This window comes from Cupriavidus sp. GW822-FHT06G04, from assembly GCF_058799075.1.
Genome location: NZ_JBXALD010000004.1, coordinates 226,545 through 451,046, shown reverse-complemented (window position 1 = coordinate 451,046; position 224,502 = coordinate 226,545). Strand labels below are relative to the sequence as shown.

The window sequence follows — 224,502 nt, the reverse complement described above, 5'->3', positions numbered from 1 at the left end:
TGCGCCACGCCACGCTCGAACGCCTGGTGAATGCCGGGTGTCAGCATGGTCGCGGCCGGCTTGCCGGTCAGCGCGGCATGCGCGGCACCGCGGAATGTCTCCAGCGCCGGGCCTTCGATCGCCAGCAGCAGGCCGGGGTTGGTGCAGAACTGGCCGACGCCCATCACCAGCGAATCCACCAGGTCGCGCGCGATTTGTTCGCCGCGCGCGGCCAGCGCTTCTGGCAGCAGGTAGACCGGATTGATACTGCTCATTTCAGCGTAGACGGGGATCGGTACCGGACGGTTGTTGGCCACGTTCAGCAGCGCCAGACCGCCCGCGCGCGAACCGGTGAAGCCCACCGCCTGAATCACCGGATGCGCCACGAGCGCCGTGCCGATCGCGTTGCCCACGCCTTGCACCATCGAGAACACGCCTTCGGGCAGGCCGGCGTCCGCTACCGCCTTCTGGATGACACGACCCACCAGTTCGGATGTGCCCGGATGTGCCGGGTGCGCCTTGGCCACCACGGGGCAGCCGGCAGCCAGCGCCGAGGCGGTGTCGCCGCCGGCCACCGAGAACGCGAGCGGGAAATTGCTGGCGCCGAACACGGCGACCGGGCCCACGGCGATGCGTTGCATGCGCAGGTCCGGACGCGGGGGCGTGCGCTCGGGCAGGGCGCTGTCGAGCGTGGCGTCTTGCCAGCGGCCGTCGCGCAGCACGCGCGCAAACAAGCGCAACTGGCCGGCGGTACGGCCGCGCTCGCCCTGCAGGCGCGCCAGCGGCAGCGCGGTTTCGGCGTGCGCGCGCTGGATCAGTTCGTCGCCGAGTGCTTCGAGCCCCGTGGCGATCGATTCCAGAAACGTGGCGCGCTGCTCCGGCGACGTGGCGCGATACGTATCGAAGGCGGCTTCGGCCAGCGCGCAGGCGCGCTCGACATCGGCTGCTGTGCTGCCCTGATAGGCCGGTTCCAGCTTTTCACCGGTAGCCGGGTTGATGCCGTGGAAGGTGTCTTCGGTGCCGCGCACGGCGCTGGCGCCGATCAGCATTTCGCCTGTCATCGTCATGATCTTGGGTCCTGCGGGAGAAGAAAAACCGAAAGGGACGGCGTGAATACCGTCACGCAATGAAAGGGCAGCAAGATGCTCGTCGCCACCCGGATTGGGCTGTAGTGATTTTGTCGTAAGACATCATATGACATCACGCGGTGCCTCGCAACCGCTGACGCCCGGCCGGTGATGCCGCCGGGCGCATGATTTTAGACCGGGGATCCGGCCAGGGCGGACGCCTTGCGCAGGCGCTCGCGACTGTTGGTGAGGTGCATGCGCATCGACGCCTTGGCCGCTTCCGGGTCGCGGCGCTCGATGGCGTCGTAAATGCTTTCGTGCTCGAAGTTCACGCGCTCGAGGTATTGCTCGCGCTCGGGCTGGCTGACCTGCAGCCGGCTGCGCGGAATCACCATGGTGCCCAGATGACCCATGATGTCCGTGAAATAGCGATTGCCTGTGGCGCGCGCGATCGAAAGGTGGAATTCGAAATCCGACCCGACCGCGTCGCTGCCTTCCGCGGCATTGCGCTTCATGTCGTCGAGCGCGCGGCGCATGGCGCGCAGATGCTCGTCGGTACGGCGCGTGGCAGCCAGGCTGGCGGCTTCGGCTTCCAGGCTCACGCGGAATTCCAGCATGGCCAGCACGTCCATCGCGGTCACCATGGCCGACGGATCGATGCGAAACGGCGAATGGCTTTCCACCGGGCGATTGAGCACGAAAGTGCCGATGCCGTGGCGGGTTTCCACAAAGCCGCTGGCCTGCAGGCGCGACAGCGCTTCGCGCACGACGGTGCGGCTGACGCCGAGCGTGGCCATGATTTCGGATTCGGTCGGCAGCTTGTCGCCCGGTTTCAGCCGTCCCTGCTGGATGTTGTCGGTCAGGTTGCCAACCACTTCCTCGGCGAGCGTGCGGCCGCGGCGGCGCAGGGGAGCGGGCGAAGTCATCGGAGCATTGGACATGGCGTGGCAGGTGATAAACCGGTATGGGGATGACCCTGACGGTCGAATTGTTGACCGCGCGGGGACGGCCTCATTATACTGCGCCATAAGTTATACGACGACCGATAACGCACACGTTGTTGTTGCTGTGAGAGGTCCGCTATGGCCTCCGGGCAGCGGCAACACGCGACGGGAAGTGCAGCGACTAGCTAATATATTAGCGTATGACAACAGCGGGACGCTGCCTGGATACTCGGGGAGCGATCCTGGCGCCCCTTTACCAGGATTCGGAGACGACCTTCATGAACGCCATTGCCCCTGCCACCGCGACCGCGACGCCGATCGGCGCTACGCCGGTGGTCACCGAACTGACCGTTGTGCCCGTAGCCGGCCACGACAGCATGCTGATGAACCTGTCGGGCGCGCACGGTCCGTATTTCACCCGCAATATCGTGATCCTGAAGGACAGCGCGGGTAACACCGGCGTGGGCGAAGTGCCCGGCGGCGAAGGCATTCGCCAGACGCTCGAGGATGCGCGGCCGATGGTGGTGGGCCAATCGATCGGCCAATATCAGGCGATCCTCAACCAGGTGCGCGCGGCGTTTGCCAGCCGCGACGCCGGCGGTCGCGGCCTGCAGACCTTCGATCTGCGCATCGCGATCCACGCCGTGACGGCGCTCGAGGCGGCATTGCTCGATCTGCTTGGCAAGCATTTGCAGGTGCCGGTGGCGGCGCTGCTTGGCGAGGGTCAGCAACGCGATGCCGTGGAAATGCTCGGCTATCTGTTCTACGTCGGCGACCGCAGCAAGACCACGCTTGACTATCGCACCGAACCGAACGCCGACAACGAGTGGTTCCGCATCCGCAATGAAGTGGCAATGGACGCGAAGGGCGTGGTGCGCCTGGCCGAAGCCGCGTTCGAGCGTTACGGTTTCAACGACTTCAAGCTCAAGGGCGGCGTGCTCCGCGGCGACGAGGAAATGGAAGCCATCGTCGCGTTGCACGAGCGGTTTCCCAATGCGCGCGTCACGCTCGACCCTAACGGCGGCTGGCTGCTGGCCGACGCGATCCGCCTGTGTCGCGACAAGCACGGCATCCTGGCCTATGCGGAAGACCCGTGCGGCGCCGAGGACGGTTATTCGGGCCGCGAGATCATGGCCGAATTCCGCACTGCCACCGGCCTGCCGACCGCAACCAACATGATCGCTACCGATTGGCGTCAGATGGGCCACGCGGTCCGCCTGCATTCGGTGGATATCCCATTGGCCGATCCGCATTTCTGGACCATGCAGGGCTCCGTGCGCGTGGCGCAGATGTGTTCGGAATGGGGCCTGACGTGGGGCTCGCATTCGAACAATCACTTCGATATCTCGCTGGCGATGTTCACGCACGTGGCGGCCGCCGCCCCAGGACGGGTCACGGCGATCGACACACACTGGATCTGGCAGGACGGCGAGCATCTGACGCGCAATCCGCTCAGGATCGAAGGCGGGCTGGTGCAGGTGCCCAAGACGCCGGGCCTGGGCGTGGAACTGGATATGGACGCACTGGCGCGCGCCAATCGTCTGTATCAGGAAAAAGGTTTGGGCGCGCGCGACGACGCCATCGCCATGCAGTTCCTGATCCCGAACTGGAAATTCAACAACAAGATGCCCTGCATGGTGCGCTGAGCATCGAGCCGCCTTCGATTCGACCTCGATTCGACCTCGATTCTCGATTCCTCGGCGGCATGCGTCAGTGCGCCCGGACGACGGCGTGTGATGACGCGCCGTCGGCTTCGGGCGGCACGCCAGCATTGACCAGCAATCATCAGCAGTCACAAGCAATTCCCAGAGAAGCAGAAAGCCTACACAGGCAGGAGACAAGCCATGAACAACACTTATTCGCACGCGCCGCGCGCGTCGCGTATTTCCAGCATGCTGCGCCGCTTGGCCGGCGTGGCGATCGCCCTGGCGGCCGGCATTACGGTCAGCGGCGCGGCCCAGGCCGCGAATGCCGCATGGCCGCAGAAGCCTGTTTCGGTAGTCGTGCCGTTCCCGGCCGGCGGATCGACCGACACCATCGCGCGCATGCTGGCGCCGCCGCTGAACGAGAAACTCGGCCAGCCATTCGTGATCGACAACCGCCCCGGCGCCACCGGCGCGATCGGTGCGACGTTCGTGAAGCGCGCGCCGGCTGACGGCTACACGATGCTGGTGGCGTCGATCGGCGTATTTGCGGTCAACCCATTTCTGCAAAAAAACCTGCAATACGATCCGGCCAAGGATTTCGATCTGCTGACGGTCGCTGTGCGTGCGCCCAATGTGCTGGTTGCCAATCCGAACTTTCCGGCCAAATCGCTGCAGGAGCTGGTCGCGTACATGAAGAAGAATCCGGGCAAGGTGTCGTTTGCCAGCTCGGGCGCCGGATCGTCGGATCATCTGACGGCCGCGCTGTTCTGGCAGAAGAGCGGCACCGAAGGCCTGCATGTCCCCTACAAGGGCGGCGCGCCGGCAATCTCCGATCTGCTGGCCGGACAGGTCGACGTGTCATTCCAGAACGTCAACGCGGTGCTGCAGCACATCCGCACCGGCAAGCTCAAGGCTCTGGCGGTGACATCGGACAAGCGCTCGGTGGTCTTGCCGAACGTGCCGACCATGGCCGAAGGCGGTGTCAAGGATGTGGAGGTGTATTCATGGCAGGGCGTGGCCGCACCGAAGGGGCTGCCGGCCGACGTCAAGACGCGCCTGCATGACGCCATCGTCAGCGCGCTCAAGGACCCGAGCATGCAGAAGAAGCTGAGCGAACAGGGCTTTGAAGTCGTGGCCAATTCGCCGGAACAGTTCGTCGAATTCGAAAACCAGGAACTCAAGCGCTGGAAGCATGTGATCGAGCAAGGCAAGATCACCGCCGAGTAAACGGCGCGCGGCCGGCCGCAACGGCCGGTCTTCGCCCGTTCCAGGAAAAGCGCTCGCAAGCCAGACACTGGCACGCGCTGCAATCGGCCCCGCCCGCAAAGGCGGGGCTTTTTCATGGCCCGTGATTGCGTCGGAAGTGTCCCGGTTCGGGCGTGTATCGGCGAAGCCCCGACTGAAGTGGGGATGCCTCTGCCAAGGCTCAACAAATCTGTCTTTTGTCCGATACAGATCGAGGGTTGCGAAGAAATCCGTCCGGTAGAATTTTTCGCTTTTCGAAAAAATTTATCGAATCTCTTATTGGTTCGATCCTGCCGGCGCGGCATGGCTTGCGTCGCCCATTTCGCTTATCTGGAGAATTGAATTGAAGAATCTGAAGACCTGCTGCCTGCTGGGCGTTTTCGCCGCCATCGGCATGGCCGGTTGTGCGACGGAATCGTCGACTGCCTTGCCGGTGCAGAAGGTGGAAAGCGCCAGCCGCCCGTACAACGGCGTGCGCACACCGATTGCCGTGGGCAAGTTCGACAATCGCTCGAACTACATGCGTGGTGTGTTCTCGGACGGCATCGACCGCCTGAGCGGCCAGGCCAAGACCAGCCTGGTGACCCATCTGCAGCAAACCAATCGCTTCAATGTGCTCGAGCGTGAAAACCTCGACGAAATGAAGCGCGAGGCGGCCATCAAGAATCAGGCGCAGAAACTCAAGGGCGCCGATTTCGTCGTGACCGGCGACATCACCGAATTCGGTCGCAAGGAAGTGGGCGATGTGCAGCTGTTCGGCATCCTGGGCCGCGGCCGCGAACAGGTGGCCTACGCCAAGGTCAACCTCAATATCGTCAACATCAGCACGTCGGAGGTTGTGTATTCCACGCAGGGCGCTGGCGAATACAAGCTGTCGAATCGCGAGGTGATCGGTTTTGGCGGCACGGCCAGCTACGACTCGACGCTGAATGGCAAGGTGATGGACCTGGCCATGCGCGAAGCCGTGAACAATCTGGTCAACGCGGTGGAAAGCGGCGCCTGGAAGCCGACGCAGCAGTAAATCTTCATCCCAATCCACGAGAACAACAATGAAGCAAACGGTCACGCTGCGTAACGCGGCGTTCTTGTCGGCGGCGAGCATGCTGCTTGCCGGCTGCGCGGGTCCACAGCCCATGTATCAGTGGGAAGGCTATCAGGCGCAGGTCTATCAATACTTCAAGGGCGAGTCCAAGGAAGAACAGGTCATCGCGCTGGAAAGCGGTCTGGAAAAGATCAAGGCGAAGGGCGGGTTGGTGCCGCCGGGCTATCACGCCCAGCTCGGCATGCTGTACCTGAATCTGGGCAAGGACGATCAGATGGTCAAGGAATTCCAGACCGAGAAGACGCTGTTCCCGGAGGCCACGCCATACATGGATTTCCTGATGCGCAATATGAAGACCGATGCGCGCAAGGACGTCGGCGCCGATGCCGCGTCGCCAGTCAGCGCCAAGGGCTCGCCTGACACCACGGCCGAGGTCAAGTCCAACACCGTCACCGGGAGCGTCAAATGATCCGCCGCATGCTGACCTATGTCGCGACGCTGGGCCTCGTGATGCTGTTCGCCGGCTGTGCCATGCCGAAGAAGCAGGTCGACTACGCCGCATTCAAGGCGGCGCGCCCGCGTTCGATTGTCGTGCTGCCGCCGTTGAACGAATCGGCGGACATCAAGGCGAGCTACTCGATGCTGTCGCAGGCCACCGCCCCGCTGGCTGAATCGGGCTACTACGTGCTGCCCGTGGCGCTGGTCGACGAGACGTTCCGCCAGAACGGCCTGACCGTGCCCGGCGATATCCACCAGGTGCCGGCCAACAAGCTGCGCGAGATCTTCGGCGCCGACGCCGCGCTGTACGTGACCGTGACCGATTACGGCTCGCGCTATCAGGTGTTCAGCAGCGTGACGCGCGTGGCCGCCAACGCCAAGCTGGTCGACCTGAAGAACGGCGACACGCTGTGGAGCGGCACGGCCGTGGCGGTGGACGACGGCGGCAACGGCGGAGGCAACCTGATTGCGATGCTGGTTACCGCGGCCATCAAGCAGGCGGTCAACCATGTCACGGACGCCAGCTATCCGATGGCCGGCGTGGCCAGCGTGCGGCTGCTTTCCGCCGGTACGCCGGGCGGCATCCTGTACGGTCCGCGATCGCCGAAGTACCAGTCGGACTGATCGATCAGCGGCCCGCAGCGGCAAAGCAAAATGCCGCGGCACTGTCTCCCCAAGGGGAGGCGGCGCCGCGGCATTTTTTTATGTGGCGGAAGCGGTGAGATTCGAACTCACGGATGGGTCACCCCATCGGCAGTTTTCAAGACTGCTGCCTTAAACCACTCGGCCACGCTTCCGGATCGGGAGGACTGCGGGGCATTGTAGCGCGTCAGCCGAAATGCCCGGCCGCGCATTATACAAGGATGCGAGGCGGTGCAGTGTGATGCTTGTGATGCGGATGCACGCCTCCTATTGTTGATGGGTCCGTCATTGCGACGGTCTGTCGGGCGGTTTGTCGGTGTTTGTCGGACACAGCGGAACCATGTGGGTGTCGCACATCTCCTAGACAGTGCGACACGCCGTTTTCCGATGCTGCGTGTTGGCTTTTCAAACAGCCATTAGAGGAGAGATATTCATGCTGGATCAACGCAAGGACCAACCCCGGTCGTGGCTGGCCCTCGGCGGCCTGGGCGCGCTGGCGCTGGCCGCCGGCCTGGCCGGTTGTGCACAGCCGGGCTATGGCGGTTACGGCAACTACAGCACCGCGCCGCCGCCGGCCGGCTACGAGCAGCCAGGCACCAACACCTACCAGGCGCCGGCCGGATCGGTATTCACTGGCCGTGTCGAATCGATCGAGCCGATCCAGACGACGCAGGGCAGCTCGGGCATTCTGGGCACCGTGATTGGCGGCGCGGCGGGTGGTCTGCTCGGTCACCAGATCGGCGGCGGACGCGGCCAGACCGCAGCGACCATCATCGGCGCGGTGGGCGGCGCAGTGGCTGGCAATCAGGTCGAGAAGCGCGCCGGCAGCAGCACCTCGACCGTCTATCGCGTCAATGTTCGCCTTGACGACGGGCGCGTGGCCACGGTGACGCAAAGCAATATCGGCAACCTGCGCGTGGGCGATCGCGCGCGTGTCGCCAACGATATGGCAACGCCGTATTGATTGCGCGTCGATAAGAAAAAGAAAAGCCACACGTTTGCGCGTGTGGCTTTTTTTGCGCCTGCATTCTGCATCCCGCGTGCGGCATATCCCGAGGGGCTTGGCCTCAATCCTTGAGGAACATCTCCTGCAAGTCGTTCAGAAAGCGTCTGCCAAGTTCAGTGGGCTTGATCATGGTCGGATCCGCTTCGAGCAAACCTTTCTTTTCGGCAGCCGCCAATTGCTTGCCGATCGTATGCAGCGGCAGGCCGGTGTAGTCGTGAAAACTCGATGCCGGGACGCCGTCGGTCAGGCGTAGCGCGTTGAGCATGAACTCGAACGGCAGGTCGCTCGCGGCCACATCGTGCGCTTCCTGCACGGCGTTGCCTGCCATCGCCTGTTGCATGTAGGTGGCCGGGTGCTTGTGGCGCATCTGGCGCAGGATGCGATGCGGAAACGACAGCTTGCCATGCGCACCCGCGCCAATCCCGAGGTAGTCGCCAAAGCGCCAGTAGTTGAGATTGTGCTTCGCTTCCCGATGCGGCTTTGCATAAGCCGATGTTTCATAATGACGATAGCCGGCCTGCGCGGTGCGTGCTTCGATGATGTCCTGCATCTCGTAGGCCAGGTCTTCGTCAGGCAGTGCGGGCGGAAACTTCGCGAACAGCGTGTTCGGCTCGAGCGTCAGATGATAGAGCGACAAATGCGTGGTGCCGTATGACAACGCCGCTTCGAGATCGCGCAGGCATTGTTCCACCGACTGGCCCGGCAGCGCGTACATCAGGTCGAGGTTGACGTTATCGAAATGCGTCAGCGCGATGTCGATGGCGGCGCGCGCTTCGCGCTCGCCGTGGATGCGCCCGAGCGACTGAAGGTGTTGGCCGTTGAAGCTCTGGATGCCGATCGAAAGCCGGTTGATGCCGCTGGCGCGATAGCTGGCGAAGCGTTCCGCTTCGAACGTGCCCGGGTTGGCCTCCATCGTGATTTCGGCGTCGGCGTCGAGCGGCAGCAGCGCGCGGATATCGGACAACAGGCGATCCATGCCCGCCGCCGACAGCAGGCTTGGCGTGCCGCCGCCGATGAACACCGTGTGCACCGGTCGGCCCCAGACCAATGGCAGCGACTGCTCCAGATCGGCGCGCAAGGCGTCCAGATAAGCGTCTTCGGGAATGTCGTGGCTATCCGGCTTGCCGGGCACCGCGTGCGAATTGAAATCGCAGTACGGGCACTTGCGAACGCACCACGGAACGTGGACGTACAGCGACAGCGGCGGCGAGCCGGGCAGCGCGATCTGGCCCGGCTTTAGCCACAGTTGCTGGTTGTCGGCCGGTGAAACCTGCGCGGCGGGCGCCGGCTTGCCGCTGCCGGCCGGAATGATCGGAATCATGCGCCGACCTTGAGTTGCGCCGCCTGCAGGCGCGCGACCAGACCTTGCAGCGCCAGGGCCCGATGACTGACCGAGTTCTTTTCCTCGGCGCTTAGTTCGGCGGCGGTCTTGCCCAGCGTTGGCAGCAGGAAATGCGGATCGTAGCCAAAGCCGCCCGCGCCGCGCGGGGAGTCGACCACTTCGCCGGCCCACGTGCCTTCGGCGATGATCGGGCGTGGATCGTCGGCATGGCGCACCAATACCAGCACGCAATAGTAGTTCGCGCGCCGGTTCAGCTTGCCGGCCAACTGCGAGATCAGATGGGCGTTGTTGGCGGCGTCGGTCTTTGGCTTGCCGACCATCTGCGCATAGCGCGCCGAATAGACGCCCGGCGCGCCGTCGAGCGCGTCCACGCAGATCCCGGAATCATCGGCCAGCGCGGGCATGCCGGCCAGCCGGCTGGCATGGCGCGCCTTGGTCAGCGCGTTTTCCACGAAGGTGGCATACGGTTCCTCCGCTTCGGGAATGCCGAGCGCGCCCTGCGGCACGACGTCGAAACCGAGCGGCGATAGCAGCGCGTTGAACTCGCGCAGCTTGCCCGCGTTGTTGGAGGCCAGCACCAGGCGTTGCATCGTCGATCCCTCCCGCCCTCAGACGCCGAGCGCTTGCTTCTGGTGCCGCACCAGTTCGGCAATGCCGGCCTCGGCCAGGCGCGTCATCGCGTCCAGATCCGCGCGGCTGAACGGAACGCCTTCGGCGGTGCCCTGGACCTCGACAAAGCCGCCGCTGCCGGTCATCACCACGTTCATGTCGGTGTCGCAGTTGCTGTCCTCGGCGTAGTCGAGATCGAGCACCGGCACGCCGTCGACCATGCCGACCGACACCGCTGCGACGAAATCGCGAATCGGGCTGGCGGCGATCAGGCCGTCGCGCATCATCTTGCTGACAGCGTCATGCGCGGCGACGAACGCGCCGGTGATGGCAGCCGTGCGCGTGCCGCCATCGGCCTGCAGTACGTCGCAATCGAGGTGGATCGTGTATTCGCCTAGTGCCGACAGATCGAACACCGTGCGCATGGCGCGGCCGATCAGGCGCTGGATTTCCTGGGTGCGCCCGGTCTGCTTGCCGCGCGCGGCCTCGCGGTCCGAGCGCGTATGCGTGGCGCGCGGCAGCATGCCGTATTCAGCCGTGACCCAGCCTTCGCCGCTGCCTTTCTTGTGCGGCGGCACCTTGCTCAGGACGCTGGCGGTGCACAGCACCTTGGTATCGCCAAAAGCACTCAGCACCGCGCCTTCGGCGTGGCGGGTGTAGTGGCGGGTCAGGGTGATGGGTCGCAGCGCATCGGCTGCGCGTCCGCTGGGTCGCATGGGGAGTCTTTGTCGGAATCGTGTGAGACCGCGATTCTAACGCTGGCAGGCCGGCCGTGCCCGATACGTGCCCGATACATGCGAACGGGCGCCGCGAAACCCGCTTGGCCGTATCGAACAGGGCGACCGCGGCCGTGCGGCAGACGGCGGAGTGACGGGGTCGACAAACAGGGCGGGGCGCAGCCGTGGCGCTGGAGGCCGCGCCGAGGCAGTCCAAAGGCAACCCGGCCGCGGTCGGCCCGCGGTGAGATTGGCTGCGGAGCCTCCGGTGGCGCCCGCCGTGGGGCGCCGACGCGTCACCGCATCAGGTTGCTGGTCTTGTCGATCGCTGCGCGGATTTCGGCAATCGAGCGTTCGATTTCCTCTTCCGAAAGCAGATCGGTGTCGTTGCCGGTGCGTTCGAGGATCGACGTCGTGAAGGCGTTCAACGGCAAGGTGTCAGTGAGCACCGCATCGTCGTTGGTTACCGTCGCGTCCGCTTCCCACATCATGGCGATTGCTGTGGTGTTATCGGCACCTTCACCCGCGTTGGCCAGCGACTGCTCGATCAGGTCGGGGATCGCGTGGACCACCGACAGTTGCGTCAGCTTGTCGACAATGACCTTTTCGTCGATCGCGCCCCACAGGCCATCGGAGCACAGCATGGCGACGTCGCCTGGCTCCAGGCGCACCGGGCCGCCGATATCGATCAGCGGCAGGTTCGGCGATCCCAGGCAGTTATAGAGCTTGTTGCGCTCCGGATGGTTGGCCACTTCCATCGGTAACACGCGTTCCTGCTGCAGCAGGTTTTCGATCTTGGAGTGGTCGCGCGTGCGGGTCAGCAGGGCGGCCTTGCGCATCAGGTAGAAGCGCGAGTCGCCGGCATGCGCCCAGTGGATCTGGCCATGCTGGATCAGGCAGCACACCACGGTCGTGCGCGGCACGTCGGCCAGGCGATTGGCCTCCGCGTATCGGTGGATCTCGCGGTGCGCGAGCATGATCGTGTCCTGCAGGAAATCGGCCGGATTGCGGATCGCCGGTCGCGCCTGCGTCTGGAACTGGCGCGCCAGCGTCTGCAGCGCCTGTTGCGCGGCCACTTCGCCAAAGGCATGGCCGCCCAGGCCGTCGGCCAGCACCATCAGCAGGGCGTCGCGCGTGAAGCAATAGCCCATGCGGTCCTGGTTGATGCGGCGGCCGCCTTTCCGGCTTTCCTGATAGACGGAGAATCGCATTGCGGGAATTTGTGTCGGTTCGTGCGTTAGTCGCCGCTTTCGCCGGTTTGCACGGCGTGGGCGGGCTTTTCGGCAGGCTTTTCTTCGCGGCGGCGCAGCAGTGTCATAAAGCGGCTGGTCGCGTTCAGGCGTTCAGTCGCCGGGCCGGCCGGAGCGCTTGACGCCGCGGCGGATTGTTCTCCCAGCGCGTTGCTCTGATCGCGCAATTCCTTCTGCAGCCGGAAAACGCTCTGGGGCCGTTCGGAAGGCGCCAGGCGCAGGCACCATTCGACCAGATCGACGAGGCCGTTGGTGTAGGTGGCGCGCAGGCGCGCGATGGATTCGGCCATGCGGTCGTCTTTTTCGCGCTGGTTGGCTTCCTGGGGCGGCATGCCGGCCATGCAGGCATACAGCGTGGCGCCCAGGCTATAGATGTCGGTCCAGGGTCCCAGATCGGAATGCTTGCCGTACAGTTCTGGCGCCGCGAAACCGGGCGTGTACATCGGCTGGAAACGTGCGGCTTCCATCGTCAGGATCTGCCGCGCGGCGCCGAAGTCGAGCAGGATCGGCGATTCGTCCTCGCGCAGGTAGATGTTGCCGGGCTTGATATCGAGGTGCAGCAGCTTGTGGATATGCACTTCCCGCAGGCCGCTCATGAGGTTGTGAAACACCGTGCGGATGAAGCGCTCGCGCAGGACCTTGGCCTTGCCCTGCTGGCGGGCCTGCAGGATATGTTCCTGCAGCGTTTTGCCCAATTCGTAGTTCATCACCATGTAGACGGTGGAATTTTCGCGGAAAAAATTCACCACGCGAACCACGCTTGGATGAGAAATACGCGCCAGCGAGCGGCCTTCCTCGAAGAAATACTTCAGGCCCAGCCGGAACGACGCGGCATTTTCCTCGGGCACGACAGGAATCAGTTCGCCGGGATTGCGGCGCGCCAGCGATGACGGCAAGTATTCCTTGATGGCGACCGGAGCCCCCGTGTCGTCCGTGGCAAGGTAGACAAAACTGAACCCCCCGCTGGCCAACTTCTTTACAATACGGTAGTTGGCGAGCAGCGTGCCGATTGGGAGCGGCGCGCTCTTGGGTGGGTTGGCGCCCTTGGACTCTGTCATAGGATTCGGGACCTCATTTGCTCCCGGATTCTCCGGGCTAATCGGTCACTTGTAAAGGAATCCGTGGCGGGGTGTGTTGCCAAATATCCGCGCTTTCGGTTCGCTGATTTCCATTGATTTTTCGGGCAAACAAGCTTGCCCGATCCGGTTGGCCGGGCGTTGCGCGATGCGCCGCGCCGGCCCCATGCCAAACACCCGCTTTTTCGACTCTTTCTCGAGATAAACGACAATGATCCACAGCATGACAGGCTATGGCATGGCGACACGCCAGGCGCCGCTGACAAACGCCCAAGGGGAGCCAAGCGGCCGTACCGCGTCGGTTTCGGTGGAATTCCGCACTGTCAATTCGCGTTTTCTCGACCTGCTGTTCCGCGCGCCTGAAGAATGCCGCGCCTTCGAACCCGCCCTGCGCGAAATGCTGATGGGCGAGCTGTCGCGCGGCAAGCTCGAATGCCGTATCAACCTGCAGCGCACCGACGCCGGCGGCGCAACGCTGGCGCTCAATCACGGTTTGCTCGAACAAATCCGCGCGCTCGAATCGACCGTGACCGCCACGTTCGCGGGTGCCGGCACCATGCGCATGGGCGAGATCCTGCGCTGGCCGGGCGTGCTGGTCGAGCCGGAACTGTCGCAGGAGTCGCTGCGCGAAGCGGTGCTCGGCGCCGCGCGCGAGGCCGTGAACCAGTTGATCGAGGCGCGCCGCCGCGAAGGCGCTGCGCTCAAGGCCGCGCTGGAAGAACGTATCGACGCCATGCTGGCGATCGTCGAGCGCCTGACGCCGATGATTCCGCAACTGATCGCCCATCACCAGGAAAAGCTGACCGAGCGGCTGCAGGAAGCGTTCAACCTGGCCGCGCCCAACGGCATGCCGTCGATGAGCCGCGACGAAATCGCCGAGCGCATCCGCCAGGAAGCCACGGTCTACGGCATCCGCATCGACATCGCTGAAGAACTCTCGCGGCTGCAGGCGCACCTTAACGAAACGCGGCATATCCTGAAGAAGGGCGGGCAAGTCGGCAAGCGGCTCGATTTCATGATGCAGGAGCTCAACCGCGAGGCCAATACGCTGGGCTCGAAGGCCGCCGCCAAGGAGCTCGCCGACGCCTCGATGGAGCTAAAGCTGCTGATCGAGCAGATGCGCGAACAGATTCAAAACCTCGAATAAGATCATGAGCGAAACCACCCACACCGCCATCGATACGGTCTACCCCGGCAACCTGTTCATGGTGGTGGCGCCGTCAGGGGCCGGCAAGTCCACACTGGTCAATGCCTTGCTGGCGCAGGACAAGTCGATCCGCCTGTCGATCTCGCACACCACGCGCAAGCCGCGTCCGGGCGAGCAGAACGGGCGCGAGTACCACTTCACCACCATCGACGAATTCCGCGTCGCGCGAGATCGCGGCGATTTCCTGGAATGGGCCGAGGTGCATGGCAACTACTACGCCACGTCGCGCGTCTGGATCGAGCAGCAGATGGCCCAGGGCAACGACGTCCTGCTGGAAATCGACTGGCAGGGCGCGCAGCAGGTGCACAAGCGGTTCTCGAACGCCATGGAGATCTTTATCCTCCCGCCTTCGCTGACCGCTCTCGAGGATCGGCTCAAGAAGCGTGGCCAGGACGAACCGAACGTGATCGTGCGTCGGCTGCTGGCAGCAGGCAGCGAAATGGCGCATGCTTCGGAGTCCGATTACGTGATCATCAACGAGGTCTTCGAGGACGCGCTGCAGCAGCTGCAAGCCGTCGTCCGTGCCACCCGTTTGCGCTTTTCGTCGCAAAAGGCGCGGCATGCCGAGCTCTTCATCGAGCTCGGTATTCACTGAAGCCAGGGCGCCAGCCGGAGCGTTCCGGCTGGGTGCTGTAAAATACCGGCCTGTCGAACAGGTTTCATCCCAAGGTGGATTTCATATGGCGCGTATTACCGTCGAAGATTGTCTGAAACACATCCCGAATCGCTTCGAGCTCGCGCTCGCGGCGACGTACCGCGCACGTCAGCTCGTGCAGGGTCACACGCCCAAGGTCGAGGCCAAGGACAAGCCCACTGTCGTGGCGCTGCGCGAAATCGCGTCGGGCCAGGTCGGCATCGAAATGCTGAAGAAGGTTCCGACCTGATTGCCCGGGCGGCCCGTGGTTCATCCTTGCTTCGCGTGCGTGCGCATTCAGCCAAGCATTCAGTCGAATTCCAGGGGCCGCCGCCATGCCTTCGTCGCCACTCGATCCCGCTATCGCCCCACCGGCCCAGCCGGACGACGGGTCGTTGCGCACCTCGAAGGCGCCGGACGCTCTCAGCGGGGCTGCCGCTCCCACGGCCGTGGCGGCTTCGGCCACCACAGTGGCGCCCGGAGCACCGCTGCCCGGCGCTCTGCCGGTATCGAATTCCCTGCCTCCCGCACCGTCGTCCACACCCGGACGTAGGCATTCCGGACAACATCCAGTGAACGCCCGTACCGGTGCTCCCAATTTGCCCGATCCGCTCGGCGACAACGTCGTCGGCGAGCGCGCCGTCGTCCCGCCGATCCAGCAGGGCAAGGCGCGCGCCGCGCTGGCCAACGACCTGGTAGCCGAGCCGGTGGCCGGCACCGTTCCGGCCACGGCGGGCGGCGAGTTGTTCATCGATGCGGTGCTGGCGCAGTCGTACCGGCATTTCTTCGGGCCGACCTCGCAACCGGCGGTGCCTCCGCGCCAGCAGGTCATTTCGATCTCGCGGCTGATGGAGAAGCTGGCTTATCTGAAGCCGGCTGACCAGGCGCTGGTGCGCGAGGCTTTCCAGTTTTCGGACGAAGCGCATCTCGGACAGTATCGGCAAAGCGGCGAGCCGTACATCACGCATCCGGTGGCTGTTGCGGAGTTATGCGCCGACTGGAAGCTCGATGTGCAATCCATCATGGCGGCGCTGCTGCACGACGTGATGGAAGACCAGGGCATCACGAAAAGCGAACTGGCCGAGAAATTCGGACCCAAGGTTGCCGAACTCGTCGATGGCCTGACCAAGCTGGACAAGCTCGAATTCCAGAGCCGCGAGCAGGCGCAGGCGGAAAGCTTCCGCAAGATGTTGCTGGCGATGGCGCGCGACGTGCGGGTCATCCTGGTCAAGCTGGCGGATCGTACGCACAACATGCGCACGCTCGATTTCGTGCCGCCCGAAAAGCGGCGCCGGATCGCGCTCGAAACCATGGAGATCTACGCGCCGATCGCGCATCGGCTGGGTCTCAATACGATTTATCGCGAGCTGCAGGAACTGTCGTTCAAGGTTGGCTCGCCGTTCCGCTACGCCACGCTGGAAAAGGCGGTGAAGGCTGCGCGCGGCAATCGCCGCGAGGTGGTCAAGCGCATCCTGGAAGCCGCGCAGACCGCGCTGGCCCAGGCCGGCATCGTGGCGGAGCTTTCCGGGCGCGAGAAGACGCTGTACAGCATCTATCGCAAGATGCACGACAAGCAGCTGTCGTTCTCGCAGGTGCTCGACGTCTACGGCTTCCGCGTGGTGGTGGAAACGCAGATGCATTGCTACATGGCGATGGGCGCGCTGCACAGCTTGTACAAGCCGATGCCCGGCAAGTTCAAGGACTACATCGCGATTCCGAAGATCAACGGCTACCAGTCGCTGCATACCACCCTGGTGGGGCCGTTCGGCACGCCAGTGGAATTTCAGATCCGCACGCGCGGCATGCACCAGATCGCCGAGGCCGGCGTGGCGGCGCACTGGATGTACAAGCATCAGGCCGATCATGCCAACGACATCCAGCAGCAGGCGCACCAGTGGCTGCAGTCGCTGCTCGATATCCAGAGCCAGACCGGCGATTCGCAGGAATTCCTTGAGCACGTAAAGATCGACCTGTTCCCCGACGCCGTGTACGTGTTCACGCCGAAGGGACATATCCGCGCGCTGCCGCGCGGCGCCACAGCGCTCGATTTTGCCTATGCGGTCCACAGCGACCTTGGCAATCAGTGCGTCGCCGTGAAGATCAACAACGAATTGCTGCCGCTGCGCACCGAGCTCAAGAGCGGCGATATCGTCGAGGTGGTGACCGCGCCGTATTCGAAACCGAATCCGGCCTGGCTCGCCTTCGTGCGCACCGGCAAGGCGCGCGCGGCGATCCGGCACTATCTGAAGACCACCAAGCTCGACGAGGCGATCCAGTTGGGCGAGCGTCTGCTGGAACAAGCGGCGCGCCAATTGGGCATCGAACTCAAGGCGGTGCCGCAGTCGGTATGGGATCGCATGATCCAGTGGACCGGCAACAAGGCCAAGGAAGACATTTTCGCCGACCTGGCGCTGGGACGGCGCGTTCCGGCGGTGGTCGCGCGCCGCATGGAAATCCTGCTGCAGGAACTGTCCGGCGACGTCGACAGCGCTCTGCTGGCCGCGGTGCAGACCTTTGCCGGCGAGGAAGCGCCGGCCGTGCCGATTACCGGCGACGAAGGCATGTCGATGATTTTCTCGGCCTGCTGCCGCCCGATTCCGGGCGATTCCATCGTCGGATATCTTGGCAAGGGCGAAGGCCTGCAGATCCACGTGCAGGACTGCAAGGTGGCCAAGCGCCTGCACAGCAAGGACCCGGAGCACTGGATCGAGGTGATGTGGGCCAAGAAGACGACGCGCGCGTTCGACGTATCGATCAAGATCATGGTGCGCAACGTGAAGGGCATCGTGGCGCGCGTGGCCGCCGATCTCACGTCGGCCGATGCCAACGTGGCGCACGTCGCCATGGAGCAGCAGCAAAGCGGCCATCAGGAAGCCACCTACATGCAGTTTGTGATCCAGGTGCAGAACCGCCTGCATCTGGCCAACGTCATGCGCGCGTTGCGGCGCAACCCCGACGTAATCCGGATCTTCCGCGACCGCAACGACGGCTAGGCCTGCGCTCCTGCGTCCTTGGGCGGATAGCGGACTTCCAGAATATCGATCTGTTCGACGCCGGCCGGCGTGCGCAGCGCCACGGTGTCGCCTTCGCGCGCCTTGATCAACGCCTTGGCGATCGGTGAAATCCAGCTCACGTGGTTGTTGTCGAGATCCACCTCGTCCATGCCGACAATCGTGATCGTGGTTTCCTCGCCTGCCTGGTTTGCGTATGTCACGGTCGCGCCGAAAAAGATCTGATCGTTGTCGCCCTGTGCGGAGGGATCGACCACCTCGGCCTTGTCGAGGCGGCGCGTCAGGAAGCGAATGCGCCGATCGATCTCGCGCAGGCGCTTCTTGCCGTAAAGGTAGTCGCCATTTTCCGAACGGTCGCCGTTTGACGCGGCCCAGGAAACGATCTGCACCACCTCGGGCCGTTCCACATCGATCAGATGCATCAGCTCGTCGCGCAGCCGCTTGTAGCCGGTGGCGGTGATGTAGTTCTTGGTGCCGGGGGGCAGCGGCGTGGCGCCTTCGGGAAGATCGTCGTCGTCATCGTTGGACGACTCTTTGACAAAAGCCTTGTTCATGGTCCGAATCACTTCATAGGATTCTCATTATAGGAAGTTGCGCGCGCGGACTTCGTCGCGCGAAAAAGATGCGCGAGGGGGCTTCACAAAACTGAAAACTTCTATATAATCTTGTTTCTCGGTTGCGGCTGTAGCTCAGTTGGATAGAGTACTTGGCTACGAACCAAGGGGTCGTGGGTTCGAATCCTGCCAGCCGCGCCAACCTATACGTGAAAAGGGCTTCCAGAAATGGAAGCCCTTTTTGCATTGCGCGGGCACGCTTTCCAGCGTGGTCGTCGCAATCTTGTAAAGTCGCGCGGCCTTTGGCATGACTTTGCGCGGTGTTTGGCACATCGCACCGGCCGCTAATTTGCCCCTTTCCCTGGCGAGTCGTCCTCGATGGATGGCCGATAGCGAGGTGGCATGGGGGCTCCCCCTTCGAACCGGTCGGCCGCCTCCCGGACAAACTCGATCTCACACCCTAATTCCCGGATCTTGGCGACGTCCGAGTCGACGATCCGCGCCCCCATGCGAACCCGGATTCGCATGCTTCCCTTGAGGTCCGGACGCTTGCGGATCATCTCCTTCAGTAGTTTCACGACGCCCAGAACAGCGACAGCGGCCTCAGCACCATCCTTAACCAAGAGGAAGAATTGTTGCAGTTCCCCAAGCGTCGGGAACGCTCGGGTGAACGTTTCTTGGACAGCCACACCCTCAACAGGGTCGGTCCAGAATGCCATGCCAAGTCGCGGGCCTACTACTTCTATCTGCAATGCAACTTCATCGATTTGATCCACTGTTCCCTCCCGTCCTTAACATTGAGCATCGATGGTAACAGGAGGGTTGCATACGCTACTTAGAAGAGCTGGCCCAGTTCGGACGGCGTCCAGTTGGTGATCACCAGCTCGCGGCTGGTATCCGGCTGGCCCTGGCGGTTAGCCACGCTGTACTTGATGTCCAGACCCATCATATGGTGGCCGTCAAACGCTTTCCGAATGTCCGGATGGTCATTGATTGACACCATGACTTTGCCCTTGCAGGTCCGCATGATCTCAGCCATCCGCTCGTAGTTTTCGAAGCCGAACGGGACGCCATAGCCCTCGGTCTGCCAGTACGGCGGGTCGAGATAGAACAGCGTGTGAGGCCGGTCATAGCGCCGTATACATTCCTGCCAGGCCAGATTCTCTACGTTGGTGCTGGCCAGCCGCAGATGCGCCGCCGATAGGCTCTCCTCGATCCGCAGCAGGTTAACCATCGGCGCCGTAGTGGCCGTGCCATACGTCTGGCCATCGACCTTCCCCCCAAAGGCGTGGTGCTGCAGGTAGTAGAAGCGGGCGGCACGCTGAATGTCCGTTAGGGTCTCCGGGTTGGCCATCTGCTGCCATTTGAAGCCTTGGCGGCTGGAGATCGCCCATTTGAACTGCCGGACGAACTCCTCTAGGTGGTGCTGCACGACGCGGTACAGGTTCACCAGCTCGCCGTTGATATCGTTGATGACTTCGACCGGTGCCGGCACCTGGCGCAGGAAATACAGTGCGGCGCCACCGCAGAAAACCTCCACGTAGCATTCATGGCCCGGGAACAGAGGCAGGAGCCTGTCCGCCAAGCGACGCTTGCCGCCGAGCCAAGGAACGATCGGAGTTGCGCTTTGTAGCATGTGGTTAAAAAGCCCTATTTCGGAAGGTTAAAAACTGATAACCTCGGCCCGCTATGTCGACATGGCAGGGGGGCCTCGGCTCTGGCTCACAGCTACTACCTGTGGTCAGGGTGGCGGCTGGGTGTTCCAGCACCTAGCCGTCGCCCTCTTCATTCCTTAGCTAGCACGGCACCCTTCAAAAGTAGGGTATGTGCAGCAAACATTACAAAAAACGATGTAAGTCTTACCGTGACTGGTTTCGCGTCCGATACAATTCGGACGCACAAAAAAAACCAGTTCAACAAAAATGCCTACAAAGCCAGAACGGCTTACCGGGGTCGATTCGCTTCGCGGCATCGCCATCTTGCTGGTGGTCGCCGTACATTCATCCGGCTTCATCGCGCCAGAATCCACATGGCTGACAACGTTTGCGAACCTCGGGCCTCGCGGCGTCCAGCTTTTTTATGTGGTGAGTTCCTTTTCCCTTTTTCTGTCCTTTGCCAATAGGCAGGCTGCGCACCAGTTCTCTTATCGCGCCTACTTCATTCGACGGATCGCGCGGATTGCGCCCACCTTCTGGCTCGCCATGGCGTTGTACCTGCTGGCCTTCGGCGTGGCGCCACGGTACTGGGCACCAAACGGAGTAACGGGAATCGACATTGCGTTGACTGCTGCGTTCCTCAACGGATGGTCGCCCACGGCAATCAATTCCATTGTTCCAGGTGGCTGGAGTGTGGCCATCGAAACGACGTTCTACCTTTTGCTGCCGTTCTGCTTCCTCTGGATTCGCAGCCTTCGCGCGGCCGTGTTTGCCACGGTACTTGCATTGGTTGTGCGATATGTCCTCGGCAACTGGGTGTTCAGGACGCAGCTCCCAGGATTCCCCGAGGATCAGCGGTACCTCCCTTACAGCTATGCGTGGGAACTCTGGCTTCCGGCCCAATTGCCGGTGTTCATGCTTGGCATCGTGCTGCACTTTTTGCGAGAGAAGACGCGCGGTACGCAGCCGGGTATCGGCGTTTGTTGGCTCGCTGGCGCGATCGCTCTGATTGCAGTTTCCCGTTTCGTGCCGACGGAGGAATTCATTTCGAGTTCCTTCCTTGCAGGTGTGGGCTTTGTGTTGCTGGCCCTTGCAGTGTTCGACCGTGACGTGTCGTTTCTCGATAACCCCGTGTTTCGAAAGATTGGGGAAGTAAGCTTCAGCATTTACCTGTTGCATCACCTCGTCATGCACTTCGGAGCCGGTTACATCATTAAGGTGCTACAGGCATTGGGACAGGGTACAAAGGGCAATCTGTCGTATGGGGTTGCCTACCTCTTGATTGTTACCGCATCGACCCTGCTAGCCCTAGTGACATATCGCTTCGTCGAGCAGCCGAGCATCCGACTGGGCAACAAACTTGCTCGATGGATCGAGCGCGACAAAGCACTTCCTATCAGCGGTCGGGCGGAACCGGCCAACTGATCGCATGCGGAAAGCCGGGTTGCTGCGGCACGTCTCGTAGCGCCTGGCGATACGCCACATAACGCAACCGCGTTTCTTCCGGCACATCCCCAAGTTGCGTCCAGTCCGTAGCCCGAATCAAGGCATCTCGCTCGGCCCGCACGATATTAGCGAGATCCAGGTCGGAGTGACTACGCAAGCGTACCGTCGGTAGACCGTCATCATCGGCCACTACCTCGCCATCCGACCGTTGCGCCTGAATCAAGGCAAGGCGCTCGGCCGGAACCTCAAGAGCATCCGCTGGCCAGCTCCCCGCCTCCTCGTATAGCTCGCGGTCATCCTCCGGATAAAAGCCACCGGTCAACTTCGAATAAAAGACCTTCATTCGTTCCCTCCGCTCAGTAGCCAATTGCAATCCAAGAAATCGCAGAGGCCCCGCCATTACCGTTGTTGAATACCGTCATGCCGGTACTAGTCGGATTGCCCCAGCCACCAGATACTGCGGCCGAAATACCACCGCTATTGACGAACCCAGCGATTCCCATCAGAAACGCAGTCGGGAACGCTAGAGGGAACGTCACGTTGACCCCGCCAGCTGCAGGCACAGCGTTCGCTTGGCCCCACTGGATGATCAGCGTCCGCTTGGCACCTCCAGCGATTACTGGAATCTTGACGCACCCATTCTGAGTCAAGGAGCAGAAGAACTCGTTTAGATTGACCGCATGGCCGCCGCTTGTCGGCGTGGCGACGTTAAATACCTGAGTTGCCAGTCCCGCCAATGCAGCATAGCGAGCGTCGCCTGCATCAAGATTGACCGCGTGTTTGCCCTTGGTCGCCGCAGCGACCTGCAGCGCGCCTCCCGTGCAACCGCGAAGCACCCATGCACCGGCCCCGGCATTGAGTGCTGCCTGGAACTCCAAGTCCGCATTTCCACCGGCGAACATCTCGTTGCCTTGCAACGCCTGGAGGTTTTCACCCCAAATGGGCTTGGCCGCGAGCTCATTGGGAGCGAAGGTCGACGCGCCGCCGTTCGCAAGCTTGATATTTCCCAACGTCAAACGCATGCCATCCTGAAACTCGGTGATGGGCGGCGTGTAGATACCCTTGTAGACGTTCGCTGCGCCGGTGTCTGAGGCATACGTCGACGGCCGCTTCTGCAGAAGCTGCAGAAGCGTAGTGGCGAGCTGCGTTTGCTTGGCACCGTCCAGTTGGATACCCAGGATGGCCAGCACGTTGCACAGTTCCTCCTGGATGTCGTTCAGCCATTTTGCGGTAACGACAGTCCCGTCAAGGTATCCCGCTGCGGCGGTGCCATCGCTGAACAGACCGTTTCCAGTATTGATCCGTTGCATCGTTACTCCTGGTAGGAAAAGACGGCGAGCGTATGTGCCGGCTTCAGTTCGTTGAACACGTTCTCAATCACTGGGTCGGCCGCGTAAGCCAGGCGCTCGCCAGCTCGGCTCATACCTGCCCGAAACCGGTAGGTACGCACCGCTCCGCCAGCGACGTTGACGCGCCAGACCCAGATGACATCAAACGTTGAAATCCTTTGACCCGCCCTGGAGCTTCCAGCGCGAAACGGTTGCGGCTCGTCGATCGTGATCGTGTAGCCCAGCCCACCGGCCAGCCGGATAAAGTACGGAATCGACAGGCCGCCGGTTTCAGCGAGCTTCGCCAGTACAGCCTGCAGCCGCACCTGGTATGGGGCGCCGGGGGGTGCGGCGATTCCACACACGCGCTCCCAATCGGAAAGAAGCTCGCCGGCGAAAAAAGGGGTAATGGCACCCTCTACCTTCTTCGCATACGCCATCGCGACATCGAGCGAGTTGCCTTCAGCCAACAACTCTTGTTGCAGCGGGGACGCGGCAGGGTTGTAGCTCTCTGCCGGCAGCAACAGAGCGAGCAGCCGCGCATGGCTCATGGCATGGCCTCGACATTCACGGCTCCAAGACGAAGCCACTCGACCTTGGTCTCGTCAACCACAGGAACGATATTTGCGGCTGGTGTAAGTACCTCTCGATCAACCACTCCAGACAAACTGGAGATGATGGTCTCGATGCGGCTGCGGTACGCCGTCGCGCCAGGCTCAAGCTGGTTAAAGTAAGCTGCCTCAGCAGTGCCAATTTGCGTGCGTGCGTCCGCAAGGCTCAGCCCTTTAAGGGACACCAGCGAGTCGATAGTGACAACTCGCGGTGTAGGCGCGATGACCAGGCAGTTCTTTGCGGTAACGGGACGCTGATCGTCAATATGTGCCTGAACAGCCGCGAGCGTTTGTCCGGATGGCAACGCACCGGCCGAGGTGACGACAATATCGACCGTGCCCAATCCTCGGCGCAACGGATAGACATACGCGGCCGACACGCCCGCGACCTCCATTGCCCAGCGGCGGTAGTCATATCGATTTCCGCCTGCGGGCGGCCGGCGGATGAGATCCAGTAAACGTGCCAGCAGCTCCGCGTCGGTTTCGGCGTCGACACCACCAAGCATCGACACTATCGTTACCGCACTCGCCACGCCTGGCGGCGGCGCCACCAGAGTGCCAGCAGCACCAGCCGCCACGTTTCCGGCCGTACCTGCAACCTGCGCAACCGCTGCAATGGTTGCGGCGCCCGTGGCGTCGAGTTGTCCGGCCTCGGCAGTAATGCCCGAGAACTCGCCAATCTTGAATGCCAATCCAGTCGGCACGGGGCTGTTGGGCACACCGGTCATCAAGATGCTACCGGACGCTGCAACGGCCGCTTTCCTGCGGAGCCGCCGCACATTGGCGTGTCGCTCCAAGAATTCGCTGTCTGCGCTATCCGGGAACATCTGCTTAACCAGCCACGCCTGGTGCTCGTAGAGACCTTCGACCGCGCTTGCCACGGACGTCGCGCGGATAAAGTGGTCACTGTCGGGCCCGACATCAGCGTCTGGCAGAAGCGAACGAATGTCCCGCAGGATGTCGTCGCGAATCGAGGCGAAACTCGGCACTGGGTAGGCCATCAGACCACGCGCACAAGGTGCTGGAAGTGTTCGACTTTTCCACCTGCGTGCACGACCTCGATGGCCAGGATCAGCCATCCTGACTTGGGGCGTGTAGTGGAAACCGTGATGGACGTGGCGCGACCATCATCGATGATTGGTTGCAGCGCCTGCTGGGCATACTGCTGCGCGAGTTTCGCCACCCTCGGCGTGTCCTTCTCCCGCTTCAGCTCATGCAATCGCGAACCGAGCGTTCTATCGGCCCACCAGCTACCCAGAGGTGTTTGAAGTCTGAGGTAGACAGCGTTAGCGAGAGAGGTTGTCCGCGGGCCGGCGTAGCTGCCCGTTTGCGGATTGAGAAGTGCGTCCATGGGGGAATTCTCCCCATGCGACGCCGGTGGACGTATGGTGGTGGATGTCACCACATGAGGCGAGGACGGGCCGGAGGGGGTGGCTACTATGCAACCACGCTCGACTCACGGAGATCTTACTATGCTGCTCCTTTCCGAAGAAGGAACTATTGCTTACATAGCCACGGATGGAATGAAGCCACGGATCAAGCTGACGGCTAAATCGGTGTGCCCGTGGTACCACCAGTCTCCTGGTGACGGTGTCCGACCAAGCTCTTGCCGGACGCCTGCACGTCACCGTCGGTCGTATAGTTGCCGCCGGTCTGGCTTACATTCCCTTCGAATGATGCGCCATTTCCGCCCTTGATGGTCATGCCGCCGTTACCGTGAATCTGCTTCTGTGCAGTGACTTCCTCGCTGGCAGTGAGCATCGGCGTGTTGAAGTCCGATTGTTCGGTTGCGTTGACTTCGTACACCTTGCAGTTCACGCGATAGACATCGCAGTCCGTCTCAATGACGCGGCCACGCTTGAGAACCACCTTGGCGCCTTCGTCGGTATATAGAGCGACTTCGCCGGGCTTCAATTCCTTCAGCCGGTAAGTGCCGTGCTCTGTGGCCACGATAATGCCGTGGCTTGTCCGCCCACCTATTGGCAATACCACCGCCATCGTGCCCGCCGGCGGATTAGATGTGTAGCCATAGTGCTGGAACAGTTCATTGTCCTGGAGAGGTTCGCCCGCGAGACCCTCTCCCTGGACGAGCTGCACCTGACCACCGCTATCGACCCGTGCGAGCACCGATCGGAATGCACTTCGCACACCGGACATGGCGCGGCGAATGCGCTTATCGACTTCACCCCACATCGACAATCTCCAGAATCTCGCCCTTTGAGGTGCGACCCTTCGCACGCTTCTTCGCGCGCTTGTGCGGGTGGGCATCGAGGACCCACACGCCGTCTTCCTTGAGCGTCATCATCGTGACCTTTCCCTCGCCGCGGCCGCCGACGAATCGGCGCGCCATCAGGAAGTAGATCGCATCGATCCGGTGCGGCTCGCTGATAACGTGTATGCGCTGACCAGGCGCCCATAGCATGCCGTCGCTGGTGCGATGCCCCTTCACCTTCGCTGACAGGGTGCGCCCCTTCAGCCGCGAGTCTGAGATGATCTTGCGGGCGCGGGACTGTGCTGTCTGGCGATTGTCGGCATCGTGATCGATAACTACCTTCGGACGATACAGTGCAACACCTTCGTCGCGCACGGTCGCGCGGATGGCGTTCTTGCCGGCCTCGACGGACGTGCCGTGCGATTGGCCCAACACCGTGACCTCGGAGTATCGATCGGCCATGGAACGCGTGTAGCCAAGCTTAAGCAGGTTGTTTCCCTCGCCACTTCGCTTCATGATCAAGCTGGCAACAGGAGGCTTCGTGTAATCAGGGCCGCCTACCACCAGCGTGCCATCCGGTTCAAACCATGGCCACAGCCCATTAGCTTCGGCCGCATGCACCAGCGTGTCCCACGCTGCGTCGCCTGGCTCGACATTCACCTTGTCCGATGTCGACGTGCGATCGGCATCAACACGGATCTTGGTGATGCCCAAGGGCTTAACCACGTTAGCGACGATTTCCGCCAGCGATGCCATCTTCGCGGTGAAGATGGGCGATGAACAGTCGACCAGGACGGCGGCACCATCCCGGCCGCTGATCGTCAGATCATTGCTTTCCTTAGATACCTCGTGCGCAATGTCGTCGATGCGGCCGGTGAGCACAGTGTCCCGGCCGATCCGGACCTCGACCAATGCACCTTCCTCAACAATGGGCGGAAACTCGCCTTGTGGCAATCCGAGTCCGACCTGCCACGCATCGGCTGGGATTAGCAGGTCCGAGTCGATCTCGTATCGCGTCCAGGTGCCATGGACTTTGCCGCCGATGAGCAGGCTAACCGCATCATCGCTCTGATCGTTACTTGGCATAAGCGAACAGGACGTCTCCGGCCTGAATGTTGTTCGGGTTGCGCAGCTTTGGATTCAACCGCAGGAGTTCATCCGCACGGGTGTAGTCGCCATACCAACGATGGGCGACCAGGTGCAAGTTCCCCGGCGCTTCGACGGTCTTCTGACCAAGCGGTGGGCGCGCATCAATTACCGCGATAGCTGCGTCCTGGACTGCCGCTGCAGTGTCGCGCAATGCCTGAATCACCGGGCGTGCCTGGTCGACCGGGTAGAGGTCGCGCGTGGTCTCGATTGCCGCCTGGACATAGTCGCGGACATCGTTGTTGATGGCCTCGACCTCTTCTGGAGACAACGTCGGATCTTCCGCCTCATCCGCGAGAATGGTTGTAGCCGCGTCCGCGACCGCCGTCGCCACCGCGACCTGGACAATCGCATCGACGGTCGCCACGTGCACAGGATCGGCTGAGATCGGTTGCGCGGTAGCACCGCTCGAACTGCCGCCACTATCACCGTAGGGTGTCACAGTGCCGCTAGTCACATTGGTGGGCAAATGGACCACATAGTCCAGCTGGCCAATGAGGCTCTTCCAATCGCTCGCGATGACGCCAACATCGAACGATCGTAGGTCAACCATGTTCGTAAGCATGCCGACCAGGTCAGCAGCGAACGCGCGCGGAAAGTCGATCAGATCGAGCGTGGTTCCAATGAAGCCGGTAACCTGCGCGCGGATCGCCCCTAGAGTACCGGTTAGCACGCTACGCAGAGCCGTAACCGAAGCGAGGTTTCCTTGTACGGCTTTGATGCCATCGAGCGCGCTGGCAAAGAGGTCGATTCCTTTCCCTGAAGCCACCTTTGCCAACTGGCTGGCCTCAGTCGCTTTCTGCGCCGGCAGTTGCTGCACAAAGAACGGGTTGCCAGGCGTCGACTCGACTAGCTGGATCGATACCGTGCATGCATCGGGCGACTCCGCCTCGTGCTCGATGTCGTAGTGCAGGACCTGGGCTTTGATGCTGCCGAAAACAGGATGGATCAGCTCACCAGCGCCACGCTCATCCAGCGCCTTGATGAACGCCTGCAGGCGCGTCTCATAGTCAGCGCCATAGAAGATCGCCGTAATGGCCGTTGCACGGGCCTTGCGACCTTGATCGTCGGTATCTTCGCCATCGAGGTACGGATACGCGTGCCGGGCCACATCGCGTGGAGCGGAGTCGCGCGTTCGAATGCAATCGAACGGCACGCCCCGGAAGGATGCATCGAGCAGAGTCTCGTCCCAGGCCATCAGTTTCTCCGTGCGGACATGGCGTTGACGTGGTTGACGGACTGCGCCACCTGCTGCCCGTCGACATTGACGGTCACCGGCACAGTGATGGGCTGTGGCTGCTTGGCAGTCTCGGCGCGGAACAAGGCATCCCCCAGCATCTTGCCCAGACTCTCACCGCCCAGGCTGCCCAGGATGCCCCCGGCAATGCCGCCAATTGCGGTACCGACTACCGGCACGACAGATCCAATGGCCGCACCTGCAGCGGCACCGGCCAGCGCACCGCCTGCACCACCGGCAACGCGGGAGTACTCGCTCTTGCGCTGCGCATCCGTCAGCAGGCTGTTCTGGCTGACGCTATAGGCATCGAACCCGGCGCCGAGTAGCGCGACCGGTGCGGCGAGCTTGGCGAAGCGGCTGGTACCGGCCACCATGCCAGCAACCCGACCAGCACCAGCCGCCTGGGTCAATGCGGCGGCCCCAGCTGCGCCACCGGCACGACCAGCTAGCAGGTTCGCCGCGCCTCCCGCGAGTGCGGCGGCCGCCAGCGCCTTAACCGCCACCGTTGCTCCTACAAGGGACGCCGTCAGCGCGGGATACTTGGAACCGTACTCGGCCAGCTTCACGGCCACGTCACCCACGGCGCCATTGAGACCTCCGAACGCGTCGTACTCTCCCTTCTCGATAGCGTTCTGACCCTGCTGGAACTTGAAGGCCGCCTGTTCCTTGATGAATGCCTGGTTCACAGAAAGTGCGGTCTCATCGCCCTGGAGGATGCCGCGCTTCATGTTCTTGTATGCGTCTGGGTTAAACAGCATCGGCAGCAGCCCCAGCATTGCCTGCCTATCCTGGATGGTCTTCCCCACGCCGCGCGACATGAGGATGTCAGCCATGCCGCCGTACATGGCAGCCTTGTCCTTGTCGTCCTTGCTGTCCTCGGCGCGCTTACGCATGGTCGCGAAATCCTTGTCGGCCTCGGCCACACGCCGCACCAGGCGCGTGAACGCCTCGACGGGGTCGACGCCTTCCTTACGTGCCTGGGCAAGAGTGCCATACAGATCGATGCCGGCATCGCCTTTGCCCTTGGTCCCGAGCGTCTTGGAGGACAGCTTCTTGAAGTCCGCAGCTGTGTCGGCCGACGTGATCTTCTGCAGCAGGTTGACCACGTTGTTGCCAGCATCGTCGCTGCCGCCTGCAGCGGTCACCGCGAGCTGGCTGGCCGCCAGGATGGATGCCATGCCATCCATGCCACGCAGGCCGGAAAGGCCACCCATGGCCAGCATCTTCGGCAGCCAGCGCGCCATGTCCTTGAGCTCGAAGCCGCCCATCTGGCCGGCGCGCAACGCCATGCCCAGTGCTTTCGGGATCTGGTCGACGGGGATCTTGGCGTTCTGAACGGCAGCCATGACCACGTCCGTCATCTCCTCGGACGACGATCCGGCGGCGGTGGCGGCCTTGTTGATCGTGGGCAGGAGTGCGCCGGCCTGCTCGGGCGAGAAAATGCCTCGGGCGATCAGCTTGTCCAGGGCGTTGGCGGTATCGTCGCGGGTGCCGCCCTCGCCAGTCGCGGCAGAAATGTAGCCTTCGAGCTGGGATTTTCCCCGGCGGCGGCGCTCAAGCTGCTCGGCTTCTGAGAGCTTGCGGCCGTCTTTGTCTTCGGTCTCCGCGAACGCCGTGTTGCTCATCTGCGCCAGACGCATGTCGTAACTGGCCACACGGCGCATGGGCTGGGCTACAACATAACCACCAGCCGCAACTCCGGCGGCACCCGCCACAAGCCCCTTTGCAGCACCCGAGATCGCGCGCTGTGCTGTACTGACGCCGGCCATCTCACGACGCAGCTCCCGGACGCGCTGCGTCATGGCCTCATAGGCGCGGGACTGCTCGCGTGCGGAAATGGTGCCAGACGCAGCCAGCCTGGCGTACGCGGCCTGTGTCTGGCGGATCTCGCGCTGGACGGCCTGCTCGGCGCGCACGCCGAGGATCTGGCGTGCGTCGGAGAGGCGCTTGCTTTCGCGGTTCAGGCCGACCGTCGATCGCTCGGCCGCTTCCGTCTGCTTAACGACATCGGCCATGCCCCTGGCCACAACGCGCGAGCCGTCGTCGCGCGCCTTGAGCAACATGGCGACTTGGAGATCGGTTCCCATCGGCTATTTCGGTCTCTTGTTGCGTTGACTGGTGATCCGTCGGGTCTTTGTCTCTGTGCCGCCATCGTCGCCCGACCGGCCACCCTTGCCGCGACCGCCATAGAGCTTGGAGATCGCGGCGAGGTAGCCTTCCAGCTCAGGGCCGGTCAGCTGGCGGACTGTGGACTCTGGGACGCCGTGGCGTCCGAGGAGGACGACGCTGAGTCGGTAGTCCGCGAGGTACCGCTCAACGTCCTGCGCTTTTTTTTGAGCTCATCCCGCTTGATGGCCAACACGTCATAGTCATCGTCGACCATGGTGTTAAGCAGCCCCGTGGTGATGGCTTCCTTCGGGATGTCGCCCAGGCGCACCAGGCACAACGCCATCATCGCAACAGAGATGCGCAGCGACGAACCCGCACCGACCTCCTCGATCGCAGTAACGTTGTCTTCGATCGTGGGCAGGCGCAGTTCAAAGTCGAAATGCAGCGTGCCCGATGCCGGCGGGTATTCGACGCCGTAGGTGAGAGTGCCTTTCTCGATCATTCCTTCACCTTGCGCAGGGATTGCATCTTGATGTCACGGCGCGCTTCGTTGTCCACCGTGTATTTGTTGCCCACCTCGGTGGTGAAGCAGTCGAGATAGCTCTCGCGCTGGCCGCCTGGGCTGTTCGGATAGATCGTCAGCTTGGCGCCTTCGATCTTTTCCCAGTCCAGGTCACCCGACAACGGAATGGCGACGGTCAGCGACAGGTCGTACTCGGCGATGCCTCGGGCAAAGCCCTTGGCACGGCCGGTGCGGTTCATCGTCTTAACCAGCTTGCGGCCGGTGCGGACGGTATCGCTGACGTCGATGACCTCAACTTCTTTCCCGTCCACCTCCAGCACGATCGCGCCGGCATATTCTTGCAGTGCCATATTGGCTCTCCTGTGGATGCGAGCGTTGACTCGCGATTACAGCAACAGGTCGATGCGGCCTGCGAATACGTGCAGGCCGTTGACCACGTCGACCGGGATCTTTGCGTTCAGACGGTTCACGTCCTGGCTGTCGCGCTCGGTGATCAGGCCGTCCTTGTTTTCCTCGACAGCCTCGACGATTTCAAGCTCCTCCAGCTTGAACAGGACATCGAGCAGCTCCGAGCGGACCTTGGGCGGCGTGCGATCCGACAGCTTGTCGCGCGGGAACCGCAGAGCAACGCGCTCGCGGCAAGCCTTGCGCACGTAGTCGAGCGTACGGATCGTCGTGAGATCCAGCAGCGCAACGTCGTCGATGCCCTGCGGGTCCTTGGTGTACGTTGTGATCGCACGGACGATCTGCACCACGTCGCCCGGACCGACTTCGAGTGGCGAGAGGCCGTTATAGAGCGCGTTCTCCTGCTCGGTGGTGCTCGGGCGTTGGTCGATTGGCGTCACATCGATGCCGGCGATCGCGAGGGTATTAAGTGGGCGCGCGGGATCCTCCTCGCTTGCGATTACGGCGGCATACCCTGCGGCGATCTCGCATGGCATCTTGACGGAGCCCCGATGCCACGCGCCCGTGATCCGACCGTTGTTGACCTGGCTGGCCAGCGCTTCGCCGGTGGCAAGGGAGTTCGGCCACGCCCACACGCCAATCGTGCCTCGCTGCTCACGTGGTCCGGACACGAAGTCCAGGTGCGTACGAATCGCGGTGAGGCTCGCCTGGGCGGCGAACGGGTCGACCACGATATCGTGCCCACCTTTGACTACCACCGCCAGGGCAGGCGCGATGTCCGGGTCAATCTGACCGCCGGCCATCGCTGCGGCGGTGGCAGAAACGCCTTCGGCCGTGCTGACGGCGCTGAGCTTGATCGCGTTGCTGGCGGCGCCCTTGTTTCGCGCCGTGACCGTAATCTTTCCGGCATTGGCAGCGGCCGTCACCGGCAGATCCACCTGCTTTCCGAGTGCGGCTGCCAACGCTGTGGCGATTGCAGCGGCGGTATCGCCAGCAGCGGCAACGACATCGGTGCGGACATCACCGACATACAAGCTCACGACGCCTGAAGATATGGCAGGGCCAGTGAGCGTGACGTCCGCAGTTGCGGCTATGCCAGCCGGGGCGTCATCCACAGCGATCACCGTCAGCTGCAGGTAGGGGTTGGCCTTGATCGCGGCGGTTGCCATCAGATGCGCGATTGAGCCGCGCCCAAACAGCTGTGCGGCTTGCTCGTTGCTGAAGACGTCGGCGGAGACTAGAGCAGGTTGTGTGCCGCTTGCCAGGCGCTGACCAACGATCAGCACCTTCTGCTGGTTTCCAGGCAGCGTGCGGACGGCCAACTTCGTGTTGAACTCGAAGTATTTTCCTGGCTTGCGGATGCTGCTCTGGATTTGATCGAAACTGATATTCGGGCTGGACATGGATGCTCCTTTGCGTACCGGTCAGCGTGCTTTCTTGCCCGTGACGACAGGCTCGGCCGTCACGGTCTCGTCTGCCTGGGGCGTCGCATTTTCAACAGCTGCCGCCTCGGCGTCGTCGGCCGGCACTAGGTCACCATCAGCGAGCGCGCGCAGGTAGTACGCGCTGCGCGGCACGTCAACGGGCTCAGCCGCGGTGATGTACCGACGCGGATTGTCTTCGGTGGGCACCCGAAGACCGGGTGCGGCTCTTACTTTCATGGCTCACTCCTTGTCTGGGCCGATGAGATCTGTGGCGTCCGGATTTCCATCGTCGGGCGCCAGGTGGTAATTCAGACCGGTGCGCAACCAGTCCGGGTCAGGCTGGCCAAGCTCGCCGCCGTGCTGCTCAAAGATGGCGTCCGGATCGGTCGGGCCTGTGGGTGCAGGGAAGCGACCGTGAGGCAGTGCATCGTCAATCCAAGCGGTATGGAACTCGATGGCAAAGCAGGAGAACGCCTCGCGCTGCACCAGGACGTGGCGCAGCGTGCGGATGCGTCCAGGCGCCAACTCCCGGATCGGCAAGTCGAGATCCTGCTGGGTGAGCAACCGGTTCACTGCGTAGATCAGCTGGTTGGTGCCGACTTCATGTCGGCCGGCACCACCGTGCCTAGCAGCCTGCTCATTGCGCACGCTGCGCGCGCCGACCATGACAGCGAAAAGCGCTTCCTTCTTCCACTTCCCGCGGCTGGTCGACACAGGCGATGAATCGCGCACGCCGCCGAACGTCACCCAGGCAGCAGGGAAGCGACGGATCACCTCGTCAGTCTCGTCATCGAGCTCGCCGCCATAGGTCTCGACAGACTTAACCATCTTGCCCAGACCGAGGCGCAGTCTGGCCACCATGGCGAGCTCGACGGCCGTGATGATTGGCGTGCCCACGAGCTCGATCACAGTGCACCTCGCCCACGGCCGAATGCCTTGGCGCCGCTGTTAAAGATCACCTGGTTGCTTGCCACCGGCACCGACGCCTGGGGCACAGGCCCGATGGAGACAGAACCATTGGCGACCTTCTCCAGGAAACGAATGGCGTTCTTGTAGCGATCGTTGATTTCGTCGGTGCTGCGAGTGCCGCTGCCGCATAGGCGATACCGGGCAATGTCCTGGCACAGACCAGCGAGGAAGCGAGGCGCCTGCGCAAGCGGGACGGGATAGCGACCGGCAAGGTAGCTGTCGATCTCGGCGCTGGCGTCTTCCAATGCACTATCCAGCAGCGCCGTATCCACCTCTCCGATCTGGGCGCGGTCGGTCAACTCGATGAGCTCTTCCTCACCAAACCGCGCCGTCATCGCGTCCCGCGTTGCGTAGGCCATAGCTTAGCTGCTCTTCTTGCCGGTGTTGCTAGCCTTTGCCGCAGCTTCGATGGCAGCGGCCTCGCGAGCCGCGACGGCCGTTTCGCGAGCAGCGAGCGCCTCCTCGGCCTTAGCCACGGCTTGTTCCCGATCAGCGACCTGGCCTTCACGCACCGTCAGGTCGTTCGCCTGGCGGTTCAGGTCTTCCGCCCAGCTCCGGAGGTCCTGGGCCGCGCTGTCGATCAGCTCGGCCGAGACATCGATCAAATTGCCCTGGTCGTCGACTACCATCTCTGCTTCCACGCAGACCAGATTCGACTCGCTCTTGAGCGCGGTGAGCTGGTTTTCAGAAAGCGACGCCAGCGGGATATTTTTCGGGTGGGCGCTGAACTCGTGTCCAGCGCGGCGAAATTTGTCCAGGCGGCTGATCACGCGCAGAACCTTCACTTTGGTGGCCATCTTGGCTCTCCATCAGTTGATTATTTAACCGTCCGGAACCCAGCAACTGCGCCGAGGGTTCCGGTCTGTCTGCCTCCGCGCTTACGGCGTTACGCGGCAGTCTTCGGCGGGGAGTTATCCCGTCAGCTCAGCCAGGGCGTGTTCAGCAGCTGGGCGGTATTACGGTAGATGTTGTCGGCGCCGTTGGCGTTCTTCTCGGCTTGCAGGATCTGCAGGCCCTTGCCTTCCAAGCTCGGCGGCACGACCAGGAGCGATGGGCGCACTCCGAGCGGCTTGCCGTTGTCACCCTTCATGGACATCATCGCGGCGCGTGCGGCGGCGTAGTTCTCCGGCGTCAGATCCTGCTTGGAGGCATAGCCGAGCTGCCACAGGCCGAAACCGACATTCGAGCGAGCGTCGACGCCGTAGCGGAACTTCTTGCTGGTGAAGACCTGCTCGTCGGTCTCCTGATCCATGGCCACGAACTTGTAGTCCTTGCGCACCTGGTAGATGAGCGGCTTGATCATCTTGGTGGTGTCGAGCAGGTACCAGGCAGTGCCCGCGCCGCCCTGGAAGTTGGAAACCGAGCCAACGGAGCCGTCTGCCTGCAGCACGGGGTGATCCGTGTCGAAGAAGTATTGGCCGTCGTAGCAGGCGGATGCGAACCCGGCCGCGAGCAGGCTGAAGACGAGCTCGTCGGGGTGTTGCTTGGCGTCCTGGCCGAGCTGCGATGCCATCGGCGCGTACACACCATACGAGTCGTCATCGATCTCGTCGCGGTCGATGGTGATGGTGTTTTCCCACGGCTTGTTCTTGATGGTGAAGTCATGCAGCATCAGGTTCTGCAGCACTCGATCACCGATCCACTCACGGAAGCGAGTGGTCTGACCCAGCCAGGGGTACACTTCTTTGGACGACGTCGATGGCACGCGCATCGCCACCTTGTCCCAGTCCGCCGGCACACCATCGAAGGCTTTCTGGAACAGCACCTTGAATCCCTGGAACAGGGAATTGAGGTTGCTGCGGTTGATCACCAGGCCGGCACCGCAGATGCCCATGAGGCGCGGGTCAACCTGGTCCATGCTGAAGCTCACCAGCGTGGCGGCCGTGGCGGGGCTTGCACCCCCGGCCATGCTGGCCAGCGCGGCCACAATGCCGGCGATGGCCAGACCGGCACCGACCACCAGCACATTCATTCGACTGACTTTCATCTATCTCTCCGAGAGTTAAGCGAGGTGGGTTGCGTTAGAACTCGACCCAGACGCCGTTGGCATCCACGTCGCGCACCTTGCCGGCGATCGAGCGCGTATTGCCGCCGTTGGTCTTGGCCACCGTCTGGTCGTCGACCAGGTAGCAATCCGACTGAACATCAGCCAGGGTGATCTGGTCGGCCGCACCCGAGTTGGCCAGGTACCACAGGCCCCGGCGTACACGCACGCGGATGGCACCTGCGGCGCCGCCGGTGTTGTCAGCAGCGGCCTGGGCGATACCCACGCACTTGAGCGTGGTGCTGGTAGCGCCCTTGTTCGCCAGCGCCGTGGCAGTGTCGATAGCCACGATGGCACCGGCGAAGATCCGGGCGTTGGCCGCGACCGGAAACTCGAAGTCGGTGCCGGCGCGGTTGGTGGTGTTGCGGTCGCCTGTGAGCGAAGGCATGCTGTTCTCCAGTAGTTAGGTGAGGACGGACGCCTGACGGGCTACTTGCCGGCAGTGGCGAAGTCGGCGCCGTCGACGCCGAGCGCCGAGCAGATAGCCAGTTGCGTGGCGTCGGGCTGACCGGCCGGACTCAGGGTTGCGGCGAGTGCCGGCGCGATGACGGAGGTCTGCGTGGAGGTCAGCGCGGCAATCGGCTTGCTCTTTTCCACGTACTCCTTCAGGGCGGCGATGTCCTTCTCACCCAGGGCGCGCGCCCAGGCTTCCATCGTGGGATGCAAGCGACCATCGGACAGCGCAACGGTCACCAGGCCGTCGACCGTGGTAGCACTGGCCTGCGCCGCCGAGTTGGCGACTTGGGCCGTGAGCGCTGCGATCTCGGTGCGCAGCCCATCGACGACCGCCAGCGGCACGAACTTGGCCGGGTCGACCTGGTTGGCGGACAGGGCGACAATCTGTTGCCCTTGGTTGGCAATCAGCTCGGCCACGTTTACCGACGCAGCAGCGGTGCCTTTGCCTTCGGACAACTGGGCGATCAGCTTTTGCAGTTGCGCCTTGACGTCATCGGCCGTGGCGCCGACAGGCAGGTTGAGCAGCCAACGCAGCTGCTCCAGCAGTTCATCCATTTCTGGCTCCTGATTGGGTTCGACGGGAAGAGCCCCCGTCTGGGCGGTTAAATCGGCGAGCAGGCGCGATGCGGCGGCGACGGTGACTTCGTCCATGCCATCGAGCGCAGGGTTGTTGGTGAGTGCCACGTGGAGCAGTTGCCCCACAGCGCCTGTTTTGGCGTCATAGGTGAATACCGGCGAAATGAAGCGGTATTCCTTCGCGGCGATCATTGCCTGCGCCCTGGGCGTCCACTCGACATCGATGGCGAACAGACCTTCGCCTTCGCGCCATTCCACCTTGCTGAACCAGCCGGAAGCCGGCGCGGGATGTCCATTGGTCGCCGCTGCCAGGGTCTGGTGCTCGTAGTCCACGACATAGGGTGTCTGCCGTGCATTGACGGCAGCGACGACGACCGCCGCGATCGTGGAGTCGATGTGCCAGGCGTCGCATTCCTTGGGCCGCCCATCGTTGGCGCGAAACGCGCCCGCCGGCATCAGCTGGATAGCGTTGGAGCCCGTCGAGATTTCGACAGACAACCGGGCAATGTGGGGGTGGGTGGTGCGGGGGATAGCCATGTCGCCATCTTGGCGACGGCATGGCTATCGGCGGAGGTGGAAGGGTGTCACCCGGCCGGGTTGACGCGGGCGCGGGGAAGGACGGGAGGGGGGAACCCCGCTAGGACCGTTTTTAACCTGCCCTTAACACTGTTTGGGGCGGGTGGGATAGGCCACCGTAGCGGGATGGGGGTCAAAATCGCGCCACGGGCCGGATTTCAGTTTGCGCCGCCAAGGGGCGTAATCGGCCTCGGAGCTTTCGAAATGTTGGGCGAGCCAACAGTGGTTGCTACGGGCTGGGAGGGGTTCTTGCCGCGCCCACGCTTTACCCGTGCCGGAAGCTCGAAAAGCAGTTCCGCCAATGCCTCTGCAAAGCGCAGCGCTCGCTCAGCATCCTCCTTCGTTGGCTCGGGGCTGGTCGTATCGGCGTGCCGTTCGGCATTGGCATCCAATCTGACTTCGTCCGCCCATTCCTTCATATCTGCTGTGATGACGTGCTTCGCCGCCGCGTCATTTATGCGTCCAGCCAAGTTGGTACCTTTCCCGCCGGGAAAGCCCTTCTCGGCAAGCATAAAGTCGACTGCGCGAGCCGCCCCGATAATGCTTAATGATGGCGTACCCAGAGTGTCTGCAGCGTCTTTGAGAGACTGTCGCGCCCGTACCGGTATGTCCTCGGAGTACTGCCTAGGTGTAGGCCAAATAGCCAAGGTCGCAGTCAATGAGGATTTGACAAGCGTCATATGCTTGCAACTCCCACAAAGGAGCAAATTGTAGTATTGACTCTTCAACGGCTGCTCAGTGTCCGTCGCATAGTGATACGCGGTGGAGAGGTTCGGCTTTGCAATGCCGCATTGGGGACATCTATCCAGGCCGTGCGTTGCCTGATACTTTGGTGCCGACACTTCATTCTCCTAGGTCTTATGTAATAGACCAAAGCATAGCGGAGAACTACTCGAAAACGGACGCCAGGTAGGCGGACACCGTCTGCTCGATCTGGTCCTCGTCGGCCGAAGTCAGGGCTAGGAATGGTCGAGCCGGCATCTGGATCTTGCTCTCGCCTGTTGTATAGCGGACCCTCTTAACCCGTTTGTGGGATTCCTTGGCAAAGACCGCTAGATGGGCTGCGCGGCCTTTGCTTCCTTGGCGCACCAGGTTGCCCCTGGCGTTAGTGCGTAGCCGGACCCAGCCAGAATGGGCAGCGCGGGTGATTTCACCGCCGAGCTGGTGGATGGCAGCATATTTGACGTTGGTTCCCACTGCAGCGGAATCGCTGTCGGCCTGGCTCTGAATAGAGGCGGCGAGCCGACCGCTCGCCTGGAGAATCTTGCCGTCGGGTCGGCGTTTGCGGGTGGACTTGGCCAGACCGAGCCATTTGGGCCGACCTTCCTGTGCGAAGTTCTCCTCGACGGCGTCGGCCATGATGGCGGCCAACTTGCGCATCAGCGGCCGCTTGCTGCGCTGGAAGCCCTCCAGGCGGCCGAGCGCCCGTTTGACGGTCGTAGTGTCGATCTTGAGTTCGATCATGCCTTATACTCCTCCCTGAGCCTCGGAAACACGGTGAATCTCCCGGCCGTAGGACGCCTCGGGACCAGTCCCTTGGTGGATCGCGTGAGGGAAATAGGGAGTACCCTCCTGAGGCTCATTTCTCTTCCAGCTCATTGCGAACGACTTCACCACGACGCAATGCCCGCTTGGCCTCGGCCATATTGGTTTCCCGGAACGACGTAAGAAACAGCGCCTTGCCACTCCTGGTGGCCTTGATGACGGCGTGATAGAGCCGCTCCTCCTGGCGCACGAATACAAGGCTGGTATCCCCGTCACGCACCACGAGCTGGGCCTGCTCGATAACGGCTTGGACGCGCCAATAGTCGGCCATGCCGATCGCCTGTCCATCCCGGCTCACCAGTTGCTTGGCTAGGGTCTCCTCGGACAGCCAGACCGTCTGTGACTCGACGCCCAGCGCCGCACGGTCGGCCGCTCCCAGGATGCCAACGGGAAACCGCTGGCTCTTGTCGAGTTGGCCCGCCACCGTTGCACGAATGGCCTCTTTTGTTGCGCCTGGCACGGCGTCCTGTGCCGCCTTAACCACGGTTTCGGTCTTTTCGTACCAGCGCTGAAACGCCGGCCCGGTCAGGCCGCCCTTGACGTACTGGCGCGCCACGTCGGCCGGGTATCGGTCCAGCTCGGGCTGAAAGGCAGCGCGGCCGGCGTTGTACCCAAAGCCGGCGTCAGCCATGAACGTTTTCCCCGACACAGGATCTCGATAGGCCATCGCCGGTCGGGTATTCCCGTCTCGGTCTATGACCTGGTCAACTTCCTCCAGACGCCCCTCGCTGCTGGACGCAGCAAGGTTAAGACGTTCCATATCGGCGCGGCTGCGCGCACGCACGCGGCACCGGCAGCGCCACCCATTGGGCGGATAGAAGTAGCGCCAGTACGGATCGCCGGCGGGGAAGATCCGGCCATGCTGGGCGCGGTGCGACGGCCGGGTCCGGCTGTCAAGGATGGCGACGTATTCCCAGAATGGCCGCTCGTCGGCATTCTCCAACTGGGCCTGGTATCGGCCCGCCGAGTAGGCCGACTGCATGTTCGTCTCGAAGATCGTCTGCAGACGGCGCGGGCTGAGCCGCTTGCCCTGGATCTCGCCAGTGGCCTGGTCGACGACCAGCCCCTTGCCCAGCCAGCCCTTTGCTTCCAGCGTGGGCAGCAGCGCCTTACGGAATTCGGCAAGCGTGCCACCTTCCCGGATGGCCTTGCCCATTGCCGAACGGATGTCCTGGAGGACGTCCATCTTCATCACGCCAGCGACGGTAAAGGCCCGCGAATGGGCTTCCTGCCAGACGTCCTGCCATTTGAACCCGATGGTATAGCCCTTGCTCTCGAAGAAGCGGATCGCTTCTTCGGGCGACAGGCCCAGCGCGTAGGCGAGATCAGGCGTCGCCATTCAGTCGCCCCCAGACATCCGCGACAAAGATGGCGCGAGCGAGCAGCTCGGTCACGGCCCGGTCATCGAGATTTGGGTACGCTGCCACCAGGGCAGCGATGGCCTGGTCAGGCTCTTCGCCGGCACGGATGGCTTCGATGGCCGGAGCGAGCAGCTTGGCCATCCCGACGCTGAGCGCTTCCGCCGGAAGACCAGCCGCTGCCGTGTCGATCGCGTGCTGATCGGGATAGACAATCTCGCCTTGGTCGTTTGTCAGCACCGCCCGATAGGTCAAGGCAGCCTTACCTGGTGCCGGCGGGTTTTCCTTCGGTCGCATCTCCGGCGGCACAGCCATCTCCGGCCGCGCCACCTTGAGGATCTCTTCGTCCTTGGCCGGCAGCGGAATGGCGAGCTTCTCATGCGCCCAAGCGCGTGGCACCTGCATGCCAATGCCCACGAGTTTGGGCAATGCGTCGGCATACAGTTTCAGGTCTTCCGGTTCGCGGGTGTCAAAGACAAAGTCCGGAATGCGGCGACGATCCGTGACGCCGAAGTTAAGCCCGCAGATGGCAAAGATGATGTCGCGTTTTATCGTGCCGGAGAGCTGCCGGGCGTCGGACACCATCAGATCGTGCCTGACCTCGTTATGAACGTTGCCCAGGGCATTGGTCGACGACTTGCCATCGGCCTGGCTGGTCAGCGTGCCGCCCAGGATCACTTTCGATTGCGTACGCTCGCACCAGCCCATCATCGCTTCGTAGGGCTTCTCCGATCCATCGGCTGCGGACTTGAACTCGATCTTCATGCCTTCCGGAATGATGCCGGCGGCGTTGTGGCCGATCTCGGTCACAGCGCGCAGCAGCGCCATCTTTTCGTCTTGGCCCGCGCCGGCACCATACGTGCCCACGCGCAATGGCAGTCCGTAGATTTCCAGGAACTCGGCGAGATCTCGAACGGAGAAATTCTTGAACAGGTATGGCCAGGCCAGCACGCGATGCAATCCGCCGCGGCCGATGAAGCCGGACTTAGCTTTGTGCCGATGAACTGTCCATCCGAATGGCCACAGCTCGATGCCGGCCACAGCATTGCCGCGCAGGCGCAACTCGTTTGGCTGGCCATATGGCGTCATGAACCAGCGTTGTGGCCGGTGCTCAAAACGAGCAGGCAGCCAAGTACCATCGACACGCTCCCAGGTGATCTCCAGCGCCGAGAAGCCATGCCCAATGCCGTCCAGCATGTCGAGGAGCACGTCGTCGAGATCCGGCAGGTCGCGGAACCATTCATCGATCAACTCCGCCTGTTTCGTTTCCTCGCTCGATGCGTTCTTTGGCGGGACGACGTTCCAGTCCAGGGTGAGCAGCGCCCGCTTGCGCTTGCTCATCTCGGCGAAGATATGGCCGTCCTTCTCTTCCATGTCCTGAAAGAGGTCAGACTGCGCCATCAAGTCGCCTTGCTCTGCCAGCTCCAGGATGCTGGCCAGCTTGGCGGGGGTCAGCCCTCTGGACGGGTGGCCCGCGAAATCGTGCTGCAGCGCCTGGAGGCGTGCCGATTGGGATTCGGTCAAGGCGGCCCGTTCGAAGGGCCGCCCAAACTGGTCAAGGATTTTTCCCATGATGGTTCCTACCAGGCGCCAGCGGCGCCCGCATGCGGGTGGTCGTCGTGGTCGGTGCTGCCGCCGCGCTCCGGTAAGCGCTTGGGCACCGGCGTGTATTCGTTCAGCCCACGGCCTCGGGTGCTGGCGATCATCCACAGGATCTGCAGTGCGGTAAGACCGTCGTAGTGGTGATGGGCCTGCTTTTCCGGCCAGGTGTCGAGTTCATCCAGCAGCGCGCGCAAGGCGGAGTGGAAAAGGATGCTGGCCGCCAGCCGATCGGTAATGAATGGCTCCATTCCATCGATACGCACGTCGGCGGGTACGGAGGCCGTTACCCCGACCAGCGGCAGCGGCACGCCGGCCAGCATGCCTGCCTGGATGAAGGTCTGCCGCGAGTGCTCATAGGCGTTGTTGTTCTCGAACCCGATCGCGCGGCACTTGAACTCACGCTGCATGCCAATCAGATCGGATTCCAACTTGGAGGGAACGCGACGCTTGATCTCGGCGTGGATGACGTGCAGCTTGCCGTTCCAGGTATCGAACCCACCGGCCACCAGCGCAGAAGGGTCGGATCTCTCACTGAGGCCCATTGACGGGTCGCAGGCGCCGAACATGATCCAGTGCTGCAAGCGCTGGACCCAGAACGTGAGGTGGCCAAACGTCTTGTCTTCTTCGGTGCGCGGATCACCCTGCAGTTCAGTGTTAAATGCCTTCGGCGCCTTGGCGCGCTGGCGCATGAGCCAGAACAGGGTACGCACGGACGGCCACGAGATCCGGGCGCCTTCATCCATCTCAGCCTTGTGGTCGAGGTAGAAGCGATACGACGGCAGCTCGTCGTCGGCCAGGGTCACGCCACGCTTGGACGCTTCGTCGATGGCCTCTCGGTCGACGTTGAGCATCATCTCCTCGCACTTCTCCCACAGATCCGTATTAGCCGGCATCTGCTCAATGGCGCGGAAGTGATGCACAACGTGCCCGATGGTCTTCTTTGCCTTGGAGATTGGATCGTCCTTGTCCAGGACGGTACCGACGCCGACATACTTAACGCTGCCGTCCGGTGGGCCGAGATAGTCAATGGCCTTGGTCAGCCAGTTCCAGCGGTTCGTGCGCTCGGTTGGGCTCTTGGCTTCCGCATCGGTGATCAGGTCATCGCCCATCAGCAGCTTGGGACGACTGGCGCCGTGGAATGTGCCACGGATAGCCTGGTCGGCACCGAAGCTCTCTAGCTTGACGTTCGTCTTGAACACGGCTTCGCCAATGCGCCAGAGCGGCGTGCTGCCGCAGGCTTCCGGGAAGTCCAGCTCCAACATAGCGTTGGCCGTCAGCTCGGTCTTTACTACCTCGATCAACTTCGCAGGAAGCTTGGTCTCGGCGCCGAGCAGGATGACGTAATCGACAAAGGGCGGCAGCGTCCCCTGCAACTGCAGTTCTTTCTGGACGTTGGGCTGTTGCAACAGCCCACGCACCACACAGTACGCGGGGCCGATCTTGGTGGCCAGCGACGACTTGGCCTCGCCACGAGGTGCTACCCACCATTCACGTGCGCCGCCGGCCAGTTCCAGTACGCGCGGGAAGCGCTGGCAGAAATGGCCCTGGAAGCTCGATGGCGTGCCACGGATGTGGTGCGGGAAATAGGTATAGGCGAAGAACTGGAAGTCGCCCATCAGCACCCGCCGTCGGCGCTCGGCGATCGCGGCGGGGCTGCTGTCGAGGCCAGACTGGTGCGACTCGATATCCTTGCGTAGCTTCGTCGCTAACTCTTCGAGATCGTCGCGGAAGTCGCGGACGGAGAACTTGTCAGCCATAGGCACGGCTCAACTCACTGCCGAAGGGTTCCAGGATCTCGACGAAACCGAGGACGAGATCCGGTCGGTTTTCCTTCACCCACGACGCCAGGCGCTGGAGCACGTCCATGGCCACGGCGAGCTCGTTTGTCTCGGGCAAGATTTTCTTGCTGGCCGACACCGTCTTCTGGAAGCTGTCCGCCAGGCTGGCCAGCAGCTTCGTCTTCTCGACGGGGGCCACGTTTTCGGATTTGGCTAGCTCCTCCATGGTCGCCTGGTATTGCGTGACAAGACCAGCCAACACCCCGCGCGCGATCTCCTCCAGCGTGCCTCCGGCGATGAGGTGCGCGCCTTGTGCACGATCCCAATCGTCGCCAGTCTCGGCGGCATCGGTCTTCCACCGCCGTGCTGTGGCATAGGAGACGCCCGCCTTCATGGCTGCAACTTCGAGCGTGAGGCGATCGAAGATGTAGGCGCGGCGAACGATATCGCGTACTTCTTTTGGATGTGCCATAGCGGTGTTACCAGCGCGGCCGAGGCGTTTCGATGACTTCCTGGATGTCTGCTGCCGGGAAGGTGTGTTTCTTCTCGTACTCGTCCTGAATGATCACGAACACACCTTCGTACCCGCGCACGTGTGCCGGGTACGGGAAGTCACGGGCTGAGCCATCCTTGAACTTGACCTTCACGCCGGGCATGAATCAGGCTCCCAGCTTGAATTTGGCCAGCATGACACCAACGGCCACGATGCCACCGGTAATGCCGCCTGCGGCAGCACCAGCGGTCGCACCGAGGCGAATAGCGCGGCCTTCGATCCGATCGATCTTCGCGTCCATGGCATCCAGCTTGGCGTCCATGCCGCTCACCTGCCCGCCGATCTGGCGCAGCAGGCGCAGCTCTTCACTTTCTTCGTTCCGGGTGGTCATCAGGTTTTGTCTGCCTTGTTGTCCAGCTTGTCGTAGAGTCGGTCCAGCTTGGTGGAGAGGTTGTTCACGGCGTCAAGAACCTCCTGGCGGCTGTCCTTAACGTCTTCCTTGCGCGCGTAGTGCTGGGCGATATCCAGCTTCAGCGCGGTGAGCTCGCCGCCGATCGCCGTCGTGGCGGCCTTGACTTCCTGGCGCTCGGCGCGCTCCCGTGCGAGCCACCAGGTCAGTGCTGGGCCGCCGAGCGCCACTGCCAGCGAGATCAGCACCTTCACGATTTCCCAGATCTGTCCAATGCTGATCGTCATCGCGCCTTCTCCCGCCGCGCCTGGCAGTCGATGCAGAAGCGGCATCCCTGCACGGCCAGGCGACGCGCCTCCGGGATGGGTTCGCCGCACACGTCGTCCTGGCAGAATTCTGCGGATTCCCCGGCAGCCTTGAGCGCACGCACACGCTCGATGGCGTGATCGCGTTCTGCCTGCTCGATCTGGGATGCGTGGTCCAGCGCGCGGTTACTGAACATCTTTGCCTTCCTCGTAGTCGATCAGCCGATTCAGTGCCTCCTCCAGCTTCCGGGCCCGCGCGGCATAGTCGATGTGGTGGCTCAGGATGTCCCTCTGGTCGATGCCGGCGGGAAGGAGATCGTCTTCTCCCGCAACGGTTCCACCGGCGTCGGCCGCTTGAGCAGATGGGCCGGTGCCTTCGCCGGCAATGGACACATCAACGCCGATGGCGGCGTTGTAACTGCGCAGCCAGCCACGAGTGAAAACGCACTGAGGCAGAGGCTGCGTGGGAGCGCCAGGCGCCGGACGATAGACGGTCGAGACATGGTCCACCTTGGATTGGAGTTGATGGGAGAGAAAGTCGATCCTGTCGTGCGCCTGGTCGAGCTGGGCGCTCAGCCGGTTGCCGCGTGCCGTTTCCTCGGCCAGTACCTCGCCAGCATCCCTCAGCGTCTTGGCACTAGCGATAGCGGTCTGCTCGCGCAACTCCGCGACCTTGGCGTTGCCAATGGCGGTGCCATGACTGGTGCCGTACCACAGGGCTACGGGTGCGCACAGCGCAGCGCCAGCCAGCAGCGACAGAACCGCAAGGACGATAGCTTCGACGCGGTTAAGTCCGTTCATTGGCTTTCCTTTCGCGGATCAACTGGGCGAGACGCATGACGGCCGTGTAGCCGCCGACGCAGGCGAGATATGCCCACCAGATATCCGCCGTGAGCTGTCCCTGCCAGCCAGCGCGCACGAAGACAACCGTGGCCACGGCATTTGCCACGTTTGGCCAGAGCTTCGTGTGCGACAGGCGGCCGGTGCGCTCGTCGGTGAAGAGGTCGGAGAACTTCCAGCTCATACGACGCCGGCCATCCGGATGGCCTTGTCGATCTGCTCGGTCGAGTACGGCTGCATGCCATTCTCGTGTTGGATGATGGCCGGCAGCATCTTGCGCAAGACGTGGGGCGACGTAAGGTCAATATGCTTGTTGGCGTCGACACCCACGGCCTTAGCCACGCTGGCGATGTACGCCTCCGTATCGTTCTCGTTGGGAGGCGCCCAGCGGCCGATGACCTCGCGCACCGTGTCGATGCCAGGCCCACCGATATTGGGCTGGCCGTTCTTGCTTCCGTAGTTCACCAGGATCACGCAGATCGCGCGCAGACCGTAGGCAGGCTCGGTGAACTGGCAGAAGCTCTTGTCGGTGCGCTGGTGCGGGGCGATCAGCCCCTGCCAGTTGTCGCCCCAGCGGATGTTTCCCGGATTATTGTTTCGAATGCCGCGCGGTTGCACGCTGCCTCCTGCAGAGACTGTGGATACAGCTCACAGTCTCGTATCAGGCAGCGCACCAGCGAATGGTGGCGAGTGTCAGGGGGTGGAAAAGCAAAAGCCCCGCGAGGTGCGGGGCTTCGGTGCAGTCAAAACAGTGTAGCTTGAGACGTCTTCGGCGGTCCATCCCGATTCGTTTGATTCAGGATTCGCCAGACCTGGCGGTCCGAGATGCGGTACCGGATGGCCAGTTGAGCAACAGCGTGCAGCGCACTGTACTGCAATTCCTTGCCGGTCATGCTATCGAACTCGGTACGCATCTCGCGGTCGCGCAGCTCGCGCAACGCGGCTGCGCACAGCGGGATATAGACTTCCTGCCCACCCAGCGCGCTCACGAGTTGAGAGGCTGCCTGCTCTCCAACAGTTTCAACCAGGATCTGGTACCGGACCTCGCCAGCAGCATTCTTGCGCAGTGGCACGGGGAACGTTGAGCCGCCCAGACGGTCGACCAGCCGGATCGTTTGCTGAATCCCAATGGTGTGAACGATTGCACGCGCCACCGCCGGCAGCAGGTTGGTAACTTCTGATAGATCCATGTTACCTCCCGTGGCGGTTGGCATCTTTCTGCAGCGCCGCAGTGATGCGCCAGAGCTGATCGGCGTCGCACCATGCGACTTGGTCAATCTTGAACATATGTGCGGCCATGGCGTCGGCATAGGACCAGGGGCGCTTGGCTTCAGCCAGCAGCGCTTCGATCTTGCCAATGAGCTTCTTACGATCGGCGCGGGTCGGTGTGGGTCGACGGCCGATTTTCTGGGCGGGCTTGAAGCCGCATTTTTCGAGATGGGCTAGGACCTTCGCCGCGCTGAAAGGCGTCAGGTCCTTGGCCGACTTAACGCCGCCCACGCTGTCCAGCATGGCGCGATATGCGTCGTCATCCATCGCTAGCTGTTTCTTGGCGATGTGGATCTTGGCGAGGGTTGTTGCGGCGACCATGTGGCTCACTCCATCGGGTACTTGCGGTCGAGATAGTGCGACCATGCCATGTAGGCAACGACGCTAACGATCAGGACGATCATGACCAGGGAGCACCAGGCGGTGTCTGTCATGGCGCGCGATCCGGCGAGAATGCGACCTTCAGGGCGGCGCGGTATTGGCTCATCGACTGGAAGGTGATGGCATATCCGTCGTGATCGATCACGGCGCGCACTTCCTCGCTGAGCTCCGCCCAGGCGGCGTGTGCGGCCCGGCGCATTGCAACGCGCGTCGTGTCGGGGAAACCTTCCCAGCTTCTGCCCGCCTCCCAGGCTTCGGGGTACATGACCCTGCAGATCGCAATTGCGGCCCGCTCCATGCTTTGTTCTGTCATATCTCTATCCTTGGTTGGGCTGCTCATCAGTGCCAGGCCACCACGCCAGGCAGACACCCGCGCAGGCGGGTGTTTCGCGTCAGGAAACAACAGCCTTGAGGTTGCTACCCGGCTTGAACTTCGGCACCCGGGCTTCGGGAATCCGGATGTCCTCGCCGGTCCTCGGATTGCGCGCGCCACGAGCGGCGCGAGTAACGACACAGAAAGCACCGAAACCCGTTATCGCCACAGTGCCGCCCTTGGCCAGTGTTTGCGTGACTCCGCCGATCACGGCATTGAGAGCGCGCTCAGCTTCTGCCTTACTAAGACCGACTTCGCTCGCGACGTGGGCTACCAGTTCTTGCTTGTTCATGATGTAATCCTTCGTTGGTGAGTGGTTAAATCGCAGGTTCCAGATCTTTCACGAGCGCCTTAGATGTGGCGCTGGCGCTTGCGGCCGCATAGCCGATCGACGTCACCGAAACCGATTCGCAGTGCTTGCAGAAGTGCCTGACCATCGAGCGCACCGATTGCCAGATTGGGAGGTAGATCGTCGACGTCTTGTTGTATTCGGCGATGAACTTCGATCCGTGACGCTTCCCCAAGTCTTTGAGGATCTTGGATTTCTGTGCCGGCTTGAAAAGCTCGACAGTTGTAGGCCGCAGGAACCGCGTCGCCTCTTCGCAGCCACCCCTCGTCCAAACAGCCTTAAACACATCATTCACGTACACCATGAGCTCGTACTTACGCGGGGACTTCTGCTCCACCGCAACAGTGACCTTGTAGCTGTCGCAAGCCAACACGACTCGCCCGAAGGGAGAGGCAAGCTCATATTCGATTGCGGTAATCTGTTCCTTCGTGAGCGTTCCCATGACCGCTCCTTAGATGGCCGCGATGTCGAGCGAGATCGGACGGTACTTCTCGGTGTCTCCGATGCGCTCATACACGCGAACATAGGACTTGGTACCGATGACCTGGACGGAATCGGAGATGGCAAACATCGCTTGCTTCCAGCGGGGGTCCTGAATATCGAGGCGGCGCAGGGAGAGAATGCGGCCGGTATTCAGGTTGCCTTCCTTGTCGGTGTCGAAGGCGCCCTGGATAAGCGATTGGATCTCCGGTCGGGAACCCTCAGTCCATTCGGCCAGCAGTTCGTCGATCACGACCTTCGCAGCCTGCAAACGCTCGTCGAACGTAATGTTTTCGGCGCGTTGGATCTGGATCTTGTATTGGCCATCGAAGCTGTGCAGTGTGACGTTGCCTTTGGCGCCGCCGACCTTCGCCCCGTATTCCTCGGCCGACATCGAGATGAACGCCTCGGTGTCGCCAAACACGCGCTTCTTGAAGTCAGCCAGCGCGGCGTGATGTGTCTTAGCGATGCCGACAAGTTCCGTGACAATTTGGTCGCGGGCGCGATCGATCGGTTTCACCATGCTTTCGTGGATCAGACGGCCGCGCGCGTCTTTTACGTAGCCGGCTGGGATAGTTGCTTCGCTCATGGGGTTTCCTGTTGAATATTGGTATCTGCCTTGCGGCTCTTGGCGGCGCGCAGTGCTTGCTGACGCAAGGCCGGATCAACGGCGGAGCGCGGTGCCGTGGTATGGCTGGTGATGGGCTGCACACGCGCAACCGGTGTACCGAAGCCGGCGTGGCCAGCCCGCTGCGCTTCGGTAGTGCGTTCGACGCTGGCTGCTGCCTTGTTGGAGAAGCCTGCGACGATGGCGCACAGGTAGCCATGGGACTTGAGGGGCAGCCGCAAGCCACCGGCCGCGCCTGCGTCACGGCGGGCGAGCATCTCCTCAAATGCTTGGCACCAGTAATCCATCGGCGCGGGCCACTCCCGGCCATGCGCGTCGCGCACGATGCCTGCTTTGATCATTGGCACGAGTTCACCTAGGATCGACGCCACGCGCTCGTAGCGCATATCAGTCTTTTCCGGGGCGAACAGGCCGACATAGGCCAGCATCGGCCGCAGCAATTTGCTTGCCGCAGGGTGAGCGTTGAGTAGGTGCTGGACCGATTCGCGCACGCCCTCGTGCGCGAACACAACCTCCACCGTCAGCTCATTGCGGCAGCAAGGGCAGCGGAAAGACGGCATCGGCATCAGGCAACTCCTGCCGCGCGCATCACCTGGTCGACGTTGATGCGGTCGAGATAGGCCACCAACTGGCGGGTGCCATCCGGCCGCAGAGAAACGGTCTTGCGGCCATCGTTGATAGTGAGCTCGCCGCGCGACGACAGCGAGAAGCTGACATCCGAAGGGCCGGTCTTCGCACCGACGTCCCCCTTAACCATGCGCTGGCGAGGCGTGAGCGTTTCATCGGGAGGATTCTCGGCATTGACGCGATACGCATTGACTTGGCGGCTGCCGTGCTCAGTGGCCACTTTCTCGACCAGGATCTCACCGCGATCGATCTCGCCTGTTATGTAGGCGGACGGGTTATCGATCGTCGTCATGTCGACCAACTCGGGGGTACGGATACCCGGATGGGCTTTAATGGCGGCGATCAGAACTTGTTTGTTGGATGGCGTGCTCATACTGGCTCCTTATGTCGTGATACGCGGTGCGCGGGCAGCCGTGTCGGCGTGCTTCGCGGTGGAAATCTGGCCGGCTTGGTAGGCCAGGATGGCCACCAGGAGCGTCCAGACAGCGGCGCCCAGGCGGGTGTGCAGAAACGCACGAAGGGAGAAAGGCTTCTTCACTTGGCGCCTCCGGAAAGCTGTTGCAGGCGGGCGGTCAGGGCGTCGCGATCGCACTTGTGTACGAACTGCAGGCGAATCCAGTTGTTCTCCTGGCTTTCGAGCTCGTCGCGCAGCCATGCCAGTTCGCGCTGCGCGCGATCGGCCTCGCGGTCGATGGCCTGCAGTTGGCGGTAGATGCGCAAGCGCGCGAGGCACCGCCGCAGCTCCGCGCGCATGGTGCGAAAACAATCGCGCAGCTCTGTCGCGACGGGGCTGTCACGGCGTAGAATTTCTGGCAGTACAACAGCGCCGCGCTTGAGCGGTGCGTGGGGTTGCTTGCTATTCATGCTGGCTCCTGGCTGAGGTCGATCTGCGGTGCGCCGACTATGGGAAGCGGCAGCGTCTTGGTGTCGATAGCTGTCATAGGCAAGTCCTTCGCCGGCGCAGGTTTGTAGCGGCAGTCCTGACACGCCTTCCAGTGGTTAAGCTGAAGGGGGTTATGCGTCGGCGCCGTGCGCAGCGCCTTCTCGCGGCAGTTGGTCGCGCCGACCGTCTGCCCGTTGAAGGGACATTCGATCTGTTCGAACGCTTGGCGGAAGCGGATCTCGAAACGATCCGTTTTTGCTCCACCATTGCCGTACTCGCCCAAGCCGTTAAGGAGAACCGTCAGAGTCGAGCGCGACACGCCCAGACGTTCGGCAACCCTCTGCTGGGTGCTTGCCTTGACCTCGCGCTGCAGGGAAATGAACCAGTCCGCGTCCATGTAAGCGGGGCGGGGTTTCGTCTCAGAGCGCATCTTCGAACTCCTTCGTATCCGTCCACATCACGCGGTTTTCGTTAGGATCGAAGACGGCCTTCGTGCGCTGGACCATCGGGGCACGCGGGCCGGTGTACATCCGAGCGATGAGGGTGTAGCGCGCCGGAGCAGCGTTGCGGCCCTTGACAGCGGGTTTCGTGCATTGCAGATAGCCCGCTGCCGCCAGCGCGAGGACGTAGGTCTTCGCCGTCTCTTCGCTAATGCGGTTCTCCGACGTGCTGGCAAATGCCGCGAGCTCGCGAAAGTTAAAGTCCTTGCGCTCGAACATGCGGCGCATCGTCCCCCACATGGCCTCGTTACCCGCGCCCTGGACGACCAGCTCCCCGTTCCTTCTAATACGGGGTGCCTCGACGCCGTTATCCCGGACGAGACGGTAAGTCCTGCGGGCCATGATGGCGCCGCTGCCTACCTTCTCCTCCGCGATAACCGCGACGAACTTTGCCTTGAGCAAGGCACGGATGTAGTCTTGGATGATGCTTTCCATGCCGCAGAGGGCTTCCGCCACAGACTCCTGGGTGAAGCTGCGACGCTGGGCGCGGATTGCTTCCCACACGCGCTGGCGCGGAGACTTCCCGCCCTTCATTTCGAGAGTTGCGGGCCTACGCGGCATGGTTCCCTCCCTTGGTAGACCGGAGCATGTCGCGCATGGCCTGCAACTGGTGAATCAGCCCGTCGATGTCAGCAGCGGTGAGGGGAATGGTGACCAGGACGCGCTGGTGGCGGCGGGAGCCGGTAAGTGTCACATCGAGCGACGCGCCGCATTGATCCGTCGACAGCGTGGTCTGAATCACGCCGCGAGCCTTGATCTCTGGCGCATCCGAGCGGCCGATCTGATAGTGGCAGTGCTCGAAGCTGGAAAACGTCAGGGTGCCGGCGTTCATCACAGCCTCCGTTCCGGAGCGCGGCCGGTATAGATGGCGACCTTCTCCATGTCGGCGACCGTGCATACGTCGATGCCGTAGGTCAGGCAGTGCTCGTGCAGTTGGGTGAGGTTGACCGACACCCGGCGTACCGAGCCTTTCGCGGCCTGCACCAGGTGGGCGAGCACATCCGGGCTCAACTCGACGTTGGGCGCGTAGATGGCAGCAAGCTGCACAGCATCCTCGACCGTTACAGGCTGGGCCGGTGCCCAGGTCAGCACGCGCGAGTGGAAGCGCTCCCATTGCTCCAGCTTCTTGGGAAGCAGCTCCTCGCCGACCAGCAGCAGAGAGCCTTGCGAGCCTTCGTAGATGTCACGCGCCAGTTCGATAAGCGAGTCCGACTTCGTGGCGTAGTCGAATTCATCCAGGATCAAAGTGCGGCGTGAGGTGCTCAACTGCTCGCAGACCATGTCCAGCAACGCGGGGACGGTTGCCTTGCCGTGCTTAACTCCCATCTCGAACAGGATTTTTTCGAGCAGAGACTTCGAGCGCCAGGCGCTGCGCATCTGGACGTAGTAGGCTCGGCTTTCGATAGCCAGGACGTTGGTGGCAAACGTCTTGCCCCATCCAGCCGGGCCATACAGGACCGCCATACCGGGCAGGCCCGAGCGGCGCGTGTCCAGGCGCTCCAGCGTCGCCGAGACCAGGTCGAGCGTGCCGATGTTGGCCACGCCGCCCGCTGCTCGGGGAGTCGTATGTTTGCCTGCGTTGGTGTTTTTGACCATAATGAATCTGCCTTTTTGGGTTACAGAGAGGCGTGCCGGATGGGTGCCACCATGCCGGTGCCGTTGGACGACGCCGCCTGGGTTCCTTCCAGGTGGCGTTTTTTCATGGATGCGTGTTCGGCCGTCTGCGGATAAGTGCCGTAGAAGCGGAGCAGGCGCGGTTCGTCAATCGCCCCTCCATTGGCGACGACTTGGTCGAGCTCCAGCCACTTGCGGAAGCGCAGTTGCGGCGTTTCCGGGATGGCGTGGACGTTGAGGGCCGGCGAGGCTTCCGCCGGAGTGGGTTCGACTTGCTTTCGCTTGTTGAGAATCTGTTGCAGGTCTGCCGGCACGGGTGTGCCGGCACTCCGGCCGGTCAGCGCGCGGCGCGCGGCACCCGCGGCAGCCAGAGCGCTGGTCTCGTGGGCGACGCTCGGCGCTGGCAGCGTTGTGAGCTTGCCGGTGGCTTCGGCGCGGCTGCGAAGCAGCGATTGGATGGCATCGTCCGGGTTGACCTTGGTCGACTTCGCAGCCCTGCGTTGCTCCTGGATATTGGCGCGCTGCATTTGGCGGGCATGCGCGGCGATTTCCTTGCGGGATACACCAGTGCGCTCGGGACAGACTGCGATGCACACGAATGCGCCTTCGTGGTAGACCACCAGTTCGCCGAGATCCTCGCCCTGGCGCACATCGACGTCGCGGCCGACGTACAGACCCAGTTCGGGCGCGATATAGTTGGCGCCCTCGATCGTCAATCCCTTCTTTGTGACCACATAGGTGCCCTTGCCGGCCGGCGGGGCGAGCAAAATGTCCAGGGCACGCTCGTCGCTGATCCGGCGGATTTCTCCGCGATAGGAAGCTGCCTGGGCAAATGGCGTAGTGCCCAAGTTTCCGTGCTCGCGTTGCTCATACGTGCCTTGCAGCCAATCATTGATGAGGCTCTGCAGCTGTCCGGCAGGCATGGCTAGCTCGACCACTTGGTCTTTTTTGAACAAGCGCTCTGCGAAGGTCTTGCGCGCCTCGATCGCCGACCGTTCGGCGACGTTGTGGCCGACGAACGACGACAGAGCTTCGAGGTTGGAATGCAGGATGCTCTGGATGCCGCGCTCGACGTGGGGCTTCTCCCAGGGCGAGAACGGGTTGGTAGTGTGGTGGTCGATGTCGAGCTGGCGCAGGGTCTCAGTGAACTCGCGGCTCTGGTAGTCCTTGCCGTTGTCGGTGACGATCTCTTCGGGCAGGCCCCAAGCCAGAAGCGCCACGCGCAGCGCAAACTTGTGGGTCTCCGTCTTCGGCGTGGGCGCGAGGACCGCGATCATGCGACGGCTGAACACGTCGACCACCACGGAGGCGGTGTAGCGGCGTTGTTTGCCGTCTTCGTCGGTCAGCATCCAATCTGCCGGCGTGGCGTCCATCTCCCAACGCTGGTTAAGGCGCACGACATCGGCCGACGCGTCGCCGAAGGCCGTCATATGGCGGTTCTTCCATTGGTCGGGGTTGGTCGACGCTGTAAGCAGCTCGTCGTTCCGTGCCTTCCACGCCTTGAGAAACCGATAGGTCTGGTGGTAGGTCGGTACGTTAAACAGCGGCGCACCGGTCTTTTCATCGCGTGCCGAGGCTTCGATCAGGTCGAGCAGGCTTTGTACGGCCAGGTGCGGACGCTCGATCAAGAGCGCGATCGTGACCTTTTCCAGCATGGGCTGGGTGGTGAACACGTTGACGTCCTTGCGGAGGCGCCCGTCGTTCTCATCAATGAGACCGGCTATGCCGTCGCGCTCGTAATCCAGCACCCAGCGCTGGACCGAACGGGCGGACACCTTCGGAAAGACGACGATGACCTCGTACGGCAGCTGCAGCGCGCGGCTGTTGTACGCCTGGGCATATGCCTCCCAGCTGATTGAGCGGCTCATGGGCTGGGCGGCGGCGAACCACTGTTCCCAACTACGGACGATAGAGAACCGGCCGTCCAAACGCGCCTTAACGCCCTCGGACATGGATTCGAGCAGTTTCCTGAGATTGGCTTCACCTTTCAAACCGCGTTCAGCGGCCTTGTCGGCGGCGGCTCGGCGCACAGCGGCGATCGCAGCGTCCACTGCAGCGGCCTCAGTAGCGCGCTGGCTCAGTTGGGTGTGCCGATCCACAGCTCTGCGCACGTCAGATGGCAGGTCAGCGAGGTTGAACAGCTTGCGCCGACCGCCTCGGGCTGCTTCGACCGAGTACGGCCAATTTTCGCGGCGCGCCCGGTCATCGGCCGCCTGCCTGGCAACACGTAATGCTGCCGCGATATCCCTAATGGAGTGCATCACTTACGGCCCCCGATTCGCTTTACCTCTTCGTCGGCGAGCCTGTCGATGTGCGATTTGGGGAGTGAGCGACGAGCTTCGGTCAGCCGATCAGCAATCAAACGTTGCTGCATGGTCAGCATCCCGATTTCCGCCAGTTTGGCGGCTTCGCCCTGGTACACCTTGCAGCCGCACGCAGCAGCGAGAATTTCGAGCAAACGGAAGTCGCCGGTGGCGACGACGAGCGCGGGGATTGCTTCGGCGGGTAGGCGCCAGTTTTCAGCGCTGGGCGCGCAATACCGATCAAGCATGTTCTTGGTCAGGTCGTGATTCGACAGGCGGGAGACCTGGGCCGCAATGTCGTGGCGATCCTTGCCGCCGGCCGTTGCTGCCGCGAGGGAGTTAGCCAGAGCCTCACGTACAGCCATGGCGACATCGAGGCTGCCGGCTTCGTTGTTGGGTTTTGGGGGCACTTCGAAAAAGGACAGTTCAAGCTGGTTGGCCGCCTTTGCCTGATTTGCTCGCCGTTTCATATGTCAAATCCTCGGGACGGGTCGTGGTTAAGCCGCCACCGCACTTTCAACATTGCGATGGTTAAGTGCGCTGATAGACTTACGGGTAGACCAGCGGCCAATGCCGCGCTGATTGCGACCGCTCTTGGGGTTGCCATCGGTGTCGTAGCGGCTGGGCCAGATTTCGGCGGCAGTAACGCCGAGGGCGCGCGCGATGATTTGCTCCGCGCCTGGCCAGGGGTTGTCCAGGACCGCTTTGAGCGAACCGGGGGCGTAACCGTGCTGGAGGCTGAGCTGGCGCAGTGAGTAGCCAGCCTTCTCCAGAGCCGCCTTGATGTCGACTCGATGCCAGTCCTTGTTCTCAGCAAGGGCTGGTTTTTTTGAGGTGTTTAACTTGTCCATGAGCGCAAACATAACAGGAACCTGTTAGATAAACAACAGGTTTCTGCTGCTTGCAGCTTCGGAAATTGGTATGCAAATGACAGAAACCTGCTATCTGCCTGATTCCTATGGGTTTTCGGCGAAGCTGCAAGCGATGCTCGAAAGCTGCAAGGCGCTTGCAGCTTTCGGCTCGGAAAGGTGCAAGCCATGACTGCGCTGGCAGATCGAATCCGAACCTGCGCTGAGAAGGTCGGCGGGGGGGATGCTCTTGCACGGAAAACCGGCATTCCCCGTAGCACTCTGGAGACCTATCTGACGGGGAAGGCGGAACCTAAGGCAAGCCGGATAGCAGAAATCTGTGAGGCGGCCGCTGTGAGCGCGGATTGGTTGGTCTCAGGCAAGCAGCCCTCTAGCCACGCGGCACCAGGTGTGACAGCTGGTATCCAGACCCAAGACCTACAAACGCTGATCCTGATTGTTCAGCGATTGGAGGAAATGATTGCCGATAGGGGCTTGGAGGTAACCGTAGAGAAACGGGGCGAGCTGGCGCTACTTCTCTTCGAATACGTGCGGGAAACGGGGAAGTTGGAGCCAGAACGAGTGGAGCGATACCTGCGACTTGTGGCCTGACTGGTACGCACTTTCGGAGGGTATGCAACCGATGGTTTTTTTCGGTAAGTTATTGAAGCCAAAGGCTTTTTTGCAAAGTGCGTACTTCATCTTGGAAGTGCGTACATCGTTCGCACTTTCCGAGTCAGCATACGAGTGGGAGGTGCGGCAATAAACGGGGCCAAGGGCTCCGTTTTTTTTGGGTCGAGCCTTCGGGCTCATTTGAAGGAGCGGTATCGTGGTGGAAGAAGCGCGACAGCGCCTTGAAGCACAGCTGAACGAGTTACTGGGGCCTCGGAGGTCCCAAGCAGCACCAGGCCAGAATCCTGGCTCAGTCTTGAACTTCAACGGCGGCACAGTATTTATCGGTGACGGCAACCGGGTGAATAACGTTTTCCGGGTCCAGCCCAAGATCACCGTGGTTCAGACGGGCTGCGGCGTCCTGGATGCCGCGCAGAAGCGTCGTCTCCTTGATCTACGAGACCAAATCGTAGGCGTATCAAGGGTTCTAGAGGGGCAGCAGGTCACGCCCGCAGCCGTCATGCGGCGGTTAAATTCCCACATGAACGTCAATTCCTACGCGGAAATACCCGCCGGCCTGTTCGATCGCGCCGAGAACTATCTCGTCCGGTGGCGGGCGCGCCTGGAGGGCATGCCTGGTGCTACCAAGTCTGCCGGCTGGCGCGACAGGCGCGTCCAAGCTATCCATGCGCGCTGCAAAGAGCTCCGCTGCGATCGCTGGCGGCTTAACTACATGCGCAAGGTCTTCGGAAAGGTGTCGGTGATCGATCTGTCGAACGACGAGATCGACAAGCTCTACCGAGCCGTCATGGATAGGAAGTAGTCACGGGCGCCCGTTCTGTGCCAATCAGCGTGCAAAACCTGTTCACGAATCGCTCGTTTTTTGACTGTTTTGTGCCACACGGCGCAGAACGGGGAAACTGGCTGAAAGCCTTGCGGTTGCTGGCTTTACGGCGTTTTTTTGTTGTTTCTCTGTTATGCCAAACTAAGCGCTACCCCACAAATCTCCTCCCAGCGCCGTCAGCCGCGCGCGCCGCCCGCATCGCACGCTCCGTGCACAGTCTCCCGTCACCTGTTGGCATAGTCTGACTATCCTGCTTGCAGATGCAGCGGGAACATCATCGCGATCCTGCTGCCGAACTTTCCATCATGACTCTCAGCGGAGGCATCTCATGCAATCGGAAGACTGGCGCGTCGAAGGCTATCGCGGCATGGACGCATACGTACTGGTGACATCGCATCACGATGCGTCCGCCGGCGCGGTTGGCGACACGCAGACCTGGGGTTATGAGGTGCGCGTCGCGCAGGAGGGCACGGATCCAAGCGATGCAGGTGATACCGAAGTGCTTTCCGGTGGCACGCACGTTTTTGCTTCGCGGCATGCGGCGGAAGTCGCGGCGTTCGGTGCGGCTTACGCGCTGATCGACAAACTCTTGGGCCCAGCACGCTGAGTCCATCAAGCGTCGGTGATCCAATCCAATCGCGCTGCAAAGTTCCTTGCAAAACATGCAATGTCCCATATCAATGCCCCCGCTCGTTGATTGGCTGCAGATTGATCGAGATCATTTTTGATTTGGCAGCCCGCTCCTAGTCTGAAACTGATGCGCGCCTAGTGCGCGCCAGCAGCAGAAAAACAGGAGCGCACCATGCCAGAGTACGAAGATTTCACGATCGTCTATGAAGTGATGGCGTTGCCGAAGGACAAGTGGGCCATCCTCGTCGAGATCATTCGTCGCGAGGATGGCGCGGTTCTGATGGCGCGGCACAACCCATTCGCCCGCCAGCCGTTCGACACCAAGCTCGAAGCGCTGGACCACGTGAACCGTTATGTCGCCGAGACGGTGAAGAGCCTCGAAGAGGATATCGCCGCGAAGCGGCGCCGCATCGCATGAGCGCAGGCCTGACGATGCATGCAAAACGCCCTCGGCAAAACGATGCGAGGGCGTTTTCTCGTTTATGGTGCATATAATGCTTGCCACGTGCGCCATATTGCGGCATAATCTCTTTTCTCAGACGCGGGGTGGAGCAGTCTGGCAGCTCGTCGGGCTCATAACCCGAAGGTCGTAGGTTCAAATCCTACCCCCGCAACCAAGACCTTTGGTCTGGTAACAAGAGATTCAGTAGTTCTCTCGACCGTTCGGTCAAATCTTCTCGAAGTAAATATCCCGAATACATAGCGCAGCAGTGAAGTAGCGCGATGGTCCTCCTCGCAGAGGCAGAGTTCGCTTGCTCCTCTTGTCGTGCGCGCGCATCGATGCGCGCGATTGCTATGCCATGGCTCGCGCTGACGTCTCGCTACGGGATGACTTCAGGGTTTGATCATCGATGCGGCCGCGGCGAATGTGTCGCGCACTTGCGGCTGCGATTCGCGCTCGGCAGATTCGGCGCGGTCTGTCAGGCGCGCAGCCAGTACGGCGAGATTGTCGCCCTTGCATTGCTGCCGGGCTTCCTGCATCAGCTGCGATAGCTCCTGTCCCACATCGGCGCCATCAAACGCGCTGACGGACAGCGCCGACACACGTTCCAGGTAATTGTTGACCAGCGCTTCGTCATGTTGCGGTTCGGGCATGAGGGCTCCTTGTCCAACACGGAAAAAACACTGCGGTGATGTGCCAGGACGTGCTAGCGGCGGAACGGCAGTTGCGGCGGTGCTGCAACGCGCCGGCGCGCCGGCTTCAGTACGCGGTTTGGCCACAACACATAGTTGGTATGCGGATCCATTGGCTTGCCGAAATAGGACACCCACACCTGAACGCCTTGCTCCGTTTCCGAGACGATGGCGGCGACTGCGCGCGCCGCGACGGACGGAGACTTCAGCAGGTCCGCCAGCGCTTCCACGCCTTGGACCACATGGTGCTTCACCCCTCTGAACCACACGTATTGACGCATGGCTGCAAGAAAACGCTTGGTCATGAATGGTTGCTCTTCTCGTTGGCGACGCTAGATGAGACCGCAGCTTACACGGATAGTTGTGACGTTTTTGTAGGGGAGCGTCTGATTTTCCGTGGCACACGACGCGGTGTCGATTCAGGTTCATCGAAGTGACGTCTGTGCCAGTGTGGGGCGCCAAATTGACAAGCTGTTGCGGTTGCCTTAGCTTGGTTGCATATGCTGCACAAATCTGACGTTCCCCGGCTTTGATCCAAGCATGGAGGGTGTGTGGAAAGTGTGTCGGAAGTTGAAAAGCGGCGCGGGCATGGCAAATCCCTCCGCCAAAAAGTGCCTCGGCGCGCGCATGAGGCGATCGGCAACGTCGACCGCGATCCCATCCGGCTCCTGGAGCAGAGCAGCGCCGGGCGCGTCGAGCGGCTGATACCGCTGCGGTACGGGCGGATGATTGCCTCGCCGTTCACGTTCTATCGCGGCAGCGCCATCATCCAGGCCCACGATCTGGCAGGCACGCCAAATTCCAGTCTGACGCTGCAAATCTGCGGCGACTGTCATTTGTCGAATTTTGGCGGTTTCGCCACACCGGAACGCGCGCTGCTGTTCGACGTCAACGATTTCGATGAAACTAGCCCAGGCCCATGGGAATGGGACCTCAAACGCCTCGCCGCCAGCTTTGTGGTGGCGGCGCGCCATCTGAAACACAGCGCGGCGGCGGCCGACGAGATGGTCTTCGAGGTGGTGAACAGCTACCGCAACCACATGGCCGACTATGCGGAAATGGGGGTGCTCGATACCTGGTATGACCACATCACCTTCGAGCGTCTGCTCGAGATCTCGATCGATCCGGAAGTCCAGAAACGCATTCGGCGCGCGATGGAACGCGCATCGGCTCGCACCCACGAGGCGCTCTTGCCGAAGCTGACCGAGCGGGAAGGCGAGCGCTGGCGCATCCTCGACGCGCCGCCGGCCATCTTCCACGTGCGCGGCGAGCAAACGCTGTTCGATGCGAAGGATGACTGGCTCAGCATCGACGATCCCGCTACGGTCGTGCAAGAGTGCTTTCGCGATTACACCCGCACGCTGGCACCGGACCGTCAGCAGTTGCTGGCCCACTTCAAGCTTCACGACATGGCGTTCAAGGTGGTTGGCGTCGGCAGCGTGGGCACGCGCTGTCTGATCCAGTTGATGATCGACAGCCACGGCAAGCCGCTGTTCCTGCAGGTCAAGGAAGCGACAAAGTCGGTGGTCGCGCGCTTCTTCAAGTCGCCGGCGGTGCGGCACGAAGGTCAGCGCGTGGTGGAAGGGCAGCGACTGATGCAGGCGGCCAGCGATCCGTTCCTGGGCTGGTCCAACGGGCCATTCGGGCGACATTTTTACTTGCGCCAGCTCCGCGACATGAAGTTCTCCGCCGACATCGAGCTGATGGACGCCCAAATGCTGGCGATGTACGGCCGCGTCTGCGGCTGGGTGTTAGCGCGCGCGCACGCCAAGGCGGGCGGGCTGGCGCCCGAGATCAGCGGATACCTTGGCACCAGCGATCGCATGGCGGAATCGATGGTGGCGTACTCTAACGCGTATGCGGATCAGGTCGAACGCGACTACGAGGTCTTCGTCAAAGCGTGCCGTTCCGGGCGCCTGGAAGCCCGCACCGATACCGACATGACCGCCGACTTCCGGGTGTGAACCGAGGCGATGCCTTCAGGAGCTTGCCAATGACCGAAGATATGCTGCTGCAGCTGATGGTCGAAGTGGAAAAGGCCGATCCCATCGACTATGCCAACCTGCCGTTCGACGATGAGGCGCTGCGCGCGCTGGCGTGCAAGCTTATCGCCGAACGGTCGATCGAACTGGAAGCCTCGGGGCTGTCGCAGGAGGCGCTGGTGGCGACGCTGTGGGCCTCCACGGCCAAGCTGGTGCTCGAGAATATCGTTCTCAACGCGCGCCTGCTGACGCTGCAAGGCAAGCCCGAAGATGCGCGCGTGCTGATCGACCGGATTTCCCGCCAGTCGCGCGGCAAATCCTGACGCGCAAAACCTTGACGCGGCCCGTGCATCACACGGTGCGCGGGGGGCGGCGATTCGCTAAAATAGCGCCTTGCCGCCGGAAGGGTCAGTGTTCCCTGGGGCGGAGTCTGTCCTGGAGGAATTTCGGGTGATCAAATGGATAATCGTCGCGGCCTACCTGGGTGCCATCCTGTATGTGCACTTCCGCGGCAAGGTTAGGCTGCCCTTCATGCGGCAGATGCTTGACCACTCGGCCTTGGTGGCGCCGGTCAACTGCTTCATGTACATGTTTTCCGGGGTGCCGCGTACGCCGTACATTCCGGTCGAACGTTTCCCTGAACTCGAGAAGCTGCGCAGCGCGTGGCCGCAGATTCGCGACGAGGGCCTGGCCCTGATCGCGATGCGCAAGATCAAGGCGGCCGACAAGAACGATGACGCGGGCTTCAACTCGTTTTTCAAGTACGGCTGGAAGCGCTTCTACCTGAAGTGGTACGAAGCGCACCATCCGTCGGCCGAGACGTTATGCCCGAATACCGTGGCGCTGCTGCGCGAGATGCCGTCGGTCAAGGCGGCGATGTTCGCGGAACTGCCGCCGGGCGGCAAGCTGAACCCGCACCGCGATCCGTTTGCGGGGTCGCTGCGCTATCACCTGGGCTTGTCCACGCCGAACGATGACCGCTGCTTCATCGAAGTCGATGGCGAGCGCCACAGCTGGCGCGATGGCCAGGGCGTGGTGTTCGACGAGACCTATCTGCACTGGGCCGAGAACAAGAGCGACACCGATCGACTGATCCTGTTCTGCGATATCGAGCGTCCGATGCGCTACCGCTGGGCTGCGGCCGTCAATCACTGGATGGGCCGCAAGGTCATGACGGCGGCCAGCTCCCCGAATGAGGAATCGGACCAGACCGGCGCCATCAACAAGCTGTTCCGCTTTGTCTGGCTCGGCGGCCAATATCGCCGCCGCTTCAAGTCGTGGAACAAGAACGTGTACTACGTGACCAAGTTTGGTCTGATCATTGGCGGCATCGCGTTGATCGTGTTCCTTTGATCCGCAGGTGACGGCTCGAAGAAAAAAACCGGCAGCTCGCTGCCGGTTTTTTTCTTGCCCTCGCGATCCGCGCCGCGTCCGGCGCGTTGGGTGGCGTTGGTCGGCGCGGATCGCTCTGGGCCGCGTCAGGTTGGCTAGTCGCGCATGCGACGTTCGTTGCCTAAAGCTTCGTAATGGGCGCGCTTGGCTTCGTACATGCGCCCGTCGGCAAGCTTGACGGCATCGGTGAGGCGTTCGCCCTGCACGCAGGTGGCCACCCCAATCGAGAACGAAAGCCGCGTGCCGGGATAGAACTGGTTGTTCAGGCCCACCACTTCCTCGATCTGTTCGACCACGGTGGCCGTGGCGCGCTCATCGCGGCCGGGCAGCAGCACCATGAATTCGTCGCCGCCGGTGCGCGCGATGCAGGCCTGTTCGCCCACCGCCTTCTTCAGGACTTCGCCGGTACGGCGCAATAGCGCGTCGCCGTCGGCATGTCCGAACTGATCGTTGACCGTCTTGAGTCCATTCAGATCCACCGCGATCACACTCACCGGCCACGGGCCCTTGCGTCCCAGCCGCGCCAGCTCGTCTTCGTAATAGGCGCGGTTGTAGAGCTTGGTCAGCACGTCGTGCTTGCCCAGGAATTCGACATAGGCCTCGGCCTTCTTGCGTGCGGTGATGTCGGTCAGCGACACCAGCACCTGATCCCAGTCGGTTTCGCGGCCGGGAAACACCGACCATTGCATGAACACGTCGACCGAGCGCCCATCGAGCGCGTAGTTGATGACCTCGCGCTGTTGCCAAAGTTTTTCGTGCCAGAGATCGATTAGTTGCTCGGCAAAATGGATGCGCATGTCGTCCCGGAACACGTCGCCCAGGCGCGACAGCAGAATTTCCTTGCTCGGTGCGCCAAACATCGTCAGTGTTTGCTGATTCACGTCGAGTACGCGGATTTCCTGCATGCAGCGCGAAACGAAATCGGGGTGCACATTGAGGAAGGTGCGGAAATCGGTGATGCCCGCCGCGCGCACTTCGTCGAGCAGCACTTTCACGGCGCTGAAATCTTCCACCCAGAGCGACACCGGCGAGTGTTCGAACAATCCTTGCGCATATTGCTGGCTGCGGCGCAGTTCGCGCTCGGACCGCACGCGCGCCGTGATGTCCTCGATCGACAGCAGCACGCGCGCCCAGTCCTGCTCGTGGCCCGGCATCACGCTCGCTTCGAGGCGAATGTCGAGCCGCTCTCCGTCGAGCGTGTAGTTGACGGTCTGGCTGGCGAAATGCCGGCCGCCGTCCCATAGCTGGCCGAGTTCTTCCACGTGCTGGTCGAACATGTCGTCGCGGAACACGCTATCGAGATTGGCGATCAACTGGTCCAGGTCGCGCGCGCGGAACAGTTCCAGCGTGCGGCGGTTCACATCGAGCACGCGGATCAGCGCCGAACAGCGCGCCACTTCGGCCGGATTGGCGCGCAGGTGCGCACGCAGATCGGTCACGCCGTCGGCACGCAGCCGGTCAAACGCCTGGCGTACCGCGCTGAAGTCTTCCAGCCACAGCGAAACTGGCGCCAGTTGGAACAGCGTTTGATAGTCGTTGTCGAGCCGTGCGACGGCGCCTGCGTGCCCCAAGTTTTTCTCCCTTTTTTCGATGGATGGCGTACCGCGCACTAGGATAGGCGAGGGCGTGCCAAATGGGGGAGAAATCTAGCAGGAAGCACGCCGGCGTTGGCGTCCGCGCCACGGCCGGCGGGCCCGGCGCGGTCAGCCTGCCAGGCGGCGCACCGCGGCGGCGACCGTGTCGAGCGCGCGTTCCAGTTCGGGTGTGCGCAGATTGCCGCAGTTCAGCCGCAGGTAGTGATTGAAGCGGTTGGAATTTGAGAACATCGCGCCGGGCATGACGCGGATACCGTCTCGCAGGACCTGTTCGAACACGGCTTCGGACGAAACGCACAGCGGCATTTCCACCCACAGGTGCAAGCCGCCGCGCGGCAGCGTCAAGCGCGTGCCGGCTGGGAAGGTGGCGGCCACCTTCTGCGCCACCCATTCGCGCTGGCTGCGCAACTGTGTGCGCAGCCGCCGCAGATGCCGTTCGAACGCCCCGGTGCCCATGTACTCGGCCACGGCGATCTGCGTCAGCATTTCGTTGGGGCGCGACAGGCCGAATTTCAACATCTCGACGCGCGCCTGCCATTTGCCCGCGGTGATCCACCCCAGACGCATGCCGGGCGCCAGCACCTTGTGCAGCGATGCGCAGTGGATCACCGTACCGGTGGTGTCCCACGATTTCGCAGCGGCTGGCGTGACGTCCTCGTCGAAGGTGGCCGAGCAGCAGTCGTCCTCGATCATCGCGATCCCGCGCGCGGCGCACCAGCGCACTAGCCGCTGCTTGTGCGCGTCGGGCATCACGCAGCCGAGCGGATTCTGCAGGTTGGGCACCACGCAGACTGCCTTGATGTTGTCGTAGGTCTGCGCGGCCAGCTCGAGCGCTTCGAGCGAAATGCCGGTTTGCGGGCTGCATGGGATTTCCAGCGCGCGCATGCCGAGGCTTTCCAGAATCTGCAGCAGGCCGTAGTAGGTCGGCGATTCGACCGCAATGACGTCGCCTGGCCCGGCCACGGCGCGCAGCGCCAGGGTCAGCGCTTCCGTGGCGCCATGGGTGACCACGATCTCGTCGGGCGAGACATTGATGCGCGAACGCAGCGCATGCCGCGCCAGCGCGGCGCGAAACGCCGGGTGACCGTCGGAATCGACAGAACTGCCGAACAGGTCGGGATGCTGCCGCAGGGCGCGCACGGCGGCATGGCGGAGCGCGGCGGTTGGATACAACTCCGGCGCACCGCAGGCGCCGCCAAGATTGATCCGATGATGCTTGCTGCGCGCCAGGATCGCCGAAATGCGCTGGTGAATCCCCACGTACTGCGCAGGATCGGGCAGCCCGGGCGCGGGCTCCTCGATCGGCGCGAGTGCCGCATGCGCGGGCGGACTGACGAAGTAGCCCGAGCGCGGCCGCGCTTCCAGCAAGCCCGCGGCTTCCAGTTCGCGGCAGGCCTGCAGCGCGGTCGACAGGCTCACATCGTGCAGCCCCATCAGCGCGCGCACCGACGGCATGCGGTCCCCGGGCGCCAGCGTGCCCGCGGCGATGGCCTGTCGATAGTGGCCCGCCAGCTGCTGGTAAAGCGGCAGGGACGAAGCAACAGGGAGGTTTTGCGGGCGCTGGGTGGGCAAGGCGACGGTCGACATGGCGCAATCATCCCGCACGGGCGGGCTTCGGAACAGATACAGATAGGGCGACCCTGTATCGTAACAGCGCAAAACTTTGTCATCTGTTCCGGTGTGGGCAGTCGTCGCTTGTGCCTGTTGGCCCGGGTTGCGCGTCGATAGGCTGAAGGCATGATTTTTCAGCCAGGAGCGCAAGCCATGTCGACCCCCGAAACCCTTGCGGATGCAGCCCGCCCCGTCCGACTGGCCTCCGGCCAGTGCCTTACCGTCCACCTCGAAGCGGGGGCCGTGGTCCACGTGGAGCACGGTCGAATCGAGGCCATTGCCGCGCCGCGCTGGTTGGCCGAACAGATGACGCATGCGTCGCACTTGCTGCGCGCGGGCGAGCTGCTTGTGATCGACGCGGCAGGCTGGCATGGGTTTGTGGCGCAGCAGTCCACGCAATTGCGGATCGTCGCGCCGGCGCCGCGCCCGGGGCTGTGGCGGCTGATAAAATCGCGCTTCGGCCGTTCTGGCCTCCTGCTGGGCAACTCCCGGCCACCAGACACGAAGGCCGCAGAACAATCGGTTCCCCATGCTACGTCTCAGTGAAGTCAAACTCCCGCTCGATCATGCCGAGAGCGATCTGGAAGCTGCCGTGCGCAGCCATCTCGCTCAAATCGGCGTGAAGGGCGACGGTCTCGTCAAGTTCACGGTGTTTCGCCGCGCGCACGATGCGCGCAAGCGCGACGACATCAAGCTGACCTACATCATCGACATCGAGGTCAAGGACGAGCCCGCGGCAATCCAGCGCATGGCGCGCAAGCCGAACTGGAGCGTGACGCCGGACATGACGTATCGGTTTGTTGCCCGCGCGCCCGAAGGCGGTCCGCGCTCGCGTCCGGTGGTGATCGGCTTGGGCCCGTGCGGCCTGCTGGCCGGCCTGATCCTGGCGCAGATGGGATTTCGCCCGATCATCCTCGAACGCGGCAAGGAAGTGCGCGAACGCACCAAGGACACGTTTGGACTTTGGCGCAAGAGCGTGCTCAACCCGGAATCGAACGTGCAGTTTGGCGAAGGCGGTGCGGGCACGTTTTCGGACGGCAAGCTGTACAGCCAGATCAAGGATCCGAAGCACTACGGCCGCAAGGTGCTCAACGAATTCGTGCGCGCCGGCGCGCCGGAGGACATCCTGTTCAAGGCGCGTCCGCACATCGGCACGTTCCGTCTGGTGAGCATGGTCGAAAAGATGCGCGCCGAGATGCTCGAACTGGGCGCCGAAATCCGCTTCGAAACGCGCGTCGACGACATTGACATCGATCGGGGCCAGGTGCGCGGCCTGAAACTGTCGAACGGCGATTACCTGGCCTGCGACCATGTGATCTTGGCCGTTGGCCACAGCGCGCGCGACACCTTCGAAATGCTGCACGAGCGTGGCGTATTCATGGAGGCCAAGCCCTTTTCGCTGGGCTTTCGCATCGAACATCCGCAGGGCCTGATCAACCGCAGCCGCTTCGGCAAGTTTGCCGGCAACAAGCTGCTGGGCGCCGCCGACTACAAGGTGGTGCATCACGCCAGCAATGGTCGCGCGGTATACAGCTTCTGCATGTGTCCGGGCGGCACCGTCGTGGCGGCCGCATCGGAACCGGGCCGGCTGGTGACCAACGGCATGAGCCAGTACTACCGTGCCGAACGCAATGCCAACGCCGGCATCGTCGTCGGCATCACGCCGGACCAGGATTACCCGGGCGGGCCGCTCGCCGGCATCGCGTTTCAGCGCAAGTGGGAAGAGCGCGCGTTCGAGCTGGGCGGCAGCGACTATCGCGCGCCGGGCCAACTGGTCGGCGACTTCATCGCCGGGCGTCCGTCCACAGCGCTGGGCTCGGTTGAGCCTTCGTACAAGCCTGGCGTGACGCCGACGGACTTGAGCACGGCGCTGCCGGACTACGTGATCGACGCGATCCGCGAAGCGCTGCCCGAACTCGACAAGAAGATTGCCGGGTTTGCGATGCACGATGCGGTGCTGACGGGCGTGGAGACGCGCACGTCGTCGCCGCTGCGCATCCGGCGCAACAACGACGACTACCAGAGCATCAATGTACGCGGCCTGTATCCAGCCGGTGAAGGCGCGGGCTATGCGGGCGGCATCTACTCGGCGGCGATCGATGGAATCGAGGTGGCCGAAGCCGTCGCGCTGCATATCGCGGGCGGACAGTGACGATGAACGATCAGGGCGCTCAGACCAACGATCAGGCCGGACAGGCCGGTCATGCCGATAACGCGCAGGCGGGCGGGCGTGAGCGGATCGTCGCCGACGTGCGCCACTGGCTCGCGCGCGCGGTGATCGGATTGAACTTGTGTCCGTTCGCCAAGAGCGTGTACGTCAAGGATCAGGTCCGCTACGTGGTCAGCGACGCGACGCGCGACGAGCAACTGCTGGAAGAACTGGAGCGCGAATTGCGCGCGCTGGCCGACAGCGACCCCGCGCAGGTCGACACCACGCTGTTGATCGTGCCGCATATGCTGCTCGATTTTCTCGCGTACAACGACTTCCTGTATTTTGCCGATCGGCTGCTGGGCAGCATGCGGCTGGCGGGCACGTTGCAGATCGCGAGCTTTCATCCGCAGTATCAGTTCGACGGTACGTCGCCCGACGATATCGAGAACTATACGAATCGCGCGCCGTATCCGATCCTGCATCTGCTGCGCGAGGACAGCATTGCGCGCGCCGCCGAGGCGTTTCCCGACGCCGAGGACATCTATGCGCGCAATATGGAAACGCTGCGCCAACTGGGCCACGCCGGCTGGCTCAAGTGGATGTCCGAAAAAAGCGATCTTTGAACGATCTGGGCGCGATTGCGATAGCTGTTGCGATCGGCCCGGTGGGCGTCATGGCGCCCCAGCGTGATGCTGATGCCGGCGAAAATCCGGCGCGGCCAGGCCATCCCGGCGGCGCTGCGTGACGCGCGCGTCCGGCGCGTCCGCTGCCTCACGCGGGCGTGAAGAAGCGTTCGTTCAGTTCCTCGAGTCCGACCGACTCCAACACCTGCTGCAATCGTTCGGCCGGACGGCGGCGCGGCAAGTCTTTGTATTGGGCGATGATCAGTTCGTTCTTCATCGAATGTTCCCAGCCCACCAGTTCCGTCACGCTTACCTGATAACCGTGCGCTTCCAGTTGCAGGCAGCGCAGCACGTTGGTCAACTGGCTGCCGAATTCGCGCGTATGCAGCGGATGGCGCCAGATCTCGGTCAGCGGATTGCCTGCCAGCAGCTTGCCCTTGTGCTTGCGCAGCACGCTGGCCACTTCGGCCTGGCAGCACGGCACCAGCACGATGTGCTGGGCGCGCTTGGCCAGCGCAAAGCGGATGGCATCGTCAGTGGCCGTATTGCAGGCATGCAGCGCGGTGACCACGTCGACGGTTTCGGGCAGGGCAGGCGAGGTGATCGAATCGGCCACGGACAGGTTCAGGAACGACATCCCCGAAAAGCCTAGCCGCGCCGCCAGCGCCTGCGAGCTGGCAACCAGTTCCTCGCGCGTTTCGATGCCGAAGATATGCGACTGGTCGTGCAGGTCCTTGAAGAACAGATCGTAGAGGATAAATCCCAGGTACGACTTTCCCGCGCCATGGTCGACCAGCGACACCGCGCCCCGCGCATCCTTCACTTCCTGCAGCAACGGCTCGATGAACTGGAACAGGTGATACACCTGCTTGAGCTTGCGGCGGCTATCCTGGTTCATCTTGCCGTCGCGCGTCAGGATATGAAGCGCCTTGAGCAGTTCGATCGATTGACCGGGACGGACTTCGTGTTGATTGGACATCTTGCGGGTTCTGCCGGGACTTCGGAAAGGCCGACAGTTTAACGAAATCCCGGAGTCCCCACTTTTGTGGGCTAAAGTTCACTCGAAATGCGCCGTTGTTGCAAGGATCACGACAAGCAGAGTTGGCGAGCGGATTAGGTGCCGAACAGGCAGGTCTTTGCGGAAAGACCTACGGGGCGATGAATCTCCGGCCGGCTGTCGCCACATAGAAAGAGAAAGTGGGGAGCCATGACAGCGGACGTGGGATTGCGCCTGGAGCTTAGTCAGCCCGGCGATCAGGTAAGGGCGTGCTTCACGCCACAGCCCGGACGCATGCCGCCGGATCGCGCTGCGCTCGAGGCCTTGCTGGCGGAGCAGGGCTGGCAAGGCGCGCGGCTCGACCAGGCCGCTGTCACCGGATTCCTCACGCAGTGCCAGTTGACCGACCGCGAGATCGATGCGGTGATCGGCGTTGTGCTGGACGGCGCCTTTGAGCTCGAAATCACCGGCGACAAATTGCGCCTGCTGCTGACGCTGATGCCGCCCGAAGGCGGCCGCCCGATTGCCGCGGAAGACATTGCGGCGGCGGCGGCGTCGATGGGCGTGGTCGCCCTGCTTGACGCCGCGGCGATCGGCGTTGCGCTCGAGGCGGGCAGTTGTGAAAGCCGAGAGATCGCACGCGGCGTAGCGCCAGTCCAGGGCGAGCCGGCCAAGTTCGAAAGCCTGGTGCAGCAGCCGCGGCCGGCGCAGATCGAAAACGAAGACGACCGCGTTGACCTGCGCGACCTTGGCAGCCTGCTGCTGGTGAATCCCGGCACCGCGCTGATGCGCCGCACCCCGGCCAAGCCGGGCAAGGACGGGATGGACGTCCTGGGCAAGCCGATCGCCGCCGATCCTGTCGTCGACATGTCTTTTGCCGCGGACCTGTCCGGCGTGGCCGCCGATCCCAACGACCCGAACCGCTTGCTGGCCGTGATCGCCGGGTCGCCGCGCGTGCTGCCCAACGGCGTCAGCGTCAGCCCGGTGGTCGATGTCGAGGCGGTCGATCTGCACTCCGGCAACGTTACGTTCGATGGATCGCTGCGAGTGTCCGGCGATATCCGCACCGGCATGTCGGTACGCGTGACCGGCGACGTGGTGGTGCAGGGCACCATCGAAGCGGCGCATGTGGAAGCGGGCGGTGACGTGATCGTCAAGGGCGGCATCATCGGCAAGGCCGAAGCCGCGCACGGCATGGACGCCAACGACATTGCCAGCGTGCGCACCAAGGGCGCCGTGCATGCGCGCTTTATCCAGAATGCCGTGGTCGAGGCCGCCACCGAGGTGGTGGTCGAAAGCGGCATCCGGCAGAGCGACGTGTCCGCTGGCGAGCGTGTGGTCGTGGGCTCGCCCACGGGTCAGGGGAGTATTAGCGGCGGGCGCACGCGCGCGCTGCAGGCGGTGAGAGCGGCCATACTCGGCGCACCGGCCGGCACTGCGACCGTGGTGCAGGTGGGGCTCAATCCGTTTGCCGACGAACAGAAGGCCGAGCTCGAGGCGCGGCGGCGCAAGGTGCTGGACGATCAGGCCAAGCTACAGCAACTGGTAGCGTTTTTTGCCAAGCATCCCGAGCGCGCCCAGGGCGATGTCCGCGAAAAAGCCCGCGCGACGATGTTCAAGATCAACCGCGACCTGTTCGAACTCGACGCCGAAATCGCCCGGCTCAGCGAACAGATCAAGCCCGCGGCCGATGCGGTAATCGCCGTGGGGCGCCGCATTCACGGCGGCGTGATGCTGCAGGTGGGCCACAAGGTGCTCAAGGTCATGGAGGACAAGAGCGGTGGCCAGGTGCGGGTGATCGAGGATCGCATCACGGTCACCTGATCGACGGCGGCGCCGGTGCTTCGCGGCCGTGCGGCTTGGTGGCAGCGTGAGCCTGGCGTTACGTTACGTTGCGCGGCGCCACGTTACGCCGCGCGTAACATGGCGCGCGTTCGTGCCGGTGATGCGAGGCGCACCGCTATCTCCGCCATCCCATACGGCACAACGGTTTGCGGTCGGCGGCGGCACGCCACACACACGGCGCACGCGTCCGATTCCAGTTGGCATGACGCTTGCAGGTTTCTCCCCACAATCACAACAGATAGGGGAGACAGCAAATGACTGCACTCGTAATCGACGCCCAGCCGCTTTTCCGCCTGGGCATGCAGCGGCTGCTTGAGCGCGTGCCGGGATGCGGCGCCGTGCGCGCACTGGATCCGGCTGCCATCGTGGCGCTGCAGCCCGATAGCGCGCCGGCGATCGTGCTCTACGGCATGTCTGAGGACGCTACCGACAACTGGTATCTGCTGCGCCGTTTGCATCTGTCGCTGCCCAATGCGCGGATTCTGCTGCTGTCCGACAACACGTGGCTGCGTGTACCAGAGTCATTGCAGGCGTGCGGCGTGACGGAGCATTTGCCCAAGTCCGCATCGATTGAGCGCATGGAAGCGGCCATCCTGCAGATGCTGGGATGCCAGGATTTTGTCCCGCCGCCGGAAAGCAACAAAGAACGCTGGCGGCCGGCATCTCTACTGCCGCGCACCGTCCCCGTGCTGTGATGTCGTAACGCCGTGGCGTCTTGATGCAGGCGATTGAGACAAATCCGATTTTGCGGTCTCGACGGTTTTCGCGCGCCGTCTCTGTCTAGAATTTTCGTCATCCACTGCGGATGACGATTTTCGACAAGGAGGCCTCATGATGGAAATTGCTCTCGATTGCGCGTGCACCGCGCATGCCTTGCCTACTGCGCCACAGCATGCGCTTCGGCCTAAAGAGGGGCGAGCGGCCGGTGCAGGCCGGGAAGATCCGAGCTGCCCGAAGGATGCCGAGGCCGCGCATCTCGAGGCTGCTGCCGAATTGTTGCAGCGGCACGGCCTGTCGCTGTCCGCATGCAGTGTGTCGCGCGTGCGTCATGGATTGAATGTCGATGACGATGCCGTGTCCTATGTCATTCGCGTCGGGGCCGGCGTCGATATCTACGCCCTGAACGAAGCCGTCACGGCGATGCAGCTGGTGCGCGGATTGTCCCCTTCGGCACGGCTGGACGTCGTGTTCCAGTCATGAGCGTCGATGCCGGTGCGATGCTGCGGTGCGCGGCCGTCATCGCCGAGGCTGCCCACGGCGAAGCCAACTTCCGCTCGGCCATTAGTCGCTGCTATTTCGCTGCCTTTCACGCGGCATACGCATGGCATGCCGCCTTGCCCGCGCCTGGATACCGCGGCCCGCGTGAGACTGGCCGGCACGAGACGCTGGTGCACCAGCTCTACCATCCGGGCTTGCCTGCCGCCCATCCGTCTTTCTGGCGATCGATCGCGCTGGCCCGCATGCTCAATCGGGGCAGGCAACTTCGCGTGCTGGCGGACTATCGCATCGATGTCGATATCGACCGGACGCAGATGGCGGAAGCACTGGTGAATAGTCTGGTTATCGTCAGGCAATGCGCGGCGCAGCCGTCGCAGGAGGTCCAATGCGTGACGCTCTAGTGGTGTACGAGGGGAGCGGGGCGATCAGGGCCGGTGCGGGCCCCGCAGGCGGCGGGCGGCGATGCACACTGGAAGACGGGGCGCCAAGGCAAAAAGGGCAACCCGGATGGGCTGCCCTTTTTGTTCAAGTGGTGCCGGAGATAGGAGTCGAACCTACGACCTTCGCATTACGAATGCGCTGCTCTACCAACTGAGCTACACCGGCGAAACCTTAACTTGTAAAAACCTGTTCTATCCGTGCTATCTGCCATTTGCCCAAGAAACCAGGCATTTCGGCCGGATTCGCTGCGTTTGCGTCGAATCGGATAGAGCCCGCAATAATATCAGCGACTTTTGGACTTGTGAAGCCCCCTCGCAGATTTTTCGACGAGAGCCGCACGCGGTGCGTCGCTGCGCTGCCAATCGCCACCAGTCAGTGCGGCATCGACAGGCGTAAGGATCGCACGGCGGCGCCCTGCGTCAAATCCAGAGAAGCCGGCGAAGTTACCCGCTGTTCGGTGTTGACCCGGATCGGACGCAAGATCGTCGGCAGTGTGAGTGCGCGGCCGGATCGACCACGTCTCAGGCATCTCGCGCACCTCGCGCAATTCGTGCGCATCCCCCGCACCTCGCGCGCCAATGAAAACGGGGCGACATGGCGCCCCGTCTGTAATCGACCGCTCAGCGTATCAACCCTTGGCGGCTTCTTCCTGGTGGTAGCGCGTCACGCGCTCCACTTCGTTCTTCGAGCCGAGAATGACGGAAACGCGCTGATGCAGCTTGGTCGGCGTGACATCGAGAATCCGCTCGTGGCCATTGGTGGCCGCGCCGCCGGCCTGCTCGACCAGGAACGCCATCGGATTCGCTTCGTACATCAGGCGCAGCTTGCCTGGCTTGTCCGGCTCGCGCTTGTCCCACGGATACATGAACACACCGCCGCGCGTCAGAATACGGTGCACATCGGCCACCATCGACGCAATCCAGCGCATGTTGAAGTTCTTGCCGCGCGGACCTTCTTCGCCGGCCAGGCATTCGTCGATGTACTTGCGCACCGGCGGCGCCCAGTGGCGCATATTGGACATGTTGATCGCAAATTCCTTGGTGTCTTCAGGAATCTGCACATCCGACTGGGTCAGCACGAAGCTGCCAGCCTCGCGGTCCAGCGTGAACATGTGCACGCCATTGCCAACCGTCAGGACCAGCGTGGTCTGCGGGCCGTACACGGCGTAGCCGGCGGCCACTTGGTGCGTGCCCGGCTGCAGGAAGTCGCTGTCCGTCACGGTCTGGCCGGGCTTGGGCATGTGCAGCACCGAGAAGATCGTGCCGATCGACACGTTCACGTCGATGTTCGACGAGCCGTCGAGCGGATCGAACAGCAGCAGGTATTCGCCCTTCGGGTAGCGATTCGGAATCTCGTAGAACGAGTCCATTTCTTCCGATGCCATGGCCGCCAGATGGCCGCCCCATTCATTGGCGTCCAGCAGCACTTCGTTGGCGATCACGTCGAGCTTCTGCTGGGTTTCGCCCTGGACGTTGCCGGTGCCGGCCGAGCCCAGCACGCCCGCGAGGGCGCCCTTGCTGACGGCGTTGGAAATGGCCTTGCAGGCGCGGGCAACCACCTCGATCAGCAGCCGGAGCTCCGGCTGGATCGTGTTGTGTTTGCGCTGCTCCTCGACAAGATAGCGGGTGAGGCTGATGCGTGTCATGGTGGGTTCTCCTTGGATGGCCGCCATTCTACAGGGCCGCCGCCAGGGATAGCCCCAAATCCCGACGAGCGTGCCGCCTGCCTCACTTCAACTCGCCAGCGATTTGCTGACGATTTCGCGCACATCGCGCGACAGCGTGGACGATGCCGCCACGCGCTCCAGCGCGGCGCGCATCCGGTCGCGCAGCGGGATCTCGTACTTCTGCCAGCGATCCATCACGCGCGCAAGACGCGCCGCGACCTGCGGGTTGATGGCGTCCAGCGCCAGCACCTGGTCGGCCCAGAACACGTAGCCGGAGCCGTCTTCGGCATGGAACTGTGCGGGGTTGCCGGAGCAGAAGCTGAAGATCAGCGACCTGGCGCGGTTGGGGTTGCGCAGGTTGAACGCAGGATGCTCCATCAGCGCGCGCACCGTGTCGATCGTGCGTTTGCCCGCGTGCGGGCCCACTTCGCCGCGTTGCATGCCCTGCAGCGAGAACCATTTGTCGATGACCAGTGCGTCGTTTTCAAAGCGCTCGTAGAAATCTGCCAGGGCATGCTCGCGCCCCGGTGCGAAGCTGTTGACCAGTGCGGACAGTGCGGCAAAGCGATCGGTCATGTTGTCGCTTTGCTGATAGTGGTGCTCGGCCAGCGCCTGCATGTCGGCATCGCCGCTGTCGGCCAGATAGCCGAGCGCGAGATTGCGCAGCGCGCGTTTGGCCATCGAATCGGCGTCAGGGCTATACGCGCCGGGCGTCTCGTTGGCCTGGTAGGCAGCCAGCCATTCGGCCTTGAGCGCACGCGCCAGACCCTCGCGCAGGAACAGGCGCGCGCGATGAATCGCGGCCGGATCGGCTACGCCCATGCGTTCGGCCAGATATGCTTCGGCGGGCAGCATCAGTGCCTGTTCGCGGAAAGCCGGATTCAGCGTGTCATCGGTGAGCACCGTGCGGAATGCCGCGACCAACGCGGGGTCCAGTTTCAGTTCGCGCCGGGCCTGCGCATCGCCAACCAGCTGCAACAGCGCGCGCGTGGCCAGCCGCTGGCCGGCTTCCCAACGATTGAACGCGTCGCTGTCGTGGGCCAGCAGGAAAGTCAGTTCCGCGTCGCTGTATTCGTAGTCGACGATCACCGGCGCGGAGAAATTACGCAGCAGCGATGGCAGCGGCGCCTGGTCGCCCCGGGGAAGTCCGACGAAACGGAACGATTGCTCGGCCTGCGTGAAGTCGAGCACGCGCGTGGTGCCCGCGGCCTGCGTTTCGCCGTCGAGCTGCAGAGGCAGGTCGTTGCCGCTGGCGTCGATCAGGCCCAGCGCGAACGGAATATGGAACGGCTGCTTGGCCGGCGACCCGGCGCGGGTCTCGATGCCGACTTTGGGGCAGCGCTGCGTGAGTGTCAGCGTCAGCGCCCCGGCGGCGCCGTCCCACTGCGTCTTCGCCGTGACCACCGGCGTGCCAGCCTGGCTGTACCAGAGCCCGAACTGGGTCAGGTCGCGCCCGTTCGCGTCGGCCATGGCCGCGCGGAAATCGTCGCACGTCACAGCCTGGCCATCGTGACGCTCGAAGTACAGGTCCATCCCTTTGCGAAAGCCGTCGCGGCCGAGCAGCGTCTGGTACATGCGCACGACTTCGGCGCCTTTCTCATAGACGGTGACCGTGTAGAAATTGTTGATTTCCTCGTAGCTGTCGGGCCGCACCGGATGCGCCATTGGGCCCGCATCTTCGGGGAACTGCACCTGGCGCAGCACGCGCACGTCCTCGATGCGCTTGACCGCGCGGCCCGATTCCGATCCCATCATGTCGGCCGAAAACTCCTGGTCGCGGAATACGGTCAGGCCTTCCTTGAGCGACAACTGGAACCAGTCTCGGCAGGTGACGCGATTGCCGGTCCAGTTGTGGAAGTACTCGTGCGCCACCACCGATTCGATGTTGGCAAAGTCCACGTCGGTGGCGGTCTGCGCGTTGGCCAGCACGTACTTCGTGTTGAAGATGTTCAGGCCCTTGTTTTCCATTGCGCCCATGTTGAAGTCGCTGACCGCGACGATCATGAAGCGGTCCAGATCGAGTTCCAGCCCGAAGCGCCGTTCGTCCCAGCGGATCGAGTGGATCAGCGAATCCATCGCGTGGCGCGTCTTGTCCAAGTCCTGCGGTTCTACCCAGACCTGCAACAGCTTTTCCTTGCCCGACGCGGAAACGATCTTTTCCTCGATGCATTCGAGTTTGCCGGCCACCAGTGCAAACAGGTAGGACGGCTTGCGGAACGGGTCTTCCCAGACCGCCTCGTGGCGGCCGTCCGGAAGCTCGCGCTGCGACAGCAGGTTGCCGTTCGACAGCAATACCGGACTCGTCGCGCGCTGGGCGCGCAGCGTGACGCGGTAGGTGGCCATCACATCGGGACGGTCCAAAAAATACGTGATGCGGCGAAACCCTTCGGCTTCGCATTGCGTGAAGAAGTTGCCGTTCGAGACATAGAGCCCCGACAACGTGGTATTGGCCGCCGGATTGCAGGCCGCGGTGATCTCGAGCGAGCCGTGCGCGGGCAGGCCGGTCAGCGTCAGGGTTTCGTCATCGACCGTGAACGTGGTGAACGGCTGGCCGTCCAGCTTGATGCCGACGAGTTCGAGCGCTTCTCCGGCGAGCACCAGCGGCGCATCGGCGGCGCCTGTGCGCCGCAGCGTCAGCGTACTGGTGACAACGGTGCGCTGTGGGTCCAGGTCGAGCACCATGTCGACGTGGTCGATGGCAAACGCGGGCGGAGTATAGTCCTTGCGATAGACGGTAACGGGCGTGTCGGTGCGCAGCATGGGGATCCTGTCTTCTGGTGACCGGGGGCGTGGGCCGTGCGACAACGGCCCGGAAGCCCCCATTGTAGCCAAGGGGGTGCCGGGCTGCGCCGGGCCGCTTCGGCGCGGGAATTTGGCGCGTGCGTTCGTGTCTCAGGAAACGTGAACGGATCAAGAACAAGAGGTATCGCGATGATGTGGCAAGGTTTGGCGGGTTGGGGCAGGCGCGGGGGCGTCTGGGCGCTGATGGCGGCGGCGGCATTCTGGCTGTCGGGCTGCGCGAGCACGGTGACCACCGAGGTCACGTCGTTCCGCCAGACCGGCTGGTCCAACGATGCGCCGCGCACCTATGCGTTCGACCACGCGCCGCAACAGGACGTCCAGCTCGATCGCCAGACCTACGAAGCATGGCTGGCCCAGGCGCTGGCCGGCGTCGGCTTCGAACAGGCGCCGGCAAGGCAGGCGCGCTATCTAGTGTCGATGGAGTACGACAGCGCGCCCGGGCTGGTCCGTGTGGCGGAAACCGTCTATCCCGATCCCTGGTACGGTCCGTGGGGTCCGTACTACGGGCCGTACGGGTGGTATCGGCCATGGGGTCCTTACGGCTGGGGGCCGGGCTACTGGCCGCCGCAAACGGTCGTGCGCGACGTGCCGGTAACGTTCTCGAACCTGCGGGTGTTTTTCAACGACGCGCGCAGCGGGCAGCGCGTCTATCAGGTGACGGCGCGCAATACCACCGAAGGCGGCAGCCTGACGGCCGTGATGCCCTACATGATCCGCAGCGCGTTCGTCGACTTTCCCGGCGAGAGCGGTCGACCCCGGCGCGTCACGCTGGAAGTCGACAAGGAAAAGAAGTAGGGTGGAAGAGCGGCCTTAAGCGCATGCATTGGTCGACATTCGTCGACGCATTTGCGGGGAATGGTTTGCAGATGAATCAATGCGGATTGCGTACCACACGGTAAAAACACTTTTGATGGCCGCGGCCGAAAAATCCCCGCGTGTACGCCGGTAAAGCCCTGTCGAGGCGTGATGGCTGGGCTAGAATGGCTCCTCGTTTTTTTTCGCCTTCTCTTTCCGGACAAGCAGATGAGCAGCAAGACCAGCGGTGATGCACCGCAACATGCCCCCAACAGCCCCGAGGAACAACTGCGGCTGGCCGCGCTGGAATACCATCGCAGCCCCACCAAGGGCAAGATCCAGGTAACGGCCACCAAGGCGCTGTCCAACCAGCGCGACCTGTCGCTGGCCTATTCGCCTGGCGTGGCATACGCCTGCGAGGAAATCCACAAGGATCCCTCGATGGCTGCCGAGTACACCTCGCGTGGCAATCTGGTGGCGGTGATCACCAACGGCACGGCTGTGCTGGGGCTGGGCGATATCGGCCCGCTGGCCGGCAAGCCGGTCATGGAAGGCAAGGGTTGCCTGTTCAAGAAATTCGCCGGCATCGACGTATTCGATATCGAACTCGATGCGCGCGATCCGGACAAGATCGTCGAAATCGTCGCGGCGCTGGAGCCTACGCTCGGCGGTGTGAACCTGGAAGACATCAAGGCGCCCGAGTGCTTCTATATCGAGAAGCAACTGCGCGAGCGCATGAACATCCCGGTCTTCCACGACGACCAGCACGGTACGGCGATTATCTCGGCCGCGGCGCTGCTCAATGGCCTCAAGGTGGTTGGCAAGGAAATCGGCAAGGTGAAGCTCGCAGTGTCGGGCGCCGGCGCGGCGGCGATTGCCTGCCTCGATACGATGGTCAGCCTCGGCGTGAAGCGCGAAAACGTCTTCGTGGTCGATTCCAAGGGCGTGATCTTCCAGGGCCGCGACGCCAACATGGAAGCCAACAAGGCGCGCTACGCACAGGACACCTCGGCCCGCACGCTGGCCGACATCGTCAAGGATGCCGACGTCTTCCTGGGCTGCTCCACGGCCGGCGTGCTGACGGCCGACATGGTCAAGACCATGGCCGACAAGCCGATCATCCTGGCGCTGGCCAATCCCGAGCCGGAAATCCGCCCCGAGATCGCCAAGGCCGCGCGTCCTGACTGCATCATCGCCACGGGCCGTTCGGATTATCCGAACCAGGTCAACAACGTGCTGTGCTTCCCGTACATCTTCCGCGGCGCGCTCGATTGCGGCGCCACCAAGATCACGGAAGAAATGAAGCTGGCGTGCGTGAAGGCGATCGCCGAACTGGCCGAAGCGGAACTGAACGACGCGGTGGCCGCCGCGTACGGTGGCCGCGAGCTGAAGTTCGGTCCGGACTACATCATCCCGACCCCGTTCGATCAGCGTCTGATCGAGAAGATTGCCCCGGCGGTGGCCAAGGCAGCCGAGGAGTCGGGCGTCGCCACGCGTCCGATCAAGGACCTGGAGGCGTATCGCCAGCAACTGTCGAGCTACGTCTATCACACCGGGCTGATCATGAAGCCGGTGTTCTCGGCCGCCAAGGCCGCGCCCAAGCGCGTGGTCTACGCCGAAGGCGAAGAAGAGCGTGTGCTGCGCGCCGTGCAATCGGTGGTCGACGAAGGTCTGGCCAAGCCGATTCTGATCGGACGTCCGCACGTGATCCAGATGCGTATCGAAAAGGCCGGTCTGCGTCTGCGCCCCGGTGTCGATTTCGAACTGGTCAATCCCGAGGACGATCCGCGTTACCGCGCGTACCACGAGGAATATCACGCGTTGCGCGGTCGCGACGGCGTGACACCCGATGTGGCCAAGGTCATGCTGCGCCGTTCCAACACGCTGATCGGCACGATGCTGGTGCACATGGGCGACGCCGATGCGCTGCTGTGCGGCACGGTCGGCCGTTTCGAAGCGCACCTCGAACACGTGCGCGACGTGATCGGCCTCGCGCCCGACGCCAAGGTGTTCGCCGCGATGAATGCGCTGATGCTCGAGAAGTACACGCTGTTCATCACCGACACGTTTGTGAATGACGATCCGAGCGCCGAGGAATTGGCCGCAATCACGCAGCTGGCGGCAAAGGAAATTGCGCGCTTCGGCCTGCATCCGAAGGTCGCGATGATGTCGCATTCGATGTTCGGCTCGTCGAGCCGTCCGTCGGCCGTCAAGATGCGCGAAGCGGCGGCGATCCTGTCGCGTATCGCACCGGAACTCGAAGTCGAGGGCGAGATGCAAGGCGATGCCGCGCTGGTCGAGGACGTGCGCCGTCATTTCCTGCCGAGCACCAAGCTGGCGGGCAGCGCCAACCTGCTGGTGATGCCGACGCTGGACGCGGCCAACATCGCGTTCAACCTGCTCAAGATCACGGGCGGCCAGGGCGTGACGGTGGGCCCGATCCTGCTGGGTGCGGCCAAGCCGGTGCACATCCTGAACCCGCAAGCCACCACGCGCCGCATCGTCAATATGACGGCCGTGGCCGTGGCGGAGTCGAGCGCGATTCGCTGATTGCTGCACGCGCGTCGTTCCGTGTGACTGGGTCGACCAGATCTGCAGATTCTGCAGCTCTGGTCGTCACAAAAAGAATTCGGGCCGCATATGCGGCCCGAATTCTTTTGTCGGTGCGCTGGCACGTCTGCCGGGGTGTCAGCGCGTCGGCGGGTCAGTACGCACGGTTTCCGTGCCGCCGCTTGCCTGATGGCTACTGCAGCACGTTGTACTGCTCTCGCATTACCACGATGATCGAACGGGCTGCGGCCATCTTCTGTGCCAGATCGTTAAAGGTGTCCTGGCGAACGTCGACCTCAGCGCTCCAGTTGCAACCCGTATGGTCGGGCTGGTGCACACGCATCGCGTGCAACTCCACCTCGCCGCATTCGGGATTGTTGTCCAGGCACTGGCTCAGGATAGCCATCAGTTCCGATCGGGATTTCACATAGCGCCGCATGCGTCACCTCACTCGTCCTGGTTTACGTGGTCCGGCACACAGTCCGGACACTTAATCTAGGTTTTAGCGCGCCCCTCTGCCAATTGAATCCACCTATGGAAGGGTCGCTTTCCATCCTGTTGCAGTGGCTTAATTGGGCGCTGCGGCGCAGCATTGCGGCGCGTTTGGGTAATTGCGTGCGCACATAAAAAAGCCTGCCGCGAGGGCAGGCCTGTGTCGCATGCAGCGCGCGATCAGAACATCAGAACTTGTGGCGAACGCCGACGCCGAAGCTGTCGCCGTGTTCGATGCCAGTCGTCTTGTCGTAGTAATACGCGGCGTACACGTCGGTGCGCTTCGACAGGTTGTAGTCGTAGGCCACTGCGAACGTGTTGCGCTTGAAGCTCGACACTTCGTTCAGCACGCGACCGTACGAGTACGACGCGAGAACGTTGCCAGCACCCACCGGCACCGACACGCCTGCCTGTCCGTCGATGTGCTTGATATCGCCGAACGGGTTGGCGTTCACGTTGGTCTTGATGTACTGACCTTGCAGGAAAGCCTTGACGATCTTGAAGTCGTACGAAGCGCCCGCCTGCACGGCGGTTTGCTTGTCGAATCCGACGATGAACGGCGTGTTCGCGTTCGGGGTGGCCGGCGGGTTGGCCAGATCGAACGGGGTGTTGTCGAACTTGACCTGCTGGAATGCCACCGTCGCGGCGAAGTTGCCAGAGAAGTAGGTCACGTTGCCGCCCCACTTGTTCTTGCTGTTGTTGCCGGCCGATTCACCCGCGCTGTAGATGAAGTTGGCAGTCAGGCCGCCGAAATTCGGCGTCGAATAGACCAGCGAGTTGTTCCAGCCCGAATCGCCGATGATGCCCGGATCGTACACGCGGCCGTTGTTTGCGCCGAAGTACGTGTGGAAAATCATCGGGCTGAAGACGTACGAGTCAACCAGCGGATTGAACAGGATCGTCGACACGAAGTAAGGCGTGGTGTTGCGGCCCAGCTTGAGCGCGCCGTAACGGTCGTTCTGCAGACCGACGTACGCATTGCGGCTGAACATCGAATCGCCGTTGAAGCGGCCCATGCTGCCGCTGTCGGTGCGGAAGAATCCGTTCAGGTCGAAGATGGCCTTGGTACCCATGCCCAGATCCTCGGTACCCTTGATGCCCCAGTACGAGGTTTGCATGCCACCCGAGTTGGCAACGAACGCGCGATCCGGGTTGCCAGGATTCTTGATGCCGCCGACGAACATATCAGCCTGGCCGTACAGCGTGACGCTGGACTGGGCCATGGCTGCGCCGGAAAAAAGGGTGGCCGCGATTGCCGCCAGCTTGATAGCCGGCTTGTACTGCTTCTTCATGTTTAAGACCTCCGTGGTTGTGATGCTGCTCAGAACGTTTCTTGTGTGCCGGATCCTGATGGATCTTCTTCTGCGGTGTTCCCCGGCCGTGCACGGAAGTCTGACGATGCAGTGGGGACCGTCACGGCCGGGTTACATGTTGGACAGCGATGTATCTCGCTGAACGTTCCTGAATTTCTCTCTCTCTTTTACCGCTATGGATTTTTTATTCAGGCGGATACTAAGTCGTTCAGACGGAATTGCGCAATTCGATGAATCTGGTTGATGCAAGTTTGCAACTCGACATCGGGTGCGTTATCGAGGCGTCTTGCGAAGGCGTCGATGATGCCGTGTCGATCATAGCCACGGACTGCCAGAATGAAAGGGAAGCCGAACTTCTGGTTATATGCCGCATTCAGATTCTGGAGACGCTGGAATTCCTCTGGCGTGCATTGATCGAGCCCCGCGCCCGCCTGCTCACGCGTGGACTCCGCGGTGAGTTCGCCGCGCACGGCGGCCTTGCCCGCAAGCTCCGGGTGAGCGCGCACAAGCTTGAGTTGCGCCTCGCGGCCCGCATCGTCCACCGCGCGGCGCAGCGCAGCGGCGAGTTCCGCCGTATCGGAAAACGGACGCTGCTGTGCGGCAGCCTGGGCAAACCATGGCGAGTGTTCATAGATGCCGCCGAGTACCTTGACGAACTCGGGCTCGGGCATTGCGTTCAGTTGCGTGATCGTGTAGGTGGTCTGGCTCATGCCTGGCTCCGGTGCGGGTGGGTGTCGATCCAATGGCGCGCGATATCGATGCGCCGGCAGATCCATACCTTGTCGTGCGACTGCACGTAGTCCAGGAAGCGCTGCAACGCGCGGAATCGTCCCGGTCTTCCCAGCAGGCGGCAATGCATGCCGACCGACAGCATCTTCGGTTGATCGAGGCCGCTTGGATCGCCTTCGGCGTAGAGTACGTCGAATGCATCCTTCAGATACTGGAAGAACTGCTCGCCCGTGTTGAAGCCCTGTGGCGTGGCAAAGCGCATGTCGTTGGTGTCGAGCGTGTAGGGCACCACCAGATGGGGCTTCTTTTCGCCGCCCGTGACTTCCACTTCGGTCCAGAACGGCAGGTCGTCGCCGTAGTAATCGGCGTCATAGAGCAGTCCGCCGTGTTCCACGACGAGCTTGCGCGTGTTGGGGCTGTCGCGGCCGGTGTACCAGCCCAGCGGCATCTCGCCGGTCAGTTCCTTGATGATCTCCATGCCGATGCGCATGTGCTCGCGCTCGGTGGCCTCGTCGATGCCCTGGTAGTGAATCCAGCGCCAGCCATGGCACGCGATTTCGTGGCCCAGTTCGACGAACGCGCGCGTCAGTTCCGGATGGCGCTGCAATGCCATCGAAACGCCGAACACCGTCAGCGGCAGCTTGCGCTGCTCGAACTCGCGCAGGATGCGCCAGACGCCGGCGCGAGAGCCGTACTCGTAGATGCCCTCCATGCTCATGTGTCGCGCGGGATAGGCTGCCGCGCCAACGATCTCGGAGAGGAACTGCTCGGATGCGGCATCGCCGTGCAGCACGCAGTTCTCGCCGCCTTCCTCGTAATTGAGCACGAACTGGAGCGCGATGCGCGCGCCGCCCGGCCAGCGGGCGTGCGGTGGCTGGGCGCCGTACCCTATGAGATCGCGTGGATAGTTATCGTGTGTCATCTCGTTATATCTGCTTCAGGAGAAACCAAAACCGCTGGCTCGCAGGCATGGGTCCTGACAGCGCTTTCCCTTACGCAAAGCGCGTGCCAGAAGTGGTCCCGCGGCCTTGACAAGCAGGCGGCGATGCGGTGCGGATTGTCGTCGCCGGATTGTCGAATTTAATTGTTGGGCTGCGATTGTCCGGCGCGTTACTCCGTGCCGTGCGTATTCGCGGCGGCGTTGCGCATGGCTTCTTCAGCCGATTGCATGCCGTTGAAATACAGGTTCAGCGCCACCGCGACGATGGTGCCGAGCACGATGCCGCTATGCGTGAACGGATCGGTCCATTTCGGCAGGTACTGGAACAGCGTGGGCGACAGCGTCGGGATCATGCCGAAGCCGATCGAGATCGCCACGATGAACAGGTTGTGCCGGTTGCGATTGAAATCGCACGAACCGAGGATGCGGACGCCGGTGGCGGCCACCATGCCGAACATCACGATGCCGGCGCCGCCGAGCACGAATTGCGGCACCGATGCCACTACATGCGCCATTTTCGGAAACAGGCCGAACGCGATCAGGATCACGCCGCCGGCCGCAGCGACGTAGCGCGAGCGCACGCCGGTGACCGTGACAAGGCCAACGTTCTGCGAGAACGAGGTGTACGGGAACGTGTTGAACACGCCGCCAATGACGGTGCCAAGGCCGTCGGCGCGCAGGCCGGCGGTCAGGTCCCGGGTGCTGAGCTTACGGCCCGTGATGTCGGACAGCGCCAGGAACATGCCCGTCGATTCCACCAGCGTGATCAGCATCACGATGCACATCGACAGTACAGCGCTGAGCTGGAAGGTCGGCATGCCGAAATGCAGCGGCGTAATGACAGCCATGTAGCTGGCTTCGTTCAGGCCGTCGAACGACACCTTGCCCATCGCCATCGCCACCAGCGTGCCGACGACGATGCCGATCAGCACCGCGCAGTTCGACACCAGGCCGCGGCCGTACTTGCTCAGCAGCAGGATCACCACCAGCACAAGTCCGGCAATGCCGAGGTTAGCCAGATCGCCGTACGCAAGATTGGGCACTTCCTTGACCACGCCGTCGATCACGGCGCGCGTGGTGGGTTGACCGCCGCCAGCCCAGTTGATGCCAACGCGCATCAGCGACACGCCGATCAGCGTGATCACGGTGCCGGTCACCACCGGTGGAAACAGCCCCAGCATGCGGCCCATCATCGGCGCTATCAGGATGCCGAACAGGCCCGACGCGATCACCGCGCCGTAGATGCCGAGCAGGCCGACGTTGGGGTCATTGCCGATCGCGATCATCGGCGCCACCGACGCGAACGTGACGCCCATCATCACCGGCATGCGGATGCCGAACTTCCAGAAGCCGATGGCCTGAATCAGCGTGGCCAGACCGGCGGCGAACAGGTCGGCATTGATCAGGAAAGCGAGCTGATCCTTCGGCAGCTTGAGCGCGCCGCCGACAATCAGCGGAACCGCCACCGTGCCGGCGTACATCACCAGCACATGCTGCAGGCCCAGGGCCAGCAACCGCCCCGAGGGCAGTCGCTCATTTGTGAGATCCGTGGGGACCGTGGTGCTTGCGGAATTCATGGTGTGTCTCCTCTCCTTTGGTTTTGATGGGAACGCGCGCCGGGTTATGGCCCTGATGACCGTTTTGTCGCTGCCTCTTGTCGTGGGCAATTGTTGACGGTTCTTGTCCGGTGTTTCGCCGTGCCTCTGACGGGCGGAATAGGGGCGAATCCGGTGGGCCGGCATCGGCAACAGGGGACGACTGTTGCCCGGCGGCGGGAACATTGCGCTAGGTGGAGCGGCCCAGCACGCTGCGAAGATCGAAGTTGCCGGGCTCGTCCGGCTGCACGCGGTCCGCGCAGGCGCCAAGGTGGTGCGCCATGCGCGATTGGGCCAGGGCGGCGTCGCCCTGTTCCAGTGCGTCGAGAATTTCATCGTGCTCGTCGAACGAGCATGCGTTGTGGCCGGGGGCTTCCACGCTGGCAATCATCAGCGTGGTACGCGAGACCAGCCGGCGCATCATCGTCACCAGCAACGCATTGCCGGACAGTTCGGCCAGCGCGGTGTGGAATTCCGCCGACAGGCGGATCCAGCGCGGGCGTTCGTGCGTGAGGAACGCCTGGCGCTCGTCGTTGACCATCTTGCGCAGCGGGGCGATCACGCTGCGCACGTTGGGCAGCGAGGCGAGCTTTTCGAGCACCGCGCGTTCGAGCATCTGGCGCAGCTCGAACATGTCGTGCGCCTCGTCAGTCGACGGACTGGCGATGAACGCGCCGCGATTGGGCTCCAGATCGACCATGCCGTCGGCGGCCAGCCGCGACAGCACCTTGCGCACCGTATGTCGCGCGGTGGCATAGATCTCGCAAAGGGAATGCTCGGTCAGCTTGGTGCGCGGCGGCAGCCGGTGTTCCATGATCGCGTCATAGATCTCGTGATACATGCGCTCTTCGACCGACCCCTTGCGGGCGGGCTTGTTGTCGGCGGGGCCCAACTGGGCGTCAGTCGCGGCGGCAATCAACTTGAGATTCTTGGACATCCTGGACACTCGCTTTAGCAGGAGAGGCGATGGTCAGCGATCGTAGCGATCCGGTACGGCGTCGACATCAAGCGCGCTGATATCGATCATTCGGGAGCGCAGATCTAAAAATTGTTGACAATTATTTGGATATGCAAGCACCATTGTCAACAAAACCGACCACGGTTTTTGACAACTGCGGGTATTTACCGAGTTGTCACCAGGATGGGTCTGGCGCATTGTCGCCACGCACCAATCCAGCGCCGGGATGCGTTGAAACACGTACCGAGCGGGCACTATTTCCCACGAATGGTGCTAGTGAAGGCAGCGGCGCCCCTCACAACCCACACTCCAAAGGAAGAACAGGATGGGACGCTTGACCACTCACGTTCTCGATACTGCCGCGGGCACTCCCGGTGCCGGCATGTCGGTTTCCCTTCATAAAATTGTCGACAATCGGCGCGAGACGCTGAAGTCGATCAAGACCAACCACGACGGCCGTGCCGATCAGCCCTTGCTGGAGGGCGCAGACCTGGCGCCGGGCGTGTACGAGCTTGATTTTGGTGCTGGCGACTATTTCCGTGCCCAGGGCGTCAAGTTGCCCGAGCCGGCGTTTCTCGACGTGGTCACGCTGCGCTTCGGCATTGCCGATACCGCCGCGCACTACCACGTGCCGCTGCTGGTGTCGCCGTGGTCGTACTCGACCTACCGCGGCAGCTGATCGAGGCGGACGGGAACAAGGAGACAAGTCATGGAAGGCTACATTCTCGACTGGGCCAATATGCTGTTGCGTTGGCTGCACGTCATCACCGCCATCGCGTGGATCGGATCGTCGTTCTATTTCGTCTGGCTCGACAACAGCCTGACGCGCCCCAACGCCAGCGACCTGAAGGAAAAGGGCGTCGATGGTGAACTCTGGGCCGTACACGGCGGCGGCTTCTACAACCCTCAGAAATATCTCACCGCGCCAAAGACGCTGCCGGAGAACCTGCACTGGTTCTACTGGGAGTCGTATTCGACGTGGATGAGCGGCTTTGCGCTGCTCGTGGTGCTGTACCTGTTCAACGCCAGCACGTTCCTGATCGACAAGAACGTATATGACATGTCGCCCGGCGCGGCGGTTGGCTTTGCGGTGTCGTACCTGGTGATCGGCTGGGTGGTGTACGACTCGATCTGCCGCTTCTTCGGCAAGAGCGATCGCACCGTTGGCATTCTGGTGGCGTTGTACGTGGCGGTGGCCGCCTTCGTGGCGTGCCATGTGTTCTCGGGCCGCGCGGCATTCCTGCTGACCGGTGCGATGATCGCCACGATCATGAGCGCCAACGTGCTGTTCTGGATCATCCCGGGTCAGCGCAAGGTGGTGGTGGCACTGAAAGCGGGCCAGCCGGTGGATCCGATCCACGGCAAGCGCGGCAAGCAGCGCAGCGTTCATAACACGTACTTCACGCTGCCGGTGCTGTTTGCGATGCTGTCGAACCACTACAGCATGACCTACGCGGCCAAGAACAACTGGGCCGTGCTGATCATGCTGATGCTGGCCGGCGTGCTGATTCGCCAGTTTTTCATTCTCAAACACAAGGGCAAGATCAATTTCGCCTGGCCGGCGGCCGGCGTGGCCTGTCTGGGTCTGGTGGCTTTCATGATCGCGCCGCAGCCGCGCCAGCAGGTGGCGAGCAACGGTGGCGACGCCGCCGCCAACGCGGTGAGCTTCGTGAAGGTGCAGGAAATCATCAACACGCGTTGCGTGCAGTGCCATGCCGAGCAGCCGAAGATGATGCCGACCGCCGCCAAGGGCATCAAGCTCGATACCGTCGACGGTATCAAGGCGCATGCGCAACTGATCTACCAGCAGGCCGTGCAGCAGAAGGCAATGCCGCTGGGCAACGTCACGCAGATCACGGACGACGAGCGCGCGTTGCTGGGCCAATGGTTCGAGGGCGGCGCAAAGACCGCCAACTGATTCTGACCGAGCATCGGTGATCGACGGTCCGGAGGCTGCCATTGCGGCAGCCGGCAGTTCCGGACTGGCGAGGGTTTGAACGGGGCTTCGCGCCCCGTTTTTTTATGCGCGGCGTTTCATCAGCCGTGCCAGGCGCCCTTGACCCAGGCCCAGCCGCCGCCGCCTTCGTAACGCCAGACCCAATGGCCGGGCACCCAATAAGCGTGCGGGGCAGGCGCCACCGTGACTTGCTCGACGATGACGGCCGGCATCGGGGGCACTGGCTGCTGCACCCACTTGCCATGCACCCAGAGCCAGTCATTGCCGGCCCACTTCCAGTGTCCGGGCACCCAATTCCAGCCATAGCCCGGTGGCGCACCACGGTCCTCGTGGACGGGCGGCGGCATGTTTCGCACCATCTGTGCGGGATGCTGCGCGGGCGGCGGCTGGCGCACCACGACGCGCTCGGTCACGCAGCCGGTCAGGGCCGTGGCGCATGCCACGACCATCAGCACCGGACGCCAGGCAGGCAGCAGGCGGGCCAGTCCGTTGTTTTTCTTTGGCTTTGACATCTGTTCCTCGTTGTGGGGATGGTCCGAACGGGTCGGATGCTTCCTCTAACGAGGCATGGGTGCCGGCGGCACACAGGCAGTTGTAAGGCTCTGTTACGCCGTGCAAAGGCCTGTGCGCCGAGGGTGGTGCCGCCCGTACCGAAATCAGCCGCCGACGTTGAACAGCGCCAGGAGGCCTAGCACCAGGAAGATCGCCGCCGCAATCTTGTGGACCAGTGCGATCGGCATCTTGTTGGCGAAGCGGTCGCCCAGCAATACCGCCGGTGCGTTGGCCAGCATCATGCCGAACGTGGTTCCTGCCACCACGGCGATTACCTCGCCATGGAAGCGTGCGGCCAGCGCCACGGTGGCGATCTGCGTCTTGTCGCCCATCTCGGCAAAGAAGAACGCCACGATCGTGGTGCCCAGGATGCCGAGCGCGCCTTTGACGGGTTTGGCTTCTTCGGCGTCGTCGAGCTTGTCGGGAATCAGCATCCAGCCGGCCATCGCGATAAAGCCCAGGCCGAGTATCCAGCGCAGCAGGTTTGCGCCCAGCACGCCGGTAATCCAGCCGCCCAGCGCGCCGGCAAAGCCGTGGTTGACCAGCGTCGCAATCAGGATGCCAAGAATGATCGGAATGGGTTTTCGGTAGCGCGCGGCCAGTACCAGCGACAGCAATTGCGTCTTGTCGCCCATTTCAGCGAGCGCGACGATACCTGTGGAGACGAGGAACGATTCCATTATTGTTGGTGAAATATCCGGGCCGCAAATGCATCTCGCGAGATGCCAATGACGCACACCTTTCCCGGCCCGGCCAGAAAGGTATGGTCATCGGTCTCGCCAGGCGCTGGACACAAGGTCCCCGTGCTGCGCACGCCATAACCGCTTGCCGAGGTGGCATTTGGTCAAGTCTGTTGACGTACGCCCCTGTCTTCCGGGTGCCGCATTGCGCGGCGCGGTGAGATCAGGGCGGCTACTCCCCAATGGAAGGCGCAATTCTAACGGGCGCGGCAGCCAAAGTCCACCGCGCCCGTTGTTGTATTGCAATCACTGCAACACGATCGTCAGACAGGTACCGGAGCGTTTTCGCTGGTCTGCCGACCGCGGAAATCGGTCCAGCACAGCGCCTTGAAATCGTAGAGTTTGCAGCGGCGCGCTGTCTGGAAATACCAGCGCCACGAAAAATTCTCGATGATGATGCGTCCCGGTAGCGCGTGCTCAAGCATGGCCTGGGCGCGCTTCAGGCGGTAAAGCGGCACGCTCATGTCGACGTGGTGCGCGGTGTGTTCCATGATGTGGTGCAGCGCCGCGCCGATACCCATGCCGAAGCGCAGATGCACGGTGGTCGAGACGAACGGCTGTGCTTTGGCCCACATCGGCTTGGTGTCGTACCACGCGACGCTCGTATGCGTGTGGTGAACATAGAGCACAAAGCCGACCGTGGCATTCCACACCAGGAACGGCACGACGAACCCGGTGCCGATCATCAACGCGACCGACTGCCCGGTGGCAACCGCCACCCACGCAAGTGCGCCGATCCACAGCGCGCCAAACGCGGCCACCAGCGCGCAGTCCCACATGAAGATCGGGCGGCGCGTGCTCATTTGGCGCTTGCTGGGGAAGAACAGCTTGAGCCACCAGATTTCGATCAGGTAGTACAGGCCGGCGCCCAGTCCATTGCGATAGATGCGCTCCATCACGCGGCGATAACGCGGCAGCGCGCGGAATTCCTCGAGCGAGTACGGAGCCCAGACGAAATCGAAGCCCTTGAGATTGGTGTAGCCGTGATGCACGACGTTGTGGCCCACTTCCCACAGGCTGTACGGCGTGAGCGACGGCAGGAAGGTGAGCCGGCCCAGCCACTTGTTCAGTCCGCGACGGGCGGTAAGGCTCTGGTGGCAGGCGTCGTGGCCGATGATGAACAGCCGCGCGATGATCAGCCCGGCAAGCACGCCAAGCCCGAGCTTGGCCCACCAGTCCGCAGCCAGTATCAGGCCGGCCAGCAGCGCGGCGAACAGTGAGTAGTCGAAGGCGAACAGCATCAGCGCGCGCGGCGTGCTGCGGCTGCCCAGCGGTATCAGCCAGCTGCGGATGGTCTTGCGGTTGGGGAAGGGCGCGTCCGGCGCGATGGGCTCGGGTAGCGCGGTATGGTTGGCAGGATGCGGGCGCCGGGGGGCGCAGGAAACGTCGGCCGGGGCGCGCGCCTCGGCCGGCGAGAGTGAGTCAGAGCGGGCAGTCATCAATGGTCCAGCGAGTTCGTAATTCCGTCCGCGCCCATTTGAGAGGGCGCACGAATGCCAAAGGCTAGAGCGGTTTGATGACGATTGTGTTGATTTTGGTCAACGCCACGCGCTGACGAAGGCTAATCCGCGACCGCGTCATGCGCGCCGAAGTCAGCACATTCCCACGGGCTATCAGGCGCTTGCCACTGCCTGCGCGGCCTCGCCCATGACGTACACGCTGTCGATGACGCGGTCATCGCCAAGCAATGCAAAAGCGAACAGCTGCTCCTCGAGCGTTTCTGAGCGCGCGCTGCGCCGCGCGATCAACGGCGTGGCCTGCGGATCGAGCACGATGAAATCGGCCTCGCGACCCACTTCGAAGCTGCCGATGCGGTCCTGCCAGCCAAGCGCCTCGGCGGCCGCGCGCGTCGCCAGGTAAAACATGCGCAGCGCGGTCAGGTGATAGCCGCCCATGCGTGCCACCTTGTGCGCCGCGTTCATGGTGCGGAACATCGAGAACGAGGTGCCGCCGCCGACGTCGGTGGCCAGCGTCACGTTCAGCCGATTCGCATCGGACTGGTGGAAATCGTAAAAACCGCTGCCGAGGAACAGATTCGACGTGGGGCAGTGCGCCACCGCCGCGCCGCTATCGGCCAGCCGCCGGCGGTCGCCATCGTCCAGATAGATCGCGTGCCCATAGAACGCGCCTGGACGCAGCAGCCCGTAGCGATCGTAGACATCGAGATAGCTGCGCGCATCGGGGAACAGTTCGGCCACCCATTTCACTTCGTCGCGATTTTCGGCCACGTGCGTCTGCACGAAGACGTCCGTGTGTGCGCGCGCCAATTCGCCGCAGGCGGCCAGTTGCGCTTCAGTCGAAGTCGGCGCGAAACGCGGGGTGATGGCATAGGCGAGGCGATCCTTGCCGTGCCATTTCGAGATCAGGTCGGCCGAATCGCGGGCGCCGGACTCCGGCGTATCGCGCAGGAAGTCCGGGCAGTTGCGGTCCATCAGCACCTTGCCGGTAATCATCCGCATGTTGCGCGCCTGGCTGGCCGCAAAGAGCGCATCGGCCGAGGTCGCGTGCACGGTGCTCCAGACCATGGCGGTCGTGGTGCCGTTGCGCAGCAGTTCATCGGTAAAGAAATCGGCAACGCCACGCGCGTAGTGTGCGTCGCTGAAACGGCGTTCTTCCGGGAACGTGTAGGTGTCCAGCCAGTGCAACAGGCCCGGCGAAGGCGACGCAATGATATCGGTCTGCGGATAGTGGATGTGCGTGTCGATAAAGCCGGGCACGATCAGCTTGCCGCGATGATCGACCACCTCGGCGCCGACGGGGATGTCGCGCGACCGGTCTTCATACGGGCCGACCGCCGCGATACGGCCAGCCGTGACGATCATGAGCCCGTCTTCCCAATACTGATAGGCGTCCTCGTGAAACTGCGGATCGCGCAGGAAGTGGAGGATGCGGCCACGGATGGCACGGGTCACGGCACCTTTCGTGCCAGTTGCGGGGGAAGTCGTCATCGTCTTGTCTCGGGACGGCCGGCGCCTCGACCGCGCCGATGTGGCAGCGGCCGTGGCAACCGGCGTTCTTGGTTTGTACCCGGTCAGGTCGTGGCGGTCACGTTGGCCGTCGCGGGCGGTGATGAGGGCGTGGCCGACCAGAAATGGTCGACTTCGGCCAGGAATTCGGCCTTCTGCACATCGGGCAAAAAGGCCGCCTCGAAACTGTTGCGGGCCAGTTTGTGCGCGTCGGCCGCATCGAGCGGCAGCGCTTCGAACGATGCCTCCCAGTTGGCGTTCATATAGCCGCCGAAATACGCGGGATCGTCCGAATGGAGCGTCACCGCGACGCCGGCGTCGAGCAGCCGCTTCATCGGGTGATCGCGCAGGTCCGGATGCACCATCAGCTTCTGGTTGGAAAGCGGACACACGGTCAGTGCGATCCGCTCGCGCGCCAGGCGCTGCACCAGCGCCTCGTCGTCGATCGCACGCACGCCATGGTCGATGCGTTCGACCTGCAGGATATCGAGCGCATCGGCGATGTATTGCGGCGGTCCTTCCTCACCGGCATGCGCGACGAGATGCAATCCCAGTTCGCGGGCCCGGGCAAACACGCGCGCGAATTTCTCGGGCGGGTTACCGCGCTCGGACGAATCGAGACCGACGCCGACGAAGCGGTCGCGATACGGCAACGCCGCTTCCAGCGTGGCGAAGGCATCTTCTTCGGACAAATGACGCAGGAAGCAGAGAATCATGCTGCTGCTGAAATCGTATTCGGTGCGCGCCTGGGCCAGCGCATCGGCAATGCCGTCGATCACCGTGCCGATCGGCACGCCGCGCGCGGTGTGGGTTTGCGGATCGAAGAAGATCTCGGCGTGGCGGACGTTATCGGCGGCGGCGCGCTTGACGTAGTCCATCGTCATGTCGAAGAAATCTTCTTCGGTCAGCAGCACGCTGGCGCCGGCGTAATAGATGTCCAGGAACGACTGCAGGTCGGTGAAGGCATAGGCGGCGCGCAGCGCCTCTACGTCGGGGTAGGCCAGCTTGACGTTGTTGCGCTGGGCCAGCCGGAAGATGCGCTCGGGTTCGAGCGTGCCTTCGATATGCACGTGCAATTCGGCCTTGGGAGTACGGCGGATCTTGTCCGCCAGCGCGGCATCGATGGTCATGGGGCCTCTTTTCTATGGCGACAGCCGGATCACGGCTGTTCTGTTACGGATGCACCGTCTCCAGCCGGCCTGCGTTCAGCGCGGCAATGCGCTGTTCGCGAACCTGAAGCAACTGGGCGACGATGGCTACCGCAATCATAGCCGGAGCCTTGTCCGTGATGCCCGAGACACCCATCGGGCAGGTCATTTCGGGCAACCGTGCCGGGTCGATGCCGTGCTCGACCATCCGGTGCTCGAATTTGGCGCGCTTGGTTTTCGAGCCGATCAGACCGAAGTATGCAAAATCGGTGCGCCGCAAGATGCGCTCGCACAGCTGCTGATCAAGCGCGTGGCTGTGCGTCATGGCAATAAAGTAAGCGCCCGCTGGCGCCTGATCGACCACCGCCTCGGGCGTGTCGGTCGCCTCGGCCTCTACGTTGTCGGGCAGGTTGCCCGGGAACAGCGTGTCGCGCTCGTCGACCCAGTGCACGCGGCACGGCAGCGTCGCCAGCACCTTGACCAGCGCATGGCCGACGTGCCCGGCGCCGAACAGCACGACGTGCATCCGGTCGGGTACGAGCGTATCGATCCATGTGTCGTCGGCCTGCAGCGCCACCGCGGGCAGCAGCGCGGCGCTGGGTCCGAACGTGACGCTTGCGCTGCGCGGCACCGCGCGCTGCAGGGGCCGGCCGGCCGCAAACGCGGCAATTACTGCATCCAGCCAAGCCAGGTCGTCCTCGCCTAGCACTTCGAACGCCAGCTTCACCACGCCGCCGCAGCACTGGCCCAGCGTCGGGCCCAGGGCAATGCGCTCGATACGCCGCCGGGGGTTGCCCCGCACGTCGCGATTGGCGAGCATCGCCCGTGCGATGTCCATGCCGCGCCATTCGAGGTGGCCGCCGCCGATCGTGCCGACCAGGTCGCTTGCGGTGACCAGCATGCGGATGCCCGGCTCGCGCGGCGCGGAGCCCTTGACCTCGACGATGGTGACCATCGCAACGGGCACGCCGGCACGTATCCAGCGCGCGGCATCCTCGAAACGGAACGGCTTGAGCGGGGCGTCCTGCATGGTGGTTCTCTCTGGCGTCAAACGATGGCGGCTTCGGCCGCCGCGCTGTCAGCCCGCGCGTCCTGCACGGCCTGCACCGCATCGAGGATGGCCTCGCATGTGGCCGGCGCGCGCAGTGGCGGGTTGATCTCGTAGTCGGCCACGGCGGCGATTGCATCGCGGATGGCAAAGAACACCGAGAACGGCAGCAGCAGCGGCGGCTCGCCGACGGCCTTGGAGCGATGGATGCTGTCCTCGACGTTGCGATTCTGGAAAAGCCGCACGTTGAACGCTTCCGGGCAGTCGTTGATCGCCGGGATCTTGTAAGTCGACGGCGCGTGCGTCATCAGCTTGCCTTGCTGGTTCCACCACAGTTCCTCGGTGGTCAGCCAGCCCATGCCCTGGATGAACGCGCCTTCCACCTGGCCGATATCGATGGCTGGATTGAGCGACTTGCCCGCATCGTGCAGCGCATCGGCGCGCAGCAGTTTCCATTCGCCAGTCAGCGTATCGACGATCACTTCCGAGCAGGCCGCGCCGTAAGCGAAGTAATAGAACGGACGTCCCTGCAGCGCCTTCTGGTCCCAGTGCAGCTTGGGCGTGGTGTAGAAACCGTCGGACCACAATTGCACGCGGGCCACGTAGGCCTCGCGCGCCAGGTCGCCGAACGACAGGCGCAACTCGCCCGCCACGACGAGGTCATCGCCAAATCGCACCGCGTCTGGTTCCACGCCGGCCTTGCGCGCGGCAAAGGCGGCCAGGCGTTCGCGGATCTGGCGCGCTGCGTCCTGCGCGGCCTTGCCGTTCAAATCGGCGCCGGTCGAGGCCGCCGTGGCCGAGGTATTGGCCACCTTGCTGGTGTCGGTGGCGGTCACGCGCACGCGCTCCATGCGGATGCCGAGCTCGTGCGCCACCACCATCGCCACCTTGGTGTTAAGGCCCTGGCCCATTTCGGTGCCGCCGTGGTTCACCAGTACCGAGCCGTCGTTGTAGACGTGCACCAGCGCGCCTGCCTGGTTGTAATGCGCGACGTTGAACGAGATGCCGAACTTGACCGGCGTGATGGCGATGCCCTTCTTGAGGATCGGGCTTGTCTCGTTGAATGCGCGCGTGGCGTCGCGGCGCGCCTTGTACTCGGACGATGCCGCCAGTTCGTCGATCAACTCGTGGATCACGTTGTCTTCCACGGTTTGGCCGTACGGCGTGACGTTGCGTTCGTTCTTGCCATAGAAGTTGGCGCGGCGCACTTCGAGCGAATCCTTGCCGACGTTGCGCGCCACGTTGTCGAGGATGTACTCGATCGCGAACGCGCCCTGCGGACCGCCAAAGCCGCGGAAGGCCGTATTGCTTTGCGTATTTGTCTTGCCGCAGTAGCCGTCGATCTGCACATTCGGCAGCCAGTACGCGTTGTCGAAGTGGCAGATCGCGCGCGTCATCACCGGGCCGGACAGGTCAGCCGAAAAGCCGGCGCGCGACACCATCTCCACGCGCACGCCTTCGATGTGGCCTGCGTCGTCGTGACCCACGTCGAAATCGAACACGAAGTCGTGGCGCTTGCCGGTGATCATCATGTCGTCGTCGCGGTCCGGCCGCAGCTTCACTGGGCACAGCAGCTTCCAGGCGGCCAGCGACGCGCAGCACGCAAACATTGCCGACTGCGATTCCTTGCCGCCAAAGCCGCCGCCCATGCGCCGGCATTCCACCAGCACCTGATGCGCCTGCCAGCCCAGCATATGGGCCACGGCGTGCTGCATTTCGGTGGGATGCTGGGTCGAGCACCAGACGTGCATGCCGTCGTTCTCGCGCGGCGCCGCGTAGGCGATCTGGCCTTCGAGGTAGAACTGTTCCTGTCCGCCAAGCTGGATCTTGCCGCTGTGACGATGCGCGGCGGCGTGCAAATGGCGCTCGGGTTCGCCGCGCGTCAGGTGCATCGGCGGCAGCACGTAGCTGCCGGCTGCGTGCGCGGCCTCGGGCGTCAGCACGGGCGGCAGGTCTTCGTATTCGATATCGGCCAGACGCGCGGCGCGGCGCGCGGCGTCGTGCGAAGAAGCCACCACGATGAAGATCGGCTGGCCGATGAACTGGACCGTGTCGCGGGCCAGGATCGGGTCGTCGTGGATGATCGGACCGCAGTCGTTGACGCCGGGAATGTCGGCGGCGGTCAGCACGGACACCACGCCGGGCGCCTTGCGCACGCGCGCCAGGTCGATCGATTTCAGGCGCGCATGGGCCCGGGCGCTCATGCCGAGCGCCGCGTGCAGCGTGCCGGCCAGTTCGGGGATATCGTCCGTATAGGTGGCGGTGCCGGCCACATGCAGGTGCGCGGATTCGTGCGGACGCGAGATGCCGACCTGCGGCGATGCTTCCGCCGCCACGCTGGCGTCGAGCAGGAAGGGTTCGGTTTGCTTGTTCATGCGGGCTCTCCTCAGGCGCTCACGGTTTCACCGGCGCCGATGGCGCGGACGTTGACCATGGCGGCCGGCAGCGCGTTGTCGCGGGTTTCCAACCAGAAGCGATACAGCAGGTTGGCGGCGCCGCGCGCGCGATAACTCGACGTGGCGCGCATGTCGCTCAGCGGCGTGTAGTCCTGGCCCAGTGCGGCCATGCCGGCGCGCGCGGTGGCTTCGTTCCACGGTTGTCCGGTCAGCGCGGCCTCGGTCAGCGCGGCGCGCTTCGGCGTGGCCGCCATGCCCCCGAACGCGATGCGCGCCGACGTCACGATGCCGTCTTCGACGGTGATGCCGAATGCAGCGCACACGGCGGAAATGTCCTCGTCGAAGCGTTTCGACAGCTTGTAGGTGCGGAAGAATCGCGGCCCTTGCACGGGCACACGCAGCGCGGCGACAAATTCGCCCGGCGCCATCGCGGTCTTCTGGTAGGCCAAGTAGAGATCTTCCAGCGGCATCGTGCGGCGCACGTCAGCGTGTTGCAGCACCACCTCGGCGCCCAGCGCGATCAGGGCCGGCATCGAGTCGCCGATCGGCGAACCGTTGGCCACGTTGCCGCCCAGCGTGCCGGCATTGCGGATCGGCAGCGAGGCAAAGCGCTTCCACAGCTCGGTCAGTTCCGGGTGCGAGGCGGCCAGCGCGGCGTAGGCGTTTTCGAGCGTGACAGCGGCGCCAATCTCGATGAAGCCGTCGCGCGTGGCGATCGTGTTGAGTGCCTCGACCTGGCCGACATACAGCAGGTTGCCGAGCTCGCGGAACTGCTTGGTGACCCACAGGCCGATGTCGGTGCTGCCGGCCAGGATGCGGATTTCCGGCTCGGCAGCCTTGATGGCGGCGAATTCGGCGGTCGTGCGCGGGGCGTAGAAATGCTGGCCGCGCACGTTGTAGTGGAACGTTTCGCCGCGCTTGAGGTTGCGCAGCGTGTCGGCAATTTCCTTCGGGTTCATGCGGCTGGCGGTGGGCGCGGGCAGAGCCATCATGCGCTGCCCCGCGTCGACGATGGGGCGATAGCCGGTGCAGCGGCACAGGTTGCCGGTCAGCGCATTGCAGATCTGCTCGCGCGCCGGCGGCTCGCCGCCGGGCGTGTGCTGCTGGTACAGCGCCCACAGCGACATCACGAAGCCCGGCGTGCAGAAGCCGCATTGCGAGCCATGGCATTCGACCATCGCTTCCTGTACCGGATGCAGTGTGCCGTCGGCCTGCCGCAGGTCCTCCACGGTGATCAGGGCCTTTCCATCGAGCGTGGGCAGGAACTGGATGCAGGCGTTGACGGCCTTGAATTCGAGCTTGCCGTCGGCCTGCAAGTCGCCAATCACGACGGTGCAGGCGCCGCAATCGCCCTCGGCGCAGCCTTCCTTGGTGCCGGTGCAGCGTACGTCTTCGCGCAGGTATTGCAGCACGGTGCGGGTGACAGGGGCGTCGGACACTTCCTGAACCTGGCCGCGATGGTAAAAGCGGATGGTTTGCGTCTCCATGATCTTCTCTCTTTCGGGGATGGCGCCAAACATAGCATTGGCCTTTTCATGCAATATTCGGCCCATGTGATATGCCCCATCAAGGCGCGCCGCGGGTCCTGCCGGGCGGCGGCCACCCCATGCCAGGGGCGGTCTGGCGGCGATCTACGGGTCTTCCCTTACGCCGCCTGCAGATGGGCGGCCGCGGCGCCGAATTTGACCGAATTGCGCGTGCCTGTCTTACACTATGCGCCGTTCCCTTCCCCCACGCCACCTACGCCGCCGACCAGGCGCGGGGCAATTCCTGCCATGCACGGACGCGATCATCTCGATACTTATTTGCTGCGCGTGCTTCACACCCTGCTGACCGAGCAGAGCGTGACGCGCACCGCTGTCCGCCTGGGGCAGTCGCAGCCGGCTATCAGCAATACGCTGAAACGGCTGCGCGAAATTACCGGCGACGCCATTCTGGTGCGCGGCAAAAGCGGCATGGTGCCCACCGAGCGCGGGCGCGAACTGCTGCTGCTGGCCGAACAAAGTCTGGCGGCGATGGACCGCATCGCGCGCCCGCCGCAACAGTTCGACCCGGCCACCACCACACGGACGTTCCATGTCGGCGCGCCCGATTACCTCGACGCGTTCTTCCTGCCCAACATCGTCGAGCGCGTGCGGCGTCTGGCGCCTGGCGCGAAGCTGTTCGTCCATCCGATGACGCAGTCCACCGATTTTCTCGATGCGCTCGAACAGGGGCATCTCGACATCGTGGTCGGCAACTGGCTGTCGCCGCCCGAGCATCTGCACATCTCGCCGCTGTTCGACGACGAGGTGGTGTGCATGCTGGGCGCCCAGCATCCGCTGGCGCGCCATGGGCTCACGCTGCGGCACTACCTGGAGATGCCGCACCTGGCGCCGGCCCCGTATGCGTCGATGCAGCGCAGCATGATCGACCAGGCGCTGGCCGAGCAGGGCTACAAGCGCAATATCCAGGTCACGCTGCCGTACTTCGGGCTGGTGCCCTATGTCCTGATGAAGACCGACATGGTCTTCACCACGGGCCGCCAGTTTGCCGCCCACTATGCGCAATACCTGCCGATCCGCATGGTGCCGTCGCCCGTGGCGTTTCCGCGCATGCGTTTTTACCAGTTATGGCATGAGCGCTGCCATGCGGCGCCCGATGTCACGTGGCTGCGCCGCATGATCGCCGAGGTGGCTTCCGATCTGCCGCAGTTGCCGCGTCTCGAATCGGCGACCGGGTAGGGCGGCCGCGCGAGGCGGCGCGCAATCTGCAAGCCACACCCCGGCGCGGGCACGGCGTCCGGCGCGCCGACTCGCCAGCTGGCGTTACACTCCTCGAACGTTCGAAGTGAAAACCATGCGAGGGTGTCATGCTGGAAACCGCCGCGCTGGCCGCCGGCATGTCCTGGGCCAGCGGTCTGCGCTTGTATCTGGCCGTGCTGACCGCCGGCGTGCTGGCGCGTCTGGGCTGGCTGGACTTGCCGGCCGGCCTGCATGTGCTGTCGTCGTGGTGGGTGATCGGCGTGGCCGGGGCGTTGGCGGCGGCCGAATTCGTGGCCGACAAGGTGCCCGGATTCGACACGGCCTGGGACAGCATTCAGACCTTTATCCGGATTCCTGCCGGCGCGATCCTGGCTGCCGCGGCATTCGGGCATATGGACGCCCAATGGACCGTGGCCGCCGGGCTGATCGGTGGCACGCTGGCCGGAACGGCGCACGCCGCCAAGGCGGGCACGCGCGCGCTGATCAATGTATCGCCTGAACCATTTTCGAACTGGACGGCCTCATTCACCGAGGACGTCGGCACGATGGGCGGGCTGTTGCTGGCATTTTTCCTGCCCGTGGTGTTCTTCGTCATGCTCGCCCTGTTCCTGGCGATTGCCATCTGGCTGGTGCCCAAGCTCTGGCGCGGCGTCCGGCGCCTGCATGCCAGCCTGCGTGGCAAGGCCCAGCCGCCCAGCCGTCCATGAATCCGTCAGCCTGACGCCCGACCGCTACCTCTGCTCCGATGTCGACTGCCTCCTCTCCCGTGGTACGTAACGTGAAATTTTCCGCATTCAGACAGGCGCTGCGCATGGCGCGGCGCGACTGGCTGGCGGGAGAACTGACGCTGTTGCTGTTTGCACTCGTGCTGGCGGTGGCGGCGCTGACAAGCGTCGGCTTCCTGGCCGATCGCATGCGCCTGGGCCTCGAGCGCGACGCGCGCCAGATGATCGCCGCCGACATGCTGCTGGTCGCCGATCAGCCGTTCGATCCGGCGTTCGCCGAGCGGGCCCGGCGCGATGGGCTGCAGGTGGCGCAGACCGTGACCTTTCCCAGCATGGCCACCGCGCGCGCGCCGGGCGCTGCCGCGCAGGCCGAAGCGCCGAGCCAACTGGCCGCGCTGAAGGCGGTGACCGACGGCTATCCGCTGCGTGGGCGCATCAAGGTGGCCGAATCTCCCGGCGGGGCGGAATCCGAAGCACGGACGATTCCCGCGCCCGGCACAGTGTGGGTGGACGAAGCGCTGTTGATCGCATTGCATCTGCGCATCGGCGATGGACTGCAACTCGGCAGCAAGACGTTCCGCATCGACCGGATCGTGACGCAGGAGCTGGATCGCGGCGCGGGGTTCATGAATTTCGCGCCTCGCGTGATGCTGCCAATGTCGGACCTCGAGGCCACCCGGCTGATCGGCTGGGGCAGCCGGGTGACGTACCGGCTGCTGGTGGCCGGGCCCGACGCCGCCACCGCCAACTATCGCCAGTGGGCGGCCGACGAGATCGCGCGGCGCCACCTGCGCAACACACGCGTGGAATCGCTCGAATCGGGCCAGCCGCAGATGCGCGCCACGCTGGACCGTGCCGAGCGCTTCCTGTCGCTCGTGGCGGTGCTGTCGTCGATGATCGCGGCGGTGGCGATCGCGATGTCGGCGCGCCGCTACATGCAGCGCCATACCGATGCGTGCGCGGTGTACAAGTGCCTCGGCCTGTCGCGTGGGCAGATTCTGGCGGCGTTCGCCATTGAATTCCTGATGCTCGGGCTGGGCGGCGCGGTGGTTGGCGTGGCGCTCGGTTATGCGGCGCACTATGGCTTGCTGATGTCGCTGGGCGGGCTGCTGCAGGTCTCGCTCCCGCATCCGTCGATCGTGCCGGCGCTGATCGGTGTGGCGGCGGGCATGCTGCTGCTCGGCGGCTTCGCCTTGCCGCCGTTGCTGGCGTTGACGCGCGTGGCGCCGCTGCGCGTGCTGCGGCGCGATATCGGCCTGCCGCCAATCTCGGCGTGGATCGCCTATGCGCTGGGCCTGGGCGCCTTCGTGGCCCTGTTGATGGCCGCCGCACGCGATCTCAAGTTGGGCGTGACGACGGCCGGCGGATTTGTGGCCGCCGGCATCGTGTTTGCGCTGCTGGCGTTGGGCCTGCTGATGGCGTTGTCGCGCGGCATGCGCGGTCGGGCGCGCGGCAGCGTGGGCTGGCGTTTTGCGCTGGCCGTGCTGGAACGGCGGCGCGGCGTGACGGTGCTGCAGACCGTGGCGCTTGCGGTGGGGCTGATGGCGCTGCTGTTGCTTGGCATGACGCGCAACGATCTGATCGATTCGTGGCGCAACGCCACGCCGGCCGACGCGCCCAATCGCTTCATCATCAATATCCAGCCCGACCAGCGCGAGCCGCTGCGCGCGATGCTGGAAAAGAACGGTGTCGACGACCTGCTTTTTCCCATGGTGCGCGGGCGCCTGATCCAGATCGGCGAGCGGCCGGTGCGGGCCGACAGCTACCCGGACGGGCGGGCGCGCAATCTGGTCGAGCGCGAGTTCAATCTTTCCTACATGGACAAGCTGCCGGATGGCAACGAGGTGGTGGCTGGCCGCTGGGATGGCGCGGGCGCCGGACTGGCTGGCGCATCGGTGGAGGAGGGTATTGCCAAGACGCTGCATATCAGCCTCGGCGACACCTTGCGGTTTGATGTCGCCGGGCAGATCGTCGAAGCTCCGGTCACCTCGCTGCGCAAGCTCGAGTGGGGATCGATGCGCGTGAATTTCTTCGTCATCCTGCCGACATCGAAGATGCAGGGACTTCCGGAGACTTACATCACCTCGTTTCATCTGCCGCCCGCCAAGGCCGCCCTCGGTAATCAGCTGACCGCGGCATTTCCCAATATCACCGTCGTCAATACGGACCTGATCCTGCGGCAGATCCAGCAAATTCTCGACCAGGTGATTGCGGCGGTTGAATTCCTGTTCATCTTCACGTTGCTGGCTGGCGTCACGGTGCTCTACGCGGCGTTGTCGGGCGCGCGCGACGAGCGCAAGCGCGATGCCGGGCTGCTGAAGGCGTTAGGAGCGCCTGCTGCGCTGGTGCGGCAGACCCAGTACGCGGAGTTCCTGGTGGTGGGTGGGCTTGCCGGCTTCCTGGCAAGCCTGGGCGCCATCGCGATCGGTTGGGGGCTGTCGCAGTTCGTGTTCGATTTCCCATACCGCTTCAACCCGTGGATCGTGCCGGTGGGTGTGGTTTCTGGCATGCTGTGCGCTTTTGCGGGCGGCTGGCTGGGATTGCGCGAAGTGTTGCGGCAACCGGCCCTGGCCACGCTGCGCGATGTGAATTGAGTGACAGTGCCATGAGCCATGAATCTGCGGATACCCCGCAAGACGACCAGCGGGAAGAGATCACCGCGTATGAATTGATCGGCGGCGAGAAGCGGGTGCGCGAACTGGTGGACCGCTTCTACGACCTGATGGATCTGGAAGCCGAGTTCGCCGGATTGCGCGCGCTGCATCCGCCGTCGCTCGACGGATCGCGCGACAAGCTGTTCTGGTTTCTATGCGGCTGGCTGGGCGGCCCGAATTACTTTATCGAGCGTTTCGGTCATCCGCGCCTGCGCGCGCGTCATCTGCCATTTGAGATCGGCACCAGCGAGCGCGACCAGTGGATGCGTTGCATGGCGCTGGCGATGCAGGACGTCGGGTTGTCCGAAGACCTGCAAATGCGGCTGATGCAGGCGTTGTTCCAAACCGCGGACTGGATGCGCAATGTCCAGCGCTAAGAGCACGCCCGAAGCCGCGCGCGCGGTGCTCGACTTCTGGTTTGGGACGCCCGGATCGCCCGCATGGAATGCGTCGCGCCGGGAATGGTTTACCAATTCCGACGCATTCGACGAGAACATCCGCGCGCGGTTTCTTTCGCTCTGGCAGGCCGCCTGCGATGGCGCGGCCGATGAGTGGTCCGTGACGGCGGAAGGCGCCTGCGCGCGCATCGTGCTGCTCGATCAGTTCCCGCGCAACATGTTTCGCGGCGACGCGCGCAGCTTTGCTACCGATGGGTTGGCTCTGGAGCTGGCGCAGCGCATGATTTTGCAAGGGCTCGATCATCAGCTGCCGACGCCATGGCATCGCGTGTTCTGCTATCTGCCATTCGAACATGCCGAATCGCTCGAGGCGCAGGAGATTTCCGTGCGCGAGACGCAAGCGCTGCGCGACGAGACCGGCGGCAAGGTGGATGTCGTCGAATGGGCCGTAAGGCACCGCGAGATCATTGCGCGCTTCGGCCGCTTTCCGCATCGCAACGCGGTACTGGGAAGACAGAGCAGCACCGAAGAGCTGCACTTCCTGAGCCAGCCGGGGTCGTCGTTCTGATCAGAGGTACTGGATGGTGAACGTCACCAGCCCGTCGATCGGAATCTGACCCGTTAGCGCGGGCAGGTCCTGTTTGCGATTGAGCGCCAGTTCCACCACGTAGGGCTGCGAGGTCACCGTAAAGCTGTCCGGCGTGCCGCCAACGGTTCTTGACCAGCCGTGGATCCGCGTCGGCGTGATCGAATTGGTTCTGCCATGCGACTCCACCCACGAGATGCCGTTGTCCTCCGAACTGATCACGTAGGCTGGCACCCCGTCCGCGGTGCCATCGGCGTTGTGATATACGAGATAGCCGCCGATATTGTGGCCGTCGACATTGCCTGCGCCGAACACCGAGGCGTCATCCTGATTCGCATACAGGAACTTGCCGATGCCGGCGGGAATGGTCCCCGGTCGCCCGTCCGAGGCGGAAATCGCTACCTTGGCCGCGGCATCGCAGGTGATATTCAGGGTGATGTCCCGCTTGCCGACCCGGGTGAAGCCGGTATCGCTGAGGCTGGCCGCCATGATGACGCCGAAGTCGACGATGCCGTTGTTCGAGATCGTCAGGTCGCAGGACGCGGGCAGCATATCGGCGCGCAAGCGAAAATCCGACGTGGTGGCGGCTGGCGCGCTTTGCATCGCTAAAACGGACGCGGTGACGAGCGCACCAAGGACAAGAGAAAACGGAAGACGCTTCAAGAGTGGCTCCAGCGTGGAAGGGAAGACGAGCATGCAAGTGTGCTTCACGAACACTCGATTGTGGTGTCTTGGCTGAATTGTCTGAATCGTAGAATGCTTGGAAGGTCCGCAGCGCACACGTCACATGCCGTCGGCCGGCCCGCCCACTGTGCTTATAATCCGAATCCTGCAGATACAAAGTCCGTCCGATACCCATGGAAGCCAAACCGCAAGCCGGTCCGCGCCGCACCAGAGACCGCATCCTGGATGTTTCGCTACGTCTGTTCAACGAACTTGGCGAGCCCAATGTCACGACCACGACGATTGCGGAAGCCATGGAGATCAGCCCTGGCAATCTGTACTACCACTTCCGCAACAAGGACGACATCATCAACTCCATCTTCGTGCGCTTCGAGCAGGAAATGGAGCGCCGGCTCAAGATGCCGGAGGACCATAAGGCCACGCTGGGAGAAAGCTGGGGCTATCTGCAGTACATGTCGGAGTTTCTTTGGAACTACCGCTTCCTTTATCGCGACATCAACGATCTGTTGGCGCGCAACCGGATGCTCGAAACCAACTTCAAGCGCATCGTCGAACAGAAGAAGCGCTTTGCGCTGGAAATCTGCCGGCAGTTCCAGGAAGACGGCGACATGGAAGCCACGCCGGAGCAGGTCGACGCCGTCTGCACCAACATCGTGGTGATTGCCACCTACTGGCTGTCGTTCCAGTTCGTGCAACATCCGCGGCAATATAACGATCCCGAGCAGATACGCGGTTATCTGCATGGGTCGAGCTATCACATTTTCTCGATCCTGGCGCCGTATCTGCGCGGCAAGGCACGCGAGGCATTCGACCAGCTCGCGCGCGAATATGCGACGCAAAAGGCCGAAGCCGAGGCCGCCAGGGCCGAAAAGGACAAGAGATGAAAGCGGTTTGCGTGTATTGCGGGTCGAGCCCCGGTGTTCGGCCCGAGTATGCCGAGGTGGCCAAGGTGCTCGGCAAGACCATGGCGGAACAGGGCCTCGCGCTGGTCTATGGCGGCGGCAAGGTCGGCCTGATGGGCATCGTGGCGGACAGCGTTCTGGCCCACGGCGGCATGGCCATCGGCATCATTCCCGATGCGTTGATGCAGAAGGAGGTGGGACATCGCGGCCTGACCGAACTGCACGTGGTGCGCAATATGCATGAGCGCAAGCAGATGATGGCCGACCGCGCCGATGCATTCATCGCCATGCCCGGTGGGGTGGGCACCTTCGAGGAACTGTTCGAGACTTTCACCTGGGCGCAGCTCGGCTATCACGACAAGCCTGTCGGATTGCTCAACGTGGCCGGCTTCTACGACGGCATGCTGGCTTTCCTGAGCCATGCCGTCAGCGAAGGTTTCCTGAAGCAGGTCCATGCCGATATGCTGCATGTTTCGAGTTCGCCGTCGGGTTTGCTCGGCAAACTGGCGGCCGCGCCGCGCGTGCGCGTCGACAAGTGGCAGGCGGCGCGCGAAAAGACCTGAATCGCCGAAGACCCACGACCGGCGGGACGGTTTCACGCCGTTGCGCTGCGGAGCCGTCGCCAGACCAGAACACACCCCAAGGCTGCACGCCAGCGCTTGGGGTGTTTGTTTTGCGGGCTAGCTCGCCAGCATCCCGATCCAGCGCACCACGTGCGGTCCGCCGATGGCGATCCATGTGCCGCCGCACAGGATCAGCGCCAGCATGACCGCCGCACTGCCAAAATCCTTCGCACGCTTCGACAGGCTGTGGCGTTCCAGCGAGATTCGGTCGATGGCCGCTTCGACACTCGAATTGAGCAGCTCCACGATCAGGACCAGCAGCAGCGTGCCCAGCAGCAACACGCGCTCGACCACCGACACCGGCAGGATGAATGCGCACGGCGTGAGGATGATCACCAGCGTCAGTTCCTGCCGGAAAGCGCTTTCTTCCAGCACGGCATAGCGCAGGCCCGACATCGAGTTGATGGCGGCATGCCATGCCCGCGTCAGGCCGCGGTTGCCTTTGTGGGGATTGTTGGCGATCGAATATTCCGATTCCACTTCAGCGGCCACCTGCGTGGTGGTCGGCCGGTGCAGCGACGGATCGGGCGGTAGCGTGGGATGGGGCTTGGCCATGATCGGGTGCGACGGGAGATGCCGGATTGTCGGATCCGCCCACTGTCGCCGACAGCGGACGCAGATGTTTGAGGAACTGCTCGGAGGCCGCGCGCCAAGAAAACTTCTCCGCGTGGGCGCGTGCCGTCGCGCGGTCGATGCGCAACGCCTCCAGACATGCCTCTCTCAGGTCATCATGCATGACGCCGGCCGGACTGTCACCCAGCACATCGATCGGCCCCGTTACCGGGTATGCCGCCACAGGCAGGCCGCTGGCCAGCGCTTCCAGCAATACCAGCCCGAAGGTGTCAGTCCGGCTTGGAAACACGAAGACATCTGCGGAAGCATACACCCTGGCCAATTCCGGTTGCTTCAGCACGCCGAGATAGTTGGCCGATGGGTAACGGGCCTTCAGCGCCGCCAGCGCCGGGCCATCGCCCACCACCCATTTCGATCCGGGCAGATCGAGCTGGAGAAACGCCTCGACGTTCTTTTCCACCGCCACACGTCCCACGTACAGAAAGATCGGATGCGCGGTGTTTAAAACGTTCGCTCGCTGCGCCGTGAACACGTCCAGGTCAACGCCGCGCGTCCACAGTACGCCGTTGGTAATGCCAAAGCGCTGCAGGTCGTCCAGTACCACCGGGGTCGGCGCCATGACCGCGCGCGCCGCGCCATGAAACCAACGCAAGAATCGATAGGTCCAGGCCAGCGGAATGCCAAAGCGCGCCTGTACATATTCCGGAAAGCGCGTGTGATAGGCCGTGGTGAAAGGCAGCTTGTGACGCAGCGCATAAGCGCGCGCGGCCAGCCCGAGCGGACCCTCCGTAGCAATATGCAAGGCATCGGGCTGGAACGCGTCGATGCGCCGACGAACCTTTGCCGAAGGCAGGATCGACAGGCGGATCTCGGGATAGGTGGGGCAGGGGATCGTGCGGAATTCCAGCGGGGTGAGCAGATTTACTTCGTGGCCCATGGCTTCGAGCTCTCGACGCGTGGATTTCAGCGTGCGCACTACGCCATTGACCTGCGGTTCCCACGCGTCGGTGACGATCAGGACTCTCATCGGAACTCCTTGCGGCGGCTGTGCCGTATGTGGTGAGGCGCCGCATCGCGCGCCTGCATGGCGGGCGCGCGATGCGGGGTGGGAATGGCGGTCAGGCGGCGACGTTGGCGGCGCGACGGCGGCGGCCGGCCGGAGCGGGCGGATCGAGCAGCGTGGTCCAGTAGACGATCTTCAGTTCGCCTTCCATGGTCTCGACCAGGGCGGACAGGCTTTCCACCCAGTCGCCGTCGTTGCAGTAGAGCTGTCCGTTCACGTCGCGGATTTCGGCCTTGTGGATGTGGCCGCAGACCACGCCGTCGCAGCCGCGGCGGCGCGCTTCGTCCACCATCGCGTGCTCGAACGAGTTGATGTAGCTGACGGCGTTCTTGACCTGATGCTTCAGGTATTGCGACAGCGACCAGTAGTCGAATCCAAGCCGCGCCCGCACGCGATTGAAGTGCCGGTTCACGGCCAGGATCATCGTGTACAGCGAGTCGCCGAGGTAGGCCAACCATTTGGCGTGCTGCACCACGCCGTCGAACAGGTCGCCGTGCACCACCCAGAGCCGCTTGCCCGTGGCGGTGACATGGACCGCGTCCTCACGCACGGTGATGTCGCCGAACGCCATGCCATCGAACTGGCGCGCCGCCTCGTCGTGATTGCCGGGCACGTAGATCACCTCGGTGCCCTTGCGCGCCTTGCGCAGCAGTTTCTGCACCACGTCGTTGTGGCTTTGCGGCCAGTACCAGCCACGGCGCAGTTGCCAGCCATCGATGATGTCGCCAACCAGATAAAGCACGTCGGATTCGTTGTGCTTGAGAAAGTCGAGCAGATACGTGGCCTGGCAACCGGGCGTGCCGAGATGGATGTCGGACAGCCAGATGGCGCGATAGCGGTGCGTGGGCGGTTCAGGCGAGGCGGGGAGCGTGGCGGGGTCGGCGGGCTCGCGCAGCGATGGAGGCGCGGCGGACCTTTCCGTCGGGGGCGGCATGAATGCGGCCAGTGCCGCGGACATCGAGAGCGTTGGGTCGGGCCTTCCACGCAGACGTTGCGTAACCCTGGTCAAACTTATGCGAGCAGATCGGATGGCTTGAACCATGACGGCCCCGGTATCGGCGATGGCAGCATTGGGCCAGCGCGTCATGACGAAGCCGTGACGGAAACATGAATGTCACATGAATGCTGAACTCCCGGTGAATCAGGGCGGCGCCACTGCGTCGCGCCGCGCCGCTTCGCGACGCAATATCGTCAGCGCGGCCAACGTTGCATCGATCGCGCGGCGGTGGCGCAGCAGGGACACATGGCCGATGCCATCCAGCGCGAGATGGTGGGCGCCGTCGAGCCAGGAGGTGCCGGGCGGGCCGGCAATGGAATCGTGCCAACTAAAGACCGACACGATGCGCGAGCGCATCGCCGGTGTTTCGGCGGCTGCCAGCGCCACCAGCCAGGGGCTCTGCCAGCGCATTTGCCGCGCGTTGTGACCGCTGCCGAAGCGCGCCAGCGCGCAGCCGTGGTGTGGGCTGCCCAGCGTGACGATGCCTGCGCAGGCGTCGAGATCGCCCGAACGGGCGGCCAGCACCTGCGCGGCGCGCGCGGCCAGCCCGCCCATGCTGTGGCAGACCAGCAGCGGAGCGCGGCCGCTGCGCGCCTTGATCGCGCGCATGCGTTGCAGCAGCTGCACTGCGTACTGGTCGATATTGCCGAGCACCGGCGTCAGGTCGATACCTTCGCAGCAGTAACCGGCCTCGGCCAGTGCGGGCGCCATGTCGAGCCAGATCGCATGGTTGCAGCCGTAGCCATGCACCAGAAGCACCGGCGGCGCATCGGGCAACGGGTGCGCCGGTGGGTTGAACGAAAGTCGCGAGTGGAAAGGCTGCAGCCAATTGAACATGCGAAAAACCGCGCGGTATTCGGCGAGAAAGCACGCCACCGCGGATCGCAGATCAAGCGATGACCGGCGCGCGATATCGCCCGGCATGTGGGACTGCATTGGGGCCGGGCCGTCAGCTCGCATGTCGGCGGGCGGGCGCTGCGCCATGGGGATGCCGAAGCCGCCGAGCGTGACGGCAAACGCGAGCGCCACGCTGGCGCCGAAAATCAGCAGAACCACCACGATGCCGCTGCCCAGCGCCAGCGGCCACGGCCAACCTGTCACGCTGCTCAGGCAGGCGGCCACCGCGCATGCGCTCGCAGCCTGCACCAACACGGCGGCCCGGCGCAGCGCGGCGGCCGTGAGGTTCATGGCTGCGGCTGGCGCAGATCCGTCAGGCGGGTGCCGGCCAGGCGATCATGGAGAAACTGCCGTCGCGGGTCCAGCCAGGCCAGCGAAATCCAGATCGCCAATCCGGCGGCCAGGGCACCGATGAACGGTCCCTTGGTCAGTCCCAGCGCATGGCCCACCGCGGCTGCCGGTGGCAGCCACAGCCACGCCAGCACGAAGCGTAAAACCGCCTGCGACCAACGCGGCGGCCTGCCGTGCGCATTCTCCAGACGGATGCGCCAGGTCTGCATGGCCAGCGTCTGGCCGTTTCGCTGCCAGAACCAGGCGAAATAGAAGCCCATCACGATGAACATCCACGCCTGGTCGATATAGGGACGGTCGATTCCCGCGCGCTGCAGCAGCGGCCGGACCGCGACATAGACCGCACTGGCCGCCATCAGCACGCCAAACAGCAGGACGCCTTCGTAGAGCATGCATAGCAGCCGACGGCGCAGCGGTGGCGTGCGCAGCGGCATTGTGGTGGATCGGGAGTCGGCGGCAGGAGTCGCGGCGGGCATGGCGCAAGGCGGTCAGGTGAAGCGGCCATTATGCCAAAGCGGCGACGGCAGGATGGCCGCTTCGGAGGGTGCGCCGATGTGGGTGGATGCTTTCGGCGCCGATGTCACCGGTGCGACGCCGCGAAACACCGGGCGCTTACTGACGCTGGGAATCGGTCTGGTTGAAATCGGTCGCGGCCTCGCCGTTGACCGGCGGCGACAGCGCCGGTGCCGGCGCAGGAGCCGGGGCGGCGGGGGGCGCAGCGACGGGCGCCGGGCTGGCAGCGGCCGCGCCACTGACGGTCTGCACGACCGGTGCCGATGCGGATATCGCCTCCGGCTCGCTGGCCGATTTCGTTTCCGGTCGACGAATTTGCCGGGCGGTGTCGGCCGGCGGGCGCTTGCCGGACGGCAAGGCGCTGACGGCTCCGGGGCGTCGCGGCACTTTTTCCGCCGCGGCCAGCTTCTTCTTCTGCTCTTCAGGCAACTGCTGGTATCGATCCCATGCCTCGGCCTTCTTCTCGGGCGGCAGCGTGCGCGTGATCTGATAATTCTCGCGGGCCAGACGGCGCTGCTGGGGTGTCATCTTGACCCAGTCGGCCATGCGTTCCTGCAGGCGCTTCTGTTCCTCGGGCTTCAGTTTCGGATACAGATCCGCAATGCGCTGCCACTTGCGTCGATTGAGTTCGGGGATGGTGTCCCAGAGCGGCCGCAGCGGCGCGAGCACCTGTTGATGCGTGGTCGACAGCTCGGACCATGTCGGATGCGCATTGAGCACCGGACGCGCTGCGGGCTGGCTGGCGGCATTGCCCTGCGCTTGCGCCGCACTGATCACAACATCGGCGCCCAGTGCAGCGACCGTCAGGCCGGCTGCGCAAAGACTGGCGAGCCGGCGACGGAAGGCGTCGGTACGGGAAGGTGCGCGTGCCATCTTATTGATCGCGATCGCGTTTCAGGAAAACGTGGAAGCCCTGATCGGCGTAGGCAGTCGGCGGCAGATCGTCGAGCAGCATCGCCGCATCGACGTCGGCCAGTTCCTCGACGCGCTGCTGCTGCTGCCAGTGGTAGATGCCAAGCAGGCCCGCGCCCAGCGCCACCAGCGTCCACACCAGCGCCAGCTTGCGCATCCATGCACCGGCCCGGTGCAGCGGCGAATCGTCGTCGTCGAAGGACAGGCTGTGCGAGACGCCCGGCAGCGCGAGCTGCGGCACGTGCGCGCGCGCCTCGGCCTTCTTGGCGGCCAAGGCCATGCGCCGCGCCGCCGCCAGGCGCGCGGCAATGTCTTGCGGCACCGCCTCCGCCGAGGCATCAAGTGCCAAGCGGATCTCGTGGGCGATGCGCCGTTCCTGGATATCTCGTTCGTTTCTGCTCATAGTCGGACTCCCCGCGCGCGCAAGGCCTGTGCCAGAGTGTGCGTTGCACGGGAACAGTGCGTCTTGACGCTGCCTTCCGAGCAACCCATCACCGCTGCGGTTTCGGCCACGTCCATATCCTCCCAGTAACGCATCAGGAAAGCCTCGCGTTGACGTGTCGGCAGACGTTGAATTTCCTGCTCGATGATGTTCATCACCTGGGACCGCTCGACCTTGTCGGCGCTGCTTTCGGCCGATTGCGACCCGGCCTGCGCCTCCAGCGTGTCGAGCAGGTCATTGTCGTCGCCGTCGCGTTCGTCGCGCAGGTTCGAAAACAGCGTGACCCAGGTGTTGCGGACCTTCTGGCGTCGGAACCAGTCGTGGATCGTGTTCTGCAGAATGCGCTGGAACAGCGGCGGCAACTCGGCGGCGCTCTTGTCGCCGTACTTTTCCGCCAGCTTGATCATGGCGTCCTGCACGATGTCGAGTGCGGCCTCGTCGTCACGAACGGCGAAAACCGCCTGTTTGAAGGCGCGGCGCTCGACACTGGCGAGAAAGTCGGAGAGTTCCTTGTCGGTGGCCATGCAGGCAGAAACAGCGGTTGGGCGCAAAGCCGGGCCGAATGTGCCGCGTAAGGCCTGCGGCGTTCGGGAAGTGTCTGCGATGCTAGCAAAAAATAGGTGACTTGGGCCACTGCTGTATTCAATTGCAGACATGGGGCGAAGAGCCGGAACGGCAAATGTGTCGTGTCAGCGCGCCGCGGTGGGGCGCCAAAGCAAAAAGTTCATTTACCGCGCTGGTGCGTTGCAGTATCATCGTCGGTTCACGACATCAGTGGTTGTCTCATCGGACCGCTTATGAGGCGGTCTTCTCATGCAGACGCGCACCGCTTGAACCCGAGCCACAAGCCCGGCAGAGAGCATCCAAACAATTTTTTGCCGAAAATTGCAAAGGACTGAAATGAACATGCCCAGCGCGGAATTCTCCCACGCAGACAGCAATTCATCCTCCGCTCGCGAAATGATCGGAGCGGAAATCCTCGTCAACGCACTTGCCGAAGAAGGCGTCGAATACGTCTGGGGTTATCCCGGCGGCGCAGTGCTTTATATCTACGACGAGCTCCACAAGCAAAAGAAATTCGAACACATCCTGGTGCGCCACGAGCAGGCCGCCGTGCATGCCGCTGACGGCTATGCACGCGCGACAGGCAAGGTGGGCGTCGCCCTGGTGACTTCCGGTCCGGGTGTGACCAATGCCGTCACCGGCATTGCCACGGCCTATCTGGATTCGATTCCGATGGTGGTGATTACCGGCAATGTGCCGACCCACGCCATTGGCCAGGATGCATTCCAGGAATGCGACACCGTCGGCATCACGCGTCCGATCGTCAAGCACAACTTCCTCGTGAAGGACGTGCGCGACCTGGCCGCGACGATCAAGAAGGCGTTCTTCATTGCCGCGACCGGCCGCCCCGGTCCCGTGGTGGTGGACATCCCGAAGGACGTGTCGCGCAACGCCTGCAAGTTCGAGTACCCGAAAACCGTCGACATGCGTTCGTACAGCCCGGTGAACAAGGGTCACTCGGGCCAGATCCGCAAGGCCGTGGCATTGCTGCAGGCTGCGGAGCGTCCGTATATCTATACCGGCGGCGGCGTGGTGCTGGCCAACGCGAGCGACGAGCTGCGCGAACTTGCCGCACTGACCGGGCATCCCGTCACCAATACGCTGATGGGCCTGGGTGCATTCCCGGGTACGCACAAGCAGTTCCTGGGCATGCTCGGCATGCACGGCACGTATGAAGCCAATATGGCCATGCAGAACTGCGACGTGCTGATCGCCATCGGTGCACGTTTCGACGACCGCGTGATCGGCAACCCCACGCATTTCACGTCGCAGGCGCGCAAGATCATCCACATCGACATCGACCCGTCGTCGATCTCGAAGCGCGTCAAGGTGGATATTCCCATCGTCGGCAATGTCAAGGACGTGTTGCAGGAACTGATCGCCCAGATCAAAGCCAGCGACGTCAAGCCCAAGCGCGAGGCGTTGGCCAAGTGGTGGGACCAGATCGAGCAATGGCGTTCGGTGGATTGCCTGAAGTACGACCGCAACTCCGAAATCATCAAGCCGCAGTACGTGGTCGAAAAGATCTGGGAACTGACCAAGGGCGATGCCTTCATCTGCTCCGACGTTGGTCAGCACCAGATGTGGGCCGCGCAGTTCTACAAGTTCAACGAGCCGCGTCGCTGGATCAACTCCGGCGGCCTGGGCACGATGGGCGTGGGCCTGCCGTACGCAATGGGCATCAAGAAGGCATTCCCGGACAAGGAAGTCGTCACCATTACCGGTGAAGGCTCGATCCAGATGTGCATTCAGGAATTGTCTACCTGCCTGCAGTACGACACGCCGGTTAAGATCTGTTCGCTCAACAACGGCTACCTCGGGATGGTGCGTCAGTGGCAGGAAATCGAGTACGACAATCGTTACTCGCATTCCTACATGACCGCGCTGCCTGACTTCGTCAAACTGGCCGAAGCGTATGGCCACGTGGGCATGCGCATCGAAAAGACTTCCGATGTCGAGCCTGCGCTGCGCGAAGCCTTCCGACTCAAGGACCGCACCGTGTTCCTGGACTTCCAGACCGACCCCACGGAAAACGTGTGGCCGATGGTTCAGGCCGGCAAGGGTATCTCCGAAATGCTGCTCGGCGCGGAGGACCTGTAAATGCGACACATCATCTCGGTCCTGCTGGAAAACGAACCCGGCGCGCTCTCGCGCGTGGTGGGACTGTTTTCGGCGCGTGGCTACAACATCGAAACGCTGACGGTGGCTCCCACCGAAGACGCGTCGCTGTCGCGGATGACCATCGTCACGACCGGCTCGGATGACGTGATCGAACAGATCACCAAGCATCTGAACCGCCTGGTGGAAGTGGTCAAGGTGGTCGATCTGACCGAAGGCGCACACATCGAGCGCGAGCTGATGCTCGTCAAGGTGCGCGCCGTCGGCAAGGAGCGCGAGGAAATGAAGCGCACCGCAGACATCTTCCGTGGCCGCATCATCGACGTGACCGAAAAGACGTACACCATCGAGCTGACCGGCAACGGCGGCAAGCTGGATGCGTTCCTCGATGCCATCGACCGCACCGCGATCCTGGAAACCGTCCGAACGGGCGGATCCGGTATCGGCCGCGGCGAACGCATCCTGAAGGTCTGACGGGCGCCCCCGGCAGCACGGCCACAAGCCGACACGCAGTATCCCGATGCGGCATGACGCCCCCGAGCCATCAGGCTTGAACGTCCTGCCGCCACCCTATACGAAGATTTGAGAAATTGAAGGAACTATCATGAAAGTGTTTTACGACAAGGACGCCGACCTCTCCCTCATCAAGGGCAAGAACGTCACCATCATCGGCTATGGCTCGCAAGGCCACGCCCACGCGCTGAACCTGAAGGATTCGGGCGTGAACGTGACGGTCGGTCTGCGCAAGAGCGGCGCGTCGTGGAACAAGGCCGCGAACGCCGGCCTGCAGGTCAAGGAAGTGGCCGAAGCGGTCAAGGGCGCGGATGTCGTCATGATTCTGTTGCCGGACGAGCAGATCGCCGACGTGTACAAGAACGAAGTGCACGACAACATCAAGGAAGGCGCAGCGCTGGCCTTCGCACACGGCTTCAACGTGCACTACGGCGCCGTGATTCCGCGTGCCGATCTGGACGTGATCATGATCGCCCCGAAGGCCCCGGGCCACACGGTGCGTTCGACGTACTCGCAAGGCGGCGGCGTGCCTCACCTGATCGCCGTGCATCAGAACAAGTCGGGCGCTGCGCGTGACATCGCGCTGTCGTACGCCACCGCCAACGGCGGCGGCCGCGCCGGCATCATCGAAACCAACTTCCGCGAAGAAACCGAAACCGACCTGTTCGGCGAGCAGGCCGTGCTGTGCGGCGGTACCGTGGAACTGATCAAGGCTGGTTTCGAGACGCTGGTGGAAGCCGGCTATGCGCCGGAAATGGCCTATTTCGAGTGCCTGCACGAGCTCAAGCTGATCGTCGACCTGATCTACGAAGGCGGCATCGCCAACATGAACTACTCGATCTCGAACAACGCCGAGTATGGTGAATACGTCACCGGTCCGCGCGTTGTGACCGAAGAGACCAAGAAGGCCATGAAGCAGTGCCTGACGGACATCCAGACCGGTGAATACGCCAAGAGCTTCCTGCTGGAAAACAAGGCAGGCGCGCCGACGCTGATTTCCCGCCGTCGCCTGACGGCCGAGCATCAGATCGAGGAAGTGGGTGCGAAGCTGCGCGCGATGATGCCGTGGATCGCCAAGAACAAGCTGGTCGACCAGTCGAAGAACTAAGCACTACGGGCCGCGCGCGGCCCCTTGCCTCTGGCGAGGCGCCGCGCCAACCCGCCGCAGCCGCCCAGTCCGCCCCCCGGTCTCCTGCGTTTGAGGAGACATTTCGGCGGAGATTGGGCGGCTTTTTGTTATCCTTGTCGGACTTTTTCAGGCGCAGGCCTGATTTTTCCTATATTTCGCCTCGACGGCCCTTTATTTGATGTGCGCGCGGTTGTGCACACCCGGATTGTCGAATTTACGCGAACAACAGAACAACGCTTGCATGAACTATCCTCATCCGCTGATCGCCCGTGAAGGCTGGCCGTTCCTGGCCGGCGCATTCATCATCTCGTTGCTCGTCCATGCGAGCGCGGGTTTCTGGTGGGCGTTGCCGCTGTGGATTATCACGATTTTCGTGCTGCAATTCTTCCGCGATCCGCCCCGGCCGATTCCGTCGGCGCCGAATGCGATTCTGGCTCCCGCCGACGGCCGCATCGTCGTTGTCGAGAAGACCCAGGATCCCTATGCCGGGCGTGAAGCGCTGAAAATCAGCGTATTCATGAATGTCTTCAACGTGCATTCAAATCGCGCGTCGCTCGATGGCAAGGTCGAAAAGCTCGAGTATTTTCCGGGCAAGTTCGTCAATGCGGATCTGGACAAGGCGTCGCTCGAAAACGAGCGCAACGCCGTGGTGATCCGCCGCGCCGCGGACGGTCAACTGGTGACGCTGGTGCAGGTGGCTGGCCTGGTGGCCCGCCGCATCCTGTGCTACACCAAGGTGGGCGACACGCTATCGCGCGGTCAACGCTATGGTTTCATCCGTTTTGGTTCGCGCGTGGATGTGTATTTGCCCGTGGATGCACGTCCGCGTGTGACGATTGGCGAAAAAGTGTCGGCATCGTCGACAGTGCTCGCCGAGCTTGACGTCCAGGCCTGAGCGGCCCTGGATCGGATAGCGACAGGAGACCGGCATGGGTGCCTTCAATCGACGCAACAAGCGGGTCAGCAACGGCAACGTGACGCATCTGCGTCCGTTTCGCCACAATCAGCTGCGCAATGATCCCGCGTACGACGCGGACGAGCATGACATCGAGTATGTGCGCCCGCGCCGCCGGGGCATTTACCTGCTTCCTAATGCATTCACAACGGCCGCGCTTTTCGCCGGTTTCTTCGCGATCGTGCAGGCGATGAACATGCGGTTCGACGTGGCGGCAATCGCCATTTTCGCCGCGATGGTGCTGGACGGCATGGATGGCCGAGTGGCGCGCATCACCAACACGCAGAGCGCGTTTGGCGAGCAGTACGATTCGCTGTCCGACATGACGTCGTTCGGCGTTGCGCCCGCCCTGGTGATGTATGAATGGATTCTCCATGACCTTGGCAAATGGGGCTGGATTGCCGCCTTTGTCTACTGCACCTGCGCCGCGCTGCGTCTGGCGCGCTTCAACGCCAACATCGGAGTGGTCGACAAGCGCTTTTTCCAGGGTTTGCCGAGCCCCGCTGCGGCGGCGCTGGTGGCTGGCTTTGTATGGCTGGCCATCGACAACAAGCTGCCGGTAAAGGAATTGTGGATGCCCTGGGTGGCGTTCGCGATCACGCTCTATGCCGGCCTTTCGATGGTGTCGAACGCGCCGTTCTATAGCGGCAAGGCGCTCGATGTGCGATACCGCGTGCCATTCGGCATGATGGTGCTGGTGCTCGTGCTGTTCGTCGTCGTGTCTTCCGATCCGCCGGTGGCATTGTTCGGCCTGTTCGTGGCCTACGCGATTTCCGGGTACGTGTTGTGGGGCTGGCGTGCGATTCACGGCCAGCCGGGCGGCGTCAGCAAGCCTCGCTCGGGCGGCGCCGGGAACGGTTCAGGCAGCGGGAATTGATCTGTCGAGAAAGGGGCGCCGTGTGGCGCCCTTTGTTTTTGTCGTGTTACCCACCCTAAGGAGAATGTCATGGGCATGTTCGACTTCATCAAGGAAGCGGGAGAGAAGCTGTTCGGCAAGGGCGAAGCCAAGGCGGCGCAGGATGCGGCCGTGGCCGAGCCGACCGCCAATGACAAAAGCGAGGCTGCGAACCGCGCCGCCGGCGACGCTATCGAGGCCTATATTGCAAAGATGGGATTGACCGCAACGGGCTTGACGGTGACCGTGGACGGGGCGCAAGGCAAGGTAACCGTGTTTGGTGTGGCGCCCGATCAGGCGACGCGGGAGAAGATCATCCTGTGTTGCGGCAACGTCGAAGGCGTCGAGTCGGTGGAAGACAAGATGTCCGTCAATGTCGAGACGGCAGAATCGCAATGGCACACGGTGGTGAAGGGCGATACGCTCTGGGCGATCGCCCAGGTCGCATACGGCAATGGCGCCGAATACAACAAGATTTTCGAGGCCAACAAGCCAATGCTGACTCACCCCGACAAGATCTATCCCGGCCAGAAATTGCGGATCCCGCCAAAATAATGCGCCCACTGGATTCCAAAACAAGTCGGTTGCACGCTTGCCGCAAACCGGCTATAGTCGCCGACATGATTTCGCGCCAGACCCTACTCGCCCGCACCACCCTAGGTGGCCTACTAGGCCATCAGGTCGGGACGCGCGCGCGCTGAGGGAATGCCATAACGCCCTAGCGCGGAAATCACCAGGATTTTTCAACGCCCCGGCCTGCATCCATGCACGCCGGGGCGTTTTGCATTCTGAATCGAATGCCCCGCGGCGGGACAGCGCGGTACACAAGCATAAAGGCACAGCCCAGGAGCTTCACAAATGTCTGACAAACTGATCATTTTCGATACCACCTTGCGTGACGGCGAACAATCGCCGGGCGCCTCCATGACCCGCGAGGAAAAGATCCGCATTGCGCGTCAACTGGAGCGCCTGAAGGTCGATGTGATCGAAGCCGGCTTTGCGGCAAGCTCCAACGGCGATTTCGAGGCGATCCGCTCGATCGCCCAGGTGGTGAAAGACTCCACGATCTGCTCGCTGGCTCGCGCCAACGACAAGGATATTGCCCGCGCCGCCGAGGCGCTGAAGCCCGCCAACTCGTTCCGCATCCACACGTTTATCGCGACGTCGGCGTTGCACATGGAGAAAAAGCTCCGCATGACGCCGGATCAGGTGTACGAGCAGGCGCGTCTCGCCGTGCGTTTCGCGCGCCAGTTCACTGACGACATCGAGTTTTCGCCTGAGGACGGCAGCCGCTCGGACATGGACTTCCTTTGCCGGGTGCTCGAAGGTGTGATCGCTGAAGGCGCGACCACCATCAATCTCCCCGATACCGTGGGCTATGCCGTGCCGGAAGGCTATGCGGCACTGATTCGCTCGGTGCGCGAACGCATTCCCAATTCCGACAAGGCCGTGTGGTCCGTGCACTGCCATAACGATCTCGGCATGGCTGTGGCGAATTCGCTCGCCGCGGTGAAGCTTGGCGGCGCCCGTCAGATCGAATGCACGATCAACGGCCTGGGCGAGCGTGCTGGCAATACGAGCCTGGAAGAAGTTGTCATGGCCGTGAAAACGCGTCGCGACTACTTCGACATGGACGTTGGCATCGATACCACGCAAATCGTCCCGGCTTCGAAGCTGGTATCGCAGATCACCGGCTTCGTGGTGCAGCCGAACAAGGCGGTGGTAGGCGCGAACGCTTTTGCGCATGCTTCGGGCATCCACCAGGATGGCGTGCTCAAGGCGCGCGACACCTACGAAATCATGCGCGCCGAGGATGTAGGCTGGTCGGCCAACAAGATCGTGCTGGGCAAGCTTTCTGGTCGCAATGCTTTCAAGCAACGGCTGCAGGAGCTTGGCATCGAGCTCGAAAGCGAAGCGGAAATCAACGCCGCATTCGCACGTTTCAAGGAATTGGCGGACCAGAAGGCGGAAATCTTCGACGAAGACATCATGGCGATCGTCTCCGACGAGGAGCAGGAAAACGCCAACGAACACTATCGTTTTGTTTCGCTCTCGCAGCGCTCCGAAACTGGTGAGCGCCCGCATGCGCGCATCGTGTTCAATGTCGATGGCATCGAGCAAACGGGCGAAGCCGAAGGCAATGGCCCGGTCGATGCAACACTGCATGCGATCGAGGGCCGCGTAAGCAGTGGCGCCGAATTGGTGCTGTATTCGGTCAATGCCATTACAGCAGGCACTCAGGCGCAGGGTGAGGTGACCGTGCGTCTGTCGAAGGCTGGCCGCATCGTCAATGGCGTGGGCACCGATCCCGATATCGTGGCCGCCTCGGCCAAGGCTTACCTCGCCGCACTAAACAAGCTGCACGACAAGGCCGTGCAGAAGATCAACCCGCAGATCTGATCCCGATCCCTGCGATGCGATGGCGGAGCTCACGAGGCTCCGACCGTCATGGACCGCCCATCCCGTTGCGTATCCCGCAGGGCTGGGCGGTTTGTCCGTTAGCGTGAATCCTGGGATGGCACCGTGCCGGTTCAGCCCGCGTCAGCGCGGGTCCGGGCGATCGCGTAACGGGTCCGGCGTGACGAGCGTCTGACGCAACACGCCGGCATCGTCGAACATGAAGTTGAACATCGAATACCACTGATCTTCATGCAGGAAGCGATAGCTCCACGCTTCCCGCTTCAGGCGCGAGTAATATTCGATGGGTTCGCGCGGTGCACCGAAATGTTCCAGCACATCCTTCTTGGTCCACACGTTGATCTGGGCCTTGTATAGCTCGGCCGTGGTCAACATCTGGCGGAAGTTCGTCAGCTTGCCGTCGCGATCGAAATCGGCCGCGTACGAGTATTCGCCTAGCGGTTGTTTCGAGTAGAACCAGCGCGTGGTGCCGTCGTCGAGCCTGTAGACATCCGTAGGTTGGCCGAACGTTGCGGCGACGGCGCTCTGGGGTTGCCCAACGAGCTTCATGCCCGTGTCGACCGGCAAGAGCGCGGGGCCGAGCGCGCTGCAACCTGCAAGCATGGCGCCGGCCAGCGCAGTGGCGGCAGTCCAGCGACGCGCGCGCCGAGTGGGGTGGGTCATGTTCGTGAGCCTTTTTCCAAGCAGATCCTGCGATAGCCAAGAGTGTAGCCGCGCACCTCGCTCCGTGTGAACGGCAGCGCCGATTTTCGGATTCGTCTCATTTCCCGTTCGCGACACGGTTGGTGTAATAGCGATTCCGGCGAGTTGGCAGTGATTGCGGGCGATGCGGCAACTGCCTTACCATCCCCGGTTTTGCGTGGCAACAGGAGTGGTAATGGCGGAAATCCCGAAACGCGGGCTGCGAAAATGGCTGTTGGCGGCGCTGGCTTTCGTCGCGGCGTCGGCGTTCGCGCAGGCGCCAGGCGGTGTGCCGATCCGGCTCGCCATGATCGACGGGCTTTCCGGGCCGTTTGCCAATGCCGGGGAAGCCGTTGTCCGCAACCTGCGCATTGCCGTCGAACGCATCAACGCGCATGGCGGGGTGCGGCTGCCGGACGGCACCCACCCGTTCGAACTCGTGACCTTTGACAGCAAGGGCAACGTCGACGAGAGCCTGATCCAGTTTCGCAGCGTCGTGGACAAGCGCATCTCGTTTGTCCTTCAGGGCAACAGTTCCGCTGTGGCCAGCGCGCTGGTCGCCGCCATCAACCGGCAGAACCAGCGCCAACCGGACGCACGCGTGCTGTTCCTGAACTACTCCGCTGTCGATCCGGCGCTGACCAACGAGAATTGCAGCTTCTGGCATTTTCGCTTCGATGCCAGTTCGGACATGCGCATGCAGGCGCTGACCGAGGCGATTCGCAGCGAGCGCGGCGTGCGCAAGATCTACCTGATCGACCAGGATTACAGCTTCGGGCATCAGGTTTCGCGGTCGGCGCGAGAAATGCTGGCGGCAAAGCGCCCGGACATCCAGATCGTGGGCGACGAATTCCACCCGATCGGAAAGATCAAGGATTTCGCCCCGTACATTGCCAAGATCAAGGCCAGCGGCGCCGATGCCGTGATCACCGGAAACTGGGGCAACGACCTGACGCTGATGGTCAAGGCCGCGCGCGAAGGCGGGCTGAACGCGCGCTTCTACACCTTCTATGGCAACGGGCTTGGTGCGCCGGCGGCGATGGGCGACGCCGGTGTCGGCCGGGTGCTGGCGGTGGCCGAGTGGCATCCGAACGTGGGCGGGGCTGCGTCGGACGCGTTCTATCAGGCTTTCCAGAAACGGTATCCCGACCCGCGCGACGACTACGTGCACCTGCGCATGCAGATGATGGTGGAAATGCTGGCCCGTGCCATCGAACAGGCCGGCTCCACCGATGTGGTGGCCGTGGCGTATGCGCTCGAGAACATGCGCTTCACGAACGGATTCCACGAGGCCACGGTGCGCGCCGACGATCATCAGGTTTTACAGCCGCTCTACGTGTCGGCGATGGCCCGGCAGGGCGGGGACGTCCGATTCGACAACGAAGGCTCCGGATACGGCTTCCGGACGGTCAAGCGCCTGAAGGCGGCGCAAACGACACTGCCCACCACGTGCCGCATGGAGCGCCCGCCCCGAAATTGAAGCCAGGGCTCCGAGGCGTGTCACAGTCCTCTGGATTCGGATATAATGTGCGGCTGTCGTCCGCACGCCTCGTGCTGGCTGACGATAGTCAAAGCACGACGCCGGTGGCGCATCCCGCGCTGCAGCGTTCGCAAGTGAAAGGAAATCATCATGGCAGTTGCCGATATCAACAAGTCTGAAATCATCCAGAAGTTCGCCCGCGGCGCCAACGACACGGGCAGCCCTGAAGTTCAGGTCGCTCTGCTGACCACCCGCATCAACGAACTGACCCCCCACTTCAAGGCCAACATGAAGGATCACCACAGCCGCCGCGGTCTGCTGCGCATGGTGAGCCGTCGTCGTCGTCTGCTGGACTACCTCAAGGCCAGCGATGCCGACCGTTACCGCGCCCTGATCGAAGCCCTGGGCCTGCGCAAGTAAGGCTCTGCGGATGGCAGCACGAATCCTGCAAGAGTTGTTCGAGCACGATTTCTCGTGAGGCCGCAATGCCTGCGTCAGCATCGCTGAGGCAGGCATTTTGCTTTTCTGGCGGGCTGGTTTTTGCCGGAGTTGATTTAAAAAGTGGTGTTTGTTTCACAAATCTACCGGGTGCTTTATCCGGACGTCGTTGCGCCAAGCCGTGCGACGGAGTAAGTTACCTCGCTCTTTCTGACACCGGGCCGGCCAAGGAAATGGGGTTTTGTGTCATTCCATCGCGTACGACATCGGCATTGCCGGTGGCGCGATGGAATGGCATAGCACTTCCCTGAGACTGAGGATGGGTATTCCCGGCAGTCCGCCTGCCGCTGCGAGCGCAGGCGTTGTCCGTCGTACCGTTACGGCGGACACGCATCAATCAAGGAACGCTCATGACTATGTTCAACAAGATCGTGAAGGAATTCCAATGGGGCCAGCACACGGTCCGCATGGAAACAGGCGAAATCGCACGCCAGGCATCTGGCGCCGTGATCGTCGATGTGGAAGACACCGTGGTGCTGGCCACCGTGGTTGCGGCCAAGAGCCCCAAGGCTGGGCAGGACTTCTTCCCGTTGACCGTCGACTACATCGAAAAGACCTATGCCGCCGGCAAGATCCCTGGCGGTTTCTTCAAGCGTGAAGGCCGTCCGTCGGAAAATGAAACGCTGACCTCGCGCCTGATCGATCGCCCGCTGCGTCCGCTTTTCCCGGAAGGTTTCTACAACGACGTGCAGGTCGTGGTGCACGTGCTGTCGATCAATCCCGAAGTGCCGGCCGATATCCCGGCGCTGATTGCCTCGTCGGCTGCGCTGGCTGTGTCGGGCATTCCGTTCAACGGCCCGGTCGGCGCCGCACGCGTAGGCTACAAGGACGGCCAGTATCTGCTGAACCCGACGCGCTCGCAGATCGCGACGTCGGAACTGGACCTCGTGGTTGCCGGTACCGAGCGCGCCGTGCTGATGGTGGAATCTGAAGCGAACCAGCTGTCGGAAGAGGTCATGCTCGGCGCCGTGGTGTACGGTCACGAGCAGATGCAGATCGCCATCAACGCGATTCACGATCTGGTCCGTGAAGGCGGCAAGCCGGAATGGGACTGGGCGCCTGCCGCCAAGAATGAAGCGCTGATCGCCAAGGTTGGTGAAATCGGCCTGCCGCTGCTGCAGGAAACCTACCAACTGCGCCAGAAATCGGCCCGCAGCGCCAAGCTGAAGGAAGTCTACGCGACCGTGCAGGCGAAGCTGGTCGAAGCCGGCGTGGAAGCCGACAAGGTCGAGGTCGGAAACATCCTGTTCGACCTCGAGGCAAAGATCGTCCGTGGCCAGATCCTGGCCGGCGAGCCGCGCATTGACGGTCGCGACACGCGTACGGTCCGCCCGATCGAGATCCGCTCGTCGGTGCTGCCGCGCGCTCACGGTTCGGCGCTCTTCACGCGCGGCGAAACGCAGGCGCTGGTCGTCGCCACGCTGGGCACCAAGAGCGATGAGCAGATCATCGACGCACTGGCCGGCGAATATCGCGACCGCTTCATGCTCCACTACAACATGCCTCCGTTCGCCACTGGCGAAACTGGTCGCGTGGGCAGCCCGAAGCGTCGTGAAATCGGTCACGGCCGCCTGGCCAAGCGCGCGCTGATTCCGGTGCTGCCGAAGGACGACGAATTCGCATACACGATTCGTCTGGTGTCGGAAATCACCGAGTCGAATGGCTCGTCGTCGATGGCTTCGGTCTGCGGCGGCTGCCTGGCGCTGATGGACGCCGGCGTCCCAGTCAAGGCGCACGTTGCTGGCGTGGCCATGGGCCTGATCCTGGAAGGCAACAAGTTTGCCGTGCTGACTGACATCCTCGGCGACGAGGATCACCTCGGCGACATGGACTTCAAGGTGGCGGGTACCGATTCCGGTATCACCGCACTGCAGATGGACATCAAGGTGCAGGGCATCACCAAGGAAATCATGCAGGTTGCTCTCGCGCAGGCGCGCGAAGGCCGCATGCATATCCTGGGCGCAATGCAAGGCGCGATGGGTCATGCACGCACCGAACTGTCGGCGCATGCACCGCGCATGATCACGATGAAGATCCATCCGGACAAGATTCGTGAAGTGATCGGCAAGGGCGGCTCGACCATCCAGGCGCTCACCAAGGAAACGGGCACGACCATCGACATTCAGGAAGACGGCACGATCACGATCGCGTCGATCTCGAATGAAGGTATGGCCGAAGCCAAGCGCCGCATCGAGGGCATCACCGCTGAAGCCGAAGTGGGCAAGATCTATGCTGGCACCGTGCTCAAGCTGCTGGACTTTGGCGCCATCGTCAACATCCTGCCGGGCAAGGACGGCCTGCTGCATATCTCCGAGATCGTCAACGAGCGCGTGAAGGACATCAAGGACTGGCTGAAGGAAGGCCAGCAAGTTCGCGTCAAGCTGATCCAGGCCGACGAGAAGGGTCGTCTGCGTCTGTCGCTGAAGGCTGCGCTGGCCGAAGAGGGTGGCAGCATCAGCCCGATCGCGCCGCAGGGCGATGCGCCTGCCGCGCCTGCCTCGCCGGAGCAACAGCAGTAAGCTGAGGTAGTTGTCGTGACGAAAGCGGCTGGCGATGTCCAGCCGCTTTTTTGTTTACACTGCCGGTCAGTCTTCTATCCGCGGTTTCGCAGCCAGGCGCCGCGTGGTGCGACATACGACATTGATAAGGAGTGATCATGAAAGCCATCGAGATCCGCGAATACGGCGGCCCGGAAGTCCTTCAAGAGACCCAGCGTCCTGATCCGGAGCCTAAGGCCGGGGAGATTCTGATTCGCGTTGCGGCAGCTGGCATCAATCGTCCCGATGTGTTTCAGCGCACGGGCAACTATCCGGTGCCGCCGGGCGCGTCCGATCTGCCTGGGCTGGAAGTGGCCGGCGTGGTGGTGGGCGGCGATCTCTCCAATGCGGCAAATCGTTTCGGCCTGAAGGCCGGCGATCGCGTCTGTGCGCTGGTGCAGGGCGGTGGCTATGCGGAACTCTGTACCGCGCCGATCGAGCAGTGTCTGCCCGTGCCCGAAGGTCTCACCGACATCGAGGCCGCAGCGTTGCCGGAGACGTTCTTCACGGTGTGGAGCAACGTGTTCGATCGCGGGCAACTGGGGAAGGGTCCGCGCGGCGCAGCCGAAACGCTGCTGATTCAGGGCGGATCTAGCGGCATCGGCACCACGGCCATCCAGATCGCAAAGGCGATGGGATTCAAGGTATTCGCAACCGCCGGCAGCGACGACAAGTGCAAGGCTTGCGAGGATCTCGGCGCGGATCGCGCGATCAACTACAAGACCCAGGACTTCGTTGCCGAGATCAAGGCGCTGACCGAGGGCAAGGGCGTCGACGTGATCCTCGACATGGTGGGCGGTTCGTATCTGGCGCGCGAGCTGTCGTGCGTTGCCGACGATGGCCGCATCGTCATCATTGCGCTGCTTGGGGGCGCCAAGGCCGAAATTCCTCTCGGCGATATCCTGCGGCGTCGGATCACGGTCACCGGATCTACCCTGCGGCCGCGTCCGTCATCGTTCAAGGGCGCCATCGCGCAGGCACTGCACCAGCATGTGTGGCCACTGCTTGCGGCAGGCAAGATCAAGCCGGTGATTCACAAGGTGTTTCCTGCAGCGCAGGCCGCCGACGCGCATCGCCTGATGGAATCCAGCGAGCACATCGGGAAAATCGTGCTGACCTGGTAAGGCCGCCGAAATCGGACGAATCAGTTGTGTCGCCGATGGCGGTCGGCGACCCCTGCGTTTGCAATTGGTCGCTGTTGCTGGCCGCGCACCCCCTCTGCACGCTACAATAGCGGGTTTGATTTCAGAGGGGACCGTTGTGAGACAAAAGCTGGTCATCGGCAACTGGAAAATGCACGGCAGCCTTGCCGCAAATGCGGCGTTGCTGGATGCCATCAAGGCGACGCCGGCCAACGCCAAGCTGGCCGTTTGCGTGCCGTTTCCCTATCTTGCCCAATGCCAGTCGTTGCTCGCCGGATCCCAGGTGACCTGGGGAGCGCAGGATGTCTCGGCGGAGGTGCGTGGTGCTTTCACCGGAGAGGTTGCTGCGCCTATGCTGGCTGAGTTCGGTTGCGCATACGTGCTGGTCGGCCATTCCGAGCGTCGCACCTATCACGGCGAAACCGACGCGGTAGTGGCTGCCAAAGCGCTGCGCGCCTTGGAGGCCGGCATTGTTCCGGTGGTTTGCGTAGGCGAGACGCTGGCCGAACGCGAAGCGGGGCAAACCGAGGCTGTAGTGGCGCGTCAGCTTGGCGCGGTGCTCGAAGCGCTGTCTATCGAGCAGCTTGATCGCATTGTTCTTGCCTATGAGCCTGTGTGGGCGATCGGTACGGGCAAGACCGCGTCGAGCGCTCAGGCGCAGGCGGTCCATGCGGCGCTGCGCGCCCAGGTGGCGGCCAAGGATGCGGGTGTGGCGTCGCGCATGGCCATCTTGTATGGCGGCAGCGTCAAGCCCGATAACGCAGCAGAACTGTTTTCCATGTCCGACATCGACGGGGGGCTGATTGGTGGCGCTTCGCTGAAGGCGGATGATTTCCTCGCTATCGGCAACGCCTGAATGCCGGATGCGACTGTCTGATCAGGCAAGTACGAAACGAATTTAACCAAATGGCAATCTTCAAGACTTTGTTGGTCATCGTGCAGGTACTGTCCGCGCTTGGCGTGATTGGCCTCGTCCTGCTGCAGCACGGCAAGGGCGCCGATGTGGGTGCGGCTTTCGGGTCCGGCGCATCGGGCAGTTTGTTCGGGGCCTCCGGCTCGGCAAATTTTCTCTCTCGCACCACGGCCGTGCTTGCTGGACTGTTCTTTGCGTGCACGCTGGGCCTGACGTTGCTGGGCAACTACAAGCCCCAGGCGTCGTTGGGAGTAATGGGTGCGGCGCAGCAATCGCAGCCGGCCTCGGCCTCGGCTGCGGCCGCTTCGGTGCCGGCTGGCGCGTCGTCGGCATCCGCAGCCCCGGCAGTGCCGAAGTAAAGCGCAATAATTGAACAGTGTGTTCACGGATTCCTGATTTAATTTGAAGTTGTGCATTGAACAAATCAGGATTCATAGGTTAGAATGCAAGGCTTGAAACGATTCCCCAGCGCGGGGCAAAAACCGAAGGACAAACTCCTTTTGGTTGAGCTTCGTAGGGTGTAAAAACCCGGCGCAAGGCAATATTGTTTCTCCCCCAGCCGACGTGGTGAAATTGGTAGACACGCTATCTTGAGGGGGTAGTGGCGAAAGCTGTGCGAGTTCGAGTCTCGCCGTCGGCACCAAACAACTTGATCGGGAAGTCATGTCGCACCCATGTCATAGATGGGTCTCAGCATGACTGACCGGCAGTCCGCAAGGCGGCGCCGTAGCTAAGACGGGATGGCGCCTGGGGTGGGCAACAGGACGCCGCTAGCTGGTGCTGTTGACAACATTCCAGATAAGGCTGGCCGTACCTTGACACTCGAAGCCTACTTCCCCGTCCTCATCTTCATCCTCTTTGGCATCGTGCTCGGTGTGGCGCTGATGTCCATTGGTCGGATTCTCGGTCCCTACAAGCCTGACGCAGCGAAGCTGTCGCCGTACGAGTGCGGCTTCGAAGCGTTCGAGGATGCGCGCATGAAATTCGATGTGCGCTACTACCTCATTGCCATCCTCTTTATCCTGTTCGATCTCGAAACTGCCTTCCTTTTTCCCTGGGGCGTAGCCCTCAAGGATATCGGTTGGCCGGGATTCATCGCCATGGGCGTGTTTCTGCTGGAATTCATCGTGGGCTTCGTCTACATCTGGAAAAAGGGCGCGCTCGATTGGGAGTGATGTGAAATGGCAATCGAAGGCGTTCTCAACGAAGGCTTTGTCACGACTACTGCTGACAAGCTGATCAACTGGACCCGTACGGGTTCCCTGTGGCCCATGACGTTCGGTCTGGCCTGCTGTGCAGTGGAAATGATGCACGCTGGCGCCGCGCGTTACGACATGGACCGTTTCGGCGTGATCTTCCGTCCGTCGCCGCGTCAGTCCGACGTGATGATCGTGGCTGGCACGCTGTGCAACAAGATGGCGCCCGCGCTGCGCAAGGTCTACGACCAGATGGCGGAGCCGCGCTGGGTGATCTCGATGGGCTCGTGCGCCAATGGCGGCGGCTATTACCACTATTCGTATTCGGTGGTGCGTGGCTGCGACCGCATCGTGCCGGTGGACATCTATGTTCCGGGCTGCCCGCCGACGGCGGAAGCGCTGATCTACGGCGTGATTCAGCTGCAGAACAAGATCAAGCGTACCAACACCATTGCGCGCAAGGGCTGATATGGCGAACCTCGACACCCTCAAGGCCGCCCTCGAAAAAGTTCTGGGCAAGCGCGTGCAGAGCCTGACCGAGGCCACCGGCGAACTTACGCTGGTCGTCAAGCCTGGCGATTATCTCGAAGCCGCGCGGTTGCTGCGCGACGATCCGTCGCTGCGTTTCGAACAGGCCGTTGACCTCTGCGGCGTCGATTATTCCGACTATGCGGACGGCACGTGGAATGGCCCCCGGTTTGCCGCGGTCACCCACCTGCTGTCGATCACGCACAACTGGCGCCTGCGCGTCCGCGTATTCGCGCCGGACGACGACATGCCTGTGCTGCCGTCGCTGATCGACGTCTGGAATTCGGTGAACTGGTTCGAGCGTGAGGCCTTCGATTTTTATGGCATCGTGTTCGAAGGTCACCCCGACCTGCGCCGCATCCTGACCGACTACGGTTTTGTCGGACACCCCTTCCGCAAGGACTTCCCGGTTTCGGGCTACGTGGAAATGCGTTACGACCCGGAACAGAAGCGGGTCATCTACCAGCCGGTGACGATCGAACCGCGCGAAATTACGCCGCGCGTGATTCGTGAGGAAAACTACGGCGGCACGCAGCACTGAGAACCGCGCCATGGCAGATATCAAGAATTACACCCTCAACTTCGGTCCCCAACACCCTGCAGCACACGGCGTGCTGCGGCTGGTGCTTGAGCTGGACGGTGAAGTCATCCAGCGCGCCGATCCTCATATCGGCCTGCTGCACCGCGCCACCGAGAAGCTGGCCGAGCAGAAGACCTGGATCCAGAGCGTCCCCTATATGGACCGTCTCGACTACGTGTCGATGATGGTCAACGAACACGCTTATGTGATGGCCATCGAGCGCCTGCTGGGCCTCGAGGTGCCGGTGCGCGCGCAGTACATCCGCGTGATGTTCGACGAGATCACGCGCCTGCTTAACCACCTGATGTGGATCGGCTCGCACGCGCTCGACGTCGGCGCGATGGCAGTGTTCCTCTACGCGTTCCGTGAGCGCGAGGACATGTTCGACATGTACGAGGCGGTGTCGGGCGCGCGCATGCACGCGGCCTACTACCGTCCGGGCGGCGTCTACCGCGATCTGCCCGATACGATGCCGCAATACCGGGCGTCGAAGATCCACAACGAGAAAGCCATCAAGGTCATGAACGAAGCCCGTTCGGGCTCGCTGCTGGACTTCATCGAGGACTTCACGAATCGTTTTCCGACGTACGTGGATGAATATGAGACGCTGCTGACCGATAACCGTATCTGGAAGCAACGTCTGGTGGATATCGGTGTGGTGAGCCCCGAACGCGCGCTGCAATTGGGTTTCACCGGACCGATGCTGCGTGGCTCGGGCATCGAGTGGGATCTGCGCAAGAAGCAGCCTTACGAGGTGTACGACCAGCTCGATTTCGATATTCCCGTCGGTACCGCTGGCGACTGCTATTCGCGTTATCTGGTGCGTGTGGAAGAAATGCGCCAGTCGACGCGGATCATCAAGCAGTGCGTGGACTGGCTGCGTCGCAATCCGGGTCCGGTCATCACCGAGAACCACAAGGTTGCACCGCCGTCGCGCGTCGACATGAAGTCGAACATGGAAGAGCTGATTCACCATTTCAAGCTCTTCACCGAAGGCATGCACGTGCCGCCGGGCGAGGCATATGCCGCCGTCGAACATCCGAAGGGCGAGTTCGGTATTTATGCGATCTCCGACGGTGCGAACAAGCCGTACCGCCTGAAGATTCGTGCCCCGGGCTATGCCCACCTGGCCGCGCTTGATGAAATGGCCAAGGGACACATGATTGCGGACGCGGTCACGATCATCGGCACGCAGGATATCGTGTTCGGCGAGATCGACCGTTAAGGGACGCCAGCAACTCAGGCGCCCCGTCAGAGGCCGTTGTCCGGACGACGATTCGGACGTGTTCGGCCGGCCCCGGCTGCAACGGTGGCTGCAGGCAACGCCTGCGACGGACCGGTAAGGAGCGCAGTGCGCTCCCGGCCGGCAGAACATGGCAGCGACGGCTGCAAACCAGTGAAGCCGCGCAATGCGCGGGGCTTCGCCGTATTACTGCAATGACCATGCTATCAGCAGAAGCTCTCAAGGAAATCGATCGCGCGATCGCGAAGTATCCGGCCGACCAGAAGCAGTCGGCCGTGATGGCGGCACTCGCCGTGGCCCAGGGCGAAGTGGGTTGGGTTTCCCCCGAAGTCATGCAGTTCGTCGCCAGCTACCTGGAAATGCCGCCCGTGTGGGTGGAAGAGGTGGCCACGTTCTACAACATGTATGACACCAAGCCGGTGGGCAAGTACAAGCTCACCGTTTGCACCAACCTGCCGTGCGCGCTGTCCGGTGGCGAACGGGCTGGCGAATACCTGAAGCGCAAGCTCGGGATCGATTACAACGAAACTACCGCTGACGGCTGCTTCACGCTGAAGGAAGGCGAGTGCATGGGCGCTTGTGGCGACGCACCGGTAATGATCGTCAACAACACCCGCATGTGCAGCTTCATGAGCGACCAGAAACTCGACGCACTCGTCGACGAACTGAAGGCTGAAGCCGCCGCCAAGGGGGACAAGTAACATGACCTCTCTGCATGACCGTCACATCAAGCCGCTGATCCTGGCTGGGCTGGACGGCAAGAACTGGCATCTTGAGGACTACGTCAAGCGCGGCGGGTACAAGCAGCTGCGCCGCATTCTCGAGCAGAAGGTACCGCCCGAGCAGGTGATTGCCGACGTCAAGGCATCGGGTCTGCGCGGCCGCGGCGGTGCGGGCTTCCCCACCGGCCTGAAGTGGAGCTTCATGCCGCGTACGTTCCCCGGTCAGAAGTACCTCGTCTGCAATACCGATGAGGGCGAGCCGGGCACGTTCAAGGACCGCGACATCATCCGCTACAACCCCCATTCGCTGATCGAAGGCATGGCCATCGGGGCGTACGCGATGGGTATCACCGTGGGTTACAACTACATCCACGGCGAGATCTGGAACGAATACAAGATCTTCGAGGAAGCCCTCGAAGAGGCGCGCGCCGCCGGCTATCTTGGCGACAACATTCTGGGCTCCGGTTTCAATTTCCAGCTGCACGCGCACCATGGCTATGGTGCGTACATCTGCGGCGAGGAAACCGCGTTGCTGGAATCGCTGGAAGGCAAGAAGGGACAGCCGCGCTTCAAGCCGCCTTTCCCGGCAAGCTTTGGCCTGTACGGCAAGCCGACGACGATCAACAACACTGAAACGTTCGCGGCTGTTCCGTTCCTGCTGGAAGTCGGTCCCGAGGAATACCTGAAGATCGGCAAGCCCAACAACGGCGGCACCAAGATCTTCTCGATTTCGGGTGACATCGAGCGGCCGGGTAACTACGAAATCCCGCTGGGCACGCCGTTTTCCACGTTGCTGGAACTGGCGGGCGGCATGCGCGGCGGCAAGAAGCTCAAGGCGGTGATCCCCGGCGGCTCTTCGGCGCCGGTGGTGCCGGGCGATCTGATGATGGCGTCGACCATGGACTACGACTCGATCGCCAAGGCCGGCTCGATGCTGGGCTCCGGCGCCGTGATCGTCATGGACGAGACGCGCTGCATGGTGCGCTCGCTGTTGCGTCTGTCGTATTTCTACTTTGAAGAGTCATGCGGCCAGTGCACGCCGTGCCGTGAAGGCACCGGCTGGCTGTATCGCATGGTGAATCGTATTGAACACGGAGAAGGCCGCCAGGAAGATCTGGACCTGCTCAATAACGTCGCGGAAAACATCATGGGTCGCACGATTTGCGCACTCGGCGATGCCGCGGCGATGCCGGTACGCGGCATGCTCAAGCACTACTGGAAAGAGTTCGAGTATCACGTCGAACACAAGCAGTGCATGGTCCCGGCCCATTCCTGAAGCGTGGCAGAACATGGTTGAACTCGAGATCGACGGCAAGAAGGTCGAGGTTGCTGAAGGCAGCCTCGTGATGGAAGCGGCCCGCAAGCTGGGCACCTACATCCCGCACTTCTGCTACCACCGCAAACTGTCCATCGCGGCGAACTGCCGCATGTGTCTGGTCGAAGTGGAAAAGGCGCCCAAGGCGCTCCCCGCATGCGCCACTCCGGTGACGCCCGGCATGAAGGTTTTCACGAACTCCGAAAAGGCTGTCAAGGCCCAGAAGTCCGTGATGGAATTCCTGCTGATCAATCACCCGCTCGACTGCCCGATCTGCGATCAGGGCGGCGAATGCCAGCTGCAGGATCTGGCGGTTGGTTACGGTGCTTCGGAGTCGCGCTACAAGGAAGAAAAGCGCGTGGTGTTCCACAAGAATGTCGGTCCGCTGATCTCCATGGAGGAGATGACGCGCTGCATTCACTGCACCCGTTGCGTGCGTTTCGGTCAGGAAGTGGCCGGCGTGATGGAACTGGGCATGCTCAATCGTGGCGAGCATTCGGAAATCACCACGTTCGTGGGCCAGACTGTCGACTCGGAACTGTCGGGCAACATGATCGACCTGTGCCCGGTTGGCGCGCTGACCAGCAAGCCGTTCCGCTATTCGGCCCGTACCTGGGAACTGGGCCGTCGCAAGTCGGTGTCGCCGCACGACGGACTCGGCGCCAATCTCGTCGTCCAGACCAAGAACCAGCGCGTGATGCGTGTGGTGCCGCTGGAAAACGAAGACATCAACGAATGCTGGCTGTCCGACAAGGACCGCTTCGCCTACGAAGGCGTGAACAGCGCGGACCGTCTGACGCGCCCGCTGCTCAAGCAGGGCGGCCAGTGGATGGAAACCGACTGGCAGACTGCGCTCGAATACGTGGCAAATGGCCTGGCCAGCATCAAGCGCGATCACGGCGCCGACCAGATCGCTGCCGTGGCCAGCCCGCACAGCATGCTCGAAGAGCTGTTCCTGCTTGGCAAGCTGGTGCGTGGCCTGGGTAGCGACAACATCGACTTCCGTCTGCGCCAGACCGATTTCTCGGCAGCGCTGAAGGGTGCGCCGTGGCTCGGTCTGCCGATCGCCGATGTGAGCACGCTGCAAGGCGCGCTGGTGATCGGCTCGTCGCTGCGCAAGGATCATCCGCTGCTCGCTTCTCGTCTGCGCCAGGCTGTGAAGAAGGGTGCCCGCGTCGCGGTGCTCGGCGCCGGCGGCGAAGACCTGCTGATGCCGGTTGCTGCGCGCGTCGATGCTGCGCCGTCGGGCTGGCTGGCTGCGCTGGCTGGCGTGGCGCGCGCCGTGGCAGTGGCCAAGGAAGTGACCGCGCCCGCGGCCACTGACGGATTTGACGGCGGCGACGCCGCCAAGGCCGTGGCCCAGGCGTTGCTCTCGGGCGAACGCCGCGCCGTTTTCATCGGCAACGAAGCCGTGCGTCATCCGCAGTTCTCGGCGCTGCACGCGCTGGCGCAGTGGATCGCAACGCAAACCGGCGCCACGCTGGGCTTCCTGACCGAAGCGGCGAATACCGTGGGTGGCTACATCGCCGGCGCGCTGCCGCAGCAAGGCGGCGCCCACGCGCAGGCAATGTTCGATGCGCCACGCAAGGCCTACATCGTGCTGAACGCTGAACCGGAATTCGATACGGCCGACGCGCGCCGCGCGCTGGCCGCGCTGCAGCAGGCTGGTACGGTCGTGGTGTTGTCGCCGTTCCGCTCGGAAGCCGCGCTGCAATACGCCGATGTGATCCTGCCGATCACGCCGTTCACCGAAACTGCCGGTACGTTCGTGAATGCCGAGGGCAAGGCCCAGAGCTTCAATGGTGTCGTCCGCGCACTGGGCGAATCGCGTCCGGGCTGGAAGGTGCTGCGCGTGCTCGGCAACCTGCTCGATGTGCCGGGCTTCGACTTCGAAACCGCTGAAGCCGTGCGCGACGCCGTGCTGGCCAAGCCGGTGGCGGAGCAACTGAACAATGCGACCGAGGCCGCAATCCAGGTGACGGCCGCTGCCGCAAACGGTATCGAACGCATCGCCGATGTGCCGATCTATCACGCCGATCCGATCGTGCGTCGCGCCGATTCGCTGCAACTGACCGCCGCCGCTCGCCGCGCCATGCAGGTTGCACTGTCTGCCGACCTGTTCGCCAAGCTGGGCGTGCAAGCGGGCGACCCGGTGCGTGTGACGCAGGACGGCGCCAGCGTGGTGTTGCCCGCGGCGCTCGAAAAGACGCTGCCGGCCAACACCGTTCGTGTGCCGGCCGCCACGGTGGCAGCCGCCACGCTGGGCGCCCTGTTCGGCAATGTCACTGTCGAAAAGGCCATCGACCTTTCGGCCGGGCAGCCAGCCGCAACGGCAACTGTATAAGAAGAGCGGGATAGCAACATGATCGACTTCATTACCTCGCAAGGCCAGGCCATCTTCGGCAGCGTCTGGACGCCGCTGTGGATCCTGATCCGTGCCGTGGTCATTGTGGTGCCGCTGCTGCTGTGCGTGGCCTACCTGATTCTCTGGGAGCGCAAGCTGATCGGCTGGATGCACGTCCGTATCGGGCCGAACCGCGTCGGTCCGCTGGGCTTGCTGCAGCCGATCGCCGACGTGCTAAAGCTGCTGCTCAAGGAAGTCATGTTCCCGTCGCAGATCAACCGGGGCATGTATCTGGTGGCGCCGCTGATGGTGCTGATGCCGGCCGTGGCGGTGTGGGCGGTGATTCCGTTCCAGGCCGAAGCGGTAATGGCAGACGTGAATGCCGGGCTGCTGTATGTGATGGCCATCAGCTCGGTGGGCGTCTACGGCGTGATCCTGGCTGGCTGGGCGTCGAACTCGAAGTACGCGTTCATTGGCGCGATGCGCGCCGCTGCCCAGATGGTGTCGTATGAAATCGCCATGGGTTTCGCACTGGTGACGGTGCTGATGGTGTCGGGCAGCCTGAACCTGTCCGCCATCGTGAATGGCCAGAACACCGGTTACTTCGCCAACATGGGCCTGAACATCCTGTCGTGGAACTGGCTGCCGCTGCTGCCGATGTTCGGCGTGTACTTCATTTCGGGCGTGGCCGAAACCAACCGTCACCCGTTCGACGTGGTGGAAGGCGAATCGGAGATCGTGGCCGGTCACATGATCGAGTACTCCGGCATGACGTTCGCGCTGTTCTTCCTGGCCGAGTACATCAACATGATCGTCATCTCGACGATGACCGCGTTGATGTTCCTGGGTGGATGGGCACCGCCGTTCTCCAGCGCGATCACCAATGCGATCCCCGGCTTCTTCTGGCTGATTGCCAAGGTTTTCCTGCTGCTGTCGGTGTTTATCTGGATCCGTGCTTCGTTCCCGCGTTACCGCTATGACCAGATCATGCGTCTGGGTTGGAAGATCTTCATTCCGCTGACCGTGGCGTGGCTGATCATTGTGGCGATCTGGATCAAGTCGCCGTGGAATATCTGGCACTAAGAGGCCAGGCGACGGTGCGCAGCCCGATGGGCCCGTGCGCACCGCGCGGAAATACTTAGGAAGCAATCGTCATGCTGCTCGCCATCAAGGACTTTTTCAACAGCCTGCTCCTGAAGGAACTCTTCAAGGGCATGGCTCTGACTGGCCGCTATCTCTTTGCCCGGAAGATCACTGTCCAGTTCCCGGAAGAGAAAACGCCGATGTCGCCGCGCTTCCGCGGCCTGCACGCACTGCGCCGCTATCCCAATGGGGAAGAGCGTTGCATCGCATGCAAGCTGTGCGAAGCGGTGTGCCCGGCGCTGGCCATCACGATCGAATCGGATGTACGCAATGACGGCACCCGCCGCACCACGCGCTACGACATCGATCTGACCAAGTGCATTTTCTGCGGTTTCTGCGAGGAAGCCTGCCCGGTCGACGCCATCGTCGAGACGCATATTCTCGAATACCACGGCGAAAAGCGCGGCGACCTGTACTTCACGAAGGACATGCTGCTCGCAGTGGGCGACCGCTACGAGCCGCAGATCGCCGCAGCCAAGGCCGCGGACGCCAAGTATCGCTAAGCGATCCAGGCAGGGTCGGGCAGGGCACGCAGTGTCCCGGTCCGGCAAACGAAATTGAATCGGCCCCGCAGGGGCCACGGAAGGATGCCGCGCCGCAAGCGGGTCGCCCAGCAGGGCGCCTCGCCGGCCGGCTCAAAGAGGATCCGATACGGACCATGGAACTCACGACCACCATCTTCTATGTCTTTGCGTTGGTGCTGGTGCTGTCTGCACTGAAAGTCATCACCGCGAAGAATCCGGTGCATTCCGCACTGTTCCTCGTCCTGGCGTTTTTCACGGCCGCAGCGATCTGGATGATCCTGAAGGCCGAGTTCCTCGCCATCTTGCTTGTGCTGGTCTACGTCGGCGCCGTGATGGTGCTGTTCCTGTTCGTCGTGATGATGATCGATATCGACATCGAGCACCTGCGGCGCGACTTCTGGACTTACGTGCCGATGGCCTCGGTCGTGGGCGCGCTGATCATCGCGGAAATGGCGATCGTGCTGGTGCGTAACTTCGTCGGCACCACCAACGCCGTGCTGCCACCCGGTGCGCAGGATCCGACCTACTCGAACACCGCCGCGCTGGGCAAGCTGATCTACACGGACTACATCTACGCCTTCGAAGTGGCGGGCGTGATCCTCCTGGTGGCGATCATCGCGGCCGTGGCGCTGACCCTGCGCCGCCGCAAGGACGTCAAGGCGCAGGACGTGGGCGCGCAGCTGCGCGTGCGCCGCGACGAGCGCGTGCGCCTGGTGAAACTGCCGGCCGAGGGCCGGGCCGAAGCGGATGCCGCGGCAACCGCCAACAAGAACTAAGCCCGGAGAACCCGCTGTGCTGTCTCTCGCTCACTTTCTCGTGCTCGGTGCCATCCTTTTTGCGATCAGCATCGTTGGCATCTTCCTGAACCGCAAGAACGTCATCGTGCTGCTGATGGCGCTCGAACTGATGCTGCTTGCGGTCAACATGAACTTCGTCGCCTTCTCGCACTACATGGGCGACCTGGCCGGACAGGTTTTCGTTTTCTTCATCCTCACGGTGGCCGCCGCCGAGTCGGCAATCGGTCTGGCAATTCTGGTCGTGCTGTTCCGTAACCTGGACACGATCAACGTTGATGACATGGATACCCTCAAGGGCTGACATGACCATCCTCGTCCAGAACCACGACTGTTCCCTGACCGCACACCAATAAGCGTCCTATGGCAACCACGCTCAACCCCAACCTGCTGCTGGCGATCCCGCTGGCGCCGCTCGCCGGCGCCGCGATAGCCGGTCTGTTTGGTACCAAGTTCTTCGGCCTGTTTTCCTCGGAGTCGCGCGGCGGCCGGGTGGCGGCCCATTCGGCGACGATTCTCGGCGTCGCCATCGCCTTCGTCCTGTCGGTGATGGTTCTGCTGGACGTGATGAACGGCGCCGGCTACAACGCCACCGTGTACGAATGGATGACGATCGGTGCGCTGAAGCTCGAGGTCGGCTTCCTGGTCGATTCGCTGACCGCGATGATGATGGTGGTCGTAACCTTCGTCTCGCTGATGGTGCACATCTACACCGTCGGCTACATGGAAGGGGATCCTGGCTACAACCGCTTCTTCGCCTACATCTCGCTGTTCACCTTCTCGATGTTGATGCTCGTGATGAGCAACAACTTCCTGCAGCTGTTCTTCGGCTGGGAAGCGGTGGGTCTGGTGTCGTACCTGCTGATCGGCTTCTGGTACACGCGACCGACCGCGATCTTCGCCAACATGAAGGCGTTCCTGGTCAACCGCGTGGGCGACTTCGGTTTCATCCTGGGCATCGGCCTGCTGCTGGCCTACAGCGGCAGCATGAACTACACGGACGTGTTCGCCCAGCGCGAGCAACTGGCGACGGTGATCTTCCCGGGCACGGACTGGCTGATGATTACCGTGGCCTGCATCTGCCTGTTCATCGGCGCGATGGGCAAGTCGGCTCAGTTCCCGCTGCACGTGTGGCTGCCTGATTCGATGGAAGGCCCGACGCCGATTTCCGCGCTGATCCACGCGGCCACCATGGTGACCGCCGGCATTTTCATGGTCTCGCGCATGTCGCCGCTGTTCGAACTGTCGGACACCGCGCTGTCGTTCGTGCTGGTCATCGGTGCAATCACTGCGCTGTTCATGGGTTTCCTGGGCATCATCCAGAACGACATCAAGCGCGTGGTGGCGTATTCCACGCTGTCGCAGCTTGGCTACATGACCGTGGCGCTGGGCGCGTCGGCCTACTCGGTGGCGGTGTTCCACCTGATGACGCACGCATTCTTCAAGGCGCTGCTGTTCCTGGCCGCGGGCTCGGTGATCATCGGCATGCACCACGACCAGGACATCCGCAACATGGGCGGCCTGCGCAAGTACATGCCCATCACGTGGATCACGTCGCTGGTCGGTTCGCTTGCCCTGATCGGCACGCCGTTCTTCTCGGGCTTCTACTCGAAGGATTCGATCATCGAAGCGGTGGCCGAGTCGCACCTGGCGGGTTCGGGCTTTGCCTACTTCGCCGTGCTGGCCGGCGTGTTCGTCACGGCGTTCTACTCGTTCCGCATGTACTTCCTGGTGTTCCACGGTGAGGAGCGTTTCGGCAAGGTCCACGCGCACCATGACCATCACGAGGAAGAAGAGGAAGCGCACGGCGACGACCATCATCATGGTCTGGCCCCGGGCCAGAAGCCGCACGAGTCGCCGTGGGTGGTGACGCTGCCGCTGGTGCTGCTGGCCATCCCGTCGGTGATCATTGGCGCCATCGCTATCGAACCGATGCTGTTTGGTGAATTCTTCAAGCACGGCGTGGCGTTCAAGGACGTGATTTTCGTCGGCGAGAACCACCACGCAATGGAAGAGCTCAAGGAAGCGTTCCACGGCTGGGTGCCGATGGCGATTCACTCGCTGACGACGCCGGTGCTGTGGCTGGCCATTGCTGGCGTGGTGCTGTCCTGGTTCTTCTACATGAAGCGTCCGGACATCCCCGAGGCCATCAAGCAGCGTTTCTCTGGCCTGTACAAGTTGCTCGACAACAAGTACTACATGGATGCGTTCAACCAGGCAGTGTTTGCGCGCGGTGCGCGGCTGCTGGGCACGGGCTTGTGGAAGGGCGGCGACCAAAGCTTCATTGACGGTCTCTTCGTCAACGGATCGGCCCGCGTGGTGGCATCGTTTGCCTCGGCCAGCCGTTATCTGCAGTCCGGCTATATCTACCATTACGCTTTCGCGATGATCATCGGCATGCTGGTGCTCCTGACGCTGACGATCACTGGCGTGATAGGCACCAAGTGATAGGCACCAAGTAAGGAAAACAAAGAAATGGTTCTGTCTCTCGCAATCTGGCTGCCTATCTTCTTCGGCCTGCTGGTATTGATGTTCGGTTCCGACCGCAGCAAATGCTTCGTGCGCTGGATGTCGCTGTTCGGCGCCGTCGCGAGCTTCGTCGTAACGCTGCCGCTGGTTCTCCACTTCGACACCTCGACTGCCGCAATGCAGTTCGTGGAACACGCAAACTGGATCGAACGCTTCAATATTGCCTACCACCTCGGCGTGGACGGCATCTCGATGTGGTTTGTGGTACTGACCGCGTTCATCACCGTGATCGTTGTGATCTCGGCCTGGGAAGTGATCACCGAGCGCGTGGCCGAGTACATGGCGGCGTTCCTGATCCTGTCGGGCCTGATGGTCGGCGTGTTCTCGGCGCTGGACGGCATGCTGTTCTACGTGTTCTTCGAAGCCACGCTGATCCCGATGTACATCATCATCGGTGTCTGGGGTGGTCCGAACCGCGTCTACGCCGCGTTCAAGTTCTTCCTCTACACGCTGCTCGGCTCGCTGCTGACGCTGGTTGCGCTGCTGTACCTGTACAACAAGACCGGCTCGTTCGACATCCTGACCTGGCACCAGGCCAAGCTGTCGCTCGAGGAGCAGATCGCGATCTTCGTGGCGTTCTTCATGGCGTTTGCCGTGAAGGTGCCGATGTGGCCGGTACATACCTGGCTGCCCGATGCTCACGTGGAAGCACCGACCGGTGGTTCCGTCGTGCTGGCGGCAATCATGCTGAAGCTGGGTGCGTATGGTTTCCTGCGGTTCTCGCTGCCGATCGCGCCGGACGCCAGCCACTACATGGCGCCGTTCATCATCACGCTGTCGCTGATCGCGGTGATCTACATCGGCCTCGTGGCGCTGGTCCAGGCCGACATGAAAAAGCTCGTGGCGTACTCGTCGATTGCCCACATGGGTTTCGTGACGCTGGGCTTCTTCATCTTCAATGAGATCGGCGTCGAAGGCGGTATCGTGCAGATGATCTCGCACGGTTTCGTGTCGGGTGCGATGTTCCTGTGCATCGGCGTGCTGTACGACCGCGTGCACTCGCGCCAGATCGCCGATTACGGCGGCGTGGTCAACGTGATGCCGAAGTTCGCCGCGTTCTCGGTGTTTTTCGCCATGGCCAACTGCGGCCTGCCGGCGACGTCGGGCTTCGTGGGCGAATTCATGGTGATCCTGGGTGCGGTCAAGTTCAATTTCTGGATCGGCCTGCTGGCCGCGACGGCCCTGATCTTCGGCGCTGCATATTCGCTGTGGATGGTCAAGCGCGTGATCTTTGGCGATATCGTGCACCAGCACGTGCGCGAATTGCTGGACCTGAACAAGCGTGAGTTCCTCATGCTCGGCCTTCTGGCGATCCTGACGCTGTACATGGGCTTGTACCCGAAACCCTTCACCGATGTGATGCACGCGTCGGTGGTGAACCTGCTGTCCCACGTGGCACAGTCCAAGCTGTAAGCGGGGGAGAGAAATCAACATGCAATCGTCCTCTAGCCTGGCCCCGGTGGCGCCAATCATCTTCCTGGCGATCGCCATTGCGGCGATCAACTGGATCGACCTAGCGCGTGGCAAGGCCCGCACGAGCGTGGCTTATCCGCTCTCGCTGCTGACCACGCTGGTGCTTGCGGTGTGGTTCGCCATGAACGCCGCCGGCGGCGAAACGCACTATGCGTTCGCCAACCTGGTCGTAATCGATCCGATGGCCAACGTGCTGTCGGCATTCTGTGCGCTGGGCATGCTGCTCACGCTGGTCTACACGCGTACCTACCTCGGTGAGCGCGACATGTTCGCGGGCGAGTTCTACATGCTCGCGCTGTTCACGCTCGGCGGTCAGATCGTGATGATCACCGGCAACAACTTCCTGACGCTCTACCTCGGTCTGGAACTGTTGTCGCTGTCGTCGTACGCGCTGGTTGCACTGCGCCGCGATTCGCGCGTGACCTCGGAGTCGGCGATCAAGTACTTCGTACTCGGCGCACTCGCTTCGGGTTTCCTGCTGTACGGCATGTCGATGATGTACGGCGCTACCGGCTCGCTCAATCTCGGCGAGGTATTCCGTGTGGTCGAATCCGGCCGCGTCAATACGACGATGCTGGCGTTCGGCGTGGTGTTCATTGTTGCCGGCGTGTCGTTCAAGCTCGGCGCCGCACCGTTCCACATGTGGATCCCGGATATCTACCAGGGTTCGCCAACCGCGGTGACGCTGCTGATCGCCGCCGGTCCGAAGGTCGCGGCATTCGCGCTGATCATGCGCTTGCTGGTCGAGGGCCTGCTGCCGCTGGCCACGGACTGGCAGACGATGCTGGTCGTGCTGTCGATTGCATCGCTGATCATCGGTAACCTGACGGCTATCGTTCAGACCAATCTGAAGCGGATGCTGGCGTATTCGACGATCTCGCACATGGGTTTCATCCTGCTGGGCATGCTGTCCGGTGTGGTGGCCAACAAGGCTGACGGCGCGGCCAACGCATATAGTGCATCGATGTTTTACTCGATCACCTACATGCTGACCACGCTCGGCACCTTCGGGCTGATCCTGATCCGTACGCGCAAGGGCTTCGAAGCCGAAACGCTCGATGACCTGAAGGGCATGTCGCGCCGCCATCCGTGGTTTGCGCTGTTGATGCTGGTGATGATGTTCTCGATGGCCGGCATCCCGCCGACCGTCGGTTTCTACGCCAAGCTCGCGGTGCTGCAGGCAGTGGTGAAATCCGGCATGACCTGGCTTGCCGTACTGGCTGTGGTGTTCTCGCTGATCGGTGCGTTCTATTACCTGCGCGTCGTGAAGCTGATGTACTTCGACGCACCGGCTGGCGAAGAGCCGCTGGAAGCATCGATGGGCTTGCGCTCGGTGTTGAGCCTGAACGGCCTGGCCGTTATTCTGCTGGGCCTGTTCCCCGCGGCGCTGATGAACCTGTGCTACCAGGCCATCCGCGCGACGCTGGCCTCGTAGGACTTAGCTGATAAGGCGACGACATGAGTTCATCGGCGGGCGGCTGGTTTGTCATCGTGTTGGCACTGATCTGTGCCAACCTGCCGTTCGTCAACCAGCGCCTGTTTGCGGCGGTGGGGCTGAAATGGCCCCGCAAGCCGCTGTGGCTGCGCGCGGTTGAACTCGTCGTCTGGTACGTGGTGGCCGGCATGGTCGGCTTTGCAGTGGAAGCGAGTCTTGGCAACGCGTTTCCGCAGGGCTGGCAGTTCTATGCCATCACCGCGTGCATGATGCTGGTGTTCGCCTTCCCTGGCTTCACTTGGCAATATCTGGTCAAACATCGCACGGCCTGATCCGCCGGCCCTTGCCAGCGCCCGGGTTCGTGCAACTCCGGAGCGTTCATGACCGACAAGACTCCCGCCGCAGTTTCCGAATCGTCCAATCAATCGGATGATCATCTGAAAGAAGTACCCGTCGCTTCGGCGACGATTCATCGCGGCAAATTCCTTACGCTCAAGCAGGACATCGTGCGGCTGCCGGACGGCAAGCAGACCGGCCGCGAGTACGTATTGCACCCCGGTGCGGTGATGATGATCCCGCTTTTCGACGATGGCACCGTTCTGATGGAACGGCAATTCCGCTATCCAGTCGGCGAAGTCATGCTCGAATTTCCCGCTGGGAAGCTTGATCCCGAGGAAGGCGCGTTGCGCTGCGGCCAGCGCGAGCTGCTCGAAGAGACTGGCTATACGGCGACGCGCTGGGACTATCTGACGCGCATTCATCCCGTGATTTCCTATTCGACCGAATTCATCGATCTCTTTCTCGCGCGCGATCTGACGGCGGGCGAAGCCAAGCTCGACGACGGCGAGTTCCTGGAGACGTTTGTCACGCCGGTGGGGCAGGTCATTGACTGGGTGCGCCAGGGGCGCATCACCGACGTGAAGACGATCATCGGCGCGCTCTGGCTGGAGAAAATTGTCTCTGGCGTTTGGCAGCCGGGCGAGCAGGCCGAGCCGCCATTCCCGGCACGTCGCGCGGCAGGCTGATTTGCTGCATTGCTGATAAGCTTGCCGGGCAGCCGGCACGGGGTTTTCCCTTGGTTTGGCACGCCAGGCGCATGGGGACGACAGGATTGTGTTTTGCACGCATCCTGCCTGGCGAAAACGGTCACGAAAAAAATTAGCACGACCGTTCACAAAATTTCGAATCACGGATAACATTGCCCGACGGGCTGGAAAGATCATGAAGGTGCTCGACCTGTGCTGTGCGCAAGACCATCGTTTCGAGGGCTGGTTTGCCTCGGAAGAAGATGCGCAAACGCAGATTTCACGTGACCTCGTCCAATGCCCGGTCTGTGGCGACCATGCGGTCAGCCGCCTGCCCAGTGCTCCGCGCCTGAATCTCTCCGGCGCCACCGCCAGGCAGGCGCCGACGCAGTCGCGCACGGGCAATGCGGGCGATGCGCAAGCGCAGCAGATGATGCAGGCGCTGCAAGCGCAATACCTCAAAGCCGTGCGCCAGGTGCTGGCGCAGACCGAGGATGTTGGCGAGCGTTTCGTGGAAGAGGCGCGACGTATGCATTATCAGGAGGCGCCCGAACGCGGCATTCGCGGTTCGGCAACTGCCGAAGATGTGCAGGCGCTGGCCGACGAGGGTATCGACGCCTTTCCGCTCATCGTGCCGGACGCATTGAAGCAGACGGCCCACTGAACAAGCATCCTGTGCCCGGTTTTACCCGCGCAGTGATGCGCAGGTAAAACAAACCGCCGGTTCCCGCGCCGGCACCACCAATGGAGACGGGCATGGATCTCAACTACTCGGCGGCCGACAACGCCTTCCGTCAGGAAGTGCGCAGCTGGCTCGAAGCCAACCTGCCGGCGGATATCCGCGAAAAGGTACTCAATCATCGCCGCCCCAACCGCGACGATCTGGTGCGCTGGCACAAGACGCTCGCCGGCAAGGGCTGGTCGGCCCCGCACTGGCCGGTCGAATTCGGCGGCACCGGCTGGAACGCTACGCAGCGCCATATCTGGGATGAGGAAAATGCCCGCGTCGGCGCACCCGGCGTGCTGCCGTTCGGCGTGGCGATGGTTGCGCCGGTGATCATGAAGTACGGCAATGCGGAGCAGAAGTCGTACTACCTGCCGCGTATCCTCGATTGCACGGACTGGTGGTGCCAGGGTTATTCGGAACCGGGTTCGGGCTCGGATCTTGCCTCGCTGAAGACGCGCGCCGAACTGACGCCGGACGGCAAGCACTACATCGTGAATGGCCAGAAGACGTGGACCACACTGGGCCAACATGCCGACATGATCTTCTGCCTGGTCCGCACGGACCCGGAAGCCAAGAAGCAGGAGGGCATCTCGTTCCTGCTGATCGACATGAAGACGCCGGGCATCACGGTGCGCCCGATCATCATGCTCGACGAAGAGCATGAGGTGAACGAAGTCTTCTTCGATAACGTCAAGGTGCCGGTCGAGAACCGCGTGGGCGAGGAAAACCGCGGCTGGACGTACGCCAAGTACCTGCTCGGCCACGAGCGTACTGGCATTGCCCGCGTGGGTAACTCCAAGCGCGAGCTGGGCTTCCTGAAGCGCGTGGCGCGTCAGCAGCAGAAGAACGGCAAGCCGCTGCTGGAAGACCCGGTGTTCGGCGCCAAGGTTGCCGCGCTGGAAGTGGAACTCATGGCGCTGGAAATCACCGTGTTGCGCGTGGTGTCCAGCGAAGCCGCCGGCAAGGGCCCTGGCCCCGAGGCGTCGATGCTCAAGATCAAGGGCACCGAGATCCAGCAGTTGCTGACGGAGCTGATGGTCGAGGCGGTTGGACCGTATGCGCAGCCGTTCGACACCGCGTATCTCGAATGCGAGCACGAGCATTCGGTGACCGGCTATGACGATGCCGCGCCGCTGGCCGCGTACTACTTCAACTACCGCAAGACGTCGATCTACGGTGGTTCCAACGAAATCCAAAAGAACATCATCAGCCAGATGATTCTGGGGCTGTGAGGAGACACGCAACATGAACTTCAATCTCAGCGACGAACAGAAGCAACTGGCCGACGCGATCCGCCGTTTTGTCGAAAAGAGCTACGACTTTGAATCGCGCAAGAAGAACATCAAGACCGACGCCGGCTACGGCGCCCAGGCGTGGGGCGCGCTGGTCGAACTGGGCCTGACGGCGCTGCCGGTCCCTGAAGAGCAGGGCGGTTTCTCGGGCACTGCGGTCGACATGATGGTGGTGCAGGAGCAACTGGGCCGTGGCCTGGTGGTGGAGCCGTACCTCGCCACCGTGGTGGCCGCGCATGCGCTGAAGCTGGCCGGTGGCCAGGAAGCGCTGCTGGAGCAGGTTGCGGGCGGCGAGGTCAAGCTGGCCACTGCGTTCAACGAGCCGCAGGCGCGCTACGAGCTGAACAACGTGACGGTCAGCGCCAAGGGCGGCAAGCTCAATGGCCGCAAGGTCGTCGTGATTCACGGCGCCCAGGCGGACAAGCTTGTGGTCTCGGCCCGCACCACCGGCGCTCAGTCGGATCGCGACGGCATTTCGCTGTACCTGGTCGACACCAACGGCGCCGGCGTCAGCATCCAGGACTATCGCACCATCGATAATCTGCGCGCCGCCGACGTGACGCTGACCGATGCGTCGGCCACGCTGCTGGGCGCCGAAGGCAAGGGCTGGGACGTGCTCGAAGCCACCGCCGACTACGCCGCGGTGCTGCTGTGCGCCGAAGCGGTGGGCGTGATGGATACGCTCAACGCCGCCACGCTCGAATACGCCAAGACCCGCCAGCAGTTTGGCGTGCCGATCGCGCGCTTCCAGGCGCTGCAGCATCGCATGGTCGAGATGTTCATCCACGCCGAGCAATCGCGCTCGATCACACTGCTTGCCGCCGCGCGTTTCGAGGAGTCGACGCCGGAAGAGCGCCGCCGCTATGTGTCCGCCGCCAAGGCGCGCGTCGGTCAGGCAGCGCGCTCGGTCGGCCAGGAAGCCGTGCAGATCCACGGCGGCATGGGCGTCACCGACGAACTGCCGGCCGCGCACATGTTCAAGCGGCTCACGCTGATCAACACCACGTTCGGCGATGTCGATCACCATCTGGCCCGCTTCGCAAGCCAGCCTGGTTTCCAGGAAGCTGCCTGATAGCAGGGTAAAACCTTGAACCGCGCCGGACACCCCGAGCGCGGTTTTTTGCTTTGGAGCCCCCGATGTCCAGCAAGATGTACTTCGAAGACTATGTGGTTGGCAGCGAACTGCCCTTGGGCAGCTATCACGTCACCGAAGAAGAGATCATCGCGTTTGCGCGCCAGTACGACCCGCAACCGTTCCATATCGACAAGGCCGCCGCCGAGAAAAGTATCTACGGCGGTCTGATTTCCAGTGGGTGGATGACCTGCGGCATCATCATGCGGCTGCTGGTACAGTCGATGGGCGACCGATCGACCAGCATGGGCTCGCCCGGCGTCGACGAGGTCCGCTGGCTCAAGCCGGTTTATGCCGGCGATACGCTGACGGCCGTGCTGAAGGTCCTGGAGGCGCGTCCATCGAGTTCAAAACCGGACCGCGGCGTGGTGCTGACGCAATGGGTCGCCACCAACCAGAAGGGCGAAATCGTCTGCACCGTCAAGGGCATGGGCATGTACCAGCGCCGCCCCGGCTGACACCCGAGCCCGAACCACAAAAAGACATCAAGACAATAGGAGACAATCAATGCGCACCATTGCCTCGCTGGAAGAGCTGGAGTCGCTCCAGGGTCAGGAAGTGGCACTGAGCGACTGGTTCGAGATCACCCAGCAGCAGGTCAACCTGTTTGCCGAAGCCACGGGCGACCACCAGTGGATTCACGTCGATGTCGAGCGCGCAAGGCGCGAGTCCCCGTTTGGCGCGCCGGTGGCGCATGGCTTCCTGACGCTGTCGTTACTACCGCAGTTCATGCAGAACGCGATCCACATGGAGGGCGTCAAGATGGGCGTGAACTACGGACTGAACCGGGTGCGATTCACCGCGCCCGTACCGGTCGGCAGCCGTCTGCGGGCTAGGATAAAGCTGCTGAAGGTAGAGCGGCTCGAACCGGCACCGAACGGTCTGGTGGGTGCGCAGTCGACCTGGGAAGTCACCGTCGAGCGCGAGGGCAGCGATCGGCCGGTCTGCGTGGCGGAATCGATCAGCCGGCGATATTCGTAGCGCCGGCGCGTCGCCGCGCGTCGATCGTCCATCGCCGGCCAGCCGTCAGCCGGTGGGGCGACAGGCGCGGAAACGGGCGTAGAAGTGGATGTAAAAGGTGGGTGTGAAAATCAGGGCCGCTAGAACGCGGCCCTTTGTTTTTGTCCACAAGATTCGTGCTTTCAAGATGAATCATGTCGTGAGTGTTTCCGTCGTCCGACACCGGCGAACATTGTCCGATTAAAAGAACAGTGTTTCTGTTGTGTTTGGGTTTACCCGCAATGTTGCGTTGCGGTACAGTCGCGCCCAACGATGTTTTATGTAATGCGATATCCGCTCGGAGACCGTTCTCGCTGCGCTGGCGGGGTGGTCAAAAGCAGGCGGAAATCGCATGAGCATCGTGACACAACGCTTGTCCCGGTGGCTGCTCCGAACCGGGAACGATCGCAGTTCAGGCAGTCGGTCACCTCAGCGCACGCTTGGCGCCCCCCGCGTTTTGCGCACGCAGTCGTCAGTATCTGTCCAGCCGCGCTCATGGCGTTGCCCGGCCGCATGGTCCGCCGGCGTTTGCATCGCCCCATCCGCACGCGCCATTTGGACACGTCCCCGGTTTTCCCCAGCCCAGCCAGCCCGTTGCCCCGTGCAGCAGGTGGCGGTGTCACGCTTGTGCACAGGCGTGGCGCAACCAGACCGTCGTGACATGAAGAAACCAACAATGCCGCGCCTGACGCGGTTCCTGCCTTGTCTTGGCCTGCTCCTGCTGGCCGGCTGCGACTTCGCGCTGATGAACCCGAAGGGGCAAGTCGGCGTGGACATCAAGGGCATCATCCTGATTGCCACCTGGCTGATGCTGCTGGTGGTGGTGCCCGTCATCATCCTGACCGTGGTGTTCGCGTGGAAGTATCGCGCCAGCAACAAGTCGGCCACTTATGATCCGGACTGGTCGCACTCGACCAAGATCGAAGTGGTGGTCTGGCTGATCCCGTGCCTGATCATCATCGCGCTGGGCATCATCACGTGGAAGTCGTCGCACGATCTCGATCCGTACAAGCCGATCGAGTCGAACGTCAAGCCGGTCACGGTCGAGGCGGTGGCGATGAACTGGAAGTGGCTGTTCATCTATCCGGAACTGAAGATCGCGACGGTCAACCAGCTGGCGCTGCCGGTGGGTACGCCGGTGAACTTCAAGATCACCTCGGATTCGATCATGAATTCGTTCTTCATCCCGCAACTGGGTAGCCAGGTCTACGCCATGGCCGGGATGGAAACCAAGCTGCACCTCATTGCCAATGAAGCCGGTACGTTCGACGGCATGTCCGCCAACTACAGCGGCGGCGGCTTCTCGGGCATGAAGTTCAAGGCCATCGCGATGTCGAACTTCGAATTCGACAAGTGGGTGGAGCAGGTGCGCGCGTCCAGCAAACAGCTCGCTTCGGCGGACTACAAGGTCCTGGCCAAGCCGAGCGAAGCAGATCCGGTGACGTACTTCGGCCGCGTCGAAGACGGCCTGTTCACCGGCATCCTGCATCAATACATGGGGCACGACGGCCGTGCCATGGCCCGCGAAGGTTTCGAAGGCGGTCCGGTCTGCACGTCGCGCAACACGCTTGGCGAAGAGCGTGTATCCATGACCACGCCGGCCAAGCCGGCCGTGGGCGCGCAAATCTAGGAGCAATGATGTTTGGCAAATTGACTTTGTCGGCGATTCCGTTTCATGAGCCGATCATCATGATCACACTGACCTGCGTCGCCCTTGGCGGGCTGGCGCTGCTCGGTGCGATCTCGTATTTCAAGAAGTGGGGCTACCTGTGGACCGAGTGGATTACCTCGGTCGACCACAAGCGCATCGGCGTGATGTACTCGCTGGTGGCGCTGATCATGCTGCTGCGCGGCTTTGCCGACGCGGTCATGATGCGTACCCAGCTGGCGGTTGCCACCAATGGCGCCACTGGCTTCCTGCCGCCCGAACACTATGACCAGGTGTTCACGGCCCACGGCGTGATCATGATCTTCTTCGTGGCGATGCCGCTGATGACGGGTCTGATGAACCTGGTGGTGCCGCTGCAGATCGGCGCGCGCGACGTGGCTTTCCCGTTCCTGAACACGTTGAGCTTCTGGCTGTTCGTGGCCGGCGCGATGCTGGTGAACGTGTCGCTGGGCGTTGGCGAATTCGCGCGGACCGGCTGGCTTGCGTATCCGCCGCTGTCGGGTCTGGACTACAGCCCGGGCGTGGGGGTCGACTACTACCTGTGGGCGCTGCAGATTTCCGGGTTGGGGACGTTGCTGACCGGCGTGAACTTCCTGGTGACGATCCTGAAGATGCGCGCCCCGGGCATGACGCTGATGCGCATGCCGGTGTTCACCTGGACCGCGCTGTGCACCAACGTGCTGATCGTGGCGGCCTTCCCGGTGCTGACGGTGTCGCTGGCGCTGCTGGGCCTGGATCGCTACTTCGACATGCACTTCTTCACGAACGAAGGCGGCGGTAACGCCATGATGTACGTGAACCTGATCTGGATCTGGGGCCACCCCGAGGTCTACATCCTGGTGCTGCCGGCGTTCGGCATCTTCTCGGAAATCATCGCAACGTTCTCGGGCAAGAAGCTGTTCGGCTACAAGTCGATGGTGTACGCGACGAGCGCGATCATGGTGCTGTCGTTCATCGTGTGGCTGCACCACTTCTTCACGATGGGCTCCGGCGCCAACGTGAATGCGTTCTTCGGCATCACGACGATGATTATCTCGATCCCGACGGGCGTGAAGATCTTCAACTGGCTGTTCACGATGTACCGTGGCCGCGTGCAGTTCACCTCGCCGGTGCTGTGGACGCTCGGCTTCATGATCACGTTCGTGATCGGCGGCATGACCGGCGTGCTGATGGCCGTGCCGGCAGCCGACTTCGTGCTGCACAACAGCCTGTTCCTGATCGCCCACTTCCACAACGTGATCATCGGCGGCGTGCTGTTCGGCTACCTGGCCGGCGTCACGTACTGGTGGCCCAAGGCGTTCGGCTTCAAGCTGAACGAGCGCCTGGGCAAGTGCGCGTTCTGGTGCTGGATCGTCGGTTTCTACTTCGCCTTCATGCCGCTGTACGTGCTGGGCCTGATGGGCATGACCCGTCGCCTGAACCACACCAACAATCCGGAATGGACGCCGTGGCTGCATCTGGCCGTGGTGGGCGTGGTGTTCGTCGCGCTGGGCATTTTCTTCCAGGTCCTGCAGATCGTTGTGTCGATCCGCGACCGCAAGAAGCTGGCCGACGTCACGGGCGATCCGTGGGGCGGTCGTACGCTGGAGTGGGCCACGTCGTCGCCGCCCGCGTTCTACAACTTCGCGCACACCCCGGTGGTGCGTGACCTGGACGCATTCGCCGACATGAAGGCCCGCGGCGAAACCATCCGCACCGACGGCTTCGAGCAGATCCACATGCCGAAGAACACGGCTGCCGGCTTCTACATGGGCGCCTGGAGCCTGGCGCTCGGTTTCGCGCTGGTCTGGCACATCTGGTGGCTTGCCGCCGTGGGTCTGATCGGCATGGTGGTGGCGTTCATCCGCCGCGCCAACGACGACCATATCGATTACTACGTGCCGGCCTCCGAGGTCGAGCAGATCGAAACGCGCTATCAGCAGCGCATTGCTGCCCAGGGCTGATCACCATGTCGACAGAAGTTCTTGACCGCTTTGGGGCGCAAGCCCCCGCGCACTCGCACGACGAGGCGCACGACCACGCGCATCACGACACCAGCGAGAACACCATCTTTGGTTTCTGGCTGTACCTGATGAGCGACTGTATCTTGTTCGCGTGCCTGTTCGCCGCGTTCGCCGTGTTGCGCGGCGAAGTGGCGGGCGGCCCGACGGCCAAGGAGATCTTCGAGCTCAACTATGTGCTCGTGGAAACCGCCATCCTGCTGGTGTCGTCGATCACCTACGGCTTCGCCATGGTGTCGATGCAGAACCAGCAGCGCGGCCGCGTGATGTTCTGGCTGGCCGTGACGTTCCTGCTTGGCGCAGGCTTCATGGCGATGGAAATCAACGAGTTCGCGCACTTGATCCACGAAGGCGCCGGCCCGAGCCGCAGCGCGTTCCTGTCGTCGTTCTTCACGCTCGTGGGCACCCACGGTCTGCACGTGGCCAGCGGCATGCTGTGGATGCTGGTGCTGATGTGGCAACTGTCGAAGAAGGGCCTGACCCCGGCCGTGGCCAAACGCCTGAACTGCCTCAGCCTGTTCTGGCACTTCTTGGACGTGGTCTGGATCGGTGTGTTCACCGTCGTCTACCTGATGGGAGCAATGTAAATGGCACAGCAACACGCTACGAGCGCCCACGGCGCATCGCACGGCCACAGCAGCGTCAAGTCGTATGTGATCGGCTTCGTGCTGGCCGTGATCCTGACGGTGATCCCGTTCAAGATTGTGATGGACGGTACGATGGACCGTGGCACCATGCTCTGGATCATCCTGGGCATGGCGGCCGTCCAGATCGTCGTGCACCTGAAGTACTTCCTGCACCTGGACGGCTCGGACGGCCAGCGCTGGAATGTCACCGCGCTGTTGTTCACGGTGCTGATCCTGTTCATCGTGCTGGCCGGTTCGCTCTGGATCATGCACAACATGAACGCCAACATGATGCCGTGGATGAAGTAACCTTCGTCACGGTGGATTGAAGAACGGGGCCCTCGGGCCCCGTTTTTTATTGCCCGCGGTGCGCCATGCACCCGCGCTGCCCGCCCATGCACCGGATCGTGCCGATGCACGCCGGCGGTGCATAGGCGAACGCATCGACCCCTGTCCCCACAGCACCGTCCTGGTGCGTCGAAATCGTTCCCTTGCCGCTTTGTCGCGCCAGCGCTGCCCGAGGCGCGAAACCGCGCCCCCCGCCGCATGGCACGCTAGTTGCAGAAGCATCTCCCGGGGTGCGTAGTCCCTGACCACATACGACAAATCGGAAGAAATGGGAGCTGCAATGAAACGACGTGACATGCTGAAGCTGTCGGCGGTAGCCGCCGCAGCGCTGATTGGTACCAGCCCGCTGATGGCCCAGACCAAGGAACCGATCAAGATCGGGATCCTGCATTCGCTGTCGGGCACGATGGCCATTTCGGAGACCTCGCTCAAGGACGTCGCGTTGATGACGATCGACGAGATCAACAAGAGCGGCGGCGTGCTGGGACGCAAGCTCGAGCCCGTGGTCGTGGACCCCGCATCGAACTGGCCACTGTTTGCCGAAAAGGCGCGCCAGCTGATCACCAAGGACAAGGTCGCGGTCACCTTCGGCTGCTGGACGTCGGTGTCGCGCAAGTCGGTGCTGCCGGTCTATGAGGAACTCAACGCGCTGCTGTTCTATCCGGTGCAGTACGAAGGCGAGGAGATGTCCAAGAACGTGTTCTACACGGGCGCGGCGCCGAACCAGCAGGCCATTCCGGCCGTGGAATACCTGATGAGCAAGGAAGGCGGCGGCGCCAAGCGTTTCTTCCTGCTGGGCACCGACTATGTCTACCCGCGCACCACCAACAAGATCCTGCGCGCGTTCCTGAAGAGCAAGGGCGTTGCCGACAAGGACATCGAAGAGGTCTACACGCCGTTTGGCCATAGCGATTACCAGACCATCGTCGCCAACATCAAGAAGTTCTCGCAGGGCGGCAAGACCGCCGTGATCTCGACTATCAACGGCGATTCGAACGTGCCGTTCTACAAGGAACTCGGCAACGCCGGCCTGAAGGCCAAGGATGTGCCGGTGGTGGCGTTCTCCGTGGGCGAGGAAGAACTGCGCGGCATCGACACCAAGCCGCTGGTGGGCCATCTGGCCGCGTGGAACTACTTCATGTCGGTCAAGAACAGCCAGAACGACGCGTTCCGCAAGGAATGGGCCGACTGGGTCAAGGCCAACAATCTGCCGGGCGGCGACAAGCGCGTGACCAACGATCCGATGGAAGCCACCTACGTCGGCATCCACATGTGGGCGCAGGCCGTGAAGAAGGCCGGCACGACCGATCCGGACAAGGTGCGCGCCGCGATGTACGGCCAGACCTTCAAGGCGCCGGACGGCTTCACGCTGACGATGGGCGACAACCATCACCTGTACAAGCCCGTGATGATCGGCGAGGTGAAGGGCGACGGCCAGTTCAACGTGGTCTGGAAGACGCCGAAGCCCGTGCGCGCCCAGCCCTGGAGCCCGTTCATCGCGGGTAACGAAGGCAAGGCCGACAAGGTGTCGGTAGGCGGCAACTAAGCGCGGACCTCGTGCGCGCCTCGTTCCCACGCGCTGGGGACGAGGCGGGGCGAAGGGCGGCGGCGCGCGTCGCGAAGGCGGCGACGCGTGCGGCGATCCCGCGCCCCGATCCATCCCCGTGCGCGGGCGCGGCAGAACACCGCGGGTTTGATCACCACCAACACAAGACGCGAGACATCGCGCGAACCAGACTCCTGAATGCACCGATCCCTGACCTCGTGGCTACGCGCCATGCTTGCCATGCTGCTGCTGGCAGCCGCGCCGCTGTGGGCGGCCACGCCCCTCACGCAGGCCGACCTGAAGCCGCTGGCCGGCGACGATTTCGATGCCAAGACCGCCGCGCTGACCAAGCTGACGCAGGCGCCACCGGAGCAGGCCGGCCCGCTTCTGAAGGCGCTGCAGGATGACGCATTGCAATACGCGCCGTCGGTCGGCCTGGTGCGCCAGGATGGCGACAAGACGCTCGACGCGCTCACCGGTCAGCCCGTCACGGTGAAGGACGACGAGCTGGAATCGCTGACGCTGAACAACAGCCTGCGCACCATCGTCGACAGTGCCGCCAGCAGCCTGCTGCTGCAATCGCCGGACATCGCGGTGCGCACGCAGGCCATCAACACGCTGCTCGACCAGCCCGAGAATGCCTCGCGTGAGAGCGTCGAATCTGCGCGCAAGGCCGAGGCCGACGCCGGTTTGCGCGCGCGCCTGGACCTGATCTGGGCCAATACGGTATTGGCGCAGGGCACGGACGCCACGCGCGATGCGCGGCTCGAGGCAATCCGCATCATGGGCAGCGACAGCAATCCGCAATCGCGCCAGAAGCTGATGCCGCTGGTCGAAAAGGATGCTTCCGGCAAGTACAAGGAACCCGACGAGGGCGTGCGCGTGGCTGCCCAGCAAGCCATCGATGTGCTGCGCAGCGACCAGCGTCGCGCGGAGTTGCTGGGCAATCTGTTTGCCGGCCTGAGCCTGGGCAGCGTCCTGCTGCTGGCCGCATTGGGCCTGGCCATCACATATGGCCTGATCGGCGTCATCAATATGGCGCACGGTGAATTCCTGATGATCGGCGCCTATGCCACCTACGTGGTGCAGACGCTGTTTCGCGCTTATGCGCCACAAGCGTTCGATTGGTATCTGGTGGCCGCGCTGCCGGCGTCGTTCCTGGCCGCGGGCGTGGTCGGCTTCGCGCTCGAGCGGATCGTGCTGCGCCATCTCTACGGCCGTCCGCTGGAAACCCTGCTGGCCACCTTCGGTATCAGCCTGCTGCTGATGCAGGCGGTGCGCACGATCTTTGGCGCGCAGAACGTGGAGGTGGCCAATCCGGTGTGGATGAGCGGTGGCTTCCAGGCCATGGCCGGGATGGTGATTCCCTACAACCGCGTGGTCATCATCGCGTTTGCACTGGCCGTGGTGGCGGTGGCGTGGGCCGTGCTGAACCGCACGCGCCTGGGCCTGTTCGTGCGGGCCACGACGCAGAACCGCACGATGGCCGCCTGCGTAGGCGTGCGCACGTGGAAGGTCGACAGCTACGCGTTTGCCTTCGGCGCCGGCATTGCCGGGCTTGGCGGCTGCGCGCTGTCGCAGATCGGCAATGTCGGACCGGACCTCGGACAGGCCTACATCATCGATTCGTTCATGGTGGTGGTGCTCGGCGGCGTCGGCCAACTGGCCGGCACCATCGTCGGTGCGTTTGGGCTGGGCATCATCAACAAGTTCATCGAGCCGTTCTACGGCGCGGTGCTGGCCAAGATTTTCGTCCTCGTGCTGATCGTGCTTTTCATCCAGAAGCGCCCGCAGGGACTTTTCGCGCTCAAGGGGCGCAGCGCGGAGGCCTGACATGAGCAGTTTCCAATCGAAATCCGGCAAGGCTTTCCGCCTTTCCGTGCCGCAGCGGCAACCGCTGTTTTCCGGCCGCGTGTGGCTGCTGCTGATCGCGCTGACGGCGATTGTGGCGGTCGGTGTGCCGATCTGCGCGCTGCTGCTGCCCGAAGGGCACCCGCTGCATCTTTCGGCCTACGCGCTGACGCTGATCGGCAAGATCATGTGCTTTGCGCTGGCCGCCATCGCACTAGATCTGGTGTGGGGCTATTGCGGCATCCTGAGCCTTGGGCACGGGCTGTTCTTCGCGCTTGGCGGCTATGCGATGGGCATGTACCTGATGCGCTCGATCGGCCGCGAAGGCGTGTACCAGAGCGATCTGCCCGATTTCATGGTGTTCCTGGACTGGAAGGAACTGCCGTGGTTCTGGCATGGCACCGAACACCTGCCGTATGCGCTGTTGCTGGTGGTGCTGGTGCCGGGCGTACTGGCCTGGCTGTTCGGCTTTTTCGCGTTCCGCTCGCGCATCAAGGGCGTGTACTTGTCGATCATCACGCAGGCGATGACGTACGCCGCCATGCTGCTGTTCTTCCGCAATGAAACGGGATTCGGCGGCAACAACGGCTTCACCGATTTCAAGCGGATCGCCGGCTTTGCAATCGCCGCGCCGCAGACGCGTACCGCGCTGTTTGTGCTGACGTTCCTGGCGCTGGTCGGCGGTTTTATCGCGTGCCGATACATCGTCACGTCAAAGCTCGGACGCGTCGTCACCGCCGTGCGCGACGCCGAAATGCGCGTGATGTTCTCCGGCTACAACCCGCTCGGCTACAAGCTGTTCGTGTGGACGTTCTCGGCGGTGCTGTGCGGCATCGCCGGCGCCCTGTACGTACCCCAGGTCGGCATCATTAATCCCGGCGAGATGTCGCCCGCCAACTCGATCGAAATGGCGGTCTGGGTGGCCGTGGGCGGCCGCGGCACGCTGATTGGCCCGATCGTCGGCGCGTTCCTGGTCAACGGCGCCAAGACGATGTTCACGGCTTATTTCGCCGAATACTGGCTGTTCCTGCTCGGGGCGATGTTCGTGCTCGTGACGCTGTACTTGCCCGATGGCGTGGTCGGCCTGGTCCGGCGCCTGCGCGGCACGCGCACGCCGGCCGAACGGATCGAGTCGGCCGCCGAAGAACCAGTGGCCGCGCCGCATCAAGGGAGTAACGCATGAACGCCGCGTTGGGAGTGGAGCAGGCTGCAAGCGGCAATGCCACCGGGCTTGGCCGTATTGTCGAGCCTGGCGTGATCGACACCACGCACGGGCCGATTCTCTATGTCGAAGATCTGACTGTGCAGTTCGACGGCTTCCGCGCGCTGAACAAGCTGTCGCTGTCGATCGACCATGGCGAGTTGCGCTGCGTGATCGGACCGAACGGCGCTGGCAAGACGACCATGATGGACGTCATCACCGGCAAGACCGGGCCGCGCAATGCCAACGTCTCCGGCCGCGTGTTCCTGGGGCAAACCATTGACCTGATGCGCATGACGGAGCCGCGCATCGCACAAACAGGCATCGGCCGGAAGTTCCAGAAGCCGACGGTGTTCGAACAGCATGCTGTCTGGGAAAACCTGGAACTGGCGATGAAGGCCGACAAACGCTGGTGGTCGTCGTTGCGCGCGCGGCTGACACAGGAGGGTCATCGACGCATCGAGGAAACCCTGGCGCTGACCGGGCTCGAGGACGAGGCCTACCGGCCGGCCGGATTGCTGTCGCATGGCCAGAAACAGCGGCTCGAAATCGGCATGTTGCTGATGCAGCAGCCGCAACTGCTGCTGCTCGACGAACCGGTCGCGGGCATGACCGACGAAGAGACCATGCAGCTGGCGGCGCTGCTCAACAGCCTGCGCGGCAGCTGCTCGATGATGGTGGTCGAACATGACATGGAATTCGTCGCCGCGCTGGCCGGCGATGCGGGCAAGGTCACGGTGCTGGCCGAAGGCAGCCTGCTGGCCGAAGGCACGCTCGATGCCGTGAAGCGCGATGAACGCGTGATCGAATCCTACCTGGGAAGATAACGATGCTGCAGGTCAATGCACTGAACCAGTTCTACGGCGGTAGCCATATCCTGCGCGATGTGTCTTTTGAAGTGCAGCAGGGCAAGCTGACCACGCTGCTGGGCCGCAACGGCGTGGGCAAGAGCACGCTGCTCAAATGCCTGATGGGCGTGGTGCCCACGCGCAGCGGCCATATCAGCTGGGACGGCAAGGCGCTGGAAAGGAAAGCGCCTTACGAACGGGTCTCGGCAGGGCTCGGTTACGTGCCGCAAGGGCGCGAGATCTTTCCTCGCCTGACCGTCGAGGAAAACCTGCTGATCGGCGCGGCCAGCCGCGGCAAGCCGTCGGGCGTCCCCGACCGTATCTACCAGTTGTTTCCGGTGCTGCGCACGATGCGCCAGCGTCGCGGCGGCGATCTGTCCGGCGGCCAGCAGCAGCAACTGGCGATCGGCCGGGCGCTGATGAGCGAACCGCAACTGCTGATCCTGGACGAGCCGACCGAAGGCATCCAGCCGTCGATCATCCAGGACATCGGGCGCGCGCTGCGCCTGCTGGTCGACGAATTCGGCATGACGGTGCTACTGGTGGAGCAGTACTACGAGTTCGCCCGGCATCTGGCGGACCACTATGTGGTGATGAGCCGCGGCGAGGTGGTGGCCAAGGGCGCCGGCGCCACGATGGAGCAGGATGGCGTGCGGGAGCTGATCGCGGTTTGACGCCGTGGTCCGCGACCGTGTTTTTTTGCCTTTCGGTGCGGCCGGCCGCGCGCTATGATTTGAGCCGTCAACCCAGCGGCGTCGCCGCGCGCCCCGTTCCTGCCTTTATCGATGCGTCATCCGGATTTTCCTTCTTCGCTCGCCATGCCGGTGGCATGGCATGCCAGCCTGCGCCTGCGCTTCGCGCCAAGCGCGGGCCGCACCGCCATGGTGGAACGCCGCCACGAAGGCCCGTTGCGCGTGCAGAAGGCGCTCTACCCTGAAGGGGACATCTGCCATGGCGTCGTGCTGCATCCGCCAGCGGGCGTGGCCGGCGGCGATCTGCTCGATATCGACATTGGCGTGCAGCCCGGCGCCCACGCGGTGCTGGCCACGCCCGGCGCCACCAAGTGGTACAAGTCGCTCGGCCGCGATGCGGCGCAGCACGTGCGCATCGACGTTGCGCAAGATGCGCGGCTGGACTGGCTGCCGCAGGAGAACATCATGTTCGACGATGCGCGCGCGCGCATTTCCACCGATGTCGTGGTGGCGCCCGGCGGTAGCGCAATCGGCTGGGATGCGGTGGTGCTGGGCCGGCTGGCGTCCGGAGAGCAGTGGGCCAGCGGACAGCTTTCGCTCGATACGCGCGTGGCGGGGCCGCAGCGCACCTTGTGGATCGAGCAATCGCATTTCGACGCCGCATCGCCGCTGCGCAGCGCGGTGGCCGGCATGGACGGATTGCCGGTGCTCGGCACGCTGTGGGCAGTCGGGCAGGGCGCCACGCAGGAGTTGGCCGAATCGCTGGCCGAGCGCTTGCCGTATCGCGCCGATCTGCGTGCCGGCGTGACGTGCCTTGCCGCGCCGGACCAGTCGATGCTGTTGTTGCGCGTGCTGGGGCGCGACATGGAAGCGGTGCGGCATTTGCTGGTCGACAGCTGGACCACCCTGCGCATGCCGATCCACGGCGTGCCGGCCCGGCCCCTGCGGCTGTGGGCCACCTGACAAGACATCCCGTACAACCAGGAACCGAATATGGAACTGACTCCGCGCGAGAAGGACAAGCTGTTGATTTTCACCGCCGCGCTGCTGGCCGAGCGCCGCCGCGCGCGCGGGCTAAAGCTCAACTATCCAGAATCCGTGGCGCTGATCACGGCGGCCATCATGGAAGGCGCGCGCGATGGTCGTACCGTGGCCGAATTGATGCACGAAGGCACCACGGTGCTCAAGCGCGAGGACGTCATGGACGGCGTGCCCGAAATGATCCCCGAGATCCAGGTGGAAGCCACCTTTCCGGACGGCACCAAGCTGGTCACCGTGCACCACCCGATCGTCTGATATCGGTACGCCCCGAACAGAATCCAACCTTCAACAATAAGAGGATGAATCCTATGCACCGCATGCTTCGCCTGTTCCCGTCGCGCCTGATGGCCGGCGCCACGTTGTCGCTGGCAACGGCTTCGGCTTTTGCCCATCCGGGCCACGATGGCGCTACCGTCGGTGCCAGCCTGATGGCCGGCCTGGCGCACCCGTTCACCGGCGCCGACCACTTGCTGGCGATGGCCGCGGTCGGGGTCTGGAGCGCGCTGGCCGCCGCCCCGAAAGGCGGCTTCGAGCGCGGCGCTTCGACATGGGATCTGCTGCGCCTGCCGCTGGCGTTCGTCGCGATGATGCTGGTGGGCGCGGCGCTAGGCCTGATGGGTGTTGCGTTGCCGGCCGTGGAACCGATGATCGCCGCATCGCTGCTCGTGATCGGCCTGCTGGTGGCGGCGCGCGCACGACTGTCGGCGCTGGCCGGCATGGCCATCGTGGGCGGCTTCGCGCTGTTCCACGGCTACGCCCATGGCGCGGAACTGCCCGCCACGGCGGGGGCGTTGCCCGGCGTGCTCGCGTATGTCGGCGGGTTTGCCGTCAGCACGATGGTGCTGCACGTCATGGGCATCGGCGCGGGCGCGTTCCTGCGCAGCCGCGCGGGCTGGATCGCGCGTGCGGCCGGCGCCGGCGTGGCGCTCTATGGTGTTGGCCTGCTGATGGCCTGACGGTCATCGATGGAGAGCGCGATGATTCCCGGTGAACTGATGCCGCTGGACGGCGAAATCGAACTCAATGCGGGCCGCCAGACGGTCAGCGTAACCGTGGCCAATACCGGCGATCGTCCGGTCCAGGTGGGTTCGCATTTTCATTTCTATGAAACCAATGCCGCGCTGGACTTCGATCGCGAAGCCACGCGCGGCTTCCGGCTCGATATCGCTGCAGGCACGGCGGTGCGCTTCGAGCCCGGTCAGTCGCGCACGGTGCAACTGGTGGCGCTCGACGGCGATCGCATCGTCTATGGCTTCAACGGCAAGATCATGGGAGCGCTGTGATGAGCGTAAAAATTTCCCGGCAAGCCTATGCCGAAATGTTCGGCCCGACTACCGGCGACCGCCTGCGCCTGGCCGACACCGGCCTGGTGATCGAAGTCGAGAAGGACTTCACGATCTACGGCGAGGAAGTGAAGTTTGGCGGCGGCAAGGTGATCCGCGACGGCATGGGGCAGAGCCAGCGCATGTCGAAGGACTGCGTCGACACGGTGATCACCAACGCGCTGATCATCGATCACTGGGGCATCGTCAAGGCCGATATCGGCATCAAGCATGGCCGCATCGCGGCTATCGGCAAGGCGGGCAATCCGGACATCCAGCCCGGCGTGACGATCATCGTCGGCCCGGGCACCGAAGTGATTGCCGGTGAAGGCATGATCGTTACCGCTGGCGGCATCGACACGCACATCCACTTCATTTGTCCGCAGCAGATCGAAGAAGCGCTGATGAGCGGCGTGACGACGATGATCGGTGGCGGCACCGGGCCCGCCACGGGCACCTTCGCCACCACCGTCACGCCGGGGCCGTGGTACATGGAGCGGATGCTGCAGGCGGCCGACGCCTATCCAATGAATATCGGCTTCCTCGGCAAGGGCAACGCCAGTCAGCCCGCGCCGCTGACCGAGCAGATCGAGGCCGGCGCCATCGGGCTGAAGCTTCACGAGGACTGGGGCACCACGCCGCAGGCCATCGACACCTGTCTGTCCGTGGCTGATGCCACCGATACGCAGGTGGCGATCCACACCGACACGCTCAACGAGGGCGGTTTCGTCGAGGCGACGATTGCCGCATTCAAGGGCCGCACGATCCATACGTATCACACCGAGGGCGCCGGCGGCGGACATGCGCCGGACATCATCAAGGTCTGCGGCGAGGCTAACGTGCTGCCGTCGTCGACCAATCCGACGCGCCCGTACACCGTGAACACGCTGGACGAGCACCTGGACATGCTGATGGTCTGCCATCACCTCGATCCGGCCATCGCCGAGGACATTGCGTTTGCCGAATCGCGCATCCGCCGCGAGACCATCGCGGCCGAGGATATCCTGCATGACCTGGGCGCGTTCTCGATGATATCGAGCGATTCGCAGGCAATGGGACGGGTGGGCGAGGTGATCCTGCGCACTTGGCAGACCGCGCACAAGATGGCCGCGCAGCGCGGCAAGCTGCCCGGTGATCCGAACGATGCGCGCGGCGGCCACGACAATTTCCGCGTCAAACGGTATATCGCCAAATACACGATCAATCCGGCGCTGACCCATGGCATTGCCCATGAAGTGGGGTCGATCGAAGTGGGCAAATGGGCCGACCTCGTGCTGTGGCGCCCGGCGTTTTTCGGCGTAAAGCCTACCATGATCGTCAAGGGCGGCATGATCGCGGCGGCGGCGATGGGCGATCCGAACGCGTCGATACCGACGCCGCAGCCGGTGCACTATCGGCCGATGTTCGCATCGGCCGGCGGCGCGCTGCACAAGTCGTCGCTGACCTTCGTCTCGCAGGCCGCGCTGGCTGCCGACGTGGGCGGCCGCTACGGGCTGGCCAAGACGCTCGCCGCCGTGCATGGCACGCGCACGGTGAGCAAGCGCGACATGGTGCACAATGCCTGGCAACCGCATGTCACGGTGGACCCGGAAACCTACCAGGTGGTGGCCGATGGCCAACTGCTGATGTGCGAGCCCGCAACTGTGCTGCCAATGGCGCAGCGTTACTTCCTGTTCTGAGCCGTGATCCACATCGATAAACACCTGCCCGCCCCACACGGCATTGCGCCCGTGCTGGTGCGCAACGCACCCAAGCTGGTCTTGCCGTTTGGCGAACGCAGCAAGAGCCGCCTGCGCGCCGTGCTCGATAACGGCAACGAGGCGGCCCTATTCCTGCCGCGCGGCACGGTGCTGCGCGGCGGCGATTTGCTGGTGGCGCAGGATGGCACGTTCGTCGAAGTTCACGCCGCGCCTGAATCCGTTTTGCAGGTGTCGTCGACCGATGCCCTGTCGTTGATGCGAGCCGCGTATCACCTTGGCAATCGCCATACCCCGGTGGAAGTCGGGCGCGACTATCTGCGTCTCGAGTACGACCCGGTGCTGGCCGACATGCTCGCCCGGCTAGGCGTGCGGATCGAGCGCGCGGAGTTGCCGTTCGAGCCGGAAGCCGGCGCATATGGCGGCGGGCACAAGCACGGGCACGATGCGACATTCGCCGAGGACTATGCGACGGCGCAGGCCGTGTTCCACGAGCATCACGGCCACGACCATTCGCATGCGCACGACCACAGCCACGGCCACGACCATTCGCACGGGCATGACCATTCGCACGGGCATGACCACGACCACAGCCATCCGCATGATTGCGGGCATGGGCACGGTGCCGATTGCGGACACAAGCACTGAGCGTCCATGACTGCATTGCCGCAACTTGTTTCGCTGTTGCATCTTGCATCGCCCGCGCTGCCGATCGGAGGGTTCAGTTATTCGCAGGGGCTGGAAGCGGCGATTGACTGCGGCCTGGTGCGTGACGCCGCGACCGCCGAGCGCTGGATCCACGACAACCTCAACCATGTGCAGGCGCAGTGCGAGGCGCCAGTCTGGCTGCTGCTGCATCGCGCCTGGCAGGCGCAGGATCGCGCCGCGCTGGAGCGATGGAATGCGTGGTTTCATGTCACGCGCGAAACTTCGGAATTGCGGCTGGAAACCGAGCAGATGGGATGGTCGCTGGCGAAGCTGGTGACGCAAATGGCGTGGGGCGACGACCCCATGCGCGATGCGTTACGCACGATCTCGCCGTTATGTTTGCCTACCGCGTTCACCGCGGCCTGCGTGGCGCTTGGCATCGACGCGCGCGATGGGCTGGCCGCCTACGCCTTCAACTGGGCCGAGAACCAGGTGGCCGCGGCGCTGAAGGCCGTGCCCCTGGGGCAGGTGGCTGGCCAGCAGATCCTGCGCGGCCTGCATCGTGCCGTACTCGACACGGTCGATGAGGCCGAGCGTCGCGCCAACGCCGATCCGCCGCAACTCTCCACGTTTTCGCCGATGCTGGGCTTGCTGTCCGCGCGGCACGAGACGCAATATTCACGCCTTTTCCGCTCCTGAAGCGGTTTGACACGGATCCCAACATGACACGTACCAAAAAGCACCCACCGTTGCGCGTTGGCGTCGGCGGCCCGGTCGGCTCCGGCAAGACCACCTTGCTGGAGATGCTGTGCAAGGCCATGCGCGATCGCTATGACCTGATCGCCATCACCAACGACATCTACACCAAGGAAGACCAGCGCCTGCTGACCATCTCCGGCGCATTGCCGGCCGAGCGCATCATGGGTGTGGAAACGGGCGGCTGTCCGCATACTGCGATTCGCGAAGACGCATCGATCAATCTGGAAGCTGTGGACCGCATGCTGGCGAAGTTTCCCGATGCCGATATCGTCTTTATCGAATCGGGCGGCGACAACCTTGCGGCCACGTTCAGTCCGGAATTGTCGGATCTGACGATTTACGTGATCGACGTGGCGGGCGGCGAGAAGATTCCGCGCAAGGGCGGCCCCGGCATTACCAAATCGGATTTGCTGGTGGTCAACAAGACCGATCTCGCGCCTTACGTCGGTGCGTCGCTCGACATCATGGAAAGCGACACGCGCAAGATGCGCGGCGAGCGCCCGTTCGTGATGGGAAGCGTCAAGTCGGGCCAGGGCCTCGATCAGGTAATCGCCTTCATCGAGCGTCAGGGTATGTTGAACGTCTGAGCGGCGTTCGCGCGGCGGTGGCGCAGAGTGACGCTAAGGCGTCGCTGCCATGGCGCCAGGGGGCGCCGCGCAGCCTAGCGGCTATGCCGGCGCGCGAGTGCGCGCGCCACGCCCGCCACGACATCGCGATCGACATCGTTAAGTTCGGCCATATAGCGTAAGGTGGCCTGCACCGCGGGCGACTGGTGGGCGTCGAACGGTGAACGCATGGCGTCCACGGTGTCACTTTTGTCGTGCTTGCTAAAATCGAGCATCTCCATCGGCGCAACACCGAGGGTATCTGCAAGCGTACATATGTTATAAAGCGCAACATTGCGCGTGCCGCGTTCGATGCCGCTGAGGTACGATCGCGCCAAGCCGCTTTCCAGCGACAGCGCTTCCTGAGACCATCCGCGCTGCTTGCGCAGCCAAGTCAGATGACGGCCGAACAGCTTTAATGGGTCTGCTGTCATATACTGCTTTGTGGATAATAAGTCGCTAAGTCGAGCGAGCCTAAGGGTTTGACCTATCGGTAACGACAACTTATAGTTCGTCGTTCTATCGGTGCCAGATCCTCATCTTAAGGGATGCATCCAGCAAAGGATGCAGCACCAATGGCTGACCGGACGATGCCAAACATCGTGCCGAAACGGGGCTGTTGCGCAAGGGTCGTCGGGCGGAAAACCGCTTCACGCCGCCATTGCGCATTCCGGGACCACTCGCGTCCCATGCTCTGTTTAAAGGGAATGCCATGCAATTTTTCACCTTCTTCGACGCCCGCGTACATCTCGATTTGCCGGGGCCGATGGCCACTGCCGACACCCGCGTCGTATCCCCCTTATGTGTCATTCCGGCAACGGCCGGCCTCGGGCTCGCCTGCCATCACGCGGTTTTGCCCGCGGCACAGCGTTATCCCTTAGCGTTAGCGCAGCAGGCTTCGCCGCAATGGTGGGCTTGCCTCGACGGCGGCGTGCGTGTCATCGCCGACGGCCGCGAGGTCGCGTTGCTGACTGGAGGCGACATCTTTGTCCCCCAGCCGGGTCTGCATATGGAGGTGGAGACAGTGCTCGACAGCGTGCTGGTGAGCACCGTCGCGCAGTCACTAAATGCGCCGTCTCGCGGCGCAGGATTTGGGGAGTTTGCCGCGCTCGATCCGGACGAGGCCAATTGGGGCGAGCGACTGCACGCGTGCGGGCTGGTCTGGGCCGCCTGTCACCACGGCGCATTGTGCCTGCAGTGGCGCAATAAAGATCATCCTGCAGAACTACATACCGATTATCTGCCCCCGGGCACGGCCTTCGCACCGTCGCCCGGCGACGACTATTGCATCGACGCGCTGTCGCCCGCGACGGGGCTGCTCTGTTGCACGCGCCCGCCTGCGGACTGACGCCGGCGCGGGAAGTCCGGCGCGATGACGCGCGCCCGCATGGCGTGTAGCCGGAGCGCGCGGCGCGTCGTCATCTGGCGCGGCCTGATTTCAGCGACGCTGATATTGCGTGGCGCCGAACAGCACTTCGCGCTCGGCGTCGGTGCGCAGCGGCTTGCGCTCCTTGGCCAGAACCTCCACGGCGCGCTTGACCGCCGGACGTTCGGCGATCTCGTTAAACCAGCGCTTCAGGTTGGGGTAGTCGTCGAGTTCCACGCCCTGGTTCTGCCAGCTGCGCAGCCACGGGAACGTCGCCATGTCGGCAATCGAGTAGCTGTCCCCGGCCAGCCACGGATGCGTGGACAGCTGCTTGTCGATCACGCCGTACAGACGCTTCGCTTCATTGGTATAGCGATTGACCGCGTACTCGATTTTCTCGGGCGCATAGATGCGGAAGTGGTGCGCCTGACCCAGCATCGGTCCGACGCCGCCCATCTGAAACATCAGCCACTGCAGCGCGTCATATTTGCCGCGCACGTCCTCGGGCAGAAACTTGCCGGTCTTGCCGGCCAGGTACAACAGGATCGCGCCCGATTCGAACAATGAAATTGGCTTGCCGTCCGGACCGTCGGAGTCGACGATGGCGGGAATCTTGTTGTTGGGACTGATCTTGAGAAACGCTTCGCCGAACTGGTCGCCGGCGCCGATATTGATCGGGTGAACCTTGTACTCGAGTCCGCATTCCTCGAGCATGATATGGACCTTGTGGCCATTGGGAGTGGCCCACGTGTAGACGTCGATCATGAACAACGCTCTCCATGGAAGATTGGCCGGGGCATTAGAGCACAGAAGGAAAAACCCTGCTGGCGGTGGATGAACCGCGCCTCACCCCGTACCCGTATCAGACCCTGATTAGCCCGAAACCAGTCCGAACCAAACAAAAAACCCGACAGTTTTGCTGTCGGGCTTTCTGGTCTGATCTGCCGATTGCCGTGTCAGGCGCGCGCGATCGTTGCGCGCGCAGCCGTCATCACGATCCGCGCGTCACGGGCATCTCGACGCTGTCCGGATTCAGGCTCATGTGCTTGGCCAGTTCCAGCTTGGCGATCGCGTTGCGGTGCACCTCGTCCGGACCATCGGCCAGGCGCAGCGTGCGCTGATGTGCCCACCAGTTGGCCAGCGGGAAGTCGCTCGATACGCCGGCCGCGCCGTGCACCTGGATGGCCCAGTCGATCACCCGCAGTGCCACGTTGGGTGCGACGACCTTGATCATCGCAATCTCGGCCTTGGCCACCTTGTTGCCCACGGTGTCCATCATGTAGGCGGCCTTCAGCGTCAGCAGTCGCGCCATTTCGATATCGCAACGGGCTTCGGCGATGCGTTCCTGCGTCACGCCATGACGGGCGATCTGCTTGCCGAATGCCACACGTTCGAGGCTGCGCTTGCACATCAATTCCAGCGCGCGCTCGGCTACGCCGATACTGCGCATGCAGTGGTGAATGCGGCCCGGGCCCAGGCGGCCTTGGGCGATCTCGAAACCGCGGCCTTCACCCAGCAGGATGTTGGCGGCCGGGACGCGCACGTTCTTGAGTTCGATTTCCATGTGGCCGTGCGGCGCGTCGTCGTAGCCGAACACGGGCAGGAAGCGCTTGATCGTGATGCCCGGCGTATCGGCAGGCACAACGATCATCGACTGTTGCTCATGACGGCCGGCGTCGGGATCGGTCTTGCCCATCACGATGTAAACCTTGCAGCGCGGATCGCCTGCGCCCGACGACCACCACTTGGTGCCGTTGATCACGTAGTGATCGCCATCGCGCTCGATACGGCAGGCGATGTTGGTGGCGTCCGACGACGCCACGGCCGGTTCCGTCATCAGGAAGGCCGAGCGGATCTCGCCGCGCAGCAGCGGTTCCAACCATTGGTCCTTCAGTTCCTCGGTGGCATAGCGCTCCAGCGTTTCCATATTGCCGGTATCGGGCGCCGCGCAGTTGAAGACTTCGGCCGACCAGGGCACCCGGCCCATGATTTCGCACATCGGCGCATATTCCAGGTTCGACAGGCCTTCGGGCGCGCGCTTGGAGCGGGGCAGGAACAGGTTCCACAGCCCGGCTTCGCGCGCCAGCGGCTTCAGTTCCTCGACGACCTTGGTGGGCACCCATGCGTTGCCGGCTTCGCGATTGGCCTGGACTTCGGCGTAGAAGCGCTTTTCGTTGGGATAGATGTGCTGGTCGAAGAACGCCAGCAGCCTGGCCTGCATTTCCTTGACCTTCGGCGAGTACTCGAATTGCATGGGGTCTCCTCGGTTTCCCTTGCGGGCGGGGTAAGTCCGTCCTGGCACGCCTGTGCCGACTGCTGGCTACTCTAGCCCAACCCAGGCAATAAGAAAAATGAATTTTCTGGATTGGCCAGTATCAATATCCTGCATTTTCATGCCAGAATGCGCGGCAGCGGAGGGGCGCCAAGCCGATCCGCGGATCGGCCCTGGCGTCATCCCTAGGATCGACGCCGTCGCGTGAAGTGAAACTATCGAGCAGGAACTTGCGATGCAGCTCAGCCGGATCGACCTCAACCTCTTCGTCGTGTTCGACGCCATCTACAGCGAGGGCAGTATCACCGCCGCGGCGCGACAACTCAACCTGACGCAGCCGGCCGTCAGCCACGCGCTGGGCCGCTTGCGCACGCTGTTCGACGATCCGCTGTTCGAGCGCCGGGGGCAGGGGATGGCACCCACGCCACTGGCGCGGTCGCTGGCCAGCGAAGTGCGCGGTGCGTTGCAATCGTTCGCGCGCACGCTGCAGGACACGCCGCACTTCGATCCTGCCAACACCACTCGGCGCTTCACGATCGGCATGCGCGATGCGCTGGAGTCCACGCTGCTGCCGCCGTTGATGGCACGTGTGACGGCCATGGCGCCGCACGTGGAGATCGCGGCGATCCGGTTTGATCGGCGGGAAATGGAGTCGGAACTTTTGGCGGGCACCATCGATGCCGCCATCGACATCCTGTTGCCGGTGTCACCGGCCATTCATCACAGCGCATTCATGTCGGATCCGATGGTGGTGCTGGCGCGGCGCGATCATCCGCTGGTCAAGAAGGAACTGACGCTCGAACGATATCTGTCGGCCGAGCACGTCCACGTGTCGTCGCGCCGCCGCGGCGCCGGCCTCGAGGATCAGGCGCTGCACCGCATGGGATTGACGCGCCGCGTGCGCCTGCGCTGCCAGCACTATGCGGCCGCCTGCCGCGTGGTCAGCTGTACTGATCTGCTGGCCACGCTGCCGTTGCGCTATGCGCGCATTGCCAATGAACCGTACGCCAACCGGCTGCTGTCGCTGCCATTCAAGGTGCCGTCGCTGGAACTGCATCTGTACTGGCATGCGGGCGGCGAGAACGATGGCGCCAACCGCTGGCTGCGCGAACAGTTGATGGCGGTGATGTCGTCGCTGGGCAATGGCATGTCGGACGTCGCGCAAGCGGAAACCTGAGCGGCGCGCTGGAGCGCTGTGGTCGAACGGCTGTGGATTGCTCTGGAGGGCTTCGGTCCGACGCCGCTCACCGGCAATTTTCCAGCCACCCCCTACCGGCCATCCCCTTTTCCGCTGCGATGGAGTCCGATCGCCGGCCATCCCCTGCCAAGGGCCCGGAGCGATGCCGGTAACCGCCGCCATGCGGAACATTTGCGATTCCGGACGCGCTGATGGTCGCTACAATCGCCACAGCTTCCCCCCAGGAGAGATGGCATGGCAGACGCAGTGGCAGTAATCCCGGCGGTGCGCCGGGCAGATTCCTTGTCGAACCCCGCGCAGACACCGCTTATGTCCGCCACGATGCTGCGCCGCGGCACGCTGGCCGTGGCCGTTGTTTCGCTGCTGGCGGCCTGCGGCACTACGGAAAAGGAGCCCAAGGCCGTGGCAGCGCACGCCACCACGGCAGCGCCCGCAACAGCAGCGATGCCGCCGGCTCCCGAGGTCTCGTCGGGATACCGGCCCGGCATGACCACCACGTTTGCACACAAACATATCGCCGCCGCGGCCAATCCGCTGGCCACCGAAGCTGGCCGCGAGATTCTGCGCGCGGGTGGATCGGCCATCGACGCGGCAATAGCCATGCAGGCGGTGCTGACGCTGGTGGAACCGCAGGCCACTGGCATCGGCGGCGGCGCGTTCATCATGTATTGGGACGGCAAGCGGGTGCAGGCCTATGACGGTCGAGAAACCGCGCCGGCCGGCGCTACCGAAAATCTCTTCATGCGTCCGGACGGCAAGCCGATGGAGTTTTCCGAAGCCCAGATCGGTGGGCGATCGGTCGGCGTGCCGGGGGTGCTGCGCGCTCTCGAAATGGCCCATCGGCAGCATGGGCGCCTGCCGTGGTCGCGGCTGTTTCAGCGGGCGATCGCGCTGGCCGAGGGAGGTTTCCCGATGTCGCAACGGCTTTACACCCAGGTGGCGGCGGACAAGTTCATGGCCGGCTCGCCCGAGATGAGCAGCTACTTCCTCGATGCGCAGGGTAAGGCCAAGCCGGTCGGCACGATCATCAAGAATCCTCAACTGGCGCAGACGCTTCGCGAAATCGCCAGGAAAGGGCCGGATGTGCTGTACAGCGGTCCGATTGCGCGGGACATTGCCGCGAAGGTGAATGCGCACAGCAATCCGGGCAGCCTCTCGACGGCCGACCTCCAGGGTTACAAGGCCAAGGAGCGCGTGCCCGTGTGCACCGACTATAAGCAGTGGAAGGTGTGCGGTATGCCGCCGCCGTCATCGGGCGGCATCGCCATCGCGCAGATCCTGGGTACGCTTGAAGCGCTGGAGAAACGCGACCCACGCTATGCGCTGGCCAGCCTCAAGCCGAGGCAAGTCAATACGCCGGCGCTCATGGAAGCCGATCCGCTGGCGGTGCATGCGATTTCCGAGGCCGACCGCCTGGCCTATGCTGACCGCGGTCTCTACGTGGCGGATGCGGATTTCGTGCCCGTGGATGTCAGCGCGATGGTCAATCCGGCATACCTGAGCGAACGTGCCGCGCTCATCGGTGACAAGAGCATGGGCAAGGCCCAGCCTGGCACGCCGCCTGGCGTGAAGGTGGCGTTCGCGCCGGACCGCTCGCCGCCGCGTATTTCGACGTCACAGATCGTTGCCGTGGACAACCGTGGCGGCGCCGTGTCGATGACCACCACGATCGAATCGTATTTCGGATCGCACATCATGGTGCGCGGCTTCATGCTCAACAACCAACTGACCGATTTCTCGTTCGCGCCAAGCGAGAACGGCAAGCCGGTGGCCAACCGCGTGCAGGCGGGCAAGCGTCCACGTTCGTCGATGGCACCGACGCTGGTGTTCGATCGTCAGAGCGGCAGGCTGGTGGCAGCAGTGGGTTCGCCGGGTGGCTCGCAGATCATCGAGTATGTTTCCAAGACACTGGTCGGCTTGCTGGACTGGGACATGGATGTGCAGCAGGCAGTCGGCATGGCGAATTTTGGCAGTCGCAACGGTCCCACCGAAGTGGAGAAGGGCCTTGTGACCCCTCAACTGGTTGAAGCGCTGAAGCAGCAAGGGCATCAGGTTGCGGAGATCGAGATGACCAGCGGCACGCAGGCCATCATGCGCAAGACTGGCCCTGACGGCAAGAGCGTGTGGGCCGGTGGCGCTGATCCGCGGCGCGAGGGGGTGGCGCTCGGTGAGTAGCACAGGGTGCGAATCCGGTCCTGAATTGTGATTCGCCCGACGAAACCGTTCGGCAATAAAAAACCCCACGCTTTCGCAAGCGTGGGGTGTCAAAAGGCAGTCGATCAACCTGACTCGAACTGCCTGCCAACTAGCATGCCGCGCTAGCTGGCTCTGGGGATCGTTGCGGCGTCCCGTGTTGCGGATTAGCGCGAATACCTCCGTGCCATGCCGCCGTCGTCGACCGGACTGGTGTCCTTCCCGGTCGGGAACTTCTCGGACGGTTTCGGCATGACCGGCACACCGGTGTTGGAACCCGGCGACAGCGTTGGCAGAGTTCTTTCGCCAATCGGCGTAACGTCCTTACCCGCGTTGCCGGTGTTCGGCTTCGGCATGATGGACGGCGCGGTTGACGAGCCAGGCGACAGCACTGGCAGATCCCGCACGCCAATCGTGTCATACGACTTGCCGTTGCCGCCCGGGGTCGGCTGTACCGGCTTATTCAGGCCCGAGGACGTGTCCACGGGCGCCCACTTCTTCGGCGCTGCCGGCGGCGTAACCGGCGGCGTCGGCAGCGGCTGGGCCGTGTCAGGTCTAACCGGCTTTACGATCTCCGACGTACCGTTGTGCGTCGGGGTAATCGTATGCTCCGGCGTGACGGATGTCCCCCGGTCGTTGGGCACCGGCTTGATCGGGGCCTCCGGCGTGAGGGGCCGCGGTTCTGGCGTTGGCTTATGGTCCGGCGTCGGCTTGTGGTCCGGCGTCACTGGATGGTCCGGCGTCACTGGATGATCCGGCGCCGGCGTATGGTCCGGCGTCACCGGATGATGCGGCGCATCGGGCGTATCGGGGCGGGTGTGCGGCGCATCCGGGGTGTCCGCCGGACGCCAGTTCGGGGTGTCCACGTCGGGCAGAGGCCGGTACGTACCACCATCGGGCGTATTCCCGTCCATGTCGTACTTGCCCTTTTTCGTCGCAGCATCCGCCAGGTCGCCGATACCAACCGTGAACGAGATGCTGTTGCCAGCTATGACTTCGTCGCGGATAACTTCCGTTGCCTTGGACGCATCGCGGTTGAGGTCCCCATTGATCTGAGTGCCCTCGCTCATCTCGAAACCGGCGATGGTTGCATTGCGGTCGGTCTGCTTGTGCACTTCTTCCACGGTGCTGCCGTATCCGCTGATCGAGCCCACTGAAGTCATTCCGACGCCGCCGCCGCCACCACCGTAACCGCCATCCTGTTCGATGGTGTCGGATACGGTTTTCGCGTTGATCTCGCCGCCGACATCGAGCTTGCCCTTGCCGCTTTCCGAGACCAATTTACCGCCGGCCAGGTTGACGTCACCGCCGACTGTGGCCTCGACACTGTCTTTGGCAACGATTCCCGCCTGCGCTGCCGATGTGCGCTCGTCCCGATACTCCGATCCGCCGCCGGCGCTTGCCCCTACCGTTGGCATGATGATGCCATTGGTCGTAACCGCCGCGCCGACGGAGAAGCTCCAATTCGCATTCGAACGATCGTTGTCCACGGTGTCCTGCACGGTCTCGATATTGAGATCCCCGCCGACATCGAGCTTGGCGGTATTCGTGTTGACGGTGGTGCCAGCCAGCGTGGCATCGCCCCCGGTCTTCATCGAGAACTCCTTGGAGTCGATGGTCGACGTGGTGTTCTTCGTGCTGGACTCGCTGGACTGGTCGTGCGATCCACTGACGTCGATCGACACACCGACGCCGCACCCACCGATTGCCGAGCAGGAAGCGCCCTCGCTGATGCCGGCCTTGTACGAGTCCGTCGAGGTGTTGGTTTCCGACCAGGCCTTGGCGGTCTCGATAGAGATGTCGTTGCCGGCTTCCAGAGAAACGTTGTCAGCCTTCATCTTGACACCGGCCAGATCGATATCGTCCTTGGCCGTCATCGAGATGGACCCGGCGTCGAGGGTGTTGACGTTCTGGGAGCGCTCCTTCGTATTGCTATTGGTGGTCGACGTTTCGATGCCAAAACTGACCGAGGTGCCCGCCAGATCGTTGAAAACGAGATTGGAAACGTCGCCGGCCACCTGCATCGCGGTCATGCCACCATCGACGTTGCCGTCCATTCCACCATTAATGCCGAGATCGGTGTACTTGTTGAGCGTATCGGCGATAGCGCTGTGACCTTCAACCTTGACGCCGATAAACGACTCGGTCTTCGAGTACGTGGAGTCCTTCTTGTCCTCGTACTTGGTGGTTTGAATCGTGTCAGCGGCAATCGACAGCGCACCAGGCGTCTTGATGTCGGCGCCGCCAAAATCGACCGTGCCGGCGCTCATGTCCAGTCCGCCGCTGCCAAAGTTCAACTGCGCGTTCTTGTTGGTCAGCGATTGCTCAGTCGAAGTCTCCGTGATTTTGCTCAGGCCGAACTCCGCGCCTATTGTGTCGTTCATGTTCGCCTTGCCCGGACGGCGTGCGTCCGTGGCATTCGACGCCTGGTTGGTTTGCCGACTGGTCGGGTCATTGAGGCCCGCTTCCGCATAGCCGCCCGATATCACGCCGGCCCCCGCGCTGGCAGTATGGCCCGCCATGGACACATGGCCGCCCAACGAGAGCTCCTGCATTTCCATATGCTCGTAGCTATAGTCGTAGTCGGTACTGGTCTTGATATCGAGTTTGTTGCCGGCCTCCATCTTGCCGCTCTCGCCCGAATATTTGCCGCCTTCCAGGACGATGTCCTCGGCAGCCTTCATGCCCAACCCTTCGCCAGCCTTGATCGTACTGCCAATGCCGTCAGCACTTGAAGACTTTGTCTCCGTGGACTTGTAGTTCAGCCCACCACCTTGGTAGATGTGACTGAAATCCGCATCCATCTCGTGCATCTCGTTGGACTGGATAGAGCCGCTTGTCGCCTCGATGGCCACGTTTTTCTTGGCATCGATAGTGGCGCTGTTCAGCGTGACATCCTTCCCCTTGATCTGGATGTTGCCGCCGGCGCTGATGCTGTCGGCAAATTCATGGATCCGGTGCTTGCCGTCGGCGTCGTAGCCCACGCTGGCGCTGATGTCCACGGAGCCGTTGTCGGCCTTCATGAACACGTCCTGGCCCGCGCTGATGTAGGCGCCGTTGTTCTTGATCGAGCCGTTGATGGAATCCAGCGACACACTTCCGCCTGCAGAGATGCCACCGGTCATGCCCGCGCTGACATTGACCAGATCGTCCTTCGCGCGGATGATCACGTCGCCCCCAGCAACGATCGATCCGCTGGCATTGGTCATGCTGTCGGCGTCGATGACGATATGGTCGCCAGCGCTGACGACGGCCGCACCATTGGCTTCGCCATCACGGATCTGTGTCATGGTCGTCTTGGCGAGGTAGACGCGAGGCACCAGCACGGTCTCGCCGTCAACGCTCTCGTTCACGTACCAGATGATGTCCTGGTCGAGCGCCCCGATCTGTTCCTTGCTCAGCGCTTGGCCCACAACCAGGCCGAGGTCGGAGTTGGCTGCGACTTCGCCTGCGTTGTCCATCAACATCTTGACCATGTCGGCGCCCTGCACGTTATCGCGCACAGCGAAGAACGTGCCGACGGCTTCGTTGATCTGACGGCGAATCAGCTCGTTGATGAAGTAATTGTCGCCAATCACATAGGCCGGGACGGTCGAGTCGTAGCCGATCTGGTCGAAGAAGTAGTCAGTGCCATAGAACTTGCTTTGGTCCATGAACTCCAAGGCGGTCTCATACATTGGCACAACCTTCGGGCCCGTGCTCCTGGGGACCTCGTCGCCCTGCGCCAAGCCCAGCGTGTAACCGCGGGCACGTTCGCCGGTGGGGGTGTCGATGCCCTCCGTGGTAGGTGCGTCCACGTTGGCCTGGTTGGACTTTTCTTTTGTCTCGCCTTTCTTGCGCCAGTCGGAAGAGGTGTTGAACATGCCCTTCACGCTGATCAGGTCCTGAAGGGTAGGCAGCGTGCTGATGCCCATTTCCAGTTCCTCGAACTTCTTGATGTTGACGGATACGTCGTACGCCGGGGTAACGGCATCCACCTTCTGGTCGCCGATGTTGACCGTGATGGTCTTGTTCTCTTGCTTTACGCCGCCGATGCCGTTGGAGAAACTTCCACCTTCTTGAACGATGCTGCCGCCGGCAGAGATCGCGCCCTTTTCCTGAGGCAGGAAGTACTGCTTCATCTGCTTCAGTTCTGCGTTGTCGTTCTTTTTCAACTCCGCCCAACGCGCCTGCATATCGGCTTCCTCCATGGCTTTCCATGTGGGGCCGAAAAGCGTGGACATGATCAGGGTGATCTGGGCGCCGTCCATATCCTTTAGCGCCTTCTGCGGCTGTCCTTTGTCGCGTTTTCCGTCAATGTCGTCGCCCATGACGAAGGGGCCCTTGCACATTGAGGGACTTACGTCGCAAACACTGGCCTTACCGTAAAACCAATCGAGCAAGCCGTAGAGATTAGGGATGGCGACCGGATCGTTCCAGTAGGTCCACAGGTAAACGGCATCGCCGGGGAGCGGCTGGGTTACGTAGTCATAGAGGTTGACGGATGAATATTTTGGCTGATTGGTGACGTCCCCGCGGATAAACATGTTCTTACCCGAAGCGATAATGCCACCCTCGTTCAACAGCGAAGGTTTCGAGTTGGGAAAATCCCTGTTCTGATTGATAAACATGTTACCGCCAGCCGAAATTTCGGCCGTCTTGTCGAGCGCAATATCCGACGTGAAGGTGGGCAAATCGATCCACAACTTAAATTCGGTCGTTGAGGTAAAATCGCGCCGTTCCCTGTTATATCCGTACTCGTGGACATAGGGGCCTTCGGTAATGTCGCCACCGGAATATGCGCTCCGGTTCTCAATACGTTTCGCATCGAGCGCCATATCGTTCTCGCTGCGGATCGTTCCGGCCTCGTTGATGATGGATTCCGTTGCCTTCAGGAACATATTGCCCTGGCTCAGGATATTGCCGTTGCGCTTGTTATAGATCGACCCATTGGTGGCGTCGAGCGACACCTCCTGCATACCCCAGATCAGGCTGTTGGCGTAGTTGTAGATGCTGTCGCCCGTCAGGTAAACGCCCCCGAGGCTAATCATCGCGCCGTTGTTGTAAATATTGCCATCCGATTTCAACGAGATGGAACCGTAGTTCTCAACCTTGTCTTCCACGAAGATGTTGCCGCTGCTATGCACATCCAGCGTACCGTTCGAAGTCATCGCGCCGGCATTTCCGTCATCGCCGCCGAATACCAGCGAATCCTGGGTCTTGAGCTTCAGGTTCCTACCGGCAACGATACTGCCTTCCTGGTTGAGGAACGCCTGGGTTTGGATGTTGGCGTCTCGATTGGCCTCCACATTGCCGTACTTGTTGTCGAAGGTGTTCGTGGTCACGTTCATGCTGTTGGCCGCAATCACGCCGCGATTGGTGAGGCGGCTCGCTTTGACCGTCAGTTGCCCATCGGTTGCAATCGCAGCACCGGTTCCATTCGACACGGAGTTCGCATCGATATTGATTTCGTTCGTTGCTGCGATCTGGCTATTGCCCTTGGTCGTCACCGTTTGAGCGTCGATGTTTACCGCGCCGTCCGAATAGATGTACGACACTGGCACGTCGCTCGCTGCGGTGCCTTCGGGCACCATGTCGCCAACGTTCGACACAGTGTCCGCAATGAGGTCGACGCTGTTTGCGCCGTAAAGCATCGATCCGTCGCTGTTGTCGATGCGAGTTGCCGCAGCTTGGACGCCGCTGTCATCCGCGAGTCCTTCTACCCGGAGTGCATCGCCACTTTGGATGTTGCTTTGTTCTGCGTTGCGCAGACGTTCGGTAGCGATGGTGAGGCGCTCGGCGGCCTGGATCAGCGACGTGCCTGTATTGATGACGTCCGCCGCCGCAATGTCAATCGTTCCATCGCCGAGGATGTTGCTATTGCCGGAATTGGTCAGGGATTGTGCTTCAATCGAAATTCCTGAAATACCCTGAATGGCAGCGCCACCATTGTTTGTAATGGTGTTCGCATTCAGCGCGGTCGTGTCGCCGGAGATTATGCCTTCTCCGGTGTTGTCGATGCTGTCAGCGGTAATGCCAAGGTCGGTTTTGGCGACCAGAGACGCGCCGCCGCCGTTCTTGACGGTCGCGGCGTCGATATCGAGTGAGCCACCTGCGCCGATGCTACCGCCGTCCGCGTTGTCAAGACTCCCACCAACGGCAATGCTTGAGTTGCCTGCGGCGTAAATTTTCGCGCTGGTATTTTCGAGGCGGTTCAATGCGGCGATATTGATGTCGCCGGCAGAGGTGGTGATCGTCGCTCCCGAGGCATTGGACAATACGTCCATGTCGCGAATATTGACCGACGCACCTTGAATCCACGCATCGTCATGGTTGACAAGCTTATTGGTGTCATGGATCGACAGCGCGCCGCCGGATATCAGCATACCGGCGTTGTCCAGCTCATCCGACGCCTGCAAGGTCACGTCGCCATTGGCCAAAACCATGCCGGTGTTGACCAGATTTTCTGTTGAGGCTGTGATCGCGCCGTTCGAGATAATGCCGCCTGCGTTCTCCAACTGGCCGGCGTCGATGGCGATGTCGCCTCCGCCGCCGATGTAGCCATCGTTCTCGAAGGTAGTTGCCTTCGCAACGATGGAGCCGCCCGAGTTAATCATGCCGCTGTTGTTCAGCAACTGCGCGACATCGATTTCCAGCGTGCCGTCACCGGTGATCAGGGCGCCACCGGTGGACTGCATGTTGTCCGCGGTGATAACCATATTGCCGCTCGATGCGGAGACCTGAGCGTTCGAGACCGCCCGCGCACCTTGAATCGGCTCACCATCCTGGCCGTAGACCACGTAGTTGCCTTGGACCAGCCGGATCTCCGCGCCTTCGATCGGGTCGCCCAGCATGTTGACGGCAAAGAGCTCGCCTTCGATCGTGTAGTCGCCGACGTTGATCCGAATTGCCGGAATGGACGTGTTGGCCGCGCTATTCAATGCGAACATGTTGGCCGCATGCTGGAGCAGCGACGACGCATCGATAGTGATGACGCCAGATTGGCTCATTACATCGGCGTGCACGCCGATTTTCTCGAGTGCCTTCAGCGAAATGTCGCCTAGAGCGGCCAGCGCAACACCGTCGCTCTTTTCGCTGCCGGCGAGGTTGATGTTGCGCCCAGAGATGTTGATGTTGCTCTCGCCGAGGACGCCGGTATTCAGCTCCACGTTATCGGCGGCCTGCAGCGTGATGTTGCCGTGAGCAGCGAGGCCCGTGCCGTCGCTGTCGGCCGATTCCGTGATAGAAATGTTGCGCCCTGAAATGTCTAGCGCCCCGTTGTTGCTGACGATGTCGGCGCGCACGCCAACGTCCCCGGTAGCATTGATCGCGATGTCGCCCTGACCAATCAGCACCTTGCCCTTTGTGCGATCCGAGCCTGCCAGTTCAATGTTCCGCCCCGAGATGTCGATTCCACCGTTGTCGCTGTACACGCCGGTGTTGACCGTGACGTCGTCAGTCGCGCTCAAGGTGATATCGCCGGAGCCGAACACGCTGAAGTTGTTGCTCTTCTCCGTACCACTGATTGAGATGCTCTGTCCGGAAATGTCGATATTGCCGTCTTCGCTCTGCACACCTGCCTGAATATTCACGGCACCGGTCGAATCGATCTTGATGTCGCCCGCGCCGGCCACACCCAGCCCGTTGCTGAACTCGGATTCGGTGATGGCCACATCGCCGCCCGAAACTGCAATACCGCTGCCTTGGCTGATGACATCGCTATGGATGTTCATCTTGTCAAGCGCGTCGAGGGAGATGTCGCCTTGCGCCAGCATCGAAACGCCCGAGTTCTTCGAGCCGTTCAAAGTGACATTGCGACCGCTGACGTCGATGCCGCCGTTCGAGCTGTAAACGCCGGTGTCCACATTGATGGATTCCGAAGCAGTCAGGGCGATATTGTCACGGCCCCTGAGACCATAGCCGTCGCCATAGCTTTTATCGGATTCCGTAATGGCAATGTTTGCACCCGAGATATCGATGCCGCCCTGCACGCTGTTGATGTCTGCATGCACGGCGACATCGTTTTTAGCGTCGAGTGAGACGTCGCCCAGGCCCTGCAAGCCGTACCCCAGGCTGTAGTCGGATTCGCCGACGGTGATGTTGTCGGCAGCCATAGAGATGGCGCCATCCGTGGTGAGGACGCCGGTGGTCACGTCGATGGAGTCCGCCGCCGTCAGCGAGATGTCGTCCTTGCTGTACAGGCCGATCCCTTGACCCTTTTCGGAACTACCGATCGTAATGTCGCGGCCGGAAACTGCGATCGAGCCTGCGTCGCTCGAGACCGTTGCGTGCATGTCGACCGCACCCGTTGCGTCGATCTTCACATCGCCGACGCTGGCCATGCCGATACCCGCGCCGAATGCCGATTCCGCAATGTTGACGTCTGTCGCGGTGATGCCGATGGCGCCAGCCTTGCTCAGGACGTCGCCTTGTACGTTCATCTTTTCCAGGGCATTGAGCGAGATGTCGCCTTTGCCGATCACGGCGGCGCCGTCGCTCTTTTCTGTTCCGGCGACGCTCACATTGCGACCGCTGATGCCAATGGCGCCGGCTTCGCTGAGGATGCCGGTGCGCACGTCGACGGTATCGGCTGCCTGAAGCGTGACGTTGCCGTGCCCGGCAACGCCGGCGCCGCCGCCTTGCTGCGATTCAGTGACGATGATATTGCGGCCGGCAACAGCGACGTCGCCGCCAAACGCAACAACATCTGCCTGCAGGCCCACGGTTTCTTCACCGTGGATATTGATGCCACCCTGGCTGTAGAGGCCCAGCCCGTTGCTGTTTTCCGAGCCGGTGACCGTCACATTGCGACCGTCGAGATCGATGTTGCCTTTGTTGCTCTGGGCCGCGCCGATCTGGAGGTCGCCAGCGGCGCTGATGCGAAGATCCTGTTCGCTGATGATATTGCCCTGGTGGCGTACGCCAGCGCCACTATCCGTGGCGACCAGTTCGATGCGGCCGCCGTACATGGAGCCGAGCTGACTGCCGTCGATGGCGATGCCTTGATTGGTTGCGCCAGCAACAGCTTGATGCGTGCGGGTTTCCGGATTGAATTCGGTGGCGCCTGCGACCACCTTCACATCGGCGCTGCCGTTGACTTCACCGTTCAACTGAACGGTGCGGCTGACGATGTCGAAGTGGGTAAGGCCATCGGTCGACAGACCGGCACCGTCGATGCTGACATTGCCGCGATCCACGCCCAGCCGGACGCTGCCGTCGGCCTGTTCGAGCACGCGGCCGGTGCTTAGCGTCAGGCTGTTGGTGTTGACGGTGCTGACGCCGTTGACCGAAATGCCGTTCGGGTTGGCGATGATCACGTCGGCTTTGCGGCCGAACACTTCCATCGCGCCGTTCAGCGAGCTTCGGCCGTTGCCGGTGACTTCACCGATAATTGCGCGCGCTTCGTTGGACAGCCCCGCGTTCTTCATGGCCTGGCCGCCGATAGCGGAAATGCCGTCCTTCATGCTGTTGTTGAACACAACACCATTCGGTCCGACATTGAATTGCTGGAACTTGTTGTGCGAGATGCCGCGCGCATTGGGATCGACGATATTCACCAGCGGCGTGCCGTTGGCCGTCTGGTTCATCGATGGGCGACGCTCGGCGTTGGCATCCGGCGTGATCTGTGCCCCCGAAAGGATAGGCATCATGCCGATGATTGCAGCGCAAAGCGGCCGCAGGCTCGATGGACGCTGCGTCACAAGTGTTTCAGCGCTGCCGCCCCTGGCACGTATGCCGGCAATTCGTTTCTTTTGACTTGCTTTCATCATTTCTACCTGTTGCTATGAAATTGGCTTGATGGGCTGTTTAGAAGCGCGCTTCCAGCCGATAGTTGAGTGCCTTTGCCAGCGGTTGCGGCTGGGCGGGTGCAGCAATTGGCCACCCGTAGGTGAGAGAACTGCTGAAATACTTGCCACTGAATCTGAATCCCACGGCAGCGCCGATCACGTAATCGGTGCCTCCTTGGGGGCCGTTGGTCTTGACGAAACCAAGGTCGTAGCCGACAAACGGCGTGACATTGATGCCGCCGATGATGTTGAACCTGAGCGGTACGCGCAGGGTGTTGGACAGGTAGGCCCCGCTGTCGCCGTAGAACGCCGTGTCCTTGAATCCGCGGACCGTGTATTCATCGCCAAGGCTGTATCTGGCGTCGGTGACGAGCGAGTCTTCCGAGTACTGGAAGCCAGAGCCCAGTTCGTACTCGAAGTCCATGCCGGCAAGCTGGAACGAGCGATTCCACGTCAGCATGCCGTTGACCTTGGTGTAGTTCATGTCGAACGCCGCGAGATCGGGATCGTCGCGCCATGCCGCGCCCATCCAGGGCACGCCAGCGCTGATGCTGAGATCGCCGTATGCCCAGCCGCCAAGTGCCTGCCCGACATGGCTTACGCCGATGCCGAATTCCGAGTATTTCTTCGTGGAGACGCTGACCGGCGTGTATTCGATGTCGTTGTAGCTATTGCGCGTGCCAAACTTGACGTAGGCGCTAGTCTTGCCGTCGGCATCGCGGTGCATGACGCGCGAGGCGCGGAAGTTGTAGCGGCTGGACGTACCGGTGCTCAAGTAGTCGCCAAATATGCCGCCGACGATGTTCTCGTAGTGGGACCCAGACCACGATGCGTCAAGCGTCCAATAGCCGAGCGGCATGCTGAAGCTGGCCGAGCCGATCTGTTGCAGATTGCGGGTGTCGTTGTAATCCTGCTGCGAGTAGTAGGCCGACAGGCTGTCGTTCAAGCCGAGCAGATTCGTTACCCCTACCGAGGCGAAGTACTGGTTCCAGCCATCGCTCTCGCGACCGTTGTTGTTGACGCCAACGCTGCCGCTGAACATCTTCTGCGTGGTGTTGGTGACATCGAGTATCGATGTGCCTTCGAGCTCGCCAGCGACGATCCGGATCTTGTCGTCGCCGCCACCGCGCACCAGGTTGTCGACGGCCTGATCGACATCCGACATGTTCAGCCGTTTGCCTGTCGAAAAGGGCATGGCGCTAAACAGTCTGGTTCGGTCCCGAAACCCGGGCTCCTTGCCGTTGACAGTTATGCCGCCGATCGTGCCCCATTTGACTTCCAACGTGAGTTCGCCGGCGTTCAGTTTCCCCGGCTGCACCACGACGACGGTGGTGACAAAGCCGTTCTCCGCGTAGTAGTTGGTAAGGTCGCGGACCAGCGCCATGATCTCGCTCGCGCCCATCAACGTATCGCGGCGCGCATCAAGGATCTCGGTGACTTTGGGCGAAGGATTGTCATCGCCAAGCAGGGTGATGCGGGAGATCATGAACTTCGCTTCGGTCGGCTTGGCCGCCTCGCCCGATGTTTCGTTCACCGGCGCGGCTTGCTGGCTGGCGCGTTCGCGTTCGCGTTCACGTTCCACTTCCGACTGGATCGCCTGCTGGCGACGCATGTTATCGAGCTGATCGAGTTCCTGGCGTGCGTCACGTGCTGGCGTTGCCGCCAGGACGCCGCCGGAGACGGTGGTCGCCAATATGCCGGTGGCGATACCAATGATGAGTACTTGTTTCACGATGTATTCCTAATGGGAAGTGAACTGCGGCTACTGGACATCGAGCGTGAAAACCACAAATGCGTCGATATCGCCCGCGGTTACTGATTGCGTCCCCAGTCGATAAGCCCTGGCGTAGTACTTCAGGGTCTTGGCGCCGGTGACAGTCCCCAACGAATACTTTTTGGCGAGCTTCACGCCCGAAACTCCGCCTGAATCGAGAAGCTGAACGGCGATGTTCTTCGCGCTGCCGTCATTGGAGACCAGGCCGCTTACGGCGCTGCCGAACGGTGCGTCGCCGTCGAAGGTGATGCTGACCGCGGAGGCGCTAGGGCAATTGAGCGAAAGGTCGAAAGAGACTTTGGGGCCGGTGGACTTGGTGTCGAACGCGGTGTCGGTGAAGCTGCCCACGTCGACGCGGGTGTCGGACGTGACCGCGCAGGTGTTTACCAACACGTTGATCGGCGCGCTGACGACTACCCGCATCGCGACGACCTGGCCGGCGCTCGAGTCGTCCGGCGCCAGCAGCGTCACGGTGCCGTATGTGCCGATGGGCAAGGTCGAGGCCCTGATTGGTCCGGTCTGAACCAGTTCGACGCGCACGGAATCCGCCGGGACCGAACAGCTGTTCGAACCCGAAGTACGGCAGCGCAGGGCGTTTGGCCACCATGTCGTGGAAGGCCAGCGCAGGCGGATGCCCAGGCCACTCACCGACGTGGTGTAGACGTTGTCCACGGCCGTCAGCGCCGCGCCGGAGGCCATCGCCATGCGCAGTTCGGTGTTGGTGTTGTCGCCGCACGTGTAACTTAGAGCGGACAAGGGAATGTCGCGCGATGCGAGCACGGTGCCGGCGGTGCCTGCCGTCGCCGCCGTGATGCTGCTAAGGTTGATATCCGCTTTTAGCGGCTGCCCGCCGTTGGACGTGAGTTTGCAGGTCCCCGCGAATGCGACGGGGGCTGTCAACGCCCATGCCAGCAAGACGAGCCAGAGGCGCTTGGTAATGGATTTCATGATTCACCTACGGTAGGGGCGGGTGCGGAAGTGCTGGCTTTGGGCTCGCAGACAACTTCACGAACCTCAACGGGAGCCCGATTGGGTTTGGCCGCGTCCGCATCGGGAACAAAATGAACGACGCACTGATCCTGCGCGGTGTTGCCCCACTTCACTGTGATGTCGGTGGCTTCGGTCAGGCCGCTGACGATGAAGTTTCCGCCGCCGCCAACCGTGCCCGCGGTGGTGCCGTCCGGAAGGTTGATGCTGGAGCCGAACGGAACGGCCTTGCCGTCGGCGCGTCTGGCCCGCATGACAGCCGAAGTGGAACGTCGCGAGTCGAACACCAACTTCACCGCGGCGCCGGCAGTCGGCGCCGTGGTGATGCGCGAGTTGTCGACCTCGACACCCATGTCGGTGTCCTTGAGGTCCAGATCGATGTTGTTCCACTGGAACGGCGTGACGTAAGGCACGATAGCGATGCCGTCTTCGTCGATCGTGGTGAATTTGTTCGGCATCACGTGTGCGCCGGTGGCGCCCTCGGCCTGAACGATCGCAATCGTGTCGCCGAGTTCACTGACGAACTTCACGCCTGCGTCGTGGACCACGACACCGCCGGTGGCATTTACGCCGATCGTGTTGGTGTGCGTGCTGTTGCCGTACGAGACATTGCCCTTCACGGCGTCGCTGACGTATGACAGACCACCACCGAACGCCCGGCTGTGACCGCTTGTTGCACCTTCAGCCCAGGCGTCATAGCCCAGTCGACCGTCCTGGCCGATGTTGCCGGTCACGTTGGCGCGCAGATCGTCCGCGCCGTCGATACGCGATGCGCTCAGGCTCAGGTTGGCCGGATTCTCGACCGACTTGCCGAGCGGCAGCGAAACCGTCAGGAACATGCTGTTCTCTTCGCTGCCGGTGCCGTTCTGCACGCGACCGATACTGATGTTGTAGCGCGCCGGCCCGAGGCTGTTGGTATAGCCGGCCTGGAAGCTCAGCGTACGCCCGTTGTCTTCCCAGCGTCGCCCATACGAGCCAGTCAGGAAGAGGTTGCCCCAACGCGGACCGAGCGTTTGCGTAATGTTGACGTCGAAGCGGTCGCGCAGGCGCAGCGGCACTTGCTCCGTATTACCGAGTAGATACTCGCGCAGGTGCAGCGCATCGCTGAGCGAATAGAAGCCCGGGCTCGAGTAACGGTAGCCGACCAGGCTGAAGTACGTGCCCGTGCCTGCGACAAGCTTGCCCAGGTTTGCCCGGACGCTGTGGCCGGTGGCGCCGCACGTGTGTGCGAAGTCGACACAGAATGCGTACGACTGCGTCAGGTCGAGGCCCAGCGCGCCCAGCGGCGTATTGACGGCCAGGCCGGCCATCCCGGCCGCATAGTAGGTGGGAGCCGTGATCTGGACGCCGCCGTAGAGCGTGATGTCGTTGGTGAGACCATGCTGGACGGTGCCTTCCATGAGGATCGGCGCTTCCGAGAGGGCGTTATCGCGGATCTCGCCCCATGTGGCACTGAACTTGGTGTATCCCGGGCGCAGCAATTGCGCCAGGCTGCCGTAGGGCACGACAAACTTCTGTATGCTGCCATCGGCCTCGGTGACGGTGACTTCGAGGTCGCCGCCATATCCTGTTGCGTACAAATCGGAGAATGCGAATTCACCGGGAGGCACGTTCGACTCGAACACGACGTTCGAGCCCTGGCGTACCGTGACCACCGCATTGGTCCGCGCAACGCCCCGCACCGTCGGCGCGTAGCCGCGCTGCGATTCGGGCAACTGGCGATCGTCGGTGGCAAGGCTGAAGCCGCGGATCGACGTGGTGTCGAACAGTGCGCCGGTGGTGCTCCAATCGCCGATGGTGGCTTCTGCCTGCAGCGACGGCAGGGCGCGCTGCAGGTACGCTGCAGTGTGGTTCCAGCGCGTGGGCGTGCCCTCGTTCGAGGTCAACGTGCCAAACGAGCGGAAGCGCCACGGGCCGAAGTTGAACGAGCTTTCCAGGCCGCCATACAGGTATTGGCCCGACGGCCCGATCGAATTGCGGGTGTTCGAGTAGCTCAGGGAGTAGCGGAACATTGCCGCCGTGACGCCGTTGTCCAGCAGGTCAGGCGGCACATAGCCACGTGCACTGTTGAGCAGGAAGGCCTGCGGGATGCTGACTGTGAGCTTCTGCTCGCCGCGGTCGTATTCGACGGTGCCGCCTTCGACTACCTGGTCGAGGAACACGCACTCATCGCCTTCGAGTACCTTCAGCTGTCTTGCGGGATCGATGCCGATGCGCGCAATGAATGTCTTGTCGAAGCACGGTTCGACGCGGCGAGTTGCCGGATTGCGAGAGTACGACAGCTTTTGCGTGCCAAAGAGCATACCGTTGACGTTGACTTCCGCGGGGTGGATGCCTTCCGTAATGGTTTCGTCACGCTCGAAGGGGGCAAGATCGATCGACTGGCTCATGCCACGAAGGAATGAGCGGTCGAATTCGACGTCGCCTTGATCGTCTTCATCCTCCACTGTGCGTGACAGCGATGAGTCGGGCGCCAGTTCGGCGGCGATCTCGGTGGCCGTTGCCGTGGTGAGGCAAGCGTCGGCAAACAGCGCGGCGGCAGCCAGCGCGATTGCGTGCAGGGTGTGGCGAGAAGTCGGACCGGAAACGGCCCGGCCCTTGGCAAGCTTGGACACCTTAGTCTCCCTGGCGCAGGTCTACCTGCTTGGGAACGAAGGCGCCGAGATCGGTGATGTAGTCGAACTTCAGCGTCAGCGGGCCACCGGCGGGCAAGTGGTCTGCAGAGAAACGGAATTGCTCGGTGCTCATCGGTGCGACCATGCCGCCAGCCAACTCCGCAGACTGGTCGCCGGATTTCAGGTGCATCTGGCCGAACGAAATATGGACCGGGCTGGGGTTGTCGCAGACCACGACGTACTCGTTGCCTTCCTTGCGCAGCTTCCACTTCAGTTCGTCGGAAGCGGCGATGACGTCAGCCTTGAACCCGCTTGGCCGATAGAACATCTTCAGCCGCGTACGCAAGGCAATGCTCAACTGGTTGTTGCTGGAGCCGGCGTCCTCGGCTTCGGCCTGAACCTTTTCCTTGGCTTTGGGCTTGGCCTTCGTTGGCACCTCGAGAACGTTGAGCCAGAAGACCGACTCGCGGTCCTTCGGAAGCGCCGCGGTTTCGGCGGTCTGGAAGATGCGGATGACTTGAGACTTTTCGCCGTTGATGCGGGCGACTGGCGGCGTAATGACGAACGGTGTTTCGTCCTCCCCGGCGAGGGGCAGACCGCCTTCGGTCGTCTTGCCAGTGTCCAGCCAGATTTGGGCGAGCAGAGGAGATTTGCCGGTATTGGAAATGCGGACGGTCTGTTCTTTCTTTGCGCCGTCGAAGATCACCCGGGTGCCCGCCACCTGGACGGAGGCGTAGGAAGGGGCGGCAGCGATGAACGTCATTGCCGAAATGACGATTGCGAGAGCTTTCTTCACGTTGATACCTTTTGCAGATCGACCGGTCTCCCGCCGCAGCACGCAGCGCAAACGGGGAGACAAGCCGTTAGGAATGGGGGCGCCGCCTCCGTGCGATGGGGCGGCCGGCGATCGATTTAGTTGTAAAGAATCGAATAGACGACGTCGGTGCTGACGCTACCTGCAGTGGTGGCGCCGCCGGTTGCCACGTACTGCGCCCAGAAATCGAACTTGGCGGTGTTGCCTGCGATCGTTGCGGACGATTTCGGCGTACCCGTGAACAGGTTGATCGTCTGCTTGCTGTTGTTCAGCAGGCCAACTTCAACGTTGGTTGCGCCGCCGGTGACAACGGTGTTCTTCAGGTTGCCTGTGGCCTCGTTGATGTTGGTGCTCTGGGCAGGCTCGAAGTAGACGGTTGCGACCTTGCCGTCGGTGCAATCGGCGCCGGACAGCTTGATCCAGAAAGGCGTGTCGCCGGCACGTGCGCCAGCGGTGTCGAGCGCGGTTGCGCTGACCGGCTGCAGGCCGACGGTGAAGTTGCCGTTCGAGTTGCCGGTGACGGTTGCGCCGCCACCTTCGATGATGCAGGTGGTGCTGCTGATGCTGCCGGTGAAGGTGATCTTGCCGTCTTCCGCGGCGGCGGTAGACATGGCGGTGCCCACTGCGCTCAGCAGCGCGGCGTATTGCAGAATTCGTTTGGTGGTTCGAATGTTCATGATCTTGGTAAAGGTTTCTGGCTTTCTCGGATGTCTGCTGGCTGGGCGTTTCGATCCAGGGGAGCAGGACTGCATTCTTGTCGTGCGCGAGAACGCCAGAAATCGCAGATCATCCAAATCACTCGGGGCGTGCAGCGATTGGGGACGTTTGAACGGGAATGCGACGGGATAGGTGCTGACTTTTCGGAGTTTTCTAGGTCAGACACGTCAGAGACCGACTAGAAGTCAGCGGGGGAGATGCGCGATTGCGCCTGGCAATCGGATGGATGGGAGGGGCGCCGCGAAATGATTGGGTGCGCTCAAGCAACGCGCCGGCAGGCTATTCGTGCAGGGGGCAGGAATTGTCGCGGCGCCTGTTGACGTGGGGTGTTGTAAAAATGAAAAACGGGCGCGAAGGTCGCGCCCGTCGGGGTGACTGCGGGGGAAGCTTCAGGCGTCCAACTTGACGCCCGAGGCCTTGACTACCTGTGCCCAGCGCTTTTCTTCGGCGCTGAACCACTTGCCGGTGTCGGCCGGCGACATGGTCACGACTTCCGCGCCTTGTCCGGCCAGTTGCGCGCGGATTTCAGGCGTGCGAATGATCTTCACCAGTTCGGCATTGAGGCGCTGAACCAGCGCGTCCGGCATGCCGGCGGGCGCCATCACGCCCTGCCACGTGCCCGATTCAAAGTTGGGCACGCCGCTTTCCGCGATGGTTGGCGTCTGGCTCACCAGTGCCATGCGCGTGCGCTTGGACACCGCCAGCAGCTTGAGCTTGCCCGATTGAACCTGCGGCAGCGTGGCCAGCATGCCGTTCATCAGCACCTGCGCGGTGCCGCCGACGGTGTCGGCAATGGCCTGCGCGCCGCCCTTATACGGCACGTATTGCCACGCGGCCTGCGTGGCTTGCTGTACGGCCACGCCGGCCAGGTGCGGGGCGCTGCCGATGGCGGTGACGGCGAAGTTGAGCGTCTGCTTGTGCGACAGCGCAACCAGTTCCTTGAGGTTGCTGACCGGCACCGACGGATGCACCACCAGCAGGTGCGGCGAGTACGCCAGCATCGATACTGCTTTCAGATCTTTCTCAGGGTTGAAAGTGAGTTTGGTGTACACGGACGGGCTGATCGCCAGCGCGCCGACGTCGCAAAGAAGCAACGTGTGGTTGTCCGTACCGGCTTGCGCGACCATCGCGGCGCCGATGTTGCCATTCGCGCCCGGACGGTTGTCGACCACGATCGGCTGGCCCAGCGCCTCACCCAGGGGTTTGCTGATCAGGCGCGCAATGATGTCGGACGAACCGCCGGCGGGGTAGGGCACCACCAGGCGGATCGGCTTGGTCGGCCATTTGTCCTGGGCCCAGGCGGACGCCGGTGCCAGGATGCCCGCGGAACCCACGGTGCCTAGCGTGCCAAGCGCGGCCATGCCGGAAAGTTGCCCGAGAAATTGGCGGCGAGAAGAGGTCATGCTGTGTCTCCAGTCAACACTTATCATCAGTTGTCGTACAACATGACGGAAGTGTAGGCTTGAATTCGAGCACGGTCTATCAGGAAAACACGTAGAAACTTGTAGAAACCTGCCGCAGAAGACGCTCAAACGTGACGGCTCGCGAACGAGGGCCGCGGCTCAAAGCAACTGAATGTGCTCAGTTGTCGGATGACTAAAGCGCGCCGCCGCCGCCCTCAAATGATGGATGGCCTACATGAAGGTGGCAGGGCGCATCAACGGTAGGAGAGGACGGCCCACGCGCCTCGCACTTGGAAACGCAGCTGCAAAGGTCGCGCGCGGCCGGGAGCAGGGCTTGAACAGCCGCGCAACCGTCGATCAACCGTCGATCAACGACTGTCAAATGGCCCAGCGCGGCAAGCAAACAGGCCGGCGACAGCTAAGCAAGAACAGGCAGACGACCCGAATCAGGCGCCTGATTTCTGGGCGTAGGTCCACCCCATTTCGGCCATCGGCCGGGCGCGCTTGCCTGCGTCGAGTGCCTGTGCCGACGACGCCGTGCCATCGACCACGCGCTTCATGATGCCTTGCAGAATCCCGGCGATGCGGAACATGCTGAACGCGAGATAGAAGTTCCAGTCGCCGGTGATCTGGCGGCCCGTGCGCGCTTCGTACAGGCGGCGATAGGCGGCTTCGTCGGGAATGCCCAGCGCTTGATGATCGAGGCCCGCAATGCCGCGGAACTGACCGGGCTGGATATGCCAGCTCATGCAGTGATAGCCGAAATCGGCCATCGGATGGCCAAGCGTCGACAACTCCCAGTCCAGCACGGCCAGCACCCTGGGCTCGGTGGGATGGAACATGAGGTTGTCGAGCCGGTAATCGCCGTGCACGATGCTCGTCAGTTCATCGGCTTCCTGCGGGATATGCTCGGGCAGCCAGGCGATCAGCTTGTCCATGGCCGGAATCGATTCCGTTTCCGACAGCTTGTACTGCTTGCTCCAGCGCTCGATCTGGCGCTGAAAATAGTTGCCGGGCTTGCCGTAATCGGCCAGGCCGATGGCCTTGTAGTCGACCGAATGCAACGCGGCGATAACGCGGTTCATCTCGTCGTAGATCGCGCCGCGCTCGCTGGGTGTCATGTCGGGCAGCGCCTGGTCCCACAGCACACGGCCGCTGACGAACTCCATGATGTAGAACGCGCGGCCGATCACGCCTTCGTCCTCGCACAGCGCGTACATGTGCGCCACGGGAACATCGGTGCCGGCAAGCGCCTTCATGACGCGATACTCGCGCTCGATCGCATGGGCGGACGGCAGAAGCTTCGATTTCGGCCCTGGCTTGGCGCGCATCACGTAGGTCTGCCCCGGCGTGATGAGCTTGAAGGTGGGATTCGACTGACCGCCCTTGAACTGCTCGACGGTCAGCGGTCCGGCAAAGCCGTCGACGTGCTCGCGCATCCAGGCCTCCAGCGCGGCAACATCGAAGCGCTGTTGATCTGCCACGGGCCGCGTACCTTCAAAGTGCGAAACGTTGGTGCTCATGAGTGTCTCTCTCCGCAATGTCGTTGTTTTGTCTGCGTTGTCAGCCCGGCCCGGCTTCAGCGGTAGTTGGGCTTGCGCTTTTCGAGAAAGGCGCCGATGCCTTCGCCGGCGTCCTTGTGATGGAGCGCGGCCACGAAGCTGTCGCGCTCGGCTGCGAGATGTTCCGTCAGCGTGGCGGTGCCGGCGTGGTTGATCAGCGCTTTCATGCCGCGCACCGCATTGGGCGATTCGCGGGCGAGGTTTTCGGCGATCCGCAGCGCTTCGGTCAGCGCGTGTCCCGGCTGCACCACGCGATTAACGATGCCGAAGTGCGCCAGCCGCGCGGGGTCGACAGGCTTGCCTTCCATCAGGATTTCGCTGGCCAGCTGGCGCGGCAGCATGCGCGCGATCTCGTACGATCCGCCGCCATCGGGCGTAAGGCCCACCTTCACATAGGCCATGACGAATTTCGCGTCGCTGGCAGCTACCACGTAGTCGCACGCCAGCACCAGCGAAAAACCGGCGCCGGCGGCGGGGCCTTCCACTGCGGCGATGATCGGCTTCGGAAAGGCGTGGAACGATTCGATCCAGTGATGCAGGGTTTCGATGCTGGCGGCCTGCACCGCAGGCGGTTGCGAGCGATTGCCAAGCAGGCGGTTCAGATTGCCGCCCGCGCAGAACACGCCGTTGGCGCCCGTAAGCACCACCGCGCGGATCGAATCGTCACGCGCGGCCACCTCGAGCGCCTCCTGCGATGCGGCATAGATGTCCGGGTGCAGGGCGTTGCGTGCTTCGGGGTTGGAAATGGTCAGGATCAGTGTCGAGTCGACGCGTTCGGACAGCAGTTGGGCAGTCATCGCAGCCTCGTTATCTGGGGGCTAGAAAAACAAACGGCGCCCCGTGTCTCGGCGGGGCGCCTCTTTCGATCAGGCTTCTTCGGTCAGCAGCGACAGGCCAAGACCCGCGCGGCGCCACAGCCATGGGCTTGGGCGGTAGCGCATGTCGCCGGTCAGGCGATTCATGTTGCGCAGTACTTCCAGGATCACCGCGGCGCCAATCGTGTCGCCCAGCGCCAGCGGTCCCTTCGGATAGCCGAGGCCCAGGTTCACGGCGAGGTCGATGTCGGTCGGTGTGGCGATGCGTTGCTGTGCGATGTCGCTGGCAATGTTGACGATGCAGCCGATGATGCGCTGGGCGATGAAGCCGGCCGAATCGCGGATCAGCGTGACCGGCACGCCATCGCTGGCAAACAGGCCGTGCGCGGCGTCGCGTGCGGCGGCGCTGGTGGCCGGGGTGGTCATCAGCGTGCGGCGCTTGGTGGCCTCGAATGGCAGCAGCGTATCGATGGCAACCACGCGCGTCGCGTCGAGGCCTTCTTCGAGCGCAGCGGTGGTGGCGTCCAGGCCCAGCGGCGTGACCACGATCAGTGCATCGGCCGACGGCTGGTTGCCCGCTTCGGGCGTGACGCCCAGTGCGGTCAGCAGCTTAACGGTCATCGCATGGCCGCGTTCGTTGGCGCGGCTCACCCATACGCTGGCGGGGCGCGCATCGGCCACGGCGCGGGCGGCCGGCACTTGCTTCTGGCCGTCGGGATAGGTGTAGAAGCCTGCGCCGGTCTTGCGGCCAAGCAGGCCGCCGGTGTAGCGCAGTTGCGTAATCGGCGAAGGTCGATAGCGCGCTTCCTGATAGAACTGGTTGTAGATCGATTCCATCACCGGATGCGACACATCGAGCCCGGTCAGGTCCATCAGTTCGAACGGGCCCATGCGGAAGCCGGCCTGCTCGCGCATGATGTTGTCGATGTCGACAAACTCGGCCACGCCTTCCTGTGCTGCCTTCAGGCCTTCGATGTTCATGCCGCGGCCGGCATGGTTGACGATGAAACCGGGCATGTCCTTGCAGCGCACCGGCGTATGGCCCATGCGGCGCGACAGCGCCATCAACTGGTCGCCGATGGCCGGATCGCCGGACAGGCCGTCGATCACTTCCACGACCTTCATCAGCGGCACCGGGTTGAAGAAGTGATAACCGACGATGCGCCCCGGTTTTTTCGCGCCCACCGCGATGGCGGTGATCGACAGCGACGACGTATTCGACGCGATCACGGCATCTTCGCGCAGAATCGCTTCGAGCTTGGCGACCAGATCGCGCTTGACTTCCAGCTTTTCGACAATCGCTTCCACCACCATGTCGCAGGCGGCCAGGTCTTGCAGCGCGTTGCATGCCTTGACGCGGGCCAGCGCCGCTTCGCTGTCGGCGGCGCTGATCTTGCCCTTGTCGGCCAGCTTGGCGAAGGTATCCTGCAGGTACTGGCGCGCGGCGGCCACGGCTTGCGCGTTGGTGTCGTACAGATTGACAGTCAGGCCTGCCTGCGCGGCGATCTGCGCGATGCCGCGGCCCATGGCGCCCGTGCCAACGATACCAAGCGTCTGGATGGTGGAATTGCTCATTGTTGGTCCAAAAAAGTTGTGGCTAAATTAGCACGATCGTACGTTTTCTGCAGCTTTCGCGACAGATGCGCCATGCATGCGGCGTGCGCTGATCGGCCAGGCAGTGCAGGGCAGAGGACGATGGTGCGGTCCGGGGTCGACACCAACCGATCACCGACTGCTCACACGACCATCGACATCACCATTCACATAATCATTCGCACATCATCACGGAGAGAGACGACATGTTGAAGCTTTGCGGATTTTCCGCCAGCAACTACTACAACAAGGTGAAGCTGGCGCTGCTGGAAAAGAACTTGCCGTTCGAGGAAGTGCTGGCCTGGCTGGGCGAAACCGATCGCTCGGCGTCGCCGCTGGGCAAGGTTCCCTACATCATCACCGATGCCGGCCCGTTGTGCGAGTCCGAACCGATCGTCGAGTACATCGAGACCACTTATCGCCAGTCGCCGCTGCTGCCGGCGGATCCGTTCCAGGCAGCGAAGGTGCGCGAACTCATCACGTTCCTCGAGCTGTATCTGGAATTGACCGCGCGCGAGCTGTATCCCGAGGCGTTCTTCGGCGGCAAGGTCAGCGACAAGGTCAAGGAGCGCCAGCGCAACCTGCTGGAGAAGTACGTCCCGGCGTTCGGCAAGCTTGCAAAGTTTTCGCCGTACCTCGCCGGCGATACGTTCACGCTGGCCGACTGCGCCGCGGTTTGCCATTTGCCGCTGATATCGTCGTGCACAAAAATCATCTACGGTGAAGATCTGCTGGCAAGCCTGCCGGTGAAGGGCTACTTGAAGGCGATGTCCGAACGGCCGACGGTGCAGAAGCTCAATGCCGAGCGCAAGGCGAACACGGAATTGATGCTCAGCCGTAACAAGTGACGCCACAACCGGCAGCCACAACTGGCAGACCATAAGCAAAAAGCCCCGCGGCGGGAAGCCTGCGGGGCTTTTTGCTTATGGCGGGAATGCGTGCAGCTTATAGCCTGCGCCTCGTGCCGCGCCGGCGTCGCTTACAGTTTGGCCAGCCGGTCGAGCGCCAATTGCAGCGTCTCTTCCTTCTTGGCGAAGCAGAAGCGCACCACGCCCGATTCCCGCGGTTCGGAGTAGAACGCGGACACCGGAATCGCGGCCACGCCGATCTCGCGCGTGAGCCACATCGAAAAGTCCGCTTCGCTCATGTCCGAGATGGCCGAATAGTCGACGCATTGGAAGTACGTGCCATCGGAAGGCAACAGGCGGAAGCGCGTATTGGCCAGTCCCGCGCGGAAAAAGTCGCGCTTGGCCTGATAGAACGCCGGCAGGTTCAGGTACGGCGCCGGATCCGTCATGTATTGGGCCAGGCCGAATTGCACCGGCGTATTGACGGTGAAGACGTTGAACTGGTGCACCTTGCGGAATTCGTTCATCAGCGCGGCCGGCGCGGTCACATAGCCGACCTTCCAGCCGGTTACGTGATAAGTCTTGCCGAAGCTCGACACGACGAAGCTGCGGCGCGCGAGTTCGGGATGGCGCGACACCGATTCGTGCCGCTGGCCGTCGTACACCATGTGTTCGTAGACTTCATCGGACAACACGAGGATATCGGTGCCGGCCAGCAAATCGGCCAACTGCCGCATGTCGTCTTCGCGCCAGATCGTGCCGGTGGGATTGTGCGGCGTGTTAATCATGATCATGCGCGTCTTCGGCGTGATCGCGGCGGCCAGCTTGTCGAACGGAATCCGGAACAGCGGTGCTTCCAGCCGCACCGGTACGGCCGTGGCGCCCGCCAGCTCGATCGCGGGCAGGTAGCTGTCGTAGCAGGGCTCCAGCACGATCACTTCGTCGCCGGGATGCACGGCGCACAGGATCGCGGTCAGCAGCGCCTGCGTGGCGCCCGCCGTGACGGTGATCTCGGTGTTCCAGTCGTACTGGTGGCCGTAGAGCGCGGCAATCTTGGCGGCGATGGCCTGCCGCAGCACCGGCACGCCCGCCATCGGCGGGTACTGGTTGTGGCCTGCGCGCATGGCGTCGGCCACGGCGTCGACAATGCGCGGATCGCAGTCGAAATCCGGAAATCCCTGGCCCAGGTTCACGGCGTTCTTTTCGGCGGCCAGCGCCGACATCACGGTGAAAATCGTGGTGCCCACCTTGGGCAGGCGCGACAGCGGTGGATTCAGCGGGGCAAGGGTCGATTCGGACATGGTGGGGCGGGAACGGGAATAACCGGACAAAGAGACCAGTGCGACATTCTAGCGGGGATCGGCGGCGCTGGCGGGCGGGGGCGTCCAGTCCGCCAGCCATCGGGCAAAGGCCAGCGGCGGCAGCACCTCCACGCCGCTGGCGCGGCGTAGGCGGCTGCGCAGCTTCAGCACCGCCTTGTCCTTCGACACCAGCAGCGCGGCGCGCGCGAAATGCGCCAGTTCGATGAACTTCTGGTCGTCCGTGTCGCGGCACTTCGGCAGGCGGATGGCGTCGGCCTCGGCGGCAGCAGGCAACGGCTCCAGCGTGGTGAGGCGATCCACTTCGGCCAGCGCGGTATCGATATCGACGGCAAATCGCGCGAACTGCGGATAGGCCAGCACGCGGCGCAATTCCTCGCGGCAATCGGCGCGTATCACCGGCGCGATGGCGCCTGCGGCCAACGCGGCGCGGATCGGTTCGACGTGCGGATCGCGGAAGACCAGCAGGTCCACCCAGATATTGGAATCCAGCACGACGCGCGGGACCGATGTGACGGGCAGGGCGCCGATGGATGCGGCGGCGGGGGGGCTGATCGGGGTGCCGGTGGGCTCGGTGGGCATTCGCTACAATCTCGACTTTGTTTCCGTCCGCGATTTTGCCATGCTCATCGTCCTGTCCCCCGCCAAGTCCCTGGACTACGAGACACCGCCGCGCGTCAAGACCCATACGCTGCCGCGCTTTATCGACCGTTCCGCCACGCTGATCGACCGCCTGCGCAAGCTGGCGCCGCAGGATGTGGGCGCGCTGATGGATATCTCCGACAAGCTGGCCGTGCTCAACGTCACGCGCTACGCCGACTGGTCGGCCACATTCACATCGGCCAACAGCAAGCAGGCGGTGCTGGCCTTCAATGGCGATGTCTACGACGGGCTCGATGCCAAAACACTGAGCACGGACGACCTGGCATTCGCTCAGAAGCACATCCGCATTCTTTCCGGTCTCTATGGCGTGCTGCGGCCGATGGACTGGATGCAGCCGTATCGCCTGGAAATGGGCACGCGGCTCGATACCGCCGCGGGCAAGGACCTCTATGCGTTCTGGGGCGACGACGTCACGAAGCTCATCAACAAGGACATGGCCGAACTGAAGCACGAAGGCCAGCCGACCCTGGTGAATCTGGCGTCCGAGGAGTATTTCAAGGTGGTACGTCCAAAAGTGCTCGATGCGCGCGTGATCACGCCCGTGTTCGAGGACTGGAAGGGCGGCCGCTACAAGATCATTTCGTTTCATGCCAAGCGGGCGCGCGGTACGATGGCCCGCTATGCGGTGACGCATCGCGTGACCGATCCGGCAAAACTCAAGCGCTTCAACGCGGACGGCTATGCGTTTGACAAGGACGCCTCGGATGCCTCGCGCTGGGTGTTTCGCCGCCGCCTGGAAGACTGAAAACGACAAGGACCAATGCCATGACTCCGACGACCTCGGCACTGCATGTTTCCACGCTCTTCGATTCGGGCGCCATCGAGGTCGAATCGCTCGAGCGTGCTGACGATATCCGGCTGCGGGTGCGCGCCGATTCCCATGCCGACTTCCGGCAATGGTTTCACTTCCGCCTGCAGGGCGCGGCGGGACAGGCGTGCAAGCTCAAGTTCCTGAACGCCGGCGAGTGCACCTATCCCGACGGCTGGCGCGATTATCGCGTGGTGGCGTCGTACGACCGCGCCCACTGGTTTCGCGTGCCCACGCAGTACGACGGCGCGACGATGACCGCCGATGTCACGCCCGAACACGACAGCATCTGGTTTGCCTATTTCGAGCCGTATCCCGAAGAGCGGCATCTGTCGCTGCTGGCGTCATGCCAGCGATCGCCGCTGGCGAGGTTGTCGCATCTGGGCCGCACCGTCGATGGTCGTGACCTCACATGTGTCACGGTGGGCCAGCCGGGCCCGGGCAAGAAAACCGTCTGGATGATTGCGCGCCAGCATCCGGGCGAAAGCATGGCCGAGTGGTTCTGCGAAGGCGTGCTGCAGCGCCTGACCGGCACGGGCATGTGGAATGGCGACCCGGTGGCGCGCAAGCTGCTGGACCGCGCGGTGTTCCATATCGTGCCGAACATGAATCCCGATGGCTCGGCGCGCGGCAACCTGCGCACCAATGCGGCCGGCGCCAACCTGAATCGCGAATGGATGCAGCCGAGCCTGGAGACGAGCCCGGAGGTGTACCACGTGCGCCGCGCGATCGAGCAGACCGGTGTCGATCTGTTCTTCGATATCCATGGCGACGAGGCGCTGCCGTACAACTTCGTGGCGGGCAGCGAAATGCTGCCGGGCTTTACGGAAATCCAGCGCGCCCAGCAGACGCGCTTTATCGAAGCATTCAAGCGCGCCACGCCCGATTTCCAGGACGTGCACGGCTACGCGGCCAGCAAGTACAACGCCGATGCGCTCAAGCTCGCCTCCAAGTACATCGGCCATACCTTCGGGTGTCTGGCGCTGACGCTGGAAATGCCGTTCAAGGACAACGCCGACTTGCCCGATCCCACGGTCGGATGGAACGGCGCAAAGAGCGCGCTACTCGGCACGGCAATGCTGCAGGCGATCCTGGAATACCTGGACTGAACGAGCGCGCTGCACGCACGAAAGGTTCGGCGAAGAGAGCGTCGAACGCGGCGACGACAGCAGCGACAGAAGGCTGCGGAACGCGGCGACAGCACGGAGCCGCCGCGTTCCGGCGAGCCGGCGCGGCACCCCGCATTGCGCTGGGGCGTCCCCGCGCAATGCGCCGCTGGATGCCCCGGCGTTACTGCTTTTTCTTGGTCTTCGAAGTCGAGGTGCTTTTCGACGAGGTGGATTTCGTCGCCGAGCTCTTGCTCGACTGGGTCGATTTGGCCGACGACGATTTCGCGCCCTTGGTTTTCTTCTTCGAATGGGTCGGCGTGGCCACCGCCGGTGCTGCGGCCGGTTCGACGATTGTGTCGCCGTTACTGTCGAGCAGCTCGTAGGCCAGCATCATGCCGTCGTTGTAGCCGCAGCGCACTTTCACAGGCTGCCACTGAGCCTCGCCGCGGCGCTTGTGCGCGGTGGCGTTGAACGTCACGACTGAACTGACCGGCACGGCCTGTTTGCCGGCTGAAAAGCGGCCTTCCCATGGTTCCACCGAAGCTTGTCCGGCGGCGAGCGCGCCGGTGGGAATCTTCAGTGCGTCGTAGGTGGCCGAGCGCGGCACCACCCAGCTTGCATGCGCGGCGCAATCGGCCACATCGGCCGATGCATTCTCCGATTTCATCAACTGCTCGCGCATCTGGGTGCGATATTCAGCCAGGCTGACGCGGCCCTTGTCGGGCAGCGTGACGGTGGTCGTCGGAGGCGGTGTCTTGTTGATGACCGGCGGGGGTTTTACGGTGGGCGCGGGATTGGCCGCGGCGGCCGGAATTGCAGTGCCGGCAACGGGCGCGGCGGTGGTGGCACCGGTGGTGGAGGCGCTCTCGTCGGTCGGCGCGACAGCGCAGCCGGCTAACGCAATAGCGCCTGCCACTGCGGCAGTCAGCATGCGAAGCTGGCTGCCGAACAGTTCGGAAATTCGTCGAATCACGGGATCGTCTTTGCTTGGCGAAGCAAGGAGGGGTTGTGAAGGATTGCCATGATAGAGGAAACGCCGCGGGCGAAGTTCCGAAATCTTGTTACCCTTCATTGGAACTGCTTACAACTTGCCGTGATCGCCGTCGAATTTACGGCTTGTCATACCAGAAGATTCCCAGCGTTCGCAACTCAGGCGAACCCCGAGACACGCATTGCACGTGTCTCGGCGAAGCCGGCGTCGCCTGCGCACTATGGTGGCGCCCGCGACCCCGGTGGCGCGGCGCGCCGATCAGAAAGTGCTGGCGAAGCGCAGCAGATCGTCGATCAGCGCGTTGAGATCGCGCTTGAGCTTGTCGAAGCCCGCGCTTTGCGTCAGACCAACTTCGTCCATATACAGCTTGCGATTGACCTCAAGCTGCAGGCTGTGACGATTGGCTTGCGGTTGACCCACTACGCGCACAATTTCAACGCCCTTGTACGGATGGTTGCGCCACACGTCGTAGCCCATCTCCTTCAGCACGGCTTCCACGCGATCGGTGAAACGTGTATCGCAAGTGGTGCCGTCGCGGTCGCCGACGACAAAGTCGGGATGCTGCAGGCCCGGGTGCTCGGTCGCGAACCTCGCGGCCTCGCTCGGCATCGAGTGGCAGTTGATGTGGAACACGCGGCCATGGCGCGCCACGGCCTGATCCGACAGGCGCTGCAACTGGGCGTAGTAGGGCAGGTAGTAGTGATCGATGCGCGCCTGCAATTCGGGCACGGTGAGCTTGCGGTCATAGATCGCCTCGCCCGTGTCCAGGACGCGCCAGACCAGACCCTTGCCCAGCCGGGTCTTCGACGTTTCCGTCTTGACGCCGGGCCACGGCGCATCGAGCAACGCCTCGTCGATTTCCTCAAGGCCGCGGTTGGCGTCGAGATAGCTGCGCGGAAAGCCGGCGCAGAGCAGCGGCACGCCGCGCGCGGGCGCGTCGGCGTAGAGCTGATCCACGAAGGTGTCCTCGGCCTGACGCAGCAGTGGCAGCGGCAGGCCGGCGGCAAAGCGGAAATCGGCCGGATACGTGGTGCAGCTATGCGGGGAATCGAGAAAGAGCGGGCCGCACGCGCCTTCCGGCATTTGCAGGAAGTACGGGCTTTCCGCGGTCTTTCGTTCTGCTTCGGTCATGCGTGACAGCCGGTTAGTCCAGGGAGATCTTGGCGGCCGCGGCCACCTTCTTGTTCTTGGCCACTTCGCTGGCGATCTGTTGCGCGAAATGCTGCGGCGTGTCGCCGACCGGCGTGGCGCCGAGCTTTTCGAGCTTGGCCTTCACCTCTGGCAGGGCCAGCACCTTGATGGCGGCGGCATTCAGCTTGGCCTGGATGTCGGCCGGCAGCTTGGCCGGCGCGATGAGGCCAAACCAGGCGGCGTCATTGACCTCGGGCAGGCCCAGTTCGGCGAAGGTCGGCACGTTCGGCAGGGCCGCCACGCGCTTGGGCGCGGCAACGGCCAGCGCGCGCAGCTTGCCGCTTTCGATGAACGGCAGCGACGACGGCAGGTTGTCGAACAGGATCTGCACCTGGCCGGCCAGCGCGTCGTTCAGGGCCGGACCCACGCCCTTGTACGGCACGTGCAGCAGTTCGGTCTTGCTGCTCATCTTGAACAGTTCGCCCATCATGTGCGACACGCTGCCGTTGCCGGCCGAACCGTAGGCCAACTTGTTCGGCTCCGATTTGGCCAGGGCGATGAACGACTTCATGTCGGTCGCCTTGACGCCCGGATGGATGCTCATCACGTTGGGCACGGATGCCAGGTTGGTAATGGTCGTGAAATCCTTGGTGGCGTCGTATTGCAGGCGCGGATAGACGGCCGGATTGATACCGTGCGTCGATGCGGTAGCGATGCCCAGCGTGTAGCCGTCCGGCGCCGCCTTGGCCAGGTAGCCTGTGCCGATGCTGCCGCCCGCGCCGCCGCGGTTGTCCACCACCACGGCCTGACCGAGTTGCTGGCCGAGCTTGTCGGCAACGATGCGGGCCACGATATCGGTGGTGCCGCCCGCCGGGAACGGCACGACGAGCGTAATCGGCTTGGTCGGATAGCCTTGGGCGAAGGCGGGCAAGGTCAGGCCGGCTGCAGCAAAGGCGGTGGCGGCGGCAAGGACTTTCAGCAGGGGACGGCGTTGCATCGAAGGAATTCCGTTGAAAGGGGGATGAAAGGCGGTGTCTGTATGACCCGAAGCAGCACTGCAACAATTTGTGTCGCACTTGGTGTCCGATTCTGCGCGTGCCGGCAAGTTACTTGCAAACGAAATAAAATCCCTGGATCATTCCATTTGGTATTGAAGTAAGAGGTGACTTATGCGGCGCCTATGTCCGTCCATGACGGAATTAATGGCTTTCGAAGCGGCCGCGCGGCACAGCAGTTTCACGGTGGCGGCGCGCGAACTGCATGTGACGCAAGGCGCCGTCAGCAAGCAGGTACGCAGTCTGGAAGCCTTTCTGGGCGTGGAACTGTTCGAACGGGTGCGCCAGCGGCTGTTGCTGACCGATGCTGGCGAGCGCTATCTGGAACGCGTGCGCCCCAGCCTCGACGAGATCGAGGCCGCCAGCGTCGAGCTGATCGCGCGTCAAGGTCGCGGCGGCATTCTTCATATCGCCAGCATGCCCACGCTGGGCGCGAAATGGCTGATCCCGCGACTCCCGCAATTCTTTGCCCGGCATCCCGAGGTGACGCTGGAATTCGTTCCCCATGCGCAAGGCTACGATTTCTCCCAGCCCGATCTCGACGCGGCAATCCGCTTCGGCGACGGCGTCTGGCCCGGCAGTCTGGCCGACTACATGACCGGGCGCGAGGTGTTGCCGGTATGCCGTCCGGGCTTGCTGGTGCACGAGCCGGACGGGGTGGCGAAGACGCCTGCGGCGCTGCTGCGCTATCCGCTGCTGCACCACACTACGGTGCCCGAGGCGTGGCCGGACTGGCTGTCCGAGTTGGGCGTCTCGACGCGCCAGGCATGGAGCGGCGCGCGCTTCGATCAGTTCACGCTTTTGACACAGGCGGCGATGTCGGGGCTGGGCATCGCGCTGATCCCGCGCTGCCTGATCGAGGAGGAACTGGCGACGGGCGCATTGGTCGTGGCCCACGCCGCGCGGGTGCTGGCCAAAAAGGGCTACTACCTGTGCTATCCGGAGCAGAAGGCCCACTTGCCGGCGCTTCAGACCTTTCGCAAGTGGGTCATGGAGGGCGTCGACGTGGTGGCTTGAGCCCGACGCCGGACGCTATTTCGACAGGACTTTCATGGCCTCTTCCAGGCCGGCCAGCGTCACCGGATACATGCGGTTCTTCATGATCTGGTTGATCACCGTGATCGACTGACGGTATTGCCAGAGGCCTTCCGGCTCGGGGTTGAGCCAGACGAAGCGCGGAAACTGCTCGATCATGCGGTTCAGCCATACCGCGCCGGCTTCCGGATTGTTGTATTCGACCGAACCGCCCGGCTGCAGAATCTCATACGGACTCATCGTCGCATCGCCGACAAAGATCACCTTGTAGTCGGGCGTGTATTTGTGGATCAGGTCCCAGGTGGCGATCTTTTCCGCGTGGCGGCGCCGGTTGTTCTTCCACACATAGTCGTACAGGCAGTTGTGGAAGTAGTAGTACTCAAGGTGCTTGAACTCAGTCTTGGTAGCCGAAAACAGTTCTTCCACGCGCTTGATGTGGTCGTCCATCGAGCCGCCCACGTCCATCAGCATCAGCACCTTGACCTTGTTGTGGCGCTCCGGCCGCAGCTTGATGTCCAGCATGCCGGCATTGGCGGCGGTCGAGTGGATGGTGTCGTCCAGATCCAGTTCGGTGTCCGCGCCCTCGCGCGCAAACCGGCGCAGGCGACGCAGCGCCACCTTGATGTTGCGCGTGCCCAGTTCGACCTGATCGTCGTAGTCCTTGTACGCGCGTGTTTCCCAAACCTTGATCGCGGTGCGGTTGCCCTTGGACGGGCCGCCGATCCGGATGCCCTCGGGGTTGTAGCCGCCGTGGCCGAATGGCGAGGTGCCGCCAGTGCCGATCCACTTGTTGCCGCCTTCGTGCTTTTCCTTCTGTTCTTCCAGCAGTTGCTTGAGGCGCTCCATCAGCTTGTCGAGGCCGCCCATGGCCTCGATCTTGGCTTTTTCCTCGGCCGACAGTTCACGTTCGAGCGTCTTCTGCAGCCAGTCCAGCGGAATATCGCTCTTCCAGTCGACCAGGCTCTCGATGCCCTTGAAGTACGCCGCAAAGGTCTGGTCGAACTTGTCGAAGTGCTTTTCGTCCTTCACCAGCGTCATGCGCGACAAGTAGTAGAACTCGTCGATCGACGGAGAGATGACCTGCGCGCGCAGCGCTTCGAGCATCGTCAGGTATTCCTTGACCGATACCGGCAGCTTGGCGTGACGCAGCGAGAAGAAAAAGTCGATCAGCATGGCTGGGCTCCGATCAACGTGGTCGGTCGAGCTGGAATTGCAGGTGCGCGCGCACTGTCGGCCATTCGCTGGCGATGATCGAGAAGACCACCGTGTCGCGGAACGATCCGTCCGGCATGCGTTGATGGTTGCGCAGCACGCCGTCCTGCTTGGCGCCCAGGCGCGCGATCGCCGCGCGGCTCTGATGGTTCATCCAGTGCGTGCGAAATTCCACGGCGATGCAGTCGAGCGTCTCGAAAGCGTGGCGCAACAGCATCAGCTTGCACTCGGTGTTCAGCGCGGTGCGCTGCACGCGCCGGGCGTACCACGTCGAGCCGATTTCGACGCGACGGTTCTTGCCATCGATATTCATGTACGTGGTCATGCCGGCCACGCGGCCCTCGGCGTCGAGCACCGTGAACGGCTGCATCGAATCCTGTTCCTGCAGAGCGAGGCGGCGCGCGATTTCCGCCTCCACGCCTTCAGGCGAGGGCACGCTGGTGTACCACAGCCGGTGCAATTCGCCGTCGGCGGCCGCTTCGCGCAACCCTGCGGCGTGTTCCATCGACAGCGGCGCCAGCGTGGCGTGCTGGCCGGTCAGCGTGACGGGCTGGACAAACTTCGTCATCGGGCGGACCTTTGCTTAGCGGTTGGCGCGGTTCATGAACACGAGCCGCTCGAACAGATGCACGTCCTGTTCGTTCTTGAGCAGCGCACCGTGCAGGGGCGGAATGGCGGCCTTGCGGTCCGGACTGCGCAGTGCTTCGGCCGGGATGTCCTCGGCCATCAGCAGCTTGAGCCAGTCGATCAGTTCGGACGTGCTGGGCTTCTTTTTCAGGCCCGGCAGGTTGCGCATTTCGTAGAACGCCTCGAGCGCGGCGGACACCAGCTCGCGCTTGATGCCCGGATAGTGCACGTCGACGATCCGCTGCATCGTTTCGGCATCGGGAAACTTGATGTAGTGGAAGAAGCAGCGGCGCAGGAACGCATCGGGCAGTTCCTTCTCGTTGTTCGACGTGATGATGACCAGCGGGCGGTGCCGCGCCTTGACCAGTTCGCGCGTCTCGTAGACGTAGAACTCCATGCGGTCGAGTTCGCGCAGCAGGTCGTTGGGGAATTCGATGTCGGCCTTGTCGATCTCGTCGATCAGCAACACCACCGGCTCGTCGGCCTCGAACGCCTGCCAGAGCACGCCCTTGACGATGTAGTTGCGGATGTCGTGCACGCGGTCGTCGCCGAGCTGCGAATCGCGCAGGCGCGATACGGCGTCATATTCGTACAGCCCCTGCTGGGCCTTGGTGGTCGACTTGATGTGCCATTGCAACAGCGGCATGCCGAGCGCGGCGGCCACTTCCTCGGCCAGCATGGTCTTGCCGGTGCCCGGCTCGCCCTTGATCAGCAGCGGGCGCTGCAGCGTGCGTGCGGCGTTGACGGCCAGCTTCAGATCGTCGGTGGCAACATACTGGGCGCTTCCTTCGAACTTCACCTGCTGGGACGGATTGGCGTTGGCGTTGGTGGACATGGGCAACCTGGGCGGATCGCGACCGGCCTGCCTGGCAGGCTGGTCGAAGGACAATCGGAAACAGCAACCGGGTGGGCCGTCGGCAGGCAAAACCACCGAAATTCGGCCGGAATGGGCCAGTATAAAAGCAGATTGGCATTCGCGTTGAGTGGGGCACACCCGGAGGCCGCTGGCTGGACCGTCGCGTGCACGCTGCGGTACAATGCGCCGGTTTGACGCGCCCCCAGTCAATATCCTCCTCACGCCCGGCAGTTCTGCCACCAGAGACATGGCAGATCATCGGGAGGCGGCAATAGCGCAAGATGGTTGCAGAATGGTGTTTGAGCACCGCGGCACATCAGCAATAACGCCCGGCTGCGCCTGGTCTGACCGGCATCGACTGCCGCAGATTTGCGGCGATCCGCTTCACATCCCCATTCCCCAAATCGTCTGGCGTCGCAGCAAGGGCAGGTCACACGCGGTTTAACACTTCCCAATCAGCTACGACAATGAAAAAGCTCCTCACGATGGTAGTGTTGGGCGCGGCCGCAACGGCAGCGCTTGCCCAGGACAAGGGCAACGTCGACACCGCCAAGGACAAGGTCGCAATGTGCATCGGTTGCCACGGCATTCCCGGGTATCGTGCATCGTTTCCGGAGACCTATCAGGTTCCCCTGCTTGGCGGCCAGAGCGCCAAGTACATCGAGAACGCGCTCAAGAGCTACCAGAAGGGCGATCGCAAGCATCCCACCATGCATGCGATTGCCGCGAGCCTGTCCGAAAAGGACATCGCCGACGTGGCTGCGTATTACTCGCAGCAGAAGTCGGACACCCGGAACAACTCGCTCAAATAACCAAGGCTCGTGAACATGAAGACGCTGAACGTGGTTTCGTACGCGCTGGGCGCGATGGTGCTGGGCGCCGCGGCAATCTCCGCACAGGCGGCCGATATCGCCGCGGGCAAGGCGCTGGTGGAAAAGGGCGGCTGCGTGGCCTGCCATGGCAAGGACCTCAACGCGCCGATTTCCCCCGATTATCCCAAGCTGGCTGGCCAGCACCCGGACTACCTGTATCACGCGCTGCTGGCGTATCAGACCAGCGGCAATCCGATCGTGGGCCGTACCAATGCGATCATGGCCGGCCAGGTCAACAGCAACCCGGCCGTGACGACCAAGGACGGCAAGCCGCGCCCGTTTACGCGCGGCGAACTGCAGGACATCGCCGCCTATATCGGTTCGATCAAGGGCGACCTGGTGCTGAAGAAGTAAGGCTGGCGTGGCCGCATCGGCGGCCGCATGGCAATAAAAAAACGCCGCTCAAGCATCGAGCGGCGTTTTTTCATTGCGGGGCGGCGTTGACGGTCAGTTACCACTGCCCGTGACCAGGCGCCGTTGCTTGACCGCATTGGCCAGCGTTTCGAGAATCGTCAGCGAATCGTCCCAGCCGATGCAGGCGTCCGTTACCGACTGGCCATACGTGAGGTTTTCCACGGGCGTGCCCTGCACGTGATCCTGGCGTCCGGCCACGAGGTGCGATTCCACCATGACGCCGACGATGCGCTGGTCGCCGGCGGCAATCTGGCGGCCGATGTCCTCGCAGACCGGCAACTGGTTTTCGTGCTTCTTGCTGCTGTTGGCGTGGGAGGCGTCGATCATCAGCCGCGCGGCCAGCCCGGCCTTGGAAATCGCGTCGCAGGCTTCCTGCACGCTGGCGGCGTCGTAGTTCGGCGCCTTGCCGCCGCGCAGGATGATGTGGCAGTCCTCGTTGCCCGATGTGGACACGATGGCCGAGTGGCCGCCCTTGGTTACCGACAGGAAATGGTGCGGCTGCGATGCGGCCTTGATGGCGTCGACCGCGATCTTCACGTTGCCGTCGGTCCCGTTCTTGAATCCCACCGGGCACGACAGTCCCGACGCCAGCTCGCGGTGCACCTGCGATTCCGTGGTGCGCGCGCCGATAGCGCCCCAGCTGACCAGATCGGCGATGTATTGCGGGCTGATCATGTCCAGGTACTCGGTGCCGGTCGGCACGCCCATTTCGCTGATGTTGAGCAGCAGTTCGCGCGCGGTGCGCAGGCCGTCGTTGATCTTGAAGCTGCCATCCATGTGCGGATCGTTGATCAGCCCCTTCCAGCCTACGGTCGTACGCGGCTTTTCGAAATACACGCGCATCACCACTTCCAGCTCTCCGGCAAAGCGTTCGCGCTGCACCTTGAGCAGCTTGGCGTATTCCAGCGCAGCGCGCGTGTCGTGGATCGAGCAGGGTCCGATGATGACAATCAGGCGGTCATCCATGCCATGCAGAATCCGGTGCATGGCCTGGCGGGCGCCGTAGATCACGTCAGACGCCGCTTCGGAGCAGGCGAACTCGCGGATCAGGTGCGCCGGCGGCAGCAGCTCCTTGAGTTCGCGAATGCGCAGGTCGTCGGTGTTCTTCAGCATGATGGCTCCGGGTCTTTGTGAGGTCGTGGGTCTGTTGGATGGGTCGCGCGGCGGGCGTGGCGGACATAAAAAAACCGCCAGGTTTGCTGGCGGTTTCTTTTGCATTCGGGTTGCTTACAGCTGCCCCTCTCGATCCGCCAGCGGTGTGAGATGCCAAAAGAAGTAAAAGTAAAACTTGGCGGACATGGCGGAAATCGGATCGGCTGTAGCGTGCTTGTGTCGGTTTTACGCGGATGCGTGAAATATATGCTGCGGCGCGTGATCAAAAGGCATTTTATTGCGTCACCGCAGGACAAACCGCGGGGTGAAAATACCGCACGCGCGACAACGAAGCATCTTTATATCGCTTTTCCGTGGCGATGGCAAGCGTGATGCAGGGCACATCGAGGCGATCGGCGCGTGCGGCGGCGGCTATATTGAAATGGCCCGCGCGGCCGCGAGCCCCGAACAAATATCCGCAGGCGGAGGTGCCGATCATGCCAGTCGACGAGTCAAGGCTTGCCGCATTCATGGAAAAGTTCGTTCAAGACATCGGGGCCGTGTTGCATGCGGCCACCGTCGTAGTTGGCGACGAGCTGGGTTTGTACAAGGCACTGGCCGAAAAGCCGATGACCGCGCAGCTGCTGGCGGAGAAGACGCACACGGATCCGAGGTACCTGCGCGAATGGCTGTCGGCGCAGGCCGCCAGCGGCTACGTCGAATACGATCCCGCTCACGACACGTTCTTCCTGACCGAGGAACAGGCGTTCGTGCTCGCGCAAGAGGGCAGTCCGGCGTTTATCCCGGGTGCGTTCCAGATCGCCGTGGCGCAGTTCCGCGCGATCCCGAGGATGATCGACATCTTTCGCAACGGACGCGGGCTGGGCTGGCACGAGCACGACCCGGCACTGTTCCATGGCACCGAGCGGTTCTTCCGCCCCGGCTACGCCGCACATCTGGTCGACGAATGGATACCGTCGCTGCAAGGCATGGCGGCGCGCCTCACGAGTGGGGCGTTGGTAGCCGATGTGGGCTGCGGTCATGGCGCATCGACGATCATCATGGCGCAGGCGTTCCCGGCGTCCACCTTCCGCGGTTTCGATTATCACGAGCCGTCGATCCGTCATGCCATGGAAGCCGCGCGGCGCGCGGGCGTCAGCGATCGCGTCACATTCGAGGTGGCTTCCGCAAAGGATTACCCGGGATCGGACTACGATCTGGTGACCGTATTCGATTGCCTGCACGACATGGGCGATCCGGTCGGCGCTGCGCGCCATGTGCGCGAAACGCTCAAGCCCGATGGCAGCTGGATGATCGTCGAACCGTTTGCCAACGACAATCTGGAGGACAACCTCAATCCGGTCGGGCGCGTGTTCTATTCCGCATCGACCTTTATTTGCACGCCCGGTTCGCGGGCGCAGGAGGGTGCGATGTGTCTTGGCGCGCAGGCTGGCGAAGCGCGCATGCGCGGCGTGACGCAGCAGGGCGGGTTCGGCACGTTCCGCCGGACCGCGCAGACGCCGTTTAATCTGGTCTATGAGGCGCGGCCGTAGCCGCCCCGCTCGCAGAAACAGAAAAGGCCTGCTTCACCGCGGCGATCACCGCGACGAAGCAGGCCGTTTTTCTTGCCGGGCGGACTGCCTCAGGCGGTGCCGCCGACCGTCATGTTCTCGATGCGCAGCGTCGGCTGGCCCACGCCAACCGGCACGCTCTGACCTTCCTTGCCGCACACGCCTACGCCCGAATCGAGCCGCATGTCGTTGCCGATCATCGTCACGTCCTTGAGCGATTCAGGGCCGTTGCCGACCAGCGTTGCGCCCTTGACCGGATAGGTGATCTTGCCGTCTTCGATCATGTACGCCTCGCTGGCGGAGAACACGAACTTGCCGTTCGTGATGTCCACCTGGCCGCCGCCGAAGTTCACGGCATACAAGCCGCGCTTTACGCTGGCGATGATTTCCTGCGGGTCGCGGTCGCCGTTGAGCATGTACGTGTTGGTCATGCGCGGCATCGGCAGGGCGGCGTAGCTTTCGCGGCGCGCGTTGCCGGTGACCGGCATCTTCATCAGGCGCGCGTTGAGCGTGTCCTGAATAAAGCCGCGCAGGATGCCGTCCTCGATCAGCGTGGTGCACTGCGTGGGATTGCCCTCGTCATCGAGGTTCAACGATCCGCGGCGATTGGCGATGGTCCCGTCGTCGACCACGGTCACACCCTTGGCAGCCACGCGCTCGCCCATGCGGCCCGCGAACGCCGACGATCCCTTGCGATTGAAGTCGCCCTCGAGCCCGTGGCCCACCGCTTCGTGCAGCAGCACGCCAGGCCAGCCGGGGCCGAGCACCACGGTCATCGCGCCGGCCGGGGCGGGGCGCGCCTCGAGATTGACCAGCGCCGACGAGACCGCTTCGTCGACATACTGCGCCAGCAGGTCGTCGCTGAAATAGTCGTACGCATAGCGGCCGCCGCCGCCGGACGAACCCACTTCGCGGCGTCCGTTCTGCTCGGCGATCACGGTCACGGACACCCGCACCAGCGGCCGTACGTCGGCGGCCAGGACGCCGTCGCTGCGCGCCACCAGCACCACGTCGTATTCCCCCGCCAGACCGGCCATCACCTGCACCACGCGCGGATCCTTGGCGCGCGCCAATTTCTCGATTTTTTCTAGCAGCGCCACTTTTTCGGTGGCCGTCATCGAATCGAGCGGATCGTTCGGCACGTACAGGCTGCGGCCGGTGCTGGACGCCATCCCACCGGCAACCTTGACGCGGCCGCTGCCGCTCTTGCCGATGGTGCGCGTGGCTGCGGCCGCCTGCGACAGCGCAGGCAGGCTGATGTCGTCGGAATAGGCAAATGCCGTGCGGTCGCCCGACACGGCGCGCACGCCGACGCCCTGGTCGATGCTGAAGCTGCCGGACTTGACGATGCCTTCCTCGAGGCTCCAGGCCTCGTTGCGGGTGTGCTGGAAGTACAGGTCGGCGTAGTCGACCTTGTGCGTGAAGATGTCGGCCAGTACACGCTGGATTTTGGCCTCGTCGAGACCATACGGTGCCAGCAGCAGCTGTTGCGCAGTGGCCAGGTTGCGGATTCCGAGATCTCCGGCGTTCATGATTGTCCTTGTCCCAATAAACCGCGCGGCGTCAGGCCACGGCGGTATGCAAACGGTAATGTCCTGAATGCTACAGCACGCGATGGCGCAGCGCAGGCAGGTTTTGGCGCACTTCAGCGAGCCGGGCGGGATCGACGACGCCCGATACCACGCCCTCGCCCTCGGGCAGCACGCTCATCAACTCGCCCCACGGATCGACCAGCATCGAATGGCCCCACGTGCGCCTGCCATTTTCGTGCAATCCGCCTTGTGCCGCAGCCAGCACATAGCATTGATTCTCGATGGCCCGGGCGCGCAACAGGATCTCCCAGTGCGCCTGTCCGGTCGTGTAGGTGAAGGCGGCCGGCATCAGAATCAAGCTGACGCCGCGGCCGTCTTTTCCGGCGGACAGGCCGCGATACAGCTCGGGGAAGCGTAGGTCGTAGCAGACCGACATCGCCACGCGGCCGCAGGGTGCCTCGAACGCGACAGGCGCCTTGCCCGCCAGGATCGTGCGCGACTCGTCGAAATTTTCGGTGCCCTTGGTAAAGCCGAACAGATGGATCTTGTCGTAGCGCGCCACGCGCTCGCCATATGGATCGAAGGCCAGCGACGTGTTGTAGACGCGCTTGTCGTCACCGCACCACATCGGCAGCGTGCCGCCTACCAGCCAGATCCGGTGACGCCGCGCGGCGTCCGCCAGGAAACGTTGCACCGGGCCGTCGCCGTCATGTTCGCGGATTGCCACCTTATCCGATTCGTGTCGGCCCATCAGGCAGAAGTACTCGGGCAGCAGCACCAGTTCGGCGCCGCCGTGCGCGGCCTGTTCGATCAGCGCTTCGGCGCGCGCCAGGTTGTTATCGAGCGATGTACCTGTCACGGTCTGGATGGCGGCAACGCGAAATGCAGGGGTGGCAGTCATCGTGGTTTCCTCAATCGATGGGGCCGAATCGGACGGCCCGGCCGCATCGGGGGGACGCCGCAAGGCCATCAAGCCGTGACGCTGTGAAGGGCGACGATCAGCGTGGATAAAGGCTCGAACGGTCCTGGATCGGCGCCTGAGACGCCTTATTTTCCTCTACTTTGCTGATCTTGGGATCGGCCCACGATCCACTGACCCTGTAGTGCATCGTGAACACCTTCGAGAACTCGTCGGCGAACAGCAGTTGCGCGGCCAGTGTGCCGATGCCGAGCACCGGGTTGATGAACGCCGCCGCAACCGAGGTGGTGGTGGCATTGATGCGCGGGATCACCGACACATCGAGATCCTGCGTTTCATGCAGCAGATCGGCCGATCCGGACATCGATGCAATCACCTGGCTGCCCTTGAAACGGAACTCCTCGATCTTGCCGACGCCGTTCTCGATCGTGCCCGATCCGGTGATGTCGTCGAACACGATGCCCTTGCTGGCCAGCGAACGGAAATCGAGGGTGGCAAAGCGCAGCAGGCTCTGCAGGCTCAGCACGCCCAGCAGGCGCGCGGCGCCCGGGTCGACGCTGAGGATCTGGCCGTTTTCGAGATGCAGGTTCAGGCGGCCGGACAGCGTCGGGTAGTCGATCGACATCGGCGATCCGCGCCACAGGATGCGCCCTTCGAGCGTTCCCTTGCCGTCGCGCAGCGTGTGCGCCATCCCCATGCGGTCCAGCACATTACCGGCGTCGCGGATGTCGAGCTTGAAGTTGAGCAGCGTGCGGCGGCCCTCGGTGGGCGCCGCGTTGCCCTGGGCGGCGGCCTCGCGGAGGCGGCGCGGCAGACGCCAGCTGCCATTGCCGGTCAGCGTGGCGCCCGGCTGTTCGATCGTCAGGCTGTCGAGCGTCCATACCGGCTGGTTCTCGGCATGGCTGGTATGCGCCTTGACCTGCAGCTTGCCAAAGTCGCGGCCATGCAGCACAAACTTGTCGACGGCCAGATCGAGAGCAGGCATTTCCTCGATGCTCTGCGAGATCGCGTCCGACATGCGATTGTCGTCGCTGGCGTCGGGCAGATCGAGATGCGAAAGCCTGACCGAAAGCGATCCCGAAGGATTGCTCGCATCGCGCCGCCATTGCGCGGAGCCGGTCACCTGGCGCGACGTCATCTGCAGATTCCAGCCGCCGCTTTCGCGGCGGACGTCGATCGAAACGTCGTCGAGGCCGCGCCCGAACACGTCGAGCGTCCTGGTGCGCACGGTCGCACGCTCAGGCAGGAACGGCGACGATCGATCGATCTCGCTGGCGGGCTTGCGTTCGCCCGGGGGCGTATCGAGCAGGCTGCGCCACGCATCGAGGTCGAGCCGCTCGGCCGCCACCGCCACGCTGACGCCGTTGGCCGGTTGCGGTGCGGGCAGGCCCACGCCGATGCCGCCGGCGACGACCTCTGTGGCGTCGCCGCGACGCAGGACATAGCGCGCGCTGGCGCTATTGCCAAGCTGGACGCTCAGGTCATCCAGGCCCGCGCGGTTGGCCGACGGGCGCAGATCGATGCGCAATGGCATGTCCTGGGCTGCCGGCTTGCCGAGCGGGGCAGGCAGGTTCAGCGCCAGTCCGTTCAATTCGGAGGCCAGTTGCACCTGCAGACGTTTGTCGCGCACGCCGACCACGGCGCTGTAGGGCGTCGCGCCATCGATCCGGGCGCCGGCGCCGGTTGCGCCGCTGGCGCCGAGCACCTCGCGCAGGCCGGCGGCCGTGGCCGTGCCGTTGATCGTGACGCGTGTCGTGCCATCGGGCTGGGTGCCGCCCGCGATGCGTGTTTCGCCGCCGATAAAGCGGCCGCGCACGTTGTTGAGCTGAAAGCCGTGTTCGTCGAATGCCACCACGCCCGAGGCGCCTAGCAGCGTCGGCAATTCCGGGAACAACGTCACATCGTTGCCGGGAAAATGGAATTCGCCATTGACCTTGGATCCTGCGGCGTGACTGAGCGGCAGGTCGAGCTTGAGCTTGAGGTTGCCATTGCCCGGCGCGCGCGCGTTGTCCGTGATATTGCCGGTCCAGCCCCTGACCGGACTGGAGGCGACGTAGCGCAGGAACGACTGCACGGCGCCGCTTGCCGCACCGTCGATGGTCAGGTGGCCGTGATCGCTCATGTCGTCGATCTGCCCGCTGACGTCGCGCAGCGTCACGCCCGGAATGCCGCGCACGCCAGCCTGTTTGGCAACGAACGACATGCTGCCGCGTTCGAACAGCAGGTTGCCCTGGATGTCGGTGAAGTCGGGCCACGCGGTGCCGCCCTTGCCGGTGGCGCCATTTCCGCCGTGGCCGTTCGCCACGCCGCCCACGTTTGGCCCGGCCTCGTAGGGGGCGATCTGGTAGCTGACGTTGCGCACCGGCACTTCGACGCGGAAGTCGCCTGCCTTGGCAAACGGCGGATGAAACGGGAAGTGGTGCAGGTCGCCCTTGACCAGGAACTTGACATCGTAGGCTTCGCCGCCCACCAGCGCCCCTTCCAGATAGTGGCGCGTGGCGGGCATCGTCAGCGGCAGATAGCGAGGCACGCGGCTGGCCTGCGCGCGGGCGAGTTCGCCGGACAGGTCGGCGATGCCGCTGGGCCCGTCGCCGCCGGCGCGCCAGCTGCCACGCACCGTGCCTGCGGTGTCGGCATTGGCGAACTGGATGCCGTTGCTGCGGATCACGAGCTTGTCGTTTTCATGCGTCCAGCGGACTTCGCCGCGCAGCGTGTCGAACGGCACGCGCGGGTCCTCGAACACACCGGGGAACGTCAGCGTCGCCCCGGCGCTGTCCACGCGCGCGGAGCCCTGGCGCTCGTCGAAATTGAAGTTGCCGGACAGCTTGCTGAATCCGGGCGTGCCGCTGTGCGGGCGGCCGTCGGCGCCGACGGCTGGCACCGCGGGCTGGCTGTTGACCGAGACGCTGCGCAGCGTGCCCTGCACCGTGTAGTGCGGCGCGCCCTGGGTGCGCGACAGCAAGCCGGCGCGGTCGCGCGACCAAGCGACGTCGAGGTTGTCGATATGGCCGGCCGGTTGCAGCACGCGCAACTGGCGCAGCACCTCGGTATCGAGCGGCATCGAGGCGGCCAGCGCGCGCACCGTGTTCAGGTCGAACGTTGGCGCGCGCAGCGCGAACTTGCGCAACTGGCCGGCGTTGTCGCGCGTCCAGTCGATGGTCACCTTGCGCATGCCTTCGCGCCACGACGCGTCGGCGGTCGACGGCGGCCCGGCCAGCGGTTCGGCCTGCCACAGCAGCGTGTCGATCGTCAGCGAATGGCTGCCGGCGCGATCGCCCTTGTGCAGCAGCAACGCCTGCGCGTTGGCCAGCTTCAAGGGCTCGGGCGCGCCGGACAGTTGCAGATCGACACCCGACGCGCGCAAACGCATCTGGCTGCGCAGGATGCGGCCGCCGCGCAGGTCCACCGTGCCGTCGGTGCTGAATACCCCGCTGGAAACGCTGTCGAAAATCGCCAGGTAGCGCTGCACGGCCGGTAACTGCAACTGGTTGAACGCCCAGCTGGCCTGTCCGCTCCAGTGCTGCCAGTTGCCCGCGCCATGGAGGTAGTCGTGGCGCAGATTGGCCTGGAAGACCAGCGGCTGCGCCGCCAGCGATGCGCTGCGGGCTTCCAGGCGCAGCACGTGCTGCGCGCCATGCCGTTCGGCGCTGAAGTGGATGTCGGCGACGTCGAGTTGCGGCAGCCGGGCTTTTTCGTCGAGCCAGCGCAGGTTGCCGCTGACCAGTTCGATGCGGCCCTGCGTCAGCAGCCAGTTCAGGAACGGATCGTTCTCGTTGGACTTGCGCGTGGCGTCGATCGGGACGCCGGCCACCATCAGGCTGCCGGCCGGGGTGCGGCGGATCAGCACGTCGGTGCGGTCGGCGGTCAGGCTGGCAAATTGCAGCGTCAGCGCCGGCACCGATTGCCACGACAGCTTGCCTTCGAGCGACGCGGCCGACAGCAGCGTGCGTTGCTGGCTGTCGACGGCCCGCACGTCGCGCGCGCGGAACGCTGGGCGCCAGCCGTCCCAGTAGGTGTCGAGCTGGCCGATGGTGAGATGGGCGGACAATGCCGCGGACCCCTGCTGCTCGAGCCATTGACGCGCGGTATGCGCCTGCGGCCACAGCACGAAGCGGATCAGCAGGACGGCGACGATGGCGAGCGCCGCCAGCGCCAGCACAACGCGCACCAGGGCGCGCCACAGCCGGCCCCAGGCCGGATGGCGCGGCAGCGCAACAAGGCCGAGCCAGGCCGCGCGCAGCGCGCCGCGCACGAACGCCGCCGCGCGCCGGCCGCGGCCGCGTGCGGAAGGATCGGACGACGCAGAGGAGGGGGCGAGCGCAACGGCGCCTTCGCCGCCCGGGCGTGGGGATGCAGAACCGTCGTTGGGGGCGGTGGGGCGGCTGGACATGCGCAGATTATCCGACAATACTAGCCGCTCTCCAAAGTGGTGCACACAAGCGCCACCGCGGTCTTTCACGGCGCCTGTCTCGATTGCAAAGTAACTGGAATGACTGTCCCTGATCCGACGAGTTCCGCCGCGGGCAACGCCCCGGCATCGGCTGACCCGCAGCGCCATTTGGATGGCGTCGGAACCACATCGATCCTGGCGTCGCCCGGTACGGGACCGATCGGCAACATGGCCCACGGGGCGTTTGCCACGATGACGGCGCAGGGACTGGCCCCCGCCGATTGCGAGGGCCACGTATTGTACTCGCCCGCGTACTCGCACTACGCGCGGCGTGTGCTTGCCGCGCGTGCCGATCTGCCCGCCCTCGTGGAGGCTGCGGCGTCGGGACAGATCACGCGCGCGTGGATGGAAGAGCGTCTGCGCGCGTTGCAGGCGCCGTCGGCCGATGCCGAGGCCGCGGCGGCCCAGGCGCTGCGCCGTTTGCGTTCCGAAGTCATGTGCGTGGTGATCGAGCGCGATCTGCGCGGCCTGGCCACCTTGGCCGAGATCACCGGCGCCATGACCGATCTGGCGGAACTGTCGATCCAGCACGGGTTGCGCGTGCTCGGCGACGACCTCGCCGCCACATTCGGGCGGCCCACCGGCGCCCAGAGCGGCGAAGTGCAGGAACTGGTCGTGGTCGGCATGGGCAAGCTTGGGGGGCGCGAGCTCAATGTGTCGTCCGACATCGACCTGATCTTTCTCTACGACGAAGACGGCGACACGCAAGGCGGCACGCGCAGCCTGTCGAACCACGAATATTTCGTCCGGCTGGGCCGACGGCTGATCACGCTGCTGTCCGATGTCACCGCCGACGGCTACGTGTTCCGCGTCGACATGCGCCTGCGCCCCAATGGCGACGCGGGCCCGCTGGTTTGCAGCTTTGGCATGCTCGAGGAATATCTGGTGGTGCAGGGGCGCGAGTGGGAGCGCTATGCGTGGATCAAGGGGCGCGTCGTGTCGGCTGTCGATACGCCGCACGCCGAACGCGCCGCCGCGCTGCTGGGCCGCCTGACCACCCCGTTCGTGTTTCGCAGATACCTCGACTACGGCGTGATTGCGGCGATCCGCTCGCTACATGCGCAGATTCGCGCCGAAGCGGCCAAGCGCAGCGGCGGCCTGGCCGGCCATGGCGTGAACCAGCGATCGTTCAACATCAAGCTCGGGCGCGGCGGCATCCGCGAGATCGAGTTCATGGCGCAGGTGTTCCAGTTGATCCGGGGCGGCCAGGATCCCGCGCTGCGCGTCCGTCCGACGCTCGAAGTGCTGGACGTGGCCGTGGCGCGCAACCTGTTGCCGGCCGGGCAGGCCGAACAGCTTGCCGACGCCTATCGCTTCCTGCGCCAGCTCGAACACCGGCTCCAGTATCGCGACGACGCCCAGACCCATCATCTGCCCACTTCCGACGAGGAACGCCAGGCCGTGGCCAGCATGATGGGCTGCGAGAACTGGGACGCGCTGGTCGCGCAGATGAATACGCTGATGGAGCCGGTGGCGCAGCAGTTCGAGGCAACCTTTGCCGATCCATTCGCGGAGGACGAGGCGGCGCAAAGCGAACCGCTCTGGCCGGCGCTGGTGCGAGAGGAAATGGCCGCGCGCGCCACGCAAAGCAATCCCGGCGACGAAGACGGCACCGATCCGCAGTCGTCGCCGTGCCAGGCGCTGCAGGCGGCGGGATTTCACGATTGCACCGGCCTGTACGACCGCCTGCGCGCGATCGGCACGTCGATGCGCTATCGCGCGCTGTCCGAAACCAGCCGCGGCCGCTTCGATCAACTCGTCAACCGCGCGCTCGACCTGGCGGTCAAGCAGGGCGATGCGGATGCCACGATTACGCGCTTCCTCGATTTTCTCGATGCCATCAGCCGCCGCGCGTCGTACCTGTCGCTGCTGTCCGAGTATCCGCAGGCCATGGATCGCGTTGCCCAGACGCTGCATGCGTCGCGCTGGGCCGCGACGTACCTGACGCGCCATCCGCAGTTGCTGGACGAACTGCTCGACAGCGAAGCGCTGGCCGGCGCGCCAGACTGGGCGGCGTTCCGCGAACGGTTGGCGGAGCGCCTGCACGCTTCGGACGGCCAGATCGAAACGCAGATGGATATCCTGCGCCGCGAGCACCACGCCGAGACATTCCGGATCCTGTTGCAGGATTTGCAGGGGCTGCTGACCGTCGAGCAGGTAGCCGACCGGCTGTCGGATCTCGCCGATGCCATGCTCGAAGTCACCATGCAGGCCGTCTGGCGTCAACTGGCCACGCGTCATCGCGACACGCCGCGCTTTGCCGTGATCGCCTACGGCAAGCTCGGCGGCAAGGAACTGGGCTATGCGTCGGATCTCGATCTGATCTTCCTGTACGACGACGATCACGAGCGCGCGCCCGACGTCTACGCCGCGTATGCGCGTCGTCTGATCACCTGGCTCACCAGCCATACCGCCGCGGGCATGCTGTTCGACGTCGACACGCGCTTGCGACCGAACGGCGCGGCCGGCCTGCTGGTCACCAGTTTCGATGCGTTCCGCCGCTATCAATTGCGCGAGGGCGACAACACCGCGTGGGTCTGGGAGCACCAGGCGCTGACGCGGGCGCGCTTTGCAGCCGGCGAGCGCGAGCTTGGCACGCGCTTCGAGGATCTGCGCGACGAGATCCTGCGGCAGCCTCGCGATGCCGTGGCGCTACGCGATGAGATCGTCCAGATGCGCGCAAAGGTGGCCGAAGGCCATCCGAACCCGACCGACCTGTTCGATCTCAAGCACGATCGCGGTGGCATGGTCGACATCGAATTCACCGTGCAGTACCTGGTGCTGCTGCATAGCGGCGCGCACCCGGAACTGACGCGCAATGCCGGCAATATCGCGCTGCTGCGCATGGCGGGCGTACTGAACCTGATCGACGCCGGCCTGGCGCTGGCGGTGGGCGACGCATATCGGCTGTTTCGCGCGCGTCAGCACAAACTGCGGCTTGATGGACAGGACCAGGCGCGCGTGGCGCCCGACAGCGTCAGCGAGCAGACCGGCAACGTGCGGGCCCTGTGGCGCGCGGTATTCGGTGAAGGCTGACGCGCGGTGAACGACGATCCGCGGCTGCCGGGCTGGCCCGCCATGCTGGCCACGGTGGCCGGCGTGGCGGCGTTGGCCGCGCTGTTCACATTCATGCCGTGGCTGCATGCGCATGGACTCTATCTACGCGATGCGGTGCGCATCGACGGTCAGTGGTGGCGCATCGTCACGGCGATGTGGGTCCATCTGGATGGCAAGCACTACATTGCCGATGTGGCCGCGACGAGCGGTTTGCTGCTGCTCGCCGGACGCATCGCGCGCGTGCGCGCGATGCTGGCGGTGCTGGTGATTTCGGGGCTGGCGGTCCAGGTGGCGTTGCTACGCCTGCCGGCCATCGGCTGGTACGGCGGGCTGTCGGGCGCGGCCCACGGCCTGGCGCTGTGGGCGGCCTTGCGGCTATTGCAGGCACCCGGCGTGTCGCGCCTGATCGGCGTGGTGACCTGCGTGATTGTGCTGGGAAAAGTGTGGCTCGAACAATCGTGGCTCGCGGCCATTGTGTTCGATCCGCAGTGGGGCTTCGGCGTAGTGCGCGCCGCCCACGCGGCAGGGGCCGTGGCCGGCCTGGCCTGCTGGCTGGTGCAGGAATGGTGGATCCAGCGGCGCGGCACTTGAATCGATCCGCAACGCGGGCGGGGCGATCGGCGGCTGCCTGGTGTGCTAGCGCAGGCGGTTACCTGAGGCTCTCATCGGAGGACCGCGTCGTGATGCGACTGGCGGGTCGGCGATGTGGCGGAGCGATGGACGCCGTGATGCGCCGCGGCATCGCGTTAGCCACGCAATCGGCGCCGACGCGCGTCATACAACGCGCTCGGCGCAGCGTTTCACCCGCCCCAGCAGCGCTAGACCTTGCGCCGCAGTGCGAAGCCGCCCAATCCGATCAACAACAGGCACACCGCGCTCCACGGCGAGAACGCGCCGCCGCCTCCGCCGCCTCCACCGCCGTCTGTCCCACCCGATGACGACCCCGACGAGGATCCGACCGCCGGAGGATTCGGCGCAAGCGCCAGCGCCGCGTCGGCGTCGAGCAGTCCGGCGCCGCATTTTCCGCTGTTGCCGCTCGCGGTGCAGAAAGTGTTCGCAGGATGCGCGCGCGCCGTGTTCTTCAGCACGGTCGTGACCTGGGCCGGCGTCAGCGAGGGATTGACGGCGAGCATCATGGCGGCGACGCCGGAAACCATCGGCGCGGCAAAGCTCGTGCCTTGCGAATCGGTAGTCGTGTAGGCCCCCGGCGACGCCGTGCCCGTGTTCGACAATGTGCGGATAAAGGACTGACCGGCCGGCGACGCGCAGCTCACCGGCTGTCCGCTGCTGTTCACGATCACCTTCGAATTGCCGCAGCCGCCGCCCGGCGCGCTCAGCGTGACCTGCGGGCCGACATTGGCGTAGCTGGCGTTCTCGCCGTCGTTGGCATGGGCGGTCACGGCAATCACGCCGCTGCAATCGGCTGGCGCCTCGACTGCGCCGGCGGAATTGCCGGCGGCTGCCACCACGATGGCGCCGGCCGCGTTGAGATCGTTGACGGCCTGTTGCTCGATGCTCGAACAGGTGCCGCCGCCGAGGCTGATATTGATGATGCGCGCAGGCGTGGTGTTGTTCGGCACGCCGGGCACACTCAGGCCGCCCGCCCAGCGCATGCCGTCGACGGTATCGGAAAGCAGCGCGCCGCAGCGGCCGGAAACACGCACGGGCTGGATACGCGCGGTCCAATCTACGCCGGCAATGCCCTGTGAATTATTGGTGGCGGCTCCCAGCACGCTGGCCACGCGCGTGCCGTGCCACGTGCTATTCGACGCCCCCGATCCATCCGAACAGGTCGTGCCATTTGGCACGTAGTCGCCGGGATCGGTGGGATCGCTGTCGCGGCCGTCGCCATCGACGGAAACGGTCGTCGAGCTGATGAAGTCGTAGCCCTGCACCAGCCGGCCAGCGAGATCGGGATGCGGCAGATAACCGGTGTCCACCACGGCGATCACCACGCTGGCGCTGCCGCGGCTGCGATCCCAGGCGCGCGGCAGGTTGGCGCCGCCCACCACCGTGGCCGGCGACTGCATGTAGAGCTGCTTGGCGGCGAAATCGGGATCGTTCGGCACCGTGTCATGCAGCCGCAGCCAGCGGTCCGGCACGGCGTCCGCCACGCGCGGATCCTCGCGCAGCCGCTTGGCCACGGTTTCGGGGTCGTCGCCCTTGTTGTCCTTGACGGTCAGCAGTTGCAGCGCGCCGGCCATCGGCCGCTTGACCGACAGCGCAAGCCCGGTGTTCGATTCCACGCGGCGCATGCGCGTGGTGTCGGCGCTGGTGTCCACGGTCTGGCTGCCATCGCGCCACCGCACGATGTAGTTGCCCGTGTACACCGGCGCCTGCCGGGCCACCGGCGCGTCGGCCTGAGCGGCGCCGGGCGCGCCGAGCAGCGCGGCGGTGGCGACCAGCAGCGCTGGCACGATGGACCGGTGGTACTTCAGCTTGGCGTACGGCATCTGCGCTCCTGTGGAGATCCAGTGTGCGACTGCTGATCGATGACTTCGTGCTGACGGCGGCGGCGCGGCGCGCCGGGAACTTTGTTGCCTTGGCGCCGCGCAGATTTAGTTCGGAGGCATGTCGCGACCGGTGGGCATGGCGCGATGGGGCTTCAGCACGCGGTCCGGCGTTGCCGATTCCACGCGCGGCGCCGCCTGCAGCGTGGCCACCGCCTGATCGAGCGTGACATCGGCTTGCGCCGTGATGGCCGTCACCAGCCATACGCCGCCGGACATCGGCCGCTTGACCACATAGCGCACCGGACCTTGCACATCAGCCAGAAGTTTGCCTGCGTCCTCGGATACTGTCACTTCGGGCGCGGTGAACTTGACGAGGATATCGCCGATGGCACGATCGTCCGTGATGCTGCCTCGCGGCGGTGCGAACGACTTCGATTCCGACGCGCAGCCCGACGCCGCGAACAGGGCGGTCAGCGCCAGCGCGGCAGCGGAGACAGCGGCGGCGCGGCGCAGGGGCGATGGCGGCTTGCGGTGGGTCATCGGTTTCAAACTCCTGTATTCATGGTGCCGGGTGGACGTTCAGATCGCCACGCGGCGTGGCTTGCGGCCGCCGCCTTCGCGCGGGGCATTGGCCGGCGTTGCCGACTCGGCAGCGGCGCGGGCGCCTTGCGCCAGCATCTCTTCCGCATGTTGCATCGTTGTGGCAGTGACCGTGGCACCGCCGAGCATGCGGGCGGTTTCGTTGACGCGGCCGGCGGCATCCAGCACACGAATGCGCGAGCGCGTGATCGCGCCTTGCTGGCCGGGCTGGCTGTCCTTGCTGACCAGCAGATGTGTGCCGGCCTGCGCGGCCACCTGCGGCAGGTGCGTGACGCACAGTACTTGGCGTGAACGGCCCAGTTCCTGCAGCCGCCGCCCCACCACCTCGGCCACGGCGCCGCCAATGCCAGTATCGACTTCGTCAAAGATCAGCGTGGGTGTCGGCGCGGCCTCGCTGGTGATGACCGAGATGGCCAGGCTGATACGCGCCAGTTCGCCGCCCGACGCCACGCGCGCCAGCGGTCGGGCGCTGACGCCAGCGTGGCCGGCCACCAGGAATTCGATCTGTTCGAGACCGTGGCTCTGGCCTTCGTCCAGCGGATTGAGCGCTACTGCGAA

At 63.2% G+C, this 224,502-nt stretch carries 220 protein-coding genes, 5 tRNA genes and 1 other RNA gene (2 of these 226 running past the window's edge); 102 read left to right on the top strand and 124 right to left on the bottom strand.

Annotated elements, in window-relative coordinates:
• Together AC1RKI_RS12565 and AC1RKI_RS12560 are read right to left on the bottom strand one after the other, a co-directional pair.
• On the bottom strand, positions 1-1,046 hold the 5' portion of the coding sequence (locus AC1RKI_RS12565; RefSeq protein WP_492795509.1) for an aldehyde dehydrogenase (NADP(+)). The gene continues 532 nt to the left of window position 1, outside the view; only the first 1,046 of its 1,578 coding nucleotides appear in the window; it begins with the start codon at positions 1,044-1,046; its stop codon lies off the left edge, out of view.
• A 191-nt stretch (positions 1,047-1,237) separates the two neighbouring features.
• A complete protein-coding gene (locus tag AC1RKI_RS12560; protein ID WP_061959879.1) occupies positions 1,238-1,987 on the bottom strand; it encodes a FadR/GntR family transcriptional regulator in 750 nt (249 codons plus the stop codon).
• 281 nt (positions 1,988-2,268) lie between these two features.
• Here AC1RKI_RS12560 and gudD point away from each other — a divergent pair, with 281 nt between their 5' ends.
• The 5 genes from gudD (at position 2,269) to AC1RKI_RS12535 (ending at position 7,045) form a co-directional block, all read left to right on the top strand.
• The gene (gudD, locus tag AC1RKI_RS12555; RefSeq protein ID WP_490714753.1) at positions 2,269-3,636 is read left to right on the top strand and encodes a glucarate dehydratase; all 1,368 of its coding nucleotides are present in this window, start codon (positions 2,269-2,271) and stop codon (positions 3,634-3,636) included.
• 198 nt (positions 3,637-3,834) lie between these two features.
• Positions 3,835-4,863, top strand: coding sequence for a Bug family tripartite tricarboxylate transporter substrate binding protein (locus AC1RKI_RS12550; protein ID WP_084004282.1), 1,029 nt, complete (start codon positions 3,835-3,837; stop codon positions 4,861-4,863).
• Between the two features lie 412 nt (positions 4,864-5,275).
• Positions 5,276-5,902: a CsgG/HfaB family protein gene (locus AC1RKI_RS12545; protein ID WP_061959887.1), complete on the top strand. Its 627-nt coding sequence runs from the start codon at positions 5,276-5,278 to the stop codon at positions 5,900-5,902.
• 28 nt (positions 5,903-5,930) lie between these two features.
• Positions 5,931-6,392 carry a DUF4810 domain-containing protein gene (locus AC1RKI_RS12540; protein WP_244786922.1) on the top strand — a complete coding sequence of 154 codons (462 nt, stop codon included), beginning with the start codon at positions 5,931-5,933 and terminating at the stop codon, positions 6,390-6,392.
• Positions 6,389-7,045 carry a DUF799 domain-containing protein gene (locus AC1RKI_RS12535; RefSeq protein ID WP_244786924.1) on the top strand — a complete coding sequence of 219 codons (657 nt, stop codon included), beginning with the start codon at positions 6,389-6,391 and terminating at the stop codon, positions 7,043-7,045. Before AC1RKI_RS12540 ends, AC1RKI_RS12535 begins: the two co-directional genes overlap by 4 nt.
• An 83-nt stretch (positions 7,046-7,128) precedes the next feature.
• On the opposite strand, the gene AC1RKI_RS12530 is transcribed toward AC1RKI_RS12535, so the two are convergent.
• Positions 7,129-7,218 (bottom strand) — tRNA-Ser (locus AC1RKI_RS12530).
• A 278-nt stretch (positions 7,219-7,496) separates the two neighbouring features.
• Here AC1RKI_RS12530 and AC1RKI_RS12525 point away from each other — a divergent pair.
• A complete protein-coding gene (locus AC1RKI_RS12525; RefSeq protein ID WP_061959875.1) occupies positions 7,497-8,027 on the top strand; it encodes an outer membrane lipoprotein in 531 nt (176 codons plus the stop codon).
• Positions 8,028-8,130: 103 nt separating this feature from the next.
• Here AC1RKI_RS12525 and hemW read toward each other — a convergent pair whose 3' ends face one another.
• From hemW to AC1RKI_RS12495, 6 genes are all read right to left on the bottom strand, one after another.
• Complete coding sequence (hemW, locus tag AC1RKI_RS12520) at positions 8,131-9,390, bottom strand: radical SAM family heme chaperone HemW (protein WP_244786926.1); 1,260 nt, start codon at positions 9,388-9,390, stop codon at positions 8,131-8,133.
• Entirely contained in the window at positions 9,387-10,001 is a 615-nt protein-coding gene (gene rdgB, locus AC1RKI_RS12515) for an RdgB/HAM1 family non-canonical purine NTP pyrophosphatase (RefSeq protein WP_061959873.1), read from the bottom strand. The genes hemW and rdgB overlap by 4 nt, the downstream gene beginning before the upstream one ends.
• 18 nt (positions 10,002-10,019) lie before the next feature.
• Positions 10,020-10,736, bottom strand: a complete 717-nt coding sequence (rph, locus tag AC1RKI_RS12510) for a ribonuclease PH (RefSeq protein ID WP_061959872.1) — start codon at positions 10,734-10,736, stop codon at positions 10,020-10,022.
• A gap of 296 nt (positions 10,737-11,032) precedes the next feature.
• Positions 11,033-11,947, bottom strand: a complete 915-nt coding sequence (locus AC1RKI_RS12505; RefSeq protein ID WP_150979373.1) for a PP2C family protein-serine/threonine phosphatase — start codon at positions 11,945-11,947, stop codon at positions 11,033-11,035.
• Positions 11,948-11,973: 26 nt separating this feature from the next.
• Positions 11,974-13,044, bottom strand: coding sequence for a serine/threonine protein kinase (locus AC1RKI_RS12500; protein WP_061960268.1), 1,071 nt, complete (start codon positions 13,042-13,044; stop codon positions 11,974-11,976).
• A 45-nt stretch (positions 13,045-13,089) separates the two neighbouring features.
• Entirely contained in the window at positions 13,090-13,287 is a 198-nt protein-coding gene (locus AC1RKI_RS12495; RefSeq protein WP_227459851.1) for a hypothetical protein, read from the bottom strand.
• Between AC1RKI_RS12495 and AC1RKI_RS12490 the strand changes: the two genes are divergently transcribed.
• The 4 genes from AC1RKI_RS12490 to AC1RKI_RS12475 all read left to right on the top strand — a co-directional run bounded on the left by AC1RKI_RS12490 (position 13,274) and on the right by AC1RKI_RS12475 (position 17,896).
• Entirely contained in the window at positions 13,274-14,209 is a 936-nt protein-coding gene (locus AC1RKI_RS12490; RefSeq protein WP_150979371.1) for a YicC/YloC family endoribonuclease, read from the top strand. The genes AC1RKI_RS12495 and AC1RKI_RS12490 overlap by 14 nt on opposite strands.
• A 4-nt stretch (positions 14,210-14,213) precedes the next feature.
• Positions 14,214-14,864 (top strand): guanylate kinase, encoded by a 651-nt coding sequence (gene gmk, locus AC1RKI_RS12485; protein ID WP_492795504.1) that lies wholly within the window; start codon positions 14,214-14,216, stop codon positions 14,862-14,864.
• 85 nt (positions 14,865-14,949) lie between these two features.
• On the top strand, positions 14,950-15,153 hold the full coding sequence (rpoZ, locus tag AC1RKI_RS12480; RefSeq protein WP_006578656.1) for a DNA-directed RNA polymerase subunit omega: 204 nt from the start codon (positions 14,950-14,952) through the stop codon (positions 15,151-15,153).
• 322 nt (positions 15,154-15,475) lie between these two features.
• Complete coding sequence (locus AC1RKI_RS12475) at positions 15,476-17,896, top strand: RelA/SpoT family protein (protein ID WP_061958496.1); 2,421 nt, start codon at positions 15,476-15,478, stop codon at positions 17,894-17,896.
• On the opposite strand, the gene greB is transcribed toward AC1RKI_RS12475, so the two are convergent.
• Positions 17,893-18,468 (bottom strand): transcription elongation factor GreB, encoded by a 576-nt coding sequence (gene greB, locus AC1RKI_RS12470; protein ID WP_061958495.1) that lies wholly within the window; start codon positions 18,466-18,468, stop codon positions 17,893-17,895. The genes AC1RKI_RS12475 and greB overlap by 4 nt on opposite strands.
• Positions 18,469-18,592: 124 nt before the next feature.
• Here greB and AC1RKI_RS12465 point away from each other — a divergent pair.
• Positions 18,593-18,669, top strand: a tRNA-Arg gene (locus tag AC1RKI_RS12465).
• 143 nt (positions 18,670-18,812) lie between these two features.
• Here AC1RKI_RS12465 and AC1RKI_RS12460 read toward each other — a convergent pair.
• Both AC1RKI_RS12460 and AC1RKI_RS12455 read right to left on the bottom strand, forming a co-directional pair.
• Positions 18,813-19,244, bottom strand: coding sequence for a hypothetical protein (locus tag AC1RKI_RS12460; protein ID WP_404991312.1), 432 nt, complete (start codon positions 19,242-19,244; stop codon positions 18,813-18,815).
• 59 nt (positions 19,245-19,303) lie between these two features.
• On the bottom strand, positions 19,304-20,104 hold the full coding sequence (locus AC1RKI_RS12455) for a DNA adenine methylase (protein ID WP_404991313.1): 801 nt from the start codon (positions 20,102-20,104) through the stop codon (positions 19,304-19,306).
• A 286-nt stretch (positions 20,105-20,390) separates the two neighbouring features.
• Between AC1RKI_RS12455 and AC1RKI_RS12450 the strand changes: the two genes are divergently transcribed.
• Positions 20,391-21,548, top strand: a complete 1,158-nt coding sequence (locus AC1RKI_RS12450) for an acyltransferase family protein (RefSeq protein WP_404991314.1) — start codon at positions 20,391-20,393, stop codon at positions 21,546-21,548.
• On the opposite strand, the gene AC1RKI_RS12445 is transcribed toward AC1RKI_RS12450, so the two are convergent.
• From AC1RKI_RS12445 to AC1RKI_RS12200, 50 genes are all read right to left on the bottom strand, one after another.
• Positions 21,520-21,912: a tail fiber assembly protein gene (locus tag AC1RKI_RS12445; protein ID WP_404991315.1), complete on the bottom strand. Its 393-nt coding sequence runs from the start codon at positions 21,910-21,912 to the stop codon at positions 21,520-21,522. The two genes, AC1RKI_RS12450 and AC1RKI_RS12445, sit on opposite strands and share 29 nt — an antisense overlap.
• Positions 21,913-21,925: 13 nt before the next feature.
• Positions 21,926-22,879, bottom strand: a complete 954-nt coding sequence (locus tag AC1RKI_RS12440) for a gp53-like domain-containing protein (RefSeq protein WP_404991316.1) — start codon at positions 22,877-22,879, stop codon at positions 21,926-21,928.
• 2 nt (positions 22,880-22,881) lie between these two features.
• Positions 22,882-23,448 (bottom strand): YmfQ family protein, encoded by a 567-nt coding sequence (locus AC1RKI_RS12435; RefSeq protein ID WP_404991317.1) that lies wholly within the window; start codon positions 23,446-23,448, stop codon positions 22,882-22,884.
• Complete coding sequence (locus tag AC1RKI_RS12430) at positions 23,445-24,509, bottom strand: baseplate J/gp47 family protein (RefSeq protein ID WP_404991318.1); 1,065 nt, start codon at positions 24,507-24,509, stop codon at positions 23,445-23,447. The genes AC1RKI_RS12435 and AC1RKI_RS12430 overlap by 4 nt, the downstream gene beginning before the upstream one ends.
• On the bottom strand, positions 24,509-24,859 hold the full coding sequence (locus tag AC1RKI_RS12425) for a phage GP46 family protein (RefSeq protein WP_404991319.1): 351 nt from the start codon (positions 24,857-24,859) through the stop codon (positions 24,509-24,511). Before AC1RKI_RS12425 ends, AC1RKI_RS12430 begins: the two co-directional genes overlap by 1 nt.
• 197 nt (positions 24,860-25,056) lie before the next feature.
• Positions 25,057-25,701, bottom strand: a complete 645-nt coding sequence (locus AC1RKI_RS12420) for a phage baseplate assembly protein V (protein ID WP_404991320.1) — start codon at positions 25,699-25,701, stop codon at positions 25,057-25,059.
• Positions 25,691-26,806, bottom strand: coding sequence for a phage baseplate assembly protein (locus AC1RKI_RS12415; RefSeq protein WP_404991321.1), 1,116 nt, complete (start codon positions 26,804-26,806; stop codon positions 25,691-25,693). The genes AC1RKI_RS12420 and AC1RKI_RS12415 overlap by 11 nt, the downstream gene beginning before the upstream one ends.
• On the bottom strand, positions 26,796-28,064 hold the full coding sequence (locus tag AC1RKI_RS12410; protein WP_404991322.1) for a DNA circularization protein: 1,269 nt from the start codon (positions 28,062-28,064) through the stop codon (positions 26,796-26,798). The genes AC1RKI_RS12415 and AC1RKI_RS12410 overlap by 11 nt, the downstream gene beginning before the upstream one ends.
• Entirely contained in the window at positions 28,064-30,190 is a 2,127-nt protein-coding gene (locus tag AC1RKI_RS12405) for a phage tail tape measure protein (protein WP_404991323.1), read from the bottom strand. Before AC1RKI_RS12405 ends, AC1RKI_RS12410 begins: the two co-directional genes overlap by 1 nt.
• Before the next feature lie 146 nt (positions 30,191-30,336).
• A complete protein-coding gene (locus AC1RKI_RS12400; RefSeq protein WP_404991324.1) occupies positions 30,337-30,714 on the bottom strand; it encodes a hypothetical protein in 378 nt (125 codons plus the stop codon).
• Entirely contained in the window at positions 30,711-31,085 is a 375-nt protein-coding gene (locus tag AC1RKI_RS12395) for a phage tail protein (RefSeq protein WP_404991325.1), read from the bottom strand. The genes AC1RKI_RS12400 and AC1RKI_RS12395 overlap by 4 nt, the downstream gene beginning before the upstream one ends.
• 36 nt (positions 31,086-31,121) lie before the next feature.
• Positions 31,122-32,543 carry a phage tail sheath C-terminal domain-containing protein gene (locus AC1RKI_RS12390; protein ID WP_404991326.1) on the bottom strand — a complete coding sequence of 474 codons (1,422 nt, stop codon included), beginning with the start codon at positions 32,541-32,543 and terminating at the stop codon, positions 31,122-31,124.
• Between the two features lie 21 nt (positions 32,544-32,564).
• Positions 32,565-32,801, bottom strand: a complete 237-nt coding sequence (locus AC1RKI_RS12385) for a DUF2635 domain-containing protein (RefSeq protein ID WP_404991327.1) — start codon at positions 32,799-32,801, stop codon at positions 32,565-32,567.
• Between the two features lie 3 nt (positions 32,802-32,804).
• Entirely contained in the window at positions 32,805-33,473 is a 669-nt protein-coding gene (locus AC1RKI_RS12380; RefSeq protein ID WP_404991328.1) for a DUF1834 family protein, read from the bottom strand.
• On the bottom strand, positions 33,470-33,892 hold the full coding sequence (locus AC1RKI_RS12375) for a gp436 family protein (RefSeq protein ID WP_404991329.1): 423 nt from the start codon (positions 33,890-33,892) through the stop codon (positions 33,470-33,472). The genes AC1RKI_RS12380 and AC1RKI_RS12375 overlap by 4 nt, the downstream gene beginning before the upstream one ends.
• Before the next feature lie 3 nt (positions 33,893-33,895).
• Positions 33,896-34,330, bottom strand: coding sequence for an HI1506-related protein (locus AC1RKI_RS12370; RefSeq protein WP_404991330.1), 435 nt, complete (start codon positions 34,328-34,330; stop codon positions 33,896-33,898).
• Positions 34,331-34,452: 122 nt separating this feature from the next.
• Positions 34,453-35,520 (bottom strand): Mu-like prophage major head subunit gpT family protein, encoded by a 1,068-nt coding sequence (locus tag AC1RKI_RS12365; RefSeq protein ID WP_404991331.1) that lies wholly within the window; start codon positions 35,518-35,520, stop codon positions 34,453-34,455.
• A gap of 34 nt (positions 35,521-35,554) precedes the next feature.
• On the bottom strand, positions 35,555-35,965 hold the full coding sequence (locus AC1RKI_RS12360) for a hypothetical protein (RefSeq protein ID WP_404991332.1): 411 nt from the start codon (positions 35,963-35,965) through the stop codon (positions 35,555-35,557).
• 41 nt (positions 35,966-36,006) lie between these two features.
• Complete coding sequence (locus AC1RKI_RS12355; protein ID WP_404991333.1) at positions 36,007-37,146, bottom strand: phage protease; 1,140 nt, start codon at positions 37,144-37,146, stop codon at positions 36,007-36,009.
• A gap of 197 nt (positions 37,147-37,343) precedes the next feature.
• Complete coding sequence (locus tag AC1RKI_RS12350) at positions 37,344-37,865, bottom strand: DUF4145 domain-containing protein (protein ID WP_492795569.1); 522 nt, start codon at positions 37,863-37,865, stop codon at positions 37,344-37,346.
• A 208-nt stretch (positions 37,866-38,073) separates the two neighbouring features.
• Complete coding sequence (locus AC1RKI_RS12345) at positions 38,074-38,649, bottom strand: phage virion morphogenesis protein (protein WP_404991335.1); 576 nt, start codon at positions 38,647-38,649, stop codon at positions 38,074-38,076.
• A gap of 115 nt (positions 38,650-38,764) precedes the next feature.
• The gene (locus tag AC1RKI_RS12340; protein ID WP_404991336.1) at positions 38,765-40,069 is read right to left on the bottom strand and encodes a phage head morphogenesis protein; all 1,305 of its coding nucleotides are present in this window, start codon (positions 40,067-40,069) and stop codon (positions 38,765-38,767) included.
• Complete coding sequence (locus AC1RKI_RS12335; RefSeq protein WP_404991337.1) at positions 40,056-41,660, bottom strand: DUF935 domain-containing protein; 1,605 nt, start codon at positions 41,658-41,660, stop codon at positions 40,056-40,058. The genes AC1RKI_RS12340 and AC1RKI_RS12335 overlap by 14 nt, the downstream gene beginning before the upstream one ends.
• An 8-nt stretch (positions 41,661-41,668) precedes the next feature.
• Positions 41,669-43,447: a hypothetical protein gene (locus AC1RKI_RS12330; RefSeq protein ID WP_404991338.1), complete on the bottom strand. Its 1,779-nt coding sequence runs from the start codon at positions 43,445-43,447 to the stop codon at positions 41,669-41,671.
• A complete protein-coding gene (locus tag AC1RKI_RS12325) occupies positions 43,440-43,940 on the bottom strand; it encodes a DUF1804 family protein (protein WP_404991339.1) in 501 nt (166 codons plus the stop codon). Before AC1RKI_RS12325 ends, AC1RKI_RS12330 begins: the two co-directional genes overlap by 8 nt.
• A 7-nt stretch (positions 43,941-43,947) precedes the next feature.
• Complete coding sequence (locus AC1RKI_RS12320; RefSeq protein WP_404991340.1) at positions 43,948-44,124, bottom strand: hypothetical protein; 177 nt, start codon at positions 44,122-44,124, stop codon at positions 43,948-43,950.
• 3 nt (positions 44,125-44,127) lie between these two features.
• Positions 44,128-44,352, bottom strand: a complete 225-nt coding sequence (locus tag AC1RKI_RS12315; RefSeq protein ID WP_404991341.1) for a hypothetical protein — start codon at positions 44,350-44,352, stop codon at positions 44,128-44,130.
• Entirely contained in the window at positions 44,352-44,657 is a 306-nt protein-coding gene (locus AC1RKI_RS12310; protein WP_404991342.1) for a hypothetical protein, read from the bottom strand. Before AC1RKI_RS12310 ends, AC1RKI_RS12315 begins: the two co-directional genes overlap by 1 nt.
• A complete protein-coding gene (locus AC1RKI_RS12305) occupies positions 44,654-44,872 on the bottom strand; it encodes a TraR/DksA C4-type zinc finger protein (RefSeq protein ID WP_404991343.1) in 219 nt (72 codons plus the stop codon). Before AC1RKI_RS12305 ends, AC1RKI_RS12310 begins: the two co-directional genes overlap by 4 nt.
• On the bottom strand, positions 44,862-45,476 hold the full coding sequence (locus AC1RKI_RS12300) for a hypothetical protein (RefSeq protein WP_404991344.1): 615 nt from the start codon (positions 45,474-45,476) through the stop codon (positions 44,862-44,864). The genes AC1RKI_RS12305 and AC1RKI_RS12300 overlap by 11 nt, the downstream gene beginning before the upstream one ends.
• The gene (locus AC1RKI_RS12295) at positions 45,463-45,699 is read right to left on the bottom strand and encodes a DUF2644 domain-containing protein (protein ID WP_404991345.1); all 237 of its coding nucleotides are present in this window, start codon (positions 45,697-45,699) and stop codon (positions 45,463-45,465) included. Before AC1RKI_RS12295 ends, AC1RKI_RS12300 begins: the two co-directional genes overlap by 14 nt.
• Positions 45,696-46,133, bottom strand: a complete 438-nt coding sequence (locus AC1RKI_RS12290; protein WP_404991346.1) for a structural protein P5 — start codon at positions 46,131-46,133, stop codon at positions 45,696-45,698. Before AC1RKI_RS12290 ends, AC1RKI_RS12295 begins: the two co-directional genes overlap by 4 nt.
• A 125-nt stretch (positions 46,134-46,258) precedes the next feature.
• Entirely contained in the window at positions 46,259-46,705 is a 447-nt protein-coding gene (locus AC1RKI_RS12285; protein ID WP_404991347.1) for a Mor transcription activator family protein, read from the bottom strand.
• A 1-nt stretch (position 46,706) separates the two neighbouring features.
• On the bottom strand, positions 46,707-47,105 hold the full coding sequence (locus tag AC1RKI_RS12280; protein ID WP_404991348.1) for a gp16 family protein: 399 nt from the start codon (positions 47,103-47,105) through the stop codon (positions 46,707-46,709).
• 109 nt (positions 47,106-47,214) lie between these two features.
• Positions 47,215-47,478 carry a hypothetical protein gene (locus tag AC1RKI_RS12275; RefSeq protein ID WP_404991349.1) on the bottom strand — a complete coding sequence of 88 codons (264 nt, stop codon included), beginning with the start codon at positions 47,476-47,478 and terminating at the stop codon, positions 47,215-47,217.
• Between the two features lie 13 nt (positions 47,479-47,491).
• Positions 47,492-47,558: hammerhead ribozyme type II (locus tag AC1RKI_RS12270), an RNA gene on the bottom strand.
• Positions 47,558-47,830: an HU family DNA-binding protein gene (locus AC1RKI_RS12265; RefSeq protein WP_404991350.1), complete on the bottom strand. Its 273-nt coding sequence runs from the start codon at positions 47,828-47,830 to the stop codon at positions 47,558-47,560. The genes AC1RKI_RS12270 and AC1RKI_RS12265 overlap by 1 nt, the downstream gene beginning before the upstream one ends.
• A 25-nt stretch (positions 47,831-47,855) precedes the next feature.
• Positions 47,856-48,329, bottom strand: a complete 474-nt coding sequence (locus AC1RKI_RS12260) for a hypothetical protein (protein WP_404991351.1) — start codon at positions 48,327-48,329, stop codon at positions 47,856-47,858.
• A gap of 9 nt (positions 48,330-48,338) precedes the next feature.
• Positions 48,339-48,956: a DUF3164 family protein gene (locus AC1RKI_RS12255; RefSeq protein WP_404991352.1), complete on the bottom strand. Its 618-nt coding sequence runs from the start codon at positions 48,954-48,956 to the stop codon at positions 48,339-48,341.
• On the bottom strand, positions 48,953-49,561 hold the full coding sequence (locus AC1RKI_RS12250; protein ID WP_404991353.1) for an HI_1489 N-terminal domain-containing protein: 609 nt from the start codon (positions 49,559-49,561) through the stop codon (positions 48,953-48,955). Before AC1RKI_RS12250 ends, AC1RKI_RS12255 begins: the two co-directional genes overlap by 4 nt.
• Entirely contained in the window at positions 49,561-49,995 is a 435-nt protein-coding gene (locus AC1RKI_RS12245; RefSeq protein WP_404991354.1) for a hypothetical protein, read from the bottom strand. The genes AC1RKI_RS12250 and AC1RKI_RS12245 overlap by 1 nt, the downstream gene beginning before the upstream one ends.
• A 9-nt stretch (positions 49,996-50,004) precedes the next feature.
• Positions 50,005-50,160, bottom strand: a complete 156-nt coding sequence (locus tag AC1RKI_RS12240; protein ID WP_404991355.1) for a hypothetical protein — start codon at positions 50,158-50,160, stop codon at positions 50,005-50,007.
• Positions 50,157-50,486 carry a hypothetical protein gene (locus AC1RKI_RS12235; RefSeq protein WP_404991356.1) on the bottom strand — a complete coding sequence of 110 codons (330 nt, stop codon included), beginning with the start codon at positions 50,484-50,486 and terminating at the stop codon, positions 50,157-50,159. The genes AC1RKI_RS12240 and AC1RKI_RS12235 overlap by 4 nt, the downstream gene beginning before the upstream one ends.
• Positions 50,483-50,935 carry a MarR family transcriptional regulator gene (locus AC1RKI_RS12230; RefSeq protein WP_404991357.1) on the bottom strand — a complete coding sequence of 151 codons (453 nt, stop codon included), beginning with the start codon at positions 50,933-50,935 and terminating at the stop codon, positions 50,483-50,485. The genes AC1RKI_RS12235 and AC1RKI_RS12230 overlap by 4 nt, the downstream gene beginning before the upstream one ends.
• A complete protein-coding gene (locus tag AC1RKI_RS12225) occupies positions 50,925-51,539 on the bottom strand; it encodes a hypothetical protein (protein WP_404991358.1) in 615 nt (204 codons plus the stop codon). Before AC1RKI_RS12225 ends, AC1RKI_RS12230 begins: the two co-directional genes overlap by 11 nt.
• A gap of 16 nt (positions 51,540-51,555) precedes the next feature.
• Complete coding sequence (locus tag AC1RKI_RS12220; RefSeq protein WP_404991359.1) at positions 51,556-51,837, bottom strand: hypothetical protein; 282 nt, start codon at positions 51,835-51,837, stop codon at positions 51,556-51,558.
• Positions 51,837-52,601 carry an AAA family ATPase gene (locus AC1RKI_RS12215; RefSeq protein ID WP_404991360.1) on the bottom strand — a complete coding sequence of 255 codons (765 nt, stop codon included), beginning with the start codon at positions 52,599-52,601 and terminating at the stop codon, positions 51,837-51,839. The genes AC1RKI_RS12220 and AC1RKI_RS12215 overlap by 1 nt, the downstream gene beginning before the upstream one ends.
• A 20-nt stretch (positions 52,602-52,621) precedes the next feature.
• A complete protein-coding gene (locus AC1RKI_RS12210; protein ID WP_404993553.1) occupies positions 52,622-54,880 on the bottom strand; it encodes a TnsB C-terminal domain-containing protein in 2,259 nt (752 codons plus the stop codon).
• Entirely contained in the window at positions 54,880-55,392 is a 513-nt protein-coding gene (locus AC1RKI_RS12205) for a hypothetical protein (RefSeq protein ID WP_404991361.1), read from the bottom strand. Before AC1RKI_RS12205 ends, AC1RKI_RS12210 begins: the two co-directional genes overlap by 1 nt.
• Positions 55,393-55,419: 27 nt before the next feature.
• Positions 55,420-55,785: a helix-turn-helix domain-containing protein gene (locus AC1RKI_RS12200; protein WP_404991362.1), complete on the bottom strand. Its 366-nt coding sequence runs from the start codon at positions 55,783-55,785 to the stop codon at positions 55,420-55,422.
• Between the two features lie 174 nt (positions 55,786-55,959).
• Between AC1RKI_RS12200 and AC1RKI_RS12195 the strand changes: the two genes are divergently transcribed.
• The 5 genes from AC1RKI_RS12195 to AC1RKI_RS12175 all read left to right on the top strand — a co-directional run bounded on the left by AC1RKI_RS12195 (position 55,960) and on the right by AC1RKI_RS12175 (position 58,473).
• On the top strand, positions 55,960-56,382 hold the full coding sequence (locus AC1RKI_RS12195; protein ID WP_404991363.1) for a helix-turn-helix domain-containing protein: 423 nt from the start codon (positions 55,960-55,962) through the stop codon (positions 56,380-56,382).
• Positions 56,383-56,698: 316 nt separating this feature from the next.
• Positions 56,699-57,205, top strand: a complete 507-nt coding sequence (locus tag AC1RKI_RS12190) for a hypothetical protein (protein ID WP_404991364.1) — start codon at positions 56,699-56,701, stop codon at positions 57,203-57,205.
• Between the two features lie 349 nt (positions 57,206-57,554).
• Positions 57,555-57,833: a hypothetical protein gene (locus tag AC1RKI_RS12185; protein ID WP_492795488.1), complete on the top strand. Its 279-nt coding sequence runs from the start codon at positions 57,555-57,557 to the stop codon at positions 57,831-57,833.
• A 195-nt stretch (positions 57,834-58,028) separates the two neighbouring features.
• Positions 58,029-58,274, top strand: coding sequence for a hypothetical protein (locus AC1RKI_RS12180; RefSeq protein ID WP_061958493.1), 246 nt, complete (start codon positions 58,029-58,031; stop codon positions 58,272-58,274).
• Between the two features lie 122 nt (positions 58,275-58,396).
• Positions 58,397-58,473, top strand: a tRNA-Met gene (locus tag AC1RKI_RS12175).
• A gap of 217 nt (positions 58,474-58,690) precedes the next feature.
• Here AC1RKI_RS12175 and AC1RKI_RS12170 read toward each other — a convergent pair.
• Positions 58,691-58,951 (bottom strand): hypothetical protein, encoded by a 261-nt coding sequence (locus tag AC1RKI_RS12170; protein ID WP_061958492.1) that lies wholly within the window; start codon positions 58,949-58,951, stop codon positions 58,691-58,693.
• Between the two features lie 53 nt (positions 58,952-59,004).
• Positions 59,005-59,295, bottom strand: coding sequence for a hypothetical protein (locus AC1RKI_RS12165; protein WP_061958491.1), 291 nt, complete (start codon positions 59,293-59,295; stop codon positions 59,005-59,007).
• 306 nt (positions 59,296-59,601) lie between these two features.
• Between AC1RKI_RS12165 and AC1RKI_RS12160 the strand changes: the two genes are divergently transcribed.
• From AC1RKI_RS12160 to lpxO, 3 genes are all read left to right on the top strand, one after another.
• On the top strand, positions 59,602-60,954 hold the full coding sequence (locus tag AC1RKI_RS12160; protein WP_439709418.1) for a DUF2252 domain-containing protein: 1,353 nt from the start codon (positions 59,602-59,604) through the stop codon (positions 60,952-60,954).
• Between the two features lie 29 nt (positions 60,955-60,983).
• Positions 60,984-61,295: a hypothetical protein gene (locus tag AC1RKI_RS12155; RefSeq protein WP_492795485.1), complete on the top strand. Its 312-nt coding sequence runs from the start codon at positions 60,984-60,986 to the stop codon at positions 61,293-61,295.
• Between the two features lie 127 nt (positions 61,296-61,422).
• Positions 61,423-62,325 (top strand): lipid A hydroxylase LpxO, encoded by a 903-nt coding sequence (lpxO, locus tag AC1RKI_RS12150; RefSeq protein ID WP_061958489.1) that lies wholly within the window; start codon positions 61,423-61,425, stop codon positions 62,323-62,325.
• A 134-nt stretch (positions 62,326-62,459) separates the two neighbouring features.
• Here lpxO and AC1RKI_RS12145 read toward each other — a convergent pair whose 3' ends face one another.
• Positions 62,460-63,935: a sensor domain-containing diguanylate cyclase gene (locus AC1RKI_RS12145; RefSeq protein ID WP_227459846.1), complete on the bottom strand. Its 1,476-nt coding sequence runs from the start codon at positions 63,933-63,935 to the stop codon at positions 62,460-62,462.
• Positions 63,936-64,067: 132 nt separating this feature from the next.
• Positions 64,068-65,546, bottom strand: coding sequence for an aminotransferase-like domain-containing protein (locus AC1RKI_RS12140; protein ID WP_492795482.1), 1,479 nt, complete (start codon positions 65,544-65,546; stop codon positions 64,068-64,070).
• A gap of 177 nt (positions 65,547-65,723) precedes the next feature.
• On the opposite strand from AC1RKI_RS12140, the gene AC1RKI_RS12135 reads away from it, so the two are divergent.
• Genes AC1RKI_RS12135 through AC1RKI_RS12125 form a run of 3 tightly spaced genes read left to right on the top strand, consistent with a single transcriptional unit; the run spans position 65,724 to position 68,345 of the window.
• Complete coding sequence (locus tag AC1RKI_RS12135; protein WP_492795480.1) at positions 65,724-66,116, top strand: hypothetical protein; 393 nt, start codon at positions 65,724-65,726, stop codon at positions 66,114-66,116.
• Positions 66,100-67,722, top strand: coding sequence for an NAD(P)/FAD-dependent oxidoreductase (locus tag AC1RKI_RS12130; RefSeq protein WP_492795479.1), 1,623 nt, complete (start codon positions 66,100-66,102; stop codon positions 67,720-67,722). The genes AC1RKI_RS12135 and AC1RKI_RS12130 overlap by 17 nt, the downstream gene beginning before the upstream one ends.
• Positions 67,723-67,724: 2 nt before the next feature.
• The gene (locus tag AC1RKI_RS12125; RefSeq protein ID WP_492795477.1) at positions 67,725-68,345 is read left to right on the top strand and encodes a DUF1415 domain-containing protein; all 621 of its coding nucleotides are present in this window, start codon (positions 67,725-67,727) and stop codon (positions 68,343-68,345) included.
• Positions 68,346-68,493: 148 nt separating this feature from the next.
• On the opposite strand, the gene AC1RKI_RS12120 is transcribed toward AC1RKI_RS12125, so the two are convergent.
• Complete coding sequence (locus AC1RKI_RS12120) at positions 68,494-69,324, bottom strand: class I SAM-dependent methyltransferase (RefSeq protein WP_061958484.1); 831 nt, start codon at positions 69,322-69,324, stop codon at positions 68,494-68,496.
• Positions 69,325-69,552: 228 nt separating this feature from the next.
• Here AC1RKI_RS12120 and AC1RKI_RS12115 point away from each other — a divergent pair, with 228 nt between their 5' ends.
• From AC1RKI_RS12115 to AC1RKI_RS12100, 4 genes are all read left to right on the top strand, one after another.
• A complete protein-coding gene (locus AC1RKI_RS12115) occupies positions 69,553-71,166 on the top strand; it encodes a flagellar assembly protein A (protein ID WP_150979360.1) in 1,614 nt (537 codons plus the stop codon).
• Positions 71,167-71,441: 275 nt separating this feature from the next.
• On the top strand, positions 71,442-71,882 hold the full coding sequence (locus tag AC1RKI_RS12110) for a response regulator (RefSeq protein ID WP_492795475.1): 441 nt from the start codon (positions 71,442-71,444) through the stop codon (positions 71,880-71,882).
• Between the two features lie 136 nt (positions 71,883-72,018).
• Complete coding sequence (locus AC1RKI_RS12105; protein WP_492795473.1) at positions 72,019-72,387, top strand: hypothetical protein; 369 nt, start codon at positions 72,019-72,021, stop codon at positions 72,385-72,387.
• Positions 72,384-72,806, top strand: a complete 423-nt coding sequence (locus tag AC1RKI_RS12100; protein WP_061958481.1) for a hypothetical protein — start codon at positions 72,384-72,386, stop codon at positions 72,804-72,806. The genes AC1RKI_RS12105 and AC1RKI_RS12100 overlap by 4 nt, the downstream gene beginning before the upstream one ends.
• Before the next feature lie 129 nt (positions 72,807-72,935).
• Here AC1RKI_RS12100 and AC1RKI_RS12095 read toward each other — a convergent pair.
• The 3 genes from AC1RKI_RS12095 to pepN form a co-directional block, all read right to left on the bottom strand.
• A tRNA-Thr gene (locus tag AC1RKI_RS12095) sits at positions 72,936-73,011 on the bottom strand.
• A gap of 463 nt (positions 73,012-73,474) precedes the next feature.
• Complete coding sequence (locus AC1RKI_RS12090) at positions 73,475-74,491, bottom strand: class 1 fructose-bisphosphatase (RefSeq protein ID WP_061958501.1); 1,017 nt, start codon at positions 74,489-74,491, stop codon at positions 73,475-73,477.
• Positions 74,492-74,578: 87 nt separating this feature from the next.
• Positions 74,579-77,272, bottom strand: coding sequence for an aminopeptidase N (pepN, locus tag AC1RKI_RS12085; RefSeq protein ID WP_492795471.1), 2,694 nt, complete (start codon positions 77,270-77,272; stop codon positions 74,579-74,581).
• A gap of 174 nt (positions 77,273-77,446) precedes the next feature.
• Between pepN and AC1RKI_RS12080 the strand changes: the two genes are divergently transcribed.
• Both AC1RKI_RS12080 and AC1RKI_RS12075 read left to right on the top strand, forming a co-directional pair.
• Positions 77,447-78,109, top strand: coding sequence for a DUF4136 domain-containing protein (locus AC1RKI_RS12080; protein ID WP_233473875.1), 663 nt, complete (start codon positions 77,447-77,449; stop codon positions 78,107-78,109).
• 228 nt (positions 78,110-78,337) lie between these two features.
• Entirely contained in the window at positions 78,338-80,659 is a 2,322-nt protein-coding gene (locus tag AC1RKI_RS12075; protein ID WP_227459834.1) for an NADP-dependent malic enzyme, read from the top strand.
• A gap of 193 nt (positions 80,660-80,852) precedes the next feature.
• Here the strand turns inward: AC1RKI_RS12075 and AC1RKI_RS12070 are convergent, their stop codons facing one another.
• From AC1RKI_RS12070 to AC1RKI_RS12040, 7 genes are all read right to left on the bottom strand, one after another.
• The gene (locus tag AC1RKI_RS12070) at positions 80,853-81,098 is read right to left on the bottom strand and encodes a hypothetical protein (protein ID WP_061958478.1); all 246 of its coding nucleotides are present in this window, start codon (positions 81,096-81,098) and stop codon (positions 80,853-80,855) included.
• A 241-nt stretch (positions 81,099-81,339) separates the two neighbouring features.
• Positions 81,340-82,443: a porin gene (locus tag AC1RKI_RS12065; protein WP_061958477.1), complete on the bottom strand. Its 1,104-nt coding sequence runs from the start codon at positions 82,441-82,443 to the stop codon at positions 81,340-81,342.
• 209 nt (positions 82,444-82,652) lie between these two features.
• Positions 82,653-83,174 carry a 2-oxo-4-hydroxy-4-carboxy-5-ureidoimidazoline decarboxylase gene (gene uraD / locus AC1RKI_RS12060; RefSeq protein WP_061958476.1) on the bottom strand — a complete coding sequence of 174 codons (522 nt, stop codon included), beginning with the start codon at positions 83,172-83,174 and terminating at the stop codon, positions 82,653-82,655.
• Positions 83,171-84,115 carry an allantoinase PuuE gene (gene puuE / locus AC1RKI_RS12055; RefSeq protein WP_061958475.1) on the bottom strand — a complete coding sequence of 315 codons (945 nt, stop codon included), beginning with the start codon at positions 84,113-84,115 and terminating at the stop codon, positions 83,171-83,173. The genes uraD and puuE overlap by 4 nt, the downstream gene beginning before the upstream one ends.
• 188 nt (positions 84,116-84,303) lie before the next feature.
• Entirely contained in the window at positions 84,304-85,710 is a 1,407-nt protein-coding gene (locus AC1RKI_RS12050; protein WP_061958474.1) for a nucleobase:cation symporter-2 family protein, read from the bottom strand.
• 208 nt (positions 85,711-85,918) lie between these two features.
• The gene (locus AC1RKI_RS12045; protein WP_061958473.1) at positions 85,919-86,665 is read right to left on the bottom strand and encodes a GntR family transcriptional regulator; all 747 of its coding nucleotides are present in this window, start codon (positions 86,663-86,665) and stop codon (positions 85,919-85,921) included.
• A 33-nt stretch (positions 86,666-86,698) separates the two neighbouring features.
• Complete coding sequence (locus AC1RKI_RS12040; protein ID WP_150979354.1) at positions 86,699-86,926, bottom strand: hypothetical protein; 228 nt, start codon at positions 86,924-86,926, stop codon at positions 86,699-86,701.
• Between the two features lie 85 nt (positions 86,927-87,011).
• On the opposite strand from AC1RKI_RS12040, the gene uraH reads away from it, so the two are divergent.
• A complete protein-coding gene (uraH, locus tag AC1RKI_RS12035; protein ID WP_061958472.1) occupies positions 87,012-87,365 on the top strand; it encodes a hydroxyisourate hydrolase in 354 nt (117 codons plus the stop codon).
• A 30-nt stretch (positions 87,366-87,395) separates the two neighbouring features.
• Complete coding sequence (locus AC1RKI_RS12030; RefSeq protein WP_492795467.1) at positions 87,396-88,604, top strand: urate hydroxylase PuuD; 1,209 nt, start codon at positions 87,396-87,398, stop codon at positions 88,602-88,604.
• Positions 88,605-88,723: 119 nt separating this feature from the next.
• On the opposite strand, the gene AC1RKI_RS12025 is transcribed toward AC1RKI_RS12030, so the two are convergent.
• From AC1RKI_RS12025 to xdhA, 8 genes are all read right to left on the bottom strand, one after another.
• Positions 88,724-89,155, bottom strand: coding sequence for a hypothetical protein (locus AC1RKI_RS12025; RefSeq protein ID WP_492795465.1), 432 nt, complete (start codon positions 89,153-89,155; stop codon positions 88,724-88,726).
• A gap of 144 nt (positions 89,156-89,299) precedes the next feature.
• On the bottom strand, positions 89,300-89,875 hold the full coding sequence (locus AC1RKI_RS12020; protein ID WP_227459831.1) for a TMEM165/GDT1 family protein: 576 nt from the start codon (positions 89,873-89,875) through the stop codon (positions 89,300-89,302).
• A 323-nt stretch (positions 89,876-90,198) separates the two neighbouring features.
• The gene (locus tag AC1RKI_RS12015) at positions 90,199-91,374 is read right to left on the bottom strand and encodes a fatty acid desaturase (RefSeq protein WP_492795463.1); all 1,176 of its coding nucleotides are present in this window, start codon (positions 91,372-91,374) and stop codon (positions 90,199-90,201) included.
• 174 nt (positions 91,375-91,548) lie between these two features.
• Complete coding sequence (guaD, locus tag AC1RKI_RS12010) at positions 91,549-92,883, bottom strand: guanine deaminase (protein WP_061958467.1); 1,335 nt, start codon at positions 92,881-92,883, stop codon at positions 91,549-91,551.
• Between the two features lie 83 nt (positions 92,884-92,966).
• Positions 92,967-94,031, bottom strand: coding sequence for an adenosine deaminase (locus AC1RKI_RS12005; RefSeq protein ID WP_061958466.1), 1,065 nt, complete (start codon positions 94,029-94,031; stop codon positions 92,967-92,969).
• Positions 94,032-94,074: 43 nt separating this feature from the next.
• Positions 94,075-95,079, bottom strand: a complete 1,005-nt coding sequence (xdhC, locus tag AC1RKI_RS12000; protein ID WP_492795460.1) for a xanthine dehydrogenase accessory protein XdhC — start codon at positions 95,077-95,079, stop codon at positions 94,075-94,077.
• Between the two features lie 17 nt (positions 95,080-95,096).
• Positions 95,097-97,472, bottom strand: coding sequence for a xanthine dehydrogenase molybdopterin binding subunit (gene xdhB / locus AC1RKI_RS11995; protein WP_492795459.1), 2,376 nt, complete (start codon positions 97,470-97,472; stop codon positions 95,097-95,099).
• 11 nt (positions 97,473-97,483) lie between these two features.
• Positions 97,484-98,980, bottom strand: coding sequence for a xanthine dehydrogenase small subunit (xdhA, locus tag AC1RKI_RS11990; RefSeq protein ID WP_492795458.1), 1,497 nt, complete (start codon positions 98,978-98,980; stop codon positions 97,484-97,486).
• Positions 98,981-99,268: 288 nt separating this feature from the next.
• Here xdhA and AC1RKI_RS11985 point away from each other — a divergent pair, with 288 nt between their 5' ends.
• The 5 genes from AC1RKI_RS11985 (at position 99,269) to AC1RKI_RS11965 (ending at position 104,582) form a co-directional block, all read left to right on the top strand.
• Complete coding sequence (locus AC1RKI_RS11985; RefSeq protein WP_150979347.1) at positions 99,269-100,216, top strand: LysR substrate-binding domain-containing protein; 948 nt, start codon at positions 99,269-99,271, stop codon at positions 100,214-100,216.
• A 128-nt stretch (positions 100,217-100,344) separates the two neighbouring features.
• A complete protein-coding gene (locus AC1RKI_RS11980) occupies positions 100,345-100,944 on the top strand; it encodes a DUF4126 domain-containing protein (protein WP_244786959.1) in 600 nt (199 codons plus the stop codon).
• A gap of 38 nt (positions 100,945-100,982) precedes the next feature.
• Positions 100,983-103,556, top strand: coding sequence for an ABC transporter permease (locus AC1RKI_RS11975; RefSeq protein WP_492795455.1), 2,574 nt, complete (start codon positions 100,983-100,985; stop codon positions 103,554-103,556).
• Positions 103,557-103,567: 11 nt separating this feature from the next.
• On the top strand, positions 103,568-103,993 hold the full coding sequence (locus AC1RKI_RS11970; RefSeq protein WP_341247993.1) for a group II truncated hemoglobin: 426 nt from the start codon (positions 103,568-103,570) through the stop codon (positions 103,991-103,993).
• Positions 103,980-104,582 (top strand): DUF924 family protein, encoded by a 603-nt coding sequence (locus tag AC1RKI_RS11965; protein WP_244786961.1) that lies wholly within the window; start codon positions 103,980-103,982, stop codon positions 104,580-104,582. Before AC1RKI_RS11970 ends, AC1RKI_RS11965 begins: the two co-directional genes overlap by 14 nt.
• Here the strand turns inward: AC1RKI_RS11965 and AC1RKI_RS11960 are convergent, their stop codons facing one another.
• A complete protein-coding gene (locus tag AC1RKI_RS11960; RefSeq protein ID WP_150979344.1) occupies positions 104,583-105,317 on the bottom strand; it encodes a DUF1120 domain-containing protein in 735 nt (244 codons plus the stop codon).
• Positions 105,318-105,457: 140 nt separating this feature from the next.
• On the opposite strand from AC1RKI_RS11960, the gene AC1RKI_RS11955 reads away from it, so the two are divergent.
• Complete coding sequence (locus tag AC1RKI_RS11955) at positions 105,458-106,168, top strand: TetR/AcrR family transcriptional regulator (RefSeq protein WP_150979343.1); 711 nt, start codon at positions 105,458-105,460, stop codon at positions 106,166-106,168.
• Positions 106,165-106,749, top strand: a complete 585-nt coding sequence (locus AC1RKI_RS11950; protein WP_150979342.1) for an LOG family protein — start codon at positions 106,165-106,167, stop codon at positions 106,747-106,749. The genes AC1RKI_RS11955 and AC1RKI_RS11950 overlap by 4 nt, the downstream gene beginning before the upstream one ends.
• 117 nt (positions 106,750-106,866) lie before the next feature.
• Here the strand turns inward: AC1RKI_RS11950 and AC1RKI_RS11945 are convergent, their stop codons facing one another.
• The 8 genes from AC1RKI_RS11945 to AC1RKI_RS11910 form a co-directional block, all read right to left on the bottom strand.
• Positions 106,867-107,364 carry a diacylglycerol kinase gene (locus AC1RKI_RS11945; protein ID WP_150979341.1) on the bottom strand — a complete coding sequence of 166 codons (498 nt, stop codon included), beginning with the start codon at positions 107,362-107,364 and terminating at the stop codon, positions 106,867-106,869.
• Positions 107,291-108,409, bottom strand: a complete 1,119-nt coding sequence (locus AC1RKI_RS11940; RefSeq protein ID WP_227459822.1) for a glycosyltransferase family 4 protein — start codon at positions 108,407-108,409, stop codon at positions 107,291-107,293. The genes AC1RKI_RS11945 and AC1RKI_RS11940 overlap by 74 nt, the downstream gene beginning before the upstream one ends.
• A gap of 91 nt (positions 108,410-108,500) precedes the next feature.
• Positions 108,501-109,487, bottom strand: coding sequence for a UDP-2,3-diacylglucosamine diphosphatase (locus AC1RKI_RS11935; protein ID WP_061957849.1), 987 nt, complete (start codon positions 109,485-109,487; stop codon positions 108,501-108,503).
• Between the two features lie 99 nt (positions 109,488-109,586).
• Positions 109,587-110,630 (bottom strand): esterase/lipase family protein, encoded by a 1,044-nt coding sequence (locus AC1RKI_RS11930; RefSeq protein ID WP_492795451.1) that lies wholly within the window; start codon positions 110,628-110,630, stop codon positions 109,587-109,589.
• On the bottom strand, positions 110,627-111,166 hold the full coding sequence (locus AC1RKI_RS11925; RefSeq protein ID WP_061957796.1) for an RDD family protein: 540 nt from the start codon (positions 111,164-111,166) through the stop codon (positions 110,627-110,629). The genes AC1RKI_RS11930 and AC1RKI_RS11925 overlap by 4 nt, the downstream gene beginning before the upstream one ends.
• A 136-nt stretch (positions 111,167-111,302) precedes the next feature.
• A complete protein-coding gene (locus tag AC1RKI_RS11920) occupies positions 111,303-112,076 on the bottom strand; it encodes a DUF3106 domain-containing protein (RefSeq protein WP_061957797.1) in 774 nt (257 codons plus the stop codon).
• A 1-nt stretch (position 112,077) separates the two neighbouring features.
• Positions 112,078-112,518 (bottom strand): DUF3619 family protein, encoded by a 441-nt coding sequence (locus tag AC1RKI_RS11915; protein ID WP_227459819.1) that lies wholly within the window; start codon positions 112,516-112,518, stop codon positions 112,078-112,080.
• Entirely contained in the window at positions 112,515-113,081 is a 567-nt protein-coding gene (locus tag AC1RKI_RS11910) for an RNA polymerase sigma factor (protein WP_061957799.1), read from the bottom strand. The genes AC1RKI_RS11915 and AC1RKI_RS11910 overlap by 4 nt, the downstream gene beginning before the upstream one ends.
• Before the next feature lie 376 nt (positions 113,082-113,457).
• On the opposite strand from AC1RKI_RS11910, the gene AC1RKI_RS11905 reads away from it, so the two are divergent.
• From AC1RKI_RS11905 to AC1RKI_RS11875, 7 genes are all read left to right on the top strand, one after another.
• On the top strand, positions 113,458-115,221 hold the full coding sequence (locus AC1RKI_RS11905; protein WP_490714923.1) for an acetolactate synthase 3 catalytic subunit: 1,764 nt from the start codon (positions 113,458-113,460) through the stop codon (positions 115,219-115,221).
• The gene (gene ilvN, locus AC1RKI_RS11900; protein ID WP_008643328.1) at positions 115,222-115,713 is read left to right on the top strand and encodes an acetolactate synthase small subunit; all 492 of its coding nucleotides are present in this window, start codon (positions 115,222-115,224) and stop codon (positions 115,711-115,713) included.
• 130 nt (positions 115,714-115,843) lie between these two features.
• On the top strand, positions 115,844-116,860 hold the full coding sequence (gene ilvC / locus AC1RKI_RS11895) for a ketol-acid reductoisomerase (protein ID WP_042884644.1): 1,017 nt from the start codon (positions 115,844-115,846) through the stop codon (positions 116,858-116,860).
• Positions 116,861-117,122: 262 nt separating this feature from the next.
• Positions 117,123-117,776, top strand: a complete 654-nt coding sequence (locus AC1RKI_RS11890; protein ID WP_061957801.1) for a phosphatidylserine decarboxylase — start codon at positions 117,123-117,125, stop codon at positions 117,774-117,776.
• Positions 117,777-117,810: 34 nt separating this feature from the next.
• Positions 117,811-118,713: a CDP-diacylglycerol--serine O-phosphatidyltransferase gene (gene pssA / locus AC1RKI_RS11885; RefSeq protein ID WP_061957802.1), complete on the top strand. Its 903-nt coding sequence runs from the start codon at positions 117,811-117,813 to the stop codon at positions 118,711-118,713.
• Positions 118,714-118,782: 69 nt separating this feature from the next.
• Entirely contained in the window at positions 118,783-119,286 is a 504-nt protein-coding gene (lysM, locus tag AC1RKI_RS11880; protein WP_227459816.1) for a peptidoglycan-binding protein LysM, read from the top strand.
• Positions 119,287-119,589: 303 nt separating this feature from the next.
• Positions 119,590-121,131, top strand: a complete 1,542-nt coding sequence (locus AC1RKI_RS11875; protein WP_061957804.1) for a 2-isopropylmalate synthase — start codon at positions 119,590-119,592, stop codon at positions 121,129-121,131.
• Between the two features lie 141 nt (positions 121,132-121,272).
• Here the strand turns inward: AC1RKI_RS11875 and AC1RKI_RS11870 are convergent, their stop codons facing one another.
• The gene (locus AC1RKI_RS11870) at positions 121,273-121,812 is read right to left on the bottom strand and encodes a hypothetical protein (protein WP_227459815.1); all 540 of its coding nucleotides are present in this window, start codon (positions 121,810-121,812) and stop codon (positions 121,273-121,275) included.
• A gap of 214 nt (positions 121,813-122,026) precedes the next feature.
• On the opposite strand from AC1RKI_RS11870, the gene AC1RKI_RS11865 reads away from it, so the two are divergent.
• The 45 genes from AC1RKI_RS11865 to ureG all read left to right on the top strand — a co-directional run bounded on the left by AC1RKI_RS11865 (position 122,027) and on the right by ureG (position 166,236).
• Entirely contained in the window at positions 122,027-123,310 is a 1,284-nt protein-coding gene (locus AC1RKI_RS11865) for a branched-chain amino acid ABC transporter substrate-binding protein (protein WP_492795447.1), read from the top strand.
• A gap of 150 nt (positions 123,311-123,460) precedes the next feature.
• The gene (gene rpsO / locus AC1RKI_RS11860; protein WP_061957806.1) at positions 123,461-123,730 is read left to right on the top strand and encodes a 30S ribosomal protein S15; all 270 of its coding nucleotides are present in this window, start codon (positions 123,461-123,463) and stop codon (positions 123,728-123,730) included.
• A 428-nt stretch (positions 123,731-124,158) separates the two neighbouring features.
• Entirely contained in the window at positions 124,159-126,327 is a 2,169-nt protein-coding gene (gene pnp, locus AC1RKI_RS11855; protein WP_061957807.1) for a polyribonucleotide nucleotidyltransferase, read from the top strand.
• Between the two features lie 137 nt (positions 126,328-126,464).
• Positions 126,465-127,469, top strand: coding sequence for an NAD(P)H-quinone oxidoreductase (locus AC1RKI_RS11850; RefSeq protein WP_061957808.1), 1,005 nt, complete (start codon positions 126,465-126,467; stop codon positions 127,467-127,469).
• Positions 127,470-127,605: 136 nt separating this feature from the next.
• Positions 127,606-128,343 carry a triose-phosphate isomerase gene (tpiA, locus tag AC1RKI_RS11845; protein ID WP_084004055.1) on the top strand — a complete coding sequence of 246 codons (738 nt, stop codon included), beginning with the start codon at positions 127,606-127,608 and terminating at the stop codon, positions 128,341-128,343.
• A gap of 50 nt (positions 128,344-128,393) precedes the next feature.
• Positions 128,394-128,759 (top strand): preprotein translocase subunit SecG, encoded by a 366-nt coding sequence (gene secG / locus AC1RKI_RS11840; RefSeq protein WP_061957809.1) that lies wholly within the window; start codon positions 128,394-128,396, stop codon positions 128,757-128,759.
• A 199-nt stretch (positions 128,760-128,958) separates the two neighbouring features.
• Positions 128,959-129,043: transfer RNA gene (locus AC1RKI_RS11835), tRNA-Leu, on the top strand.
• Positions 129,044-129,215: 172 nt separating this feature from the next.
• Positions 129,216-129,575 carry an NADH-quinone oxidoreductase subunit A gene (locus tag AC1RKI_RS11830; protein WP_061957810.1) on the top strand — a complete coding sequence of 120 codons (360 nt, stop codon included), beginning with the start codon at positions 129,216-129,218 and terminating at the stop codon, positions 129,573-129,575.
• 6 nt (positions 129,576-129,581) lie between these two features.
• Entirely contained in the window at positions 129,582-130,064 is a 483-nt protein-coding gene (locus tag AC1RKI_RS11825; RefSeq protein ID WP_008643342.1) for a NuoB/complex I 20 kDa subunit family protein, read from the top strand.
• A gap of 1 nt (position 130,065) precedes the next feature.
• The gene (locus tag AC1RKI_RS11820; protein WP_061957811.1) at positions 130,066-130,665 is read left to right on the top strand and encodes an NADH-quinone oxidoreductase subunit C; all 600 of its coding nucleotides are present in this window, start codon (positions 130,066-130,068) and stop codon (positions 130,663-130,665) included.
• 10 nt (positions 130,666-130,675) lie between these two features.
• Positions 130,676-131,929, top strand: a complete 1,254-nt coding sequence (locus tag AC1RKI_RS11815) for an NADH-quinone oxidoreductase subunit D (protein WP_061957812.1) — start codon at positions 130,676-130,678, stop codon at positions 131,927-131,929.
• Positions 131,930-132,147: 218 nt separating this feature from the next.
• Positions 132,148-132,648, top strand: coding sequence for an NADH-quinone oxidoreductase subunit NuoE (gene nuoE / locus AC1RKI_RS11810; protein WP_061957852.1), 501 nt, complete (start codon positions 132,148-132,150; stop codon positions 132,646-132,648).
• 1 nt (position 132,649) lies between these two features.
• Positions 132,650-133,945, top strand: a complete 1,296-nt coding sequence (gene nuoF, locus AC1RKI_RS11805) for an NADH-quinone oxidoreductase subunit NuoF (protein WP_150979331.1) — start codon at positions 132,650-132,652, stop codon at positions 133,943-133,945.
• A gap of 13 nt (positions 133,946-133,958) precedes the next feature.
• On the top strand, positions 133,959-136,328 hold the full coding sequence (gene nuoG / locus AC1RKI_RS11800) for an NADH-quinone oxidoreductase subunit NuoG (RefSeq protein ID WP_492795441.1): 2,370 nt from the start codon (positions 133,959-133,961) through the stop codon (positions 136,326-136,328).
• Positions 136,329-136,346: 18 nt separating this feature from the next.
• Positions 136,347-137,411, top strand: coding sequence for an NADH-quinone oxidoreductase subunit NuoH (gene nuoH, locus AC1RKI_RS11795; RefSeq protein WP_061957815.1), 1,065 nt, complete (start codon positions 136,347-136,349; stop codon positions 137,409-137,411).
• A gap of 71 nt (positions 137,412-137,482) precedes the next feature.
• Positions 137,483-137,974: an NADH-quinone oxidoreductase subunit NuoI gene (gene nuoI, locus AC1RKI_RS11790; RefSeq protein ID WP_061957816.1), complete on the top strand. Its 492-nt coding sequence runs from the start codon at positions 137,483-137,485 to the stop codon at positions 137,972-137,974.
• Positions 137,975-138,129: 155 nt separating this feature from the next.
• Complete coding sequence (locus AC1RKI_RS11785; RefSeq protein ID WP_061957817.1) at positions 138,130-138,771, top strand: NADH-quinone oxidoreductase subunit J; 642 nt, start codon at positions 138,130-138,132, stop codon at positions 138,769-138,771.
• Positions 138,772-138,787: 16 nt separating this feature from the next.
• Entirely contained in the window at positions 138,788-139,093 is a 306-nt protein-coding gene (gene nuoK, locus AC1RKI_RS11780) for an NADH-quinone oxidoreductase subunit NuoK (protein WP_029050842.1), read from the top strand.
• A gap of 59 nt (positions 139,094-139,152) precedes the next feature.
• A complete protein-coding gene (gene nuoL, locus AC1RKI_RS11775) occupies positions 139,153-141,237 on the top strand; it encodes an NADH-quinone oxidoreductase subunit L (RefSeq protein ID WP_244786975.1) in 2,085 nt (694 codons plus the stop codon).
• Between the two features lie 27 nt (positions 141,238-141,264).
• The gene (locus AC1RKI_RS11770; protein WP_061957820.1) at positions 141,265-142,731 is read left to right on the top strand and encodes an NADH-quinone oxidoreductase subunit M; all 1,467 of its coding nucleotides are present in this window, start codon (positions 141,265-141,267) and stop codon (positions 142,729-142,731) included.
• Positions 142,732-142,750: 19 nt separating this feature from the next.
• Positions 142,751-144,226 carry an NADH-quinone oxidoreductase subunit NuoN gene (gene nuoN, locus AC1RKI_RS11765; RefSeq protein ID WP_061957821.1) on the top strand — a complete coding sequence of 492 codons (1,476 nt, stop codon included), beginning with the start codon at positions 142,751-142,753 and terminating at the stop codon, positions 144,224-144,226.
• A gap of 23 nt (positions 144,227-144,249) precedes the next feature.
• A complete protein-coding gene (locus AC1RKI_RS11760; protein WP_061957822.1) occupies positions 144,250-144,558 on the top strand; it encodes a DUF2818 family protein in 309 nt (102 codons plus the stop codon).
• A 48-nt stretch (positions 144,559-144,606) separates the two neighbouring features.
• Positions 144,607-145,251, top strand: coding sequence for an NUDIX domain-containing protein (locus tag AC1RKI_RS11755; RefSeq protein ID WP_061957823.1), 645 nt, complete (start codon positions 144,607-144,609; stop codon positions 145,249-145,251).
• A 196-nt stretch (positions 145,252-145,447) separates the two neighbouring features.
• Positions 145,448-145,915, top strand: coding sequence for a DUF1178 family protein (locus tag AC1RKI_RS11750; RefSeq protein ID WP_492795437.1), 468 nt, complete (start codon positions 145,448-145,450; stop codon positions 145,913-145,915).
• Positions 145,916-146,007: 92 nt separating this feature from the next.
• Positions 146,008-147,210, top strand: coding sequence for an acyl-CoA dehydrogenase family protein (locus AC1RKI_RS11745; protein ID WP_061957853.1), 1,203 nt, complete (start codon positions 146,008-146,010; stop codon positions 147,208-147,210).
• Between the two features lie 13 nt (positions 147,211-147,223).
• Positions 147,224-148,342, top strand: a complete 1,119-nt coding sequence (locus tag AC1RKI_RS11740; protein ID WP_150979327.1) for an acyl-CoA dehydrogenase family protein — start codon at positions 147,224-147,226, stop codon at positions 148,340-148,342.
• A 65-nt stretch (positions 148,343-148,407) separates the two neighbouring features.
• Entirely contained in the window at positions 148,408-148,860 is a 453-nt protein-coding gene (locus tag AC1RKI_RS11735) for a MaoC family dehydratase (protein WP_492795434.1), read from the top strand.
• 49 nt (positions 148,861-148,909) lie between these two features.
• Positions 148,910-149,383, top strand: a complete 474-nt coding sequence (locus AC1RKI_RS11730; protein ID WP_061957827.1) for a MaoC family dehydratase — start codon at positions 148,910-148,912, stop codon at positions 149,381-149,383.
• Positions 149,384-150,062: 679 nt separating this feature from the next.
• Positions 150,063-151,031, top strand: a complete 969-nt coding sequence (cyoA, locus tag AC1RKI_RS11725; RefSeq protein WP_084004056.1) for a ubiquinol oxidase subunit II — start codon at positions 150,063-150,065, stop codon at positions 151,029-151,031.
• An 8-nt stretch (positions 151,032-151,039) separates the two neighbouring features.
• A complete protein-coding gene (gene cyoB / locus AC1RKI_RS11720) occupies positions 151,040-153,013 on the top strand; it encodes a cytochrome o ubiquinol oxidase subunit I (protein ID WP_061957854.1) in 1,974 nt (657 codons plus the stop codon).
• A 5-nt stretch (positions 153,014-153,018) separates the two neighbouring features.
• Positions 153,019-153,657: a cytochrome o ubiquinol oxidase subunit III gene (gene cyoC / locus AC1RKI_RS11715; protein ID WP_150979324.1), complete on the top strand. Its 639-nt coding sequence runs from the start codon at positions 153,019-153,021 to the stop codon at positions 153,655-153,657.
• A complete protein-coding gene (gene cyoD, locus AC1RKI_RS11710) occupies positions 153,658-154,005 on the top strand; it encodes a cytochrome o ubiquinol oxidase subunit IV (RefSeq protein WP_061957830.1) in 348 nt (115 codons plus the stop codon).
• Between the two features lie 319 nt (positions 154,006-154,324).
• On the top strand, positions 154,325-155,590 hold the full coding sequence (gene urtA / locus AC1RKI_RS11705; RefSeq protein ID WP_061957831.1) for an urea ABC transporter substrate-binding protein: 1,266 nt from the start codon (positions 154,325-154,327) through the stop codon (positions 155,588-155,590).
• A gap of 198 nt (positions 155,591-155,788) precedes the next feature.
• On the top strand, positions 155,789-157,423 hold the full coding sequence (urtB, locus tag AC1RKI_RS11700) for an urea ABC transporter permease subunit UrtB (RefSeq protein WP_244786985.1): 1,635 nt from the start codon (positions 155,789-155,791) through the stop codon (positions 157,421-157,423).
• Position 157,424: 1 nt separating this feature from the next.
• Entirely contained in the window at positions 157,425-158,624 is a 1,200-nt protein-coding gene (gene urtC, locus AC1RKI_RS11695; protein WP_492795430.1) for an urea ABC transporter permease subunit UrtC, read from the top strand.
• A complete protein-coding gene (gene urtD / locus AC1RKI_RS11690; RefSeq protein ID WP_061957834.1) occupies positions 158,621-159,469 on the top strand; it encodes an urea ABC transporter ATP-binding protein UrtD in 849 nt (282 codons plus the stop codon). The genes urtC and urtD overlap by 4 nt, the downstream gene beginning before the upstream one ends.
• Before the next feature lie 2 nt (positions 159,470-159,471).
• Entirely contained in the window at positions 159,472-160,164 is a 693-nt protein-coding gene (urtE, locus tag AC1RKI_RS11685; protein ID WP_492795428.1) for an urea ABC transporter ATP-binding subunit UrtE, read from the top strand.
• 111 nt (positions 160,165-160,275) lie between these two features.
• Positions 160,276-161,145 (top strand): urease accessory protein UreD, encoded by an 870-nt coding sequence (locus tag AC1RKI_RS11680; protein ID WP_492795426.1) that lies wholly within the window; start codon positions 160,276-160,278, stop codon positions 161,143-161,145.
• Positions 161,146-161,175: 30 nt separating this feature from the next.
• Entirely contained in the window at positions 161,176-161,478 is a 303-nt protein-coding gene (locus tag AC1RKI_RS11675; protein ID WP_061957837.1) for an urease subunit gamma, read from the top strand.
• A gap of 53 nt (positions 161,479-161,531) precedes the next feature.
• Entirely contained in the window at positions 161,532-162,179 is a 648-nt protein-coding gene (locus AC1RKI_RS11670; protein WP_492795424.1) for a HupE/UreJ family protein, read from the top strand.
• Between the two features lie 21 nt (positions 162,180-162,200).
• The gene (locus AC1RKI_RS11665) at positions 162,201-162,506 is read left to right on the top strand and encodes an urease subunit beta (protein ID WP_061957839.1); all 306 of its coding nucleotides are present in this window, start codon (positions 162,201-162,203) and stop codon (positions 162,504-162,506) included.
• A complete protein-coding gene (gene ureC / locus AC1RKI_RS11660) occupies positions 162,506-164,224 on the top strand; it encodes an urease subunit alpha (protein WP_492795422.1) in 1,719 nt (572 codons plus the stop codon). The genes AC1RKI_RS11665 and ureC overlap by 1 nt, the downstream gene beginning before the upstream one ends.
• Before the next feature lie 3 nt (positions 164,225-164,227).
• The gene (gene ureE, locus AC1RKI_RS11655; protein WP_490714303.1) at positions 164,228-164,890 is read left to right on the top strand and encodes an urease accessory protein UreE; all 663 of its coding nucleotides are present in this window, start codon (positions 164,228-164,230) and stop codon (positions 164,888-164,890) included.
• Between the two features lie 6 nt (positions 164,891-164,896).
• A complete protein-coding gene (locus AC1RKI_RS11650; protein ID WP_061957842.1) occupies positions 164,897-165,589 on the top strand; it encodes an urease accessory protein UreF in 693 nt (230 codons plus the stop codon).
• Between the two features lie 23 nt (positions 165,590-165,612).
• Entirely contained in the window at positions 165,613-166,236 is a 624-nt protein-coding gene (ureG, locus tag AC1RKI_RS11645; protein ID WP_061957843.1) for an urease accessory protein UreG, read from the top strand.
• 74 nt (positions 166,237-166,310) lie between these two features.
• Here ureG and AC1RKI_RS11640 read toward each other — a convergent pair whose 3' ends face one another.
• Positions 166,311-166,688: a helix-turn-helix domain-containing protein gene (locus tag AC1RKI_RS11640; RefSeq protein WP_061957844.1), complete on the bottom strand. Its 378-nt coding sequence runs from the start codon at positions 166,686-166,688 to the stop codon at positions 166,311-166,313.
• Positions 166,689-166,966: 278 nt separating this feature from the next.
• On the opposite strand from AC1RKI_RS11640, the gene AC1RKI_RS11635 reads away from it, so the two are divergent.
• A complete protein-coding gene (locus AC1RKI_RS11635) occupies positions 166,967-167,602 on the top strand; it encodes a hypothetical protein (RefSeq protein WP_492795419.1) in 636 nt (211 codons plus the stop codon).
• 90 nt (positions 167,603-167,692) lie between these two features.
• On the opposite strand, the gene AC1RKI_RS11630 is transcribed toward AC1RKI_RS11635, so the two are convergent.
• Together AC1RKI_RS11630 and AC1RKI_RS11625 are read right to left on the bottom strand one after the other, a co-directional pair.
• Entirely contained in the window at positions 167,693-168,385 is a 693-nt protein-coding gene (locus tag AC1RKI_RS11630) for a glutathione binding-like protein (RefSeq protein ID WP_061957846.1), read from the bottom strand.
• 226 nt (positions 168,386-168,611) lie between these two features.
• Complete coding sequence (locus tag AC1RKI_RS11625) at positions 168,612-169,874, bottom strand: acyl-CoA dehydrogenase family protein (protein WP_061957847.1); 1,263 nt, start codon at positions 169,872-169,874, stop codon at positions 168,612-168,614.
• A gap of 253 nt (positions 169,875-170,127) precedes the next feature.
• On the opposite strand from AC1RKI_RS11625, the gene AC1RKI_RS11620 reads away from it, so the two are divergent.
• Positions 170,128-171,069 (top strand): LysR family transcriptional regulator, encoded by a 942-nt coding sequence (locus AC1RKI_RS11620; RefSeq protein ID WP_061957848.1) that lies wholly within the window; start codon positions 170,128-170,130, stop codon positions 171,067-171,069.
• Positions 171,070-171,399: 330 nt separating this feature from the next.
• Positions 171,400-173,265: a gamma-glutamyltransferase gene (ggt, locus tag AC1RKI_RS11615; protein ID WP_492857563.1), complete on the top strand. Its 1,866-nt coding sequence runs from the start codon at positions 171,400-171,402 to the stop codon at positions 173,263-173,265.
• Between the two features lie 185 nt (positions 173,266-173,450).
• Here the strand turns inward: ggt and AC1RKI_RS11610 are convergent, their stop codons facing one another.
• The 10 genes from AC1RKI_RS11610 to AC1RKI_RS11565 form a co-directional block, all read right to left on the bottom strand.
• Complete coding sequence (locus AC1RKI_RS11610) at positions 173,451-183,032, bottom strand: two-partner secretion domain-containing protein (protein WP_492795417.1); 9,582 nt, start codon at positions 183,030-183,032, stop codon at positions 173,451-173,453.
• A 37-nt stretch (positions 183,033-183,069) separates the two neighbouring features.
• On the bottom strand, positions 183,070-184,782 hold the full coding sequence (locus AC1RKI_RS11605; protein WP_492795415.1) for a ShlB/FhaC/HecB family hemolysin secretion/activation protein: 1,713 nt from the start codon (positions 184,780-184,782) through the stop codon (positions 183,070-183,072).
• A gap of 30 nt (positions 184,783-184,812) precedes the next feature.
• On the bottom strand, positions 184,813-185,772 hold the full coding sequence (locus tag AC1RKI_RS11600) for a fimbrial protein (protein WP_061959092.1): 960 nt from the start codon (positions 185,770-185,772) through the stop codon (positions 184,813-184,815).
• Complete coding sequence (locus tag AC1RKI_RS11595) at positions 185,769-188,426, bottom strand: fimbria/pilus outer membrane usher protein (protein WP_061959091.1); 2,658 nt, start codon at positions 188,424-188,426, stop codon at positions 185,769-185,771. The genes AC1RKI_RS11600 and AC1RKI_RS11595 overlap by 4 nt, the downstream gene beginning before the upstream one ends.
• 1 nt (position 188,427) lies before the next feature.
• Positions 188,428-189,222: a fimbrial biogenesis chaperone gene (locus AC1RKI_RS11590; RefSeq protein WP_244787006.1), complete on the bottom strand. Its 795-nt coding sequence runs from the start codon at positions 189,220-189,222 to the stop codon at positions 188,428-188,430.
• A 116-nt stretch (positions 189,223-189,338) separates the two neighbouring features.
• Positions 189,339-189,917, bottom strand: a complete 579-nt coding sequence (locus AC1RKI_RS11585) for a fimbrial protein (RefSeq protein ID WP_061959089.1) — start codon at positions 189,915-189,917, stop codon at positions 189,339-189,341.
• A 429-nt stretch (positions 189,918-190,346) separates the two neighbouring features.
• Positions 190,347-191,360, bottom strand: a complete 1,014-nt coding sequence (locus tag AC1RKI_RS11580; RefSeq protein ID WP_061959088.1) for a Bug family tripartite tricarboxylate transporter substrate binding protein — start codon at positions 191,358-191,360, stop codon at positions 190,347-190,349.
• Between the two features lie 446 nt (positions 191,361-191,806).
• Positions 191,807-192,883 carry a phosphotransferase gene (locus tag AC1RKI_RS11575; RefSeq protein ID WP_061959087.1) on the bottom strand — a complete coding sequence of 359 codons (1,077 nt, stop codon included), beginning with the start codon at positions 192,881-192,883 and terminating at the stop codon, positions 191,807-191,809.
• Positions 192,884-192,939: 56 nt separating this feature from the next.
• Positions 192,940-193,719: an oxepin-CoA hydrolase, alternative type gene (locus AC1RKI_RS11570; protein WP_492795410.1), complete on the bottom strand. Its 780-nt coding sequence runs from the start codon at positions 193,717-193,719 to the stop codon at positions 192,940-192,942.
• Between the two features lie 69 nt (positions 193,720-193,788).
• A complete protein-coding gene (locus AC1RKI_RS11565; protein ID WP_492795408.1) occupies positions 193,789-195,312 on the bottom strand; it encodes a 3-hydroxyacyl-CoA dehydrogenase in 1,524 nt (507 codons plus the stop codon).
• Positions 195,313-195,536: 224 nt separating this feature from the next.
• Between AC1RKI_RS11565 and AC1RKI_RS11560 the strand changes: the two genes are divergently transcribed.
• On the top strand, positions 195,537-196,178 hold the full coding sequence (locus AC1RKI_RS11560) for a glutathione S-transferase (RefSeq protein ID WP_492795406.1): 642 nt from the start codon (positions 195,537-195,539) through the stop codon (positions 196,176-196,178).
• 131 nt (positions 196,179-196,309) lie between these two features.
• Here the strand turns inward: AC1RKI_RS11560 and AC1RKI_RS11555 are convergent, their stop codons facing one another.
• Together AC1RKI_RS11555 and AC1RKI_RS11550 are read right to left on the bottom strand one after the other, a co-directional pair.
• Positions 196,310-197,479, bottom strand: coding sequence for a pyridoxal phosphate-dependent aminotransferase (locus AC1RKI_RS11555; RefSeq protein ID WP_492795404.1), 1,170 nt, complete (start codon positions 197,477-197,479; stop codon positions 196,310-196,312).
• 48 nt (positions 197,480-197,527) lie between these two features.
• Complete coding sequence (locus AC1RKI_RS11550; protein ID WP_492795402.1) at positions 197,528-198,079, bottom strand: putative toxin-antitoxin system toxin component, PIN family; 552 nt, start codon at positions 198,077-198,079, stop codon at positions 197,528-197,530.
• A 40-nt stretch (positions 198,080-198,119) separates the two neighbouring features.
• On the opposite strand from AC1RKI_RS11550, the gene yaaA reads away from it, so the two are divergent.
• Positions 198,120-198,905, top strand: coding sequence for a peroxide stress protein YaaA (yaaA, locus tag AC1RKI_RS11545; RefSeq protein ID WP_150979305.1), 786 nt, complete (start codon positions 198,120-198,122; stop codon positions 198,903-198,905).
• Positions 198,906-198,925: 20 nt separating this feature from the next.
• The gene (locus AC1RKI_RS11540) at positions 198,926-200,077 is read left to right on the top strand and encodes a M14 family metallopeptidase (protein WP_492795400.1); all 1,152 of its coding nucleotides are present in this window, start codon (positions 198,926-198,928) and stop codon (positions 200,075-200,077) included.
• Positions 200,078-200,258: 181 nt separating this feature from the next.
• Here AC1RKI_RS11540 and AC1RKI_RS11535 read toward each other — a convergent pair whose 3' ends face one another.
• From AC1RKI_RS11535 to AC1RKI_RS11525, 3 genes are all read right to left on the bottom strand, one after another.
• Positions 200,259-201,050 carry a BspC domain-containing protein gene (locus tag AC1RKI_RS11535; RefSeq protein WP_411800705.1) on the bottom strand — a complete coding sequence of 264 codons (792 nt, stop codon included), beginning with the start codon at positions 201,048-201,050 and terminating at the stop codon, positions 200,259-200,261.
• A gap of 276 nt (positions 201,051-201,326) precedes the next feature.
• Positions 201,327-202,199 (bottom strand): N-formylglutamate amidohydrolase, encoded by an 873-nt coding sequence (locus AC1RKI_RS11530; RefSeq protein WP_061959079.1) that lies wholly within the window; start codon positions 202,197-202,199, stop codon positions 201,327-201,329.
• A 13-nt stretch (positions 202,200-202,212) separates the two neighbouring features.
• Entirely contained in the window at positions 202,213-203,196 is a 984-nt protein-coding gene (locus AC1RKI_RS11525) for a tripartite tricarboxylate transporter substrate binding protein BugE (RefSeq protein WP_061959078.1), read from the bottom strand.
• A 172-nt stretch (positions 203,197-203,368) separates the two neighbouring features.
• Between AC1RKI_RS11525 and AC1RKI_RS11520 the strand changes: the two genes are divergently transcribed.
• Positions 203,369-204,271 carry a LysR family transcriptional regulator gene (locus tag AC1RKI_RS11520; RefSeq protein ID WP_061959077.1) on the top strand — a complete coding sequence of 301 codons (903 nt, stop codon included), beginning with the start codon at positions 203,369-203,371 and terminating at the stop codon, positions 204,269-204,271.
• 15 nt (positions 204,272-204,286) lie between these two features.
• Here AC1RKI_RS11520 and AC1RKI_RS11515 read toward each other — a convergent pair whose 3' ends face one another.
• From AC1RKI_RS11515 to AC1RKI_RS11505, 3 genes are read right to left on the bottom strand one after another with little or no spacing between them, the layout of a single operon-like run.
• Complete coding sequence (locus AC1RKI_RS11515; protein WP_150979303.1) at positions 204,287-205,462, bottom strand: vWA domain-containing protein; 1,176 nt, start codon at positions 205,460-205,462, stop codon at positions 204,287-204,289.
• A 13-nt stretch (positions 205,463-205,475) separates the two neighbouring features.
• A complete protein-coding gene (locus AC1RKI_RS11510; RefSeq protein ID WP_150979302.1) occupies positions 205,476-206,069 on the bottom strand; it encodes a GNAT family N-acetyltransferase in 594 nt (197 codons plus the stop codon).
• 15 nt (positions 206,070-206,084) lie between these two features.
• Entirely contained in the window at positions 206,085-206,963 is an 879-nt protein-coding gene (locus AC1RKI_RS11505) for an AAA family ATPase (protein ID WP_061959074.1), read from the bottom strand.
• Between the two features lie 488 nt (positions 206,964-207,451).
• On the opposite strand from AC1RKI_RS11505, the gene AC1RKI_RS11500 reads away from it, so the two are divergent.
• Both AC1RKI_RS11500 and AC1RKI_RS11495 read left to right on the top strand, forming a co-directional pair.
• Positions 207,452-207,796, top strand: a complete 345-nt coding sequence (locus AC1RKI_RS11500) for a c-type cytochrome (RefSeq protein WP_061959073.1) — start codon at positions 207,452-207,454, stop codon at positions 207,794-207,796.
• Positions 207,797-207,811: 15 nt separating this feature from the next.
• Positions 207,812-208,210: a c-type cytochrome gene (locus AC1RKI_RS11495; protein WP_061959072.1), complete on the top strand. Its 399-nt coding sequence runs from the start codon at positions 207,812-207,814 to the stop codon at positions 208,208-208,210.
• A 93-nt stretch (positions 208,211-208,303) separates the two neighbouring features.
• Here the strand turns inward: AC1RKI_RS11495 and aroG are convergent, their stop codons facing one another.
• Together aroG and AC1RKI_RS11485 are read right to left on the bottom strand one after the other, a co-directional pair.
• Positions 208,304-209,383, bottom strand: coding sequence for a 3-deoxy-7-phosphoheptulonate synthase AroG (gene aroG, locus AC1RKI_RS11490; protein WP_061959071.1), 1,080 nt, complete (start codon positions 209,381-209,383; stop codon positions 208,304-208,306).
• A gap of 274 nt (positions 209,384-209,657) precedes the next feature.
• Positions 209,658-209,861 carry a hypothetical protein gene (locus tag AC1RKI_RS11485; RefSeq protein ID WP_492795396.1) on the bottom strand — a complete coding sequence of 68 codons (204 nt, stop codon included), beginning with the start codon at positions 209,859-209,861 and terminating at the stop codon, positions 209,658-209,660.
• Here AC1RKI_RS11485 and AC1RKI_RS11480 point away from each other — a divergent pair.
• Positions 209,860-210,915, top strand: a complete 1,056-nt coding sequence (locus AC1RKI_RS11480; RefSeq protein WP_061959069.1) for a class I SAM-dependent methyltransferase — start codon at positions 209,860-209,862, stop codon at positions 210,913-210,915. The genes AC1RKI_RS11485 and AC1RKI_RS11480 overlap by 2 nt on opposite strands.
• Positions 210,916-211,004: 89 nt before the next feature.
• On the opposite strand, the gene tldD is transcribed toward AC1RKI_RS11480, so the two are convergent.
• From tldD to AC1RKI_RS11465, 3 genes are all read right to left on the bottom strand, one after another.
• Positions 211,005-212,465 carry a metalloprotease TldD gene (gene tldD, locus AC1RKI_RS11475; RefSeq protein ID WP_492795394.1) on the bottom strand — a complete coding sequence of 487 codons (1,461 nt, stop codon included), beginning with the start codon at positions 212,463-212,465 and terminating at the stop codon, positions 211,005-211,007.
• A gap of 70 nt (positions 212,466-212,535) precedes the next feature.
• Positions 212,536-213,366 (bottom strand): carbon-nitrogen hydrolase family protein, encoded by an 831-nt coding sequence (locus AC1RKI_RS11470; protein ID WP_492795392.1) that lies wholly within the window; start codon positions 213,364-213,366, stop codon positions 212,536-212,538.
• 97 nt (positions 213,367-213,463) lie between these two features.
• Entirely contained in the window at positions 213,464-217,774 is a 4,311-nt protein-coding gene (locus tag AC1RKI_RS11465; protein ID WP_492795390.1) for a YhdP family protein, read from the bottom strand.
• A 252-nt stretch (positions 217,775-218,026) separates the two neighbouring features.
• Here AC1RKI_RS11465 and glnE point away from each other — a divergent pair, with 252 nt between their 5' ends.
• Together glnE and rrtA are read left to right on the top strand one after the other, a co-directional pair.
• A complete protein-coding gene (glnE, locus tag AC1RKI_RS11460) occupies positions 218,027-220,870 on the top strand; it encodes a bifunctional [glutamate--ammonia ligase]-adenylyl-L-tyrosine phosphorylase/[glutamate--ammonia-ligase] adenylyltransferase (protein ID WP_492795564.1) in 2,844 nt (947 codons plus the stop codon).
• A gap of 42 nt (positions 220,871-220,912) precedes the next feature.
• Positions 220,913-221,482 (top strand): rhombosortase, encoded by a 570-nt coding sequence (gene rrtA, locus AC1RKI_RS11455; RefSeq protein WP_492795562.1) that lies wholly within the window; start codon positions 220,913-220,915, stop codon positions 221,480-221,482.
• A gap of 227 nt (positions 221,483-221,709) precedes the next feature.
• Here the strand turns inward: rrtA and mprA are convergent, their stop codons facing one another.
• The 3 genes from mprA to recN form a co-directional block, all read right to left on the bottom strand.
• Positions 221,710-223,344: an MprA protease, GlyGly-CTERM protein-sorting domain-containing form gene (gene mprA, locus AC1RKI_RS11450; protein WP_227459790.1), complete on the bottom strand. Its 1,635-nt coding sequence runs from the start codon at positions 223,342-223,344 to the stop codon at positions 221,710-221,712.
• A gap of 105 nt (positions 223,345-223,449) precedes the next feature.
• Positions 223,450-223,884 carry a hypothetical protein gene (locus tag AC1RKI_RS11445; protein ID WP_061955984.1) on the bottom strand — a complete coding sequence of 145 codons (435 nt, stop codon included), beginning with the start codon at positions 223,882-223,884 and terminating at the stop codon, positions 223,450-223,452.
• 39 nt (positions 223,885-223,923) lie between these two features.
• Positions 223,924-224,502, bottom strand: partial view of a DNA repair protein RecN gene (gene recN, locus AC1RKI_RS11440; protein WP_492795388.1) — the end only. It continues 1,167 nt past the right edge of the window; 579 of the gene's 1,746 nt are visible here — the last part of the coding sequence; its start codon lies beyond the right edge, outside the window; the stop codon is at positions 223,924-223,926.

Bases quoted from the DNA above. Each gene is read 5' to 3' on its own strand.
- AC1RKI_RS12560 (WP_061959879.1), bottom strand. From the start codon at position 1,987: ATGTCCAATGCTCCGATGACTTCGCCCGCTCCCCTGCGCCGCCGCGGC.
- gudD (WP_490714753.1), top strand. From the start codon at position 2,269: ATGAACGCCATTGCCCCTGCCACCGCGACCGCGACGCCGATCGGCGCT.
- AC1RKI_RS12550 (WP_084004282.1), top strand. From the start codon at position 3,835: ATGAACAACACTTATTCGCACGCGCCGCGCGCGTCGCGTATTTCCAGC.
- AC1RKI_RS12545 (WP_061959887.1), top strand. From the start codon at position 5,276: ATGGCCGGTTGTGCGACGGAATCGTCGACTGCCTTGCCGGTGCAGAAG.
- AC1RKI_RS12540 (WP_244786922.1), top strand. From the start codon at position 5,931: ATGAAGCAAACGGTCACGCTGCGTAACGCGGCGTTCTTGTCGGCGGCG.
- AC1RKI_RS12535 (WP_244786924.1), top strand. From the start codon at position 6,389: ATGATCCGCCGCATGCTGACCTATGTCGCGACGCTGGGCCTCGTGATG.
- AC1RKI_RS12525 (WP_061959875.1), top strand. From the start codon at position 7,497: ATGCTGGATCAACGCAAGGACCAACCCCGGTCGTGGCTGGCCCTCGGC.
- hemW (WP_244786926.1), bottom strand. From the start codon at position 9,390: ATGATTCCGATCATTCCGGCCGGCAGCGGCAAGCCGGCGCCCGCCGCG.
- rdgB (WP_061959873.1), bottom strand. From the start codon at position 10,001: ATGCAACGCCTGGTGCTGGCCTCCAACAACGCGGGCAAGCTGCGCGAG.
- rph (WP_061959872.1), bottom strand. From the start codon at position 10,736: ATGCGACCCAGCGGACGCGCAGCCGATGCGCTGCGACCCATCACCCTG.
- AC1RKI_RS12505 (WP_150979373.1), bottom strand. From the start codon at position 11,947: ATGCGATTCTCCGTCTATCAGGAAAGCCGGAAAGGCGGCCGCCGCATC.
- AC1RKI_RS12500 (WP_061960268.1), bottom strand. From the start codon at position 13,044: ATGACAGAGTCCAAGGGCGCCAACCCACCCAAGAGCGCGCCGCTCCCA.
- AC1RKI_RS12490 (WP_150979371.1), top strand. From the start codon at position 13,274: ATGATCCACAGCATGACAGGCTATGGCATGGCGACACGCCAGGCGCCG.
- AC1RKI_RS12495 (WP_227459851.1), bottom strand. From the start codon at position 13,287: ATGCTGTGGATCATTGTCGTTTATCTCGAGAAAGAGTCGAAAAAGCGG.
- gmk (WP_492795504.1), top strand. From the start codon at position 14,214: ATGAGCGAAACCACCCACACCGCCATCGATACGGTCTACCCCGGCAAC.
- rpoZ (WP_006578656.1), top strand. From the start codon at position 14,950: ATGGCGCGTATTACCGTCGAAGATTGTCTGAAACACATCCCGAATCGC.
- greB (WP_061958495.1), bottom strand. From the start codon at position 18,468: ATGAACAAGGCTTTTGTCAAAGAGTCGTCCAACGATGACGACGACGAT.
- AC1RKI_RS12455 (WP_404991313.1), bottom strand. From the start codon at position 20,104: ATGCTACAAAGCGCAACTCCGATCGTTCCTTGGCTCGGCGGCAAGCGT.
- AC1RKI_RS12450 (WP_404991314.1), top strand. From the start codon at position 20,391: ATGCCTACAAAGCCAGAACGGCTTACCGGGGTCGATTCGCTTCGCGGC.
- AC1RKI_RS12445 (WP_404991315.1), bottom strand. From the start codon at position 21,912: ATGAAGGTCTTTTATTCGAAGTTGACCGGTGGCTTTTATCCGGAGGAT.
- AC1RKI_RS12440 (WP_404991316.1), bottom strand. From the start codon at position 22,879: ATGCAACGGATCAATACTGGAAACGGTCTGTTCAGCGATGGCACCGCC.
- AC1RKI_RS12435 (WP_404991317.1), bottom strand. From the start codon at position 23,448: ATGAGCCATGCGCGGCTGCTCGCTCTGTTGCTGCCGGCAGAGAGCTAC.
- AC1RKI_RS12430 (WP_404991318.1), bottom strand. From the start codon at position 24,509: ATGGCCTACCCAGTGCCGAGTTTCGCCTCGATTCGCGACGACATCCTG.
- AC1RKI_RS12425 (WP_404991319.1), bottom strand. From the start codon at position 24,859: ATGGACGCACTTCTCAATCCGCAAACGGGCAGCTACGCCGGCCCGCGG.
- AC1RKI_RS12420 (WP_404991320.1), bottom strand. From the start codon at position 25,701: ATGTGGGGTGAAGTCGATAAGCGCATTCGCCGCGCCATGTCCGGTGTG.
- AC1RKI_RS12415 (WP_404991321.1), bottom strand. From the start codon at position 26,806: ATGCCAAGTAACGATCAGAGCGATGATGCGGTTAGCCTGCTCATCGGC.
- AC1RKI_RS12410 (WP_404991322.1), bottom strand. From the start codon at position 28,064: ATGGCCTGGGACGAGACTCTGCTCGATGCATCCTTCCGGGGCGTGCCG.
- AC1RKI_RS12405 (WP_404991323.1), bottom strand. From the start codon at position 30,190: ATGGGAACCGATCTCCAAGTCGCCATGTTGCTCAAGGCGCGCGACGAC.
- AC1RKI_RS12400 (WP_404991324.1), bottom strand. From the start codon at position 30,714: ATGATCGAGAAAGGCACTCTCACCTACGGCGTCGAATACCCGCCGGCA.
- AC1RKI_RS12395 (WP_404991325.1), bottom strand. From the start codon at position 31,085: ATGGCACTGCAAGAATATGCCGGCGCGATCGTGCTGGAGGTGGACGGG.
- AC1RKI_RS12390 (WP_404991326.1), bottom strand. From the start codon at position 32,543: ATGTCCAGCCCGAATATCAGTTTCGATCAAATCCAGAGCAGCATCCGC.
- AC1RKI_RS12385 (WP_404991327.1), bottom strand. From the start codon at position 32,801: ATGAAAGTAAGAGCCGCACCCGGTCTTCGGGTGCCCACCGAAGACAAT.
- AC1RKI_RS12375 (WP_404991329.1), bottom strand. From the start codon at position 33,892: ATGGCCTACGCAACGCGGGACGCGATGACGGCGCGGTTTGGTGAGGAA.
- AC1RKI_RS12370 (WP_404991330.1), bottom strand. From the start codon at position 34,330: ATGGCCACCAAAGTGAAGGTTCTGCGCGTGATCAGCCGCCTGGACAAA.
- AC1RKI_RS12365 (WP_404991331.1), bottom strand. From the start codon at position 35,520: ATGAAAGTCAGTCGAATGAATGTGCTGGTGGTCGGTGCCGGTCTGGCC.
- AC1RKI_RS12360 (WP_404991332.1), bottom strand. From the start codon at position 35,965: ATGCCTTCGCTCACAGGCGACCGCAACACCACCAACCGCGCCGGCACC.
- AC1RKI_RS12355 (WP_404991333.1), bottom strand. From the start codon at position 37,146: ATGGCTATCCCCCGCACCACCCACCCCCACATTGCCCGGTTGTCTGTC.
- AC1RKI_RS12350 (WP_492795569.1), bottom strand. From the start codon at position 37,865: ATGACGCTTGTCAAATCCTCATTGACTGCGACCTTGGCTATTTGGCCT.
- AC1RKI_RS12345 (WP_404991335.1), bottom strand. From the start codon at position 38,649: ATGATCGAACTCAAGATCGACACTACGACCGTCAAACGGGCGCTCGGC.
- AC1RKI_RS12340 (WP_404991336.1), bottom strand. From the start codon at position 40,069: ATGGCGACGCCTGATCTCGCCTACGCGCTGGGCCTGTCGCCCGAAGAA.
- AC1RKI_RS12335 (WP_404991337.1), bottom strand. From the start codon at position 41,660: ATGGGAAAAATCCTTGACCAGTTTGGGCGGCCCTTCGAACGGGCCGCC.
- AC1RKI_RS12330 (WP_404991338.1), bottom strand. From the start codon at position 43,447: ATGGCTGACAAGTTCTCCGTCCGCGACTTCCGCGACGATCTCGAAGAG.
- AC1RKI_RS12325 (WP_404991339.1), bottom strand. From the start codon at position 43,940: ATGGCACATCCAAAAGAAGTACGCGATATCGTTCGCCGCGCCTACATC.
- AC1RKI_RS12320 (WP_404991340.1), bottom strand. From the start codon at position 44,124: ATGCCCGGCGTGAAGGTCAAGTTCAAGGATGGCTCAGCCCGTGACTTC.
- AC1RKI_RS12315 (WP_404991341.1), bottom strand. From the start codon at position 44,352: ATGACCACCCGGAACGAAGAAAGTGAAGAGCTGCGCCTGCTGCGCCAG.
- AC1RKI_RS12310 (WP_404991342.1), bottom strand. From the start codon at position 44,657: ATGACGATCAGCATTGGACAGATCTGGGAAATCGTGAAGGTGCTGATC.
- AC1RKI_RS12305 (WP_404991343.1), bottom strand. From the start codon at position 44,872: ATGTTCAGTAACCGCGCGCTGGACCACGCATCCCAGATCGAGCAGGCA.
- AC1RKI_RS12300 (WP_404991344.1), bottom strand. From the start codon at position 45,476: ATGAACGGACTTAACCGCGTCGAAGCTATCGTCCTTGCGGTTCTGTCG.
- AC1RKI_RS12295 (WP_404991345.1), bottom strand. From the start codon at position 45,699: ATGAGCTGGAAGTTCTCCGACCTCTTCACCGACGAGCGCACCGGCCGC.
- AC1RKI_RS12285 (WP_404991347.1), bottom strand. From the start codon at position 46,705: ATGGATCTATCAGAAGTTACCAACCTGCTGCCGGCGGTGGCGCGTGCA.
- AC1RKI_RS12280 (WP_404991348.1), bottom strand. From the start codon at position 47,105: ATGGTCGCCGCAACAACCCTCGCCAAGATCCACATCGCCAAGAAACAG.
- AC1RKI_RS12275 (WP_404991349.1), bottom strand. From the start codon at position 47,478: ATGACAGAACAAAGCATGGAGCGGGCCGCAATTGCGATCTGCAGGGTC.
- AC1RKI_RS12265 (WP_404991350.1), bottom strand. From the start codon at position 47,830: ATGAACAAGCAAGAACTGGTAGCCCACGTCGCGAGCGAAGTCGGTCTT.
- AC1RKI_RS12260 (WP_404991351.1), bottom strand. From the start codon at position 48,329: ATGGGAACGCTCACGAAGGAACAGATTACCGCAATCGAATATGAGCTT.
- AC1RKI_RS12255 (WP_404991352.1), bottom strand. From the start codon at position 48,956: ATGAGCGAAGCAACTATCCCAGCCGGCTACGTAAAAGACGCGCGCGGC.
- AC1RKI_RS12250 (WP_404991353.1), bottom strand. From the start codon at position 49,561: ATGCCGATGCCGTCTTTCCGCTGCCCTTGCTGCCGCAATGAGCTGACG.
- AC1RKI_RS12245 (WP_404991354.1), bottom strand. From the start codon at position 49,995: ATGAGCACGCCATCCAACAAACAAGTTCTGATCGCCGCCATTAAAGCC.
- AC1RKI_RS12235 (WP_404991356.1), bottom strand. From the start codon at position 50,486: ATGAATAGCAAGCAACCCCACGCACCGCTCAAGCGCGGCGCTGTTGTA.
- AC1RKI_RS12230 (WP_404991357.1), bottom strand. From the start codon at position 50,935: ATGCGCTCTGAGACGAAACCCCGCCCCGCTTACATGGACGCGGACTGG.
- AC1RKI_RS12225 (WP_404991358.1), bottom strand. From the start codon at position 51,539: ATGAAGGGCGGGAAGTCTCCGCGCCAGCGCGTGTGGGAAGCAATCCGC.
- AC1RKI_RS12220 (WP_404991359.1), bottom strand. From the start codon at position 51,837: ATGAACGCCGGCACCCTGACGTTTTCCAGCTTCGAGCACTGCCACTAT.
- AC1RKI_RS12215 (WP_404991360.1), bottom strand. From the start codon at position 52,601: ATGGTCAAAAACACCAACGCAGGCAAACATACGACTCCCCGAGCAGCG.
- AC1RKI_RS12210 (WP_404993553.1), bottom strand. From the start codon at position 54,880: ATGCACTCCATTAGGGATATCGCGGCAGCATTACGTGTTGCCAGGCAG.
- AC1RKI_RS12205 (WP_404991361.1), bottom strand. From the start codon at position 55,392: ATGAAACGGCGAGCAAATCAGGCAAAGGCGGCCAACCAGCTTGAACTG.
- AC1RKI_RS12200 (WP_404991362.1), bottom strand. From the start codon at position 55,785: ATGTTTGCGCTCATGGACAAGTTAAACACCTCAAAAAAACCAGCCCTT.
- AC1RKI_RS12195 (WP_404991363.1), top strand. From the start codon at position 55,960: ATGACTGCGCTGGCAGATCGAATCCGAACCTGCGCTGAGAAGGTCGGC.
- AC1RKI_RS12185 (WP_492795488.1), top strand. From the start codon at position 57,555: ATGCAATCGGAAGACTGGCGCGTCGAAGGCTATCGCGGCATGGACGCA.
- AC1RKI_RS12180 (WP_061958493.1), top strand. From the start codon at position 58,029: ATGCCAGAGTACGAAGATTTCACGATCGTCTATGAAGTGATGGCGTTG.
- AC1RKI_RS12170 (WP_061958492.1), bottom strand. From the start codon at position 58,951: ATGCCCGAACCGCAACATGACGAAGCGCTGGTCAACAATTACCTGGAA.
- AC1RKI_RS12165 (WP_061958491.1), bottom strand. From the start codon at position 59,295: ATGACCAAGCGTTTTCTTGCAGCCATGCGTCAATACGTGTGGTTCAGA.
- AC1RKI_RS12155 (WP_492795485.1), top strand. From the start codon at position 60,984: ATGACCGAAGATATGCTGCTGCAGCTGATGGTCGAAGTGGAAAAGGCC.
- AC1RKI_RS12140 (WP_492795482.1), bottom strand. From the start codon at position 65,546: ATGTCGACCGTCGCCTTGCCCACCCAGCGCCCGCAAAACCTCCCTGTT.
- AC1RKI_RS12135 (WP_492795480.1), top strand. From the start codon at position 65,724: ATGTCGACCCCCGAAACCCTTGCGGATGCAGCCCGCCCCGTCCGACTG.
- AC1RKI_RS12130 (WP_492795479.1), top strand. From the start codon at position 66,100: ATGCTACGTCTCAGTGAAGTCAAACTCCCGCTCGATCATGCCGAGAGC.
- AC1RKI_RS12125 (WP_492795477.1), top strand. From the start codon at position 67,725: ATGAACGATCAGGGCGCTCAGACCAACGATCAGGCCGGACAGGCCGGT.
- AC1RKI_RS12120 (WP_061958484.1), bottom strand. From the start codon at position 69,324: ATGTCCAATCAACACGAAGTCCGTCCCGGTCAATCGATCGAACTGCTC.
- AC1RKI_RS12115 (WP_150979360.1), top strand. From the start codon at position 69,553: ATGACAGCGGACGTGGGATTGCGCCTGGAGCTTAGTCAGCCCGGCGAT.
- AC1RKI_RS12110 (WP_492795475.1), top strand. From the start codon at position 71,442: ATGACTGCACTCGTAATCGACGCCCAGCCGCTTTTCCGCCTGGGCATG.
- AC1RKI_RS12105 (WP_492795473.1), top strand. From the start codon at position 72,019: ATGATGGAAATTGCTCTCGATTGCGCGTGCACCGCGCATGCCTTGCCT.
- AC1RKI_RS12100 (WP_061958481.1), top strand. From the start codon at position 72,384: ATGAGCGTCGATGCCGGTGCGATGCTGCGGTGCGCGGCCGTCATCGCC.
- AC1RKI_RS12090 (WP_061958501.1), bottom strand. From the start codon at position 74,491: ATGACACGCATCAGCCTCACCCGCTATCTTGTCGAGGAGCAGCGCAAA.
- pepN (WP_492795471.1), bottom strand. From the start codon at position 77,272: ATGCTGCGCACCGACACGCCCGTTACCGTCTATCGCAAGGACTATACT.
- AC1RKI_RS12080 (WP_233473875.1), top strand. From the start codon at position 77,447: ATGTGGCAAGGTTTGGCGGGTTGGGGCAGGCGCGGGGGCGTCTGGGCG.
- AC1RKI_RS12075 (WP_227459834.1), top strand. From the start codon at position 78,338: ATGAGCAGCAAGACCAGCGGTGATGCACCGCAACATGCCCCCAACAGC.
- AC1RKI_RS12070 (WP_061958478.1), bottom strand. From the start codon at position 81,098: ATGCGGCGCTATGTGAAATCCCGATCGGAACTGATGGCTATCCTGAGC.
- AC1RKI_RS12065 (WP_061958477.1), bottom strand. From the start codon at position 82,443: ATGAAGAAGCAGTACAAGCCGGCTATCAAGCTGGCGGCAATCGCGGCC.
- uraD (WP_061958476.1), bottom strand. From the start codon at position 83,174: ATGAGCCAGACCACCTACACGATCACGCAACTGAACGCAATGCCCGAG.
- puuE (WP_061958475.1), bottom strand. From the start codon at position 84,115: ATGACACACGATAACTATCCACGCGATCTCATAGGGTACGGCGCCCAG.
- AC1RKI_RS12050 (WP_061958474.1), bottom strand. From the start codon at position 85,710: ATGAATTCCGCAAGCACCACGGTCCCCACGGATCTCACAAATGAGCGA.
- AC1RKI_RS12045 (WP_061958473.1), bottom strand. From the start codon at position 86,665: ATGTCCAAGAATCTCAAGTTGATTGCCGCCGCGACTGACGCCCAGTTG.
- uraH (WP_061958472.1), top strand. From the start codon at position 87,012: ATGGGACGCTTGACCACTCACGTTCTCGATACTGCCGCGGGCACTCCC.
- AC1RKI_RS12030 (WP_492795467.1), top strand. From the start codon at position 87,396: ATGGAAGGCTACATTCTCGACTGGGCCAATATGCTGTTGCGTTGGCTG.
- AC1RKI_RS12025 (WP_492795465.1), bottom strand. From the start codon at position 89,155: ATGTCAAAGCCAAAGAAAAACAACGGACTGGCCCGCCTGCTGCCTGCC.
- AC1RKI_RS12020 (WP_227459831.1), bottom strand. From the start codon at position 89,875: ATGGAATCGTTCCTCGTCTCCACAGGTATCGTCGCGCTCGCTGAAATG.
- AC1RKI_RS12015 (WP_492795463.1), bottom strand. From the start codon at position 91,374: ATGACTGCCCGCTCTGACTCACTCTCGCCGGCCGAGGCGCGCGCCCCG.
- guaD (WP_061958467.1), bottom strand. From the start codon at position 92,883: ATGACGACTTCCCCCGCAACTGGCACGAAAGGTGCCGTGACCCGTGCC.
- AC1RKI_RS12005 (WP_061958466.1), bottom strand. From the start codon at position 94,031: ATGACCATCGATGCCGCGCTGGCGGACAAGATCCGCCGTACTCCCAAG.
- xdhC (WP_492795460.1), bottom strand. From the start codon at position 95,079: ATGCAGGACGCCCCGCTCAAGCCGTTCCGTTTCGAGGATGCCGCGCGC.
- xdhB (WP_492795459.1), bottom strand. From the start codon at position 97,472: ATGAACAAGCAAACCGAACCCTTCCTGCTCGACGCCAGCGTGGCGGCG.
- xdhA (WP_492795458.1), bottom strand. From the start codon at position 98,980: ATGGAGACGCAAACCATCCGCTTTTACCATCGCGGCCAGGTTCAGGAA.
- AC1RKI_RS11985 (WP_150979347.1), top strand. From the start codon at position 99,269: ATGCACGGACGCGATCATCTCGATACTTATTTGCTGCGCGTGCTTCAC.
- AC1RKI_RS11980 (WP_244786959.1), top strand. From the start codon at position 100,345: ATGCTGGAAACCGCCGCGCTGGCCGCCGGCATGTCCTGGGCCAGCGGT.
- AC1RKI_RS11975 (WP_492795455.1), top strand. From the start codon at position 100,983: ATGTCGACTGCCTCCTCTCCCGTGGTACGTAACGTGAAATTTTCCGCA.
- AC1RKI_RS11970 (WP_341247993.1), top strand. From the start codon at position 103,568: ATGAGCCATGAATCTGCGGATACCCCGCAAGACGACCAGCGGGAAGAG.
- AC1RKI_RS11965 (WP_244786961.1), top strand. From the start codon at position 103,980: ATGTCCAGCGCTAAGAGCACGCCCGAAGCCGCGCGCGCGGTGCTCGAC.
- AC1RKI_RS11955 (WP_150979343.1), top strand. From the start codon at position 105,458: ATGGAAGCCAAACCGCAAGCCGGTCCGCGCCGCACCAGAGACCGCATC.
- AC1RKI_RS11950 (WP_150979342.1), top strand. From the start codon at position 106,165: ATGAAAGCGGTTTGCGTGTATTGCGGGTCGAGCCCCGGTGTTCGGCCC.
- AC1RKI_RS11945 (WP_150979341.1), bottom strand. From the start codon at position 107,364: ATGGCCAAGCCCCATCCCACGCTACCGCCCGATCCGTCGCTGCACCGG.
- AC1RKI_RS11940 (WP_227459822.1), bottom strand. From the start codon at position 108,409: ATGAGAGTCCTGATCGTCACCGACGCGTGGGAACCGCAGGTCAATGGC.
- AC1RKI_RS11935 (WP_061957849.1), bottom strand. From the start codon at position 109,487: ATGGTTCAAGCCATCCGATCTGCTCGCATAAGTTTGACCAGGGTTACG.
- AC1RKI_RS11930 (WP_492795451.1), bottom strand. From the start codon at position 110,630: ATGAACCTCACGGCCGCCGCGCTGCGCCGGGCCGCCGTGTTGGTGCAG.
- AC1RKI_RS11925 (WP_061957796.1), bottom strand. From the start codon at position 111,166: ATGCCCGCCGCGACTCCTGCCGCCGACTCCCGATCCACCACAATGCCG.
- AC1RKI_RS11920 (WP_061957797.1), bottom strand. From the start codon at position 112,076: ATGGCACGCGCACCTTCCCGTACCGACGCCTTCCGTCGCCGGCTCGCC.
- AC1RKI_RS11915 (WP_227459819.1), bottom strand. From the start codon at position 112,518: ATGAGCAGAAACGAACGAGATATCCAGGAACGGCGCATCGCCCACGAG.
- AC1RKI_RS11910 (WP_061957799.1), bottom strand. From the start codon at position 113,081: ATGGCCACCGACAAGGAACTCTCCGACTTTCTCGCCAGTGTCGAGCGC.
- AC1RKI_RS11905 (WP_490714923.1), top strand. From the start codon at position 113,458: ATGAACATGCCCAGCGCGGAATTCTCCCACGCAGACAGCAATTCATCC.
- ilvN (WP_008643328.1), top strand. From the start codon at position 115,222: ATGCGACACATCATCTCGGTCCTGCTGGAAAACGAACCCGGCGCGCTC.
- ilvC (WP_042884644.1), top strand. From the start codon at position 115,844: ATGAAAGTGTTTTACGACAAGGACGCCGACCTCTCCCTCATCAAGGGC.
- AC1RKI_RS11890 (WP_061957801.1), top strand. From the start codon at position 117,123: ATGAACTATCCTCATCCGCTGATCGCCCGTGAAGGCTGGCCGTTCCTG.
- pssA (WP_061957802.1), top strand. From the start codon at position 117,811: ATGGGTGCCTTCAATCGACGCAACAAGCGGGTCAGCAACGGCAACGTG.
- lysM (WP_227459816.1), top strand. From the start codon at position 118,783: ATGGGCATGTTCGACTTCATCAAGGAAGCGGGAGAGAAGCTGTTCGGC.
- AC1RKI_RS11875 (WP_061957804.1), top strand. From the start codon at position 119,590: ATGTCTGACAAACTGATCATTTTCGATACCACCTTGCGTGACGGCGAA.
- AC1RKI_RS11870 (WP_227459815.1), bottom strand. From the start codon at position 121,812: ATGACCCACCCCACTCGGCGCGCGCGTCGCTGGACTGCCGCCACTGCG.
- AC1RKI_RS11865 (WP_492795447.1), top strand. From the start codon at position 122,027: ATGGCGGAAATCCCGAAACGCGGGCTGCGAAAATGGCTGTTGGCGGCG.
- rpsO (WP_061957806.1), top strand. From the start codon at position 123,461: ATGGCAGTTGCCGATATCAACAAGTCTGAAATCATCCAGAAGTTCGCC.
- pnp (WP_061957807.1), top strand. From the start codon at position 124,159: ATGACTATGTTCAACAAGATCGTGAAGGAATTCCAATGGGGCCAGCAC.
- AC1RKI_RS11850 (WP_061957808.1), top strand. From the start codon at position 126,465: ATGAAAGCCATCGAGATCCGCGAATACGGCGGCCCGGAAGTCCTTCAA.
- secG (WP_061957809.1), top strand. From the start codon at position 128,394: ATGGCAATCTTCAAGACTTTGTTGGTCATCGTGCAGGTACTGTCCGCG.
- AC1RKI_RS11825 (WP_008643342.1), top strand. From the start codon at position 129,582: ATGGCAATCGAAGGCGTTCTCAACGAAGGCTTTGTCACGACTACTGCT.
- AC1RKI_RS11820 (WP_061957811.1), top strand. From the start codon at position 130,066: ATGGCGAACCTCGACACCCTCAAGGCCGCCCTCGAAAAAGTTCTGGGC.
- AC1RKI_RS11815 (WP_061957812.1), top strand. From the start codon at position 130,676: ATGGCAGATATCAAGAATTACACCCTCAACTTCGGTCCCCAACACCCT.
- nuoE (WP_061957852.1), top strand. From the start codon at position 132,148: ATGCTATCAGCAGAAGCTCTCAAGGAAATCGATCGCGCGATCGCGAAG.
- nuoF (WP_150979331.1), top strand. From the start codon at position 132,650: ATGACCTCTCTGCATGACCGTCACATCAAGCCGCTGATCCTGGCTGGG.
- nuoG (WP_492795441.1), top strand. From the start codon at position 133,959: ATGGTTGAACTCGAGATCGACGGCAAGAAGGTCGAGGTTGCTGAAGGC.
- nuoH (WP_061957815.1), top strand. From the start codon at position 136,347: ATGATCGACTTCATTACCTCGCAAGGCCAGGCCATCTTCGGCAGCGTC.
- nuoI (WP_061957816.1), top strand. From the start codon at position 137,483: ATGCTGCTCGCCATCAAGGACTTTTTCAACAGCCTGCTCCTGAAGGAA.
- AC1RKI_RS11785 (WP_061957817.1), top strand. From the start codon at position 138,130: ATGGAACTCACGACCACCATCTTCTATGTCTTTGCGTTGGTGCTGGTG.
- nuoL (WP_244786975.1), top strand. From the start codon at position 139,153: ATGGCAACCACGCTCAACCCCAACCTGCTGCTGGCGATCCCGCTGGCG.
- AC1RKI_RS11770 (WP_061957820.1), top strand. From the start codon at position 141,265: ATGGTTCTGTCTCTCGCAATCTGGCTGCCTATCTTCTTCGGCCTGCTG.
- nuoN (WP_061957821.1), top strand. From the start codon at position 142,751: ATGCAATCGTCCTCTAGCCTGGCCCCGGTGGCGCCAATCATCTTCCTG.
- AC1RKI_RS11760 (WP_061957822.1), top strand. From the start codon at position 144,250: ATGAGTTCATCGGCGGGCGGCTGGTTTGTCATCGTGTTGGCACTGATC.
- AC1RKI_RS11755 (WP_061957823.1), top strand. From the start codon at position 144,607: ATGACCGACAAGACTCCCGCCGCAGTTTCCGAATCGTCCAATCAATCG.
- AC1RKI_RS11750 (WP_492795437.1), top strand. From the start codon at position 145,448: ATGAAGGTGCTCGACCTGTGCTGTGCGCAAGACCATCGTTTCGAGGGC.
- AC1RKI_RS11745 (WP_061957853.1), top strand. From the start codon at position 146,008: ATGGATCTCAACTACTCGGCGGCCGACAACGCCTTCCGTCAGGAAGTG.
- AC1RKI_RS11740 (WP_150979327.1), top strand. From the start codon at position 147,224: ATGAACTTCAATCTCAGCGACGAACAGAAGCAACTGGCCGACGCGATC.
- AC1RKI_RS11735 (WP_492795434.1), top strand. From the start codon at position 148,408: ATGTCCAGCAAGATGTACTTCGAAGACTATGTGGTTGGCAGCGAACTG.
- AC1RKI_RS11730 (WP_061957827.1), top strand. From the start codon at position 148,910: ATGCGCACCATTGCCTCGCTGGAAGAGCTGGAGTCGCTCCAGGGTCAG.
- cyoA (WP_084004056.1), top strand. From the start codon at position 150,063: ATGAAGAAACCAACAATGCCGCGCCTGACGCGGTTCCTGCCTTGTCTT.
- cyoB (WP_061957854.1), top strand. From the start codon at position 151,040: ATGTTTGGCAAATTGACTTTGTCGGCGATTCCGTTTCATGAGCCGATC.
- cyoC (WP_150979324.1), top strand. From the start codon at position 153,019: ATGTCGACAGAAGTTCTTGACCGCTTTGGGGCGCAAGCCCCCGCGCAC.
- cyoD (WP_061957830.1), top strand. From the start codon at position 153,658: ATGGCACAGCAACACGCTACGAGCGCCCACGGCGCATCGCACGGCCAC.
- urtA (WP_061957831.1), top strand. From the start codon at position 154,325: ATGAAACGACGTGACATGCTGAAGCTGTCGGCGGTAGCCGCCGCAGCG.
- urtB (WP_244786985.1), top strand. From the start codon at position 155,789: ATGCACCGATCCCTGACCTCGTGGCTACGCGCCATGCTTGCCATGCTG.
- urtC (WP_492795430.1), top strand. From the start codon at position 157,425: ATGAGCAGTTTCCAATCGAAATCCGGCAAGGCTTTCCGCCTTTCCGTG.
- urtD (WP_061957834.1), top strand. From the start codon at position 158,621: ATGAACGCCGCGTTGGGAGTGGAGCAGGCTGCAAGCGGCAATGCCACC.
- urtE (WP_492795428.1), top strand. From the start codon at position 159,472: ATGCTGCAGGTCAATGCACTGAACCAGTTCTACGGCGGTAGCCATATC.
- AC1RKI_RS11680 (WP_492795426.1), top strand. From the start codon at position 160,276: ATGCGTCATCCGGATTTTCCTTCTTCGCTCGCCATGCCGGTGGCATGG.
- AC1RKI_RS11675 (WP_061957837.1), top strand. From the start codon at position 161,176: ATGGAACTGACTCCGCGCGAGAAGGACAAGCTGTTGATTTTCACCGCC.
- AC1RKI_RS11670 (WP_492795424.1), top strand. From the start codon at position 161,532: ATGCACCGCATGCTTCGCCTGTTCCCGTCGCGCCTGATGGCCGGCGCC.
- AC1RKI_RS11665 (WP_061957839.1), top strand. From the start codon at position 162,201: ATGATTCCCGGTGAACTGATGCCGCTGGACGGCGAAATCGAACTCAAT.
- ureC (WP_492795422.1), top strand. From the start codon at position 162,506: ATGAGCGTAAAAATTTCCCGGCAAGCCTATGCCGAAATGTTCGGCCCG.
- AC1RKI_RS11650 (WP_061957842.1), top strand. From the start codon at position 164,897: ATGACTGCATTGCCGCAACTTGTTTCGCTGTTGCATCTTGCATCGCCC.
- ureG (WP_061957843.1), top strand. From the start codon at position 165,613: ATGACACGTACCAAAAAGCACCCACCGTTGCGCGTTGGCGTCGGCGGC.
- AC1RKI_RS11640 (WP_061957844.1), bottom strand. From the start codon at position 166,688: ATGACAGCAGACCCATTAAAGCTGTTCGGCCGTCATCTGACTTGGCTG.
- AC1RKI_RS11635 (WP_492795419.1), top strand. From the start codon at position 166,967: ATGCAATTTTTCACCTTCTTCGACGCCCGCGTACATCTCGATTTGCCG.
- AC1RKI_RS11630 (WP_061957846.1), bottom strand. From the start codon at position 168,385: ATGATCGACGTCTACACGTGGGCCACTCCCAATGGCCACAAGGTCCAT.
- AC1RKI_RS11625 (WP_061957847.1), bottom strand. From the start codon at position 169,874: ATGCAATTCGAGTACTCGCCGAAGGTCAAGGAAATGCAGGCCAGGCTG.
- AC1RKI_RS11620 (WP_061957848.1), top strand. From the start codon at position 170,128: ATGCAGCTCAGCCGGATCGACCTCAACCTCTTCGTCGTGTTCGACGCC.
- ggt (WP_492857563.1), top strand. From the start codon at position 171,400: ATGTCCGCCACGATGCTGCGCCGCGGCACGCTGGCCGTGGCCGTTGTT.
- AC1RKI_RS11610 (WP_492795417.1), bottom strand. From the start codon at position 183,032: ATGATGAAAGCAAGTCAAAAGAAACGAATTGCCGGCATACGTGCCAGG.
- AC1RKI_RS11600 (WP_061959092.1), bottom strand. From the start codon at position 185,772: ATGAAATCCATTACCAAGCGCCTCTGGCTCGTCTTGCTGGCATGGGCG.
- AC1RKI_RS11585 (WP_061959089.1), bottom strand. From the start codon at position 189,917: ATGAACATTCGAACCACCAAACGAATTCTGCAATACGCCGCGCTGCTG.
- AC1RKI_RS11580 (WP_061959088.1), bottom strand. From the start codon at position 191,360: ATGACCTCTTCTCGCCGCCAATTTCTCGGGCAACTTTCCGGCATGGCC.
- AC1RKI_RS11575 (WP_061959087.1), bottom strand. From the start codon at position 192,883: ATGAGCACCAACGTTTCGCACTTTGAAGGTACGCGGCCCGTGGCAGAT.
- AC1RKI_RS11570 (WP_492795410.1), bottom strand. From the start codon at position 193,719: ATGACTGCCCAACTGCTGTCCGAACGCGTCGACTCGACACTGATCCTG.
- AC1RKI_RS11565 (WP_492795408.1), bottom strand. From the start codon at position 195,312: ATGAGCAATTCCACCATCCAGACGCTTGGTATCGTTGGCACGGGCGCC.
- AC1RKI_RS11560 (WP_492795406.1), top strand. From the start codon at position 195,537: ATGTTGAAGCTTTGCGGATTTTCCGCCAGCAACTACTACAACAAGGTG.
- AC1RKI_RS11555 (WP_492795404.1), bottom strand. From the start codon at position 197,479: ATGTCCGAATCGACCCTTGCCCCGCTGAATCCACCGCTGTCGCGCCTG.
- AC1RKI_RS11550 (WP_492795402.1), bottom strand. From the start codon at position 198,079: ATGCCCACCGAGCCCACCGGCACCCCGATCAGCCCCCCCGCCGCCGCA.
- yaaA (WP_150979305.1), top strand. From the start codon at position 198,120: ATGCTCATCGTCCTGTCCCCCGCCAAGTCCCTGGACTACGAGACACCG.
- AC1RKI_RS11540 (WP_492795400.1), top strand. From the start codon at position 198,926: ATGACTCCGACGACCTCGGCACTGCATGTTTCCACGCTCTTCGATTCG.
- AC1RKI_RS11530 (WP_061959079.1), bottom strand. From the start codon at position 202,199: ATGACCGAAGCAGAACGAAAGACCGCGGAAAGCCCGTACTTCCTGCAA.
- AC1RKI_RS11525 (WP_061959078.1), bottom strand. From the start codon at position 203,196: ATGCAACGCCGTCCCCTGCTGAAAGTCCTTGCCGCCGCCACCGCCTTT.
- AC1RKI_RS11520 (WP_061959077.1), top strand. From the start codon at position 203,369: ATGCGGCGCCTATGTCCGTCCATGACGGAATTAATGGCTTTCGAAGCG.
- AC1RKI_RS11515 (WP_150979303.1), bottom strand. From the start codon at position 205,462: ATGCTGATCGACTTTTTCTTCTCGCTGCGTCACGCCAAGCTGCCGGTA.
- AC1RKI_RS11510 (WP_150979302.1), bottom strand. From the start codon at position 206,069: ATGACGAAGTTTGTCCAGCCCGTCACGCTGACCGGCCAGCACGCCACG.
- AC1RKI_RS11505 (WP_061959074.1), bottom strand. From the start codon at position 206,963: ATGTCCACCAACGCCAACGCCAATCCGTCCCAGCAGGTGAAGTTCGAA.
- AC1RKI_RS11500 (WP_061959073.1), top strand. From the start codon at position 207,452: ATGAAAAAGCTCCTCACGATGGTAGTGTTGGGCGCGGCCGCAACGGCA.
- AC1RKI_RS11495 (WP_061959072.1), top strand. From the start codon at position 207,812: ATGAAGACGCTGAACGTGGTTTCGTACGCGCTGGGCGCGATGGTGCTG.
- aroG (WP_061959071.1), bottom strand. From the start codon at position 209,383: ATGCTGAAGAACACCGACGACCTGCGCATTCGCGAACTCAAGGAGCTG.
- AC1RKI_RS11480 (WP_061959069.1), top strand. From the start codon at position 209,860: ATGCCAGTCGACGAGTCAAGGCTTGCCGCATTCATGGAAAAGTTCGTT.
- AC1RKI_RS11485 (WP_492795396.1), bottom strand. From the start codon at position 209,861: ATGATCGGCACCTCCGCCTGCGGATATTTGTTCGGGGCTCGCGGCCGC.
- tldD (WP_492795394.1), bottom strand. From the start codon at position 212,465: ATGAACGCCGGAGATCTCGGAATCCGCAACCTGGCCACTGCGCAACAG.
- AC1RKI_RS11470 (WP_492795392.1), bottom strand. From the start codon at position 213,366: ATGACTGCCACCCCTGCATTTCGCGTTGCCGCCATCCAGACCGTGACA.
- AC1RKI_RS11465 (WP_492795390.1), bottom strand. From the start codon at position 217,774: ATGTCCAGCCGCCCCACCGCCCCCAACGACGGTTCTGCATCCCCACGC.
- glnE (WP_492795564.1), top strand. From the start codon at position 218,027: ATGACGGCGCAGGGACTGGCCCCCGCCGATTGCGAGGGCCACGTATTG.
- rrtA (WP_492795562.1), top strand. From the start codon at position 220,913: ATGCTGGCCACGGTGGCCGGCGTGGCGGCGTTGGCCGCGCTGTTCACA.
- mprA (WP_227459790.1), bottom strand. From the start codon at position 223,344: ATGCCGTACGCCAAGCTGAAGTACCACCGGTCCATCGTGCCAGCGCTG.
- AC1RKI_RS11445 (WP_061955984.1), bottom strand. From the start codon at position 223,884: ATGACCCACCGCAAGCCGCCATCGCCCCTGCGCCGCGCCGCCGCTGTC.